Consider the following 230686-nt stretch of genomic DNA (forward strand, 5'->3'; position numbering starts at 1 on the left):
GCACACGAGAAACAATAATTGCCTGACGGTTTCACAGCGAAACCGTCAGGCAATATTGCCTTTGGCTCCCCCACCTGGACTTGAACCAGGAACCTTTCGATTAACAGTCGAACGCTCTGCCAATTGAGCTATAGGGGATCGTGCAGGAACAACAATAACAAAGGCTGCCCCGGTTGTGAAATCGAGACCCGGTGCCAGACTCAGCCGTCCCCGCGCAGCTGCCTGCGGGCCACTTCCAGCTCCATCAATTCACGCTGCAACAGCTGATATCCCGCGGGATCAACGGCAGGATCCATGCGCTGGAGGGCCCCGAGGCGCTCCTCCTTCAGCCGTGTGATTTGCAACTCAAACAGCCGGCGCAGGATGTCGCGGCAGTACCTGGCGAGTGTTTCCTCACCCGTTGCCGGCAGCGGGCTGAGCGCCAGTTCGGCAACGAGCGAGCCAAGCTCCGGCGGAACGTTCTCGCGGACCGCTTCCAGCCACTGCGACGACGCCGCCTGCGACTGCCCCGCCACCCCGATCGCCTGCTGCACAGCCTTGTAGGCGGGCACCACAAACTCGGTGGCGGCAAAGTGCTGCCAGTTGCCGGGTGTCAGGAACCCTGGCTGCTGCAGCACCACCTCCAGCGCCTCCCGCTCCATGCGGCCCTGGGGGTCGCGTGGATCGGGTCGCGCCATGACGGCAACGGCGGGGCCCGCTGCACCATCCGGTGCACCCTGCGCGGCCCTAGCCTGGCCGTGCGCCTGCTGCCCGTGGGCCGGCGCCTGTCCGTGCCCGACGGCGGCGCCCGGCTGGGTGCGCCCGGCACCCTTGCCTTCGGGCGCGGTGTGCAGGCGGCGCTCGGCATTCTTGACGGCGCGCAGCACCTCGTTGGGATCGGCGAGGCCCAGCCAGCCGGCCAGTTCCTGGCTGTACCCCATCCGGGTGGAGCCGTCACGGATGGCGGCCACCACGGGTGCCGAGGCACGCAGGCCGCTCACCCGCCCTTCAACCGTGCTGAGGTCGAACTTGGCCAGGGTTGAGCGGATGGCGAATTCAAACAGCGGGCGCCTGGAGCGGATCAGGGCGTGGACAGCCTCGTCACCCTTGGTCTGGCGCAGCTCGCAGGGGTCGGCCCCCGACGGCTCCACGGCCACAAAGGTCTGCGCCACAAAGCGCTGGTCCTCGTCGAAGGCCTTCAGTGCAGCCTTCTGCCCGGCGGCGTCGCCGTCGAAGGTGAAGACCACCTCGCCGCCGGTGCCGTCGTCGGACAGCAGGCGGCGGGATACCTTGATGTGGTCCGCGCCAAACGCCGTTCCGCAGGTGGCCACCGCGGTGTCCACGCCTGCGAGGTGGCAGGCCATGACATCGGTGTACCCCTCCACGACCACCAGCTGGCGCTTGGACGCAATGCTTTTCTTGGCCAGGTCAATTCCGTACAGCACCTGGGATTTTTTGTAGAGCACCGTTTCCGGGGTGTTGAGGTATTTGGGGCCCTGGTCGTCCTCGAAGAGCCTGCGCGCGCCAAATCCCACGGTGTCCCCGGCAATGTCGCGGATGGGCCAGATGAGGCGGCCGCGGAAGCGGTCGTAAATTCCGCGCTGCCCTTCGGAGAACATTCCCGTGAGTTTCAATTCATCGTGGCTGAAGCCCTTGCCCGTGAGGTGCTTGAGCAGGGCGTCCCAGCCCTGCGGGGCGAACCCCACGCCAAAGTGCTCGGCGGCGTCCCGGTCAAAGCCGCGCTCGGCGAGGAACTGCCGCCCGGCCGCTGCCGCGGGTGTGAGCAACTGCTGACGGAAGAACTCCCCGGCAATCTTGTGTGCGTCCAGCAGGCGTTGGCGGCGGCCGATGTCTTCGCGGCGCGGCCCCGTGCCACCGTCCTCGTAGCGCAATTCGTAGCCGATGCGCCCCGCCAGCTTTTCCACTGCCTCGGAAAAGGAAATATGGTCCATTTTTTGGATGAAGGAAATAACGTCGCCGCTTTCCTGGCACCCAAAACAGTGGAAATATCCCATTTGCGGACGCACATGAAATGACGGGCTGCGTTCATCGTGAAAAGGGCAAAGGCCCTTAAACGAACCAATTCCTGCAGATTTCAGTGTGACGTAGGCGTCAACAATTTCCTTGAGGTCGGTGCGGGTCCGCACCTCATCAATGTCTTCTCGTCTAATCAACCCAGCCACAGGGCCAGTTTACGTTAGTTGGACAGGCGGCGAGGCCGCTCCGGGACGGCCTGTGGACAACCCCCAGGCGCCAGGATCCACCGTGCCTGCGCCTCCTCGGCCGGAGCCGCGGCCATGGCGGCATGCCGCGCGCGGTGGTAGTCTCTGCCGCATGATCGGCCGCCTGCACCACCTGGTGATCGACGCCCCGGACCCACAAGCCCTGGCGGAGTTTTATGCGGAGCTGCTGGGCCAGCCCGTCAGCTACTCCTCGGACGATTTTGTCGTGGTGTCTGCTGATGTCCACAGCTCAGGGCTCGCGTTTCAGCGCGCCCGGGATTTCAGGGCACCGCGCTGGCCGGACCCTGCCCACCCGCAGCAGATGCACCTCGACGTCATGGTGGACAACGTTGAATCCGCCCATGGGCGCGTCCTGGCCATGGGCGCCACGCCGCTGGGCGGCCACGGCTCCCATGTCTATGCGGATCCCGCCGGGCACCCGTTCTGCCTGATTCCCCGGCCGGGCTGGGCCGCGCCCGTCGAACCGTGACGGCACGCCCGTACCCGCCCGCACAGGGACGCTAGAGCAGTGTCCGCTCGGTGCCCACGAGCCGTTCGTGCAGCGCCAGGGCCGACACGTCGGTGAGCGAGGCAACCTGGTCGATGACCACCCGGAGCCGCGCATCGTCGTCGGCCGCGTCACGCCAGTCGGCAGCAAACATGGTCTCCAGGTGGGCGTCGCCGGTGGCGCTGAGCACTGCCACCAGCTCGCTGAGAATGTCCTGCTGGCGCTGGTAGATGGGCTGGCGGTGGTCGGTGGTCATGACGAAGGTGGTGGCCAGGCCCTTCATGACGGCAATTTCCAGCATGGTTTCCCGGGGCACAACGACGTCGGCGGCATAACGGGCAAGCCTGCCGGTGCCGTAGATGTCCTGGGTGGCGGCGACGGCGCTCTGGCAGAAACGGCCGATCAGCTGGCTGGTCATGTCCTTCAGTGCGGCCATGGAGCGGCGGCTGCCGTCGGCGTGCCGGACCCAGACGTTGGTGGCCTCCAGTCGCTGCAGGGCTGAGTCGATCTCGGCGACGTCCACCGTGGGCAGGTACCACTGCTGGGTGTAACCGAGGACGCGGTTGCGCTGGTCCCGGTTGGCCAGCCACTTCAGCTGCACGTGGCCGGCGACAATGGCGTCCTCGACGTCGTGGACGGAGTAGGAAATGTCGTCGGAGAGGTCCATGACCTGCGCCTCGATGCACGTCCGGCCATCCGGGGCGCCTTCGCGCAGCCAGGAGAACACGGGGAGGTCGTCGGTGTAGGCGCCGAACTTGCTGGTCCGCGAGCCGTCGATGAGCGGGGCGTCGGCGGCCAGCCACGGGTACTTGGAGGCGGCATCGAGGGAGGCGCGGGTCAGGTTCAGCCCGGCCGAACCGCCGTAGGCCGAGAGCACCTTGGATTCCAGCCTAGTCAGCAGCCGCAGCGTCTGGGCGTTGCCCTCGAAACCGCCAATCCCGTGCGAGAGGCTGTTCAAGACCGATTCGCCGTTGTGGCCGAAGGGCGGATGGCCGAGGTCGTGGGCCAGGCAGGCGGTATCCACGACGTCGGGGTCGCAGCCCAGGGTGCGGCCCAGTTCGCGCCCGATCTGGGCCACCTCGAGGCTGTGCGTGAGGCGGGTGCGGACAAAGTCGTCGGTGTCCGGGGCCACCACCTGCGTCTTGGCGCCGAGCCGGCGCAGTGCGGAGGAGTGCAGCACGCGGGCCCTGTCGCGCTCGAAGACCGTCCGGAAGCTGGTCTTGGGCGCCTCCTGCACCCACCGCTGCTCGTCGTGGGCTGCGTACACTGACTGCGAATCTGCTGACATGTTCCCCAGTTTAGGGCCAAGCACCGACAGGGGCGCCGCTACCCGCCGGAGGCGTCGATTTCGGCCCCGGCCAGCTCGGCACCCTCGGAGGTGCTGACGGTGCGGTTGTCCAGCCAGCCGGCCGGAAGCGCGGTTCGCTTGGGCGTGCCCGCGCGGCCGCGGGGGCCTTCGGCGTCAGTGCCCGGGTATTCGCCGGACATGTCCAGCTGGTCCAGCAGCCCGCGCAGCACCTCGAGGGTGGGCACGGAGGCCAGTGCGGCGCGCAGGTCCCCGCCCACCACGTAGCCCTTGAAGTACCAGGCCATGTGCTTGCGGATGTCGCGCAGGGCCTTGTTTTCGTCGTCGAAGGTGTCCACCAGGAGCTCCGCATGGCGGTACACGGCGGCGGAAACCTCTGCCATGCCGGGCTTCAGCCGGGCGTCGCTGCCTTCGAATGCGGCCATGAGGTCGCCGAACAGCCACGGGCGGCCCTGGCAGCCGCGGCCCACCACCACGCCGTCGACGCCGGTCTGGCGGACCATGGCGATGGCGTCCTCGGCGCTCCAAATGTCGCCATTGCCCAGGACGGGGACGTCCGGCAGGGCCTCGCGCAGGCGGGCGATGGCGTCCCAGTCGGCCTTGCCGGAGTAGAACTGGTTGGCCGTGCGGCCGTGCAGCGCAACCGCGGCCACACCGGCGTCGCGCGCAATGCGCCCGGCCTCAAGGTAGGTGAGGTGGTCCTCGTCAATGCCCTTGCGCATCTTGATCGTCAGCGGCAAGTTGCCCGCTGAGGCCTCGCGGACGGCCGTCTGGACAATGTCGGTGAACAAATCCAGCTTCCACGGCAGCGCCGCGCCGCCGCCGCGCCGGGTCACCTTGGCCACGGGGCAGCCGAAGTTCAAATCGATGTGGTCTGCGTGGTCTTCCTCGACCAGCATGCGCACGGCCTTGCCCACGGTTTCCGGGTCGACGCCGTAGAGCTGGACGGAGCGGATTTTCTCGTCCTCGTCGTGGCTGATGAGCCGCATGGACTCCGGCGTGCGCTCCACGAGGGCGCGTGAGGTGACCATCTCGGAGACGAACACGCCCCCGCCGTGTTCGCGGCACAGCCGGCGGAACGCCGTATTGGTGATCCCGGCCATGGGCGCAAGCACCACCGGGGTTTCCACGGTGATGTTGCCAAGTTTCAGGGGCGGGAGGTCCAGCTTGGTGTCGCTGGTGGGGATATCTGTAACAGTCACAAGTCCAATTCTCTCAAATCCGGCCTGATTAAGCCCACTTCGCCCCTTGCGGCCGCCAGCGACACGCCGGGCAGGGGCCGCTGCGCGTGAACAACATCACGGCCGCAGCGTTCCCGACGGTGTTTCGCTGGCCGGGCACACTTGCTAGACTGACTGGTCAGTACAAAGAATCCGGAGCGGCCCGCCACTCCCCCAACAAAAGGAACCCCTGTGCAGCTACAGGACTCGCAAATCCACGCCGGCAAGCTGGCACTGTCCGCAGGCCGCGGCCCCGTCTACGGCCCGCTGACCTTCGACCTCGACGGCGGACTGACCGTCCTGCGGGGCGATCCCGGCAGCGGCCGCACCTCGCTGCTGCTCACCCTTGCCGGTCGCATGAAGCACGACGCCGGATCCCTCACCGTGGGCGGGCTTCCCCTGCCCCGCAGCCTCCGTGCCGTGCAAAAGGCCACCGCCATCGCAGGCTTCGACGGCATCGACGAATTGGAAGAGTCCGTCACCGTGGCGGCTGCACTGCGCGAACGCCAGGCCTGGCTCTCACCGTGGTGGCAGGTGGTCCGCACGCCCAACGACGTGGCCGTGGCCGCCCTCTGCGCCGACGTCTTCGGCGCCGAACCCATCCCCCGCGCCGACGCCGTCATCTGGGACCTGGACGAAACCCAGCACTTCCTGCTCCGCGTCACCCTGGCCCTCATGTCCGCGCCCGCCATCCTGTTCGTGGACGACGTCGAACAGCTCCGCAGCACCGAAGGGCGCGCAGCCGTTTGGGAACGGCTGGCCCACATCAGCCGCGGCAGCACCGCCGTCGTGGTCTCGGCATCATCCTGGGACGCGCAGCTGTGGGCGGAGCTGGACATCGCCCCGGCCCTGGTGGACCTCAACGAGTCCCGCGCCCGCGGTGCCGCCGAAGCCGCGGAGGCAGCCGGTTCCGGCACCGCGGACGAGGACCTTGCCGAAACCGACCCCGCCACCGCTTCCCTTGTGAAGGAGCTCATCCCGTGATTGCCTTTCTCTCCTCCGGCACGGAGCTGCGCCGCTTCCGGCGCGGCAAGCTGCCCAAGATCGCGGTGGCGGTCATGCTGTTCATCCCGCTCATCTATGGAGCCCTCTACCTGTGGGCGTTCCAGGCCCCGGACAAGCACATGAATGAGCTGCCCGTTGCACTGGTCAACGCGGATGCGGGCGCACAGCGGGACGGCACCGCCGTGCACGCCGGCGACGACCTTGCTTCCGAGCTCATGGCCGGCATGGACCTGAAATGGGTGGAAACGGATGCCACAACCGCGGCCGCAGGCGTGGCGGACGGCAGCTACTACTTTGCCCTGACCATCCCCTCCGACTTCTCCGCCAACGCCGTCTCCGTGGGAACCGACACGCCCGCGCAGACCAAGCTGGACGTGGAGTTCAACGACTCCAACAACTTCCTCTCCAGCGTCCTGGGCAAGCAGGCCATGGCGCAGGTGCAGGACGCGGTGGCCACCCAGCTGGGCGAGCAGACCTCCTCAGCGCTGCTGCTGGGCCTGCACGACGCCGGTGCCGGGCTTCGCGCCGCAGCCGACGGTTCCGCCAAGGTCACCTCCGGCATCGACGCTGCCAAGGCCGGCGCCGGTGAGCTGGTGGTGGGCATGAACGACCTCGCCACCGGCTCGCTGACCCTGAAGGACGGCGCCTGGCAGCTGTCGCAGGGCGCAAGCTCCCTGTCCGCGGGTGTGGGATCCCTGGCGGAGGGTGCCGGCACACTGAACACCGGCGCGTCCGCACTTGCCGGCGGCGCCACGTCCCTGGCCGACGGCGTTGCCTCACTCGATTCCGGCGCGGCCTCCCTGGCTGAAGGCACGGGTACGCTCGCAGCCGGCAGTTCCGAACTGTCGACAGCACTGAACAATGCAGTGCCCGGCGCCCAGCAGCTGAAGGAGGGTGCGGCGTCGCTCTCGGGCAGTGCCGGCACCCTGTCCGCGGGGGCCTCGAAGCTGGCGGAGTCCGCCACCACGCTGGCCACCGGCGCCGACGGCGTCTCAGCCGGGGCCGCCGCCACCCAGGAACAGCTGGCCGCACTGATCGCCGGCGTCCAGGGCATGCCGGCCGGAACGCCTGCGAGCGCCGTGCTGGAGAACCTCAAGGCGCTGCAGGAACAGGCCGTCACGCCCCTGGCACAAGGCGCGCAGCAGCTTGCCGCCGGCGCCACGCAGCTGTCCACCGACGGCGCCGCCCCCCTGGCGGAGGGCGCAGGCCAGCTGGCCGCAGGCGCCACATCGCTATCCTCCGGGGTGGACACGCTCGCCGGCGGAGTTTCCGATGCCGCGGCAGGTGCCGCCAAGGTGTCCGAAGGTGCCGCAGCCGTCAATACGGGTGCCTCGGCCCTGTCTGACGGGGCCAAGGCCGCCTCCGCCGGTGCCGCGGACCTCGCAGCCGGTGCCGGGAAGCTCTCCGGCGGTGCCGCCGAGCTGGCCGCAGGAGCCGGGACCGCCAAGACCGGGGCGCAGTCCCTGGCCGAAGGTGCGGGCACCCTCAGCAGCGGAACGTCCGAACTGGCCGACGGCACGGGCAAGCTGCTTGCCGGCGGCACCACGTTGGCCGACGGGGCCGACAAGCTGTCCACCGGCAGCCACGAGCTGACGGACAAGTTGGCCGAGGGCGGCGCCGCCGTCCCCAACGACCCGGCAGAACTGCAGGCACAAAAGTCCGCCGTGCTGGCCAACCCGGTTGCCGTGGACCAGCAGTGGGCCAACGAGTCCGGCAGCTTTGGCGAGGGCTTTGCCCCGTTCTTCATCGCCCTGGCCACCTTCGTGGGCGCCCTCATCTCCTGGCTGCTGCTGCGGGCACTGCCCACACGCGCCCTGGCCGCGGGTGCCACCGGCATCCGCGCCGTGCTCACCGGCCTGCTGCCGGCGCTGGCCATAGGCCTGGGCCAGGTGCTCATCATGGTGGCCGTGCTGTTGTGGGGCCTGGACATGAAGCCTGCCTACCCCGTGGCCATGGCCGGGTTCATCTACCTGACCACTGTGGCATTCCTGGCCCTGCAGCAGATGTTCATCATCGTGTTTGGCACGGCGGCCGGCCGTGTGGTGTCGCTGGTGCTGCTGATGCTGCAGCTGAGTTCCTCGGGCGGCACCTACCCCGTGGAGACCACTCCCGGGTTCTTCCAGGCGCTGCACCCCTTCATGCCGGCCAGCTATGTGGTCAGCGGGCTTAGGGAGTTGATGACTGGTGGAATAGACTCCCGGTTGTGGACATCGGTGGTGTTCCTGGCCGTCATGGCGGTGGCATCCGTTGCCATCAGCGCCTTCAGTGCCGGACGCCAACGGGTGTTCACCATCAAGCGCCTGCATCCCGAACTGGAAATGTAGGCTCCCGGCCGGATGCCGGCCCGCCGCGCGCAGCCAACAGCGCGGGGCGGGCCGTCCGCCGTCGTCCCTGTCTTTGAAGATTCCCTGCCCCGCCACAACCCAAGGAGCCCCGTGCCTCGCATCTCGCCCACCAAACAGGCCATTCTGGCCGCCGCCCTGGAGCTCGGCGCGCAGCACGGGATTTCCGGGACCACCATGGATGAGGTGGCGGAGTGGGCCGGGGTGGCGAAGGGCAGCGTCTACTACAATTTTTCCTCCAAGGACAAGCTCTTTGAGGAGCTGTTGACGGCGGGGGTGGGGCAGTTGTCGGACACGCTGCGGGCGGCCCGTGAATCGGCGGCCGGCTTTGGTGCGGTGGAGGCAATGGTGCGCGGCATGCTGGCACTGATCGCGGAGAACCAGGCCCTGGCCAAGCTCATGGCGGCGGAGATTTTCCGCACGGACCGGGTGTGGCAGAACGCCGTGCAGGTGCTGCGGCGCGAGGCCGTGGGCGAGATCGCCGGCGCTCTGGAGCCGCTGGTTCCTGCCGGCACCGGTGAGGGCGCACGGCTGTTGATGGCCGGCGGCATTTTTGGCGCCACCCTGGTGGGCGGGCTGGAATGGCTGTTGTTCACCCCCGACACCCCGGCCGGCGACGTCGCCGCAGCCATCCTCTTCACGTTCTCCGGAGCCCTCGCCTCCTGACCCCACCCCCCGGCCAACCCGGGGTTCCCCAACGATCCTGTCGCAGCACTGGCGGCTTTTTCAACGATCCTGTCGCAGCACTGGCCGCTTTTCCCGGAACGCCTCCGCAGCACCGTCCTTGTGGTCCGCCCGGCTTGGGTGCACATTGGGATTGGGCGCCCTGCCATCGTGGCGGGACGAGTCAAGGGAAAGGTGCACCACGGCGGCCAGGAACGACCTCGCTTCCCGCCCCGCCTGTGCCGTGCCGGACCCGGCGGCAGGTTTGACCGTCCCTGGCCCGGCAGCGGCCTGATGTCCACCGGCGTCGGCTTCCGTTCGGAGCCTGGGCCGATGCTCCTCGCACTCATGGTCAGCATGGCGCTCGTGGCCCTGGATGCGACCATCCTGGCCACGGCAGTGCCGTCCGTCGTGGCCGACCTGGGCGGATTCTCCTCCTTCCCCGGGCTGTTTTCCGTATACCTGCTGGCCAGGCGGTGACGGCCCCGGTCTACGCCAAGCTCTCGGACACCGTGGGCCGCAGGCCCGTGATTCTTGCGGGCATCGCCGTCTTCATGGCGGGCTCGCCTGGAGCATGCCGGTCCTCATCGCCTGCCGCCTCTTCCAGGGCCTCGGCGCTGGAGCCATCCAGCCGGCCACCGCCACCATTGCCGGCAACATTTACACGGTGGAGGAACGCGCCAGGGTCCAGGGCTATCTTTCGGGCGTGTGGGCCGTGGCAGCCGTGCTGGGCCCGGCCATCGGCGGCCTGTTTTCCCAGTTCGTCACTTGGCGCTGGATCTTTTTCATCAACGTGCCCGTGTGCCTCGTGGCCATGGCACTGCTCCTGCGCACGTACCACGAGAAGGTGGAACGCCGCCGCGTCCACATCGACTACGCCGGCGCGGCGTTGCTGACGGCGGGCATGTCCCTGCTCATTCTGGCGGCGCTGGAGGGCGGGCAGGCCTGGGCCTGGGACTCGCCGCCCAGCATCGCCGGCTTTGCGGTGGGCGCCGGCTGCATCGCCGGGTTCGTGGCCGTTGAACGGCGCACCGCCGACCCCGTCCTGCCGCTGTGGGTCCTCTCCCGCCGCCTGCTGCTGACCACAACCCTCGTCTCTCTGGGCGTCGGCGCCGTGCTGATCGGCCTCAGCTCCTAGTACTACAGTCGCGTTTGTGGGGTGTGGCCGCGGGCTTTGTAGTGGCATTGCTGGGCGCGGTATTGGTGTCGTCGTCGCCAAAGTGACCAGCGGATCACGTGGTGTGGGTCCGGTTCCCGATGCCAGATGATGCGGGTGATGAGGTGCCTGATTTCTGGCAGGGAGAGTCTTACCAAGTGCTCGGAGCCTGGGTGCGGGCCCCCTTTTTAGAGCGGATGACGCTCAGGAATGCGTGGGCGAACATGGAGAGGGTGATGTGCCTGTACCAGCCGGTGTATTGGCGCACCTGGTAGTGATCGAGTCCCGTTTCGCCCTTGGAGGTTTGGAAGGTTTCCTCGATGGCCCAGCGGGCCCCGGCGACTCGGGCCAGCTCGATCAAGGTGACGTTCTCGGGGGTGTGGCAAATGAAGTACGCCAGGTCGGTCGGGTCTTTCAGGGAGCGGCGGGCCAGCAGCCAATGCTCGCCGGTTTCGGCAGGGCCGTTAATGCGGATCCTGGCCCAGGCGTAGAGCCGTTCACCCTTGGTCCCGGTCCCGGCGGTTCGGGTGCGCCAGGCACGCCTGTCTAGGGCAGCGAAGAGCTCATCGGCACGGCCGTCCCCGCCCACTGAACCACGCGCCCGGGCGATGGCGTGTTGGTTCATAGGTACCGCCATGACGTAGTGCATGCCCCGGGCCTCGAGTCGGCGGCGCAGCCCTGTGTGTTGGCCGTAGACGGCGTCCCCGGTGGTCCATTCGGCCTGGATTCCAGCGTCCAGGGCACGTTCAATCATGTCCCCGGCCAGCACCGGCTTGGTGGCCATTTCCCGCTCTTCCGGGATGCCAGCGCGCTTGCACCGGGCCTCGTCCTCGATCCAGGCCTTGGGCAGGTAAAGCTCCCGATCCAGGAACGTGCGCCCCGCCGGTGAAGCGTAGCTCAGGAACACCCCGATCTGGCAGTTTTCCACCCTCCCGGCGGTGCCCGAGTACTGGCGGGCCACCCCGGCAGAAGCCGTCCCCTTTTTCAGGAAACCGGTCTCATCAATCGCCAAAATGCCTTCTGGATCACCGAGGTGCTTTTTCACGTAGCCGAACAAAGCATCACGGACCTTATCCGGGTCCCAATCGGTCGTCGAGAGTAGCCGCTGCATCCCATCCGGCGTGCCCTGCCCAGCGCGCTCGGACAGCGTCCAAGAGTTCTTCCGCTCCTCATCCGAAAGCAGCCCCCGAATGTAACTAACCGCGTTATTCCGCGGCTCAGTACGCGCAAACTGATCCCCGATCAACTCACGGATTTCCTCCAGGCCATCAGCCCATTCCTGTATCTCTGCCACCCAAATATCATCGCTCACCCATCATGATTAACAGGATTCTCGCCCAAAGTCCGATTAAACCGCCGACACGACCAAAAATAAACGCGACTGTAGTACTAGGCTCCCACGTTCTTGGAAGGCTCCCTTGGCACGGGCCCACTGTTGGCCGGGCTGGCCGTCGCGGCACAGTCGATCGGCTGGCCCGTCGCCTCCAGCTTCTCCGGCCGCGTCTACATGCGCTTCGGCTTCCGCAACACGGCTGTGCTTGGCATGGCCGTCATCGTGCTGGGCGCCTCCAGGCTGGTTGCTGTTTCCGGCCGGCCCAACGTGTGGCTGGTGGCGGGGTGCTGCTTGGTCATCGGCGCCGGCCTGGGCTTTGCATCCACCCCCGCGATCGTGGCGGCGCAGTCGTCCGTGGGCTGGGGCGAACGCGGCGTGGTGACGGGCTCGAACATGCTGGCGCGGGCCATGGGCAGCTCGCTGGGCGTTGCCATCTTTGGCGCCGTGGCCAACGCCATCGTGGCGTCATCAGCTGCCGCCACGCACAACCCGGCCGTGATCATCGCATCGGCCCGCGGCGTGTTCCTGGCCGTCCTTGTGTGTGGCATGTTGGGGCTGTGCGCCGCCGCCGCCATGCCGGGCAGGGTTGAGTTTGTCCGCTGACCGGAAGCACGACGGCGTCCCGGCCCGCCGCTGTCCCCGCCGCCTTCCAGCCTGCCCGCCAACAAACGCCCGTCGTCCCGCAGGAGGTGCGAAAGCGTCTAGGAAAAAACGGCCATTGCTGCGCTGGCGTCGGAAGAAACAGCGCCAAAGGTGATGCGGCGTCCTGGGTGGGGTCAGAGGCCCAGGACCGCCGTGGCGATGAGGAAATAAATGATCAGCCCGGCCGCATCCACAAAGGTGGAGATGAACGGGTTGGAGAACACGGCCGGGTCCGCCTTGACGGCCTTGCCCAGCAGCGGCATCAGCCCGCCGATGCTCGCGGCCATGGTGCACACGCCCAGCAGGGTCAGCCCAATGACCAGCCCGATCGGCACCGTAAACGCGAAGGATGCGATGGTGAATCCGAGCGAGCCCAGCAGCAGGCCCAGGAAGGCGCCCACCCGAACCTCACGGGCGAAGACCTTGAACACGTCGCGCGGGCGGACATCGCCCAGTGCCAGTGCACGCGTAATGGTCGTGGCTGCCTGGTTGCCGGTGTTGCCGCCGGTGCCGATGAGCAGCGGGATGAACAGGGAGAGCACCACTTGCTGTTCCAGGGTTGCCTCAAACGCTCCGATGACCTGGACCGTCAGGGTGGCTCCCAGCGCCAGCACCAGCAGCCACACCACGCGGGCCTTCACAATGGTGCCGACGGGCGTGGCGAGGTAGGGGCGGCGCAGCGGTTCCGTGCCGCCGGAGCGGAAGGCGTCCTCTGTCTCGGCGTCCTCCAGGATCCGCAGGGCATCATCCACGGTCAGGATGCCCACCAGCCGGTCCTCGGCGTCAACAATGGGCAGCGCCAGGATCTTGGCGTCGGCACAGTACCGGGCCGCCTCCTCGGCATCCTCGGTGGCAGGCACGCTCAGCGGCGACTTCATGATGTCGGCGACCAGCAGCGATTCATCGGCCCTGAGCACATCGCGAAGGGAAACAACCCCCACAAGGTGGCGTCCGCCGTCGGTCACGGGGATGGTGTAGACGCTCTCGGCATCATCGAGGTGGCTGCGGACCCGGGCAAAGGTTGCACCCACCGAGAGCATCGGGTGGGTGGTGACGAACTCCGGGCTCATGACGCGGCCCACGGAACGCTGCGGGTAGCCCAGCACGGTGCTGGTCAGCGCACGCTCCTTCGCGTCCAGGCCGGAGATCAGCCGGTGCGCAACCGTGGCGGGCAGCTCATCGAGCAGGGCCACGCGGTCATCCGGGCTGAGCTGTTCGAAGACCTCGGCGACGTCGGCCTCCTTCAGCCCGGACACCAGGTCGGCCTGAAGCGCCGCGTCGAGGCGTTCGAAGACCTCGATGGCCCGGTCCTTGGGCAGGGTCCGGTAGGCCACGGCCCGGTCCGTGGTGCCCAGCCGCTCCAGCTGTTCAAGGATCTCGGAGGTGTTCAGGGGCGCCAGCGCCTGGGAAATGCCGGCGAGGTCGTGTTGGCCCAGGGCCTTGGCCAGCAGTTCGGCGCTGTCCTCAAAAGTCTGGACGGGGTACTTGATCATGGTCCGGGTCCCTCCGGTGGGGGCACACGCAGGCCTGCCCCGAGGTGGACCGCCGCGTCGCTGCGGGGGAAGCTCGGGGTTGGACGGTGTGCCAAAAAATGGGCGTGGGCGTGGTGCGCAAAACCGCAACCGCGTGAACCGCATGCCGTTGAATGCCGTGGATCCCGGCGCCGTGGGAGGCCGGCCCGCAAAGTGGGGCGGGTGGCGTCTAGCGGGAAGTTGAATCCAGGAGGTCTGGGCGGGGCTCGCGCGGTGAGGTAGATCGACTATGTCCGTCTTCCATGCGTGCGGCTCACCTCCAACATTAAGGCCCGTCCCGGGCGTATTAATTGGGTGCCATATCCCGAATCATCAAGGATAATGGCCCTCTTGCCATCCTAGGCCACCGCGGCGGGGATCCACGAATCACCGCGCCCTGTGACCGCGGACGGCCGTCAACGGGCCGTCCTCACAAACGTCATCACCGCCGGCTTGTCCGTCGCGGCCATTGTGTTCTGCGCCCGGCCCACCTAAGAATGGACTATGACGGTCACGCTGAGGTCCCTGGAAACTGCAGTTCCGCCCACCATCCTGATCCAGGAGCAGGCCCGCGACGTCTTTGCCGCCCAGCCCGGGCTGACCCGCCTGGGCCAGCGGCTGGTGCGGGCCTGCTTTGACGGCGCCGCCATCGACACACGCCACACCGCCGTCGCTGAAATGGATGTGGACTTTCGCGGCACCGACCCCGTGTTTTACGACGGCGCCACCGGGCTGCTTCTGAACCCCACCACCAAGGAGCGCAACGACCTCTTTGCGCGCGAGGCCTCGGAGTTGTTTATTGAGGCGGCAGCCCGCGCGCTGGCCGCCTGCGACGGCGTGTCCCCGGCCGATGTGACCCATGTGGTCACCGTCTCCTGCACCGGCTTCTTCAATCCCGGGCCGGACTACAAGATTGTCCGGGCGCTGGGCCTCTCCCCCTCCGTGCAGCGCTACCACCTCGGATTCATGGGCTGCTATGCCGCCTTCCCCGCACTGCGGGCCGCCAAGGCATTTTGCGAGGCCGACCCGGACGCCGTGGTGCTCGTGGTCTCCGTGGAACTGTGTTCGCTGCACGTTCGCACCTCCAACAACCCGGACACCATCATGGGGTCTTCCCTTTTTGCCGACGGGGCCGCGGCGGCGGTGGTCACTGCGAGGGAGCTGCCGGACGGCGGGGGCCACGGGTCCAGGGCGATGCTCGAGCTGGACCTGTTTGAAACCGTCCTGACACCGCAGGGCGAGGATTCCATGGCGTGGAACATCGGCGACCACGGCTTTGAAATGGTGCTGGACAGCTACGTCCCCAAGATCATCGACGAACACATCGTGGGGGCGCTGGCTCCCCTGCTGGCCCGGTCGCCGCTGGCCGCGGTGCCTTATCCGGACATCCAGCACTGGGCCATCCACCCGGGAGGGCGCAGCATCCTGGACAAGGTCCAGGCCAAGCTGGGACTCAGTGACACGCAGTTGGAACCGTCCAGGGAAACGTTGCGGCGCTTCGGGAACATGAGCAGCGCCACCGTGATGTTTGTGCTCAGGCACATTTTGGACCAGCCGGCAGAGAATGCGCGGGAGAGTATTTGCGCCATGGCGTTCGGCCCCGGGCTGACGGTTGAGACGGCACTGTTCACCAAGGTGTCGCCACAGCTGCCAACCACGGGAGGGAATGAACCCGTGGCGGCCGCCGGCCGTGGCAACGCCGCAGCGGCCGCCGCCGCCGAAGCGCCTGCTCCTGCAGCACCGGCAAATGCCTGATCCCGCCCGCCGGAACTTCCGGCATCGGCTGCCGGACCCCGCTTTCCTGCGGGCGGCGCTCCTGAAGGAACGCGCTGCGGACGCCGTGGAGGAAATGGACAAGCCGGACGCCGACTCCGCCATGCTGGAGCGCACCTACGCCCAGTTCCCGCTCGTGAACCGCGTGGTCTCGCGCTGGCTCAGTGAATACCGGCACCGCATCCGGCCGCTGCTCTCACCCACAAGGGCCACCACGCTGCTGGACATCGGCTGCGGCGGCGGCGACATCCCCGCCGCCCTGGCCCGGTGGGCGGCGCGGGACGGGCTGGAGCTGCGCATCACCGCGATCGACCCCGACCCCCGCGCCATCAGCTTTGCGGGCACCCGCCACTCCGGTTCCGGGGTGGCATTCCGGCAGGCCCACAGCAGCGCGCTCACAGCGGCAGGCGAGATGTTCGACGTCGTCATTTCCAACCACATGCTCCACCACCTCACCCCGGAGGAACTGGCCGGGCTCATGGCTGATTCCGCCCTGCTGGCCCGGCGGCTCGCCCTGCACAGCGACATTGCCCGCAGCCCGCTCGCCTACGCCCTGTTTGCGGCCGGGACGGCACCATTCTTCCCGGGGTCGTTCATCCGGCGCGACGGACTGACGTCCATCCGCCGCAGCTACACCGCCGCGGAACTGCGGGCCGTGCTGCCGCCGGGGTGGCGGGTGGAGGCGGCCCGCCCGTGGCGCACCCTGGCCCTGTTCACCCCGGAGGCCGGCCATGCTTGACGTTGCGGTCGTGGGCGCAGGACCCGTGGGGCTGCACCTCGGCGCGCTGCTGCTGCAGGCGGGCCTGTCCGTGCGCATCCTGGAGCAGCTTCCTGCGCCGCGGCCGGATTCGCGCGCCATCGGCATCCATCCGCCGGCGCTGGCCGCCCTGGGGCTGGCCGGTGTCGCGGAGCCGCTGCTGGCCGCCGGCGTGCAGGTCCACTCGGGTGTGGCGCGCAGCGGAGGCGCCGAGGTGGGCCGGCTGCGGCTGAGCCCGCCGGTCCTGACGCTCAAGCAGGCCCGCACGGAGGCGGTGCTGGCCGCCCGCGTTCATTCTCTGGATCCGCAGGCGCTGGTCCGGGGTTTCCGGGTGACGTCCCTGCGCGACGGCGGATCCTTCGTCACGCTGTCAGGCTCGCCTGCCGCTGGGGCCGGGCCGGGCGGCCTGGAGGCCACCGGGGCCAGGCACATCCAGGCGAGGCTGGTGGTGGGAGCCGACGGAGCCCACTCCGCCGTGCGCCGGCTGCTGGGCATTCCCACGGGAGGGCGGGACCACCCCGACAAGTACCTGATGGGCGATTTCCCCGACACCGGGTGTGATGGTGCCACGGCGGTGCTGTATTTGGAGCCGGGCGGCATCGTGGAGTCCTTCCCGCTGCCGGACGGTTTGCGGCGATGGGTGGTCCACACGGATTCGCTGCTGTCCGGCGCCGGGGCCGCCGAGCTCGCCGGGCTCATCCACGAACGCACCGGCATCCGGGTTGATGCCGGGGCGAACAGCATGCTCAGCGCTTTCGGCGTCCGGACCCGCCTGGCCCGCAGCATGGTGTCAGGACGGGCCGTGCTGGTGGGTGATGCCGCGCATGAAATCAGCCCGATCGGCGGGCAGGGCATGAACCTCGGTTGGCTGGACGCGGCGGCCCTGGCCCCCATCATCGAAGCTGCCCTGCAGGGCAGCAACACGGGCCGCCAACTTGCCGGGTTTGAGCGGGACCGCATGCGCGCAGCCCGTGCAGCCGCACGCCAGGCGCAACTGAACATGGTGCTGGGACGGGCCATGCCGCCGTCGCACCTTCAACTGCGCAACAGCGTGCTGGGACGGGTTGTCGCGTTGCGCAGCGCACACGACCTCGTGGCCGGGCGTTTCACAATGCAGTCCAGGGCGGTGGGCGGGAGGCTGCGGCGATAGGGTGTGTGAATGCTGTCCACGAGCGATGTTTGGCCTTTGTTCGACCTCACCATCACCTCACCGCGCCTCGTCATGAGGATCGTCCGGGACGAGGACCTGCCCGGCATTGTGTACGCCGCGCTGGCCGGGATTCACGACCCTGCGGTGATGCCATTTTCCGTGCCGTGGACCGATGCCTCCCCGGTGGAGCTGGCCCGTGGCATGGCCCGGCACCAATGGGAGCTGCGTTCCGGCATCCGCCCCGACCATTGGACGCTGAACTTCACGGTGCTGCTCGACGGCGTCGCGATTGGCACGCAGTCGATCGGCGCCAACGGCTTCTCCGCCAACCGGACGGTCAATTCGGGATCGTGGCTCACCCGGTCGGAGCAGGGGAAGGGGTACGGCCGGGAAATGCGGGCCGCCTTGCTGCTGTTCGCCTTCGACTTCCTGGGTGCGGAGGCCGCCGAATCCGGGGCTGCGGTTTGGAACAAGGCCTCGCTGGGTGTTTCGCGCGGCCTGGGATACCGCGAAGGCGGCACCGTGGCCGTCGAGCCGCGTCCCGGCCGGCCAGACGTCATGCAGGAACTGCATTTGGCCGTGGCCCACTTCAAGCGGCCGGACTGGGAGATCACGGTGGCGGGATTTGAACAGGTGCGTGCGGACCTGCTCCTGCCGGTGCCGTAAACATGGTCACCCAGTTGCCGTTGCCGCCTGGGGAACCGCCCGCGCTGACATGGTGCGCTGGCCCGTGATTCCGGCCAGGACAAACACCACGAAGGCCACGATCCCGTGCAGCCAGCCGAGCGCCGGCGCATCGGCGCCAAAAATGCCCAGGACCACCTGGAGGGCGACGGCAACAACCACCGAGACGGCAAGCCAGGTCACGGCGGGTGAGCGCAGGATCAGCGCCAGGATCAGCAAAATGATGGCGAGCGCGGGAATGACCTGCATGCCCACGATGGAGTGCAGGGCGAATCCGACCCCGCCCACCTCAGTGTCTTTGTCGACCGTGCCGCCGTCATCGAAGACCAGGTGGCCGATGGACATGAGCGCGTAGGCGATGCTGGCGGCCTGGACCACCACCAGCAGCGAGATCAACCAGGCAACAACCCTGATGGCAATTTTCATGGCGGGACGCCTCCCGACGCCGTGGATCCGGCACGAATCGGCCGGATTGCCGATTCGCGAACCCAATCCGGAACTTACTCCGGTGCACGGGCGGCGTCAAAGAAAAGTTCCCGCGGCGCAAGGCTGCGGCGCAGCGCAACGGCGTCGGAAACAGCGCAACTCATTGGCGCAAGGCGATGGTCAGCGCAACGGAACTGACGCCGGAACGGACGGTCCCGCCGTCGTGCCTGCCCAAAGGGGGCACAGGTGTCCGGCACGTCCGGCGCCAGGTGTTCCGGCTACAGCCGTTCCGGGGCCCTGGCGGCTGCGTCTTCCGCAGCCAGGGCGGCCTGCGGTCCCCGGCCCGGCCGGCCCGTTGCCTTGACCACGGCGACGGCCACCGCCGTGGTGACCGGGATGGCCAGCACCAGTCCGATGGAGCCGACAAGGATGCGGACGATTTCCTCCGCCAGCTCCGCGCCGGTCAGGGCCGATAGGAGGGGCTGGTCGTACAGGGAGACCATGAGCAGCACGGGCAGGGCGCTGCCGGCATAGGCGAACGCGATGGTGTAGACGGTGGAGGCAATGTGGTCGCGGCCGATCCGCATGGCCGAGGTGAACAGCTCGCGCGTGCTGGTGTGCGGGGCCATCTCATGCAGTTCCCACACGGCCGAGGACTGCGTGATCGTGACGTCGTTGAGCACGCCCAGCCCGGAAATGACCAGTCCGCACAGGATCATGCCGGACAGGGACATGCCCTGTGTCAGGTTCAGGAGCTGGTAGCCGTAGTCGCCGCTGGTCCCGGTCAGGGCCGCGGCATCCACCGCCCACGCTGCCAGGCCCGCGGTGACGAGCAGCCCGAACAGGGTGCCCAACAGGGCGGTGGAGGTGCGGGCCGAGAAGCCGTGGGCAAAGTACAGCACTCCAAACATGATGGCGGAGGATCCCACCAGCGCCACGAGCAGCGGCGGCTGTCCCTGCGCGAGGGCCGGCAGAATGAACCAGGCCAGCACCGCAAACGCGCCGACCAGCCCCACGATGGCGCGCAGCCCCCGCCACCGTGCAACAGCCACGACGACCAGCGCGTACAGCACCGCCAGCAGGCCCATGGGCAGGGTGCGAACGAAGTCCATGAAGATGTACACGGGGCCGGTGTGCTCCGCACCCGTGACGGCAGCCAAGCCCGACAGGTTCAGGTACCGGATGGTTTCACCGGCGTTGACCCCGCGGGTTTGCACGATGTCGGGGCTGATGAGCACCGGCACTTCCGCCATGCCAGGCAGTTCCGTGTAGGCGATGAAACATTCGGTGCCTGCGGTGCCGCCGGCATTCAGGGAGCAGTCTTCCGTGGCGGTGCGGAGCACCTTGCCGGAGTTGATGGTGGCCCCGGGCGCGGCGGCGTAGGGGTTGCCGGCCGGTTCCGGCGTGTTGTCTGCGTGGGGCCACATGACCAGCATCGCGACCATCGTCAACACTGCCACAGGCGCCAGGATCCAGCTCAGCAGCACCACGGCCCGCCGGCGCGCGGCCTTGCGGCGGCGCAGCTCCGGACGGGTCAGCGTGGATTCGTCAACGTGCGAATGCGAGTGGCCCATGGGCTGCGATCAGTCCTTCGTGTGGTGGTGTTCGGCGGCGGCTGGGCTGGGCTCCCGGAGCGGGGATGGCGTGATTTCCTTCCCTCGCTTCGCAAGCCCAGCGGGGAACCCGCGGAAATCTCTTAGCAAGGCCGCGCAGCGACAGAGGAAATCTTACTGCCCGCGAGGGAGTCCAGCCCACCCGCACCCGCGCCTTACTCCCCCAGGACCAGCGTTTCGGTGCCACTGACCTTGGCTGCACCCACGGAGATCATGGGATTGACGACGGCGGAGAGGGCTTCCATGGAATCGTCCAGTTCCAGCAGGACCGGGTACTGGTGCGTGATGAGGGCCAGGAGGTCGTAGACGGCCTGCACCGCCTCGTCGCGTTCCAGCGCCGGTTCCACGCCGAGGAACACCTCGGAGGCTGCGGCAGCAACCTCTTCCGTGGATTCGATGCTGCCCTGCGAGTAGCTCAGTGCGAACGCCTGGATCCTGCCCTTCTTGGAAGGGGCGACATCCGCGCCAAACGCGCTGGCGGGCTCGGCCCGCAGCACCAGGGCGCCATGGGCGCCGGTGAGGTCGTCCAGGAACATGCGCTGCACGAGGCCCGGTGTCAGCGGGCCGGTGGGGTCCCACCGGTTCACGGACTCGTAGTAGCGGCCCACAACGTCGGTCAACTCAACCGACCCCGTGGCCAGGTCCTGCACGCGGGCCGTGGCCTCCTCTTCGGTGCCGCTGCCAAAAACGGGCAGCTTCAGCGCACCGGGGCCAACCTCAACCACACGGTTGCGCTGCAGCACAGCCAACCCCATCGCCTCGGCAAAGCCAGCGCCCGAGGTGCCGGGGGCAACCTTGGTGCGCAACGCCGTCGTGCTTACCAATCCGGCAGCCAGTGCCCCGTCAGCCTCGCGGCGGAGCATGGTGAGCAGGGTGGCGCCGACGCCTGCACGCCGGTGGTCCCTGGCAACCTCGACGTAGGCCCAGAGGCGTGCCGGGTGCAGCTTGGTGGAGTACACAACGCCGGCCGCGACCGGGATGCCCTGGTCCTCGGCGACGATGGTGCGCCGCCACGGGTTGGCATCAGATTCCGGCGCCAGCGCGGCTCGGAACTGCCCGGCCGCGGCGGAGTCGGCGTCACCCCAAATCTCCAGGAGAGTCAGGTCATCGCCGTCGCGCCACGGCCGGTAAGTCAGTTCAGCCATGCCTAGGCACCCAGGAGGCGGGTGGCCAGGTATGCCTGCACCTGGTCCAGGGGCACGCGCTCCTGGCTCATGGTGTCGCGTTCGCGGATGGTCACGGCGTTGTCCTCGAGCGTGTCGAAGTCCACGGTGATGCAGAACGGCGTGCCAATCTCATCCTGGCGGCGGTAGCGGCGGCCGATCGCGCCGGCGTCGTCGAACTCGATGTTCCAGTGCTTGCGCAGCGTGTTGGCGAGCTCCTTGGCCTTCGGGGAAAGCTCCTCGTTGCGGCTCAGCGGCAGGACCGCGGCCTTGACGGGGGCCAGGCGCGGATCCAGCTTCAGGACGGTGCGCTTGTCAACACCGCCCTTGGCGTTGGGGGCCTCGTCCTCCACGTAGGCGTCAACCAGGAACGCCATCATGGAACGGGTGAGGCCGAAGGACGGCTCAATGACGTAGGGGGTGAAGCGCTCGCCCGTGGCCTGGTTGAAGTAGCTCAGGTCCGTGCCGGAGCCCTTGGTGTGCGAAGACAGGTCGTAGTCGGTGCGGTTGGCAACGCCCATGAGCTCGCCCCACTCGGAACCCTTGAACTCAAACTTGTATTCAAAGTCGATGGTGCCGGCGGAGTAGTGCGCGCGCTCTTCGTCGGGGACGTCAAAGCGGCGCATGTTCTCCGGGTTGATGCCCAGGTCAACGAACCAGTCCCAGCACAGCTCGACCCATTCCTTGAACCACTTGTCGGCGTCTTCGCCGGGCACAAAGAACTCGATTTCCATCTGCTCAAACTCGCGCGTGCGGAAGATGAAGTTTCCGGGCGTGATTTCGTTGCGGAACGCCTTGCCGATCTGGCCGATGCCGAACGGGGGCTTCTTGCGGCTGGTGGTCAGCACGTTGTTGAAGTTCACGAAGATGCCCTGGGCGGTTTCCGGGCGCAGGAAGGCCAGGCCGGTTTCGTTGTCGACAGGGCCGAGGTAGGTCTTGATCAGGCCGGAGAACATCTGCGGTTCGGTCCACTGGCCCTTGGTGCCGCAGTCTGGGCACACAATCTCAGACATGCCGTCCTGCGGCTCGCGCTTCTTCTTCGCCACAAACCCCTCGATGAGGTGGTCCTGGCGGTGGCGCTTGTGGCACTGGGTGCACTCGACCAGCGGGTCGGTGAACGTGGCAACGTGGCCTGACGCTTCCCAGACAGCCTTGGGCAGGATGATGGAGGAGTCCAGCCCCACCATGTCCTCACGGCCGCGCACAAATGACTGCCACCATTCGCGCTTGATGTTTTCCTTCAGCTCAACGCCGAGGGGGCCGTAATCCCAGGCCGACCGCGTGCCGCCGTAAATCTCACCGGCCTGAAAAACAAAGCCGCGACGTTTCGCGAGTGAAATGACCTGGTCAAGCTTGGACTGAGGCGCCACTGTTTACTCCTATTAATTACGAGGCCGCTGGGTGCGGTCCGTCCCGCGCCCAAGCTTACCTTTGGGCGGCGCCTTGGCGGCAATTGCGCCCCGCCTGCAGGCACCATTGTGAGCAGCCTGACGCCCTTGAGGCACGACGCCGGCACCCGGCCTGCGCTATTTCGCCGGCTTGGGCCGGTGGCCCGGCTGGGACCGACATGACCACCTCCTTCCGCAGCTGCTCCATGGCTTCGGAAGATCCCACACGAGCAATATTAGAAAGTTTATTCTAGAATCTATTGCAGGTCAATCACGAAGAAACTAGACTTGTTCCATGAGTACTCGGGAGCGCATCCCCGGAAATCGGGGCGAAGGGGCCACACACGATGTGGCTCCCATCCTGGCTGCGATTGCTCGTGTTTCCATTGAACCCTTTGGGTCTGACAATCTTGAGCTGGCCGGCCTGCCGAAGTTGCCGGACAACCCCATCCCCGATCCGCTCCCCGTAACCCAGCTGTCTGTTGCGCGCGACGCCTACGATTCCTCGATGGAGGGGCTCGGCCAAATCAGGCACATAGAAGCAGCGGTTGCCGCCCTCAAGGCCCGTTTTGTGGCACGCGCCGTCGGAGCAGCCTCGGTCGAAGCTGAAATTCTCTCGCTTGACCGCTGGCAGAGTGGGGTCAACGCATCATCCACGGTCTCAGAGATGGCGTTGACGTTGTGCATCACCGAGTTGGCAGCCTCTGAGTTGGAGTATCACAGCCAATTATTGGTTGAGGACCATCCCGACGTAATGGAGGCCCTCGAAGCCGGAAAACTGTCATGGCGCCACGCCACCGTCATCCACAACGAGATTCGAACGTTGCGGGAGACGCGCACGACCACAGCCGAGGATGCCACCGCGCTTGAGGCCCGGCTCCTAGTGCTGGCAGAGAACACCACAGGACCCTGCTTCACCAGGAAGGCGCGGCGGGCGCGCGAGAAGATGCACCCGGAGACCATGGCCACCCGCACCAAGGAAGCCTTCCGCAACCGCAGTGTCCATTGCGAGCCGGGCAAGGACGGCATGTCGTGGCTGACGTTTTACCTGCCCTCTGTCAGCGGGTCGGCAATTTACACGCGCCTCACGCGTCTGGCCCGGGCCATCAAGGCAGAAGCCAACCGCGCCCAGCAGGCTGCCGATGCCTCCGGTTCGGGCAAGGACTGCCGTGAAACGCGGACCCTGGGCCAGCTGCGGGCCGACATCGCCGCCATGCTCCTCCTGGGACAGGACCTTCCCGCTGCCGCGTCGGGCACCGACAAGTCCTCCACGGCAGGCACCGGCACTTCGTATACGGAGGGTCCCGGCAATCGCTCCACGGCAGGACCTGACCCTGCTGCGGCGGCCAACGGTTCCGCACCTCCTCCCGGGCACTGGCCAGGATCACCCGTTGGCCAGGAAACGCCCAAACCGTCGGCCAACCACCAGGACGGATACGTTGACAATGGACCAGTAGCGGGAGGCCCCATGGGCTTCGGCGTGACTGTTGTCGGGCAATATGACACCCCGCCGTGGGAACTGGACCGAGCCGGAGGCCGCACCGGCTCCCCCGGCGACCAACAAGACACTTCAATGACCCGACAGGGCTCTTCCACGGCAACGGCAGGCGGCCCGGCAGGTGGCGACGTCCTGCTCGAGGGGACAATCCTGCCCTCATCCGGCACGCAGCCAAGCCCTGACAACTCTCCTGGCACGGCCGGCACGAGAGGCCGCGGCCCCGAGCCTGACGGTGATATCCCGGTGGAAGGCGAGCTGGTCGGCGACGGGTCAGGGCTTGTCGGCAACGTTGTCGACGGCATTCCCGAGCACCCCCAGGCCGAATACCTGCAGCAATTGGAAGACCTCGCCCGCTTCAAGGCCCTGGCTGATCCACCGATGCCCGAAATCCTGGGCATCGTCACGGTCCCGTTCCTGTCCCTGCTCGGCATCACCGATGAGCCGGCAGAATTGGTCGGGCCCCAGGGCGGGCCGATGTCCGTGGAGCTGGCACGGAAGCTGCTGGGCAACACTTCCACGTTCCTTCGCGTATTGACCGACCCGCTCACTGGTGAGGCACTGCCCCTGGAGCCACAGCGGTACACGCTGCGTGCCGCGGAAAAGACCGTGCTCCAGGCGCTGGGAGGCGGCTGCTACATGCCAAACTGTACAAATCCCGTCATGGACCTCGATCTTGACCACCTCCGCGCCTTCGAGTTCGGCGGAGCCTCAACACTGGCCAACCTTAAGGGTGCCTGCCGGAAACATCATTTAACAAAGCACCTCAAGGACGACAAGGATCGCCACGGAAAGCGACGCGCCATCGACGAACCGGAACGACAGCGCATTTCCATCCGTGGCTGGACACCAAAGGTCACCGAGAACGGCGGCGTCGCCTGGACCATGCCCAGCGGCCGAGTGCAGCCACCTCCCGCGGGGGACCCAAATCCGCCGCACTACCCAAAATGGCTCAAGAAGCTCATCCAGAAATCACTCACGATTTACCGCGAGCCGGTGCGGGAAAGCCAAGCCGACAAGCCGCGGAAGCACCGCAACTAGCGGCTGTGCCATCGCGGCCGTCCCGGAATGGCCACGGAGCACTGATCTGAGGCAGGTGCCGGGGCCGCCCCGTTCACCGGCTGGCTACGGGCGAATCAAGATGCAGGCCGGACTTCCGAACTCAATCGTCTGCACTGGTGCCGCACCTGGGATGCCGTTCTGATCCAGTTCGAATACGGTCACATCGCTGGACAGCTGGTTGGCCACGTACAGCATTCCGTTGTCACCGCCGGCAGCCGAGAGCGCAAAGTGACGCGGCCAGTTGCCGCCGCTGGGCACCTCCGCCACGAATCGCGGCGGCGTCGGAGCCGTGTCGGCACCTTCGGAAACGTTCAACCCGGAAACGTCCAGGACCACGAGCGTGTTCGGCCCGCGGACGGCCGAATACAGCAGTGTCCCGTCGTCGGACAGCTGGATGTGGGAGGGGTAGAACTGCTCTGCCGCTGCCACTGCCCCGCTGCTCTCGGCCAGTGGAACCTTGAAGAGCCAGTGCCAGAACGTGCCTCCGTCGAGGCCGGCGCGCTGAAGCACGTGGAGATGTCCGTCGAGCTCGCCGGCCACCAGCATGAATCCGTCCTTGAGGGCCACGTGGCGGGGTCCGGTACCCGGCGGGAGTTCGGCCGAGCCCAGCCGAACACGGGAGCTGGCGGAATACTCGTCGACACGGTCGGATCCCAGGTCCGCCACCAGGACAGTGCCCCACGTTGTGGCAGTGACCTGGTGGGCGTGGGATTCACCCTGCCGGTCCGCCACCGGGCCGCTGCCCGGGTGGGAGACTGTTTCCGGCTCCTGCGGGGCAGCACCGCCCAGCAGTGCGGCAAGCGGCGTGATGGATGCCGTGCCATCTGTGTAGTTTGCCGCCCAAACGTCGGCGCCCACAAGGGCCACATGGCAGCTGTCTGCACCGCTCGCGGCACGCCCTTCGACCGCCAGCGAATCGGGATCGAGGGCAACGACACTGCCGCTGCCCGATTCTTCCACAGCAAGCACAACCGTGCCGCCATCGGCCACAAAGGACGGGTTCAGGACGGCGGAGGCTGTTGCCAACTTCTCCCCCAGCAGTCCGTCGGCAGCCATGGCAAAGCGCACCATCCCGGGGCCTGAGCCGTACCCTTCTTCGGTGTATCCACTGACAATGATGCTTGCCTCCGACATGGCATTTTCCCTTCAAGACTGTTGGATGAGACCTGCTGCCACGTTATCGCGGGCGGCGCAAGATGTCGCCGCGTAACTTCACATGACAAGGCGCAAAGGGTGCCATTTGACCTTGGGTCCGCAGCGGCTGGCGTCTGCCAACCTGCCGCGGGGGCCATGCACCCGCTGAACCAGGCGTGGGCTGCTCCGGAAACGGCCGAGTGCACCCCTCGTGGCTTGCCGGCCCGGGGCCCTGCAGGTCGGCCGTGTTCTCTCCTGTGTTCACAGCCTGGACGACCCGTAAACCAAAGCGCACGCGATGCGGCACAATTAACCCATGAGTTCACACGAGATCATTGACATCCCCATCCGCGACGACATGATCCGCCTGGGCCAGCTGCTCAAGCTTGCCAGCCTGGTCGAGGACGGCGTTGAAGCCACCGACCTCATCAGGAACGGCCTGGTGAAGGTCAACGGCGAAATCGACGAGCGCCGCGGCCGCCAGCTCCACCACGGGGACACCGTCACGGTCAACGGCGAAACAGTCCGCATCACCACCGGGGCCTGACGTCCCGGACATGACCACATGCTAAAGGCGACGGCGGGCACCCTTGGAGGTGCCCGCCGTCGTACTTAATTTGGCAGAAGGCTACTTGGCAGCCTGCGCAGCGTTGAGCACCTTGTACTGCAGGAACTCGCCCACGTGCCCAATTTCCTGGGCGTTGATGCCGTGCCAAATGCCTGTGTAGAGCACCTTGGTGAGCGAGGCGTGGCCGTGCATCCAGGTGTTGGTGGCCTCAACGGCGGTCTGCGGAATGACAGGGTCGGCCTGGTCGCGGCCCCAGAAAATCTCCGGCTTCAGCGCGGCGACGGCGTCGTCGTCGAAGAACGGATCCCCCTCGGCGTCCACTACAAATCCGGACAGGCCCACCACGGCGGCGTAGTCGGCGGGGCGGTGGCGCAGCAGCGATGTGGCCATGCACATGCCCTGCGAGAAGCCCAGCAGCGTCACGGAGGTGTGGCCTTCGCGGACGCTGTCCAGCCAGCGTTCGACGGCGGTCGCGGCCTCGGTCACTGCCGTCACCGAATAGCTGAGGTCGTTGCGCAACGGGAACCACGCGTAGCCGGGCCCGGCCTGCAGCGGCGCCCGGACAGAGGCCACGGTGAACTCGGGCGGGAGCTGGCCGGCCAGCGAAAACAGGTCCTCCTCGTCAGCGCCATAGCCGTGGAAAATCACCAGGAGCGGCGTCCCGGGCCGCCCAGTTTCGGGGCGGGACCAAAGGACTGTCGGGGTTTCACTCATGCCCACATCTTTCCATGCGGTGCGCCCGGCCCAAAAAAATCGGCAGAAACTGTGTGGAATCTGGCACGTTGGGCTGGCGCACCCGGGATGTTACCGGGCAGTATGTATAGCGTGAATGATACTTTGTTGCAGCATCCCTGGACCCGATATGTCGCCATGGGCGACTCATTTACCGAAGGAATCGGCGACCCCGAGCCCTCCAGCCCCGGTGGCCACCGCGGCTGGGCGGACCGTGTTGCCGAACAGCTGAGCCTTGGCAGCAACGACTTCAAGTACGCCAACCTCGCCATCCGCGGCCGCCTCCTCGCGCCCATCCTGGCCGAACAACTGGAACCGGCACTGGCCCTGAAGCCGGACCTGATCAGCATCTCCGCGGGCGGCAACGACCTCATCCGCCCCGGATCAGACCCCGACGCCCTCGCGGAACAGCTCGACGCGGCCGTCGGGCGCATGACGGCAGCCGGCGCAAACGTCATCATCCTCAACGGCCCCGACATCCGCGACACCCCCGTGCTGGGACTGATCCGCGGCCGCGTGGCCATCTACAACGAGAACCTGCGCACCATTGCAGCCCGGCATGACGCGATCGTGGGCGACATGTGGTCCCTGCGCCAGCTCACCGACCCGCAGATGTGGGATGAGGACCGACTGCACTTCTCCCCGCTGGGCCACCACACCATCGCCATGATGGTGCTGCACGCGCTCAACGTCCGCCACTCCCTCACTCCCATGGACGCCACGCCGCTGCCGCCGCAGAAGTGGCAGGCCGCCCGCGCCGAGGACCTGGTCTGGGCCCGTGAATTCCTGGTCCCGTGGGTGCTGCGCCGTATCCGCCACCAGTCTTCCGGCGACGGCGTCTCTGCCAAGCGCCCCACCCCCGGCCCGGTGTTCGGCCCGCCGGAGGCCTAGCCGTCACCCCGGGAACTCACGACGTCGGTGCATGCCGCTGCGCTTGGCCTGTAGGTGCCGCCGGGCCTTGCCAGTGGTTGGCGCCGGGCCCATAGTTCCCACCGCGAATTGCGATTACTGGCCGCCGGACCGGGCCCATGGTTCCTGCCGGGCCGGGCCGCAGCCGGACCGGGCGACTAGGATGGAAGGAGGCACGCCCACCGCGCGCCCTACCTGAAAGAGGTGCCTTGTGACCGTTGTGCTTGTGCCGCTGGCTGCGGGAAGTGTCGCCGCGTCGTCGCCTTCCTCATTCAGCCTGCCGCCGTACTTCATATTCATCATCATTGCCGCGGGCCTGTTCATTTCCTTCTTCCGGGCGTCCGCGCGCAAGAGGCGGGCGGAGCAGGCGAACCCCCACTTGGCCGCACCCGCCCACCAGCATCCGCAGGCCAAGCTCCCGCAACAAACGGGGACGGCCCACCAGGGCGGCACCGCTCCTTACGTGGGAACACTGCTCAACGGTGTGCCGCTGAAGGGCTACGACAGTTCTCACGGCCACCAGACCACGGGATACCTGAACGAACGGATGCAGGCCGAGGCCGAGCTCAAACGCCAGCTGGATGCCCTCGACGCGGCGCGCCGTGCAGGCCAGGTCGACGCCGACCAGTATGCGGCGTACCGCGAGGGCATCTTCAAGAAGTTCTAGCCAGAAGTTCTTGAAGACGCCGAGGCTGGGGCCGGGCCATTGACAAGCCCAGCCTCGAGCCGCGACATGGCATCAAAAAACCCGCCCCGGAGCTCCCCGGGGCGGGTTTTTTGAGTGACGTCCCTTATGACGGCGGCGTGCTTCAATCCCGGAAGAACGACTCCTTGAGCAGCCCTCCCACGGCTGCGACCTCCGTCAGGAAACCATCGTGGCCGATGGGTGAATCGATCCGCGCCACGGGCACCTGGCCGGGCAGCGCGGCCGCCAGCTCCTCGGACTGTGCCGGGAAGTACAGCCGGTCGCTGTTGACGGCGGCAACCACAAATTCCACACCCGCCGTCTCGGCGAGGGCTTCCTCCAGGGTGCCCCGGCCGCGGGCAACATCGTGGCTCATGAGCGCCTCGGTGATGGCAATATAGCTGTTGGCGTCGAATCGTCCCACCAGTTTGTGGGCCTGGTGGTCCAGGTAGCTCTCCACCTTGTAACGGGAATCCCCGGGGGCCTCCAGCCGGCCATGGCTGATGGTGGCGCCATCCTGCGCGTCGCGGCCGAAGCGCCCGCCCATCTCCTCCTCTGAACGGTAGGTGATGTGGGCAATGCGACGGGCCAGCCCCAAGCCCAAGGTGGGAGGTGCGCCGTCGTAATAGTCCCCGCCGGCAAAGTTGGGATCCTGGCGGATGGCGAGCACCTGTGCCTGGGCAAAGGCGATCTGCTCGGCCGTGCTGGCGGCACAGGAAGCGACGACGGCGCACCTCCGCACCCGGTCAGGGTGGCTTGCAGCCCATTCGAGGGCCCGCGCCCCGCCCATAGAACCGCCAATGACGGCGTACCAGGAGCTGATGCCGAGGCGGTCGGCCAGTCGCGCCTCCGCCTCGACCGAGTCGCGGATGGTGACAAACGGGAAGCGGGAGCCGTAGGGGCGCCCGTCAGCGGCGACGCTGGAAGGGCCGGTGGTGCCGTAGCAGCCGCCGAGCATGTTGGCGCACACCACAAAGAACTTGTCGGTGTCGATGACCTCGCCCGGGCCCACGAGACCCTCCCACCACCCGTCTTCTTCGGAGTCGCCGCGGCTGACGTGGGTGCTGCCGGTCAGGGCATGCTGGATGAGGACTGCATTGTCGCCGGCCTCATTGAGGGTGCCCCAGCATTCGAAGGCCATGGTGACGGAGGGCAGCGCGCCCCCGGCCTCCAGCGGCAGTTCACCGATGTGGATTGAGCGCAGCACGCCGCCGCCCAGGCCCACAGAGGTGGACCAGGCGGCCGCGGGCTTTGCCGTGCCGGCGTCGGTTTCAGGGGACAACACTTTGCGCTCCACAGCCGTCGGAATCACTGGATTCACGTGGCTTACGCTGATTTGGCTGCGCGGAATCCGGCTTCCAGGTCCGCGATGATGTCCGCGACGTTTTCCAGTCCCACCGACAGCCGAACCAGGCCCGGGCGCACACCCGCCGCCAGCTGCTGCTCGGGTGAGAGCTGTGCGTGCGTGGTGGAAGCCGGGTGGATGACCAGCGAGCGGACGTCGCCCAGGTTGGCCACATGCGAGTGCAGTTCCAGTCCGTCAACGAAGCGCTTGCCGGCTTCGGCGCCGCCCTTGATGTCAAAGGCGATGACTGCGCCGGTGCCGTGGGGACCGTACTTGCGGCCGCGTTCGAACCACGGGCTCGAGGGGATGCCGGAGTAGGCGACAGCCTCAACGTTTTCGTTGGCCTCCAGCCACTCGGCGACCGCCACGGCGTTGCTGACGTGGCGTTCCACGCGCAGGCTCAGCGTCTCGATGCCCTGGGCGATCAGGAAGGCGTTGAACGGTGAAATGGCGGAACCGAGGTCGCGCAGCAGCTGTACGCGGGCCTTGAGGATGTAGGCCAGGTTTGCGCCCAGTGCGCAGCCCACGCCGAGGTCGCGGGCGTAGACCAGTCCGTTGTAGGTCTCGTCGGGGGTGTTGAATCCGGGGAACTTCTCCGGGTTGGCGGCGAAGTCGAAGTTGCCGCTGTCCACAATGACGCCGCCAATGGCGTTGCCGTGCCCGCCCAGGTACTTGGTGGCGGAGTGGATGACGATGTCGGCACCCCACTCGATGGGGCGGATCAGGTACGGGGTGGCGAGGGTGTTGTCCACGATCAGCGGCACGCCGGCCTCGTGGGCGATGGCGCTGATGTTTTCCAGGTCCAGCACGTCCTGGCGCGGGTTGGAGACTGTCTCGCCGAAAAACGCCTTGGTGTTGGGGCGCACGGCTGCACGCCATTCATCCAGGTTGTCGGGATCGGAGACAAACGTGACCTCGATGCCCAGCTTCTTCAACGAGTGGGCCAGCAGGTTGAACGTGCCGCCGTAGACGCTGGGGCTGGAGACGATGTGGTCGCCGGCGCCGGCAATGTTCAAGATTGCGAACGTGGTTGCGGCCTGCCCGGATGCGAGCATGAGCGCACCGACACCGCCTTCGAGGTTGGCAATGCGGTCTTCCACGACAGCCGTGGTGGGGTTGCCCAGGCGGGTGTAGATGGGCTCCAGCTCCGCCAGGGCAAAGCGGGCGGCGGCGCTCTCGGCCGACGGGAACACGAACGATGTCGTCTGGTAGATGGGCAGCGACCGTGCACCAGTGGTGACGTCCGGCTCCTGGCCTACGTGGATCTGACGGGTTTCAAATGACCAACCGTTGCTCATGGCTGTTTCCTTAACACTAGAGGCCTGCAACTGTGAGCCTCCCGCGCGTGGTGCGTGGAGGGTCAAGGTGCGAATGGCCCGCGCTTGCGCCGTGACCGGTTGGTCCGGCGCCTGGTCTTCACCCGGGGCACCCCACCGCGGAAGGAGGGTTGCCGGTCAGCTAGCCGGGGCTGTTCGCTGACACTCATGACCTGCAACCAGTCTGGAAGAAACTTTGCGCGCTTGCAAGATTGTGACGACTTTATGACTTCTAGCGAACTTCTGCTTGAAATTCCAACCCAGAAATGGCATATGGCGAATAAATGATTCATGAACGACGCCGGATGGCTCCGTACCAGCGAATCCGCACCTGCCGCCGTGGTCGTCGACGCCCCCGGATTGCTGCCGACGCCAGAGGTCACGGGTCACGGTGAAGCCTAACGGCCGGCGCCGCCGAGGCCACAGAAAAGGCCCCTAGCCGTCCGCGACAACACAGACAAGGTTTCCGGACGTCCGCGACAACATAGACAAGGCCTGCAATGCGGTCGTCCGGGGGCTCGTTTGGCGGCTCATTGGGGAGCTCGTTTAGGGGCCGTATCTGTAGATTCGAAGCGACGACAGGGCCATTTTCATCGTCTCGAGAACTGCAGTGCCGACGAGGGGGCAGATGTTGCGATCCGCCCCCTGTGCAACCCTGGCGGTTCGCAATATCTGCCCCGCGGCATGGTTGGTGGCGGCATGGTGCGGGTTTTCAGCGGACGCTGGCGGCAAACAGTACTTGGGCGCCCGGCTCTCGATGGCGGTCGCGGCCCGGGATGCCGGCCCCACCTTCCGGCACCCGGCGCCATGGAACAACCGCCACCGCGTGAATCGCCGGGAGGCCACCGCTCGAAGGCCCGCTGCGGTCCCCGCCCGGCACCGCGACGCTACTTCCCCAGCCCCGCCCGGCGCAGCGCCTCGGCCATGGCGGTGTTGGCGGGAGCCGGGGCGGATTCGCGCGAGGGGCGGACGGCCTCTTGGCCCTGGCCCTGGCCCTGGCCCCGACGTTGCCCCTGGCCGCCGGCGCCTTGGCCCTGTCCCCGACCTCCGCCCTGCCCGGCACCGCGCGCACCCTGCCCGCGTCCGCGCCCTTCAGCACCCCCGCCCTGGGGCGAGGGGCGCCCGGAACCGCGGGAGCCGGCGTCGGACTTCCCGCCTGAAGGCTGGCCGGCCTCGTCATCGAGGCGCAGGGTGAGCGAAATGCGCTTGCGCTCCGGCTCCACCTCGAGGACCTTCACGCGCACCACCTGGCCGGACTTGACCACAGTATGGGGGTCGGAGACGAACGAGTGGCTCATGGCGGAGACGTGGACGAGCCCGTCCTGGTGCACGCCAATGTCAACGAAGGCGCCGAAAGCGGCCACATTGGAAACGGTGCCCTCGAGGATCATGCCGGGGCGCAGGTCGGTGATCTTCTCGATGCCGTCGGTGAATGTGGCGGTCTCGAAGCGGGGGCGGGGGTCGCGGCCGGGCTTTTGCAGCTCCGCGATGATGTCCGTGACGGTGGGCAGGCCGAAGTCGCCGTCCACAAAGTCGGCCGGGTTGACGGAGGCCACGGCCGAAACGCCGCCAGCGACTTCAGCCGGCTTGGCACCCGCCGCAACGAGGATCTTGCGGGCCACGCCGTACGCCTCGGGGTGCACGCTCGAGGCGTCGAGCGGCTCCGCTCCCCCGGTGATCCGCAGGAACCCTGCGCACTGCTCGAAGGCCTTGGGGCCGAGCCGCGCCACCTTCAGCAGTTCGCGGCGCTTGGTGAACGGGCCGTTTTCATTGCGGTGGGCCACAATGTTTTCGCTCAGGAGGGGCCCGACGCCGGCCACCCTCGCCAGGAGCGCGGGCGAGGCCGTGTTCAGGTCCACGCCCACGGCATTGACACAGTCCTCCACTACGGCATCGAGGGAGCGGTCGAGCTTGGCGGGCGTGAGGTCGTGCTGGTACTGGCCCACGCCAATGGACTTGGGTTCGATCTTGACCAGTTCGGCCAGGGGGTCCTGCAGGCGGCGGGCGATGGAGACGGCGCCGCGCAGGGACACGTCCATGCCGGGCAGTTCGGCGCCGGCAAGCGCCGAGGCGGAGTAGACGGAGGCACCGGCCTCGGAGACCACGAGCTTGCTGACCTTGCTCTCCGGGTTCTGGCGCTTGAGCTCGGCCACCAGCTCCGCGGCCAGCTTGTCAGTTTCGCGGCTGGCGGTGCCGTTGCCGATGGCAATCAGCTCAACGTTGTGCTTTTGGGCCAGCCGGACCAGCGTGGAGAGGGACTCGTTCCACTTCCGGGCCGGGGCGTGCGGGTAAATGGTGTCGGTGGCGGCAACCTTGCCGGTGCCGTCCACGACGGCCACCTTCGTGCCGGTGCGCAGGCCCGGGTCCAGGCCCAGGGTGGCGCGGTTTCCTGCCGGTGCGGCCAGCAGCACGTCCCGGAGGTTGGCGGCGAAAACCCGTACCGATTCCTCTTCGGCGCTCTGGAACAGCCGCACGCGCAGGTCCACGGACAGGCGGGTCAGGATGCGGGTGCGCCAAGCCAGCCGGGCGCTGGTCATGAGCCAGGTGTCGGCGGCACGGCCGGACTCGGTGATCCCCAGTGAGTGGGCCACGGCACCTTCATAGGCGGCACGCGCCTGGGCCTGGGCATCAGCGTCACGGGTGTCGGCTTCCGCCAGGTCCAGTGTCAGCATCCCCTCCTTTTCGCCGCGGAGCAGGGCCAGAACGCGGTGGCTGGGCAGTGTGTGCGGCGGCTGGGCAAAATCAAAGTAGTCCTTGAACTTCTCGCCCTCGTTGTCCTTGCCGGTCTTGACGGCGGAACGGAGCCTGCCCGTCTTCCAGAGCCGCTCTCGCAGCTCGCCCACGAGCACCGCGTCCTGGCCGGCCCGCTCAATGAGGATGGCACGGGCGCCGGCCAAAGCGTCGTCGGCGCTGGCCACGCCGCGGCCGGCGTCAATGAAGGAGTCCGCCTCCACGGCGGGGAACTTGGACGGGTCCGACAACAGCGCATCGAGCAGCGGCTCGAGCCCGGCCTCGCGGGCGGCATCCGCCTTCGTCTTGCGCGTGGACTTGTAGGGAAGGTACAAGTCCTCCAGCTCCGACTTGGTGGCGGCGGCCTCCACCGAACGGCGCAGCGCATCCGTCAGCTTGCCGAGCCCGTGGATGGTTTCCAGCACCACCAACCGGCGGGCCTCGAGCTCGCGCAGGTAGCGCAGCCTCTCCTCGAGATCACGGAGCTGTGCATCGTCCAGGGTCCCCGTGGCTTCCTTCCTGTACCGGGCAATAAAGGGGACGCTGGCGCCGTCGTCCATCAGCCCAATGGCGGCGCGGACTTGGGCGGGGCGCACGCCCAGCTCGGCGGCGATGGTGTTGATGATGCGCTCGGCCTGTGCAGCGGCGGTGGGCAGGGTCAAGGGTGCGGAAGTCTCAGTCACGCTTCAATTCTGCCCCACGGCACCGACATCCTGCACGCAGGAGATCGGACGTCCCATGCGGCTTAGGGCACACTAAGTCGAGTGATCTGCGTCAAAGTGCCAAGATGAAGTCATGCGAATGGACCATGTTTCTTATGCGAGTGAATCAGACGGATTGGCTGCCACCGCGGAGCGAATCGCGAGTGCCTTGGGGGTCAAGGCGGTGAAGGGCGGAATCCATCCGCGCTTCGGAACCCGCAACATGATCATCCCCCTCACGGACCACCACTATGTGGAAATTGTCGAGTGCCTGGACCACCCTGCCTCCGACAAGGCGCCGTTTGGCCAGGCCGTCAAGGCGCGGTCTGCTGCCGGCGGCGGATGGATGGGCTGGTGCGTCGCCGTTGACGACCTGGTCCCGTTCGAGGAGCGCCTGGGCCGCAGCGCAGTGCCGGGCAACCGCAAGTTCCCCGACGGCCAGGAACTGATCTGGCAGCAGATCGGCATCAAGGGCCTGATCGCCGATCCCCAGGTGCCCTACATGCTCAAGTGGGAGGGCGACCCCGCCCTGCACCCGTCCCAGGCACGGCCGTCGTCGGTTCGGCTGTCGTCGCTGACCATCGCCGGCAGCGCCGAGCGCGTCACCGAATGGCTGGGCGAGCCGGTCGAGGCGCCGCTGGACGACGTGGCCGTGGAGTGGATCGCCCCGCGCGGCACCCCGGGCATCATGTCCGTGACGTTTGAAACGGCCCAGGGCCGGGTCACGATCTAGCCCCGGAGCCCTCACCTTTTCCTTGCACGACGGCGGCACGCACCTTTCGGAAGGTGCGTGCCGCCGTTTTGGTGTCACCTGGGCTTTTGCATCCCCCAGCTTTTGCATCCGACGACGTCCGGCCCACTTTGGGTATGCGCCGAGTTGGGGTACTGGGCTTGCGCCACCATGATGCCTGCGCAAAGTTGGGGGTGCAAGCGTGCGCATACGCAAAGTCGAATCCGGCCCCACGCCGCCCCGGCCAACACTGGCACTTTGGGTATGCGCCGAGTTGGGGTACTGGGCTTGCGCCACCATGATGGCTGCGCAAAGTTGGGGGTGCAAGCGTGCGCATACGCAAAGTCGAACGCGGAACTCGACACTGCGCCGGTGTGCCCGGGCTCAGCCGCCGAAGCCCAGCGCCGGGCCCAGCGTGAACGCGGCAATGTCCACGAGCGCGTGCGCCACCACCAGCGGCGCCACCCGGCCCCATTTCTTGTACACCCAGCCGAACAGCAGCCCCATGGCAAAGTTGCCGACGAACGGCCCGAACCCCTGGTAGGCGTGGTAGCTGCCGCGCAGCACTGCCGCCAGAAAAATCGCGCTCCACCAGCCCAGGCCAATCTTCTGCAGGCGCCCCAGAAGGTAGCCGTTGAGGATGACCTCTTCCAACACGCCCGCCCGGACCGCCGAGAGCACCAGCACCGGTACGGTCCACCAATACTGGTCTAGGGCGCTGGGAATGATCTCCGTGGTGATGCCCAGCGCCCGCCCGGCCGCATACAGGCCCAGCGACGGCACGCCAATAATGACCAGCAGCCCCAACGCCCCCAGCCCGTCGCGCACCGGATGCCGCCAATCCAGCCCGATCTTGCGGAACACGGATTTCCCCGGCTCGGCCAGCAGGTAAAACACCAGCAGCACGGGCACCAGCGAAAAGAAGATGCCCAGCACCTGGTAGGTAAAATCAAACACTTCCCGGCTGTTCTGCACCGCATTCAATGTGGAGGTTCCCTGCGCGATCGGGGCCTGGCTCATCTTGTCCAGCAGCGACACCACCGAATACACGGCTGACTTCCCCAGCGACAGACCCAGCACCAGCAGCACCTCAAAAATCAGCCGCCGCCGAGACCTGCCTCCCCAGTCTTGGAGTTCGACGGCGGCTCCCCCGCCTTGCGCTGTTGGCGGCACGACGCCGGCTGCCCGGGCCGGCCCGGCACCCGGGGAGGCCGGGGCAGGGACGGAAGGTGCGCCGTCGTGCTTGGAATGGGCGGGAACGGGATCATTCATGGTCCCCATCATGCCGTCCCCGGCTGGAAATCGCATGTGCCCCGCCAGCGGGGATGGCACGCGTGATGCCTACACGCCGAGGGCCCCGGGCCGAGCCAGCGGGGATTGGGACTGCGTGGGTGGGCCCACACGCCCGAGGGCCCCGGGCCGAGCCTGCGAGGTTTGGGAGGGCGTGGGGAATAGGCTCGTGCCATGGGAGCGCCTCGACAGATCATCATGGTGCGGCACGGGCAGTCGGCCGCGAACGTTGACCAGACCATTTACAACCGGATTCCCGACTACCGGATCCCGCTCACCGAGCTGGGCGTGGCGCAGGCGAAGGCGGCCGGCGAGAGGGTGCGGCGGCAGCTGGACGGGCAGAAGGTGCGCGTCTACGTTTCGCCGTACCTGCGTGCGTACCAGACGCTGGAGGCGATGGCGCTGGGCGACCTGGTCGAGACCACGATGGAGGAGCCGCGGCTGCGGGAGCAGGACTGGGCGAACTTCCAGAACCCGGCGGAGATCGCGGACCAGAAGGAACTGCGCAACGCGTACGGGCACTTTTTCTACCGCTTCCGGGAGGGCGAATCGGGCTCGGACGTCTATGACAGGGTGTCGAGCTTCATGGAGACGCTGTTCCGGCAGTGGGCCAAGCCCGGCTACGCCCCGAATGCGCTGTTTGTGACGCACGGGCTGACGATGCGGCTGTTTTGCATGCGCTGGTTCCACTGGTCGGTGGAGTATTTTGAGTCGTTGAACAACCCGGAGAACGCCGAGACCCGCACACTGCTGAAGACCGGCGACCGCTACACCCTTGACCGGCCGTTTGACCAGTGGACTCCGGCGCATCCGGGCACCACCGTGCTGGACGCGCCGGACCACATTTGGTGAAGCGACCGGCCTGAGGGGCCTTGAACTCTCAGCCGCCGTCGAGTTCGAGCCGGTACCACATCGGGGCCGTCCGGTTCATGGGCCAGCCAAGCCCGGTCGGCGACGCTTCTTCGACGGGCGAGACGCTCCATCGCGGGAACGCGGTCTCGATGTCTTCCCTGGCCACGCCGCCGATGGAGCCCTGAAAGCGCGACGGACCAAACGCCAGCATCAGCAACCGCGCCCCGGGATTCGCACTGGCGGTGACCTCATGGCCCACGAGTTGGCGCTGCCCTGGATTGAACCCCTGAATGCAGCCGATGTCCACGAAGAGATCGAAGGTGCCCAGGCCTTGGGTGCTGAGCGTCGTCGCGTCGCCCACGACGTAGCGCGGAACGTTCCCTCTGCCTGGGCCGGCGTCGTGTTTGGCCGCCGCAATGGCCGCCGGAACATAGTCGAGCCCGGTGGCATCCCAGCCGATGCGGGCCAGGACAGGGGTGAATTTTCCGCGGCCACAACCGATATCAAGGGCGCGTCCATGACGGCGTGGCTTCTCACGCTCGAGAATACCGACGATTTGCTCGCGGCTGCGTTCGCCGTAGCGCTCCCACGGGGTCAGGCCCAAGCGGTACATCAGCGCATAATTCATCATGATTTCACTCCTCTGGAACTGGTGAAACTCTACTCCCGCACCATGGCCGGGTCGCCTGGCACCCCTATTCGGGCTTGTTGCCATGCGGCCCACCGTGATTGAAGGGGGTTGTTACTCCCTTGTATTTCAGCACCATCATCATGCCGTTGGCGGCGTGCTTCAGATTGTGGCAGTGTCCATCCACACCCCGGGGTTGTCTGCCACCAGCGCCACCTCCCAGACCTCGCCGGGCTGCACATCAAACGTGTCGAGCCACAGCGGCGATCCTATGGCTGGGACACCATTGCGGGCCAGCACCAGCACATGGTGCCCATGAACGTCCATGGGATGGGTTTCCCACCCCCGGTTGGCCACCGTCAGCCGCACCACCTGCCCCGTCGTGACCTCGATGCCGGGAATGTGCGGGTAGACGGATCCATTGACGGTGTAGCCGAAGCCGGGCAAGCCATCCATCAGTCGCGGCAGCCGGTCCAGCACCATCGTCGCCTCCACCACGCTCGTGCCGCGGGGTTGTGCTGCCGGAGTCGGACGGCCATAGCGCAGGAGATCGACGTCGGGCAGTGCTGCGGCATCCATGGCCTGGCTCGCAAGGCTCCTCGGTGGGCTCACTGACGGCGCCGCTGTGACTCCCACGGGGAGCAGGTTCAGTGACACCGCCTTCGCGGAATCGGTCCGCAGCGATACGGGGGCCTCCGGCATCCTCAGGGCAAGGTCGACTCGGCCGCCCGCAGGCAGGCGCAAAGGCTGACCCGCGATGTCCGTTGGATCCATGACATCATGGCCGTCAACGGCAACAACCCGGTAGGGGCTGCCCGTCAGTCGCAGGCGATGGGGCTGCTGGTCGGTGTTGGCCACCCGCAGCCTCACAGGCGTGCCAATCGGAACACTGTGGTTCTGGGCCGCATCCGAGGAGCCAAACACCACGGCCCGTCGAAAGGTATGGACCGGCACACTTAGGTCAAGTGACTCGGCGATGCCATCACGCGGCAGGACGATGAACATGCCGTAGAGCCCCCGCCGCACACCGTCGGAGGAAACCTGGTGGGTGTGGTACCAGTAACTTCCCGCATCCCGGGCAACAAAGTCATAGGTGAATGTTTCGCCCGGCAGGACGGCATTCTGCGTCACTGCGGCCACACCATCCATCTTGTTCGGCACGTCATAGCCATGCCAGTGGATCGTCACGCCTTCGGAAATATCGGTGTTGTGCAAGGCCACTGACACCCGGTCCCCTTGGAACACGCGCAGTTCAGGCCCGGGGACAGAACCATAGGTCCACGCGTCCGCGGCAACACCACCGCTCAGGGTCAGGCGCTGCCTGGCAGCCGTGAGCGTAAATTGCCGGTGCCGCCCCGTCAGCCCGGACAAGTCCGCGGGAAGGTCGGTCAGGGGCACCTGCGCGGCAGTGCCCGCCAGCGAAGGTTGGGCCCCATGCACCGTCCCGGCATGCCCGTGCCCTCCGGCGAGGACCCCAGGTTCCGATGCCGGCCCCAGCCAGACAAAGGTGAGAGAACCGATCAGCACGAACGCAGTGAACCCAGCCAAGCTGCCAACGGCGCGTCGTCCGACATGCGCCAAGATCAGCCAACTCAGTGCCGTTGCCAACAGGACCAGCAGATACGGCACCACTGCCGGGGCTGATTCAAGCGGATAGCCCACAACCAGCCTGGCGATGATTCCTGCAATGGCAGCTGCCGCAGCGCCGATGTACGCCACAGGCACCAGAAGCGGCAGACCGGCGACGCGTCGTCCAGTTGCCGCCTTGGTGAGCGGGCCAGCGGCCAGAACTGTCGCAATGGCTGCGTGGATACTCAGGATTGGCAGGGCAAAGGAAATTTTTTCCTGCACGAACCACCAACCGTGCCGGGCAAGCAGGGACGCCATCCACCACAGCGCGGCCAGAGCGGCAATGCCAGCGGCGTTGACGCCCAGGCCCCATCGAGCCTTCGCACTGTTTGCGCCACCCAGCTGCCCCACTGCCAGCACCGCCGCGCCGAGCCACACCGCCACCGTGGCCACGGCAGCGATGAGGTCCGCTGCGAGCAGCGCGGTCACGCTCATGGGACTCGACGCACCTCTTCAACGGATCCGGTGGGCGCGTCCATGGACCTGGCTGGAACGGCGTCGTCGGGGTTCGTGACGGGCACTGTTTGGGCACCGAATGCCAGCTTCCACGAGCGCCGGATCAGCACTGTGCAGGTGAAGAAGATTACGGCTCCGTTGACCGCGTGGAATGCCAGCATGAAGGTTGCGGCCAAGGGAATGCTGATGGCTTCACCTTCGGACGGCGGACCCACGTTGAAGATGGTGCCTGTCAGGATGAACAGCACCGTTTGAAACAGCACCAGAACCAGCGGCAGTACGCTCAGCCAGATGAGCCGCTTGCCGGCGTGGGCCAGCGCCGCCGAGATGATGAGCAACAGCGCCAGCAACGGGAGGACGAAGCGGCCGTTCATGGCGTGGAGGATAAACAGTTCGTCCTCCGGGTTGCTGAAGACGCCCACTGCGGCGAGGTAGAACTGCAGAAGCACCGCGGTGGTGAGCAGGATGGACAGCACCGCGAATAACTTGCGCACTACAACGCTCCTTGCTTTTTTGGGTCGGTACTTTTTCCATGATGAACCTGCCGCTGCAACACTTCATCCGTGGCAGCACGTAGCTTTGCGGACTACTGCAAACTTCTTGCCGTCAGCCGGCGGGATGCACCTCCACGATCCCGCCCCGGGCCGAAACATTAGGCAACAGATCACTGCCCTAATTATGAAATTAACGCCATGGAAGGGTAGCCTTTCTTTGGCCGGAGCAAACTCCAGCCGTTAATTATCGAAACCACCGGAGTATCTGGGTGCTGGCAACATTGGTGATTGGCCTTCGCGAAGGCCTGGAAGCCGCACTGATAGTGGGCATGATCGCCGCTTTCCTGCGCCGCAACACCATCTCACTCAAGCCCATGTGGCTCGGTGTGGGCGCCGCCGTGCTGGTCAGCGCCCTGGTGGGCATCACCTTGGAAATCGTCTCCGCCGCGCTCCCCCAGCAGCAGCAAGAAGCCATGGAAACCGTCATTGGCGCCGCCGCGGTCATCATCGTGACGTTCATGATCCTGTGGATGAGCAAAAACTCCCGCAACATGAAATCCACGCTGGAACAGCACGCCGGATCCGCACTCAAGGGCGGTTCGGTCATGGCCCTGGCGGTCATGGCATTCCTGGCGGTCTTGCGCGAAGGCGTGGAAACCGCCGTCTTCATGGTGGCCGCCTTCCAGTCTTCACTGAGCCCCCTGGCCGCCGGCACCGGCGCGGTGCTGGGCCTGGCGGTGGCCTCCGGCATCGGCTTCCTGCTCTTCCGCGGCGCCATCAAGCTCAACCTGGCCAAGTTCTTCCAGGCCACCGGCGTGTTCCTGATGTTCGTCGCCGCCGGGCTGGTCATGAAATCCCTGCGCACCGCCCACGAGGCCGGCTGGCTCAACGTCGGCCAGGACACCACCATCAGCCTCGCCTGGCTGGCCCCCAACGGCAGTGCCCGCGCCGCCATTCTCACCGGCGTCTTCGGCATCCCCAACGACCCCCGCGTGGTGGAACTGCTCGGCTGGGCCCTCTACCTGGTCCCCATGCTCGCCTTCATCCTGTGGCCGCGCCGCGCCAAGCCCACCCCGGCAGCACTCCCCCGCGTGCAGTTCGCCGCCGCCGGCGCCCTGGCCACGGCTGCCGTGGCGCTGGCCATTGCCGCCCCGCTGGCCATTCCTGCCGCAACACTTTCCTCAGGCACGACGCCGGCCCTCACTTCTTCCGGCGAGGCTGCGGTGACGCTTCGCCTCGCCTCGGATGAGGCCGCGGTGGCTGCCGGTGCAAACGCCGCCGCGGCCACGGGCGGCGGCAAGACACTCATCGTCACCGCGACCGACGGGCACAGCAACAGCTACGCCCTGACCGGCCATGGCACCGAATCACATGCCGGCCGCACCCTCTCCGCCTATACGGCCGTTGGCGGGGATTCCGCCAGCTCCAGCACGGCCGAGCCCGCCGAGCTCTCGGTGGCGGCCCTGGTGGAACTCAATGGCGGGCGCATCCCCGTTGGCATCAGCGCCTCCGCCAACCCCGGCCCCTTCGACGCCAGTTGGAAGCACAAGGGCGCCATCACCGTGTGGCTGGCCGGGGACACTCTGGTTGATGCCGTCAATGACGAGGGCACTGCGCTGACCCTCAGCGGCGGCGGCCTGGCCAGCCCCCGCACCATTGCCGTGGTGGGTGACGGCGGCTGGTCGGTCCCGGAGGACCATGTAACCGCGGCCGTCACCGAGCTGAACACCCTGGAATCGGCACGCAGCGAAAACACGTTGTGGTCGTGCATGCTCCCGTCGGTCCTGGCCATCGCCGCCGTGGCGTTTCTGGTGGCTGCCCGCCGCAACCGGCGCCAGCTGCTGGTCACCGCCCCCTCCCCTTAATTTCCTCCTGCCCACCGCTGCCCGGCTTCGGGCAGCGGTGCTTTTGCACCCCTTTTTACAACCCACCCCATTAAGGACACCCATGACTTCCTCCCCCACCGCCGCGCGCCCACGCACCATCCCCGCCCTGGCCGCGGGTGCCACGGTGCTTGCCCTGGCCCTGGCCGGTTGCAGCACCGCCACCCCTTCCGGCACGGCCGGCACCGCCTCGGGCGAGGCAGCACCCGTGAGCAACGGGGCGGCTCAAATCTCCGTCAGTGTTGAAAAGGTTGACGGCTTGGACCAGTGTGTCCCCGACTTCGCCACCGCCCCCGCCGGCCCTGTCACCTTCACAGTGGCCAACAAGGACGCCTCGGGCGTCAGCGAGGTGGAGTTGCTCAGCGACAAGCGCATCCTGGGTGAGCGCGAGAACATCATCCCCGGCCTGAAGGCCGTCAGCTTCACCGTGACCCTGCCCGGCGGCCAGTACCAGCTGTACTGCCCCGGGGCAGGCAACGAAAACACCCCGTTCACCGTGACCGGCAGCGCCGCCTCGGCGCAGGCCAACGGCGTGACCGGCCTGCTCAAGGAGGGCACCGACGGCTACGCCAAGTACGTCTCCGGACAGGTGGACAGCCTGGTGTTGGCCGTGGCCGCACTCCAAAAGGCCGTTGACTCGGGCGACGTGGAGGCAAGCCAGAAGGCGTATGCCGAGGCCCGCCCGTTCTTTGAGCGCATCGAGCCCGTGGCCGAAAGCTTCCCCGACCTGGACCCGGCACTTGACCTGCGCGTGGCCGACGTCGAGCCCGGTGCGGAGTGGACAGGTTTCCACCCGCTGGAGAAGGACCTCTTTGAGGCCCAGGCCGTCACGGACGGTTCCAAGGCCCTCGCGGCCGGCATCGTGAGGGACGTCGACACCTTGAAGTCCCTCACGGCCGAGCTGGAAAGCAGTGGCGCTTACAAGCCCGAGGAGCTCGCCAACGGTGCCAGCGGGCTGCTGGAGGAAGTCCAGTCATCAAAAATAACCGGTGAGGAAGAGGCCTACTCCAAGCTTGACCTGGTGGACTTTGCCGCCAATATCGAAGGGTCCCAGCAGGCGTTTGAATACCTCAAGCCGGCCCTGCAGGAGATCGACCCGGGCCTGACAAAACAGATTTCCACGCAGTTCGAAACGGTCACCACAGCACTGCAGGACTACCAGGATCCGGCGGCGCTGGGCGGCTGGAAGCCGTACACCGATGAGCTGAAGGCCTCCGACGGCGCCAAGCTCACCGCCCTGATCCAGGCCCTCCAGGCTCCGCTGGCCAAGATTTCCGAAAAGGTTGCAACCGTCTAAATGGAGACACCCACAGCACCCGGCCCCGACGTTCCGCGGCGGTCACTGATCAGCGGTTCTGCCGCAATGGCTGCGGCGGGCGGCCTCGTGCTCGGCGCGGGCGCGGCCACAGCGGCAGCCGCCGCCATGGCACCCAACGGGGCATCCGGCGTCGTACAGGGCGCCAGGAACGGCGACGAGCGCCATCCCTTCTACGGCGAACACCAGGCGGGCATCAGCACTCCCCCGCAGGACCACCTGGTGTTCACCGCCTTCGACGTCACGGCGACAACGCCGGTGGAGCTGCAGCTGGTTTTGGCGAAGTGGTCGGCGGCGATGGCGGAGCTGACGAACGGCAGGCCCGTCGGGAAGGTGCAGCCTGCGCGGGCGAACGGCGTGCCCGGCGACACCGGGGAGGCTGCCGACATGGGGCCGCACGGGCTGACGCTGACACTTGGATTTGGGCCGTCGCTGTTTGACGGGCGGTTTGGGCTGGAGAAGTTCAAGCCGGCCGGATTTGACCAGCTGCCGGCGATGGCTGGGGAGTCGCTGGATCCGGCGATGACGGGCGGGGATTTGTGCATCCAGGCGTGCGCCAACGATCCGCAGGTGGCCTACCATGCTGTCCGGAACTTGGCCCGGATGGCAAGGACATCCGTGAGGACGCGCTGGACAGTGCTCGGTTTTGGCCGCGCTTCGGCCGGGGCAAACCAGATAACCCCGCGCAATCTGCTGGGCTTCAAGGACGGCACCCGGAACATCAAAACAGAGGAGGACTTTGCCGAGCACGTGTGGGTGGGCGATGAGGCCGGGCAGGGGTGGATGGCGGGCGGCAGCTACCTTGTGGCGCGCAAGATCCACATGATGATCGAGACGTGGGACGAGGATCCAATCAACGACCAGCAGGGCATTTTCGGCCGGACCAAGCAGGCGGGCGCACCGCTGTCCGGAACCCGCGAGCACGACGTCCCCGATTTCCATGCGGCCGCGCCCGGCGGCGGTCCGGTGATTCCGGCGGACTCGCACATCGCGCTGGCAGCCCATGAGAACAACGGCGGGACGAAGATCCTGCGCCGCGGCTACAACTTCACCGACGGGCTCGACGCCGTGGGCCGCCTCGATGCCGGGTTGATGTTCCTGAGCTTCCAGCGCGATCCGGAACAATTCGTGGCACTGCAGCGCAAGTTGGGTTCCTCGGACCGGCTCAACGAATACATCCGGCACGTGGGCTCCGGCGTGTATGCCGTGCCCGGCGGGCTCCCTGCGGCCGGCAACTACTACGGCAAGGAGTTCTTCCCCGGATAACTGGGCTGTCCAGGGTCTTTGGGTCCCGCGTGCTTGGGGTCAGGCCGGCGGGGCGACGATGACCTTGGTGCCGGCGTCCTCGAATGCCCGGAGTTGCTCCAGCGTGATGCCGGAATCGGTGATGACGTTGCCCAGGTTGGTCAGGTCCATCGTGGCGAAGGCGCGGCGGCCGATCTTGGAGGAGTCGGCCAGGATGAACGCCTCGGACGCACGTCGGGCCATCCGGGAGTTGACGGAGGCCTCGCCCTCGTCGTTGATGGTGGGGGCGGCGCCGGGCTCGATCCCGTTGACGCCGATGAACGCAAAGTCCAGTGCAACCCGCTGCAGGATGGAATCGGCGTACGGACCCACGAGTTCGTAGGAGCGCGGGTTCACGATGCCGCCGGTGACCATGATCTTGAAGTTGGGCCGGATGGCCAGCTGTGCGGCAATGTTGATCGCGTTCGTCACCACTGTCAGGGTGGGCCGGTTGGATGCCTCCATCAGGTCCTCGCGCGTGGCCAGCACCTGGGCCAGGGCCGTGCTGGTGGTGCCCCCGCACAGCCCGATGACCGCGCCCTTGGGAATCAGTGCACTGGCAGCCAGGGCGATGGCCTGCTTTTCGTGTGCGAAGTCGTCGCGGTTGTACCGGCCCGGAAGGTCGTAGGAGACGGAACCGCTCGTGGCACCGCCGCGGGTGCGGGTCAGCAGCCGCTCGTTGGCCAGCGAGTCCAGGTCGCGTCGGGCCGTGGCCGGGGAGACACCGAGCTTTTCAACGATCTCATCCACTTCCACCTGCCCGTCGGCAGCCAGGATGTCCAGGATGGCGGTGAGGCGTTCGGTTCTGTTCATAATTCCTTCTCCGGGCGATGGTTCCGTCTCCGGCCATGGTACGTGGCGGCGGCCGTGTTTCCCCTGCAGGGGCTGCGTGGCGTTCCTGGGCGGGCCGGCCGCCGTCGTGCGGTTACTTTGCGGCGGCAAACAGGGACAGCAGGCGCGCAACCTCGGGAACCAGCGCGTCGCGGCCGGCCCCCAGGTATTTGCGGGAGTCCACGACGGCCGGGTTGGCGTCGAGGTATTCGCGCACGGCGCGGGTGAAGAAGCCGTTCAGGTGGGTGGAGACGTTGATCTTGGTCATGCCGGCAGCGATCGCAGCCACGATGTTCTCATCCGAAACGCCGGAGGAGCCGTGCAGCACCAGGGGCACCTCCAGGGCTGCCTTCAGTTCGGCGATGCGGACCAGGTTCAGCGCGGCGGAGCGCTCGGTCATGGCGTGCGAGGAGCCCACAGCCACAGCCAGTGCGTCCACGCCGGTCGCGGCGACAAATGAGGCGGCTTCGGCAGGGTCGGTCAGCACGCCCGGTGCGTGGGCGCCGTCCTTGCCCCCGACCTTGCCCAGCTCTGCCTCAACGTACACGCCGCGCTCATGGGCGTAGGCGGCCACGCGAGCCGTGGATTCCACGTTTTCCGCGTACTCGAGGTGCGCGCCGTCGTACATGACGGAGCCGAAGCCCAGGTCCACGGCCTCGTACGCGAGGGCCTCGGACTCGGCGTGGTCCAGGTGCACCGCCACCGGGACGGAGGCCCTGCGGGCGGCGGCGAGGGTGGCCGCGGCAACGGGCTCGAGCCCGCCGTGGAACTTGGCGCAGTTTTCGGAGATCTGCAGGATGACGGGGCGCCCGGCAGCCTCGGCACCGCCGATCAGCCCCTCAATGGTCTCGAGGTGGATCACGTTGAACGCGCCCTGCCCCGTGCCGGCCTTCGCGGCCAGGTCCATGATGTCGCGCGTGTTTGTCAAAGCCATGAGATGGAGGTCCTTAGTGGTCTGTGATGATGAGTTGTTCGGCAAGCTCGGTGTACCGCGGGGAGATTTCCCCGGCACCCGGCATAAGCACGGCGGCGGCGCTCCAGGAAGTGGCCCGGCGCAGGATTTCGCGGAGGTCCTCCACGCCGTTGGCAAGTGCGACGGCGGCCGCGCTCACGGCAGCGTCGCCGGCCCCCGTGGGGTTTCCGCTCAGCGGCGCCGGCAGCTTGGCCTGGATGTAGCGGCCGGGGTTCTCGGCACTGAATGCGAGCATGCCCTCCTCGCCCACGCTGACCAGGACGCGCCGGGCGCCGAGGTCCATGAGCTTGCGGGCGGCGGCGGCAAGGTTGGTCTCCCCCACGGCTTCCATGAGTTCGTGGTTGTTGGGCTTGAGCAGGTCTGCCCCCGCCTTCGCGGCTGCCAGGATGCCGGCACCTGAGGTGTCGATGATGGCCGGCACGCCGGCGCCGTGGGCCAGTGCCACAAGGGCCGGGTAGAAGTCGGCCGGCGCCTGGTCCGGGAGGGAGCCGGAGCCGACGAGCACGCCCGGGCGGCGTACGCCGTCGGGCATCTGGACACCGGCGAGGTTGTCCACGACTGCAGCGGCGAGGGCCTGCCACTCTTCCGGCGACAGCGCCTGGCCGGACTCGTTGAAGATGCTGGTGGTGAAGTCCGCGGCGGTGTCCACGAGCGCGATTGAGCTGCGGGTGTCGGCGGCCACGGGGACCAGCTGGTGCAGCATGCCGGAGGCATCCAGGTCGGTGCGGAAGCGCTCCCCGGAGAGCCCGCCCACCGTGGCGACGGCCAGTGTGGGGTGGCCCAGCTGGTGCGCCACGCGGGAGACGTTCAGGCCCTTGCCACCGGCGCGGTGGAGCGGGGTGGGGACGCGGTGCGAGGCGCCCAGGTTGATGCCGGGCACGGTGTAGGTGACGTCGACGGCGGGGTTGGGCGTGACCGTCAGGACCAGGTTGTTCATGCGGGCACCTCCAGGGTTCCGGACTCGCGGAGGCTGCGGGCCTTCAAGGCGGAGCCGATCAGCCCGGCGTTCTCCCCCAGTGCGGCGTGGACGTATTCCGGGCGGCGGTGGAAGGTGAGCAGCTCGTCAACGCGGGCGGCGAGGGGTTCGAAGAGGGTGTCCCCCGCCATGGACAGCCCGCCGCCGAGCACCACGGTCTCGGTGCCGAGGATGGACACGCACTGCGCCACGCTGAATGCGAGGGCGTTGATGGCGTCGGAGTAGACCGTGGCGGCCGCCTCATCGCCCGTTGCGGCCAGCTCGAGCACCTGCCGGGCACCGGCCACGGCCGTTCCGGTTGCTTCCGTATAGCGGCGCGCGATGGCACCTGCGGATCCGAGGGATTCCATGATGGCCATGCCGCCGCCGGGGGCGGGCACCATGGCATGGCCGATCTCCCCCGCATAGCCGCCGCCGACAACACGCCGGCCGTCGCACAGCACGGCACCGGCGATGCCCGTGCCAATCACCAGGATCAGCACATCCGTCTTGCCCACGGCGGCGCCGAGGCGGAATTCCGCCTCGCCGGCCATGCTGACGTCGTGGCCAAAGCCGACCGGCACGCCGAGCGCTTCAGTCAGGGTGGCCGTGAACGGGAAGTCCTTCCAGCCGAGGTTGGCCGAGTAGACGCCGATGCCGGCGTCCTCATCCACGATGCCGGGCACCGTCACGCCCACGGCGGTGATGTGCAGCTCCGGATGCGCGGCCCGGTATTCCCCGGTCAGCTCCACGATCCGCGAACACACGCTCTCGCCGGAGCGGGCGCCGTCCAGCGGCGTGGGGTGGCGCTGGATGTCCAGCACTTCGACGTTGCCCCCGCCCAGTTGCCCGTGCACCATGCCGACCTTCATGTCGGTGCCGCCAATGTCGAAGGCCAGCACGACGTCGCTGCCTCCTTGGGCGGATGCATCGGCTGGGGTGCCTGACTGGCCGGGACGGTTGGTCAAAGTGTTCATCAAGTTCAAGTTCTTTCGCAGAAAAACGCACAGTTCGATGGCGGGAAAATGCCGGGAAAACATGAGGCACCCCACTTTGGGCAAAGTGGGGTGCCTAACATTTTAGCCGGTATCCCGTGCGTGCTTAGTCGTCCAGGATGACCGAGCGCGACAGGTTCCGCGGCAGGTCCGGGTTCATGCCGCGGGCGCGGGCGCGCTCCAGCGTGACGCGGTGGATGCGGGCCAGCTCAGCGAGCGGGTGGGTGTCAGTGTTGACGTACAGCGCGCCAGTCTTGGCCACGTCGCGGTCCAGGCCCTCGGGCTGCTCGCCGAACATCCAGGTGACGCGGTTCGGGGCGGCGATGGAGATCGGGCCGTGGCGGTACTCCTTGGCCGGGTACGACTCGGTCCAGCCCTGCACCGCTTCGCGCATCTTCAGGCCGGCCTCGTGCGCCAGGCCCACGGTCCAGCCGGTGCCCAGGAAGGTGAACTGCTCGGCGTCGATCAGCTCCTGCTCCACCGGCGCCGTGACGGTGGTCTTGGCGTCCTCGACGGCGGCACTGAGGTCCACGCCGACGCTGGTCAGCAGGTAGCTCAGGGCCGTGGTGGCAAAGCGGGTCTGGACCACTGACTGCTCATCCGCGTAGGGAAGTTCGACGACGGAATCGGCCAGGGTCATGATCGGCGAGTTGACGTCGCCCACCAGGGCAACGGTGTGCACGGTGCCCTTGATGGCGGTCAGGATTTCAAGCACCTCGGTGGTGGTGCCGGAGCGGGTGATGGCGATGACGGCGTCGTAGCCGCGCTCGGCGCCAAGGAAGGCCTCGGAGGCGGCGAAGGCGTCGGTGACACCCTTGCCCGCTGCCTCACGGGCGGTGGCGTAACTCTGCGCCATGAACCAGGAGGTGCCGCAACCGATTACGGCGACGCGCTTGCCGTCTTCCGGCAGCAGGTTCTCCGCCTTGGCCTGGGCAATGGCCTTGGCCCAAACCTCGGGCTGGCTGGTGAGTTCGGCATCCATAAAGGGGCCAAGCTGGGTGTTCTCGCTCATTCTGGCGTTCTCCTAGGGTTCTGCCCCGGTCCGGCGCCGGCCTGCGGCACGCACGGGGACGGTTTCACTGCCACCATCCTAACACAATCTGATTGTTAACAATGATTAAACGTCATGTTAAATCAAAACCTTCCGCACTCCCCTCACTGCAACCGCGGAAATCCGCACCCGCCACCCTTTTGGCCCGCCCTGTCCATTCAGCCAGTTGTCGTGCACGTCACATATAGGCAATAATGGGAAATTGTTATGCATAACAGTGACGCGGGCCCCAGCCCTGTGGCTGTTGCGCTCCGCACTGGGGCCACCATCACCAGCCGGCAAGCCGCCGGCTGTCCCTGTTACAAAGATGTTCAAGGAGTTCTTTGATGTCTCTCACCCGACACCGCCGCACCTGGCTGGGAATGGGGGTGGCCGGCGCAGTCATGGCCGGCACCGTCATCCCCGTCGCCGCGGCCGCGCCCGCCCTGGCGGCAGACGGAACGGCGGTGATCACCTCCGGGCAAATGTCCGTGGAGGTTTCCACCGCCTTCCCGCAGGCGCTCAAATACACGCTGGACGGCAAGTCCATGGCCGGTGCAACCGCCACCGCCACCACGATGCGCATCAACGGCGTGGACCAGGACGTCACCGTCACGTCCAAGGCCAGCGCCGACGGCGCATCCATTGACTACGACATTGCCGTCCCCGGCATGGACGGCGTCAGCCTGAAGGCGCGCCTCGCCGTCGAGAAAAACGTGCTGACGTTCAACATCACCGAAATCAAGGAAACCGGCACGGCGCAGGTCAACCGGATCCAGATCATGGACCAGGACCTGGTCACCGTGTCCTCGGCGGATGCCGGTGCCAGCGTAGCCACGGCAGTGGTCTCCACCGACCGCGCCAAGACCGGCGACACCATCACGGCCGTCAACGCCGACACCGCCGTGGACGCGGCCGCCAAGACCTCCATGGTGGCCATCGCGAACACGGCTGAGCTGGCCGCAGGCTTTGAGTCCAACTCCCTGTACGACGGCGCCTGGTCCAGCGAGGACAACTCCCTCGCCGCCAGCGAGCGCGGCCGTTTCTGGCGCCAGGTCAAGGCCGACGGCGCCAACAAGAAGGTGGGCGTCTCCTCCGGTGCGTGGCTGTACCGCGCCAAGGGATCCACCGAGACCGAGCCCCTCCCCGAGGCCAAGGTCATCATCACCGGCGATGCCAACGCCGACGGCACGGTCAACTGGCAGGACGGTGCCATCGCCTCCCGCGACATCCAGTACAAGCCCAAGGGCTGGGAGGATGTGAAGAACCGGGTTGTCCAGAACATCCCGTTCAACTTCGCCAGCCAGGCCACCAACCCGTTCCTGCGCACCCTGGACGACGTCAAGCACATCGCCCTGGCCACCGACGGGCTGGGCCAGTTCTCCCTGCTGAAGGGCTTCACCTCCGAGGGCCACGACTCCGCCAACACGGACTTCAGCGGCAACTGGAACGAACGCGCCGGCGGCATCAAGGACATGAACACGCTGCTGGAACAGGCCAAGGAATACGGCGCCACGTTCAGCGTGCACATGAACAACACCGAGGCGTACCCGGAATCCAACGCCTTCAGCGACGAGTTCATCAAGCAGCCGCCCGGCAAGGGCTGGAACTGGCTTGAGCAGTCGTACTACATCGACCAGCGCCGCGACGTTCTCTCCGGAGACCAAAACGCACGCATCAAGGGCCTGGACGATGCCGCAGACGACAACCTGACCACCAACTACATCGACGTCTACTACGAGTCGGGCTGGGTGGGCGAACGCCTGCAGCGCAACATCATGGACAACGGGTTCTCGGTCTCCTCCGAATTTGCCAACTCCATGGTCCGCAACAACACGTGGTCGCACTGGGCTGTCGACGAGAAGTACGGCGGAAGCACGCTGAAGGGCTGGAACTCGGAGATTCTCCGCTTCGCCCAGAACACCCAGCGCGACATCTGGAACCCGGACCCGCGCCTGGGCACCCCGCACCTCGTGGAGTGGCAGGGCTGGACCGGGCAGAACAACTACAACGCGTTCCTGAAGAACGTGTGGGACAACAACGTGCCGGCCAAGTTCCTGCAGCAGCAGGAAATGACCACGTGGACGCCCGAGGCGATCACGCTCGAGAACAACCTGCGCGTCACGGGCACCTCCCTTGAGGACCGCATCATCACCCAGGACGGCGTGAAGGTCCTCGAGGGCCACAACTACCTCCTGCCGTGGGCAGGGACCGCCATGGAGTTCGGCGAAACCGCCAACCACGACGTCAACGACCAGACCAAGCTGTACAACTACAGCCGGGACGGCGGCACCCAAAACTGGAAGCTGACCCCCGAGTTCGCTTCCCAGGCCACGCTGAAGCTGTACGAGCTCACAGCCCAGGGCCGCCAGTTCGTCGCCGACGTTCCCGTCACCGACGGCGGCATCACGCTGACCCCGAAGGCCAACACCGCCTACGTGCTGGTGCCCACCGCGGAGCTCATCACCGTGCCGGCCAACGCCGACACCAACTGGGGCTTCGGCACCGGGATCAAGGACCCCGGCTTCAACTCCGGCAACCTGGCTGCATGGAACCCCACGGGCGATGTCACCGTGGCCACCTCGGCCAAGGGCCTGGCAAGCGCCAAGTTTGGTGCCGCCGCCTCCAGCATCAGCCAGGAACTGGCCCCGCTGGATGCCGGAACATACTCCGTGAGCGCCTGGGTGGAAATCGACCCGACGGCAGACTCAACGGAGAAGTTCCCGCGCGGCAAGCGTGAAACAACGCTCTCCGCCACGGTCTCCGGATCCGATCCGGTCACCAACACCACCAACTCCTCGGCCCTGTTCAACACGGTGGCCGCGGACCAGAAGAACCGCACCTTCACCCAGCGCGTGCGCGTGCTGATCGATGTCAAGAACGACCGCGATGCGCCGACGGTCACGTTCTCGGCTCCTGCCGGGGCAACCGCTGTCCTGGTTGACGACTTCCGCGTTGTCAAGACCGCGCACGTATCTGCCGCCGATGTCATCGAAGGCGAGCAGTCCGGCGTCGTGCTGGCCGAGGACTTTGAAAACGTGGACCAGGGCTGGGGCCCGTTTGTGAAGGGCAACGCAGGCGGCATCACCGACCCGCGCACCCACCTGGCGCCCATCCACGCCCCGTACACCCAGAAGGGCTGGAACGGCAAGGTCATGGACGACGTGCTGGACGGGAAGTTCTCCCTGCACGCCCACGAGGAAAATGGCGGCCTGGTCTACCGGACCACACCGGCAACCATGAAGTTCACGCCGGGTCACGACTACGAGATCTCGTTCAACTACCAGTCGACCAAGGCGAACGAATACGCCTGGGTTGGTGGCTACGACGGCAACGCCGGCGCGGTCCAGACCCAGTCCACCCCGTTCCCGGAGATGCACGAAACCACGCGCTGGAAGCAGAACTTCACGGCATCCGCCTGCGGCGACAGCTATGTCGGCCTGCTGCGCACCGGATCCGCTGCCGCAGATTTGTCCCTGGACAACCTGCTGATCCGCGACCTGGGCGTTTCCACCAGCACCCCGGCCTGTGCACAGCTCTCGCTGGGCCAGACCGGGCCGATCATCGAGCAGGGCGTGGACAACGAGTTCACCTCCACGCTGGTTTCCAACGAGCCTGCCGGTGTCAAGGACGTGGCTGTTTCGCTGGTCCTGCCCGAGGGCTGGACGGCGACGGCGAAGACCGCCGCCACGGCCGCAACACTGGCCCCGGGCGCCAAGCTCGTGACCAAGTGGGCCGTGCATGCGCCTGCCTCCGCCGACGGCAGCTACAACGTCACGGCAAAGTCCGTCTACACCACCACGGTGGACCCGATCGGCGAGCGCAAGGCTGAGTCCACTGTGGGCGTCTACACCATGCCCCACCCGCCCACCGAGGACACCTATGCCTCTGCCATGCAGTGGATCGGCACTCCCGCCAACGGCTGGGGCCCGGTTGAAAAGGACCTGGCCAACGGCGAACAGGGTGCCAAGGACGGCAACGAACTCACCCTGGACGGCAAGGTCTACAAGAAGGGCCTGGGCGTACACGCAGTTTCCAACATCAAGTACTTTGTTGGCGGCCAGTGCACCGCGTTCAACGCCGTCATTGGCGTTGACGACTACCAGGCCAACAAGGGCACCGTGGTGTTCTCAGTGGTGGGCGACGGCGTGGAGCTGTACAACTCCGGACTCGTGACCGGCGCTGATGCAGCCAAGGTCATCAGCGTCCCGCTGAACGGCGCCAAGTACATCGAGCTCAAGGTGGGCGACGGCGGCAACGGCAACGGCAATGACTGGGCCGACTGGGCCGACGCCAAGTTCATGTGCTCCGACGAAGCCCCCGCACTCGTGCTGGCCCCCTCGGTCACACCGGGCGGCCCGCTGGAGCGCGGCGGCGAATTCACCGTGTCTGTTGGCGAGCTCAAGGCCGGCACGGAAGCCACCTTCACCCTTGGCACCGCCGAGCTGGGCAAGGCCACGGCCTCCGCCGACGGCGTTGCCACCTTGACCGGAACCCTCGCCGCCGACGCCGCCCTGGGCGCCGCAACCATCACGGTTGCGGGCACCGACGTCAACGGCAAGGCCGCCACCGGAACTGTCGCCGTCACCATTGTCGGCACTCCCCCGGCGGCTCCTGATGCCGACGTCTTCGCCAGCGACCTGGAGTTCGCGGGTACCCCCGTCAACGAATGGGGCCCCGTGGAGCGCGACATGAACAACGGTGAAAACGCACAGGGCGACGGTGCACCCATCACGATCGACGGCAAGGTGTACGAGAAGGGCCTCGGCGTCCATGCCGATTCCTCCGTCACGTTCTACCTCGGCGGAGCGTGCACCACGTTCACGGCCGTCGCCGGCATCGACGACGCCAAGCTGCCCAAGGCACACCGCGGCAACGTGGTGTTCACCGTGGACGGCGACGGCAAGAACCTCGCCACCTCGCCGCAGCTGACCGTTGACGATGCAGGCTACGCCTTCAACGTCGACGTCACGGGCGTGCGCTACCTCAGCCTGGATGTTGCCAAGGTCCTGGTCGACGGCAAGAACGGCGATGAGTGGGCCGACTGGGCCGACGCCAAGTTCAGCTGCGGCGACAAGACCCCGGCACTGGTGCTGGCCCCCGTGGTTGAGGGCGGCAACGCACTCGAGCAGGGTTCCACCCACACCGTGACCGTTGCGGAACTGCAGGCGGATTCCGCCGCAACCCTGCAGCTGGGCGACGGCGTTGAACTCACCGCCGTGGCCAACGCCGAGGGGGTGGCCGCGTTCACGCTGGCCATCGCCGAGGACGCCGCCGTGGGCGAGGCCGTCCTGACGGCCACGGGCACGGACAAGAACGGCAAGGCAGCCACCGGCACCACCACTGTGACCGTCACGGCCAAGCCGGTTGAGCCCGGCGAGCCCGGCTTCACCCCCGAGGCCCCGGACACCAAGGTGCTGAAGAAGGACACCGAAACGGACCTGGGCCTGGGCAAGGCGAAGTTCCCGCGCGGTTCCTCCGAGGTGGCACTGGCCAATCTCGAGGCCGGCCAGTGGTTCTATGTCTACCTCAACGGTGACGGCCTCGGCTGGCACCAGGCACAGGCGGACGGCACCATCACGGTCATCACCCCGGATGGCACCCGCCCCGGCAACAACAAGGTCGCCGTCATCAACGAGGACGGCACCCTGCACGGCTGGACCGCACTGAAGGTCACCGGACCCCCGGTACCGTAGGGCGTCACAGCTCAGCAGGGCAACACAAAAGAAGCGGGCCTCCCCCCACACGCGGGGAGGCCCGCTTTTTTGCTGCACAGACACTGCCTGCACGGCACGGGGGCAGAAAACGCTTTTCGCCACCTGTGGACAGGGCTCGAATCACGTTTCCTGCCCCCGGAGGTGAATTATCTGCCCCCGGACGCAGCAATAGCAGTCCCGGAACGGCGCGGCTACACCTTGCGGACGCCTTCGCGCCAGACGCCGGCTGTCAGCGGCACGCCGGGCCGGTAGGCCAGGTGCGTGGCAGAGGGTGCCTTCAGCATGTGCAGGTCCGCCCGGTGCCCCACGGCCAGGGTGCCCACGGCGCGGGCCCCGTCCTCGTCGAGCCCGGACTCCCGTCCCAGCGCCAGCGCCCCGCCGTAGGTTGCGGCGCGGACGGCCTCGTGCACACTGAGCCCCATCTGCAGCACGGCCGTTGCCACGCAAAACGCCATGGAGGAGGTGTACGAGGTTCCGGGGTTGCAGTTCGACGCGATCGCCAGCGCCACCCCGGCATCAAGCAGCATCCGTGCCGGTGCCAGCGGCGCGCGCGTGGAGAGGTCGCACGCCGGCAGCACCGTGGCCACCGTCCCGCGCTGCCCGGCCCCGCGCCCCGCCAAGGCAGCCGCATCCCAACCCGACCATGACTGTGCAAGGCGCGCAACGTCGTCGTCCGCCAAAAAGTTCACATGGTCAACGCTGGCCGCACCAAATTCCACGGCGAGCGCCACCCCGGCACCCGGCCCCAGCTGGTTCCCGTGCACACGCAGGCCCAGCCCTGCATCGCGGCAGGCCGTGAGCACCTCGCGTGACTGCTCGGGGGTGAAGGCCCCCGTCTCGCAGAAGACGTCCGCCCAAGCGGCGTACGGCCGGACGGCGTCGAGCATGTCGCCGCAGACCAGCGCGGTGTAGTCGTCGGCGTCGATGCCGGCCGGGACCAGGTGCGCGCCAAGGTAGGTGACCTCGTCGGCCACGGTGGAGGCGATCCTGGCGCTGCGCCCCTCCTGCTCCACGTCCAGCCCGTAGCCGGTCTTCGTTTCCAGGTACGTGGTGCCCTGCGAGACAGCCTCGGCCAGGCGGCCCAGACCCAGCCGCGTGAGGTCGTAGTCGCTGGCGCTGCGGGTGGCCCCAACCGTCACGGCAATCCCGCCGGCACTGTAGCTCTCCCCCGCCATGCGCGCCTCAAACTCGGCCGTGCGGTCCCCGGCGAAGATCAGGTGGGTGTGTGAATCCACCCACCCCGGCAGCACGGCCCGGCCCTGCGCATCGGTCCGGGTGTCGGCGGCGGGGGCCTGCGCGGTGGGCCCGATCCACGCGATCCGCTCCCCCTCCAGCACCACGGCCGCGTCGCGCAGGGTGCCAAGTTCGCCGTCCTGGGTCATCAATTCGCCAATGTTGCTGATCAGTTCGCTCATGCCCATAGCGTACGACGGCGCCGGGCTGCTTGGGGTGCCCGGCCCCGCCCTTTGTCCGGGGTGCCAGACAGGAGTTTTCGGCCGGGACCGCTGCCACGTTGCTGCGCCGCCCGGGCATGCCCGAGAATGGAGCCATGACCTTTGTTTCCCTGGTGGGCTTTGCCGGGCTGTGCCTCATGCTGGCACTGATCCCCGGCCCCGACACTTTTCTGGTGCTGCGCATCTCCATGAGCCGGGCGTCCGCCGGGATAGCCGCCGCCGCGGGAAGTGCGGTGGGCGCCATCGTGTGGGGTGCGCTGGTGGGCTTCGGCCTGGCTGCCGTGCTGGAACAGTCTGCCGAGGTGTTCCGCTGGATCAAGATCGCCGGCGGGCTGTACCTGATGTACCTGGGCATCTCCGCGCTGGTCAAGGCACGGCGGGCGCGCAAGGCCGGGCTCGCAGCGGAGCCCGGGGCCGAGGCCCCGCTGCCGTACCGGCGCCGCACAGCCTTTGCCTCCGGCGCGGTTTCAACCCTGCTCAACCCCAAGGTGGGCCTGTTTTACCTCGCCGTGGTGCCACAGTTCATCCCCCACGGCGGCAACACGCTCGGCACGGCCCTGATTCTGGGCCTGACGCTGGCCGTCATCGGTTTCCTGTACCTGATGACCATCGCCCTCGTGGCGCACAAGACCATGAAGTGGCTGAAGAAGCCCAAGGTCAACACCGTCATTGAGCGCACCAGCAGCGGCATTCTTGCCGCACTCGGCGCAGGGGTCCTGGCTTCCGGGGCAACCAGCTAGGCCGGCGCCGGCCTGCCGAGCCCCGCGCGCTGGGGACTCAGCGCGGCCGCGAGGCCGGCGTCGGTTTCGGCCAGCCCGCCCCTGATCAGCTGCGCGGACAGTGTGGCAAGGGCCGCCGACGTCTGGATTCCGTAGCCGCCCTGCCCGGCGAGCCAGAAGAAGTTCGGCACCAGCGAGTCGAAACCCACCACAGGAAGCCCGTCGGCCGCCTCGGTGCGCAGCCCCGTCCAGGCCCGCACGACGCCGGCCGGCCCCACCGTTGTCACCTCGCCAATGCGGCGGATCAACCGGGCGATGTCCTCCACCACCACCTGCGCGTCTCCTGCCGGTGCAGGCACTGACTCGCAGGGCGAGATCAGGAGGTGTCCGCCGTCGGGCCTGTAGTAGTAGCTTTCATCGGCCGGCTCGACCATCGGCCCGGCCGGGTCCACGGGGTGCTCCGTGGAGACGATGGCCACGCTGCGCCGGTACGGGACAAGGCCGCGAGGTTGCGCGCCGAAGAGCCTTGCCATCCCGTCGGCCCAGGCACCGGCCGCGTTCACCACAACCCTGGCCGAGATGGACCGTTCCCCCGCGGTGACCGTGAAGCCGCCCTGTCCGTCCGGGGCCGCTTCGGTGGCGGGCGAACCGGTCAGGATGGCGGCGCCGCCGGCGAGCGCGTGGGTGCGGTAAAAGTCCAGCAGGGCGGGGACGTCCACCTCCTTGGCGGTGTCGTCCAGTGCGGCCACCTGGAACTTTTCGGCTCGCAGCTCGGGGCTGCGCGCCATGGTTTCGGCGTGGGTGAGCCGTGTGAGGGAGGGGTGCCCGGCCAGCAGCGCCTCCACTTCATCCCGGGTGCCCAGCGTGATGAGGGGCCGGGGTTTCAGGATGGGCGCGGGCAGCCCGGCCGAGATTTCCTCCACCATGGCGATACTGCGCAGCGTCAGTTCCCGAATGGCCGGCGGGCCGTAGTTTGGCTGCATTTGCCGGGCGGACCGCGATGAGGTGTGGCGGGCCAGGCCCGGCTCCGCCTCCACCAGGACAACCCTCCGGGCGGGTGCCAGGGCCCAGGCCAGAGAGAGTCCTGCAATTCCGCCGCCAATGATCAATACATCTGCATCCATGGCGCCATCGTGGCACATTCTGCTTTCCGGGCACCAATTCGACGCCCGCCGCACCGGCGGTGGCGCCGGCACAATGGTTAAGATGGGGCGCCCCGCTGCATAGACTATTTGGAGCATCCCGATCCCTGCGTGAAGAGAGCCAATGTCCAGTTGCTGCAGTCCTGAAGGCCGAATCGAACACGGCGGCCACGCCCCTTCAGCTCCCCAGGTGCTGTCCCTCGGCATGCCATCCGCCAAGGCGCCGGCAGCGGCCGGCGATTTTCATGCAAGCCAGGCGGACATCCCGGGCGGCACCTTTGCCATGGGCGACCCCTTTGACGAGGGCTACCCCGCCGACGGCGAAACCCCCGTCCACCCCGTCACACTCTCACCGTTCAGCATTGACACCACCGCTGTCAGCAATGCGGCCTTCGCCGCGTTCACGGCAGCCACCGGATACCGCACCGAATCCGAGGTGTTCGGCAGCTCCGCTGTTTTCCACCTGGCCGTCGAGGCAGACCGTGCCGACATCCTCGGCGAGGCAGCCGGCGCCCCCTGGTGGCTCGACATCCGCGGAGCCAGCTGGGCCCGCCCTTCAGGCCCGAAGTCAAGCTGGCAGGACATCCCGGACCACCCCGTCACACAGGTCTCGCACACCGATGCCCTCGCCTACTGCGCGTGGGCCGGCCGCGCCCTCCCCACCGAGGCACAGTGGGAGTATGCAGCGCGCGGCGGCGTGGAACAGTCCCGCTTCCCCTGGGGCGCCGAGCTCGAGGGCACCGGACCCGACGGCGAGGTGGTGCACAACTGCAATGTCTGGCAGGGCACCTTCCCCACAAAAAACACTGCCGACGACGGATTCCTCACCACCGCGCCTGTCACCTCCTTCGAGCCCAATGGCTATGGCCTCTACCAAACCAGCGGCAACGTGTGGGAATGGTGCTCCGACTGGTTCCTGCCCAAGTACTACAAGAGCTGCCTGGCCAAGGGCACCGTGGCGGACCCGCCCGGCCCCACGATCGGCCGCGGCCGCGTCATGCGCGGCGGCTCCTACCTGTGCCACGACTCCTACTGCAACCGGTACCGGCTGGCGGCCCGCAGCTCCAACACCCCTGACTCCGCCAGCGGCAACCTGGGTTTCAGGACCATCGCGCTGCCCGTTGGCGGCACCGGGAGCTAGCCGCGGGCGGCCGCTCAGCTGCCCAGGCGCTGCTTGAGCCAGCCGAGGACGGCATCGCCATTGTGCCGCTGGGCTGTCCGCAAGGTGGGGATGCCGGGAGGCGCCGGACGGCGGGCCATGTCCAGGAAGTAGCCCGCGTAACCGGCAAGGACACCGTTGACGGCGGCTTCGGTGGCCCCGGCGAACACCGGATGCTCCCCCAGCCAGCGGCCTACGCCGGTGTTTGGCGCCTTCGAATTAGCATCGATGAGCACGGCCAGGGCATCCGACCATGACACGCCGACGTCGGCCCACGGCCAGTCGACCAGGACTGCGCCTTGCCCGGTGAGCAGGATGTTGTCGGCCCGCAGGTCACCGTGGACCAGTGATTCCCCAACCAGCGCGTCTGCGCCCGTGCGGGCCATCGCGGCCAGCTCCCCAAGGTGCCCGGCGGCCCAGGAGTCCAGGCCCTCCAAGGGGCGCCGGGCAAGTTTTTCCCACCCACGGAATGCGCCGCCAAGAGATTCCTCGTGGCGTGGCAGCCCCAGGTCCGCAGGAAGGGGCAGCGCCGCCATGGCGGCCAGGGCGTCGAATACCGCCAACAGCTCCGCATCCTCCCACGGTTCGTGCGGGTGCCGGCCCGCAACATCGGCGAGGGCCAGCGCGACCCAGGTGCCGTCGTCGTACATGCCGAGAATTTTCGGTGCCGGGACGCCGGGCGGGAGGGCGGCGGAAATGGCGGCCTCGCGGCGGTGCAGCTCGACGGAGGTGGCATTGACGTCGGCACTGACGGCCTTCACGAAGGCGCGGCGGCCCGAGGCGAGGCGCACGCGGTCCGCCGATCCGGGCGAATAGCCGCCGGGCTGGGAGACCGCCTCCACCACGGGCTCCCCCAGCTGCTGCTCAACACCGGCGCGAACCTCCGGCGGCAGCTGCGCCCAGGTGATGCGGTGGCTGGTTGGGGGCATGGCGCTCACCGGACGTGCGGGGCGAGCGTGAGGATGGTGGCGTCGTCGGCCACCTCGCCGATGCGGGCCTGGTGCAGGCGGAGTTCGTGCAGCAGGGCCAGCGCGTCCAGGGTGGTGGAAGTACGTGCCAGGAATTCCTCCGGCCCGCTGACAATGCTGAGGTCGACGGCGCGCCAGGCCCCGTCGGTGGCCATCACCATGACTTCTGGCCGGCCAAGCTGCACCACGCGGGCGTGGTCGGCGGCCTCCGGTTCCCTGCGGGCGACCCAGAGGCGGCCGGGGGTATTGCGTAGTTCGCGGTCGCGGATGAGCAGCTCGCGGCGGGTCGGGGCCGAAGTCCCGGCCGGCGATGACGGCCCAGGAGCCGGGGTACCTGCGGGTCCGGCCGGCGATGGCGGCCCTGCAGGCGAAGGCACCCCGGCATCGGCGTCGCCCGCGCGCACGAGGCGGGTGGCGCCGTCGGCCGTCCGGACCACAACGGTGCAGTCGGCGAGGCTGGCGACCTCCACGCCGTCGGCGTTCAGCTGCGCCACGGAAATGGCCGCGCTGGGGAAGCGGACACGCTCGGCACCGGCCAGCGGGGTCCCGAGCGCGTCGATGGCGGCCAGCGCGCCGGCCAGGACTGAGCGGACTCCGGTTCGGGCGGGATCTGCCGGGGCCGACCCCAGGATGACGGACAGCTGCTGCGCCAACCACTGCGGATCCGATGCCGCGGGCAGGCCGAGCGGCTCCAGCAGCGTGGTGGCGCCGTCGATGATCCAGGCGTTGGGGCCGTTGAAGCCGCAGCTGTCCTCGACGACGTGGGCGTCGCCTTCAAATTGCACGCGTGCGCGGATGTCCCAGCCATAAGTCATGGTTTCATCCTGCCATGGGATGCAAGCGATCCTCAGCCACAGCTGATCCTGCACTCATACGCACCACCCGCCGCGAGTGGTGCGCATGAGTCCGCGTTTCAGGCTCGGTGGGCCCTAATTACGCGGCGCGGGCGGCAATGAAGGCCTGGACGCAGGCCTCGACGTCGGCTGCGCTGTGTGCTGCCGAGAGCTGGACGCGGATGCGCGCCTCGCCGCGCGGCACCACGGGGAAGCTGAAGGCCGTGACGTAGACGCCGTGATCCAGCATGGAGTCGGCCACGCGGGCCGCCTCGACGGCGTCGCCGAACATGACGGGCACGATGGCGTGCTCGCCGGGCAGCAGCGTGAAGCCCTCCTCCTCCATGCGGCTGCGGAACAGTGCCGCGTTCTCGAACAGCCTGCCACGCAGCTCCGCGGACCCGGCCACGAGTTCCAGCGCCTTCAGCGTTGCCGCAACGATTGCGGGGGCGAGCGAGTTGGAGAACAGGTAGGGGCGCGCCTTCTGGCGCAGCATGGCGACAATTTCGCCGCGGCCGGAGACGTAGCCGCCGGAGGCGCCGCCGAGTGCCTTGCCGAAGGTGCCGGTGTAGATGTCGATGCGGTCGGAGACGCCTGCGTGCTCGGGGGTGCCGGCGCCGGTGGCGCCCATGAAGCCCACGGCGTGGGAGTCGTCCACCATGACCAGGGCGTCGTACTTCTCGGCAAGGTCGCAGATGGCCTCGAGCGGGGCGAGGAAGCCGTCCATGGAGAACACGCCGTCGGTGACGATGATGGTGCGGCGGGCGCCGGCGCCGTCGTTGAGTGCCGCGGCGGCCTGCAGCTGGGCCTCAAGGTCGGCCATGTCCTGGTTGGCGTAGCGGAAGCGTGCTGCCTTGGAGAGGCGGATGCCGTCAATGATGGAGGCGTGGTTCAGGGAGTCGGAGATGATGGCATCCTCGGCGCCAAACAGCGACTCGAAGACGCCGCCGTTCGCGTCGAAGCACGAGGAAAAGAGAATGGTGTCCTCGGTGCCCAGGAATTTGGAGACGGCCGCCTCCAGTTCCAGGTGGAGGTCCTGGGTGCCGCAGATGAAGCGGACGCTGGCCATGCCGAAGCCGTGGCTGTCCAGGGCCGACTTGGCGGCGCCGATGATGTCCGGGTGGTTGGCCAGGCCCAGGTAGTTGTTGGCGCAGAAGTTCAGCACGGGGGCGGTGGCGCCGTCGAGCGGGCCTGCCTGGATGTGGCTGGACTGCGCCGTGGTGATCTGGCGCTCGGTCTTAAAAAGCCCGGCTGTGTTAATTTCGGCCAGTTCGGCCGCAAGCTGGTCCTTCATGGATGAAAACATGTGCGGTTCCTTTGGTTGGTGGGGAGGCTGGGAGGAGGTCGACGGCGGAAGGTGCCTCCCGCCGTCGACCATAAGACAAAGTGGGCGGCCGGGCAGGCGCCGGCAGCCGGCAGTGCGCTAGGAGAAGACGGACCAGTCGAGGACGATCTTGCCGCCGGTGCCGGCGCGGGCGGTCGCAAAGGCCTGCTCCCATTCGGTGGCGGGCAGGACGTCGGTGACCACGGAGGAGACGGCCTTGCGCAGGACCGGGTTGGAGGAGAGCATGGCACTCATGGCGTACCAGGTTTCATACATTTCCCGTCCGTAAATGCCCTTCAGCGTGAGCATGTGGGTGACGACCTTGCCCCAGTTGATGTCGATCGATTCGCTGGGCAGGCCCAACATGGCGATGCGGCCGCCGTGGTTCATGTTGTCGATCATTTCAGGCAGGGCGGTGGGATGGCCAGACATTTCCATGCCGACGTCGAATCCCTCGCGCATGCCGAGCTGCTGCTGGGCTTCCTTCAGGCGCGTGGTGGCGACGTTGACGGCGAGGTCCACGCCCATGGCCTCGGCCATTGCCAGGCGCGGTTCGGAGACGTCGGTGATGGCGATCTTGCGGGCTCCGGCGTGGCGGGCCACGGCGATCGCCATGAGGCCGATGGGGCCGGCGCCCGTGATGAGGACGTCCTCGCCGATGAGGTCGAAGCTCAGTGCAGTGTGGACGGCGTTGCCCAGCGGGTCGAAGATGGCGCCCAGTTCGGGGGTGATGGAGGGGTCGGTGTGGACCCAGACGTTGGATTCGGGGATGACCACATACTCGGCGAAGGCGCCATCGCGCTGGACGCCCACGGAGACGGTGTTGATGCACATGTGGCGCCGTCCTGCGCGGCAGTTGCGGCAGAGTCCGCAGACCACGTGGCCTTCGCCGGAGACCTTGTCGCCCACCTTGACGCTCTGGACGTCGGAGCCGATTTCCACGATTTCGCCGTAGAACTCGTGGCCGGCAATCAGCGGCGTCTGGATCATGGAGGCGGCCCAGGCATCCCATTCCTGGATGTGCAGGTCGGTGCCGCAGAGCCCTGTGGTGTGGACCTTGATCTTGACATCTCGCGGGCCGGCCACCGGCTCGGGACGGTCAACGAGTTCGAAACCTGCGTGCGGGCCGGACTTGTACAGGGCTTTCATGGGCGTCGATTCCTCTTCATTGTGGGTCGCTGGCCCTTGGCAGGCCTTGAATTCCATTAGAGCCGCTGAAACCGTTTAGCACAATCGACAATTTCTCCATCGTCGGTTAAGCAATTGCTTAGCTATGCTGGGTGGATGGAACTCCACCAACTGCACATGCTGCGTGAACTGGGCGAGCTCGGCAGCATCAAGGCCGTGGCCGACACCCTCTCCGTCACCCCCTCCGCCGTCTCCCAGCACATCTCCGCGCTGCAGCGCCAGGTGGGCGCGCCGCTGACCCGCAAGGACGGCCGGAACCTGGTGCTGACGGAGGCCGGGCAGGTGCTCGCGGCCGCCGGCGCGCAGGTCATCGACGCCATGGCCGCGGCACAGGCGGCGATCGGCGCCTACCAGCACGACGCCGGCGGCACTGTCACGCTCAGCGGTTTCCACAGCGCCGGGCAGGCCCTGTTTGCCCCGCTGGTCCGGCGGCTGGCCGCGCCGGGGCCGGCCGCCGTTTCCGCGGACGACGCCGGAGGGCCGGGTTCTGCCGCCCCGGCGGCTGTGCCGAGGGTCAAGTTTTCGGACGAGGACGTGGCGCAGCACGACTTCCCGGCGCTGACCGCCCGCTACGACCTGGTGCTCGCCCACCGCATGGACCACAGCCCCGCCTGGCCGGAGGAGCGGGTGCGCGTCATTCCCCTCGCCCACGAGCCGCTGGACGTGGCCATGGCGGTGGACCACCCACTGGCGGGCCGGCACTCCCTGCAGGCGTCCGACGTCGTCAGCTTTCCCTGGGTCAGCAGCCGCAGCGGCTACTCCCCCGCCGACGTCCTGGTGGCGGTGGGTGCCATGGCGAGCCGGCCGGTTGACGTGGTCCACCGGATCAACGACTACTCGACCGTTGCGGCGCTCGTGTCCACGGGCGACGTGATCGGGCTGCTGCCGCGCTACACCTCAAGCCCGGCGCTGAACGACGGCGTGGTGCTGCGCCCGCTCGCCGGAATCAACACCGAGCGCCGGATCGATTTGCTGGTGCGTCCGGAAAACCTGAAGCGGGCGTCGGTGCAGGTCGTGGCGCAGGCGCTGCAGGAGGTCATGGCCGTGCTGGCGGGAGGCTAGCTGGCGCCGGATGCGGCCCGCGGACTTCTTCCGGTGCGTGCCCGGACAAGCCGCGCTGTGGTTCCACTCAAATTCGATGGTGCGCCCGGCAGGAACATCCTGCCGGGGAACGGAGTCGGGCCCATGGGCGTAGCGCACGGCGGACTGGTCAATCGCAAGCGGCTGGTATGGCAGTTCGGTGGGCACAGTCGAAAAGTCTGGCGTGTGGACGCCGGCGCCCTGCCACGGGGACAAGGCCGGGATGCCGCACACCGGAGACGGTCATGCCCCGGTGTGGATGAGCACCAGCCCCGGCTTCCAGTTCGGCGCATCCGGGCCGTGGCCCAGTTCCTCGTACCCGTGGCGCAGGTACAGGCGCCGGGCGGGAGAATCGATGTCCGTGGTTTGCAGCCAGTGGGTGCGGGACCCCGAGCCCACCATGAGCGCCTCAAGCAGTCCGGCGCCGACACCGCGCCGCCCTGCGTCAGGATGGACGGCAAGCAGCACCACTGAAAAAGAATTCTCAATGAGCGCCGCAGCGTCGTCCCCGAGGCGGTCGCGCAGCAGCTGCGACCAGGGGTCGTCTTCCCGGCCCCAGTGCCAGGGGTGGCCGTACGCGAAACCCACCAGTTCGCCGTCGAGATGGGCTGCCGCCGCCACAACATCCGGCCGGTCCCTGTTGGAGCCGTAGAGTCCTGCGAAAATCGCGGCGACCCCGGCCGGTTCGGACAGCGGCGGGGGTCCGGACGCTGCGGCGTACAGTGCCTCGACCTGGTCAGCGGTTGGCATGTCCCCTGCGGTGCACAGCCGGACCGGGGGCCCGGCGCTCTTGTTTGAATGCATCCAGCCATCCAACCACATGCAGCGGCGGCCCGAACCGCCTGTTTCCCGGTCCGGGCCACGCGACGCGCTAAGGCCCGATGCGCAGGGGCTCGTCGGCATGGTGCCGCTGCGTCATGGTCGGGAAAAGTTCGGCAAGGTTGCGGGGCCCAAACACTTCAGTGGGCTTGGCGTTCTCAATTTCAGCGAGCGTCCACCAAGCGAATCCGTCCAGCCCCTCTTCGAGCAGCACCTCATGTGGCCAGAGCCCGCGGGCCACAAAATGCTCCGTTTCAACGAGGAAATAATCGTTGACCACCCCGTCAAAGCCGGCCGTGATCGAGCCGTCCACGATCTCCTGGTGCCAAAGGTGCCGAGGCCGTGCCGAATCACCAAGGAGCAGTCCGGTTTCTTCCCGAAGTTCACGCCGCAACGCCTCGTGCCGGGTCTCGCCAGCTTCGATTCCGCCACCCGGCGCAGCCCAAATGAAGCCGGTGGCAATTCGGTGCCGCCCCAACAGCAGCTGCCCCTCGGGAGTCAGGACAAGTGCACGCACCGAATGGCGCCAACGGAATCCAGTCATTGGTCAAATGTACGGCCACAGGCTGCGGGAAACCCCGTGGACTCGCGCCCGGCGCGCCTACACCCGTGCGAGCCGCCACAGCTGGGAACCGAGCCCGGCGGCAAGCACGTGGGCCTGTTCCACCGGCAGCCACCAGCACTCCCAAGCCTCCCGGGAACCTCCTTGTGATGGGTCAGGCTCCCCCGCAATCCAGCGGTGCGACACGTCCTGCGGCGGGACCGCCAGTTCCACGAAGTGCCGCCTGGCGATCTCATCCCGCATGGGCCGCACATCGTAATCCGCCGTGCCCAGCTCGCGGACCACGGTGCCGTGAAGCCCGGTCTCCTCAAACAGCTCACGCACCGCCGCCTCCGACGCCGACTCGTCCGGGCCAACCGTGCCGGCCGGGACCTGGACGCCAGTGATGTGCATGGGGTGCTCCAGGTGGGTAAAGACCAGCAGGTGGCCTTCCTGGACCACGTAGCAGACTGCTTTCTGTGTCAACTTGGGCATCGTTCGAGAATAGCAACCCTTTTCCTGCTGATGGACGACGGCGGACGGCCGGGTCCCGGCGCAGCGGCGCCTGTGTGGTCAGATCGCGCGCTGGCCGGCCCCGTCGGCTGTTTGTTAGCGTTGCTGGCCGTTGTTGAAGTACTCGATCAGCTCATCCGGCAACGCCGGGACCTCAACCGTGCCACCACCACTACGCAGCGACTGCGCCGCCAGGACACCGGCAGCAACCGCCTCACGCGCCGCAACCGGGGACGTGTCCGTCGCCCCGCCCTCCCGCGCAAAACGCAGGAACTCGGCAATCAACAACGGATCGGCACCACCATGGCCACCCTCCCCATCACGGATCTCCACCTTCACATCCGGCTCCACAAAACCACCCTGCGAACGCGTGTTCCACACATGAATGAAATCACCCGGGCCGTCACCAAAGTTCTCAATCCGCCCCCTCGTGCCAATGACCGTATAGTTCCGCCAGTAATCCGGCGTGAAGTGGCACTGCTGGTACGACGCCAACGCACCATTGTCCAAAACCATCTGCATCATCGAAATGTCCTCCACATCAATGACCGGATTCAAATCCACCTGCTCGGTCGGCGGCCAGTTCTCCAACGAGAACCAATCCCACATCCGCCGATCCGAATTGTCCCGCCGGCTCGCGACATCCCCGTACACGGCCAAATCACCAATCGCCGACACCCGGCGCGAATACCCGCCCGAAAGCCAATGGATCACATCAATGTCATGCGCACCCTTCTGCAACAACAACGACGTCGTATTCGCACGCTCCGCATGCCAATCCTTGAAGTAGTAATCGCCACCATTGCCCACAAAGTGCCGGCACCACACAGCCTTCACCTCACCAATCGCACCGGACTGGATCAACTCACGCATCTGCACCACCACCGGCATGTGCCGCATGTTGTGGCCAACATACAGGCGGGTCCCGGTCTCAAACGCCGTCGTGAGGATCGCATCCGCCGCCTCAAGGGTGACATCCAAAGGCTTCTCACAAAAGGTCGGGATCCCCGCCTTCAACGTCCGCACAGCCACCTCGGCATGGCGGTTGTCAGGGGTCAACACCAACACCGCATCCAGCCCCGCACCCAACAGCTCATCCAGGCTCGAGGTGATCGCCGCCGACGGAATCCGCTCCGCAGCATCAGCACGCCCACGCTCCGAGAGGTCACACACCACCACCACCTCCGAACCCTCACCCGGACGGTGCACCTGCTTCCACAACGACGCACGCAAACCAAAACCAACAATGCCAACACGCATGTCCCGCACCGGAGCGCCAGTGCCTGCCGCGGACTCCAACAATTCAGTCACTTCTTCACTTCTCTCTTAGGGTCTTGCAAATCTTGGGAAAATTCGGGGGATGAATCACGCAGCAGCACCTGCCACGGGAAATCCACTGCACGGTGGGGGGCGTGGGGGTTCAGGGCCCGCTCCACCAGGACGTCCGCCAGGCGGGTGAAGAAGCCGACGGGTCCCACGCTGCTCAGGGACGGGGTCATGACCTCGCCCTGGGTGGTGTTGCCGACACCGATCACTTCAAGGTCGTCCGGCACGGACAGCCGCAACCGCTGCGCCGCGTGGATGGCGGCAATGGCGGCGTAATCGGAGATGGCAAAAATGGCTGTTGGCGGATCGGGGCGGCTGAGCAGTTCGACGGCTGCCGCGTAGGCGTTGAGTTCGTCGCCGTCAAAGGCTGCCACAAGTTCCGGTAGCCCCGCCCGTTTCATGCCGTCGCGGTAGGCTTCCAGGCGGGCCGGGCTCTTCGCGCCCAGGCTGGACTTGGTGGTCAGCACGGCGATCCGCCGGTGGCGGGCCGTGAGATGGTCCATAGCCAGGTCCAGGGACGGTCCCGCCATGGACCGGATCACGTCAAAACCGTTGGGTTCCAGGGTTTCGCTGAACACCACCAGGGAGTTGCTGCGCGAGAGTTCTGCCAGCAGCTCGGCGTCGCCCGCCTGTGCGGCGTCGTCAATGAAGATGACGTCGGCACCCTGGCGCGGAATGGCCTTGCGCCAGTCGGTGTCCGCCAGGATCATCGGGGTGATGCCTTCCGCCGAGACGGCGGCGCCCACTGCCTTCGACACCGAGAGCGACCAGGGGTCTGAGAGCATGGTCAGGGACAGCATCATGAGGTTGGAGCGGCCGGTCCGGATGGTCCGGGCGGCCTGGTTGGGGCGGTAGCCAAGCTTGTGGGCTGCTTCGTGGACGCGGCGGCTGGTCTCGATGGAGATGCCAGAGCCTTTGCCCTTGGTCCGCCCGGCCAGCACGTAGGAAACGGTGGCCGTGGACACTCCGGCTTCAGCCGCCACGTTTTTGATGGTTGGTCGCATCATGTCCGGCAGTGTCCTTTCGGTGGAGTGTTTATCTTACGGTGGGGTTGTCCGGGGCCGGGCTGGCACGGCTCTGTGTGCCGGCCCGGCCCCGATTGTTACGCCGGTGCTAGGACTTCGACACGGGCTGGAGCGTGAACACGGGTGCATCCGGGTTCAGGTCCGCTTCGTACTCGGCACGGATCTTGTCGCCGCCCTCGGACTTCCAACGCTTGACGACGTCGGCCAGCTCGGTGATCTTGGCCCGCCCGGTGATGATGTCAATGGTCTTGTCACGGACGATCTTGGTGATCTTCGGGCCCACCTTGGCGTTGGTGTCCGAGTAGCTGCCGTTGGTGGGGTTGCGCCAGGCGTTTTCCAGCAGCTTCTTTTCCGTCTCGTGGATGTACTTGGTGACTTCCGGGAAGCCGGGGCTGAAGACCACGGATTCGGGGCTGGACATGATGTTCAGGGCACTGACCACGCCGGGGAGGTTCTTCTGGCCTGCCTCGGTCAGGATCGGGTTCCCGTCGCCGTCGAACGTGAAGTCGTCGCCTTCCCAGCCGAAGTTCTTCTGCAGGTATTCCACAGTGCCGAACGGTGCTGAGAGCCAGTTGATGAGTTCCAGCTGTTCCTTGATGCGCTTCTCGTCCGTCTTCTTGAACGCGGTGTACCCAACCGTGCCGTAGCCCATGTCGTAGGTGGGGGTGATCTTGCCGTCGAAGCTGAAGGGCACCAGGATTTCCATCTTCGCGTCCTTGTCGATGGCGCTGTAGCCGCGAATGTCGCGCGGTCCGGCAGTCACCACGGCGCCCAGGGTGCCGTTGAGGATCAGGGACTTGGTGTTGGTGACGTTCACATCGGGGTAGAAGGCGCCGGCGGCGAACAGCTTTGCGGCGTATTCCACACCGGCCGTGTACTGGTCCGTTTCGTACAGGTGTGTAAGGGAGCGGTCCTTGTTCACGGCCCAGGCGTTGGGGGCGCCGAGCCATTCGGTGATCATGTGCAGGACGTTGATGTAGGCCGGCTCCAGCGCGTACTGCTTCTTGGACGGGTTGGTCAGCTCCTTGGCCTTTTCGAAGAACTCGTCGGCGTCCTTGGCGTTCAGTCCGCCCACCTTCTCCCAGGTGCCTGCGGTGCCAATCATCACCTGGCCGAAGGGGGTGCTGGGGATGGGGGCGCCCCAAATCTTGCCATTGACGACGGCGGTGCGCCAGGAGTCCGGCTTCAGCGCGGCCAGGTTGGGGTAGTCAAGGACGGCATCGCCCGAAAGGTACGGGGTCAGGTCCTGGAACTTTGCCTCCAGCATGGGGCCCACGTTCGGGATGCCCTGGTTCGGCGGAATCCACATCAGGTCCGGCAGGTCCCCGCCGGCCAGGATGGTGGCGAACTTGGCCGGGTAGCCGTCTCCAATGTCTTCCACGATCTGCATGTTGAATTCCCCGCCCAGGGCCGTGTTCAGGCGCTGCCAGAAGGGGTTGTCCGGCATGGCCGGCGCCATGACCTCGAAGGTTTCCGACAGCACGCTGATCGGGCCGGTGAGCGGCTTGGCCTTGGTGGAGGCCACGGGGGTGGGCATGTTCAGGAAGCCGGGCTCCAGGCCCTCAGCGTTTCCGGGCAAGTCTGCGGTGACGCCGGTGAATTCCTTGTAGGTGGGCAGAACAACGGCCTTGGAGGCTGCTGCACCGCCGCCACCCTTGGAGTCCGATCCGCCGCTGCAGGCGGACAGCGTCCCTGTCAGGGCGATGGCTGCGACTGATGCGCCGGCCAGTCCCAGGAAGTTGCGGCGTGAAACCCCGGCTCCGTTGACAGCTCGTTTCATGTCTTTCCTCTTTCGTGTTTTTTGATTGGTTTTTGATGTGCAACAAGTGGTGGGCTCAGCCCTTGACGGCACCGGTGATGACACCCTTGTTGAAGTGTTTTTGCAGGAAGGGGTAGACCACCAGGATGGGCACCAGCGCGACGACCACAATGGCCATCTGCATGGACTGCGGCGGCGGATTTGTGGCCACGCCGATTGCCTCGGCCATGGAACCGCCCTGGACCACGTAGTTGCGCAGCACCAGCTGCACCGGGTACAGCGTCTGGTCGTTGATGTACAGCATGGCGTTGAAGAAGGCGTTCCAGAATCCCACCGCGTAGAACAGGCCCACCACGGCGATCACGGCCTTGGACAGCGGCAGCACCACCTTGCGCAGGATCATGAAGTCGCTGGCGCCGTCGATCCGGGCCGCTTCAATCAACTCGGTGGGGATGTTCATGAAGAAGGAGCGCATCACCACAAAGTTGAACGCCGCAAAGACGCTGGGCAGGATCAGCGACCACAACGTGTTCAGCAGGCCCAGCTGCTTGACCATGAGGAACATGGGGATCAGGCCGGGGGCGAAGAGCAGGGTGAACAGGACCAGCAGCAGGACAGGGCGGCCGAACAGCACAGGGCGGCTCGTGGCGTAGGCCATGGTGATGGTGGTGAACAGGGCCAGGAAGGTGCCCACCGCGGTGATGACGGCGCTGACGCCCAGGGCCCGGAACATGAATTCGCCGCTGAAGATCGCCTCGTAGGCGGCAAAGGTGGGGTTGGTGGGCCACAGGACGTAGCCGCCCGCGGCGATCAGCTGCTTGTCATCGGCCAGGGAGGTGGACACCACCAGCAGGATCGGGATGACGATGGTCAGCGTGATCGCACCGATGATGATCGCCTTGATGGTGCTGTACAGCGGGGAGGCGGGTTCTTTCCATGCAGGGCGCCCGGAGTCGAAGGTCAGCCCCGCTGCGCGGCGGGCTGCCTTTCGCGAGGAAGTAAGTGTTGTTGCCATGTTTCTCTCCTTGTTTCAGCCAGTATCCGGCGGGCCGGACTAGCTGACCTTCTTCTGGAAGATGCCGGGTTCACCCATTCGGTGCGCCAACGAGTTGGCACCCCAGATCAGCAGTGCGGCAACCACGCCCTTGGCCAGGCCGGCGGCCGCACCAATGCTCCAGCCACCGCCGACGACGCCGGCAAAGTAGGTGAAGGTGTCGATGACTTCCGCTGCCCCGGCGCCAACGGCGTCGTGCTGGAGCAGGAACTGTTCGAAGCCGACGGAGAGGATGTCGCCGATGCGCAGGATGAGCAGCAGCACGATGATGGACCGCAGGCCCGGGAGGGTGATGTGCCACATGCGGCGCCAGCGCCCGGCACCGTCGGCCGCAGCCGCCTCGTACAGCGAGCCGTCAATGGCTGCCAGCGAGGCGAGGAAGATGATCATGGCCCAGCCGCATTCCTTCCAGATCAACTGGATTGTGGCCAGCAGCGGGAAGGTGTCGGGGTTGGTCATGAACGGAATGGTGTCCAGGCCGAAGTCACGCAGCATGTTGTTGACCAGGCCGGCACCGCCGAGCACCTGCTGGAACAGGGCAATGACCAGGACCCAGGAAAGGAAGTGCGGCAGGTAGACCAGTGACTGGAACCAGCGCCGGATCTTGGTGCTGATGAGCGAGTCGACCACGAGGGCCAGGGCAAGCGGGACCGGGAAGAAGAAGAGCAGCTGCCACACCGCCAGGACGATCGTGTTGCGGAAGGCCACCCAGAAGTCCGGGTTGAAGTACAGGTCCACGAAGTTCTGCATGCCCACCCAGTCGCTTCCGCTGATGCCGAGGAAGGGCTGGTAGTCCTGGAAGGCAATGACGTTGCCCAGAATCGGGATGTAGAAGAACAGTGCCAGGAACAGCACACCCGGAATCATCATGATGAGCATTTGCTTGTCCTTGCGCATGCGCGCCTGCCAGCTCACTTGGCGGACAGGGATGCCGTCGTGCATCAAGGGCAACGCTCCCTTCTTGGCCCGTGCCCGGGCCTTGCGGCCCTTTGGCTTCTCCGGGGCGGCTGCAGTGACAGCGAGTTCTTCTTCCAACTCCTGTTGCATCTGACTCATGGACTCTCCTCTTTTTTCACGGGCCGCCAACCACACTGCACCCTTGCAGGCCATCATGTGACTGACGGCACGTTAACCGTTTAACAAAGATAAGCGACCTGAGCCACATATGCAAGAATCTGATCGGTTCTGTTTTTTATGTATCTACTTTCGTCACTACACACCCCCTTCAATCACGCATGGCACGTGCGGTTACACTGAAAATCGATCAAACCTGATTGTTTCGACCACTTATCCCGCATAAGCTGTCAGGCAACTCGAACCACCTGTTTGGAGACATGCATGGGCACCACCACGAACGCCACGTCCGCCACAACCCCCTGGTCCGGCCACGCGCCCCTGTCGGCAGCGCAGTTGGGTCCCGACACCGTGGGCTTTTATTCCGGCGTGCCCTCCCGCCAGGACCCGGCGGCGCTCCCCGTCCACGCGGCGGAGCGAACCGTGGTGGATGTGACCAGTTTCGGCGCCGACCCCACCGGGGCCCGGGACTCCGCAGCGGCAGTCCATGCCGCCGTCGTGCATGCCCGCGGGCTGGGCGGCCCCGCCACCATCGTGTTCCCACGAGGCCGCTACACCCTTTACCCGGAGTCCATGCCCAAGCGCGAGCTTTATGTGTCCAACACGGTGGGCCGGTTCCCGGAATTCAAGGTCAAAAACATCGCTGTCCTGCTCGAGGACATGCACGACGTCATCGTGGATGGCATGGGCTCGACCCTGATTTTCCACGGCCGCGCCACCCAATGGGCCGTCATCCGTTCCACCGATGTCACCATCCAGAACCTGTCCACCGACTGGCATGCCCCGCTGGTGCTGGACCTGACCGTCCTTGCCACGGGAGTGGCGGACGTCCGCGGCTACCGCGACCTCAAGCTGCCTGCCGGCACCACCGCCACCATCCACGGTGCCACGGCAACTTTCCACGGCGAGAGCAGCCCGGCCACGGGCGAACCCTACTGGTCGCACGGTCCGGAGGTGGCCGACGAATGGCAGAACCAGGTCCGGGACCTCGCCAGCGGCCTGACCCTGCGCTCGCCGCTGCCCCTCTGGGAGGGATCCAGCGCCGTTGCAGACCTGGGCAACAACGTGATTCGCATCAGCTACGGCTCCCCCCAAGACCCGGGCGGCGCCGGGTCCGTCTACGAACTGCGCCAGCGCCCGCGCGACACCCCGGGCGGCTTCATCTGGGAATCCGAACGCGTGGAGCTGAAGAACCTGGCCCTGCACTACCTGCACGGCTTCGGCATCGTCGGCCAGCTCAGCAAGGACATCTCACTGGACCGGATCACGCTGCGCGCCAAGGCCGGTTCATGGCGCCAGACGGCCGGCCTGGCCGACTTCGTCCAACTCTCCGGTGTCGGCGGCAAGGCGCAGATCACCAACTGCCTCTTCGACAACCCGCACGACGACCCCATCAACATCCACGGCACCTACGTCCAGGTGGAGCACATCGACCGCGCTTCCCGCACTGTGACCCTGAAGTACATGGAACAGGACACCGCCGGCTTCCCGCAGTTCTACCCCGGCGACCAGCTGCGCTTCGTCAGGCGCGCCACCATGCTCTCCGACGGCGCCGAAGACTACCGCGTGACCGCCGTCGAGGGCCCCAACGGCCGGGACGGGAGCCGCGACCTTGAGCGCATGCGGGTCACGGTGGACCGGGAGCTGCCGGAGGGCCTCGCGGCGGACGCCTTCGTGGCCGAAAACCTGACGTACACGCCGGAGGTGTACATCGCCGGCAACACCTTCAAGTCCACGCCCACCCGGGGAATCCTGGTCACCACGCCCCGCCCCGTGTTGATCGAGCGCAACCATTTTGACCAGATGGGCATGGCCAGCATCTACATTTCCGCGGACGCCGACTACTGGTATGAATCCAGCGGCGTCACGAACGCGACCATCCGCAACAACGTTTTTGACCGGCCTGCACGGGGTTGGGCGGCCATCTGGTTCGACCCCACCAACACCGAATCCGAGCCCGTCCGCACGGTGCACAGCAACATCAGCATCGATGCCAACCGCTTCAGGCTGGTGCCGGGCGGCTCGGTGCTGCGCGGCGCATCCGTGGCGGAGCTGTCCTTCACCAACAACGAGGTGGGCCGCTGGGCACCCTTCGCCGGGGAGGCTCCAGCGGAGCCCCAGGAACTGTTCGAGTTCTCCGCCAGCCACGGCATTACACTCTCGGGCAACAGCTACGCGCCGGGTTTCAATGTGTGCGCCACGGTGGACGGGATGCCGGCCGCGGAGGTCAACGGCTCGGACGACGGCGTCACCACCCGGGTGCTGGCGGAGGCTCCCAGCCGGGGCGGGCGCCCGGCGGAGGCTGCCGGGCGCCCTGACTGCGTTTCCGCCGCGGGTTCCGGGGTGGGCGCCGGCGGGGGTTTCGCCACTTGGGCAGGCGGTGCCGACGCGGCCGGCCGGCCGGCTGCGCTGCTCGAACCCCGGTGGACGGGCGTGGAATTCGGTGCGCCCGGCTCAACGCAGGCGTGGCTGGCACATGTCCCGGCAGGAACCGGGCAGGTCACCGCCACGCTGCAGGCCGCAGCGCCGGACACGGCGTTGTTCGTGAACTACAACGACGCCGGGCTCGTCCCTGAAGCGGACGGCACCTGCACACTTATTCTGGCCGACGGGCCCAACATCCTGGAGGTACGCACCCTGGACCGCAGCACCGGCACAGGAACTGCAGGACAAACGTACCGCTGGGCCATCATCCGCCACTGACCCCGCCGCACCTGCACCACATCCCGGCACCGCCGTGGAACCGCCATGCCCGCCCCTTCTGACGCTGTTCAAGGGGCGGGCATTGCCCGTTCACGGCCGGGAGCAGGGACCGGGTGGTGCTACGGGGCGCCAACCACCAGAACCACGCCCTTCCGCGGCTCCACCGTGACGGCGGCACCGGGCGCAAAGTCCGCGGCACCCTGGAAGCCGTCGATGGCGGGTGCAGACACGGCTGCCGCGGCCAGGTGCGCGTACTCCGGTGCGAATTCCAGCGTCACGTCAACCGGTTCGGGCGCCCAGCTGGCCAGCGCAGTCACCAGCCCGCCGGGCGTCAGCCACGAGGTCGCCAGCACGTCCGGGTCGCTGGTGCGCACAGGCACGGCAGCGCCGGCCCAGTGCCCCACCATGGGCGCATCCGCCAGGCCGTGCCCGGCCCAGAATGCCCACAGCGGCCGGTTGTCCACGCGCGGGGCACGCCCGGTCATGCCAAACACCAGCCCGCGCCACGGATTGCCGCCGCCTTCCAGCATCTCCCCCATCAGCCCGAACGGGATCCCGGAGACCTCCACGAGCCAGTACGCCGGATCGGTGTTGTCGTAGTCAAAGTACTCGCCCAGCCACAGCCTGTCCGTGTACGGCAGCTGCTCCATGTACAGGTTCGCGGAGGGGTTGAAGCCGTCGCGCTCGTTGAACTGGTTGGCCGAGTGGATGTCGATCTCCGGCTCGGCGCAGCGGTTCTGAAGCACCTTCCGCACCCGCTTCATGGCCTGGCGGTCGTAGGCGATGTCGTCGAGGTAGAGCCCGTCCAGCCCGGTGCGGCGCACCAGCTCGTCCAGGCCGCGGATGTACCAGTTCTGCAGCCGCGACTCCCCCGCCGTGACGATGGAAATGTCGTCAACAGTGGGTGCGTACCAGGCCGAGACATAGTTCGCGCCCACGTGTTCCTGCGGCCAGATATGCCCCTTGCCCGGCCCGTCGCTGAAGATCTCACCGTTAAGCGAGGCCATGGGCAGCAGGTCGGGGCTGTGCGCCGTCAGCTCGCGCACGGTGTCATAGACCTTGACCTTGAGCCCGGCCGCATGCGCCGCCGCCGTGTACTCGGCCAGCGTGTCGGCGTGCAGCAGGGGGTCGTTGATGAACGGTGCCAGCGCCGTTGCGTGGTGGATGTTGATGACGCTCGCCCCGGTCGCCGCAATGTCCGACACCGTCCCCTGGTCGTGAAAGTAGCGGTTGCGCAGCTGCCGTGCCGGGTCAATGGGCTTGAACGGCGTCAGCAGCAGGCGGAAGCCGTAGTTGAGCGATTCCCCGCCTGCCAGGGTGCGCGGGCCGCTGAAGGCTTCAAGAAGCACGACGCCGGACCCTCCTTCCCCGACTGTCTCCCGGAGGGTGATGCCCGCCTCCGATGAGCCGTGGTTGCCCCAGGAGACCGGTTCGATGAGCGGCTTCTCGTGGTAGAAGTTCGTGTTGAGCGGGCGCTCGTAGTTGTCGTCGCGGAACGCAATCTGGGCGCCGATGTTGGCGTCGCCCAGCCACAGGGATTCCTGGTTGCGGTCCGCGACGTCCCAACTCCAGTCAAGGCTCTCCATGCGCCGCCCGCCCGTGGTGCCCAGGCCCATGGACAGGGGCACGGATTCGGCCAGGCAAGGCACGCTGAGGCGGACGTCCCCCAACTCCACTCCGCCTCCCCCGGGGTTGGCGAGACGGACCGCGAAGGTGGCGGCGCCGTCGGCCTCCAGCTCGCCGTGGACCGTGGCGGACAGTCCGCGGGCGGCGTTGTGCCACTGGCATCTCCAGCTGGTGCGGGCGGGGCCGTGGACGGTGAAGTCGATCTCGCCGAAAGTCCACGCGCCCGCGCCGCGTGTTTCGAGGCTGAAGGCGCCGGCCAGCAGCGTGCGCAGTGGGCCGTCCACGCCCGTGACCTCGGGGGTGAACGTTGATCCGATCTGTGCCGGGAGCCCGTTGGCGGCAAGGGTCAGCGTGCGGCCCAGGATGCCCAGCGTTCGGGCGGGCGCATCCAGCTCGATGGCCGTGAAGGGGCGCACCAGTTCGTCGTCGATGGCGAGCGTGGAGTCCAGCCAGGCGAGGCGGCGCAGCTGGCGGGGGTCGCCGAAACCGCCGGCGGGAATGTCGGCATCCGCCTCGGGGGCAATGTTGAGGGTGACGGGGATCGTGGCGCTCGTGCCCGCTGCACCAATGCGGACCGTGAGGTCAAGGGTCCCGCCGCCGGCTTCCGAGGGGACGGGGACAATGATGAACAGGGCCTGGACGCGGCCCTGCCCCACGGCGAGGTCCTTGCTGAACGGCACGCCGAGGCGGTCGACGCCTGCGGTATTGATGCAGCGGGCCGCCACCTCAATTTCCGCGTTGCCTGCCGTGGCGCAGGCGGCCACGGTGACCTGGACGTCGTCGAGCGCGTCCACGGCGTACAGCCCCAGCTGCAGGACGTGGTCCTCGCCCGGCTGTGCGCTGCCGGTGAGACGCGGGGCGCCGTCCTCCCCGGCCACCGCGGCGGGGCCGCCGATGGCCCAGCGGGCGGGCAGCCGGCCAGTCATGGAAATGGCGTGGCTGCGGTCCTCGGCAAACACCATGAAGGGGGCGCCGGAATGGGCGGCGTGGAGCGTTTCCAGCTCTCCGGCCGTGGCCGTGAAGTTCATGGGCGCGAACGAGTCCCACTCGCTGGCGGCCTCGTAGCGGAGCGCCTGCGCCGCGGGCAGCCGGCTGTCGCTGAAGGCGCTTTCAAAGGACCAGACGCTCGTCACCACGGACTTTACCCAGCCGGGATTCGCGGTGGGGCGGGCCGGCAAGTAGCTGGCCTGCGGGTAGTACGAACGGCCGCCCATGACGTAGGGCAGGTAGTAGAAGTGGTATTCGCCGGGGCCGTCGACGGGTTCAAAGGTGAACTCGCCGCGCTCGGAGGTGGCCGCCGTGCGCACCACGTTGAGAACGCGGGTGCCGGTGGCGGCGGAGACGACGATGGTGTCCACCTCTGCGGGGTTCTCATCCTGGCGGCGCCAGGGCAGGACCACACTGTTGCCGGGGCGCCCGGCCGGAACCTCACTGACGTTGACCACGATCCGGTGGTTTCCGTAGAGGAGCTTGTCCCACTCCCCCACGCCGCATTCCAGTTCAGGGTGCAGGGGTTGGGTGGCGGCCAGGGTGGAAGGTGTGGACGTGGCAGTTGCCGGCGTGCGCATGTGGGACAGCTCCAGGGTTATCGACAGTGATACTCCATCCTTACCTGAACGTTCATGAATGCAAAGTCCTATTACGATTCATAATCACTCATAGTTGACCTTGGCGTGGCCCGTGGCAAGGCCCGCCAACGAAAAATGCGCCCGATCCCGCTTAATGACACCGGGATATCGGTGTCATTAAGCGGGATCGGGCGCAGAATCCGGTGCTAGCCTTCCACACCCAGGGTCTTCAGGATCAGCTCGCGGACACGGGCCGCGTCGGCCTGTCCGCGGGTGACCTTCATGACGCCGCCAACAATGGCGCCGACGGCCTGGACCTTGCCGCCGCGGATCTTGTCCGCAACGTCGGGCTGGGCGGCCAGGGCCTCGTCGATCGCGGTCTGCAGCGCACCGTCGTCGGAGACCACGGCGAGTCCGCGCTTGGCCACAACCTCAGCCGGCGTGCCCTCTCCCTCAAGGACGCCGTCGAGCACCTTGCGGGCCAGCTTGTCATTGATGGCGCCGCTTGCGATGAGCTTCTCGATCTCCACCACGACGGCGGGCGTGACGCCCAGTTCGGCGGGGTCGACGTCGGCCAGCTTGGCACGGCGGGCGATCTCGCCCATCCACCACTTGCGGGCGGCGGCGGCCGTGGCACCGGCGGCCACGGTTTCCTCGATCTGGTCCATGAGGCCGGCATTGACGACGTCGCGGAATTCCAGGTCGGAGTATCCCCAGTCGGCCTGCAGGCGCTTGCGGCGCTCGGCCGGCGGCTCGGGCAGGGTTGCGCGCAGTTCCTCAACCCAGGCGGCAGAGGTGACGATCGGCACCAGGTCCGGCTCCGGGAAGTAGCGGTAGTCGTCGGCGTCGGACTTGGGGCGGCCGGACGTGGTGGACTTGGTGTCCTCGTGCCAGTGGCGGGTTTCCTGCGTGATGAGCACGCCGGAATCCAGGACGGCGGCATGGCGCTGGATCTCAAACTTCACGGCGTTTTCGACGGCGCGCAGGGAGTTCACGTTCTTTGTCTCGGTGCGCGTGCCGAACTTTTCCTGGCCGTAGGGGCGCAGGGAGACGTTGGCGTCGCAGCGGACGTTGCCGCGCTCCATCTTGGCGTCGGAAACACCCAGGTTCTTCACGATCTCGCGGATCGCCGCAACGTAGGCCTTGGCCAGTTCGGGTGCGCGTGCACCGGCGCCCTCGATGGGCTTGGTGACGATCTCCACGAGCGGCACGCCGGAGCGGTTGTAGTCGACGAGGGAGAAGTCGGCGCCCTGGATGCGGCCGGTGGCGCCGCCCATGTGGGTCAGCTTTCCGGCGTCCTCCTCCATGTGCGCGCGCTCAATTTCCACGCGGAACACGGTGCCGTCCTCGAGCTCAATGTCGATCCAGCCGTCGTAGCAGATGGGGTCTTCGTACTGGGACGTCTGGAAGTTCTTGGGGGTGTCCGGGTAGAAGTACTGCTTGCGGGCAAAGGTGCAGTGCTCGGCGATCTTGCAGTTCAGCGCCAGGCCGATCAGGATCGAGGACTCCACGGCCTTCTTGTTGACCACGGGCAGCACGCCGGGCAGGCCCAGGCAGACCTCGTTGACGTTGGAGTTGGGCTCGTCGCCGAACACGTTGGGCGCCGAGGAGAACATCTTGGTCTTGGTGTTCAGCTCAACGTGGACCTCGAAGCCCAATACGGGATCGTACTTTTCCAGGGCTTCTTCGTAGCTCAGGATGGTGTCAACGCTCATTAGTTTGCCTCCTTGGCTGCGGTCGATGCTAGGGCCGGGGCCTTGTCCAGGATGGGTCCGCCCCACTGCTCTTCGAGCAGGGATTCCAGTACGGCGCCCACGCGGTACAGGCGGGCGTCTTCCCGGGCGGGTGCCAGGAACTGGATGCCGACTGGCAGGCCGTCTTCGTCGGCCAGGCCGCCGGGCAGGGTCAGGCCGGGGACGCCGGCCATGTTGGCGGGGATGGTGGCGATGTCGTTCAGGTACATGGCCAGCGGGTCATCCAGCTTCTCGCCCAGCTTGAACGCCGTGACCGGGGAGGTCGGGGAGATCAGCACGTCCACCTGCGCGAACGCGGCGTCGAAGTCGCGCTGGATCAGGGTGCGCACCTTCTGGGCCGAGCCGTAGTAGGCGTCGTAGTAGCCGGCGGACAGGGCGTAGGTGCCCAGGATGATGCGGCGCTTGACCTCATCGCCGAAGCCGGCGGCGCGGGTGGCGCCCATGACGCGCTCAATGGTGAGCGGGCCGTCGGCGGGCAGGGTGCGCGAACCGAAGCGGACGCCGTCGAACTTGGCAAGGTTGGAGGAGGCCTCGCTGGGCATGATCAGGTAGTAGGCACCCAGGGCGTAGCCGAAGTTGGGGCAGGAGACCTCAATGATCTCGGCGCCGGCGTTGCGCAGCAGCTCCAGGGATTCGTTGAAACGGTTCTCCACGCCGGGCTGGAAGCCTTCACCGTGGAGTTCCTTGATGACACCGATCTTCATGCCCTTGACGTTGCCGATGCGGGCGGCGTCGGCCAGGCCCGTGGACGGGTCGGTCAGGGAGGTGGAGTCGAAGGGGTCGTGGCCGCCAATAACTTCCTGCAGCAGTGCCGAGTCCAGGACGGTGCGCGAGACGGGCCCGATCTGGTCCAGGGAGGACGCCATGGCGATGGCGCCGTAGCGCGAAACCGCACCGTAGGTGGGCTTGACGCCGACGGTTCCGGTGACGGCGCCGGGCTGGCGGATGGACCCGCCGGTGTCGGTGCCCAGGGCCAGGGGTGCCTCGAAGGCCGCAACGGCCGCTGCGGAACCGCCGCCGGAACCGCCGGGGATCCGGTCCAGGTCCCACGGGTTGCGGGTGGGGCCGTAGGCCGAGTGCTCGGTGGAGGAGCCCATGGCGAATTCGTCAAGGTTGGTCTTGCCCAGCATGGGCATGCGCGCGTCCCGGATCTTCTTGATCACGGTGGCGTCGTAGGGGCTCATCCAGCCCTCGAGGATCTTCGAGCCGGCCGTGGTGGGCTGGCCCTTTGTCACGATGAGGTCCTTGATGGCGATGGGCACGCCGGCCAGTTCGTGGAGTTCTTCGCCGGCTGCGCGACGGGCATCGACGTCGGCTGCGACGGCGAGGGCCTCCTCGGCGTTGACGTGGAGGAACGCGTGGACGCCGCGCGCCCCGCCGTCGACCTCGGCGATGCGGTCCAGGTGGGCCTGCACCAGTTCAACGGAGGTGATCTCACCGGCAGCCAGCTTGGCGGCCATGGCGGCCGCGCTGGAACGGATCAGTTCAGAAGCACTCATGGATTAGCTTTCCTCCAAAATAGCGGGGACCTTGAAGCGGCCGTCGGCAGCGTCCGGGGCGCCGGACAGCGCCTCCTCCACGGTGAGCACGTGGCCCACCACGTCCTCGCGCATGACGTTGGTCAGCGGAATCGGGTGCGAGGTTGCGGGCACATCCGCACCTGCGGCCTCGCTGACGCTCTTGACCGAATCAACAATCACCGCCAGCTCTGTGGCCATGCGGTCCAGTTCTTCGTCGTTCATCTCGATGTGAGCCAGTTGCGCCAGATGCGCCACGTCGTCACGGTTGATCGCAGCCATGGATCTCCCCTGCAAAAAAGAAAAAGTTGTCCCCACTAGCTTAGTCGCCCCGGAGCGACAACATTTTCAGGCGTTCCACGTCACAAAAGCCCCAATAGCGAGCCTCACGTCACAATTCGGCAACGACGTCCAAAATTTGGACTGAAACGTTGTGTTTTATTTGTTAGTACAGTTTACTAACATTCATGACATCATCACGATCCCGCTTGCGGACAGGCGCCGACGGCACTGCCAGCCTGCCATCCGACGGACGGGCACACAACCTGGCCCTCGTGCTGCGCACACTCCACGCAGCCGGTGCCATGAGCAGGGCGAACCTCTCCCGCGCCCTGGGCCTGACCCGGGTCACGATCTCAGACCTTGTCACCGAGCTTATCGCCCGCGGCCACGCCGTTGAGCTGGGCCCCTCCGATGAAGTGCGCCCCGGCAAGCCCTCAATCCTAGTTGACATCAACCGCCGCGGCCGCCAAATCGTGGGACTTGACCTCACCGAGAACAACATCCTGCACGCCGCCGTCATGGACCTGGACGGGCGCATCCTTGCCCGGAGCGAACGTGCCATCACCACCGAGAACGGCGAAGAACTGACGGCGCTGGTCGCCGAGCTCGCCGTGACCGCCGTCGGAATGGCCACCGCACCCCTGCTGGGGGTTGGCGTGGGCACCCCCGGCGTGGTCAACAACGACGGTGTCGTCATCACCGCCCCCAACCTTGGCTGGACCGATGTGCCGCTGGGCGCCATCATCGCCGAAGCCACGGGCCTGCAGACGGTGGTCAACAACGACGCCGACGCAGCCCTTCACGGTGAATACACCTTTGGCCACGGCAGCGACGACATGATCCTTGTCCGCGTCGGCCGCGGCGTTGGCTCCTCACTCATGGTGGGCGGAGTCCGGGCCCGCGGCGTCCACCACGCAGCCGGCGAAATCGGCCACGTCACAGTGGGCACTGACGGCGGCGCCATGTGCCGCTGCGGGCGCACCGGATGCCTCGAAACGTGGCTCTCCGTCCCCGCCCTGGAATCCTCCCTCGCCGCTGCAGCCCTCGCCGCCGATTCCGGCGAAGCAGCCCGGGACGTCATGCGCGTCGCCGGAGAACGACTTGCCATTTCCCTCGCCCCGATTGTGGCTGCCATCGACGTGGAGGAAATTGTCCTCTGCGGCCCCGCCGCCCTTCTGGATGGGACGCTGATCGACAGCGTCCGCGAAACACTCGCCTTGCGGGTGCTTCCCGTCATACCTCCCCCAACAAGTGTTCGCCTGGCGCATGAGCCGGAAAACACGGTTCTGCGCGGCACGGCCGTCATGGTTATGTCCAGCCAGTTGGGGGTGGAGTAAAGCATTACCCGTTCATCGGATTCCCGTTCAATAAGCACCAAACGATTCACTAATGGCCAATGCGGTCCATTGACGAAAGAGGCACCTGCATGAAGAAGAAGTTCATGGGAATTGCAGCCATCACGGCTGCAGCCCTGACCCTGTCCGCCTGTGGAGGCGGCACGGACAACTCCTCCGGCAAACCGGAAGACAACGCCAATCGCTCCATCACCCTGTGGCTCGCCGGCGGCGACACCTCGGATGAACTGCGCACCTACTTGACGGACACCTTCAAGACCAAGACGGGCGCAACCTTGAAGATCGAGGAGCAGGCCTGGCCTGACCTGGTCACCAAGATGTCTACCGCTCTCCCCGATGAGAACAACACCCCGGACGTCGTGGAAATGGGCAACACCCAGTCCCCCACGTTCACCAACGTCGGCGCATTCACCGACCTCTCCGACATGTACGACGAACTGGGCGGCGACAAGCTCCTGCCGTCCTTCGTCGAAGCAGGTTCCGTTGACGGCAAGAAGTACACGCTCCCGTACTACTTCGGTTCACGCTACCTGTTCACCCGCAAGGACGTCTGGAAGGAAGCCGGCGTCGAGACCCCCAAGACGCTGGACGAGTTCAACAAGGCAGTCAGCACCATTGCCGAGAAGAACCCGCGCGACATCAAGAACTTCTCGGGCCTCTTCCTGGGTGGCCAGGACTGGCGCAATGGCGTTTCCTGGGTCTTCGCCAACGGTGGTGACCTCGCCAAGAACGTTGACGGCAAGTGGGTTTCCACCCTGTCCGACCCCAACACACTCAAGGGCCTGACCCAGCTGCAGGAGCTGTACAAGACCGCTTCCAAGGCGCCTTCGGATGCCAAGGATGCCTCCCCGTGGCTGTACCTGAACGACTCCGACCAGATCATCGAAGAAGAGAAGGCCGTTGGCAACACCAGCCTGTCCTCCGCCACGATCATGGCTCCGGGCTGGGCCCACTGGTCCATCGGCGACCTGACGAAGGATGAGGGCGGCAAGGACGTCCGCACCTGGAACGACGACACCTTCGGCACCCTGGTGCTCCCCGGCAACGACGGCAAGCCCGCCCCCGTGCTTGCAGGCGGTTCCAACATCGGCATCTCGGCCAAGTCCAAGAACCAGGACCTGGCCAAGGACCTGATGCGCATCATCTTCTCCGAGGAATACCAGAACATGCTTGGCGCTGCAGGCATGGGCCCCGGCAACCTGGACTACGTGAACTCACTCGGCGACGACCAGTTCGCCAAGGCCGGCATTGCATCTGCTTCCAACTCCAAGCTGACGCCCGCCGCTCCCGGCTGGGCAGCAGTTGAGACCTCACTGGTCCTGGAAGAGTTCTTCGGCAAGATCAAGGACTCCACCGACCTGGCCGCACTGGCCAAGCAGTACGATGACCGCATCACCCCGCAGTTGAACCTCAAGTAACAACAGACTGCCATTCGTGGTGACCGGGGCCGCAAGGCCCCGGTCACCATATCTTTGCCACCGGCGGGCCCACACCCGCCGCCGTCACCACGGCACCTTCACCACCGGCACCAATGAGTTGCCACAGCAGCATGAACCACGGCCACAGCCGTCACGAAAGGCCCCCTATGTCCACGGACGCCAAAGCGCCCACTGCCGCACCCGTCCGCGGCAGGCGCATCCCCGAGCCAAGCCCCGTCATTCGACGCAGCAAGAAAAGCAAGGCTCCCCTATTCCTGATCCTGCCCACCATCGTCGTTCTGGTGGCCGCCCTGGGCTACCCCGTCGGCTGGCAGCTTGTCACGAGCTTCAAGAAGTTCGGGCTCAAGCAGCAGTTCGGCGTTCCCGCCGAGTTCGTGGGCTTTGAGAACTACATCACGCTGCTGACCAGCTCGGAACTGTGGATTGTTGTTGGCCGTTCGCTGCTCTTCTGCCTCGTCGCCGCCTCCCTGACTGTGGCCATCGGAGGCCTGCTCGCCCTGCTCATGCAGCGCGTTGGCACTGCCGGCCGGCTCATCCTGCAGGTGTCCATGCTGCTGGCCTGGGCCATGCCCGTTGTGGCAGCCATGACCGTCTGGGTCTGGCTGATCGACTGGCGCCGCGGCGTCCTGAACTGGATTCTTGTCCGCTTTGGCGTCGACGCCGAGGGCCACAACTGGCTGGCCGACCCCATCAGCTTCTTCATGATCGCCATCATCATCGTGGTCTGGATGAGTGTGCCCTTCGTGGCCCTGAGCATCTATGCCGGCCTGACGCAGATCTCCGGCGAAGTCCTGGAAGCCGCCGCCATGGACGGCGCCACCGGCTGGCAGCGCACCCGCCACATCATCATCCCGCTGATCACCCCCGTCCTGTCGATCGTGCTGCTGCTGCAGCTGATCTGGGACCTGCGCGTGTTCACCCAAATCAAGCTCCTGCAGGATGCAGGCGGTTTTGCCAACGAAACAAACTTGTTGGGCACGTACATTTACCAGCTCGGTGTCGGATCCGGCGACTACGGCATGGCCAGCGCCGTGTCCGTGTTCATGCTGATCCTGACCATTGCGATCAGCTGGTACTACGTCCGTTCCCTCATGAAGGAAGAAAACTAAGATGCGGCGCAAGTCAATCGTCACCGGACTCCTCACTGCACTGACTGTGGTCATCGCCCTCATCTGGGTGTTCCCGGTCTACTGGATGTTCAACTCGTCCCTGCTGCCCAACTCGGTCCTGCAGTCCACCACCCCCACGTTCCTGCCCATCGGCGGCTCGCTGGACAACTTCACGGCCGCCCTGGCCGACGGCACCTTCTTCACCGCCCTCGGCGTCTCCCTGACCGTCACGCTCAGCACCGTGGCAGCCGTGCTGATCATCGCCTTCCTCGGCGCCCTGGCCATCAGCCGCTTCAAGTTCAAGGGACGCAAGTCCTTCATCCTGGCCCTGCTGCTCATCCAGATGCTGCCCGCCGAAGGCATGTTCATCGCCCAGTACAAGATGATGAGCTCCGTGGGCCTGCTCAACAACCTCATCGGCATGACCCTGCTGTACACGGCCGCCGTCGTTCCGTTCACCGTCTGGATGCTGCGCGGCTTCGTCGCCGGCGTCCCGGCCGAGCTCGAGGAAGCCGCCATGGTGGACGGCCTCTCCCGCACCCAGGCATTCCTGAAGATCACGTTCCCGCTGCTGGCACCCGGCCTGGTTGCCTCCGGCGTCTACGCCTTCCTGCAGGCCTGGAACGAATTCACGGTGGCCCTGGTCATCATGACTGAAAACCAGATGAAGACGCTGCCGCTGTGGCTGCGCGGCTTCGTCCAGGCCTCAGCCACCCGTGAAACCGACTGGGGCATGGTCATGGCCGCCTCGATGCTGGTTGCCGTCCCCGTCATCATCTTCTTCCTCATCGTCCAGGGCAAGATGAGCTCCGGCCTCGTCAGCGGCGCGGTGAAGGGATGACCGCCGTCGACGTCCGGCGCCTCGCCGCAGGAACGCTCATGCCCGGCTTTGTGGGCACCTCCGCCCCCGCCTGGCTCCTTGACGCGTTCGACGACGGGCTGGCTGCGGTCTGCCTGTTTGGCACCAACCTGGTCTCGTGGGAACAGCTCGGGGAACTGTGCGCGCAACTGCGTGAGCGCGCCCCCCAGGCGCTGCTGTCGGTGGACGAGGAGGGTGGCGATGTCACCCGCCTGCACTACCTGGCCGGCTCCAACCAGCCGGGCAACGCGGTCCTGGGCCGGATCGACGATGCCCATGCGACGTCGTCGGCCGCCGCAGCCATCGGCTCGGAACTGGCAGCCTTTGGCATCAACTTGAACCTGGCGCCGGACGCCGACGTCAACTCAGCCGATGAAAACCCCGTGATCGGCGTCCGCAGCTTCGGCGCGGACCCGCAGCACGTGGCCCGGCACACCGTGGCCTGGGTGGAGGGCCTGCAGCAGGCCGGCGTTGCCGCCTGCGCCAAGCACTTCCCCGGCCACGGCGACACGACCTCCGATTCACACCTGGCCCTCCCCCGGGTGTCCGCCTCCGCGCAGACGCTCGCCGGGCGTGAATTGCTGCCCTTCCGCGCGGCAGCCGCCGCCGGTGTTGCCTCCATCATGACCAGCCACATCGTGGTCGACGCCCTGGACCCGGACAACCCCGCCACGTTCTCCAAGATCGTGCTGCAGGATGTCCTGCGCGGCCAGCTCGGCTTCGACGGCGCCGTGGTCACGGACGCGCTCGACATGGTGGGCGCCTCCGGTGAGATCGGCATCCCGGCGGCCGCCGTGCGTGCCCTCGCCGCCGGTGCCGACCTGCTGTGCATCGGCTCGGAGACCACGGCTGAGGAATACCAGGCCGTGCTCGACGGCGTGGTGGCGGCTGTCGCCAGCGGCGCCCTGCCGCTGGCGCGCCTCTGGGACGCCGCGAACCGGGTGGCCAGGCTTGCCGCGGACTTCCCCGCCCGCGGCGGCGCCTACGCCGGCGCCCTGTCGGGGGCGGCCATCCCGGACCCCGCTGCAATCCGCAGCACCTTCCAGTTCTCCCGCGACGCCCAAGGCTGGCTGGAAGACGTGTCTCCCGCCGCCGTCGTGCAGCTTGAGACGGAAACCAACTACGCCGTCGGAACCGTCCCGTGGGGCCCGGCCGCGACAGGGCGCACCGTGCCGGTTGAAGGAGTGGTCCCTGGCCAGAAGGTGGCCATTGCCGGCCGCGGCCTGGACGCCGGGCACCCCGCGTGGGTGCTGGCGGACGATCTCCGCTCGGCCGGGCACAACACCATCGTGGTGGAGTGCGGCTGGCCGCGCGGCGGCGCAGATATTGTCACCTACGGCGCTTCACTGGCCGTATCGGTGGCACTGGTGGACCTGCTGATGTAGCACAGCTCCGCCCAGAACAGGCTTTTCACGGACCCCGCCCTTCCCCTGGCGGCCAACGGTCCGTGGAAAGCCTGCCTTGTTTAACCACCCTCCCCGGCTCTCCCCAGACGCCGCATCAGATAATCGCCCTCTTTCACCGACGCCAGCGCAGCAATGGCTGGTTTTTCCGCGACGCCGGCGCAGCAGTTACAGTTCCATGCGGTAGACGCGCAGCATCTTGCCGTTCTCCGGGACCGGCCAGTCCCGTTCGGGCACGCGCGAGAACCCCATCTTTTGGTACAGGGCGTGGGCGTTGTGCCAGTCGTCCCCGGTGGTCAGGCTGACAGCATGCACCCCTTCCGTGGCGCGGGCGCGCTCGAGGATGGCTTCCACCATGGCCAGGCCGGCGCCGCTGCGCTGCACTGCCGGATCCACGACCAGCAACCGGAATTCAAGCTCACCGGGCAACGCAATGTCCGCCCATTCATCACCGTGCACGGCCAGCGTTGCCGAACCGACAACGGCGCCATCACGTTCGGCCACGATCATTTCGGCCACCACGGCCCGCTCCCCCACGCGCAGGATCTTCTGCATGTACGGATAATCGATGCTCTCGAAATACCCCGCCCCCATGTAGGCGTCGGCCGTGATGCGGGCAACTTCTGCATAGTCTGATTCTCGGATGGGGCGGACTGTGGTGCTCATGCGTTGGCGGCTTCCTGGTTGCTACGGGTTGTTGTCGGGGCGCTGGGGCTTGGTGGTCTGCCAGCCAGGCTGTCCACTGCCAAGCACGACGGCGTCCCTCGCCTCCCAGTCTTCCGCACCGGGGCGCGGGGAGTGAAATTCCTGCCGGGCGGGATCGCCCTGCAGCAAGTTCTCCCGGGCGGGCCCTGGAGCGGTGATGCCGCCGGCCAGATTCATCGCAGGTGCTGCAGTTTCAATCCAACAAGCCTCCTGAACACTGCATCACCCGCTGGTTCAACCCAGCGGGGCGATGCATGCACGCCTCAGTCCCACGCAGCCGGCGCGGACCCAAAGCCCAGCGCCGGCACATCGAAGCGGGGAACCACCCCGGGAATCGCAACAGGCCACGGCAGCCGCCGCCCGGAGCCCCAAGCCGTTGACTCCGACACCAGCGCGGCGGGGTCGAGAGCAGGCAGCGGCGCGGCTGGATCGGACGGACCGCTCCCCATCAACTCCACGGCCGTCCGCGCCAGCGACAGCCGCGCATTGCGCACGGTCCCGTCCAGCCGCCCGCGCCACGCATCGAGCGCCGCAGCAGCACACAGATACCCGGTCGCGTGGTCGAGCGCCTGCACCGGCAACGGGTGCGGCACGGCAGAACCGAAATGCGCCATCCCCGCACCGGCAATCCCGCAGCTCATTTGCACGAGCGAATCAAAGCCGCGCCGCTGCGCCCACGGCCCGCTCCACCCGTATGCATCCAGCGCAACGTTGACCAGGGAAGGATGCCGCTCCGCAAGCACCTCGTCCGACAGCCCCAGCCGGTCCAGCGCATCCGGGCGGTAGCCGTGGATGAACACATCCGCCCCGGCCAGCAGTTCGTGCAGCCTGGCCAGTCCCCCGGGCATCTTCAAGTCCAGCCGCGCGCAGTGCTTGCCCACGGTCAGCTCGGCCTCGACCGCAGTCTCCTCCCAGTCCGGAGGGTCGATCCGCAGCACCTGAGCCCCGTATGCCGCCAAGAACCGCGTCGCCACGGGCCCGGCAATGACCCGGGTCAAATCCAACACCCGCACCCCTTCCAGAGGGCGGCGCGCATTGCCGGGCGGCGCACCGGCGGGCCGGGAATGTCGGCGCCGTCCGCCGTCGTCCGGGGAACGCGCCACACCCCACGCGACCAGAGGCTCCCCGGCCACCGCCCGCCCCTGCGGATGCGCCAGCCACTGCGCCCGTGAGCGCATGACGGCCGCGCAGCCGCCGGCTGCAACCACGGCAGCCTCCAACTCCTCCCCGTTCCAGGGTGCGACGGCGGAGGCAACGGTTTCGCGGTTGGCGCCGGCTCCCAGCCCGAGCACCTTGAGGGCCGCGGCGCGGTGGTGGGGTGCGTTGGTGTGGAGGCGGATCCAGCCGTCTGTGCAGGCGTAGTCGCCGGCGATCGCGTCCCACGGCGAGGGCAGCTCCCATCCGTCCGGGGTGAACGACATGCCAAACCACAGGGAGGCCAGGTCCCGGTCGACGGTGACGGTGGAGGGTGCGGCGCCATGGAACCGGGCAAGGCGGTCGATCGCGGAGGCGGCCCCGGCGATGGCCGCGACAGCCAGGCCGCTCACGTCAAAGGCGGAGGGCAGGGTGCCGGACCCGGTGGTGTGCACGCCGCGTGGTGGATCGAACTTTCCATGGTTCACGTCCATGGCACAACAGTACGCCGCAGGCCGTCGCGATGGAGCCGGGTCAGCTGCGCTGGAGCAGGTCCAGGGCGTGCCGTTCCACATAGTCCAGGGCCAGGCGCACGGCACCGAGGGTGACGATGGCGTCGCCCAGGGTGGAGACGGCGACGCGCGGCGGGTTGGGCATGAACCGGGCCAGTTCCGTTTCGAGGGGGTCAAGCAGCACGGCCGCCGACTGTGCCACGGCGCCGCCGATGACCACGAGCTCCGGGTCCATGAGCGTGGACACGACGGCAATGACGCGGGCCATCCGGCGGGCGATGTCCTCCAGGATCCGGCGGGCCACGGCGTCCCCTGCCGCGGCTGCGGCGAAGACGTCCTCGGCGCTGGGGCCGGCGGCGGAAGCTCCCGCAGATCCTGCCCCCTGTGCCACCGGGGCGCCCGGGGCGGACAGCAGGGTCTTGGGCGCGCCGGGCCGGCATGCCTCCGCGGCCATCTCCCGCGCCAGCGCGGCGATGCCCGCCGGGGTGCCGACGCCGTCGACAAGTTCCAGCAGGCCCACCTCGCCGCTGCGCCCAAAGGCCCCGTGGAGCAGCCGCCCGGATTCCAGCAGGCCAAAGCCGATGCGTTCACCGGCCAGCATGACGGCCAGGTCCGGCACGTGGGCCCCCACGCCCATCCAGTGCTCGGCCATGGCGGCGAGGTTGGCGTCGTTGCCCAGCAGCACGGGCCAGCCGTAGTTCTTCCGCAGGTGTTCGGGGACCCCAATGTCCAGGTGTTCCCAGAAGTCCTGCCCCCGGGGGATGGCCCCCGAGCGGTCGATGGGTGCGGCGATGCCGATCCCGGCCACAAGCACGGATTCCGGGGCTGCGCCGGCATCGGCCAGGGCCCGGCGGACGGCGGAGTCGATGCTGGCCAGGCGTTCGCTGTCGGGCGCCGTGAACGCTGGCAGGATCTGGGTGGTCTTGGCGAGGATGGTGCCGCGGAGGTCGGCCACGACAGCGGTGGTCTTGGCGACGCCAAAGTCCAGGCCCACCACCACGCCGGCCCGGGCGTCAAACTCAAAGACGCGGGCCGGGCGGCCCTTTTGCACGGCAACCCTGGCCGCCGGGAGTTCGCGGACCCACCCGGCGGCGATGAGGTCGTCGCAGACGGCAATCACGGTGGCGCGGGCCAGGCCCGTCGCGGCGATGAGGTCGGTGCCGTTGACAGCACCCGAGCGGCGCATGACGCCCAGGATGGCGTTCATGTTGGTGTGCCGCAGCTGCTGGGGCGTGTTCGCGGTCAGTTCCAAAAGTGCCCCTTGACGTATGGCCGTGTGATGCACATAATACTAACAGTACATAAATTTAGAGTCTAAATATATGGCTCGAATTATCATCGGCCGGTGAACCGGCTTCCTGCAGCCCCGCCCGCCCCAGCCGTGCACGCCACGGCCGCACCCAAGGAACATCCATGACCGCTTCACCGCTCGCCGCCCCCGCCCCCGACACGCTGTCAGCAGATGCCAACTGGTGGCGCCAGGCCGCCGTTTACCAGATCTATCCGCGCAGCTTTTATGACGCCAACGCCGACGGCCTGGGCGACATCAAGGGCATCACCGCCAAGGTGGCGTACCTGCAGGAACTGGGCCTGGACGCCGTCTGGCTCAGCCCCTTCTACCCCTCCGAGCTGGCCGACGGCGGCTACGACGTCGCCGACTACCGCAACGTGGACCCCCGCCTGGGGACCCTCGAGGACTTTGACGAGATGGCCGCGGCCCTGCACGCGGCCGGCATGAAGCTGATCGTGGACATCGTCCCCAACCACTCCTCCGACCAGCACGAATGGTTCCAGGAGGCACTCGCCGCAGAGAAGGGTTCCGCCGCCCGCGCACGCTACATCTTCCGCGACGGCCTCGGCGAGAATGGCGAGCTGCCGCCGTCGGACTGGACCTCCATCTTTGGCGGACCGGCCTGGACCCAGGTCCCGGACGGCCAGTGGTACCTGCACCTGTTCGCCTCCGAGCAGCCCGACTTCAACTGGGACAACCGGGAAATCCGCGACGACTTCCTGAAGACCCTGCGCTTCTGGTCCGACCGCGGCGTGGACGGCTTCCGCATCGACGTGGCCCACGCCCTGTCCAAGGACCTCTCCGAGCCCCTGCCCAACAAGGCGGAGCTGGAGCGCCTCGAGAAGCTGCACAACGGCTCCAACCCGCTGTGGGACCGCGACGCCGTCCACGAGATCTACGCCGAGTGGCGCGCCCTGTTCAACGAGTACACCCCGCCGCGCACCGCCGTCGCCGAGGCCTGGGTGGACCAGTCCCGCCGGGCCCGCTACGCCTCCCTGGACAGCCTGGGCCAGGCCTTCAACTTCGACCTCCTCATGGCCGACTTTGACGCTGCCGCCTTCGCCGGGATCGTCACCAAGAACCTCGCCGAATCGGCCGCCACCGGCGCCTCCTCCACCTGGGTCTTCTCCAACCACGACGTCGTCCGGCACGCCACCCGCTACGGCCTGCCCGCGCTGGGCGACGGCAGCAACCAGGACGGCAAGGCCTGGCTGCTGGCCGGCGGCAGCCAGGCCGAGCTGGACCGGGACCTCGGCCTGCGCCGGGCACGCGCCGCCACCTTGTTCATGCTGGGCCTGCCCGGCTCCGCCTACCTGTACCAGGGCGAGGAGCTGGGCCTGCACGAGGTCGCGGAGATCTCCGACGCCGACCGGCAGGACCCCACCTTCTTCCGCAACACCGGCGTGGAGATCGGCCGCGACGGCTGCCGCGTGCCGCTGCCGTGGACCGCGGAGGGAACCTCATTTGGCTTCGGTGACGCCCCCGCGCACCTGCCCCAGCCGGCCTGGTTTGGCGCCAGCGCCGCCGACGTCCAAGACGGCGAGGACGGCTCCACGCTGAACTTCTACCGCCGTGCCCTGGCCCTGCGCCGCGAGCTGCAGACAGCCGAGGGACTGGACTGGATCAGCACCGGCAACCCCGACGTCCTCCACTTCAGCCGGCCCAACGGCTGGGCGGTCGTGGCCAACTTTGGCGGGACCGCCGTCGACCTTCCCCAGGGGATGCCGGTGATCAGCAGCGCTCCGCTGGAAGACGGCAAGCTGCCTGCCAACGCCGCCGCCTGGCTGCTCCCCGCCAACTGAGCCCACCCACTGAAGGAATCGGAACACACATGAGCCAAAACACCACCCTGCGCCTGGGCATCGACATCGGCGGCACCGCCATCAAGTACGGCGTCGTGAACACATCCACGGGCGAATGCGCCAGCCCCCTGGCACAGGTGCCCACCCCCGACACCCCTGCCGACGTGGCCGAGGCGCTGCGCACCATCGCCGCCGCCGTCCAGGCCCTGGAGCAGGCGCCGCCGGCGGATTCGCCCGTGGGCGTGGCGTTCCCGGCCATCATCCGCCGCGGCCGTGCCTGCTCTGCGGCCAACATCAGCCAGGAGTGGCTGGACATGGACGTCAACGGCTACTTCGGGGATGCGCTGGGCCGGCCCGTCCATGCCTTGAACGACGCCGATGCGGCGGGCCTGGCGGAAGCGTCGCTGGGTGCCGGGCAGGGCCGGGACGGGGCGGTGCTGGTGCTCACCCTCGGCACCGGGATCGGTTCGGCCATGGTGGTGGACGGGCGGCTCGTGCCCAACTACGAGCTGGGACACCTGGAGATTGGCGGGGCGAAGGCCGAATCCCGCGCCTCCGCCGTGGCCCGGGAACGGGATGGGCTGGGCTGGGAGGATTACGCCGTGCGGCTGCAGGAATACCTGCGCCACGTGGAGATGCTGTTTTCGCCGGAGCTGATCATCCTGGGCGGCGGCATCTCCGTGCGCCACGCCGACTTCCTGCCCCACGTGCAACTGGCCACCCCCGTGGTGCCGGCCGTGCTGAACAACTCCGCGGGCGTTGTGGGCGCGGCGCTTGCCGTGGCCTGACCCGCGCCGCACAGTCCCGCGCTGCACCGGCCCGCTGAACCGCGCTACAGCCAGCCGCGCTCCCGTGCCAGTGTAAGCGCCTCGGTCCGGTTGCGCGTTCCGGTCTTGCCGATCGCGCTGGAAAGGTAGTTCCGCACGGTGCTCGTGGAGAGCTGCAGGGTGCGGGCGATGTCCACAATGGTGGCGCCGCCCGCACCCGCCGCCAGGGTGTCGCGTTCCCGCCCGGTCAACGGGTTGGGCCCGTCACGCAGCGACTGCGCGGCCAGCCCGGGGTTGACCACCGTCTCCCCCGCGAGCACCGCCCGGATGGCCGCGGCCAATTCCTCGACGGGGTCATCCTTGACCAGGAAGCCGCGGGCGCCGGCATCGAGTGCCCGGCGCAGGTAGCCCGGACGGCCAAACGTGGTCACCACCAGGACCGCAATGCCCGGCACCGCCAGGAACACCGTGCCGATGATCCGCCACGCCCGAACGCCCTTGGCGCCGCGCCGTTCCAGCAGCGCCAGCAGGCCCCACGCCGCCAGCCCGGCCAGCAGCGGGACCGCCACCGTCGACGCCAGATTCACCTCCTGCACCTGCCCCGCAGAACCCACTTCGGGGTCCAGTCCGAGCAGCCCAAATCCCACCAGCCACAGCACGACGGCGGATCCCACCGCCCCTGCCACGGCGAGGCTGCGGCGCGTGGCCGGCCTGGGTGACGCCGTCACGGCGCCCGGCTGCGCGGCGGCAGGTGCAGGCCTATCCCCTGCAGCGTGCCCCCGAGCCGATGGGCCCTGTGCCGTCTGACGTCGCGGCGTTTGGTCCTGCGCGGTTGTCTTTTCCCTTGACATGGCTGCTTTCCTTTTCCCGTTGGCGATGGTCTTTCCATCTCCTTCGAGCCGAGAAACCAGCCCGGTTCAGCGGCAGATCCGTCCGTCCTGACTTCGATGGGACAAATGTCCCGGTCCGGCCCGCTCCCGTGCCTGCTGTTCAGCCGGACCTGTCGGTGCCGCCGGCGCTACAGCCCGGCGATGGCGGCCGCGGGCGGGCCGGGGCCCTCGATCCGGGAGGTGGCGCCGATGTTGCAGACAAGCTGCCAGAGATAGCCGTCGGGGTCGGTGACGGAGCCGATGTACTGGCGGTGCCCGCTGGAATGTTCAATGGTGCGGGTTCCGGTTTCCGCGCTGCCGGCCCGTTGTGCGGACTGCACCAGCCGGTCCACGGCGGCGGTCGTCTTAATGGCGCAGCTGATGACGCCGTCACTGCGGCTGGTGCCGGGGCCGGGTTTCACTTTCCCCTGGCCGGTGTTGGCGGCAAACACCTCCGCCTCTGCCAGAAACAGAATCAGGCCCGGCAGCTTGATGTGGACAATGCCGTCCGTGATGGAAGCATCGGACAGGCCCAGCCCGTCCCGGTAAAACGCCAGCGACGCCTTGGCGTCGGCCACAACTCGTGAAAGGACGACTCCCTCGGTTTCCATGTGATCCAGCTTACCCAAGAGCCCGCGGCAACGGGCGGAGCCGGGGCCCGCCGGGCCGGGCCGCTATCCCTCCGGCGCGAACTTCCCTTCCAGCCCCGGCACGCAGGCACCGGTCCAGACGGACAGCACCTCGTCGCGGGTGGGCAGCCCGTTGACGGCCGGGCTCAGGACCGGCCGGTGCACCCAGGCCCCGGCTTCCTCGGCGATCAGGCCGCCAGCGGCGAAGTCGTGCTCAAAGAGGCCGTATTCCAGGTAGGCGTCCACCGAGCCCTCGGCCACGGCGCACAACTCCAGCGCAGCGGATCCGAGGCGCCGGAAATCGCCGAAGTTGTCCATGCGTCGATCCAGCTCCGAGACGAGCCTGCGCCGGACGTCGGCGTCATAGGTCAGGGCCGTGGAAATCAACGTGCCCCCTCGCTCCTCCACCGGTCCTCGAAGTTCCCGCACACCCTGGGCGCCGTCGGCCCGGGTCTCGTCCAGCCATGCGCCGCCGCCGAGGGAGGCAAAGTACACGCGGCGCAGGGCCGGTGCGTCGACAACACCGGCGAGCCATGCGCCGTCGGGCCCCATGACCGCAACCGAGGTGCCGTAGTAGGCGATGTTGCGGATGAAGTTCATGGTGCCGTCGAGCGGGTCGATGCTCCAGCGGTAGCCGGAAGGCTCGGCCGGGAGCGCGGGGGCGAGCTCCTCCCCGGTGATGATGTCGTGCGGGCGGGCCTCCGTGATGACGGCGCGGACGGCGTTCTCCGCGGCGACGTCGAAGGCGGTGACCCAGTCGGCGTCGGACGATTTCTCGGTGGCGCCAAACCCGGCGGGGTCGCGGGAGGCGAGGACGGCGGCCCCGGCAGCGGCGGCCCGCAGGGCGACTTCGAGGAGTTCATCAACGGTTGCGGCAGTCATGTGTTTCCCTTTGTTAGTTTTGCTCGCCGGTCCCGGCGGTCTCGTCAGAGTCTTCGGTTTCCGCCGTGGCGGGCCCGTTGGCCAGCAGTTCCAGGAAGCCCTCTTCGTCCAGCACGGGGATGCCGAGCGATTCGGCCTTGTCGAGCTTGGAACCGGCAGCCTCCCCCGCCACCACGTAGGAAGTGTTCTTGGAGACCGAGCCGGCCGCCTTGCCGCCGCGCGTGATGATGGCCTCCTTGGCCTCGTCGCGGCTGAGCGTGGGCAGGGTCCCGGTGACCACAATGGTCAACCCCTCGAGCGTGCGCGGCGTGGATTCATCCACGGCGTCAGCCATGAGCACACCGGCCTCAGCCCAGGCGGCGATGATTTCCTGGTGCCAGTCCACCTCAAACCACTCGATCAGGGCCTCGGCGATGATCGCGCCCACCCCGTCCACATTGGCCAGCTGCTCGCGGGCGTCCGGAGCCTGCAGCGCCTCCTGGATGGCGTTGATGGAACCGTAGCGGGTGGCCAGCGCGCGCGACGCCGTGGGCCCAACATGCCTGATCGACAGTGCCACGAGCACCCGCCACAGCGGCTGCGACTTGGCCTTGTCAAGCTCCTTGAACAACTTCTCGGTGGTCTTTGAAGGCACCGAGGGTTTCTTCGCCGTGGCCTTTGTGTAGAAGTACGGGTTCAGCTCAAACTTGCCGGTCCCCTGACCCTTGGACCGCTTTTCCCGCCACACCATGACCGTGGCCAGTTCCTCGCGCAGGCTGGCGTCCGGGTAGCTTTCGGACAGGCCAAAGACCTGTGCCTCGCTGGTGATGACGCCCGCACCTGCCGGGGCGATGACCCCGCCGTTCTCCGCCGGGTCCGGGCCGGGTCCGGTGGTCAGCGCCATGGCCGCCTCATAGCCCAGTGCCTCGATGTCGAAGCCGCCGCGGCCGGCCAGGTGCGCCACGCGCTCCGTCAGCTGGATGGGGCATGACTTCGTGTTGGGGCAGCGGATGTCAATGTCGCCTTCCTTGGCCGGCGCCAGTTCGGTGCCGCAGGACGGGCAGTGCGTGGGCATGATGAATTCGCGCAGCTCGTCCTCGCGCCCCTCGCGCAGTGCCATGACGGGGCCGACGATTTCCGGGATGACGTCCCCTGCCTTGCGCAGCACCACGATGTCGCCAATCAAGACGCCCTTGGCCTTGACCACGTCCTGGTTGTGCAAGGTTGCCCGCGCAACCTCAGACCCGGCCACCTTGACCGGTTCCATGATCCCGAACGGGGTCACGCGCCCGGTGCGTCCCACCTGCACCTGGATGTCCAGCAGCTTCGTGTGGACCTCTTCCGGCGGATACTTGTACGCAACGGACCAGCGCGGCACGCGGGACGTGTGGCCCAGCGCCCGCTGCGTTTCGAGGTCGTCGACCTTCACCACGATGCCGTCGATTTCGTGGATGAGGTCGTGGCGGTGCTCGCCGTAGTGGGCGATGAAGTCCATGACCTCCGGCAGCGTGTCCACCACCTTGTAGTAGGGGCTGATGGGCATGCCCCACGACTTCAGCAGCTCATACGTTTCCGACTGCGTGGCGGTGGAGAGTCCTTCACGGGCGCCGATGCCGTGGACGAACATGCTCAGCGGGCGCTTGGCAGTCTCCGCTGCATCCTTCTGCCGCAGCGAGCCGGCGGCGGTATTCCGCGGGTTGGCATACGGCGCCTTCCCGGCCGCCACCATGGCCTCGTTCAGGGCAACAAAGTCCTTGGCGCCGATGAATACCTCGCCACGGATTTCGACCTCGGACGGGAAGTTCTCCCCATGCAGCCGCTGTGGGATGTCCTTGATGGTGGCCACATTGTGGGTGACGTCCTCACCCGTGGTGCCGTCGCCGCGCGTCGCCGCCCGCACCAGCACGCCGTCGCGGTAGAGCAGGTTCACGGCCAGCCCGTCAATCTTCAGCTCGGTCAGCCACTGCGGCGCCTTGCCGCCCTGCTTCTCCACGGATCCGGCGGCACGCACCAGCCAGGCCTCGAGCTCCTCAAGGGAGAAGACGTCCTCCAGGGAGTACATCCGGGCCAGATGGTCGACGGCGGCGAACGCCACCGAGACGTCCCCGCCCACCTGCTGGGTGGGAGAATCCCCCGTCACCAGTTCAGGGTGGAGGGCTTCGAGCTTCTCCAGCTCACTGTAGAGCAGGTCAAACTCGGCATCGCTGGCCAGCGGGGCGTCGTCGTTGTAGTAGGCGGCGCGGTACTTCTGGACCTGGTCCACCAGTTCGCCGTAGCGTTCCCGGACAGCACCGGCCGGCACCGTGTCTGCACTGACGACGGGGGCAGTGCCTCCGGGGTCGATGCCGGGTGTTTTCCCGGCGGGGTTGCTGGCGGTTTCTTCAAAATCATGGCTGTCGCGGTTCACCACTCCATCTTGCCCCAACGCTCCCACAAAATGCACCACCGCAACCTTAAACGACAAACCCGCAGGGTGGCTGTTCGATCAATGCGAATCCATTGATCCAACAGCCACCCCTGCGGGCCGGCCGGCGTTGCGAAGATTACTGGGCCGAAGCGTCGATCTGCTGCTGGCGCTGCGTGGTGACCTTGGAACGGACGTCGGTCAGGTCGGTGATGACGTTGTTCAGCTGGCCCTTCGAGTTCGGCCAGGTCGAACCCTTGAAGGTGTCGGCGTCCGGGCCCTGCCACTGGACACTGTTTGCCTTGTTGTCAACAAGGGTCATTGCGCTCTGGATCTGGTCGATTGCCTGCGTCAGCGTGTTGACCAGCTGCTGCATATCTTCCGGGTTGCTACCAAGAAAACCATTTGCCATGATATTTATCCTTTTCCCTAATGTTTACCCTGTGGTGTTTTCCACCGGGCGACTGAAATAAATCTAACAAGACCCTGGGCAAGTCGTCGATGGGTAGTACTCCCCACCGGCTCCCGCAGCTCGCAGGCTCGCTGTGGGTCCCTCGCCGGCGTGGGCCCACCCACCGGCTCCCGCAGCTCGCAGGCTCGCTGTGGGTCCCTCGCCGGCGTGGGCCCACCCACCGGCTCCCGCAGCTCGCAGGCTCGCTGTGGGTCCCTCGCCGGCGTGGGCCCACCCACCGGCTCCCGCGGCTCGCTGTGGGTCCCTCGCCGGCGTGGGCCCACCCACCGGCTCCCGCGGCTCGCAACGGCGCTAGCGTTCGTGGTCCATGGTGGTTGCCACCTGGAGCTTGAACGCCTTGCCCCGGCCCACAACGTAGCCCCGTCCGGGGACAAACTTGTTGTTGCGCGTGCGGCCCAGCGGGGTGCTCATGAGCGTGTCGCCCTCGATGTCCCCCGGGTTGAGCAGCAGGCCGCGGCGCCCGGCCTTGAACAGGCCGGAAATGTTCCAGGCCGCAGACCAGGTGGAAGTCTCCGCCTCGCCCACAACAAACAGGTTGGCCTTTACGGCGGCTTTGACTAGCGCCACCAGTTCCATTTCCGCCGGGGAATCACTGAATTCGGTGACCCCCTCAATGAAGAATGCCACAGGTTCCCCCTCGGCCTCCACCTGGTCGATGAAGCGGCGCAGTTCCGGCGCCACCCCGCCCGGCGTGGCAAAGGCCTCGTCCCAGACCGGCAGCGACGCAACCGCCGAGCGACGCGAGCCGAAGTACACGCGGCGGGTGCCCGGCGTCGAGCGCTTCAGGGCCTCGGCGAGGGTGACCAGGGCCGTGGTGCGCCCGGATCCGGGCGGGCCCGTCAGCATGAGCGCCCCGCTTGCGGCCAGGCCCGCGGGCTCGAGGTTGTAGTCGTCCGCGCCGATGGTGACATGTCCGGGACCGGCCGTGGGCAGCACGTCCAGGTCCAGGATCTCCGGCAGCGACTCGATCCGCGGCGCGGCCTTGACGCCCTGGCGGCGCATTGATTCGCCCAGCGACGCCACCTGCCGCGCCTGCAGTGCAAGGTTCGCGGTGCCGCCAAAAATGGCCAGCTGGATTTCGCCGCCGTCGATCATGCCGCGCCCGGGAGGTGAGGAGGCGTCAAGCACGTCCTTGGGCAGGCCCATGGTCACGTAGTCGTCCGTCGTGGCCATGCGCAGCACCAGCTTGCGCTGGATGGATGACGCCAACGACGTCGGAAGGGACCTTGTGCTGTCACCGGCAACGACGATGTGCACGCCCATGGGACGGCCGTCGGTGGCGATCTGCTGCAGCGTCTCGAACTGGGGCATGCCGGGGCGGAACTCGTACAGTTCGCGGAAGGCGCCGAGGCCGTCCAGCAGGATGATGATGCGCGGCTCGTCGGGCCTGTTGGCCAGGCGCCGGTATTCGGAAATGCTGCCGGCCTTGGCCTGGGCAAAGCTCTCCGCGCGCTCGTCGATGATGCCGCGGACGTAGCGGAGCAGGCGCCCCACGCGTTCGCCGTCCTCGGCGTTGATGATGCCGCCCACGTGGGGCAGCACCTCCAGCATCTGCAGGCCATTGGAGGCTGCATCGATGCCGTAAACCTGGACGGGGCCGCCGCGCGGGGTGATGGCCGCGGCGACAGCAATGGTGCGCAGCGCCGCAGACTTGCCGGAACCGCTGGCGCCCAGGATGGCCATGTTGCCGTCCCTGTCCGGTTCGTAGAACACGGTGGGCTGGGCCTGGTGGGCGGGGTCGTCCATGACGCCCAGCAGCAGCTTCTGGTCGTTGCGGGGGGTGGGCAGCTTGGAGAAGTCGTAGATGCTGGACAGCTCGCCCAGCCACGGCTTGCGCGGCGGCTTCACACCCAGTTCCACGGCGGCCAGTGAAATGTTGGCAACCACGCGGGCGATGTCATTGGGCCCGGCAGACTCGGCCACGGGCGCGGCCTCGATCTCCTGTTCCCACGGCGCCCCGGCACCAAAGTCCATCTCCACAATGTCGATCCGCGGGCGTTCCGGGGTCCTGCTGGTCCAGCCTCCGGCATAGCCGGTTTGGAAGCCCTCGATGCGGCCCGGGCCGGTCTTCGCCGCCCCGCGCCCCGGGATGGAGGGGCTGAAGTAGGCGGCCGTGTCCTCGCCGAGGATGTCGTTGGAATCGTCCACGTCGGCCATGCGCAGGGCAATGCGCATGTTGGTGTTGGCGCGCAGGCTGTCCTTGATGACGCCGGAGGGGCGCTGCGTGGCCAGGATCAGGTGCAGGCCCAGGGAGCGGCCGCGGGCGGCAACGTCCACCACGCCGTCCACAAACTCGGGGACTTCCTTGGCCAGGGCGGCAAACTCGTCCACCACGATCACCAGCGACGGCGGCGCCTCGGGGTCCGCCTCCCGTTCCAGGGCCAGAAGGTCCTTGGCCTTCTTCCGGTTCAGCAGGTGCTCGCGGTAGTGCAGTTCGGCCCGCAGCGAGGTCAGGGCGCGGCGCACGAGGTGCGGCGAGAGGTCGGTGACCAGCCCCACGGTGTGCGGCAGCTGGACGCAGTCTGCGAAGGCGGCGCCACCTTTGTAGTCCACGAACAGGAAGGAGAGCCGGTCGGGGCTGTAGGCCGCGGCCATGCCCAGCACCCAGGACTGGAGGAACTCGGACTTGCCGGCGCCGGTGGTGCCGCCCACCAGGGCGTGGGGACCTTCCGTCTTCAGGTCCAGGTACATGGGCTCGATGCCCTTGGAACCCACCAGTGCCCGGAGGGAGCCTTGGTGCTTGCGGTTCTTGACGGCCCGGGCGGCAACGGAGTTGTTCTCCAGCCAACGGTCGGCGATGCCGGTGGTGCCCTCCACGAGGTCGTGCCCGGCAAGCGCCACGTAGGAGACGGCACGCGGGAGGTCGGAGTCGTCGTCGACCGGCTTTCCGGCGTCGACAACCGGGGCCAGCATGCGCGCCAGCTGCCCGGCCAGCTCGGCATCAACGCTTTCGCAGCTGACGGGGTAGCTGAGCTGGCCCAGGCGGACCTGGCCGGTGGTGGCGGTCTCGGCGACCTGCAGGAAGTCGCGGCAGGCGGCCGGCAGGGCCTCAACGGAGTTGGCCACCCACAGGATGTGCACGCCGACGTCGGCACCGTATTCGGTCAGGCGGGTCAGCCGCGCCCGGTCCACGTTGACGTCGTCCTCAATGATGACCAGCAGGGCCGGGACAGCCGGCGGCGGGGCGTCGGCCTTCTTGGGGTCCAGGGGGCCGCGGTGGGCGGCGCCGCGGGAGGACATGGTGACCCCCCGCGCCACGAGGAGGTCCTCAAGCGAGGCCAGCAGGGCGCCGGCGGCACCACGGCCCGCGGCGAGGTGGTCCCCGCCCAGGGGGGAATGCACGGAGCCGACATGGGGCAGCCACTGCAGCCACTGCCACCTCTCCTTGGACTCGGTGCCGGTCATGGCGGCCACGGCCAGTTCAGCGGGTGAATGCAGGCCCACGGCCTGCAGCACCAGGGCACGGGCCACGTCGTCGACCACGCCGCGCGGCCCGGCGATGCCAAGGGCGCCGCTGGTGCGCAGCTGCGCCACGACGGGCACGGCGTCAATGTCGGTGAACTCGGTCTTGAGCTCGGCAATCTCCTCCATGTATTCGGGCATGGTGTTGTTCCCGCTGTCCTTGGCCAGCGGCGTCCGGGACGGCTGGCGGCCCACGCCCAGGCGCAGTGACAGGAAGGCGGGGTGTTCGGGCCGGTGGGTCCACAGCAGCGGCCCCAGCTTGTAGATGGCCTCCACGGTTTCCGCGGCCGAGGGGCTTTCGGCGAGCCGCACGGCGCGCTCCACCTGCTGGCGGGCCGTCATCTGGCGGCGGAACTCGGTCACGGCGCCGCGGAACTGTTCGACGGCGTCGCGCGTGTCCCGCTTGGCGTTCGCCCTTTGGTCAACCCAGGAACCAATCATCATCAGCGGCATCATGGCGATGAACACGAGGCTGTACAGGTTTTGCGTTACGGAGTACATGATGGCACCCATGAGAATGGGGGCCATCAGCATCAGCATCGGGAACCTGGTGCGCCGGGGCCGCTGCGGGCCCGCGGGCACGGCCTGTTCCTCCACCTTGAAGTGGGGCACCACGCGCGGGGAGCGGTTGAATTCCACGAGCGGGCCCGTGGGGCCGCCGGTGGCGGCGTTTCCCAGGCTGACAATGGAGATGGTGGAATCCCCCAGCGTCACCTCGTCATAGGAGCCCAGCACGGCACGGGAAACCTGGGCGCCCTCCATGAGCAGGCCGTTGGCGGAGCCGGTGTCGACGATCTCAATGGTTTCACCCACGTTGATCCGGGCATGCCGCTTGGACGTCATCGGGTCGCTGAGTCGCACGTCCACGTTGAAGTCGCGGCCGATGTAGCTGGTGCCCGACGGCAGGGCGAACTCCCGGCCCTGGTCGGGCCCGGAGACGACGCGCAGCGTGGCGACGGCCGGGCCGCGGTCGTGGCCTGGCATGGAGAAGGTGTCGCTGACCTGGGTCAGGGCCACCGTGGCGCCGGGGCGCAGCCCGGACTCGAGCAGGTTGGACTCCGGGGGCAGGGTGCGCCCGCGCAGCCCGCCCACCAGGGATTCCTCCACCAGAAGGGACAGCTTGGCCGGGGCGCCGGCGCCCTTGCGGGAGGGGTCGGCCAGGTACAGTTCGGTGGCAATGTCGCCCACCGTGGCCAGGCCGTCCACCGTCACGGCCAGGTTCTTGTCTTCCTGCGGTTCACGCCGGAGCGTCAGCCTGATCCTCATTCATCGTCCGTTCCGCGTTGGGTGTCCAGCAGGGGCAGGTCATCCGGGATGACCAGGTGGGAGGTGACGGCGTGCTCCACGAGCCGGGCGCGCCGGTTGGTGGCCAGTTTCCCGCCGCCGCCGCGCAGTCCCACCACGCCCACCCGGTCGAGCTTGTCGCACACGTTGTCCAGTTTGCGGTTGAAGGTGGTCAGCGGCCAGCCCAGCCGCTTGGCGGCCTGCGCCGAGGACGGGATGGCGCTGAAGCCGGTCCCGCCGCGCCGCAGCATGGGCTCGGCCAGTGCCACGATCAGGGCCTTCTGCGACTCGGTGAACACCACCGGGCCGATCGTTGTGGAGCCGGCGGAGTCCTCTTCGCGGCTCAGCGACTGGAACGACGGCGCTGCCAGGTGCACGGAGAATTCGTAGGTGGTGGGCCCGGCCGTGAAGATCACGTTGGTCTGGCTGAACACGAGCGGGATGCGGGCGCCCGGGGCCATCCAGGCCTGCATGCCGCCGGCGGCGTCGGCGATCGTGGCCGAGAGCATGGTGCCGGCATTGCTCAGCCACCAGATCCCGTCGTATTTGCTCACCTCAAGGAACTTGCGGTGCAGGTACGGGTTGTCGTCCACCTCAAGGTCGCCCTCGCGGCCGATGCTAAAGACGCCGTCCGGGGACGGTTCGTACCACTCGCCACAGAAATCAATGGTCAACTCGGCCATGCAGGCATCCCCCTTGTGTCCAGGCCCGTCAAGAGCACTTCTTCGTCTCAGGCGACGTCTCGCCCGATTTCCTCAGCAGTTTCACCGAAATGCACGACTTGTCATCGGCGCCGTTGGCCACGAACACCTTCGCCTCGGCCACCCGCTTGTACTCGCCCGTCGACACCGCGCTGATGGGCGCCCACAGGTAGGCGTCGCCGTCCTGCGGGTCCGGGTTGGTCCAGGTCCATTCCGAGCCGCCGTCGCCCGGCGCCGCGGCCAGGTCCGCCACGGCCGGCACGGGCGCACCAACAACCAGGGCGGACGACGGCTTGCCGCTGGCCACCGGCGTTTCCGGCGCCGTGGGCGCCCCCTGGTTGGTGAAGACCACCACGCCAATCACGACGGCGGCCGCCAGGACCAGCCCCGAGGCCAGTCCCAGCCACAAGCGTTTCCTGCCTCCTACCCCCGGGGCCGGCTGCCCGTGGGGGTCCGCCAGGTCTTCGGCGAGGGCGGGTGCGCCGCGCTGCACCGTGGAATCGAGCACGTGCTCGGCGCCCTGGGCAGGGCCTCCGTGCCAGGCGGCCGGCTCTGCGGGCCGGGCCACGGTGTCCTCGACGGCGCCGGGCGGCCCGGCGGGAGCACCCGGCCCGGGGATGCCGGGCGCGGGGGCCGCCGGGGCGTGCGGGAACGTCCCAGGGACTGTCTGGCCGTTGCGGATGAGCCCGGTGGTGTTGCCCGTGGTGTTGTCCCGCGGGTTTGCCGTGGCCCCGGATGCTGGGCCCTGCCGCGGCACCGCACCCCGGCTGCCGCCCCCGGTGGTGCGGCTCCCGCCGTCGCGCGTGGGAAAAGTGGGGTTGGCGGTGGGCGCCTCGGGGTCAATCGAGACGACGCTGCGCACCCGGGTGGCCTCGTGGTGGTCGTCGGGGCGGACCTCGTGGGAGACCACGTCGTCACGGACCTCGAACGGGGTGACGGAGAGGTTCAGTTCCGTCTGCACCCGCATGAGCGCGCGGGCAAAGTCCTTGGCGGAGGCGTAGCGGGAGGCCGGCGACTTGGCCATGGCCGTGGCCAGCACCCGTTCGAGTGCCTCGGGAACGTCGGCGCGGCCCAGGCCCGGCAGCGGGGCCGAGGCGATGCGGTCCATGAGCATGCGCTGGGAGTTGTCGGCGCCAGGGATGACGAACGGCGAGTGGCCGGCCAGCAGTGTGTAGATGGTGGCGCCGAGCGCCCAGATGTCCACCTTCACGCCGTCGGTGGCGCCCGCGCCGAAGGACTCCGGCGGTGACCACGGAATGGACATGCCCCCGCCCTCGGACTGTTCGCCGTCCATGGTGCCGGAGATGCCAAAGTCCGTCAGTGCGGGCCGGTTGTAGTCGGTGACCAGCACGTTGGCCGGCTTGATGTCGCGGTGCGCGATGCCGGCGCGGTGGGCGGTTTCGACGGCGGACGCCACCTGGATGCCGACCTCCAGGGCCCGGTCCACGCTGCTGCGGCCCTGGCGGTACTGCACGTCGAGGCTGGGCCGCGAACAGTACTCCATGGCCAGGTAGGAGTGGCCGGAGTCGGTGATCTCGGCTTCAAAGATGGTCACGATGTACGGGTGTGCCGACAGCTGCGCCATCAGGTTTGCCTCGGACTCGAAGCTGCTGCGGGCACCGGCCGTCTTCAGGTCGGCTGTGAGGACCTTGACGGCGACCTTGCGCCGGGGACGGTCCTGCTCATACAGGTAGACGTCGGAGAAGCCGCCCGAGCCCAGCACCGAGATGAAGCGGTAGCCGGGCAGGGTGGGCGGCGGCGCCGGTGCGCGGCGGGAACTCACAACAGCCCGTCAAAGAGCAGCGAGACGCCGTCACCCAATTCGGCGATGTCGCCGTCGAGCAGGATGGCTTCCTCCCCTTCGCCCAGGCGCCGCGGGGCCTGGCCCTCGCGCACCAGGACGGTGCCGTTGGTGGCCTTCAGGTCAACCAGCAGCACGTCCCAGCCGTCCAGGCGGACCTCCACGTGGGAGCGGGAGATGTCGCCGTTGGGGCTCTGGACGTGGACCAGGCGCGGCATGGCCTCCACCATGACGCGGGAGACCGACGGCTGGCGGCCGACGATCAGGGAGTGGTCCAGCTCCACGACCTCGCCGCTGGAGATGTGCATGGTGCCCAGGCGGGGGCGGCCCACCTCGCGGGGTTCGGAGGTGATGGCCGCGCCGCAGTTGAAGCAGGCGGACAGGCGCGGCGGGTTGGCGTGGCCGTTGGGGCACAGGCGTGCCAAAACCATGGGTCCGGTGGGCGGGCGCGAATCCAGCACGGCCGCCACCTCGGGTGCCACTTCCAGGCCGAGGTCGCTGCGCATCACGGTATGCCCGTCATGGTCGGGGTCGTAGGCGTCGTGCTCGAAGGCGGCCCCGCCGGCTCCGTCATGTCCGGTGCCGAGGAAGCCGGCCAGCACGTCGCCGTCGCCGTCCTCAAGGGGGACGGGCAGTTCCGGCGGCTGGGGCAGGTTCGCGGGGGCGGCGGGGGCGGCGGCCGCGGCGGCGCGGCTGGCGAGCCCCCACGGCACGGATTCAATCAGCAGGCTGGCGGGAATCTCAATGTCCGGTTCAGCGTCCGGTTCCACGTCCGGTTCTGCCCGGAGGGAGACGTTTCCGGCCGCGGGCGGCTGGGCCGGTAGCGGCGGCAGCTGCTGCTCCGCCAGCGGGGCCGGCGCATCGTCCCCTTCGCCTTCGGTGCGCACGGCTGCGTCCTCCACGTTCTGGGCCACGGTGGCGCCGAACAGGAAGTCGTAGTTGGTGGTGAACCCGTCCTCGGCGAGGTCCGCCGCGGCGTCCGCCGGTTCGGATCCGGCCGGCTCGTCGTCGGGGCGCCCGTGCAGGGTGGCCGCGCCCGGGGCGTCGTCGGAGTCCCCGTCCAGTCCTGAAACGCCGGCATCGGGGGAACCGGCTTCTGCGGCAAATTCACCGTCGGCGGGAACGTCGGCGCCCAGGTCGCCGCCGTCATGGCCGACGTCCTCAAAACCGGTGCCTTCCAGGTCCGTGGCGTCATGCGACGCCTCATCCAGGCGGCCGGCGTCGTCGAATCCGTGGCCTTCCCCGCCGTCCTCGCCGTCGGGGCGGATGGTGAGGTTCAGGTCGCCGTCCAGCGGTGCGCCGGGGACGTCCATGGGTGCCAGCTGTGCATCCCATTCGGCGTTGGCGGCTGCCGCGGCAAGGGCAAAGTGCTCCTCCAGCGGGTGGACGGCGTCCTCGTAGCCGCCGTCGAAATCTTCCAGGCCCGTGGCGGAAGGTTGTGCATCCGGTTCACTGTCCGCCACACCCTCCGGCCTGGCGAGCTCGTGGAGACCGGCAAGCCCGGCCGCCCCGGCCACCGCACCGAGGGGTGCCGGAGGCAGCTGGGCGGGCAATCCGCCGTCGTGCTCCAGGGGATCAGGCGCGGGGGAATCCGCCAAAGCCGGCGCTTCCTTCTCCAGCAGCAGGCCGCGGCGTGCGCGGCGCTCCCCTGCGGCCCCGGCCTGGCCCGGCGCCATGTGCAGGGCAGCCAGCCTGACGACGGCCCCGTCGAGGGGCAGCCCGGCGGTGGCGGCGGGCGCGCCGTCGAAGGTCAGGTCCAGGGACTCGGGCAGCGCCATCGAGCGCTCGCTCCAGGTGGTGACGTCGCGGCCGGAGACCAGTTCGGTGCCGTCGGCGGTGTGGGCGGCGAGGGTGATGTCCCCGCGCAGGATGGTGTGCAGGCGTTCGCCGTGCAGGAGGATGGCGAAGCTGGGCAGGTTGGCCAGGCCGGTGCCGAATTGCTCCGTCACCTCGTGCAGGATGCCGTGAATGGTGGGCTCCGCGCCGAGGAGGTCCCAAAGCCGGGCAACGATGGCGGGGTCGGTGCCGTCCTCCAGGACAACGGCGGCCCCGTGGCGCACAATGCCCAGCCAGGTGCCGGTGGTGTAGCTGTTGTTATCCATGGTTCTCCTCGTGCAAGGGTGTGCCTGCAGTCTCTTGCACGGCTGTGGTTTCTGGTGCGGCGTCGGTGTCCGCTGCGGTTCCCGGTTCGCGGGCGGCATCGGCGCCGGGGGTGTCGGCCTGGCGCCCCTGCGGCTCCGGCCGGGGCGGGCGGGGCAGGGTGTCGCCGTCGGCGTGGTCGCGCTGCGGGGGCTTGTCCATCGTTTCATCGCCGGCCGGCCCGCCAACATTGCTGGCATCGAGCACAATGGCCGTGATGTTGTCCCGGCCGCCGGCGCGCAGGGCGGCCTGGATGAGCGCGTCAACCGCGTCCTGAGGCTTGGGCAGGGTGCTCATGATCCCGTGGATCTGGCTGTCGCTGAGCTCGCCGGTCAGCCCGTCGGAGCAGACCAGGATGCGGTCGCCCTCCTTGACGGGCACCAGCCAGTAGTCGGCCTCCGTGTCCGAGCCGGCGCCCAGCGCCCGCGTCACCACATGCCGGCGCGGATGCACCAAGGCCTGCCCTCGCGTGATGTAGCCGCCGTCAACAAGCTCCTGTACCTCGGAATGGTCCACGCTGATCTGCTCCAGGGCGCCCTGGCTCAGCCGGTATGTGCGCGAATCGCCCACGTTGAACACCAGCCAGTACGGGACGTCGCGCTCCTCCACGAGCACCACGCCGGTGACGGTGGTGCCGGCCTGGGCGTCCGTCAGCTCCCTGATCCGCGCATCCGCCTGGCGCAGTGCCGCCTGGAGGTCCGACGCCGTTGCCTCCCGGGAGCCCTGCGTCAGGACCTGCTGCTGGCCCAGTGTGCGGATGCATTCCCCGCTGGCCACTTCCCCGGCCTCGTGCCCGCCCATGCCGTCGGCAACGGCAAACAGGGGGTCGGCGGCAAGGTAGGAGTCCTCATTCAGTTCCCGGCGCAGGCCGCGGTCTGTTCCGGCGCCAACTGCCAGCCGGACGCCGGTGGACTCGCCCAGCGGTGCGGCGCCCTCCTTGTCCGGCCCCTGCTCAAGTGCGCCGGCGCCGGTTGGTCCCGCCGCGCTCACGCGCGACCCACCACAAAAGAGCGTTCGCCGAAGTGCACGCGGGCACCGATTTCGGCCAGGACAGGGGTGTTGGGGGCCAGGGGCGTCTTGGCGCCGGACGTGCCGGTGATGGCGCTGCCGTTGGTGGAATTGCGGTCGGTGACCCACAGCCCCTCGTTGCTGGCCCGGACGTGCAGATGCGTTTTCGACACGGACATGCTGGTGTCGCGGATCGTGATGAGGCGGGAAATCATCTCACCATCGTAACCGGCGGGGTTGCGCCCGATGAGTGCCACGGTGTCCACATCCTGCAGGGCACCGTCGTCAAAGGCCAGGCGCAGCGGCGTTTTTGCGGCGGCCGGGCGGATCCGGGTTTCACCTGCGGCTTCGTCGGCGTCGCCGGCCGGCAGCGGTTCGGTGGTCTTCCACGTGGGCTGGCCCGTATCTGACGGGGCTGCCTGGGGCGGCGCCGCGGCAGGCGGTGCGAAGCTGACGGGTTCTGTGTAGCCGGCTGCCGTGGGCTGCTGTCCGGACGGTGCGACCTGCCCTGCTCCCGGAGCAGGCGCGGAAAAGCCGGGAACCGTGGTGATGGTCCCCTGCGTGAAACCGAACTGCTGCGGCTGCTGCGCAACGGGCTGCGGGAGGGGCGAGTTCACCGTGGCTATGGTCGGCACGGGGGCAGGTTCATAGGACTCGCGGCCTGCCACTCCCCCGGTTTCCATGGGATTGCGCCCGGCCTTGATGTCAAAGACAAGGGTCTTGGCCACCTTGTCGTGCCAGCCCTGCCACTTGCCGTTGGGGTCCCAGGTGTTGGAGATGATGACAAGGATCGGCCCCACCGTGGGAACGATCCCGGCCAAACCAATGATCAGCCCGCGAAGGAAGATGGCCAGGAATCCGGCCCGCTCCCCTGCCATGTTGGTGGTGCGCAGCCCCAGCATGGCGTTGCCGGGGGTCTTGCCCGTGCGGGCTTCCCAAATCCACAGCCAGAGGCCGTAGGCGAGGCACAGCAGGAGAAAGGCCGAGTAGGTCAGCAGCATGTTGCGCTGGAATGCCGCAAGGTCCGCCTCGGTGGAGACGCCGCCCATCTGGACAATGACGAGCACGCCCACCACAACAGCCAGGATGGCAGGCGGCACGCCGTCGATCAGCTTGGCGGCCAGCCGGCGCCCGGCACCGCCGGGGACAAGTGTTGCTGCGGCGGCAAATCGGGCGTCTCCGCCCACCTGCTGGGGCGCCACGAGCGGCGCCGTGGTGCCGATGCCCACGGGGACGACACCGGGAAGCGACGGGGCGGCGCCGGGCGCCTGGCCCGCAACCGGGGGCTGGACCGGGGCGGGGGCCTGGCCGGTGAAGGGCTGGCCCACGAGCGGCACTGTTGAGGGCACCGGTGCGGCGGAACGGTTGGGAACCGCCGTGCCGCACAACGTGCAAAATGATGCGCCGGGAGCGATTTCCGCCCCGCAATTGCGGCATGTGTCCACCACTTTTTGCCCCATGTGCTTCTCAACCCTTCAATCGTTGTGCGTCTTTCAACAGTCCTGCATCGTGCGGAACTGTACTGGCCAGGGCGCCCCTTGCGGGGCGCCCTGGTCATTTCGCTGTGCGGCCGGAGCGCTTCCGCGACTCCACCAGCAGCGACCGCGGCGAGAACCGCGCACGCATCCGCTTCCAGAATCCTACCGAGCCGTTCATGCTTTTGAGCGATTGCTCCACATTGTCCCAGTAACCGGTCACCTCTGACTCGGTGGGCTGGCCCGGTCCGAAGATCGCGGCGTCGGCCCGCTGCGCAAGCAGCGCCGTGGTTCCCTGCGTTCCCGGGAAGCTGGTTTCCAGCGAGGCCGCGGTTTCGCGCCGGGTGCCGGAGAGGTCCACCACGGCGCCGAGGTCGGTGGCCTGGCTGAGCACCTCGGACCAGCCCCCTCCCACCCGGTCGGTGGGCAGGCCCTGGGTCAGGCGCTTCTTCCGGCGGCGCGACTTCAGCCCCACGATCAGCACCAGCGGCAGGATCAGGATCACAACGGGAACGGCCGCGACGGCAACGATCAACAGGATCCGGGAGACGATTTCCGCCACCGGGTTGTCCTTGCTGTTGGTGTTGATGGCGTCCGCGTTGTTGTCGTCGGGCAAGTCGGCAGGCTCCTGCGGCGGGGGCGGGGGCTGGAGCACCTGCGGCTTCGGCTTGGAGGCCTTCTGCGGTTCCGGCGGGTTGGGCACATTGTCCTTGTCCGGCGTCGGGTTGAACGGTACCCAGCCAACACCGGCGAAATTCACCTCAACCCATGCGTGGACGTCGGAGCCGGTGACCTTCAGGCTCTTGGCGCCGTTGCTCTTGCCCTGCGGATCCGGGTAGAAGCCCATGACCACGCGTGCCGGAATGCCCAGGTGTCGGGCCATGAGAACCATGGCCGTGGCGTACTGCTCGTCGTCGCCAATCATCTGCTCGTCGGACAGCATCTTAGTGATGCGGGCCGCGTTGTGGCCGGAGCTCGACTGCACCTGCCCCTCCAGCCCGTTGCTGAACTTGCCCTGCTGCTTCAGCGCATTCTCCAGCGCCTGCACCTGCTCCAACGGATTGCTGATGTCACCGACAATGTTGCTTGCCTTGACACCGACCACCTGCGGCACATTCTCCGGCTTCGGCAGGCGCACCGTACTGAAGTGCGCCTTGGCCAGCCTGCCTTGGTCCACCACGGGAACATCCACGTTCATGGCGTATGAGTCGCCCTGTGTGATTCCGGCAAAGTTCAGCGCGGTGCCGGATTCCTTGTTCAGGTAGAGCGTGGGTGTGTTTCCGCCTGAGCTCTGGTACGCCAGGCTTTGTGCAACGGCGACATTGGGAATCCACACGCCGTTGTAGCCTGCAATCTTGATTCCGACGGCGGCCGCACCGTCCCCCATACTCTGGTTCAGCGACTTGGGGTCGCCGATCGGGGTGAAGGAGGCTGAACTGTTGGGGTCCACGTTGAACACCACGCCGTCATAGCTGTCCATGGCGGCGATCCGAATGCGCCCGTCCTTCGGGAGACCGTCCACAGTAAACAGGACCGTTTCCTTCTCGTTCTTGAGGTAGTCGCGGAACTTGGTCAGCGGTGAGGGCAGCTCGTGCAGCTCCGGCGGCGGGATGACGTTCTCGCGCAGCACCTCGCGGGCGCCGGGCGCTGTCAGTGCCGGGGTGGCCACCATGGTGAGGGTGCCGGCCACTGCAATGACGCCGGCTGCCATCCCCATCCGATGCCAGAACGCCGTGCGTGCTGCGCCCGTATCGGCAACCTCATGGTTGGTGGAGACAGAGGCTGCCGTCTCCCGGCGGGCGAGTTCGTAGCGGTAGGCTAGCCAGGCGACGCCGCCCACCGTGAGAATGACACCCCGGAATCCGGGCAGGAACACCTGGGCGGTGCCGAAAAGGATGCCGGTAATGAACAGCGCCACCACCGGGATCAGGGACCAGGCAGCGTTGCGCAGCCGCCAGGCCAGCGTTCCGGCCGCAATGGCGGCTATGAACGTTGCGAGGTAAGGCACAACCATGACCTGCACGCTGGTGCCGACGGGCGCGGCAAGCGTCAGCATGTGCTTCCACGAAAGCATGATGCCCAGCAGCAGCCCGCGAAGGGATTCCCCGGTTGGGATGAACCCGGCAATGGACTCTTCTTGGGCCGCGAGGGCGCTTCCAAACAGCATGTACGCGGCGAACGACACCGCCATCATTGTGATCAGCCCCAACCGCCAGTGCGCGCCGAGCGCGGCAATGCCCAAACCCAGGACAATGGCGCCGAAGCCGGCAATGAGGTACTTCGGGTCGTGGCCGAACGCCGGGCCGAAGCCCAGCACACCCACGCCCAGCAGCACGGCCAGGACTCCGGCATCAATCAGGAAATGCCACCAGGGGCGGCCTGTCCGGAACACGGAGACGGGTTTGGGTGCGGCACGGCGGGGGCCTGCGTTGGCCGGGTTCGCCAGCCGCCTGCCCGCGGGGCCCTGCGGCACTGCGGTGCGCTGTTGCGCAGCACTTCGGCGCCCCATTATGCGACCGCCTTTCGCAGCACCATTGGGAGGTCGTTCAGCTCGCCGAGGGTCAGGACCGTCAGTTCCGCAATGTTGGCGCGGGACGGCTGCGCCCCGCCGATGCAGCGGATGGCGAAAGCCCGCACGCCGGCAGGCACGGAGGCCGCGGCGGTGCGCAGTTGGGTGGCCGTCACCTTGGAACCAACCACCATGAATACCACGGATGCGTTGGGGACGGCGTCGGACAGGGTCCGGGCGAGGTCCACGGTGGTGCCGCGGCGGTTGTTGGCCCGCAACCGGGTCATGTCGTCGAGCATGTTCTTGCCTGTCTCGCAATGCAGGGGGCCGCGCTGGGTGAGCATGCTCAGCTCCCGGTTTTCCTTGATGGCCTGGCGCCCCAGCGAGGCCGCAGCCGAAATTGCCAGCTCGAGGTCGTCGTCGTGCTGGTACTCATCCATGTTCACCGAGAGGGCCACGGCCATGTGCGAGCGGCGGGTTTCCTCAAACTGGCGCACCATGAGCTTGCCCGTGCGGGCCGTGGTCTTCCAATGGATGTGGCGGCGGTCATCGCCGGGCACGTAGTCGCGCAGGGCATGGAAGGCGATGTCGGAGCTGGAGAGGTCCTTCGTGGTCAGGCCCTCGAGGTCCTTCAGGAATCCGGCGGCGGGGCCGTCCAGTGCCGTGGTGCGGGGGTGAACGTACAGGTCCACGGGGTTCGTCCACTCCATGCGGCGGCGCAGCAGCGTCAGTGGATCTGCCCGGACTGAGCTGACCGGGCCCACCGTGATGACGGCGCGGCGCGTGGTGGGGATGGTGAAGAGGTCCTCGTGCACCTGCTGCGGCGCCATGCGCGGCAGGTGGAAGATGGCAGTGGCATGGCCCACGGGCAGTTCCATCGCGGCCGGCGGAACCACGCGGCCGGCCTTGTTCTCGACGGCGATGCTGCCCACGGCGTGGTCTCCCACAGCCACGCGGGTGCGAGCCAGGTCCAGCCCCACGGCGTAATTGGAGCGGCCCAGGACGAAGGCGATCGCGATGAGCGCGAGCAGCATCCCCAGCAGCGCGGCAACCTTGGCTTCCTGCCAGCCGTACACCGCACCGAGGATCCACAAAAGCAAGGATGCGCCGATGATGACGAAGCCCAGTGTGCTGATGGTCTTGAAGGCGGGAACCACGTAGCGCCGGGTCCAGCCGGCGAGCACTTTCCAGACGGGTGCTACGTAGCTGCCGGCGACACGGTCCGCCTCACGCCAGATGGACGTGGGATGCAGCCGGGTGGGTGTGCCTTCGCGGTGGAAAGGCCGCCCAAGGAATTCACCCACCTTGGCAGCACTGGATTTTACGTTCATGCTCTTCTTTCCTAGACTGCGGCGCGCTGCTGCGGCGCCGCCACGGCGGCCAGCACGCGGGCCAGGACCACCTCGGCGGTGGCGCCGGCAAACTCGGCTTCGGGGTCGATCACCAGGCGGTGCGTCCACACGTACGGTGCCAGCTCCTTGACGTCGTCGGGCAGCACGTAGTTGCGGCCCTTCGCGGCGGCCCAGACCTTGGCGATGCGGACCATGGCGATGGCACCGCGGACCGAAACCCCGAGGCGGGTTTCCGGCGCGTTGCGCGTCTCCTCGCACAGGCGGGAGATGTATTCCAGCACGGCAGCGTCCGTGTGGGTGGTGGCTGCCAGGTCAGCCATGTCGGCGACAGCCTGCGGGGTGATGATGGCCTGCATGGTGGAGGTGCGGTCACGCTGGCTGGCGCCCTGAAGCAGCTGGACCGTGGACGTGTGGTCCGGGTAGCCGATCGAAGTCTTGACCAGAAAACGGTCTAGTTGGGCTTCGGGCAGGCGGTAGGTACCCGCCTGCTCGATGGGGTTCTGGGTGGCCAGCACCATGAAGGGCCGGCCCGTCTCGTAGGTGGTGCCGTCCATGGTCACGCGGGACTCTTCCATGACTTCCAGCAGTGCCGACTGGGTCTTGGGTGAGGCACGGTTGATTTCATCGGCCAGCACGATCGTGGCGAAGATTGGGCCCTTGTGGAACTCAAACTCCTGGATCTTCTGGTCGTAGATCATGACGCCGGTGACGTCCGAGGGCAGCAGGTCGGGGGTGAACTGGATGCGCGAGTTCGTGCCCTTCACCGTGGCCGACAGGGCCCGCGCCAGCATGGTCTTGCCCGTGCCGGGAGCGTCCTCAAACAGGACGTGGCCTTCGGCCAGCATGGCCGAGATGGTCAGTGTGACCACCTGCGACTTGCCCAGGATGGCCTGGCCAACGTTGGCCACCAGCTTTTCAAAGGTGCCTGCAAACCACGTGGCCTGCTCCGGTGTCATCGACATGCGTTGTCTTCTTTCATTGTTGCGTTGGTCGTTTCTTGCATTGCAGTAAGAGATTGCATCGGACTAGCAATGCGGAATGGGCTGGCCGCGGTCGGCACCACTGAAGGCATCCCAGCGCGCATACAGGCCATTGTTGGCGGAGTTGGGACCGGAAACTTGCCGATACCACTTCCCGGGATTCGAGCCATAAGGGCGGTCGATATAGCAGTTGGTAATCATGGTTTCGCCCCTGTTGAGCCAGTGCCCGCCCCGACACGAGCTGCCGGTCCAGTTGGTGCCGCTGGCTGGATCCATGCAGGTGTCGTCAGAGGAGTTGTACATGCTCCACTGAGTTACAGGTGGCGGCGGCGGCTTGGGTGGGCCGCTTGTCGGGCTCACGGAGACCACGGGACTGACATGGCCTACCGAGTTCACCGTACGTGCCTCGATCGTCACCGACTTATTGTAGGCGCCTGTGTCGTACCTGCCGCTGGCATTGCCAGGACGGTCCACCCACCCCTCGCCCGGGGCCTTCGTCTGGAGCATCTTTGTGTCCACGCCTACCGGATAAGTCCAGCTGTAGGTAACTGTGGTGTCGCCTTCTCCACCGGTGGGTCCCGGGGTCAGGCCGGGCGTCCCTGGGCTGCCGTATGGAACAACCGAGTTGGAAGATGCAGAGGCATCACTGTTGCCGGAAACGCCGCCGGCCGTGGCCCTGGCTTGAACATTCGCAAACACAGCAGTTCCGTTGGGTGAAGACAGCGTCATGCCTGATCCGCCACAGGCGGCGACACCTGTGGAAAGCGACACGCAATAGCTGATCTCACTGGCGCCGAAGCCGTTCATCTGGGAGCCGTCATAAGGGGTGAAGGTCACCTGGACTTGGCCACCCGCGCCCCCCGTTCCGACGAGCGAGAGGGTAGGGGCCGACATCATAGGCAACTTGCTGACTGCCCGATACGGGTCGGAGCCCACACTGGCAGGCCCTACTCCGGCCTTGTTCGTGGCCACGACGCTGTAGCTGTACGGTTCCGTGGACGTTCCCACTGTGAAGGCTTGGCTGGTTGCACTGGTGGCCACAGCGGTGGGAGCCGCGCCGCCACCGGACTGGGTCACTGTGTAGGAGGTGATGGCGGCGCCGTTCTCAAACGGAATGTTCCAGCTGACGGCGACCTGGTTCTGGTTGCCCACCCGCGACTGAGGTGTCACCACAGGCTTCTCCGGCGCTGCCGGCAAGCCCGCAGGCACCACGATGGGTGAGTAGGGACTCCAGTCCGAGGGCGTAGGCGCATCGTTGAGCGCCTGGACCCTGAACTGGTATTCAGTGCCGTTGGCGAGCCCCTGCCAGGTCAGGGCGTTTCCGGTGACACCGACTTTTTGCGCGTTCTGACCGGCGGGGGCCGGAGAGATCTCCACATTGAAACTCTTGACGGCCGAGTACGCGCCCACGGGCGTCACCCAAGTGAAGGTAGCGGTTGTGTCACCAAATTCGGAGGTCGGGGTGGCGGGTGCATCGGGAATGCGGTCCGGGATAGCCACGAGGGACAGTGGCGAGGCATCGGAATCTCCCACCGCGTTGGTGGCCACCACGGCAAACTGGTACTCCATGGCGTTGGTCAGGCCCGTGATAGTGCAGGTGTTGGTGTCGCACACCTGGGACCCGCCGGTCCAGTTCACCGTGTATCCGGTCAGCGGCGAGCCATTGTCGGCAGGCGGTTCCCAAGTGAGCAGAACTTCCTGGTCGCGCTCTTCAAGCACCTGGGGCTTCGTGGCCGTATCGGGCCGCCCCTTGACCGTTACCTTGATCTTGCCGTTGACATGGCGCTCTTCATCCTGCGTCTTGTCTTCAACGGTGTAGCTGACCAGGACTGTGCCCTTGTAGTTGGCATCCGTTTTGACAGAGACTGAGTCGTCCGTGTGGCTGACCGTGATGCCTTGGCTGTCAGTTTCAATCGTGGTTCCGACAACCTTCAGCGGGGTTTCCGGGAAGGGATTTACATCATTTTCCAGGACGTTGACGATCGTCTCTCGGCCCGCATGGGCATCTTCGACAACGTCGAGGTTGGCAACGGGCACGGGCTCGGAAGTAGAAGTTGCCTTCAGCTGGACGTCGGAGGTAACTGGATCGTTACTGCCGTCCGAGACGCTGATCTGCACCGTGGCCTTGGTTCCGACTTTGGTGCCTTTGGCCTGCTTGACGGTGAGCACTGTGCCCTTAAAGGTCACGTCAAAGTTGGCCGGTTCCTTGCTGACCATCTCAAACGTGAGCTTGTCCTTGTCGCCAGGATCCTTGTCCACCGCCATGGGGGCAACATCCAGCGTGACCGTCTCCTGCTGTGGAACTTCCAAGAAGGAACCGGTGAAGGTGGGAGAAGCGTTCTTCTTCTCTACTTCCTTCTTCTCTTCCTTCTTCTCCTCCGACTTTTCCTCCTTCTTTTCCTCTTCCTTCTTTTTCTCTTCGGGTGCCAGGCTCTCCTCGGGTGCTACTGGTTCGTCCTTGGCCTTTTCCTTAACGGGAGCCGGATGGACCAGGGTCATGACCGTCAGTGTGGACTTGAGACCCTCGGGATCGTCCGGGCCGGTGCCGTCGGTGACTTCGAAGGTGATGGAACCCTTGCCGTAAAACTTGATGTCCGGGGTGTAACGCAGCTCGTTGCCGTCACCTTCAATGGTGTCCTTGCTGGGGGCACCGATCATCGAGACCTTGGCAGCCTCGGTAATCCTGGGCTTGCGCCCTTCACGGACTTGGACGTAGTCATTGAGTTTGAGCATGGAGCTTTCACCGGCTGTCAGCTCAATGACGTCCGTCTTCTTGAGAGTGGGGTACTGCTTATCCAAACCAGGCACCCAAACAACCGCTGTGGACGTCAATCCGTCTTGGTCGGTCAGCGTGTAAGGCACCAACTGCTCAGCTGGTGCCAGCTGAACGCGGACGATTTGGGTCTTCTCGCCCGATTTCTCGTCCGGTACGGAGGCAACCGTTGCGGTGGTGCTCTCTGAGCCTGGTGCAGGCGCAACGGATACCTTGAGTTCGTCGGTGACACCGTCAGGGTCCGAATCGTTCTCCAAGACGGGGACGTCCACTGTATTCTTGCCCATCATCTGCTTGACAGTGACGCGATCGTCGCGGGCAATGGGCGCCTTCAACGGTGCCTCCGGGTCAACTGTCATGCGCACATTGCCGGTGGCGGTGGCCCCGAAGTTGTCGGTGGCCGTGTACATCATGGTGGCGATACCCGGTACAGCCGGGCTCGTCATGACGGCTTTGCCGTCGTCGTCGACCTCGGCGGTCATGCCCTCCGGCCCCTTAAAGCCGTCCTTGAGAAGGCCCAGGGAACCGCCGTCGGGATCGGTATCATTGAGCAGCACGTCAACGGCTACTTTTCGCTCCGGCCGCATGGTGATGTAGTCATCTTCTGTGACAGGCGGGTGGTTCATGTTCAGCGGCTGCACCACGCCGACTTCGACGCGTCCGATGGACTCGGCACCAAGCCGGTCCCGGACTCGGTAGGTGAAGGCGTCTGTACCGGCTGAGCTCTCGCTGGCCGTGTACATGATGAAGCCATTGCCGATTTCGGTGGTACCCAGTGACGCACCCGTGTCGATACCCACGAGCTCGACAGAGTCGCCGTCGGGGTCAATGCCGTTCAACGGCACGGGAATGCGCACCTTGTCGCCGGCAATGACGCGGCCAGTGAGGTTCTTGGCAACCGGCGGCTGGTTGTGTTCGGGGTCGGCAGGCACGATCGTGATGGTCACCTGCGCGGAGTTGTATTGCCCCGTGCTGTTGGTGACCCGGTAAACACCGTTGACGGTCTTGGGAGTGGGGCCGGCGATGAAACGCAGCTCGTTCCTGTCTGTGAAAAGCTTGCCCAATTCGGGTTCGGGCATCTCCGTCACCTCAGGGGATTTGAGGGTTTCGCCGTTGGGGTCGATGTCATTGTCCAGGACGGGAATGTTGACCACATCGCCCACCCGGACTTTGGCTTCGTCGGGTTCCACACGGGGGGCCTTCAACTTGTCGGGGGCCGGAATGCGGACCACTGACACTTCGCCGACGGCGCTGCCGGCACCGTTGGCGATGGTGTATTTGAAGTTGATGGTGTCTTTGAGCCCACGCACATCCGTGATTTTCAGGATGTTGCGTTCAATGATGGTCACAGAAATCGGCGCACCTCCAGGCAGTTCTGCCGACTGGACCACCAAGACACCGCCAGAGGGATCACTGTCATTGCCCAAGACATCCACCAGAACCGAACCGCCCGAAGGCAGCATGGCCAGGTCCTTCACGGCAACTGGCAGAGCCTGGTCGTCCGGTTCCTCGACGTCCACACGAATGAGTCCAGTGGCACTCATGGGTCCGTTGGTCACCTGGTACTCCAGGTAGACAGGCCCTGCCACCTTTGAGGTGAAGGTGACGGTGCCCTGGTCGGTGATCTTGGAGATCTGTGTATTCGCGAGTGGCTGAACGCTGGCAAGCCGCAGGGCGCGCCCGGATGGATCCATGTCGTTGAGCAGCGGGGAGAGCACCACGGGCTCTCCCACGATTGCCCGGGCGAAGTCTGCGTTGGCCACCGGAGGCACCGTGCCGGCCGCCTTCACATTGACCTTGACCTTAGTTTCCGTGACGGCGACGCCGTCGGACACCGTGACAGTCATGGTCTTGGGGCCGATTTCCTCACCGTCATCGGTGTAGTGCAGCTGCCCGTCGGGAGTCGTCTTAATGACTGCTGAATCATCGTCTGACACGGCACCGCGCAGGTAAATGTCGTCGCCATCGGGGTCGATCCATTCCAGCAACACATTCTGCTTCATGGTCTTGCCCTGCTCCACCACCAGGATCTGGTCACGCATGGCGTAAGGGGCGGAATTTTCAGATTCCGGGATGATCTTGACGTTAACCGGGGCACCGGCCGTACCCCCACGCCCATCATTGGCCAGATACTCAAATTGGCCGGATCCGGCCTGATCGGCGGGCACATCAATCTGAAGCCCCGTGCCATTGTAAATGGATGTCACCGCACCAATGCTGGGGTTTGCCGCCGGCTGCGCAACAGTCAGCACGTCACCGTCGGGGTCGGAGTCATTGAACAGCACAGGCAAGATGGTCGTCTTGCCCGCACGCACGCCAAAGGAATCCGGCGTGGCCAGCGGCGGCCGGTTGGGCTTGGTGCGGTCAGGCAGGGAGTTGACCACGTTCGGATCGGCCGATTCCTCCTCAGCATCATCGGACTTGGTGGTCTTGGACTTCAGGTCATCCCAGTTGTTGACCAGCTGCATGTTCTGGTTGACAAGCCACACGTTGCCGGTGTTGATGTCGTTCAGGACCACGACGTCGCGGTTCTTTCGGAAAACAAACGTGGCCTTTGCACCGGCGTCGGGGATGTCAATGAAGTCTGCGCCGCCATTGCAGGAAAGCACGTACTTGTTAGCTCCAGACCAGGCACCGTGCACACAACCGTTCTGAATCACCGGAGCTGCCGGGACCCCGCCAGTCGGGAGCGCAAGCACCGTGGCAGGCTTGCCATCCAGCGGCTGGATAACCATCCCGGCCGAGGTTCCAAGTGCAACAAAGTCTCCCTCGCTGCTCGCTTGGGCGAGCTGACCGCCGTCGGGCTTCTCAACCTCAACCACCTTGTTCCCAGGCAAAAAGAGCTTGCCCTCCTCAGCGGAGAACGCGACGGGCTTGCCACCGGCAACCGTGATCTGCAGGTCCACCACGCCGGCCATGCCATCCACCGCGGCGCGCTCCTGGGACGTGACAACGCCATTGGAGTCGACCTTCGTAGTGACGATCTCACCGGCCTTGGCATCAGCGGAAAAAATAGTGTCATCGGGGGCCGTGACCGAGACAGGCGTGCCGGCACCGGTGATGATCGGCTCGGCTTCGTCCGTGAAGGCCTGCACGCCGGCATTGCTCACTGCCCAGACCTTGCCCTGATTGGGATCGGTCAGCGCAACAATGTTGGTGCCCTGGGAGGCGTACTTGCCACCGCCGAGGTTGGTTTCCGATTCCATGGCCATCAGCGGAACACTGACCGTGTTCAGGAGCGAGCCTGAATCGGAGCTCATAAAGACGTTCTCGGCGTTCTGGATGACATCAAAGTTGGTGGTGGTGGCCGTGAATCCGCCGTCGAGTTCCTTGGCCTGGTTATTCAAGTGACCCACAAGGCCATCGGCACGGTTGGTCACCCAGACACTGCCGTCATTGAGATCGACGTCCGCAGTGGCGAAACCCGGATACACCACAGCGCCCGTGACCACTGCGGCAGAAAGCGCAATGGCGACAGAAGCCGTCAGAACCTGCTTTTTACTCGTGGACTTGGAGAACAGAGCGTTCAATGCCATCTGAAACCTTATGAATTGTGCGAACCAGGACAACCGGAGTTATCCACCCCATGGCGATGCGCCCCACGACATCACCTAGGCAATCTTAGCGGGTTGCTCCATAGGATGGCCTAATGCTAAGTGCCCAATTTACGCAAATGGGGAGTTCTCCCCATGCAACGGTATGTTCGCGGAGGCTGACGACTGCCTCGATCACCTGGTCCGACCCATTTTCGTCGAGCCTTGCTGTGGCCGGCGCGGGGATCAGCAGAGACAGGAACAACGCGGCCGCGGCTGAGCCAGCCCACCGGGATGCTCTGCGTGGTTCACCTGTTGTCTTGCGTTCCACTCATGGGTGGGGTGATATGTCCATGTTCCTCCTCTGAAAAAAAGCCGGGCATCGGGAACAGTCCTTGAAAAACTGCAGAGCACCCTCATTTCATTCGGCGACCACAGCCCTCGACAGTGCAAAAACGTAGGGGTGGGAATCAGGCTTAGCAGGCGGTGACAGGGCCGGAAGATCAGTGGAATTGGTTTAGCTTGGCTCATTTATGGCCATGTCCGCCGCGAGCATGGTCGGGGAAACTCTTCATCTCCGGAGATCCCAGCCTCGGAATGACAGCCCTGGCGAAGGAGGCCTGCATCTCCCCGCCTTCGCCGGTTTGGCCTTTGCCGGCACGTGACTGCCCGCTCGATCAGGCTCCGGGTAGCCAACACCTCGAACGGGCGGCCCGTCTCATAAGTGGCGTCATACATGGTCACGGGGACTCTTCCAGGACCTCCGGCAGCGCCGACTGAATCTTGGGCGAAGCCCCGCTATTCTCATCAGCCGCCATGATCGTGGCGAAGATGGACCCTGGTGGAGCTCACTCCCGTGTCTTCTGGTCATAAACCATGACATCAGTGTCGTCAGAAGGAGCCAGTAAACAAGCATCTTTTACCGGTGTCATCGATCTACGTTGACTTCGTTCATTGTTGCGTCGTTCGTGACAGGATCGCGGAGGCATCCGCAGATATCCGGGGCGCGTGTCTGGCCGCAGCGAATCTTGTCCCGGTCGGGGCCAGGAGGACGTCCTCCATGGCCCCGACGCTAACTACAGAATGGCATCCCGCTTGGCGGGGCCTTCACATTTGTGGTGTCTGCCTTCACATAGGGATAGCTGCTGTAGCCACCGGTGGTGATGCGGTACCACTTATTGCCGCTGCTGCCACTGCCCCAATACTTCCAGCAGCTGACCTCGACCGGCGTATTGGCGTTCAGCCACTGCGACGAGCAGGAGGGACCGGCGCTTGAATAGTGGTCACCTCCAGCGGCTGTTTCCAGGCAAGTCCGGTATGGAGTGGCACTGACGGTCCAGCTGGTGGGAGCCGGCGGCGGCGGTTTCGCACCGGCGTAGGCATTGACGGCGGGCGAAGCGGCACCGCAGCCTCCGGCGTTGCAGGCTCTGACCTTGAGGTTTGCACCGTCGCCATAGCCAGATGTCCCCGTGGAGTACTCCAGGGCCATGCCGCGACTTTCCCACCCGGCCCCGTTCAGGCTGCTCTCGTAGCGCGTGACGGCGCGACCATTATTTGGAGTGGCGGTCCACGTCCAGCGCACGGTCTTGATGCCTTCTGAAGCCGTATGGCCCGATACCGACGTCTGCGCAGGAACACCATAGGGATTGACGGCATTTGAGGGAGCGGATGCATCCCCTGCAGAATCGATACCGTCCGCCGAGGCCACAGCCCAGACGTTGCCTGTGACGTCAGCACCGTTGGGCGAGGACAGCACGGCGCCTGGCTGAACACCGCATTGATTTGCCCCCGTTGAAAGGCTGGCACAGTAGGTCACCTCATTGGCTGCATAGCCGCTGAGCTGCGTGGCATCCAGCGGCGTGTAGCTGAGCTGTACCTGGCCGCCAGCCGCGTCCGTGCCCACGAGTGCAAGGCTCGGCGGATTCATCATGGCCACCTTGCCTACCGCGCGTTGCGGCGTTGACGCTGGGCTGGACTCACCGGTGCCGGCCTTGTTGATGGCCACAACGCTGAACGTGTAGGGCTCGGTGGAGTTGCTGACGGCGACGGTCTGGCTGTTTACCGTCGGCTGGTAGGTGGTGGGTGCCACGCCGCCGCCGGACTGCGTCAGGATGTAGGAGCTGATCGGCGCGCCGTTGTTGAACGGCACATCCCAGCTGACGCCGATCTGGTTCTGATTTCCAACGCGTTCCAGCACCTGCACCACGGGAGCCTGCGGGGCTGCAGGCAGCCCCGCAGGTGTGACGATGGCGGAATACTGGCTCCAGTCGGACGGCTGCGGCGCGTCATTCACGGCCTGCACGCGGAATTGGTAGTCCGTGCCGTTGGCCAGGCCCGGCCAAGTGAGCGTGTTGCCGGTGACGCCGGTGCGCTGCGCGTTCTGGCCTGCCGGTGCAGGTGAAATTTCAATGTTGAAGCTCGTGACAGCGGAGAACTCACCCACTGGCGTGACCCAGTTCAGGGTGATGGCCTGGTCACCGAATTCGGTGGTGGGCGCCGCAGGCGCATCGGGCATGCGGTCGGGAATTGCCACGACAGACAGAGGTGAAGCGTCCGATTCCCCCACCGCGTTGGTGGCGACGGCGCTGAACCTGTATTCCGTTGCATTGGTCAGGCCGGTGATGGTGCAGGTGTTGGTTTCACAGGCCTGCGAACCACCGGTCCAGTTCACCGTGTAACCGGTCAGTGGAGAGCCGTTGTCGGCTGGCGGATCCCACTTGAGGAGCACCGCCTTGTCCCGTTCCTCTAGGATCTGCGGCTTGCTCGGCGCATCGGGTCGCCCCTTGACCGTGATTTTGACCTTGCCGTTGACGTAGCGGTCCGAGTCGGCGGTCTTGTCCTCCACCGTATAGCTGACCACGACGGTGCCCTTGTAATCGGGATCCGTTTGCACCGTGACTTCATCCTCCGAGTGGGTCACGACGATGCCCTTTGAGTCCGTCTCGATGGAGGTGTCGACCACCTTCAGCGGGGTGTCCGGGAACGGGTTAACATCATTCTTCAACACCTTCACGACCTCGGCGCGGCCAGCGTGGGCGTCCTTGACGAGATCTTGGTTGGCCACAGCCAGCGGCTCGGACGAGGATGTGGCTGTCAGGGCTACATCAGCCACGACGGGGTCGTTGGAACCGTCGCTGACGCTAACCTGGACGGTGGCCTTGGTGCCTACCTTAGTGCCCGTGCCGGCCTTGGCGGTCAAGACTGTGCCCTTGAAGGAGACGTCAAAGTTAGCAGGGACCTCGCTGACCATCTCAAACTTGAACTTGTCCTTGTCGCCGGGGTCCACGTCGAAGGCCAGGGGACCCACGTCGAGGGTGACGGTCTCCTGTTGCGGCACCTCCAGCATGGAACCGGTGAACGTGGGAGGAGTGTTCTTTTTCTCCTCTTCCTTCTTTACTTCTTCTTTCTTCTCCTCCTCCTCGGGAGCCTTGCTCTCTTCGGGGGCAACGGGTTCGTCCTTGGCCTTTTCCTTCACCGGCGCCGGATGAACCAGCGTCATGACGGTCAACGTCGACTTCAGGCCCTCCGGATCGTCCGGGCCGGTGCCGTCGGTTACCTCGAAGGTGATGGAGCCCTTGCCGTAGAACTTGATATTCGGGGAATAACGCAATGCGGCGCCGTCGCCTTCGATGACATTGTCGGTGGGAGCCCCGACCATGGAGATCTTCGAGGCTTCCGTGAGCCGCGGCGAGCGTCCGTCACGGACCTGCACATAGTCGGAGAGTTTCAGCACGGCGCTTTCGCCGGCCGTCAGCTCGATGACATCGTTCTTCTTCAGGATCGGGTACTGCTTGTCCAGTCCCGGGACCCAGATGACTGCCGTGGACGACAGTCCGTCCTGGTCCGTGATGGTGTAGGGAATCAGCTGCTCGGCCGGGGCCAGCACCACGCGGACCACCCCCGCAGAGGTCACCGTCGCGGTGGTGTCGTTGGCACCTGGTGCCGGCTCAACGGAAACCTTGAGCTCGTCTGTGACACCGTCCGGGTCTGCGTCATTGTCCAGAACGGGGACATCCACAGTGTTCTTCCCCATCATCTGCTTGACCGTGACGCGGTCGTCGCGGGCGATCGGTGCCTTCAACGGCGCTTCCGGGTCTACCGTCATGCGCACATTGCCGGTGGCGGTGGCGCCGAACTTGTCGGCGGCCGTGTACATCATGGTGGCGATGCCGGGTTCAACGGGGCTGGTCATGACAGCCTTGCCCTTGTCGTCGACCTTGGGATTCATGCCTTCGGGACCCTTGAAGCCGTCGGCCACCAAGCCGAGGGATCCGCCATCGGGGTCTGAATCATTGAGCAGGACGTCCAGGGCAACATTGCGGCCCGGACGGATGGTGATGTAGTCGTCCTCCGTGACCGGCGGGTGGTTCATGGTTAGCGGCTGGGCCACGCCCACGTCTACGCGCGCGATGGATTCGGCGCCGAGCCTGTCCCGGACACGGTAGGTGAAGGAATCAGTGCCTGCAGAGCTTTCGCTGGCTGTGTAGAAGATGAATCCGTTGCCGATCTCGGCAGTGCCCAGGGCGGGTCCCTTGTCAATGCCCACGAGCTCGACGGAGTCGCCGTCAGGGTCGATGCCGCTCAGGGGCACGGGGATGCGCACCTTTTCGCCTGCCACGACGCGCCCGGTCAGGTTCTTCGCCACGGGCGCCTGATTGTGCTCCGGGTCTGCGGGCACGATCGTGATGGTGACGGGCGCGGAGTCGTACTGTTCGGTGCTGTTGGTGACGCGGTACACGCCTTTGACCGTCTTGGCCGTGGGGCCGGCGATGAAGCGCAGCTCGTTGCGGTCCGTGAAGAGCTTGCCGAGTTCGGCGTCGGGCGTCTCCACCACCTCGGGGCTCTTGAGCTGCTCACCATTGGGGTCGATGTCGTTGGCAAGCACCGGGATGTTGACGACGTCGCCAACCCTCACCTTCGCTTCATCGGGCTCGACGCGCGGCGGCTGCAGCTTGTCGGCCGCCGGAATTCTGACGACGGAAATTTCACCATCAACACTGCCCACGCCGTTGGAGATTGTGTATTTGAGGCTGATCGTATCCTTGAGCCCGCGCAGATCCGTCAATTTAATAATGTTGCGGTCAATGATCGTCGCAGAAATGGGGGAACCCCCCGGCAATTCGACCGACTGAACCACGAGGACACCGCCGGCGGGGTCGGAGTCATTGCCGAGGACATCGACGAGGACCGAGCCACCGGAGGGCAGCATGGCCAGGTCCTTCACGGCAACGGGCAGGCCCTGCTTGTCTGATTCCTGCACATCGACACGGATGAGGCCCGTGGCACTCATGGGTCCGTTGGTCACCTGGTATTCCAGGTACGCGGGACCTGCCACCTTTGAGGTGAAGGTGACGGTTCCCTGGTCGGTGATCTTGGAGATCTGGGCGTTGGCCACGGACTCTACGCTGGCCAGGCGAAGTGACCGCCCGGACGGGTCCTGGTCGTTGCGCAGCGGGGCCAGCACAACAGGCTCTCCGACGATGGCACGGAAGAAGTCTGCGTTGGCGACGGGGGGAACCGTACCGGCGGCCTTGACGTTGACCTTGATCTTGGTTTCCGTGACGGCCATGCTGTCGGACACTGTGACCGTCATGGTCTTGGGGCCGATTTCCTCGCCATCATCGGTATAGCTCAACTGCCCATCAGGTGTTGTCTTGATGACAGCGGAGCCGTCATCGGACACGGCGCCGCGGAGGAAGATGTCATCGCCGTCGGGGTCGATCCATTCCAACAGCATGTTCTGCTTCATGGTCTTGCCCTGCTCCACCACCAGGATCTGGTCCCGCATGGGATAGGGAGCGTTGTTCTCGGCCGGCGGCACGATGCGGACGCTCACAGTGGCGCGCGCGGAACCACCGCGGCCGTCATTGGCAATGTAATCGAACTGTGCCGCACCGGCTTGGTCGTCCGGCACGTTGATCTGCAGCCCCGTGCCGTCATAAATGGATGAGACGGCACCAACGGACGGATCGACGGCGGGAGCCTCCACCGTCAGCACGTCGCCGTCGGGGTCGGAGTCGTTGAACAGCACAGGCAAGATGGTCGTCTTGCCCGCACGCACGCCAAAGGAATCCGGGTTGGCCAGCGGCGGCCGGTTGGGCTTGGTGCGGTCAGGCAGCGTACTGACGACGTTGGGGTCGGCCGATTCCTCCTCAGCTTCATCGGACTTGGTGGTCTTGGACTTCAGGTCATCCCAGTTGTTGACCAACTGCATGTTCTGGTTGACAAGCCACACGTTGCCGGTGTTGATGTCGTTCAGGACCACGACGTCGCGGTTTTTGCGGAACACGAACTTGGCCTTGGCGCCGGCGTCGGGGATGTCGACGAAGTTGCCGCTGCCGCCACAGGACAGCACGTACTTATTGATGCCTGCCCAGGCCGCGTGGACGCAGTTGTTCTGCACCACGGGTGCAGCGGGGGTGCCGGCATCGGGCAGCCCCAGCACCGTGGCGGCCGAGCCGTCCAGCGGCTGGGTGAGCAGCGCCGTCGCCGTCCCCAGTGCCACAAAGTCTCCCTCGCTGCTCGCTTGGGCGAGCTGTCCGCCGTCGGACTCCGGCACCTCAACCACCTTGTTGCCGGGCAGGAACAACTTGCCGGCCTCGGCGGAAAAGGCGACAGGCTTGCCGCCGGCGACCGTGATCTGCAGGTCCTCCAGGCCGGAAATGCCGTCGGCCTTGGCCCTGTCCTGCGACTTGACGGTGCCGTTGGCGTCCATGGTGGTGGTTATGATTTCGCCGGTTTTGAGGTCGGCCGTGTAGATGGTGTCGTCGGGCGCCGTGACGGAGACGGGCGTGCCCAGACCGGTGAGGATGGGGGCGGTGGATTCATCGCTGAAGCCCTGGACCGCCGCGTTGTTCATGGCCCAGACCTTGCCCTGATTGGGATCGGTCAGCGCAACAATGTTGGTGCCCTGGGAGGCGTACTTGCCACCGCCGAGGTTGGTTTCCGATTCCATGGCCATCAGCGGAACACTGACCGTGTTCAGGAGCGAGCCTGAATCGGAGCTCATAAAGACGTTCTCGGCGTTCTGGATGACATCAAAGTTGGTGGTGGTGGCCGTGAATCCGCCGTCGAGTTCCTTGGCCTGGTTATTCAAGTGACCCACAAGGCCATCGGCACGGTTGGTCACCCAGACACTGCCGTCATTGAGATCGACGTCCGCAGTGGCGAAACCCGGATACACCACAGCGCCCGTGACCACTGCGGCAGAAAGCGCAATGGCGACAGAAGCCGTCAGAACCTGCTTTTTACTCGTGGACTTGGAGAACAGAGCGTTCAATGCCATCTGAAACCTTATGAATTGTGCGAACCAGGACAACCGGAGTTATCCACCCCATGGCGATGCGCCCCACGACATCACCTAGGCAATCTTAGCGGGTTGCTCCATAGGATGGCCTAATGAGAAATATGTAGATCGCACAAATGGGGAGTTCTCCCCATGCAACAGCCTCTCCACGGTCCGCACTGGTTTGCGGCGTCACACCCTGACGGCACCGGGGTCACGGCGCCGTCATCGTCCGTGGCCAGGCCCGGGATCCGGCCGGGCCTACCACTCGGGCACCCATGCCGGGGCGTCCGCGCCGGTGCCGGTCAGCGTGTCACAGCGGACCAGTTGGTCCCCGATCCTCTCCATCGGACAATGGCTGGACGGCGGGTATTGAAGGGCTCCGCCGGAGCCGTTTTCATCCAGCCTCGCGGAGGCCGGTGACGGGATGAGCAGGACCAGGAGCAATGCGGCGGCGGCGGGGCCGGCCAACCGGGAGGTGGTGCGTGGTGCAAACATTGTCTTGCCTTTCAGCGATAGTTGGCTTGATAGCTCCACGCTCCTCCGCCGGAGGCGGCCGGTCATCGGGGACAACTCCTGAGAATGCCGCAATAAACCCTCATTTTTTAGGTGCCCGCCGGCCGCACCGGTGCGAAACTTGAATGGTGGGTGGGGAAGAAGGCGTTGACGGCGCAGATATTGTGGGCAGGTCAAGGGAGCTGGGCTTCCTGGGCTCGTTTCTCGCCGGTGCCGCAGCGGGCACGGCCGGGACCCTCGTCGTCTCCGGCGACCCCGGCGTAGGGAAGACCGCCCTTGTACAGCGCGCGTGCGACTCCCCCGCCTTCACCGGCTGGGTCTTCACCGGTGCGTGCCTGCCGCTGTCTTCGACAACAGTCCCATTTCTTGCGCTGCGGCAGGCGTTCCGCACCGCGCCCAGCTTCGACGGCGACGCCCGCCCCACCCTGCCCAAGGCCGGCGAACCGCCGAACGACGCCCCGGTTGCCATCGACACGTGGATGGATGAGCTGTGCAGCCGCCGTCCCGTGGCGCTGGTGGTGGACGACCTGCAGTGGGCCGATGAAAGCACCCTGGACGTGCTGATGTACCTCATTGCCGGCCCCGCAGAACGGCCGTTGGCCATCATCGCCACCTTGCGCGACGGCGGGGTGTCCGACATCCACCCGCTCCAGCGCTGGCTGGCCGACATCCGCCGCATGCCCCGGATCGGCTGGCTGCACCTGGGCCCGCTGGACCGCCTGGACACCGGCACCCAGCTGGGCCACCTGCTCGGCACCGCCCCGCACCAGTCACTGGTGCAGGAAGTATTTGAGCACACGGCCGGAAACGCCTACCTCAACAGGCTGGTGGTTGCGGGGCTGGACTCCGGCGCGCGGCACCTGCCCACCGAGCTGCCCGCCGACCTCAAGGGTGCGGTGCTGCGTTCCTGGCGAACCTTGTCCGACGACGCCCGGCAGCTCACGCAGCTGCTGTCCGTGGGTGGGCGGCCGCTGCCCTCGGCGGACATCAGTGCAGTGGCGGCGCTGGACGGCAGCCATGGCGCGGTGCTGGCGCTGCTGTACGAGGCCGCCGACGCAGGGATCATCGAATCCAGCACGGAGGGCACCCACTGGTGGTTCCGGCATCCGCTGATTGCCGAGGTCCTGCAGCAGGGACTCGACGAGGGCGAGCGGACGCGCTGGCATGCCCTTTTTGCCTCACTCGGGGAATCAACGCTGGACCACCAGGCGAACCCCGACTTTGAATCGCTGGTGGCCCTGGCCGACCACCATTTTGCGGCCGGCCACACGGACGCCGCCTACAACAGGGCGCTGCAGGCCTCCGCCGCAGCGGGCCATGCGGGAGGAACGGCGGAGATGCTGCGCCTGCTGCGGCGTGCTGTGGCCCTGCGGGACCAGCTGCCCGGGGCTGCGGAAAGTCCGGAAGCCCTGTGGGACAGGCTCCGGGCAGCCGCGGAGGACACCGGAGCGCAGGAAGAGGAACTGGAGGCCGTCGAGGCGCTGCTGGAGGAAACGGACAGCGTGCAGCGGCCCCTGGATGTTGCCGAGCTGTTGGTCCGGCGCGCCCTCCTGCGCTTCTCCACCGGGCGGGAGTTCCTCGCCCGCGGCGAGATGCAGCGTGCCGTCCGCCTGGCCGGCACAGATCCCGGGAGCTGGCAGTACGCCTATGCCCTGGCCGAGCTTGCCCACGCCGGGCTGTGGAAGGATGACCCGCTGGCACCGGAAAATGCGCTGCTGGCGCTGGCTGCCGCCACGGACTCGGGGAACCCACGGGCCCTGTCCTATGCCCTGACCGCCAACTCCATGGCGGCGCTGCTGGCGGGGCGGCCGGAGGAGGCCCGGGCACTGGCTGAGCGGGCAGCGGGCCCCGCCGCGGAGGCCAGGGACTTCTGGGCACTGCTGCACGCCACCATCTGGCGGGCCAACGCAACGGAGGCGTGGTCCAGCCAGGCCTTCGCCGACCTCATGCGGGACGGGCGCTGGCTGCTCGCCTCGCTCGGCTCCCCCCACGCCTACCTCGCCAAGATGGCCGCTGACGAAGCCAGCAGCTACCTGGCCATCGGCCGCTGGAAGGAGTGCGGACTGGCACTGCGCGTGGCACTGGGCTCGGATCCGGGCGCGATGGGCGACGTCGCGGCCCGATTGGCCGCCGCCCGGCTGGCGGCCTGGCAGGGACGGCAGGGCGAGGCGGAAGCCCACCTGGCCCGGGCCGAGGAACTGTTCTCGCAGAAGTCTGAATTCAACAATCTCAGCTTCGCGGCAGTCCGAGCCGAGGTCCTCCTCGCTGCGGACCGACCCGGCCCGGCCTATGCCGCGGCCATGGCCGGCATTGAGACGGAGGGCCAGCCGCCCACCATGTGTGAATGGCTCCTGCCCCTTGCCGCCCGCGCGCTGGCGGACCTCGCCCAATCGGCCAGGGACGACGGCGAGTCCCCCGCCGAGCTGCTGGCCCTCCTCCACCGGCTGCTGGGAAATTTCCCGGCCGCGTTCCAGGAATCGGGCACCGCAACGGAACTGTACACCGCACAGACCGCGGCCTTCGACATGCTCTACCGTGCCGAGGCAGGGAGGGCCCGCGGCAGTGCGGGCAACGCCCGGGAGTGGATCCAGACGGCCGACGCCTGCCAGGCGGCGACGCTTCGCTGGGAGGAGGCGTACTCCTGTTGGCGGGCAGCCGATTCACTGTTGCTGCACGGCCATTCGCTGCGCCCGCTCGCTGCCACCGTGCTCCGGCGCGGGCTGGCCCTGGCCGAGGAACTGCAGGCGCTGCCCATTGTGGCGCATCTTCACACCCTTGCGGCCGGTGCCCGGATCGCCGCCCCCAGCCGGTTGGACGCCCCCACCGCTGTGCCGGCACAGCTGCCGGGCCTGACCCGGCGCGAGCGTGAGATCCTCGGCTTCGTTGTGGCCGGACACACTTACGCCGAAATTGCCCGGCACCTCGTGATCAGCGAAAAAACCGTCAGCTCGCACATCTCCAGCCTGCTGCGCAAGACCGGTGCCTCCAACCGGATCGACCTCTCCCGGCTCGCCACCCGGTCCGCCGCCGGTCCCGGGCCGGGGGCAGCGCCAGAGGACGGGCCCGCCGGCTGAGGCGGCGCAACCGGCACCTTCCAGCGGAAGGCGCCCCCGCCGTCGTGCTTCAGGCGATCAGCTCGCATCCTCGGCGGCGACCGCCCGCTTGATGGCGTCAAGGCATGCCGCCACATCGCTGGCGTCCGTGGACCAGTTGCTGACCGAGATGCGCAGGACGTCGCGTCCGGCCCACCGCGAGCCTGACATCCAGGTGGTGCCGTCGGCCAGGATGCGGGCGGTGATGCTGCGGGTGCGCTCGTCACTTCCAAAGCCCACGCACACTTGGGTGAAGACCACTTCGTTGAGGACCTCGACGCCGTCCATGCGGGACAGGGCCGCCCCAAAGGCCTGGGCGTGGGCGACCAGTCCGTCGACGAGGGCCGCAATGCCGGAGGTGCCCAGGGACCGCAATGCCGCCCACACCGGGACGCCGCGGGCCCGGCGCGAAAACTCCGGCACCTTTTCGAAGGGGTCCCCGATTCCATCCCGGTCGGTGACCAGGTAGCTGGTCTGGGCGCCGAACACGGAGCGGAGTGCCTGCGGCCGGGAGACGATGGCCACCCCGCAGTCGTAGGGCACGTTGAGCGTCTTGTGGGCGTCGGTTGCCCACGAATCGCAGTCCGCCAGCCCTTCCAACTGGGACTTGTGGGTGGGGCTCGCCGCGGCCCACAGCCCGAAGGCCCCGTCGACATGCACCCAGGCGCCGTGCCGGTGCGCGATTCCGGCGGCCTCGCCCATGGGATCGAAGGCGCCGGAGTGCAGGTTGCCGGCCTGCAGGCACACGATGGCGGGGCCGGTGCCGGCGTCGAGTGCCTGTGCCAGTGCCGCCGGCTGGATGCGGCCCTGTGCATCGACAGCCACCTCGGCGGGCCTGCCGAGTCCCAGGTATTTCAGCGCCATGTCGATGGAGGCGTGGCGTTCGGCGCCCACCAGGACCCGCACCCTGGGTGAGCCAGACATTCCGTCGGCGGCCACGTCCCAGCCGGCCTGGTCCAGAACATGGGCCCTCGCCGCGGCCAGGGCCGCAAAGTTGGCGCCGGTTGCCCCGGTGGTGAATCCGACGTCGGCCCCTGCCGGCAGCCCCAGCAGTTCGAGCAGCCATGCCCCGGCCACCTGCTCCGCCGCTGCTGTGGCCGGCGTGGCATATCGCATGGCCGCATTCTGGTCCCAGGCGCCGACCAGCCAGTCGGCGGCCATGGCCGCCGGGAGCGTGCCGCCAATGACCCACCCGAAGAACCGGCCCGACGGCATCGCCATCAGCCCGGGTTCGGCCAGTCGTGCCAGCTCATCGACGACGGCGGCCGGGTCCAGGGACTGCTCCTGCAGGGGCATGGAGAACCGGGCCAGGAGCTCGTCGGCGCCGAGCCGGGGACCCACGGGGCGTGTTGGCAGTGAGGCCAGCCAGTCGCTTGCGTGCGCGTGGGCCGCATCCAGTGCCGCCCGGTACTCTGCTGCCTGATCTTTGCTGCCCATGCCGTCAACGCCTCCCGGCCGCACTGTGGAAGGTGGCGTTTCCACCACCGGATTCCTACGGTACGCCCGCGGCGGCGCCCCGGAAAGGGGAAGCAGCCCACGTCCCCGGAGCACCTTGGCTGCCCAAGGCACCCCGGCGAAAGGCGGCGCAGGGCTGGGGGCCGGGAAGCGCCGTCGTGCTTAAGGGGCGGTGCAACCGGCAATGCGCAGGTCAGTCGACGACGAGGCCCTGGCCTTCGCCGCGTTCGAGCAACACGGGGGCGATCTCGCCAAAGCCACGCACATTTTCCACGGGCAGCTGGGTCAGGATGAAGCGGTCGTCGCCCCGGAGCGCGGAGGCCGTGACGGAATCAACCAGGACCGTGCCGGGCTCAGCCAGCGAGGTCAGGCGCGCCGCCAGGTTGACCGTGGGGCCGTAGATGTCGCCGAGGCGGGAAAGCACGCGGCCCCAGACCATGGCGACACGGGCTTCGGGCAGGAAGTCGTCGGCGGCCATGGCTTCGGCCAGCGCGAGGGAGATCTGCGCACCGGCCACCGGCGTTTCACAGTTGAACAGGACTTCATCGCCGATGGTCTTGACCAGCCTGCCGCCGCCGACGCTGATGATCTCGGCGCAAATGTTTTCAAAGCGCTGCACCAGGCGGGCGAGCGTCTTTTCATTCATGCGCCGCGAGAGCGAGGTGTAGCTGACCAGGTCTGCGAAGCCGACGGCGCGGGCCAGCGGCAGCGGTGCGTCGTCTTCATCCCCGGCACGCCCCAGGGCGCTGGCGGCAAGGCCTTCCTCGGCCCGCACTGCCAGGCGCTGGATGCCGGCGTTGAGCTGGCGGCGGTACGAATAAATGAGCAGCTCTTCCAGCGGCTCGATCAGGTTGGGCAGCTCGGAGACCACGGCGCGGCGGGCCTCGGCGTCGCTCACGCCGTGCTCCACCACCAGGTCCTCCACGAGCGCCTCGATCTGCCAGACGGCCATGCGGTCCGTCATCTGGCCGATGGAGCGCGTGACGGAGATGGCGGTTTCCTCGGTGAGCAGCCCCTGGCGGACCATGGTGACCACGGTCTTCAGGGCGTCCTTGTCGCGCTCCGTGAACGCGACGTCGTCGTCCCCCAGGTTGGGAAAGCCCATGGCGCGCCAAATCTTGCGGGCGGACAGCAGGGACACTCCGGCACCGGCGGCAACCTCGCGACGCCGCAGCGTACGCTCGCCGCCAAGAAGCTGTGCTTCCAGGTCACGGGTCTGGTTTCGTGAGGCGGGAGGCAACAGAGGCTCGGTTGGATCAGTGGTCTCTTCCAAGCTTGCGCAGCTCCTTTTCATTCATGCCAACTCCACCAGCGTAGTCCCCCGGCTGGGGAGTTTGCTGAACGAACGTCGTCGAAGCCCGGAAAACCTTGGTCCAGGCTTGTTGCGTCTCCCCATTAAAGCGTGTCAGGGCCGGAACTTCGTCCAAGGTCCTCATCGGGCCCCGGTACATGAACAGTTTCAAGTCTCCCGAGCCCACCATTTTCTGCCGCCAGTTCTGTGTTGGCCGGACTTCGTGGATCATTTCCAGGGGGTAGGTGGCCGTGAACTTGCCAAACATCCCGCGCCGCACCCGCAGCCTCTGGCTGGTCAGGAAATACTTGGTCCAGGTCCAGCGCCACACCCGCCGAAGTGGGTACAGCAGCAGGAACAGCGCCTCCGCAGACAGCAGCACCACCACGAAGGTCTCGCGCCAGGCGGAGAATCCCGGCGCCCACTGGGCGAACTGCTCAGGCTGCAGCCTCGCCAGCCCCGCCGAACCCGCGAGGACGATCAACAGCCCCACCGCGATGGGCCAGATCAGGACGCGCGAATGGGGCCTGCAGCGAATCTCCACCTTCTCCCCCGGCAAAAGCCACTTATGCATACTTCACCGAGCCATCGGCAGACGTGCGACGCAGGTGGATCACATCCCCGGCACTGACATGGTGGATCCGGCCGGCCGCATCCCGGATGTCCAGCCCGCCGTCCGCACCGAGGCCCACGGCGGTGCCGTGCAGCATGGTTCCGCCAGGCAGCTCCGCCCGCACTTCCTGACCGAGGGTGCTCATGTGCGCCGCCGCGAGTTCCAGCACGCTTCTTTCGCCGTCCAGCGGAGCCTCGGCGTCGCCGCCGGCGCGCCCGAAGGCCTTGAAGTGCGCCGCAAAATTGTTCAGGTAGGCCGGCAGGAGCCGGTTGCGGTCCAGCGTGGCGGCACCTTCCAGCAGCAGCGAGGTGGCGCGTTCGGTGGGCAGCTGCTCCGCCGTCAGGCTCACGTTCACGCCTGCCCCAATGACGACGCCGAACACGGCTTGGGCCGTGTGGCCCGGGTTTCCCCGGGGCTGGGTTGCGCCGGCTGTTGCCGGCTGTGCGGGCCGGGCCGGAACCACCTGGGCGAGGATCCCGGCCAGCTTCCGCCCGCCTACCACGACGTCGTTGGGCCACTTGAGCTCTGCCTGGACGCCGGTGAGTGCGTGCAGCGTTTCACACAGGGCAACGCCGGCCAGAATGGACAGCCAGCCGTAGCCGGACGGGGCAAACTGCCTTGCGGAACCGCCGCTTTCGGGCGCCGCACCCGCTGCAGCTTGTCCGCCGTCGGAATTCTGCCCACCCGGCCACACAAGGATGCTGGAAATCATGGCGGCGCCGGCCGGGACTTCCCAGGGACGCCCGAGCCGGCCCTTGCCGGCTGGCTGGGCGTCGGCGATGAGGACGCTGAGGTCGGGCCAGAACTGCTGGGGGTCGGCAGCTGCGGCTGCGAGGTCCGTGTTGGTGGATCCGGCGGAGTCCACAACCTCGACGCGGCCGAAGCGGCCCACGGGGTGCAGGAGTGCGGATTTGAGGCCGGCAGCGTCAAGTGCAATGTCCTGGACCGGTGCCGGATTTTGGGGTTGGGTCAGACCGCTCGGGTCAGGTGAAGGTGCAGCGCCGGTCATGCCTCCAATCTTATCGGGCCGCACTGACATCGAATCCGACCACGGGTTGAGATCCGGCACTCATCCGCCGGTGCCACTCGCGCTCCCAAGACGTTGCCGCCCCACGCCCTGATTCTTGGTGCTCTGATAACCGGCACCCCCTACTTCACACACCCACCAACACCACCGCCCCCAACAACCACGACCAACGGCAAACACCCGCCCCGACTGGGCCACAACGCGAGACACTTCCCATCCGACTTTGTAGGGTTCCTACACATGCAAGGGCAGATATCGTTATTAGACTGTCAGTAGCGATTGCCCTTTTGTGCGGTTCCGATGAAGGGCTGCAAAATTTTCACACTATCGAGCCGGAGTATCAATGAGCCACGATCTATCGACAACAGCAGGCAAAATTGCCGATTTCCGTGACCGGATGGCTCAGGCCGAGAAGCCCTCTGGCGAGGCTGCCATTGAAAAGCAGCATGCGAAGGGCCGCAACACCGCACGGGAACGCATCGACCTCCTTTTGGATCCCGACTCCTTCGTGGAGTTTGACGCCCTGGCCGTGCACCGCTCGCACGCCTTCGGCATGGAAAAGAAGAAGCCACTCGGCGACGGTGTCGTCTCCGGCTACGGCACCGTGGACGGGCGCCTGGTCGCCATCTACAGCCAGGACTTCAGCGTCTACGGCGGCTCGCTGAGCCAGGTCAACGGCGAGAAGATCGTCAAGGTTCAGGAATTCGCACTGCGCAACGGCTGCCCCGTGGTGGGCATCAACGACGGCGGCGGCGCCCGCATCCAGGAAGGCGTGGCCTCCCTGGCCATGTTTGCGGACATCTTCCGCAACAATGTCCACGCTTCCGGTGTGGTCCCGCAGATCTCCCTCATCATGGGCCCGTGCGCCGGTGGTGCCGCGTACTCGCCCGCCCTGACCGATTACATCGTCATGGTGGACAAGTCCAGCCACATGTTCATCACCGGCCCGGACGTCATCAAGACTGTCACCGGCGAAGACGTCGACATGGAAACCCTCGGCGGCGCGCGCCAGCACAACAGCACCACTGGCACCTCCACCTACCTGGCCAGCGATGAGAGCGACGCCATCGAGTTTGTCCGCGAACTCCTGGACTTCCTCCCCTCCAACAACCTGGCCGAGGCCCCCATCACCGAGCACGAGCAGGAGCTGGAACTCGAAGACGGCGACCTGGCCCTCGACGCCCTGATCCCCGACTCGGCCAACCACCCGTACAACATGCGCACCGTGATCGAGCAGATCGTCGATGACGGGCACTTCTTGGAGATGCAGGCGCTGTACGCCCCCAACGTCATGATCGGCTACGGACGCATCGAGGGCCACACCGTGGGCATCGTGGCCAACCAGCCCATGCAGTTCGCCGGCACCTTGGACATCAACGCCTCCGAGAAGGCCGCCCGCTTTGTCCGCAACTGCGACGCCTTCAACATCCCCATCATCACCCTGGTGGACGTCCCCGGCTTCCTGCCCGGCAAGGACCAGGAATTTCAGGGCATCATCCGCCGCGGCGCCAAGCTGCTCTACGCCTACGCCGAGGCCACCGTGCCGAAGCTGACCGTCATCACCCGCAAGGCCTACGGCGGAGCGTACATTGTGATGGGCTCGAAGAAGCTCGGTGCGGACCTGAACCTGGCCTGGCCCACGGCCCAGATCGGCGTCATGGGCGCCCAGGGTGCAGTCAACATCCTCTACCGCCGCGACCTTGCAGCCGTTGAGGCCGAGGGCGGGGACGTCGAGGCCCGCCGCGCGGAAATCGTGCGCAACTACGAGGACGAACTGCTTAACCCGTACCAGGCAGCGGAGCTCGGCTATGTGGACGCAGTCATCGCCCCGTCGGACACCCGCATCCAACTGATCAAGGGCCTGCGCGCCCTGCGTGACAAGCGTGCGACCCTGCCGGCCAAGAAGCACGGAAACATCCCGCTGTGACGGACAAACAGCTACAGGAAGCGGCCGCGGAGCCGTTGCTCAACATAACCCGCGGCAACCCCACCGCCGAGGAGCTCGCGGCGGTCACCGCCGTCGTGCTTGCGCTTCAGGGCGGCGGCGACGGCGAAGGAACCCGGCAGCCCACCCGCCAGTGGGCCCGGCGGGCGCAGCTTCACCTGCCGCCCAAACCCGGCGCAGGATCCTGGCGGCGGTCGGCGCGGTAGCCGAGTAGGCTCGGTGGCATGACTTTGCCAACGCAGCCAACTCAGCCCCGCGCCACCACCGCCATCGACCGGATCGCCAACGAGTACACCGAGCGCCTGCTCGAACTGGACCCGGGCTTCGCCACCGAATTGGGGCGTGCCGGGCATGAAAGCGAGTACCGGGACCACTCCCCTGCCGGGCTGGCCGCGCTGGCCGATGCCGCCCGCAGCACCCTTGCCGCGCTGGCCGCGGCCGAACCGGTTGATGAGGTGGATGCAGTCACCGTCCATGCCATGGCGGAGCGGCTGGGCCTTGAGGTGGAGTTGCACGAGACCGGCTGGCCGCTGGCAGAGCTGAACAACATCGCCTCCCCCGCCCAGGGCATCCGCGCCATCTTTGACCTCATGCCCACCGCGACCGCGGCCGACTGGCAGCACATCGCCGAGCGAATGGCCAACGTCCCGGCGGCGGTGGGCGGCTACATCGCTTCGCTGCGGGCCGGTGCAGAGCGGGGCCTGGTCGCCTCGGCGCGCCAGGTCAAAATCGTGATCGGGCAGTGTGAGCGGCACGCTGCAGCGGACGGTTTCTTCACCACCATGACGCAGCAGGCCGCGCTGGACGCGGACCCCGGCACGTCCGGCACTGATGCGGCCGGCACAGACGCTTCCGACGCCGGACGGCAGCTCCCGGCGGACCTCGCCGAGGTGCTGGCCGCCAATGCGGAAATAGCGCGCGGCGGCTACGGCACACTAGTTGCGTTCCTGCGGGACGAACTGCTCCCGCAGGCGCCGGAGGAGGACGCTGTGGGGCACGAACGCTACCAGCTTGCCTCCCGCGAGTTTCTGGGTGCGAGGATCGACCTTGAGGAAAGCTACGCCTGGGGTGTGGCCGAGCTTGACCGGATCGTTGCCGAGCAGGAGGTTGTGGCCGAGGCCATCAAGCCCGGGGCTTCCATTGAGGAAGCCAAGGCGCTGCTCAACGCCGATCCCGCCCGGCAATTGCAGGGCACGGCTGCGCTGACTGCGTGGATGCAGCAGCTCTCAGACACGGCCCTGGCTGAGCTGGCCGGTTCCCAGTTCGACATCCCGGAGGTCATGCGCACCCTGGAATGCCGGATTGCCCCCACCCAGGACGGCGGCATCTACTACACCGGCCCGTCCGAGGACTTCTCCCGGCCGGGCCGCATGTGGTGGTCCGTGCCCGAGGGCGAGGACTCCTTCACCACGTGGGCCGAGACCACCACCGTCTACCACGAGGGCGTTCCGGGACACCACCTGCAGGTGGCCACGGCAACATACCAGTCGGCGCTGCTGAACGACTGGCGCCGCAATGTCAGCTGGGTGTCCGGCCACGGCGAGGGCTGGGCGCTGTATGCCGAGCGGCTCATGGACGACCTCGGCTACCTGGCCGACCCGGGCGACAAGATGGGAATGCTGGACGGGCAGCGGATGCGCGCCGCGCGCGTCGTCTTCGACATTGGCGTGCACTTGAAACTGCCGGTCCCTGCCCGCTGGGGCACCGGAAACTGGACGGCAGAGAAGGGATTCGAGTTCCTCAAGGCCAACCTCGACATCTCCGCAGGCCAGCTGGACTTCGAGTTCAACCGCTACCTGGGCTGGCCCGGGCAGGCACCGTCCTACAAGCTGGGACAGCGTTTATGGGAGGACATCCGCGATGCGCGGGCGGCCCGCGACGGCAGCGGCTTCTCGCTCAGGGACTTCCACACGCAGGCACTCAACCTCGGATCGGTGGGCCTGGACACGCTGAAGATGGCGCTGCTGGGCTGAGCGCCCGGCACTGCCGGAAGCACGACGCCGGGCTTCCGGGCTTCCGCCGCAGCCGGTGTGCACGGTTCCGGCATCCCTAGCCAGGGGTTCGGCGATGGACCATACTGAGTTTCATGCGAAGGGTCTCATTCGTTGCTGGGGGTGTTTGCCTTGCCCTTGTTGCGCTCATTTTGACGGCCGTGTACGTGGCCCGGATGCCGCCCGGAATCCCCCAAGTTGAGTCGTTTTTCCCGTCCAGCGGCGCGAACCAAGTGCCACCCCGGACCCAGATCATGGCAACCTTCGACAAGACGGCGGCGCCCTATGCCGACGCCATCGACTTTAGGGTCCGGAACGAACAGGACACCTCCGTCATGGGGGCCGTCAGCTTCAACGAGTCGGTGCAGACGGCGGTGTTCTCACCGCGGCAGGCCCTGGTGCCGGGCACCTACTCCGCCGAGGTGAAACTCACGGCCGGCCCAAACGGCGTAGAGGCCCTGGCATCGTGGTCCTTCACCGTCCCTGTCAAGACACCCCTCGAGCAGGGGCCGGGCGGCGCCATACTGCTGATCACCAACGCGGGAACGTTTGATTCCTATTACGCGGAAATCTTGCGGGCCGAGGGCCTGAACAACTTCACCACCGTGGACGTGGCCGAACTTTCACAGCAGGACCTGGCCGGCCACCATGTGGCAATCATCGGCCCCGGCGCTGTCACGGCGCAGCAGTCGCAGCTGTTGGAGACCTGGGTGGGCCACGGCGGCAACCTGCTGGCCATGCGCCCGTCCGGGCCGTTGGCCGAGCTTGCCGGGGTCAGGCCGGCCGGGATGGAACTGCCGGACGGGTACCTGCAGATAGACACGGCCAAGCCACCTGGCCAGGGGCTGGTTGGCGAGACGATGCAGTTCCATGGGCCGGCAGACCAGCTTGGGGTGACCGCGGACGCTGAAGTGGTGGCCACCCTGTTTTCCGATGCCGCCACGAGCCTTGACAAGCCCGCGGTGACTTTGCGAACGGTCGGCACCAGCGGCGGCCAGGTTGCTGCTTTCAGCTACGACGTGGCCACTTCCGTGGTCCTGGCGCGGCAGGGGAACCCAGAGTGGGCGGGGCAGGACCGCGACGGGAAGGCGCCGATCCGCCCGAACGACCTTTTCTTCGGGCAGGCCGACGGCGATGCTGCCGCCGACTTCGTCGACCTGGACAAGGCCGTCATCCCGCAAGCCGACGAACAAATGCGCCTCGTGAGCCGGCTCATCAGCGACATGCACGCGGACAAGGGACCGCTGCCGCGGTTCTGGTACTTCCCCAACGGAATCAAGGCGGTGCTGGTGATGGCCTCAGACGACCACGGAACCAACGACGGCACCCGGAAGTTCTTTGACCGGATGCTTGCCCTGGGGCCCGAGAACTGCAGGGTGGACCGCTGGGAGTGCGCACGGGCCACGTCATGGATGTACCCTTCGACGCACATGAGTGACGGCCAGGCCTCGGACTACGCGGCGGCAGGCTTCGACCTGGGCGCCCATTCGACCACGCATTGCCAAAACTGGTCTGAGCAATCCCTGCAGCAGGCCTTTTCCCGGGACTTGCGCGCCTTCCGCCTGGCATTCCCCAGCCTGCCGAACCAGCGGGGCAGCCGGATCCACTGCATTGCGTGGAGCGACTGGACCACGCAGGTGGAGGTGGAGCGCGCCTGGGGGATCCGCATGGACATGAACTACTACTACTGGCCCGGCAGTTGGGTGCAGGGGCGGGCCGGCTTCATGACCGGCTCCGGCCTGCCCATGAGGTTCAGCGACAGCGACGGCGCCCTGCTCAACGTCTACCAGCAGGCCACCCACCTGGTTGACACAACATTCGTCGCCTCGCCGCAAGCAGTTGAGGGGCTGCTGCAACGCGCACTCGGCCCCGAAGGCTACTACGGGGCGTTCGGAACCCACTACGACTTCAGCAATGACTTTGACATCCAACTAACTGAGATCGCCACAAGGCTGGAGGTCCCGATGGTCTCGGCAGAGCAATTGCTGGAGTGGACGGACGGACGCAACTCCTCCACCCTGGACCATGAAAACTGGGACGGCTCCACCCTGCTCTTTGAAGTTCATGCGGACGATCGGACCAACTCAATGCTGCGCACCATGCTGCCGCTGGAATCCACTGCCGGCACGCTGCAGCAGCTGCGGGGCCTTGACGGCCCCGTGAACTACACGGTCGAGTCCGTCAAGGGCGTCGACTACGCCATGTTTGCCGGCACCACTGGCAGCTACGCAGCCACCTACGGCTGAGTCCAGTCGTCATTTTGGATGAACTTGGGCAAATGGATGCGTAACATTCAAATTTGAGATCCGTAACATGGGGCAACATTAATTTCAGGGTGCTAATGTTCCGCACCTACCGTTGAGCCATGACTTCCACAGCAAGCACCCCCAAAGTGTCGAAGCTGCCCAAATGGGCAAGCTCCTTCGGCGTCCAAATCATTGCCGGCCTCATCGCCGGCCTGGTCCTGGGCCTGATCGCCCGCCAGATCGCCATCGACCCCGAGACCGAGAGCAACGGCCTGATCACCACGCTCTCCCTCATCGGTTCCAGCTACGTCTCCATCCTGAAGGCGGCCGTTGTGCCGCTGATCTTCACGGCTGTTGTCTCCTCCATCGCCAACCTGCGCCAGGTCACCAACGCCGCACGCCTGGCCTGGAACACGCTGCTCTGGTTCGCCATCACCGCGCTGATCGCAGTGACCATCGGCATTGTCCTGGGCACCATCTTCCAGCCCGGTGCAGGCACCGGAACAGCCACGCCGAAGGAATACACGGGCAAGACCGGTGACTGGTGGGCGTTCCTCATCGGACTGTTCCCCTCCAACTTCCTGGGCCTGGGCGCCACCACCAAGGCGGCCGAATCCGGCGCCCTGACCACCAGCGTCAACTTCAACGTCCTGCAGATCTTGGTCATCGCCATCGTCATCGGCATTGCCGCACTCAAGGTGGGCAAGGCTGCCGATCCGTTCCTGAAGCTCAACGGTTCGGCATTGGCCGTCATCCAGAAGGTACTGTGGTGGATCATCCGCCTGGCCCCGATCGGCACCGTGGGCCTCATCGGCAACGCCGTGGCCAGCTACGGCTGGACCACCATCGGCTCACTGGGCAAGTTCACGGTGGCCATCTACGTGGGACTGGCACTGGTCCTGTTCGTTGTGTACCCGGTCCTGATCAAGTTCCACGGCCTCTCCATCAAGCAGTACTTCTCCGGCGTTTGGCCGGCGGTCCAGATGGGCTTTGTTTCCCGCTCCTCGATCGGCACGCTGCCGCTGACCCAGCGCGTGACCGAACGCAACCTGGGCGTGCCCCGCGCGTACGCCTCCTTCGCGGTCCCGCTGGGCGCCACCACCAAGATGGACGGCTGCGCAGCGATCTACCCGGCCATTGCCGCCATCTTCGTGGCACAGTTCTTCGGCATCCAGCTTGACCTGGGCCAGTACCTGCTGATCGTGCTCGTCTCCGTGCTCGGCTCGGCAGCAACGGCGGGCACCACCGGCGCCGTCGTCATGCTGACGCTGACGCTCTCCACTCTGGGCCTGCCGCTGGCCGGCGTCGGACTGCTGCTGGCCGTGGACCCGATCCTCGACATGGGCCGCACGGCCGTCAACGTGGCGGGCCAGGCCCTGGTCCCCACGATCGTCTCCAAGCGCCAGGGCATCCTGGACGAGGAGTTGTACAACGCCCCCCGAAACGGCAACCCCTTCGCCGACGACTCCGATGACGCACTGGCCGAACTGAACAACGCCGGCGCTGGGGACGTTGACCCGAAGCGCGAACCCGTCAACGCCTAGCACCGCAACGCTGCTGTGGAAGCGGCCGCGCGCCGCAAGTCACGACTCCCGCCGGGGCCTCGAGCAATCGAAGCCCCGGCGGGAGTTTTTTGTTCCCCCGCCACCGGTCCACGTGAGACGCACCACACCCAATTGCACTAAGTGCAACATTGCACTTAGTGTATTTATATGAGCAGTTTCACCCTCCCCGCAGAAAATGAAACGGCCGCACGCGCGCCGTCGCGCCGCGAACTCAACAAGGCGGCCACACGGGACGCCATTGCCGCAGCCGCCCTGGACTTCCTGCGCAACAAGGACCTCGCAGCCTTCACGGTCGACGACGTCGCTGCCGCCGCCGGAGTCTCCCGGCGCACCTTCTTCAACTACTTCTCCTCCGTGGAGGCGGCCGTTGCCAGTTACACGGCGGCCTTCCTTGACCAGGTCATTGTGGAGCTGGAGGCCCGGCCCCTGAACGAGCCCCTGCTGCAGTCCGCACGGATCGCCCTGTCCAACGGCGGACGCCCGGAGACGCTGGCCATCCTCGCGGAAACCGTCTCGCTCACCCAGGATCCACAATTTGACCGCTTCCAGCTCCAGGCGTGGGAGGACTGCAGCCTCAAGATCGCCGATGTTGCCCGGCACCGCCTGCCGCCGGATGCGGACGAGCTCTACCTCAATGCCCTGGTCGGCGCCGTAGTGGGCAGCTGCCGGGCCGCCTTCATGGTCTGGTTCCAGCGCCACGGAACCAACATCACCCCGGAGTCGTTGGCTGATTTGCGCAGCCTTTTGGACCAAACCATCGAACACCTCCGCCACGGATTCAAAAACTAGCCACACGAGGCCGCACCCCGGCCGCCAAACCTTGCCGGCTGCACTGCCGCAAACACAGAATGGATCAACAATGGCCCTTTGGCTATATCGTCTGGGGCGGTTCTCCGCCCGCCGCGCCTGGCTGGTGATCGCTGCCTGGGCCATCATCATGGGCCTGGTGGGCGGCGCCGCCGCGCTCTTCATGGGACCCATGTCCAATGACTTCAAGCTGCCGGGAACAGAAACCCAGCAGATGGCCGACAAGCTCCAGGCCGGCATTCCCGAAGCCTCCGGCGGGTCCGGCACCGTGGTGTTCTCCACGACGGACGGCACCAAGTTCACACCCGCACAGGAGACGGCCATTTCCGCCGCGCTCAAGGACGTGACAAGCGTTCCGGGCGTGACAGGCGTCGTTGATCCCTTCGCCACCACCAAGACCATCACGGATGCCAACGCCGCCGTGACGGCCGGCCAGGCCGAGCTGGATGCCAACAAGGCCAAGCTCGACGCAGCCAAGACCACCCTGGACGCGTCCGCGCAGCAGATCGAGGCCGGACAGGCCCAGATCGACGCGGGCAAGGCCGAGCTGGAGAAGCAGAAGGCGCAGGCCGCGCAGATACCGGCAGGCACCCCGATGGCCGACGCCGCAGCCGCCCAGCTGGCCGCCGCGCAGGCCCAGATCGATGCCTCCCAGGCGCAGCTGGACCAGGGCAAGGCACAGCTTGCCGCCGGCCAGAAGCAGTATGACGACGGCCAGGCCCAGCTCACGGCGGGCCAGGAAAAGCTCACGAACAGCAAGCGCATGCTGGAGGCCACTTCCGGCATCAAGTTCGTCTCGAACAACGGTGAAGCGGCCATTGCCCAGGTGCAGTTCAAGGACGCCATGAACGCCGTCACCCCGGAGACCCGCCAGGAGGTCCAGGACGTCCTGAACAAGGCCTCCGACTCCGGCCTAAAGGTCTCCTTCAGCAAGGAAATCACCGAGGACGTCTCCCAGATCTTCGGCGCCGCTGAAGTGGTGGGCGTTGCCGTCGCCGCCGCCGTGCTGCTGATCATGCTCGGCACCTTCGTGGCCGCCGGCCTGCCCCTGCTCATGGCCGTTGTGGGCGTGGGCATCGGCGTGGGCGGCACCATGGCGCTGACCTCCGTCATCGAAATGTCGTCCATCTCCCCCATGCTGGCGCTCATGCTCGGCCTGGCCGTGGGCATCGACTACTCGCTGTTCATCGTCAACCGCCACCGCCAGCAGATGCTCGACGGCATGGACGTGCGCGAATCCATCGCCCGCGCCTCCGGCACCTCCGGCAACGCCGTGACCTTCGCCGGCCTCACCGTGGTGATCGCCCTCGCCGCGCTCTCCGTCACGGGGCTGCCGTTCCTGGCCGTCCTGGGCCTGGCCGCGGCCGCCACTGTCGCCGTGTCCGTCCTCGTGGCCCTCACGCTGACCCCCGCACTGCTGTCGCTGATCGGCACCCGCCTGGTCTCCAAGAAGGCCTGGGCCAGGAACGCCGAGGCGCAGAAGAAGCACGACGCCGAGACTGCCGGCATGTCTGTCACGGAACGTGCCGCTGCGGATGAGGAGAAGGACGTTGCCAAGAGCCGCAAGGGTTGGGGAGGTTTTGTCACCAAGCACTCGGTCGTGACGCTCATCGTCTCGGTTGTGGCCCTGGTGGTCATCGCCATTCCGGCCGCAAGCCTTCGCCTGGCACTGCCCGACGGCGGCTCCGAGCCCGTTGATTCCAGCGCCTACCAGGCATACACGCTGACGTCGGAGAACTTTGGCGCCGGCATGACCGGGCCCATCATGGTGGTTGCCTCCCTGCCGGCAGGCCTCAGCGAGGAACAGGCCAACACCCTCAACCTCGACGTCCTGGACACCCTGCGCGAGGTCCCCAACGTGGTGGCCGCGGCACCCGTGGCCATGAGCCCGGACCGCCAGACGGCCCTGTACCAGATCATCCCCAGCGAGGGCCCGGCCAGTGAAAGCACCGTCCAGGTGGTCCACGACCTCCGTGACGAAGGCCCCAAGGTCAAGAGCGAATACGACGTCACGATCGGGCTCACGGGCCAGACCGCCGCGAACGTTGATGTCTCGGAAAAGCTGGGAGCGGCGCTTCCCCCCTACCTGGCCATCGTCGTCGGACTTTCCCTCATCCTCCTGATCCTGGTGTTCCGCTCCATCCTGGTGCCGGTGCTCGCGACTGCAGGGTTCCTGCTCTCGCTCGTTGCAGCGTTCGGCGGCGTGGTGGCCGTGTACCAGTGGGGCTGGCTGGGCGGCATCTTCGATGTGGCGAACCCGGGCGCGGTCCTGAGCTTCCTGCCGATCATCCTGATCGGCGTGCTGTTTGGGCTGGCCATGGACTACCAGGTGTTCATTGCCTCCGGCATGCGCGAGGCGTACGCCCACGGGCAGAGCGCCAAGCAAGCCGTGCGCACCGGGTTCAAGCATGCAGCGCCGGTTGTCACGGCCGCGGCCATCATCATGATCAGCGTGTTCTCCGGCTTCATCTTCAGCCACCTGACCATGGTGCGCCCGCTCGGCTTTGCACTGGCGTTCGGCGTGCTGATCGACGCGTTCGTGGTCCGTATGACCATCGTTCCGGCGGCCATGCACCTACTGGGCAAGTCGGCCTGGTGGCTGCCGAAGTGGCTGGACAAGATCCTGCCCGATGTGGATGTTGAGGGTGCCAAGCTGGCAAACCTCACAGTGCCGGACGATGCCTCGGAATTGGACGAGAAGGCGAAATCCGCACTGTAGGTCTCGGCACCGTCGGAATGAGCACCGTCGGATTCCGCGCTGTAGGTATCCGCAGTGGCGGAACATTCCTGCAGTAGCTGCACCGCGCAACACCCGGGCGCCGTGTTCGGAACGTGTTTGGCCGCCATCCCCCATGGCGAACACCAATCACGCTCCGGACGCGGCGCCCTTTGCGTACACTAAGATGGTGAGCCACGGCACACGTGGACGTTGCGGTTCATCCCAACATAGTGATTCGTCCCCCTTGATTCTTGGAGTATTCATGTCCCCGCAGCACCAACTCCTGGAGGGCCTGCCGGCCATGCGTCCCTTGGTGCGTGAATCCTGGCAGCGTTCCCTGAAGGCGCTGGCCACAGCAGACGGCCGGGCGTCCTCGGACCGGCTGGCTCCGCCGGTCGTGTGGGAGAGCCGGGAGCTGGTGGAATTCCGCCGCGACCACCCACTGGCCGCGATCATGCCCGTCATCACCAAACTTCTCGTGGAGCCCAGCCACGACACCGGCCTGCTCGTTGCCGTGGGCGATGAGCACGGGCGGCTTTTGTGGGTTGAGGGCGATTCCGCGGCCCGGCGCCATGGGGAAGGCATCAATTTCGCCAGAGGGGCCGACTGGTCCGAGACCGCTGTTGGAACCAGCGCCCCCGGCACCGCACTGGTCCTGGGCAAAAGCGTGCAGATCATGGGTGAGGAACATTTCAACCCGGCCGTCCACTCATGGAGCTGCACAGCAGTGCCTCTGCATGACCCCGATTCCGGCTCCATTTTGGGCATTGTGGACATTACGGGCGGGCCGGAGGCCGTGGGCGCCAACACGCTCTCACTGGTGCAGGCATCGGTGGCCGCGGCCGAGGCCCAACTGCGCATCGAGCGCCTGGAACTCCGTGTCCAGAGAAGCCTGGCCGGGGGTGGCAACCGCACCCGGCGCTCCTCGGTGCCCGCTGGAACTGCCACGCCCAACAAGCCGCTGTACCGGGACAGCCTGCAGATTTTGGGCCGGGACCAGGGGCTGCTGCATGTGGCCGGCGAGGCCGTGACACTGAGCGAACGCCACACCGAAATCATGGCGATGCTGGCGCTGCACCCCGACGGGCTCACCGCCGAGGAGCTGACGGACAAGGTTTACCCCGAGGGCACGTCGCTGACAAGCATCAGGGCGGAAATGGTGCGCCTGCGCAAGCTGCTGCAGTCCGCTGCCCCGACCCTGGTGCCACAGTCGCGGCCGTACAGGCTCCCCCGCACCCTGGTGGTCGACGCCGAGCAGGTCCGGAACTACCTGGACCGCGGCGCCCACCGGCTGGCCCTGAACATTTACCGCGGCGAGGTAATGCCCCGCTCGCTGGCCCCCGCCATCGAAACCATCCGCAACCGGGTGGCCGTCCAGCTGCGCGAGGCAATCCTCAACGACGCCAGCCCGGATGTCCTGCTGAGCTACCTGCGCCTTCCCGAGGCCGCGGACGACGTCGAAGCCTGGCGCACAGCACTGCGTCTCCTCCCGCCGCGCTCACCCAGGCGATCCGCCGTCGTGGCTCATGTGGAGGCGTTAGAGGCCTGATCCTTGGGCACTTCGCCCACCCTCCAACGCTCCTGCAGCAGATGTGGTCTTTTCCCAACGCTCCCGCACCTTCCGGGGCAGTAATTCCGGCCCCGGGTCAGCTGGGACGATTGGCGGCCTGTCGACTGGAGGAAACTGCCACGAAACTGCAATTTTTGCCCTCAACCTGGGGTTTGAGGGCTGTTTGAGGGCGTTAATTGCCAGTTCGCGGGGTGGCCCTGCCCTGGCGAGATCAGGCCTGCTCGTCCTTATGTCCGCGCGAGACGGAAGCGCATTCCACGGCTGCCCGGCTCCGTTCCCTCAGCTCGCGGACACGGCGGACCTGTCGGGCGCGGACCACAATGAGCACGATCACGATTGCCAGCGGAACTACAACGAGCCACACAAAGTACATGCTCACAGTCTGAACCGTCCCGGGTTTGATGCCGCTGTCTTTTTTGAGAAAGATAGCAATCATGCCCAAGAAATACCCCGCCGAAGTTCGTGACCGTGCCGTCCGCATGGTCGTTGACCGGCTCTCTGAGTATCCTTCCGTGTTTGCAGCCTGCAAGGCCCTGGCTCCGAAGCTTGATGTCGGTCACGAGTCGTTGCGTCGTTGGGTGCTCCAGGCCCAAACAGATGCTGGTGAGAAGGACGGTCCAACGACGACTGACATTGATGAACTCAAGCGCCTGCGTGCTGAGAATCGGGACTTGAAGGAAGCTAACGAGATCCTGAAGGCGGCATCGATTTTCTTCGCGAGGGAGCTGTGCGCCACGAGGCGCTGTGTGTCGAGGGGCGGTGAGAGACCGTCCCGGTTGGGTCGTCGCAGCGGCCCGATCAAGCTGGGGGCAGCCTGATCCGGGGAACGCCGGTGAGGGTGGCAAGCGGCCCCGACAAAGGCGGGACGTGCCGGTACTACCAGACGGTGCGGGTCCGTCGAGCAAAGTCAGAAGGTACAACGTGAGTGAATTGGTGTTTGACGCCCTGTAACCGCGAAGCCGTGCTCAAATCTGGTGGATATGGGCCGGTGTGCAGCGCACTGGATGCCAGTTATGGCGTCTGGACTCCGAAGCCGTTTAGTTCTGTCGGTGGGGAGGCCATGGTGAAGGTCTGCGGCGTAGCCGTGGCGATGCTGCCGGGGTAGAGCCAGGTGCCTCCCTGACTAATCGATATGCAGTGAACGTGGGAACCGTCTTGTGGTTCCCCGACCGGTGGGCAGCCAGTCCACCGGTGGGGGTAGGTCCGTTGCCGACCGAAGGCCACGAGGCGGGGCGGAGGCCTCGTAGTAGTCGCGGGAGTAACGACCCGCCGTGGGGACCGGGAAAGCCGGTCGCAGGGCGAAGGTGGCCAGCAAGTTAGCAGGTTGAGTGAATGGAATGTCAGGAGGAATAGTCGCCGGTGAATATCGACGAACTGGAGCACGCCGTGATTGCGGCGGAGCTGCGGGTACTGAAGATCCAGACCAAGCTGCACAGTTGGGCCCGTGATGATGTTCATCGCCGGTTCGATGACCTGTTCAACCTCGTGGCCGACCCAGGCTTCCTGTTGGTGGCTTGGGACCGGGTGCGAGGAAATAAGGGTGCCCGTACTGCGGGTGTGGATGGCCGCACGGCGGTATCCATTCAGGAGGGTGAGGGCGTCGGGGTTTTCCTTGACGGGCTGCGTTTGTCTTTGCGTGAGCGCAGTTTCATCCCGGTGCCGGTGAGGGAAAGGATGATTCCGAAAACTGGCGGGAAGTTGCGCCGTCTGGGCATCCCCACCGTTGCTGACCGGGTAGTCCAAGCCAGCTTGAAATTGGTGTTGGAGCCGATCTTTGAAGCGGATTTCCACCCGTGTTCCTACGGGTTCCGCCCGAAGCGTCGGGCCCATGATGCCGTTGCCGAGGTGCGTTATCTTGCGACGCGACCACGTTGTTATGACTGGGTCGTGGAGGGAGATATTAAGGCGTGCTTCGATGAGATCGACCATACTGCCCTGATGGGCAGGGTTCGCTCTCGTATTGGTGACAAGCGCATTCTGGTCTTGGTGAAGGCCTTTCTGAAGGCTGGGATCCTCTCTGAGGCTCAGCAACTGATAGAAACCACTGCCGGTACCCCGCAGGGCGGGATTCTTTCTCCGCTGTTGGCCAATGTGGCGTTGTCGGTGCTTGACGATTTCATCGCTCAAGCTCCCGGCGGCTCGTTGACCGATAAACGCGAACGGGCATGGCGGCTACGCCATGATCGGCCGAATTTTCGTCTGGTGCGTTATGCAGATGACTGGTGTCTGATGATCAGGGGCACCAAGGCCGATGCTGAAGAGCTCCAGGAGAGAATCGCCAAGGTCTTGGCCACGATGGGTTTGCGCCTGTCGGAGGAGAAGACCTTGATCACCCATATTGATGAGGGCCTCGATTTCCTAGGATGGCACATCCATCGCCATCGCAAGCGAGGCACGAACGAGCACTACGTTTACGTCTATCCGTCAAAGAAGGCTGTACAAGCAGCCAAGCGGAAGATCAAGACGTTGTGCCGACAGGTCACTGAGAACCAGTCGTTGGATGAACTGCTGCATCGGCTGAATCCGATGTTGCGGGGCTGGTGCGCCTATTTCCGTCCCGGTGTTTCCTCCGCAGTTTTCTCCTACCTCAGCCACTACACATGGCAGACGGTATGGCGATGGCTGCGGCGAAAACATCGCCGGTCAACGGTCAAAGAACTCCGTCGGCAGTACTGCGGCGGTGGATGGTGGCCAGCAAGCCACGCTCGGGAAATGTTTCGTCCCGAGAAAGTGGGCACGAGCCGATACCGCTACCGCGGGTCGGTTATCCCCACTCCGTGGCCCACGACCGATGAATCAATTACCACGGTCCCCGACCGACTTGTGGAGAGCCCGGTGCATTGAAAGGTGCCCGCCGGGTTCGGGAAGCGGTCCGGGGAAACGGGCCAGCCGCAAGGCTGGCACCGCGCCCCGGGCCGACTTTCACCGACCCTCGCCGCCGCTAATCTGCCGGTTTATCGACGAACAGCGGGCCGAAGGTCATGCGGTCGAGTCGATCTGCACCGTCCTGCGTGGGCAGGGCGTGCAGGTTGCCGCACGTACCTACCGTGCCTGGAAAACCAGGTTGCCAGCCCTGCGTGCCATGGAGGATGCGAAGATCATAGACACCTTACGCAGCCTCAAGGTTGTAGACGGCAAGGGAAGACCCCGGCCAGAAATCCTTTACGGTCGCCGGAAGATGACTGCGTGGCTGCGCCGCAAGGGCTTCCCCGAGGTCTCCAAACACACCGTGGACCGGCTGATGCGCGATGAGGGCATGAACGGCCTGGTTCGCGGTCGCAGAACCCGCACCACCATCCCCGGCAAGGACGGCAAACGCGCCGGTGACCTGCTGAACCGCAACTTCACTGCCAGTGCACCCAACCGTGTCTGGGTCACCGATTTCACCTATGTTCCGGTGTATTCCGGGTTTGTTTACGTGGCGTTGGTGATCGATCTGTATTCACGGGCAATCGTAGGGTGGGAAACCTCCACCGTGATAGACACCGCCTTCGTGGAGCAATGCCTGAAAATGGCGCTGTGGCGGCGAGAACACAGCAATAGGCCGGTAAGCAAGGGGCTTCTGCACCACAGCGACGCTGGCTCGCAGTACACCTCGATCCGATACACAGACACCCTAGAAATTGAGGGGCTGGTTCCCTCTATTGGCAGTGTCGGGGATGCGTACGATAATGCCGCCGCCGAAACCGTCATGGGCCTGTTCAAGAACGAAGCTGTCACCAAAGGCTCACCCTTCAGATCCGGTGCGCTGAAGACCGAATCCGACGTCATTGAGGTCGTCTTCGGATGGGTCCACTGGTACAACTACGATCGCCTGCATTCCTCACTGGACCACCAGACCCCAGAGGAATTCGAGCGAACCTACTATGATGAAAATTCCGGCTCGTTACCCGACGACGCCGCCCACAAAACGGCGGCATGATTCCCGGGACGGTTCAGTCTGGGTATGTCAGTAGTCGGAGGCGGTGATTTGGGTAACTATGAATCGACGGGAATTAACCGGGATTCCGTGCCGTACTAGGAGAATTGGGGTATGGAAACTTCTCCTTCCTAGCCGGGCGATGGTCTATTTGATGCTGGGCTGATCGAGCGGGTCGAGGCCACGGCTGGTGACCGGCTGGATGTCAATGGCGGGGTGAAGAAGCGGTTCAAGGATTTTGAGCCGGCTGCCGTATGTTGGTGCCGCCGTCCCTGCAGGAGTGGTTGCCAGAGGGGCACTTAGCCCGGTTCATTGTCGGCTTGGTGGAGAACGAGCTGGATCTGACGTTGTTCTGCAAGTCGTACGCGAAGGCGAAGGGGCAGCCTCCGAATGATCCGCGGTTGATGTTGCGCATCCTGCTCCACGGGTACTGCACCGGGGTTCATTCCTCCCGTGCGATTAAACGGGCCTGCACCGACGTGGTGTCGTTTAGGTGGTTGTCGGCGCAGCAGGGACCGGACTTGCGATCCATGCCCCTTTCCATGAACGCCACCCGCTGCTTGCGCGAACGTGTTTCTGCAGGCCCTGGTACTGTGCCAGACCGCGGGCATGGTGGAGCTGGGCAAGGTCGCCCTGGACGGGAAGAAGGTACGAGCGAACGCTTCCAAGCACAAGACGATGTTCTACGCCCGGATAACGGAGAAGCAGAAGGTCTTGGCCCAGCAAATCAGTGAGCTGTTGGCCGCAGCTAAGACCGTCGATGCAGATGAGGACGCGAAGTTCTCCTCCTGCATGCGCGGGACGAGCTTGCCACCACGGAACGCCGGGCTGCGGCGATGGCCGCCACCTGGGCTTCAGCGGAACACGAGATCAAAAGCGAAGCATCACGAGCTCCATCAGCAGGAGGGACCTGGCCCTAGGCCAGCCCCGGCCCTTGAGCATATTGTCTAACCGTCGTCCAACAATATTTTCCCTGCAATGAGTGTTGGAACATCAAGAGCAGGTTGCCAGTCCAGGTCGTGGTCCGCTACGCGACCAGGCGGGACGCCGTTTCTGTCAGTAATCAATTCGCCGATAGGGACAATGTGCGGATAGATTACATTCCCGTGACCGTTCTATCATCCTCGCGCTGGCCCCGTTCCACCTCACGTTCTGCCGGAGCGCCCTCACCGCGCCGTCTAATGCTGTCCCTTCTGGCGTCCTACATAATGCTGTATGCCACCTACTCGGCACTTATAGCAGTGTTCCTGCCGCTGCAAGTTGAGGCGATTGATCCCGGCCGCAAGGTGGCCAATCTGGCGTTGGTTACTTCGCTATCAGCGGCGGCCACCGTCTTAGTGCAGCCGGTGATCGGTCTGTTCTCGGATCGTACAGTGAGCAGACTGGGCCGACGAGCTCCGTGGATGCTTGCCGGTACTTTGGCTGCTGTGCTGTGCATGGCTGGCTTGGCTTCTGTAACGACGCTTGCCTGGATCTGCATTTTCTGGATTCTGGTACAGGTTTTTCTGAATGTTGCCAATGGGCCCATGTCGGCCATAGTTGTCGACAGGATCTCTGCTGCCCGGCGGGGAACAGCATCCGGCTTCGTCGGGGCAGGCTTCCTGCTTGGCACTGCAGGTGGGGCTGTGCTGGCCGGTGCTCTTGCAAGTACCCCAAAATACGGCTACTTCATTATCGGGACACTTCTGCTCGCTGTCGTCGCGGGTTTTGTCCGGCTGAATCCAGACAAAACGGTTCCCCTGCTGCAACAGAAGAAGATTAGCCGGCGAATATCGATCAGGAGCTGGATCAGTCCCTTCCAAAGCCCGGATTTTGTTTGGGTTTTCGCCGCGCGCTTTCTGATGATCCTGGCCTTCCACAGCGTCACTGGATACATGCTCTACATTCTCCAAGAACACATCCAGGTTCCGAGCGGTCAGGCACCGAGGCTGGTGGGTTCCCTGCTGGCAGCGCAGCTGGGCGCTGCACTGCTGACGATTCTTGCTGGTGGCTGGCTTTCAGACCGGTTAAAGAAACGAAAGGTCCTGGTCGCGGTGGCTTCAGCCATAATGGCGGGAGCGATGACAATACCGCTAGCTTTCCCCACCGTTCCGGGAATGTTTCTCTTCGCTACTGTCTTTGGGTTCGGTTACGGCGTATATACGTCAGTTGACAAGGCCTTAATGACGCTGGTGATCCCCGATAGCGCTGGGGCGGCCGCCAAGGACCTTGGGATACTGAACATCGCAACCAATATTCCGCAGATGATGGCCCCGGGACTGGCCTGGTTCCTAATCAGTTATATGGGTGGCTACTCCTCCCTGTTCGTTGTTGGCGGGGCACTTTCCCTGCTGGCCGCTATGGCGATCTTACGGGTGAAAAGTGTTGATTAGTCCGATGTTGTCAGCGGAATGCAGGCGTGGGTGAAATTGCGGGGTGAAGCCACCGGTCAGTCCACGATCAATGACACTATGATCCAAGGGATGCCTTTTACTCGGAAAGATGGGTGGCGGACTGCTTGTGCGCCTCTGAGGCCCACCGGTCCTCTCACGAACGCTCGCGTGGCAGCCTCAGAGGCCGGCCTTCCGCCGCGCATGCCGCGAGGAAGAGACGTCATTGTTCAACCCGCATCTGCCAGAATTGGACCAGTAGATCGTGGTCCACGCTGGCTAGAGTTGGAATCTCTTGGTGGAACAAACGCAACAGAAAACATGCGCCAAGGAGCGAATTGAATATCGAAAGAATGGTTGGCGTCCCGCGCATTCCAGGCGGGGTCGCGCGAAGACCTCGACTTTTTCAAACGCTGGCAAGCCACGACGATGCAGCTTTAATCGTCCTTCGTGCTTCTGCCGGGGCGGGTAAGACCGTGCTTGCTGCGGATTACATTCGCAGCGAGAATCGATCCTGCGTCTGGGTGACTGTGGATTCGAGCTACGCTACACGCTCGGCCTTTTGGACAGTGGTTTTGCAGCGTCTTGCCTCCTTCCTGGGAGATGATCCAAAAGCTTCTTTACCTCAGGATTTCGACGTCCGCGACGTGACAGTCCGCACCCGGTTGAGGGAAGCCTTCGAATTGAATCCAGCGCAGCTGACACTTGTGATTGATGACTATCAGCTTTTGGAGAATACTGAAGTCGAGGAGGACATTGCTTGGCTGGCCACGACTTTCCGTCAGATACGTTTCATGGTGTTGACCCGTTCGCGGACTGGCTTAGAGTCTCCTGATTTGATGGCACGACTTGATACCGCTGTCATCTGTATGGATGAACTTCTCTTGACACCGAAGGAAGCTGAACAGGTTATCAAGTCAATCGGTGCGGAGGCACTGGGAAATACGGCGGAAGTCATGGCCGTGACAGCTGGATTCCCGGCGTCGGTTCGTGCGCTGGCCAACGGTGTCGCTCTGCTGGAAAGTCGTGGCCGCCAGCCATCCCATGAAGACATAGTTTTCCTGGCTGCCCAACCGATGCGTACGGTTCTTAAAGCCTATCTGCAGGATAAGAATTTCGGTGAGTTCCTGTGTAAGACTTCGATTCCAGAGTCCATGAGCGTAGATCTTGCCCGTGATTTAACAGGAAGCAACTGCGCCGAAGTTTTTCTGCAGCACGCTGAAGACCTAGGCCTTGCCCTGTCTTCCGGTCAAGGGACGGACCTGTCATACACCTACTCCGCGCCGCTCCGAGAAGCATTGCTACTCGAATTGCACGAAAGATTGCCTGCAATCGTCCCAAGCCTGCAGCGCAGATGCGCTCAGTGGTATCTTGCGAACGGCAGTTCTTTGGCAGCCCTGCAGTCTGCGCTCTTGGCGGGAGACTTGGGGCTGGCCAATGCAGTCATTCGGGGCAGATGGAGTGACCTGTTCCAGTTCCATGGAAAAAGTGCGTTGGCTCTCCTGCGTGATCAGCCACTGCGGAAGCTCCAGCGTTACCCCATCATGCTCTTCTTTATTGCCATTTGCTACAATGCATCGAAAATTCATAAACTCCGCGCAGCCGAATATTTTGCATTTGCCATTACTTCGGCACAACTTCACTCATCCCGACTCAGAGTCACTGATCGGGTCGTCATCCAGATGATTCTGGCCATAAGCTTTCGATTGTCCGGGTTGGGGGAACAAGCACGAAAGGCAGCGACCTTATGCTTGGATTTGGCAGCCTCCCTCAGCGCTGAACAGCGGGATGAGGTGGCGGGTTTACTGCCAGCGATTTACGTGCACTGCGGTCTTTCGCTTTACGAAGCTGGGGAATTGGACCGGGCCCTGGACAGCTTTGGTTTAGCTTATATCTGCGTCGTTAGCGAACACACGGCCACAACGAGATTCCAAGCCGGCGGTTTGGTTGCCATGGCCCACGCAATTAATGGTGAGATTGAGGAATCTCGGCTCTGGCTACGAGAAATCGAGAGCAAAAGTTGGCCGCTTGAGTGGTATAGCAAATACATCGGCGCAGGGTATCGGATCGCAACGGCTTTGGTCAGGATCGAGGAGCACAATTTTGTAGCCGCGGAAGCGGCTTTGGCTGAACTGGCACCTCACCGCACAACAATTGAGCATTGGTCTCAAATGGTCTATGCAGAAACTCTGCTCGCCCTGCTGCAGAGCAATGCTGGACATCAAGCAAACTTTCTTGAGAATTCACTGAAGGACAAACATGCGAGGCCACGTTTGGCTCCAGTTTCCCAGAGCAACGTCGGCGCATACTTGGCGATGCTCCACATCGCCTCCGGCAACCACCACAAAGCCCGAGTGACTATTCGCAAGTGCCCCCTTCGAACGGCTGAGGTACACATTGTCAGTGCTCACTTGGCCCGGGCCACAGGAAACTTACAGAAGGTGTTTACTGATGGACCGAAAGCCATGAAAAATGCCTCGCCGCGGCACCGGGCTTCATTTCTTCTGCTGAAGAGCATAACTGTCTTGAAGGGCGGGAATAATGACGCTGCACTGGAGTTACTGGATGCGGCCTGCGAGTTGATGTCGACCAACGACCTACGCTCTCCCCTCGCCTTTTTATCTCAGGCTGACGCTGGTGCTCTCCAGCAATTGGCATCAACGAGTACCTCGTCGACCACCCGAGCAGCGGTGGAAGAGACCCCCTTTGCGCCTGTTCTACCGCCCCCGGAACTGTCAGCAGCACTCACGGTGCGTGAAGTAGAGGTAATTCAGGTGCTGGCCACCGCTGTCGATACGAAGGAGGTTGCGGAGCGGCTGTTCGTTTCTATCAACACAGTCAAAAGTCAGCTGCGTAGCGCTTATCGAAAGCTCGGAGTATCTTCGCGCGAAGAAGCGTTGCTGGAAGCGGTCCGTCAAGGCATCCTTGACCACGACTATCCGGAGACGTGAAAGCCTGTTGATGGTCGGCCTCCTGGGAGCCGCATCGCAGTAGTGGGATTCGCAAATCCCCCCAGCTCCAGCCCTGCTGAAAAACGCAACCGGTGGCAAGGCCTTCATCAACGGGCAGTTGGCCTATGTGTGGGGTCCTGACCAGGACGGGCTCCGCCGATTGGCGGCCTCCCAGCTGGTCGATACCGGTGCCGCCCAGGTCAACGAGGTCGCCGCCGGGTTTGATGTTAATACGGAGTCGTTGCGGCGCTGGCGCAAGTCCCTTGAAGGGGTAGCCCTGCTGGGGTTGTCGCCGGTGAAGAAGGGCCCCAAACGTCCTGCTGGCAGAATCAAAAGCATCAGAAATCCGTGCTGTTCGAGCCGGCGGGGCGAGCCTGCGGGCCACCGCCGAAGCGACGGGAGTTTCCACCGACACGGTCCGGCGAGCCCTGGGCATGACCACCACAACGGAATCGGCACGGGCCTGGCTCCGTGACTGTGCAGCCCCGGTGTTTGCTCCGGCTTCCCACATTCACCATGCCGGGCTGTTTCTGGCGTTGCCGGCCCTGGAAAACACCGGCCTGCTCGTTGCAGTGGGCGATGAGCACGGCCGGCTTTTGTGGGTTGAGGGCGATTCCGCGGCCCGGCGCCATGGGGAAGGCATCAATTTCGCCAGAGGGGCCGACTGGTCCGAGACCGCCGTTGGTACCAGCGCCCCCGGCACCGCACTGGTCCTGGGCAAGAGCGTGCAGATCATGGGTGAGGAGCACTTCAACCCGGCAATCCACTCATGGAGCTGCACGGCAGTGCCTCTGCATGACCCCGATTCCGGCTCCATTTTGGGCATTGTGGACATAACGGGCGGGCCGGAGGCCGTGGGCGCCAACACGCTCTCACTGGTGCAGGCCTCGGTGGCCGCGGCCCAGGCCCAGCTGCGCATCCAGCGCCTGGAGCTCCGCTCCGAACAAGCCTCTGTACCGTGACAGCCTGCAGATTTTGGGCCGGGACCAGGGGCTGCTGCATGTGGCCGGCGAGGTCATGCCCCGCTCGCTGGCCCCCGCCATCGAAACCATCCGCAACCGTGTAGCCTTCCAACCGCGCGAGGCAATCCTCAACGACGCCAGCCCGGATGTCCTGCTGAGCTACCTGCGCCTTCCCGAGGCCGCGGACGACGTCGAAGCCTGGCGCACAGCACTGCGTCTCCTCCCGCCGCGCTCACCCAGGCGATCCGCCGTCGTGGCTCATGTGGAGGCGTTAGAGGCCTGATCCTTGGGCACTTCGCCCACCCTCCAACGCTCCTGCAGCAGATGTGGTCTTTTCCCAACGCTCCCGCACCTTCCGGGGCAGTAATTCCGGCCCCGGGTCAGCTGGGACGATTGGCGGCCCGTCGACTGGAGACAAAACGCATTCCTCGCCCCCTACATCGAGGGAACCACCGTGAACTGTCAATTTTGGCCCTCAAATACAAGATTGAGGGCCAAAATTGACAGTTGGCGGTGGTGGCACGGCCCGAGGTGTCCTCGCAGCGCGATATCGGGCCGAGGGGCTGAAGCGGCGCGGCTCACGTGGAGGCGCGGCCCACGTGGAGGCGCGGCCCACGTGGAGACGCTGAAAGCTGATCCAGTGCTGATCGAGCTCGTCGGGTCCAGTGCACGGGCTCAGATCAAATCGTCCCTATTCGTCCTTAGAGCCAGGCCGGGCGGCAGCGCGTTCCTCGGCTGCCCGGCTCCGTTCCCTCAGCTCGCGGACACGGCGGACCTGTCGGGCGCGGACAACAATGAGGATGATCACGATTGCCAGCGGGACTACAACGAGCCAAAAGAAATACATGCCCACAGTCTATGGGCGCAGGCTATGGGCGTCGCCTTCACGCGGCGGACCCGGGCACCGCTGTCTCAGGTCCCGTCAGCTACATCAGGTCCCGTCGGCGCGGCGCTGCGGGTGCTCATATGTGCCGGCTGCGGTTTCATGCGTGGCATTGCCTGCGTCCTTGACCTTCAAGAGTTCGACAAGACCGCGGGCCATTCGCGCCGCAGCCTCACTGCCTTCGGCTTCGGGTGAGCCAGGCACCGGGGCGGCATCCGCCGTCGGGTCTGGGATTCTCGAGCCCGGGCCCGGAAATGTTGCGCCCCGGCCTGGGACCGCAGCAGGTTTCCCAAACGTAGGTTGAAAGGTGCGGGCATGCCCGTACAACTCCGCGGTGCGTGCGGCCTGCCGTGCCCTCCCTACCTTCGCCAATATGAGGGCCACTAAAGCAAACACGAGCAACAAGACAACAACAAGAACCAGTACATCCATCTAGACACCCTATCGGCAGCGCCACCAAAGCGATGTGATCCAGCTCATGCAACCTGGTTGCAACGTTGCTCCCCGTACGCTTCCAACCAAGGACGCAGATGTCCCCCACCACTGGCCCCAACCGCAATGGAGTTTGAACAATGGCTGTTTACGCACAACCCGGCACCGATGGATCCAAGGTCACCTTCAAGGCCCGCTATGAGAACTGGATCGGCGGCGAGTGGGTTGCCCCGGTCAAGGGCGAATACTTTGAGAACATCACCCCCGTCACCGGCAAGGTTTTCTGCGAAGTTGCCCGCGGCACGGCAGAGGACATCGAGCTCGCACTGGACGCAGCGCACAAGGTGGCACCGAGCTGGGGCCAAACCTCAGCCACCGAACGCGCCGCCATCTTGAACAAGGTGGCCGACAGGATTGACGAAAACGTCGAGCTGCTCGCCGTCGCCGAAACGTGGGACAACGGCAAGGCCGTCCGAGAAACCCTGAACGCCGACATCCCGCTCGCGGCAGACCACTTCCGCTATTTCGCCTCCGTGGTCCGCGCCCAGGAAGGCAGCCTGACCCAGATCGACGAGAACACCACCGCCTACCACTACCACGAGCCGCTCGGTGTGGTCGGGCAGATCATCCCCTGGAACTTCCCCATCCTGATGGCTGTTTGGAAACTGGCACCGGCACTCGCTGCGGGAAACGCCGTCGTGCTTAAACCAGCGGAACAGACACCCGCCTCCATCCTGGTCCTCATGGAACTGCTCGCCGATATCCTGCCGCCGGGCGTGATCAATGTGGTGAACGGCTTCGGCGTCGAGGCCGGCAAGCCGCTCGCCTCCTCCAAGCGCATCCGCAAGATCGCGTTCACCGGCGAGACCACCACGGGCCGACTCATCAGCCAGTACGCGTCCCAGAACCTGATTCCGGTCACGCTGGAGCTCGGCGGCAAGAGCCCCAACATCTTCTTTGACGACGTCATGGACAAGAATGACGCCTTCTACGACAAGGCGCTGGAGGGCTTCACGCTCTACGCCTTCAACCAGGGCGAGGTCTGCACCTGCCCGTCGCGCGCACTCGTCCAGGAATCCATGTACGAGAAGTTCATGGCCGATGCCGTGGCCCGCACGGAGGCCATCATCCAGGGCAACCCGCTGGACACCGACACCCAGATCGGCGCACAGGCCTCCAACGACCAGATGGAAAAGATCCTCTCCTACATGGACATCGGCAAGCAGGAGGGTGCCAAGGTCCTCACCGGCGGCGAGCGCAACATCCTCGAAGGCGACCTGGCCGGCGGCTACTACGTCAAGCCCACCATCTTCGAGGGCACCAATGACATGCGCATCTTCCAGGAGGAGATCTTCGGCCCCGTCCTGGCGGTGACGAAGTTCGACGACTATGCCGACGCGCTCCACATCGCCAACGACACCCTCTACGGCCTCGGCGCCGGCGTCTGGTCCCGCAACGGCAACGTCGCCTACCGCGCCGGCCGCGAGATCCAGGCCGGCCGCGTCTGGGTCAACAACTACCACGCCTACCCCGCGGGAGCGGCGTTCGGCGGCTACAAGTCCTCGGGCATCGGGCGTGAGAACCACGCCATGATGCTGGACCACTACCAGCAGACCAAGAACCTGCTGGTCAGCTACAGCGAAGACAAGCTCGGCTTCTTCTAACCCCTTCCCTCGAACCCCTCGAACCTCTCGAACGCTGTCGCAGCAATGGCGAGTTTTTCAGGCACGCTGTCGCAGCAATGGCGAGTTTTTCAGGCACGCTGTCGCAGCAATGGCTGGAATTTCAGCATCCCCATCGCATCTCCCACGCACGACGCCGGGCACCCGCCCCGGGTGCCCGGCACCCCAACCCCCATGTTCAAAGGAGAACCCCATGACAACCATGCAGGCAGCAGTAGTAAAGGAATTCGGCACGCCCCTCTCGGTGGAGGAGTACCCGCTTCCCACTCCCGGACCCGGCCAGGCACTGGTCAAGCTGATCTCCAGCGGCGTCTGCCACACCGACCTCCACGCGGCAGAGGGCGACTGGCCGGTGCAGCCCAGCCCGCCCTTCGTGCCCGGACATGAAGGCGTGGGCGAGGTGGTTGCCCTCGGCGAAGGCGTCACCTCACTCGCCGTGGGCGACCGCGTGGGCAACGCCTGGCTCTGGACCGCCTGCGGCGACTGCGAATACTGCCGCACCGGCTGGGAGACCCTGTGTGAGTCGCAGGAAAACGGCGGATACAGCGTGGACGGCTCCTTTGGCGAGTACATGCTGGTGGACGCCGACTTTGCCCCGCGCATTCCCGACGGCGCCGACCCTGTGGAGATCGCCCCGGTCCTGTGCGCCGGCGTCACCGTGTACAAGGGCTTGAAGATGACCGAGGCCCGGCCCGGCCAGTGGGTCGTAATCTCCGGCATCGGCGGGCTCGGCCACATCGCCGTGCAGTACGCGGTGGCCATGGGCCTGCGCGTTGCCGCCGTGGACATCGCTGAAGACAAGCTGGCGCTGGCCCGCAAGCACGGCGCCGAAGTCACCGTCAACGCCCTCAGCGAGGACCCGGTCGAGGCCATCCAGCGCGAGACCGGCGGCGTCCACGGCGTCCTCGTCACGGCAGTGCACCCGGCCGCTTTCGGCCAGGCGATCGGCATGACGCGCCGCGGCGGCACCATCGTTTTCAACGGCCTGCCCCCGGGCGACTTCCCCGCCCCCATCTTCGAGGTGGTGCTCAAGGGCCTGACCATCCGCGGTTCGATCGTGGGCACCCGCCAGGACATGGAGGAGGCCATCGACTTCTACGCCCGCGGCCTCATCCACCCCACGGTGGCCACGCGCGGCCTCGGCGAAATCAACGAAGTGCTCGATGAGATGCGCGCCGGCAAGATCGACGGCCGCGTGGTCATCAAGTACTGACACACCCTCTCCCGACCCCGGCGCAGCAATGACGGGTTTTTTAGGAACCCCGGCGCAGCAATGGCCGGTATTTCAGGAACCCCAGCGCAGCAACGCCAAGGTTCCACGGCGCGAGGCCACCTCACAGCGCAAGGTGGCCTCGCGCCGTCGAACCCTGACATCATCACCCACCACATTCCACCCCCAATGCATAGGAGCAGTTTCATGGATGCCCTTCCGGAATCCCTGGATGCAGCCGTCACCATCCCTGGCGAAACACAATCCAGGGTGGCGCTGAGTGCCGCGGCTGTGGAACTGCTCCAAAAATTGTGGCGGCGGCACGGGCCGCTGATGTTCCACCAGTCGGGCGGCTGCTGCGACGGTTCCTCCCCCATGTGCTATCCGGCGGGCGAATTCCTCACGGCTGAGGCCGACATCCTGCTGGGCCTCTTTGAGCTGCCGGGGTGCGGTCCGTTGGAGTTTTGGATGTCGCGGGAGCAGTTCAACTACTGGTCGCACACGCACCTGACGGTTGACGTGGTGGATGGGCGCGGCAGCGGATTCTCCGTGGAGGCACCGGAGGGCAGGCGCTTTCTGATCCGTTCGCGCCTGGTGGACGGCTTTGCGCCCGGCTGCTGAACTGCGCGCGGCTACTTCCTGCGGTTCCGCGCCTGCTGCCGCTTCTGCACGATGACCGCAACCACGGCCACCACGATTGCTCCCGCCATGGCGATTTCCATAAGAATTCCTTCTCCCTTGTCCGCACGGATCCGGCCCGCAGGCCAACCTCCAGCATAGGCGAGGGAGCCCGGCGTCGCGCCTCCCGGGACAAGGCCTGCGCGGTGCCGTCTTGGGCGGATCCGCTACGGCTTGCGCGCTTCAATCAGGAAGCGGGTGGTAGTGGCGGAGAATTTTTCCTCGCGCTCGATGACGGCGTGGAGCTCGCGCAGCTTGTGGTCCCAGGCCGCCACGGTGAATCCCGGCACCATCCAGACGACCTTGCGGAGAAAGTACACGACCGCGCCGATGTCGTAGAACTCGGTGCGCAGGGATGCGGTTTGCAGGTCCGCCACCTCGAGTCCGGCAGCGGTTGCGGCGGTGGCGGCGTCATCCCAGTGCCGCCCGCGCCGCACGCTGTCGGGCTGCGGGCCCAGAAAAAACTCCACCAGCTCGAACACGCTCGCGGGCCCCACCTGTTGGGACAGGTAGGTGCCACCCGGGGCCAGCACGCGGTGGATCTCCGACCACCAGGCCTTCACGGGGTGCCGGCTCGTGACCAGGTCAAAGGCGTTGCCGGCAAAGGGCAGCGGCGGCTCGTCGTCGTCGAAAACCACGGCAATGCCGCGCGGGTGCAGGCGCTGCGTGGCCGTGGGCAGGTTCGGCGGCCAGCCTTCCGTGGCAACGGCCAGCGGCGGAACCACCCCCGCCCCGGCCAACACCTCGCCGCCGCCGGTCTGCAGGTCCAGCGATGCCCGCGCCACGGCCATCCGCTCCGACATCAGCCGCTGGTAACCCCACGGCGGCCGCTCCTCCAGGGCCCGCCCGTCCAGCCAGGAGAAATCCCAGCCCGCCACGGACACGGCATCCGCCTCGGCCACGAGGTCTTCGTATGTTCTGCGCATCCTCCCACCCTATGTGCCGCTTAGGCTTGAGTCATGACCCTCCCGCTCATCCTCGCCTCCGCGTCCCCCGCCCGCACCAAGCTCCTCACGGATGCCGGCATTGCCCACACCGTCATGGTTTCCGACGCCGACGAAGACGCCCTCACCGCCGCCGCCGGCCCCGTCACGCCCGCCGAAACCGCACTCCTGCTGGCCCGCGCCAAGGCCGAATCCGTCGCCGCCACCACCCCCGGTGCGCTGGTGATTGGCTGCGATTCGGTGTTCGAGCTCGACGGCACCCCTTACGGCAAGCCCTGGGAGCCCGCCGTTGCACGGGAACGCTGGCAGCTGATGCGCGGGCGCTCCGGCGTGCTGCACACCGGCCACTGGCTCATCGCCACGGAAGCCGCCGGCACGCACGACGGCGGAGCCGGGGTTGGGCACGGTGAGGTCACCAGTGCGGTGGTCACCTTTGAGGACGTCTCGGACGCCGAGATTGACGCGTACGTTGCCACGGGAGAACCCCTGCAGGTGGCCGGCGCGTTTACGATCGACGGACTGGCCGGTGCCTTCATCACAGGCGTGCAAGGAGATCCGCACACCGTGGTGGGGCTGTCCATTTCCACGTTGCGGCGCCTGATGGCAGAGCACGGGGCTGCCGTCACGGATTACTGGGACTGAGGCCCCCGGCCGGGCCGCGTCAGACTGTCCAAACACTGCTTCTGCCCTCAACTCTTGCTCCAAAGCATGCCCCTGCGCACGATTCAGGCCTTGGGCCCGGTATTACTCATGCCCCTGCGCATGGTTATTCCGCAACCACGCGCAACTCCAAGAGCTGCGCACCGTTGGGAAATATCCACGTGCAGGCGCAAAGTAGGCGCAGGGGATGCGATCCGAGCAACTACTTGACGCAATGGAAAGTAGTTTCATATAGTTGAGCCATCGCAGCAACCGTTCAATCGAAAGGCACGCCATGAGCCAGTCCGACAGCAGCCCCTCCGCCGAGGAAGCCCGCGCCCTTCTCGTCCAGGCCGAAGGCATCGGCAACTCGGCCACCAGCGCTTCCGGCTGGCCGACCGCCATGATCTTCATGTCGCTGGCCATCATCGGCTCCATGATGATGACCGGTTTCCAGATTGTGGCGCACACCGGATACGGTGCCCCGCTCCTCGCCGTCACGGTGGGCATCTGGGCGGCCATCACGGCCTTCACCTGGACGTTCATGCACCGGACCACCAAGATTGGCTTCTCCAGGCGCTTCGCATGGTCGCTCATCACGTACTTTGCGGTCTACATCCTGGGCATCGTCATCGGCGTGGTCCAGTTCCCCAACGGCAACATGGCCTACTACATCACCGCCGCCGTGGTCTTGGGCGCCACGGGCATTGCCGCAGCCTTCAGGGAGCTGCGCGCATGAGCCCGAACCCAGCACCGAAGAAGCAACAACATGAACCGTACCAGCCGGAAAATGCAGCCGCGGCGCCAGCGGAAGCGCCCCAGCATCCCCGCCACGAACTCAGCGAGGTCCTCCACCAGCCCGTGCGGTTCTCCATCGCCGCGGCACTGGCCCGGACCGAGACCATGGACTTCAAGGACCTGCGCAACACCATCCAGGTCAGCGACTCCGTGCTGAGCAAGCAGCTCTCCACCCTGGAAAAAGCAGGGTTTGTGGAGATCAAAAAAGCCTTCGTGGGCAAGTTCCCGCGCACCTCGGTGAGGCTCACTGCAGCTGGGCATGAGGCATGGGGCCACCACATGGAAACCCTGCGCCGCATCGCCGGAGGATAACGGGCGCAAAAGTTGTAGGAACCCCACAAAAGAATCGCCATCCACACGCATATACAGCATCATGCATGCGGAAAATCCACATATTCACGCTAGGCTCTTTTGAGAATAGAAGGAGTCTGCCAGTGAGCATTTCACCATCCGCCCCGGCCCACAAGCTGAGCAAAGTACTGATCGCCAACCGCGGCGAAATTGCCGTCCGCATCATCAGGGCAGCCCGCGACGAGGGCATCGCCTCCGTGGCTGTCTACGCCGAGCCGGACCGGGAAGCGCTGCACGTGCGCATGGCCGACGAAGCCTTCGCACTGGGCGGCGCCACTGCGGCAGACTCCTACCTGGTGGTGGACAAGATCATCGACGCAGCGCACCAGTCAGGCGCCGACGCCGTGCACCCCGGCTACGGCTTCCTGGCCGAAAACGCTGCGTTTGCCCAGCGCGTGATTGATGAGGGCCTGACCTGGATCGGTCCCTCCCCCGCAGCCATTGCCGCGCTGGGCGACAAGGTCCAGGCCCGCCACATCGCCGAAAAGGTGGGCGCACCCCTGGTCCCCGGCACCAAGAACCCGGTGGAATCCACGCAGGAAGTCCTTGACTTTGCCGACGCCCACGGCCTGCCCCTGGCCATCAAGGCTGCCTACGGCGGCGGCGGGCGCGGCATCAAGGTGGTCCGCACCCGCGAGGAAATCCCCGAGCTGTACGAATCCGCCGTGCGCGAGGCCGTCGCAGCCTTCGGCCGCGGCGAATGCTTCGTGGAGCGCTTCCTCGACTCCCCGCGCCACGTGGAAACCCAGTGCCTCTCGGACGCCGCCGGCAACACCGTGGTGGTCTCCACCCGCGACTGCTCACTCCAGCGCCGCAACCAGAAGCTCGTCGAGGAAGCCCCGGCACCGTTCCTCTCCGAGGAGCAGAACAAGCGCCTGTATGAGGCCTCCAAGGCCATCATGAAGGAAGCCAAGTACGTGGGCGCCGGCACCTGCGAATTCCTCGTGGGCACCGACGGCACCATCTCCTTCCTCGAGGTCAACACCCGCCTGCAGGTGGAGCACACCATCTCCGAAGAGGTCACCGGGATCGATCTGGTCCGCGAGCAGTTCCGCATCGCCCGCGGCGAGGAACTGGGCTACGGCGACCCCGAAGTCCGCGGCCACTCCTTCGAGTTCCGCATCAACGGCGAGGATCCGGGCCGCGGCTTCATGCCGGCCCCGGGCACCGTCACCACGCTGACCCTGCCCACCGGCCCCGGCGTCCGCGTCGACTCTGGCATCACCGCGGGCGAGGTCATCGGCGGCAACTTCGACTCCATGCTGGCCAAGCTGATCGTCACCGGCGCCACCCGCGAACAGGCCCTGCAGCGCTCCAGCCGCGCGCTCGAGGAAATGCAGATCGGCGGCCTGCCCACCGTCCTGCCCTTCCACCGCGCAGTGGTCGTGGACCCCGCCTTCGCTCCGGCCAACGGCGAAGCGTTCACCACGCACACCCGCTGGATCGAGACTGAATTCAACAACACCATCCCCGCCTTTGACCTCACCTCGGTGGATGGTTCCACGGACGACGCCGGCACCCGCCAGAGCGTCACCGTCGAGGTGGGCGGCAAGCGGCTTGAGGTGACGCTGCCGTCGTCGTTCTCTGTGGGCAGCGGCTCGGGCAACGGGGCGAAGAAGGCCAAGAAGGCCGGGCGCAACCGCAGCGCCGGCCCCGCAGCCGCCAACGGCAACGCACTGGCCTCGCCCATGCAGGGCACCATTGTGAAGGTGGCCGTGGCCGACGGCGACGTGGTGGCCGAGGGCGACCTCATCGTGGTCCTGGAGGCCATGAAGATGGAGCAGCCGCTGACCGCGCACCGCGCCGGCATCGTGACGGGGCTCAGCGCAGCCGCCGGCGACACCGTCTCCGCAGGCGCCGTGCTGGCCACGATCGAGGACTGACCTCCCCAAACAACACCCCCAAACAACTGTGACGCAGTTACTGCACGAAAATCGCCTCGGAAGGCGGTTTCCAGTGCAGTAACTGCGTCACAGTCGCTTAATGACTAGTTGCCTAGTGGGTCAGCTGACGTTGGAGTTGTAGTCCAGGTCGCGGGTTTCCTTCATGATGAGCAGCGAAATGAGCGTCAGCACGGCCATGGAGGAGAGGTAGATGCCCACCAGGACGGGGCTGCCGTCGGCGGCCTCCCACAGTGCCACGGCGATGAACGGGGCCACGGCCGCGCCCAGGATGCTGGACATGTTGTAGCTGATGGCCGAGCCGGTGTACCGCACGTTCGTGGGGAACAGCTCCGGCAGCAGCGCACCCATGGGCCCGAACGTCAGGCCCATCAGAGTGAAGCCCAGGACCAGCAGCGTCATGACGCCGGCGGTGCCGGCACCGAACAGCGGCACAAAGGCGAAACCGAACAAGATGATGCCGGAGGTGACCCAGATGAGGGTCTTGCGGCGGCCGTATTTCTCCGCCAGCGGGCCGGACACCAGCGTGAAGATGCCGAAGAAGACCACGCCGATGATCAGCATGATGAGGAACTCGTTGCGGGTGTAGCCCAGGCCCGGGACCCACGCGGCGATGGCGTCGGCGGTCATGGGCTTGCCTGCGGCTTCTGCCTTGGCCTTGGCCGCCTCGAGCGTTGCGGGGGCCGTGCCGTAGGACAGCGTGAACGTGGTCATGAGGTAGAACAGCACGTACGTGGCCAGCATGACGAAGGTGCCCAGGATCAGCGGGCGCCAGCTTGTCTTGAACACGCGGCCCACGGGCAGCTTGGAAACTTCGCCCTGGTCGATGACCTTCTGGAACGCGGGGGTTTCCACCAGCTTCAGGCGGACGTACAGGCCGATGATCACCATGACGGCGCTGAGCAGGAACGGAATGCGCCAGCCCCATGACTGGAACTGGTCGGTGGAGAGCCCAAAGCTGAGCCACAGGAAGATGCCGTTGGCGAGGATGAAGCCGATCGGCGCACCCAGCTGCGGGAACGTGCCCCAGATGGCGCGCTTGCCTTCCGGCGCGTTCTCGGTGGCCAGCAGGGCCGCACCGCTCCACTCGCCGCCCAGGGCAAGGCCCTGCATGAACCGCATGACCACCAGGAGCGCCGGTGCCCAGAACGTCCAGCCGGGGACGAGCGCCGTCGGAAGGCAGCCGATCAGGAAGGTGGCGATGCCCATGGTCAGCAGCGAGGCCACGAGGGTGCCCTTGCGGCCCACCTTGTCGCCAAAGTGGCCAAACACGATGGACCCGAGCGGGCGGGCAACGAAGGCCACACCGAAGATGGCGAAGGAGCTCAGCAGCGCCGTGGTGGCGTCGGCCGTGGGGAAAAACAGTGCGGGGAAGACCAGCACGGCGGCCGTGGCGTAGACGTAGAAATCGTAAAACTCGATGGTGGTGCCGATGAGGCTGGCGATGATGACGCGGCCCCGGCTGTTCACCTGCTTCGGGTCGGCCTGGTCGGCCTTGGCGGAAGAGCTCATGGTTCAGCTTTCTCTGGGTGCTGCGCGCGGTGGTGCCGGCGCGGCTGGATCTGACAATTCAATCCCCCCACATTATCCACATTGTCCATCTGGTGGACAACCGGAACCATCATGTGGACGGATGCGTTCGCCGCCCTGCCACGGACGACGGCGGAGCCCGCCTCCGCGCCGGCGGTGCATCCCGCTGTGGCAAGGTCCCGGCCGGGACGCACGGGGCACCTCCGCGGGGTCCGGGGCAGCACCAGCTGGTCCTCACGGCACCGCCGCATCCATGGATAGGGAAACGTCACAACAAGTTCACACCCCGTGACCGCCGCCGAAATCCCCGCTTCATAGTGTGAATCCATCACACGAAGCGACTGGGAGGAACTTTCATGACTGTGGAGAAGATGGACGGCACCGCAACTGCGGCCGGGCACACAGGCGCTGGACTGCACGGCACCCGCGGGCGGTGGCTGCACGGCTGGGACCCCGAGGACCTGGGGCAGTGGACGGGCGGGGGCCGGGCCATCGCCCGGCGCAACCTGGCCTGGTCCATCGCGTGCGAGTTCCTGGGCTTTGTGGTGTGGCAGCTGTGGTCGATCGTGGTGGTGTTCCTGCCCGCGGCCGGCTTCACGTTCAGCTCCCCGGAACTGTTCTGGCTGATCTCCATCCCCTCCCTCGTGGGCGCCACGCTGCGCATCCCCTACACCTTCATGGTGGCAAGGTTCGGCGGGCGCAACTGGACCATCGTTTCCGCCCTGCTCCTGCTGCTGCCAACACTCGGCATGGCCTGGTGCCTGGGCAACCCAGGGACGCCGTTCCCCGCCATGCTCGCCGTGGCGGCACTGGCCGGGCTGGGCGGCGGCAACTTCGCCTCCTCGATGGCCAACATCACCTTCTTCTACCCCGCCCGCGAAAAGGGCTGGGCGCTGGGACTGAACGCCGCCGGCGGAAACCTGGGCGCCGCCGTCGCACAGTTCATGGTGCCGCTGGCCGTGGCCCTGCTGGCCTCCGGCACCCTGGGCCTGCCGGTTGGCGGCCTCATGTGGGTCCCGCTGATCCTCGTGGCCGCATGGGGCGCCTGGCGGTTCATGGACAACCTGGCCAGTGCCAAGTCGGATGTGGCCGGCTCCCTCGCCGCACTCCGCGAGCCGCACCTGTGGATCCTGGCGCTGCTGTACATCGGCACCTTCGGCTCGTTCATCGGCTTCGCCGCCGTGTTCCCCAAGCTGATCATGGACTCCTTCGGCCCCGGCGTGGGCCTGTCCGTGGGCCCGGCGGTCATCTCGCTGGCGTTCCTGGGCGCACTGGTCGGCTCGCTGGCCAGGCCCTGGGGCGGGCGCCTGGCGGACCGCTGGGGCGGCGCCCGCGTCACGGTCGGCTGCTTCGGCGTGCTTGCGGTGGCGGCCATGGCGCAGCTGCTCACCCTCCCGCTCGGCAGCTTCCCGCTGTTCCTGCTGCTGTTCCTGGTGCTCTTCACCGCGGCGGGTGCCGGCAACGGCTCCACCTACCGCATGATCCCCATGGTGTTCGCGCTGCGGGCCGCCGACGGCCGCACTGGCGCCGCCCGCAAGGCCTCGGCAGCACTCGGCATCATCTCCGCCATCGGCGCCTACGGCGGATTCCTCGTCCCGCAGCTGCTCAACGCCTCCCGGCAGGCCACCGGCGGCTACGGTGCGGCGTTCGCCGGATTCGTCGCCTGCTACCTGGTCCTGATGGCCGTGACCTGGGCCGTGTACCTGCGCCCCTCCTCCGCCGCGTCGCTGGGCCGCATCTGATGCCCCGCGAATTCTTGCCGGGCACGACGCCGGACCCCCGCCTCCCAGCCGGACCGTCCGCTGCCGCCGTGCGTGCGGCCGGGACGGGCTCCGGGCCCGGTTCCGCACCGGCCGCCCCCGCAGGAACCGACACACACTGCCCCTACTGCGCCCTGCAGTGCGCCATGACGCTGACCCCTGCACCCGGTTCCGCCGAACCCGCCGTCACGGGCCGCGACTTCCCCACCAACCGGGGCGGGCTGTGCCGGAAGGGCTGGACGTCGGCGGCTCTGCTGGGGCACCCGGAACGGCTCACCGCTCCCCTGCTGCGCGGCCCGGACGGCGTCCACCGCCCCATCGGATGGACGCACGCCCTGGACCTGGCCGCCATGAAGCTCGCAGCAACCCGCCGCCTCCACGGCGCGGATGCCGTGGGCGTGTTTGGCGGGGGCGCCCTGACCAATGAGAAGGCCTACCAGCTCGGCAAGTTTGCCCGGCTGGCCCTGGGCACCTCGCGGATCGACTACAACGGCCGCTTCTGCATGTCGTCCGCGGCGGCTGCCGGCAACCGCGCCTTCGGTGTGGACCGGGGCCTGCCGTTCCCCGTCGAGGACCTGGACCGGGCCCGCACCATCCTGCTGCTGGGCTCCAACGTGGCCGAGACCATGCCCCCGTTTGTCCAGCACCTGCAGGGCGCCCGGGCGGCGGGCGGGCTCATCGTGGTGGACCCGCGCCGCACGGCCACGGCGGACTTTACGGCCGACGGCGCCGGGCTCCACCTGCAGCCGGTCCCCGCCACCGACCTCGTGCTGCTGCTGGGCCTGTGCCACATCGTCATCCACGAGGGGCTTGCGGACCAGGAGTTCCTGGACAGCCGCACCACGGGCCGCCATGAGGTGGTCCGCAGCGTGGCGCAGTGGTGGCCTGAGCGGGTGCAGTCGGTGACGGGCGTGCCCGTGCACCTGCTGAGGGAGACCGCCCGCCTGCTGTCTGACGGTGCCCGCAGCGGCGGCGCCTACATCCTGACGGGCCGCGGCGTGGAACAGCACGCGGACGGCACCGACACCGCCACGGCGGCCATCAACCTGGCCCTGCTGCTGGGCCTGCCCGGCTCCGCCAACAGCGGCTACGGCACCCTGACGGGACAGGGCAACGGCCAGGGAGGGCGGGAGCACGGACAGAAGGCAGACCAGCTGCCGGGATACCGCAAGATCACCGATCCCGCCGCCCGCGCGCACGTTGCCAAGGTGTGGGGCGTGGAACCGGACGACATCCCGGGACCGGGGCTGCCCGCCGTCGAACTTCTTGGCGAACTGGGCCGCAGCGTGCGCAGCTTCCTGATCTTTGGGGCCAACGTTGCGGTCTCGGCGCCCAACGCCTCGAAGGTCGTGGCGGGGCTGCGGCGGCTGGACTTCCTGGTGGTGTGCGATTTCTTCATGTCGGAGACGGCGCGCGAGGCGGACCTGGTGCTGCCGGTGCGCCAGTGGGCCGAGGAGGAGGGGACCATGACGAATCTCGAGGGGCGGGTGCTGCGCCGCCGGGCCGCCGTGGCCGCGCCGGCCAGGACGAGGCCGGAGCTGTGGATCATGGCCGAGCTCGCGCGCCGCCTGCAGGCCCCGTCCACTTTCAGCGACGATCCGGAGGCCGTGTTCACGGAGCTGCGCGCCGCGTCCGCCGGAGGGCTGGCCGACTACTCCGGCATCGACTACGCGCTGCTGGATTCCGGCGCCGGCGCCTACTGGCCCTACCCGGCCGGCAGCACGGGCACGCCGCGGTTGTTCACGGACGCGTTCGCGCATCCTGGCGGGCGGGCCGTCCTGGTGCCGGTCTCCCCCGCCGCCGCGGAGCCGGTCCGGGACGCGCTGTTCGCCGGCAGCACCCTGGCCTTGGTCACGGGCCGGCTGCTGGAGCACTACCAGTCGGGCGCCCAGACCCGGCGCGTCCCGGAGCTGGCCGGCGCCGTCCCCCGTGCCCTGCTGCTCATCCACCCGCTGGCCGCCGCCGCCCGCGGCATTGTCGACGGCGGACCGGTCACCATTGCGAACGCGCGCGGCACGGTGCGCTGCACGGCTCTTCACAGCACCACCGTCCGGACCGACACCGTGTTCCTGCCGTTCCACTTCCCCGGGGAGGAGAGCGCGAACCTGCTCACGGGCGACGCCGCCGACCCCGTCTCCGGCATGCCCGAATTCAAGGCCAGCTCGGTCGCCGTCACGGCAGGGTGGGCGGAGGCGGACCTTGCCGGGGCACACCTGGCCGGGGCCGGGGTGCCGTCATGACCGCCCAACATGTGGTGGTCGTCGGATACGGCCCGGTCTCGGCCCGGCTGGCCGACGGGCTCCTGCCCGCCGTCCGCCGCGGTGAACTGGCGCTGACAATCATCGGGGAGGAGACGGCAGCCGCCTACAACCGCGTCCTCGTCGCCGACCTCGGGGTCGGCCGGACCACCGAGGAGGCCATTTCCGTCTCGGACCCCGCCGAACTCGCGGCCGCCGGTGTCTCCGTCCGGATGGGCGTGCGGGTGCGCCGGGTGGACCGCGCCCGGCAGTCCGTGCTCTTGGCCGACGGCACGGCGGTCCACTACAACCGGCTCGTCTTCGCCACCGGCGCCCGCCCCGTGGTCCCGCCGCTGCACGGGCTCAATCCGGATCCGGCAGCGCGTGCCGCCCTGCCCCGTGGCGTCACCGCGCTGCGCAACCTTGCCGATGCCGCGGTGCTGCGCCACGCCGTCGACCGCCGCCATCGGGTGGTGGTGCTGGGTGGCGGCATCCTCGGCCTCGAGGCCGCCCTGGCTGCGCATGACGAGGGCGCCCAGGTCACGGTGGTCCACCACGGCCCGCACACGCTGGGGCGCAGCATCGACGCCGGCGCCGGGCACACCGTGGGCGCGGCGCTGCGCGCGCGGGGCATCACCGTGGTGGCCGATGCTCGCGCCGTGGGTGTGGAGCTGGGCCGGCCGGACGACGGCGAACCCGCCTTTTCGGGGCTGCTCCTGGACGGCGGGGCGTGCGTTGCGGGGGAACTGCTGCTGCTTTCCTGCGGCGTCAGGGCGCGGGCCGGGCTGGCCGAGGGGGCGGGGCTGGCGGTGGACCGCGGCATCCTCGTGGACCACGGGCTGGCCGCCCTGCATGATCCGAACGTCTTCGCCATCGGCGACTGCGCCCAGGTGCGCTGCCTCGATGTCTCGTGTGCGGGCTGCGCCCCGGGCAACGGGCCGCCGGGCCTGATCGGTCCCGGCTGGCGGCAGGCCGACTGGCTGGCGGGCATGCTCGCCGGGGCTGCCGGAGCGTTCGCGGCGGAGGCGCCCGTTCCGCTGCCGGCCGAGCGGGCGCCGGTCATGATGCTCAAGGCCCGCGGCGTGGAGGTCGTGGCGGCGGGAGATGTTGCGGCCGGGCCGTTTGACGGCGTGCCCGGGCTGGCCGTGAGCGTGTGGGCGGATCCGGAACATGGCAAGTACGTGAAGATGTGCACCCGGGACGGAGTGCTGGCCGGCTTTGTCAGCGTCGGCATGCCCCGCACGGCGGCCGAGTTGTCGCTGCTGTTCGAGCGGGGGTCCGAACTGCCAGCGGACCGCTCGGCGCTGCTGCGGCTCGACGGCCCGGACAGCCTGCCGGCGGGAGCCGCGGCCGATCCCGCCCGGACGGTGTGCCGCTGCGCCGGGGTGCCCGCGGAAACCATCACAGCCGCGGTGGCCGGCGGCTGCGACACCGTGGCGGACGTTTCGGCTGCCACCCGGGCCGGCACGGGCTGCGGCGGCTGCCACGGCGACATCAGGGAGCTGATCGAGGCGCACTTTGCCCCCGCCGTCAGTTGAACCGGACCTGCACGCGTTCGGGCCCGCCGGGCCGTCTATTCACAGGTCCTGCCGGCGGTCCGTTCAGGCTTGGCCGGCACCGTTGGCACCGGGAACACCCGCGCCTGCAAGATAGGTGGTCATGATGCCGGTGAACAAATCGTCAGCATTGTGGGGCCCGGGCTGCTCGCCGAGCGCTCCCGCCAACAGCGGGTACTTGCCGGTCTGCACCGCCTCGGACAGGTACTCCGCACGATCTTTTGCGTTCATGGTGGCAGTCCCGTGGCCGGGGCCGTCGGCTGATGCCAGCTCATTTTGCACGAAGGCCGAGGCAATGGCCGTCAGCATGGCCACTGCCTGCAGCTTTGCCGGGCCCGAAAGTTCCGCCGGCTCCAAGGCGGACAGTGCACGTTCCAGATAGCCCAGCGCGTTGGGTCCCATGGAGGGGCGGGCCAGGAGCAGCGGAGCAAGCCACGGGTGGCGGTGCATGATGCACCTCCCCTGCCGCGCCAGGTCCAGCAGCTGGCTTCGTGCAGGTTCAGAGGACGGGGACAGGTCGTATTCGCCGCTGACCCGATCGATCATCAATTCAACAAGCTCGTCATGGGATTTCACATACCTGTACAGCGACGCCGCACCGGCACCAATGCCGGCTGCCACCCGGCGGATGGACACCGCGGCCAGGCCTTCGTCGTCGGCGATGGCGATCGCTGCGGCAACGATCCCGGCGCGCGAGTGTTCCGGTTTCGGTCCGACAGCGGAGCGCTCCGGGCGCCGCCAGACATTAATGGGGTCACGGGGTGGCATGGCTGCCCACCTTTCCTTTGCTCGCTGGGATTTGGTGCTCCACCCATTTCACTATATCTTTAATTGCGAACAGTGATCGCAATCAAGCGGAATGAGGAATGGCATGCGAGTTCTCATGATCAATCCCGGGACCCGGGGAGACGTGGCACCGATGGCGGGGCTTGGCAGCAGGCTTCAAACACTGGGATTCACCGTGGCCATCGCAGCCAATGCCGGCCATGCCCGGCTGGTCACCTCTGCCGGGTGTGAGTACCGGGAACTCCCCGGCGACATGAGCCACCTGGTCAGCCCTGCACCGCCAGGGAAAAGGGCGACGGGCCCGGACCTCCGAAGGTACATGGGTGAACTGGGCGACTACATGGAGCTGGCCGCCACCGGCACGCTCTCCGCAGCAGAGCTTGGCGCCGACGTGATTCTGGCCAATTCGATAGCGCCGTACGCCTACGACGTGGCCGAGGCCCTCGGCATCCCCGCCATCGGCGCCCACCTGCAACCAACCGAAGCGAGCACCGCCTACCCGCCCGTGCTTTTGGGCACTGCCCGCAGCCTGGGCCCGGTCGGCAACAAGCTGCTCGGCTCGCTGATAGCTGCCGGCAAGGCACCCTACGACGCCCCGAGCGCGCGCATCCGCCACACCCTCGGGCTGGACAGGAAGTCCCGCCCAACTGCCGAACGGCAGCGCCGAAAGGCCAACCGACAGGTCCTCCACGGCTTCAGCTCCAGCGTCTTCCCACGCCCGTCGGACTGGCGGTCCGGACTTGCCATGACCGGCTACTGGTGGCCGAAGGCCGATCCGGGCTGGCAGCCGTCCGCCGAGATGCTTGCATTCCTTGCGGACGGACCACCCCCGGTCTTCATCGGTTTCGGCAGCAGCGAAGCAATGGACGCCGAATTCATGCTTGAGACAGTTCGTCGCGCGGGCGTCCGTGCAGTGCTGCAGGGCGTGGCAGGGGTCTCCGAACCGGACGTCCTCAGCATCGGGGATGTTCCCCACGAATGGCTGTTCCCACAGATGGCTGCCGTGGTCCACCACGCCGGGGCGGGGACGGCCGCGGCAGGGCTGCGCGCCGGGGTTCCGACGGTCAGCGTGCCGATATACACGGACCAACCGTTCTGGGCCGCCCGGATCTCGTCCCTCGGCGCCGGCCCGCAGCCGGTTCCCTACAAGGAACTGGGCACCGAACGCCTGGGTGACGTCATCAGGCAGGCCATCACGAGGCCCGAATACGCAGCGAACGCACGCGCGATTGCCATGGCGCTTGCAACGGAAGACGGAACCGCGCCCGTTGCCGCAGCGTTGCGCGCCTCCGGCCGATAACTGCAGGTGCCGGGACCACCTCCGCCCGGGAACAAGACGACGGCGCGCACACCCGGAAGGTGCACACGCCGTTGTCCCACTCCTCGAAAGAAGGGTCCTTCAGTGAGAAGCCCCGCAGCTACAGCTCGTGGGGCATCTCATCGGGGCCCGGGAGCTCGTCTTCGTCCTCGGGGTGGCGGGCCAGGTTCCACATGGCCAGGGCGAGTCCGCCCCAGACGGTGAGCATGGCGATGATCATCATGGTGATTGCTACCGGTGTCATGGCTGCAGCTCCTTGGCGTTGCCGGTGTCCACGGCGTTGTTGTCCACGTCGCCGTCGAGTTTCTCGAGGGCGTTGAATTCTTCGTACTCGGGGTCCTCAAGCTTGGACTTGTCGCTCCAGGGAATCAGGGAAAGCAGCAGGGCGCCCACGATGAGCGCGCCCGCCATGCCCCAGCCAAACACGCCGTTGAACCAGGCCGGGTAGCCCGAGTACTGCTCGGTGGACTTGGTCTGGATTTCGTTGATGAGCATGTAGCCCAGCGCCACGGGAACCACGCCGCCCACCAGGATGCGCCAGATGGTGCCCATCTTGATGGAGGAGGTCAGGTTCAGGTGCTTCTGCAGGCGCGGCAGGCTGCTGAGCCCGGCCGAGACCACAATGACCGTCACCAGGGCACAGGCCAGGATGCCGAACTGGTTCACGAACGCGTCGGAGGTGTCGAGCAGGTGGATGCCGGTCGTCGTCGGGAAGAGGACCAGCGAAATCAGGGCGATGGGAATGGTGACCACCAGGGTGGCGGCCTTGCGGCTCCAGCCCAGCTTGTCCTGGAACGCCGCCACAATGACCTCCAGGATGGAGATCAGCGACGTCAAGCCGGCAAACACCAGGGAGCCGAAGAACAGCACGCCGAGGATGGCGCCGAACGGTGCCTCGGAGACGATGGTCGGGAAGGCCACGAAGGCCAGGCCGATGCCGCCGGAGGCCACCTCGTCCACGGGCTTGCCCGCGGTCACGGACATGAAGCCCAGGGCCGCGAACACGCCGATGCCGGCCAGGATCTCAAAGCCGGAGTTGGCGAAGGCCACCACCATGCCGGAGCCGGTGAGGTCGGTCTTGCGCTTGAGGTAGGAGGAGTAGGTGACCATGATGCCGAAAGCCACGGACAGCGAGAAGAAGATGTGGCCAAACGCGGCCGCCCACACGCCGGGGTTCTGCAGGGATGCCCAGTTCGGGGTGAAGAAGGCGTTCAGGCCCTCCGTGGCGCCGTCCAGGAAGAGCGACTGCACCACGAGGATCACAAACATGACCACCAGCAGCGGCAGGAACACGGCGTTGGCGCGGGAGATGCCCTTGTTCACGCCGGCCACCATGATCACAATGGTCACGATCCACACGGCAAGCATCGGGAAGAACACGCTGGAGACGAAGTCGAAGGAGAGGCCGGCGCCGTCGGCCGCGTGCAGGTATTCGCCGAAGAAGAAGCCCTCGGCGTCGTCGCCCCAGGCCTTGGTCAGGGAGAACCATGCGTACATGGCCGCCCAGGCGATGATCGCGGCATAGTAGACGGCGATCACGAAGCAGATCAGCACCTGCCACCAGCCGAGCGGTTCGGCCGCGCGGTGCAGGCGGCGGTAAGAGAGGGGGGCCGAGCCGCGGAAGCGGTGGCCGATCGAGTAGTCAAGGAACAGCAGCGGGATGCCGGCGCACAGCAGCGCCACCAAGTACGGGATCAGGAAGGCGCCGCCGCCGTTTTCGTAGGCGACGTAGGGGAATCGCCAAATGTTACCCAGGCCGACGGCGGAACCGATGGCCGAGAGTATGAACAGTTTTCGCGAGGAGAAAGTCTCTCGACGGGCCGGGGCGGCTGTTCCGCCACGGCCTGCGGGTGATGATGTCATGCAGGCAACGCTAGCCCATTTGTGATACGCATCTCTTCATTTGGGCCCCAAGGCACGCTGGCGAGGGGCCGCCGTGCGCTGAACGGCCGCCTCCTGCCCCACTGGACGCCATCGCAGCAATGGCTGGATTTTCGCCGACGCCATCGCACCCTGTGCCGGCACCGCACTGCCGCCACAGGAGGGCCAAGGCCGGTGGAAGGTGATCCGGCGGTTGAAACAGCAGTTGATGCGATGCCTGGAATTGAAACAACAGCACATGCGACAAAACCCGCGGATTCATCGCTTGTGCTGCTGTTTCAACCCGAGCAAGCAGGCTCCGGGCCGGAATCCAGCCCTCCAGGACGCTACATGTGGACGTGCAGGCGGCGCGCGGCCTCGGAGATCGAGCCGGACAGCGACGGGTACACGGTGAAGGTGCTGGCGACGTCGTCCACGTGCAGCTTCTGGGTCACTGCCATCGCAATCGGGAAGATCAGCTCGCACGCACCGGCGCCCACCACGACGCCGCCAATGACGGTGCCAGAGCCCTTCCGCGCAATGATCTTGATGAAGCCGTCGTTGACGTTGCGCATCTTGGCCCGGGCGTTGGTCTGCAGCGAGAGCTTGATGACGTCGCCCTGGTACTTGCCGGAGGCCAGGTCCGCCTCGGAGACGCCCACGGAGGCAATTTCCGGGGACGTGAAGATGTTGGAGGAGACCTGGTTGAGCTTGAGCGGGCGCACGCCGTCGCCGCCCAGGTGGGCCACGGCGATCCGGCCCTGCATGGCGGCCACGGAGGCGAGCGCAAACACGCCCGTGCAGTCGCCTGCGGCGTAGACGTTGGGCGCGCTGGTGCGGGAGACGCCGTCGACCTTGATGTGGCCGCTGGGGGTGACCTCAACGCCGGCGGCTTCAAGGCCAATGTCCGTGGTGTTCGGGATGGATCCCACGCAGACCAGGCAGTGCGAGCCGGTGACCTTGGAGCCGTCGCCCAGGGTGACGATCACGCCGTCGTCGGTGCGCTCAACGGCCTCGGCGCGGGACTTGGAGAGCACGCGCAGGCCGCGGCGGGCAAAGACGTCCTCGAGCACGGCGGCGGCGTCGGAGTCCTCGCCGGGGAGCACCTGGTCGCGGCTGGAGATCAGGGTGACCTTGGAGCCCAGGCCGTTGAAGGCGGAGGCGAACTCGGCGCCGGTCACGCCGGAGCCCACCACAATGAGTTCCTCGGGCAGTTCGTCGAGGTCGTAGATCTGGGTCCAGTTGAAGATGCGTTCGCCGTCGGGGCGGGCCGTGGCCAGCTCGCGCGGGTGGGCGCCAACGGAGACCAGGATGGCGTCGGCCTTGATGATCTCGGTGGTTTCGCCTCGGTCCACCTCAATGGTGCGGTTGTCCAGCATCCGCCCGGTGCCGATGATGATCTTCACTCCGACGGCCTCGAGCCCGCGCCGGATGTCGGCCGACTGCTCGCGCGCCAGCCGCAGCACACGCTCGTTGATGAGCTTCAGGTCGGCCTTGATGGCCTGCTTCGGGTTGCCGTCGGCGGCGTTGAAGCTCACGCCCAGCTCGGTGGAGTCAATGCTGCGGTTCATGGCCTCGGCCACGGCAATGAGCGCCTTCGACGGCACCACATCGGTCAGCACGGCCGAGCCGCCCAGCCCCGCACGTTCAACAATGGTCACCTTGGCGCCCATCGACGCGGCCACCATGGCGGCTTCGTAGCCTCCGGGTCCGCCGCCGAGGATCGCAAGGCTGGGAAGGGCAAAGGGCTTGAATACATCTTGATCGCTGGTCACAGTTGTTCATTCTCGCCTATTTGGGCTAGCTCAACCAAGTTGTCCCGCTTTCCCCACCCGCAGGGCACTTGCCGCTATGTTTGTTCCATGAGCCAAACAAACACGTACGACGGCGCCACGCCCGCCGCGCTGGCAGCGGAGGCTGCCGCTTTCCTCGCCACGGCAACGGGCGTGCCCAGCCATGACATCGCCCTGGTCCTCGGTTCCGGCTGGGGCGGTGCGGCGGACCTCATCGGCGAGGTCACCGCCACCGTCAACGCCGCCGACGTCCCCGGCTTCAGCGCGCCCTCCGTGCCCGGGCACGTGGCCACGCTGAGCTCCATCCGCACGCCCGGCGGCAAGAACGTGCTGGTGCTCGGCGCCCGCACCCACTTTTACGAGGGCAAGGGCGTGCGCGCCGTGGCCCACGGCGTCCGCACAGCGGCGGCGGCCGGCGCCAAGACCATGGTGCTGACCAACGGCTGCGGCGGCCTGAACCCGGACTGGACGCCCGGCACCCCGGTGCTGATCAGCGACCACATCAACCTCACGGCCACCTCCCCGCTCGAGGGCGCAACCTTCGTGGACCTGACGGACCTCTACTCCTCGCGCCTGCGCACCCTGGCCCGCGAGGTGGACCCCACCCTTGACGAGGGCGTGTATGCCCAGTTCACCGGCCCGCACTACGAAACCCCCGCCGAGGTGCAGTACGCCAAGCGCATCGGCGCCGACCTGGTGGGCATGTCCACGGCACTGGAGGCCATCGCGGCGCGCGCGGCCGGCATGGAGGTGTTTGGCATCTCCCTGGTCACCAACCTGGCCGCCGGCATCAGCCCCGAGCCGCTCTCGCACGAGGAAGTCCTGGCCGCCGGGGCCGCCGCGGGCCCGCGAATTTCGGCGCTTCTGGCACAGATCATCGCCAGGCTCTAGGGCCAGACGCCGCACTGCGGTTACATTTGGGGTGTGAGACACGCACACGAGAACCCCAACGAGTCCGCCGCAGCACTCGAAATGGAAGCGCTGGCGGACGCCGCCCGCGAGTGGGCCGGGCATGACCCCGACCCCGCCACCGCCGCCGCGCTGCAGGCCCTGGCCGCAGATCCCGGCGCCGCCGACGAGCTTGCCGACGCCTTTGCCGGCAACCTCCAGTTCGGCACTGCCGGGCTGCGGGCGGCCATGGGCCCGGGCCCCAACCGGATGAACCGCGTGGTGGTCCGCCGTGCCGCCGCCGGGGTCGCCGCGCACCTGCTCGCCCTGGCGGCGGGGCAGCCTGCCTCCGCCCAGATCCACGACGCCGGACCCCCCTCCCAGCCGGAGCCCGCCTACCGGCCGCGCGCCGTGGTGGGGTTTGACGCGCGACACAACTCGGCCGACTTTGCCCGCGAGACCGCGGCCATCTTTACGGCCGCCGGGATCGAGACCTTCCTGCTGCCGGCGCCGCTGCCCACCCCCGTCCTCGCCTACGCCGTGCGCGCCCTGGAGTGCGAGGCCGGCATCATGGTGACGGCCAGCCACAACCCCGCACAGGACAACGGCTACAAGGTCTACCTCGGCGGCCGCGCCGTGGCGCTGGAGGCCCGGGGCGTGCAGATCGTGGCACCCCACGACGCCCAAATCGCCGCACAGATCGAGACCGCCGCCAACACGCCGGGCTTCGGGGACACCTCCGGCATTGCCATGGCCCAGGACGGCTGGACCGTCCCCGGCCCGGAGCTGCTGGAGGGCTACAAGCAGGCCGTGGCCTCGCTCGCCGACGCCACCGCGTTCCCGGCCAGGGAACTGCGGATCGTCCACACGTCCATGCACGGCGTGGGCAATGACACCGCCCTGGACGTGCTGCGCTCCGCCGGCTTCACGGACATCCACGCCGTGGACCAGCAGGCGCAGCCGGACCCTGAATTTCCCACGGTCGCCTTCCCCAACCCCGAGGAGCACGGCGCCATGGACATGGCCTTCGCCCTCGCGCAGGAGGTGGGCGCGGACATCGTGCTGGCCAACGACCCCGACGCCGACCGGGTCGCCGTCGGCGTCCTGGACCCCGTCGACGGGCAGTGGCACCAGCTCCACGGCGACCAGGTGGGGGCGCTGCTCGGCGCCCACCTCGTGGCCCGCGGCGGCCGGGCGCAGCTTGCCGCACCGCAGGCCGGAGCCGGCCCTGACGCCGTCCCTGTTTTTGCCAACTCCATCGTGTCCTCGCGCCTGCTGGCCAAGATTGCAGAGGCTGCCGGATACCCGCACGTGCGCACATTGACCGGATTCAAGTGGATCTCACGGGTGCCGGGCCTGGCCTACGGCTACGAGGAGGCGCTGGGCTACTGCGTCGCGCCGGACCTGGTCCGCGACAAGGACGGCATCTCGGCCGCCCTGCTCGTGGCCGAGATGGCGGCGGCACTGAAGACTGTGGACCGGACCCTGCTGGACGTCCTGGACGACCTCGCCCTGGCCCACGGCCTGCACGCCAGCACGCAGGTCAGCATCCGGGTCGAGGACCCGGCCGGCATCAGGGACATGATGGCCGGTCTGCGCGGGCAGCCGCCGGCGGCACTCAACGGCTCCGCCGTCACCAAGTTCACCGACCTCAGCGAGGGTTCGCCCGATCTGCCGGCAACGGACGGGCTGGCATACCTGAGCGAGGACGGCACCCGGGTGATTGTGCGCCCCAGCGGCACAGAGCCCAAGCTCAAGTGCTACCTGGAGGTGGTGGTCCCCGTATCCGGGCCGGAGCACCTCGCCGGGGCACAGGAAGAAGCGCAAGCTGCCTTGGCCGCCGTCGTGCATGACATGAAGGCCGCGCTGGGGCTGGAAGACCACTGAAGGGGTGGGTGTGATGGGCAGGGGCAAGCCGGAGCGGGCGTTCCACGACCAGGCGCTGGAGGCGGCCCGGTACCGTGATGCCAAGGAGGCATCGCACACCCCGGTCCCGGCGGACGACTATGCGCAGGCCACGGGCCGGACGTTTGGCGGCGGCTCCGCGCAGGATGCCGAGCCGCGGCGCTTCCATGAGGACGATGAGGTGTGGGAGGTCGCCAACAGCGCGATTGATGCCGCGATGGCCCGCGGGGACTTCGACAACCTGGCGTATGCGGGCAAGCCGATTCCGGGGCTGGGCGGCACCGACGATCCCGACTGGTGGGTCAAGGGGCTGCTGCAGCGGGAGCAGGTCAGCGGGCTCGGACCCCCGGCGCTGCTGCTGCGCAAGGAGGACGCCGAGATGGACGCCACCCTGGACGCCGCCGGCTCCGAGGCGCGCGTGCGGGAGCTGCTGGCCGATTTCAACGCCAGGATCATCGAGGCCCGCCGGCAACTGCTGGGCGGGCCGCCGGTCGTGACCGCGCTGCGGGACATCGACGCCGAGGTGGCGGCCTGGCGCGGCCGGGCTGCCGAGCGCCGGGAAGCGGCCCAGGCTGCAGAGGCCGCTGCCGCGGCAGCGCAAAAGTCTGCGGATTCCGGCAGTGCCAAACACCGGGGTTTCCTGGGCCGGCTGCTCCGGGGCCGCTAGCGCGGACGGGCGGCCAGGACTACAGGGCCACCTCAACGGCGCCGTCCACGACCCGGACCGGGTAGGTGCCCAGGCGCAGCCCGGCATCGCCGAAGCACTCCCCCGTTGCCAGGCTGTACACCTCCTTGTGCAGCGGCGAGGCGATGGTGTGCGTGCTCCCGCGGGAGCCGACCAGGCCCCGCGCCATGACGTGGGCGCTCGTGGCGGGATCGGCGTGGGAGACGGCAAAGACGTTCTCCGGCCCCACACGGAACATGGCCAGCTGCTGCCCATTGACCAGGGCCGCCTCTCCCCAGGAATCCTCGAGGTCGCTGAGCCGGCAGACCGGGAACCACTGTGCTGCGGCGCGTGAGGGGCCGGTGGCGGCCGGCAATTCCATAACGATGCTCATGATGATCCTTCTCCTTGTGGTGCGGACGTGGGACGGAGCCGGACAGCTGAAGGCCCGGCAACGTAGAAACCACACTAGGGTCGCCATGTTTCACCCGGCCTGCCTCCATGTGACAGCCACGTAAATGCCGTGTCACCGCATCCCCGCCGCCCCCGGATAGGCGGACGTTAAATGCCTGTTACACGGGCGACACCCCGGCGCAATGCCGCCTTCCTAGCATGGAATGGACACGCCGGTGCAGGCACCAGGCCACCCGGGGAAAGGCCACACCCATGAAACAGCAGGGCACGCAGGAACCCGCAGCAGGGACCGCACGGGAAACAGCAACGGCAGCCGGGGACGGCGTCCGCAGGGTCGTCGTTGTGGGCGGCGGCCCCGCCGCCCACCGCTTCACCGAGGCCATGCACTCCCGCGGCATGTCCGGCTGGCACATCACGGTGCTCACCGAGGAAGCCCACACGCCGTACGACCGCGTGGCGCTGAGCCGGGCACTGACCGACGTCGACACGGACCTCACCCTGGGCGATCCCGCACTCTGGGAGCACGGCTCCGTGCACCTGGTCCGCGGCGCCAAGGTTGTGGCGATCGACCCGGACCGCAGAACAGTCCACACCTCGGCCGGCGGCGAAGCGGCACACCACCCCTATGACGAACTCGTGCTCGCCACCGGCTCCGACGCCGTCCGGCTGGGCATTCCCGGCGCCGAGCACCTCCACGTCTACCGCACCCTTGAGGACGTGCGGGCCCTGAACGCCGAGGTGGCGCGCCTGGGCGAAAAGCTCGGCCGCACCGTCAACACGGCCGTCATCGGCGGCGGACTCCTCGGCCTCGAAGCCGCCGCCGGCCTCATCACGCTCGGCGCCGCGTCGGTCGTCATCAACGGCGGCCCGTGGCTCATGAACACCCAGCTCGACGAGGGCGCCGGCCAGGCACTGGGCCGGCTGGTCGCGGCGAAGGGCATGAGCGCCACCGCGGGCGTGTTCCCGGAAGCAGTCCAGGCGGACGACGCCGGACAGGTCACCGGCGTCCTGATGGCCGACGGGGCGGTGGTGCCCGCCGACCTGGTGGTGGCCGCCGTGGGCGTGCGGCCCCGCGACGAACTGGCCCGGGCCGGCGACGGCACCGCCCGCCACGGCTTTGAGCTGGGCCCGCGCGGCGGCGTCGTCATCACCGAGCACTGCGCCACCTCCGTCCCCGGCGTCTGGGCCATCGGCGAGGTGGCCAGCTTCGGCGGCATGTGCCTGGGCCTTGTCGCCCCGGCCAACACCATGGCGGAGATCGTGGCGGACCGGCTGCACGGCGGCGCGGCCGCGTTCACGGGCTTTGACACGGCCACCAAGCTCAAGCTCTCCGGCGTGGACGTGGCCAGCTTCGGCGACGCCTTTGCCCGCACGGAGGACAGCCTGGAGGTGGTCTACGCCGACCCCGCCCGCGGCGTGTACCAAAAGATCGTCACGAGCCCGGACGCCAAGACCCTGCTCGGCGGGATCTTTGTCGGCGACGCCGCCCCCTACACGAGCCTGCGCCCGCTGCTGGGCCGGGAGCTGCCGGCCGAACCCGGGGCGTTTCTCTCGGCGGCCGGCGGGGGCGAGGCACCCGCCGTCGAGCTTCCCGACGACGCCATCCTCTGCTCCTGCAACAACGTCACGGCCGGGACCATCCGCGACGCCGTCAACGGCTGCGGCAGCTGCCAGGGCCAGGACCCGGTGCAGGACCTGCCGGGGCTGAAGGCGTGCACGCGGGCCGGCACCCAATGCGGTTCCTGCGTGCCGCTGTTGAAGAAACTCATGGAGGGCGAGCTGGCCAAGTCCGGGATCGCGGTCTCCAAGGCCCTGTGCGAGCACTTCGAGATGTCCCGCCCCGAACTGTTTGAGGCGGTCCGGGCCCTGGAACTGGGCAGCTTCGGCGAGATCCTGGCCCGTTTCGGCACCGACGAGACCGCCCGGGCCGGCCGCGGCTGTGACATCTGCAAGCCCACCATCGCCAACATCCTGGCCAGCCAGAACAGCGCCTACGTGCTCGACGCCGGCCGCGGCACACTCCAGGACACAAATGACCGCGCCCTGGCCAACATGCAAAAGGACGGCACCTACTCGGTGGTCCCGCGCATCCCGGGCGGCGAAATCACCCCTGAAAAACTGGCCGTGATCGCCAAGGTGGCGCAGGACTTTGGCCTGTACACGAAAATCACCGGCGGGCAGCGGATCGATTTGTTCGGCGCCCGGCTCGAGCAGCTGCCGGAGATCTGGAAGATCCTCATCGACGCCGGCATGGAGTCGGGGCAGGCGTACGGCAAGTCGCTGCGCACCGTGAAGTCGTGCGTGGGCTCGGCCTGGTGCCGCTTCGGGGTGCAGGACTCGGTGGCCATGGCCGTGGGCCTGGAGCTGCGGTACCGGGGGCTGCGCAGCCCGCACAAGATCAAGCTCGGCGTCTCCGGCTGCGCACGCGAATGCGCCGAGGCGCGCGGCAAGGACGTGGGCGTCATCGCCACCGCGGACGGCTGGAACCTGTACGTCGGCGGCAACGGAGGTGCCACCCCGGCCCACGCCCAGCTGCTCGCGAAGGACCTCGACGACGCCACGCTCATCAGCTACATCGACCGCTACCTGATGTACTACATCCGCACCGCCGACCGGCTCCAGCGCACGGCCCGCTGGCAGGAGGAGCTCGACGGCGGGCTGGCCCACCTCGTGGATGTGGTGGTCAACGACTCACTCGGCATCGCCGCGGAGCTCGAGGCGGCCATGGCCCAGCACGTGGACAACTACGAGGACGAATGGGCCGCCACCCTCGCGGACCCTGAACGGCTGCGCCGCTTCCGGCCCTTCGTCAACGCCCCGGTGCCGGGGTCCGCCGAGCCAGGTGCGGCGGAATCCGCCGGCCCGGTCCTCATCGCCACCGAGATCCCCGTCCGCAGCGCCGCCGCGGACAACAACTGAGAGGCAGGCACCCATGGCACGCACACGGCGCACGGGCCGCATCACCCTCGTAGGCGGCGGCCCCGGCCCTGCAGACCTCCTCACCGTCCGGGCCTCGAACGCGCTGGCGGCGGCCGACGTCGTCTACTTCGACCGGCTGGGGCCCACGGAAGACCTGGCGCGGCTGGCCCCCCTGGCCACGTTTGTGGACGTCGGCAAGACGCCGGGGCACCACAAGATGGCGCAGGAGGAGATCACCGCACGCATGATCGACGGCGCCAAAACAGGCCTGCACGTGGTGCGGCTCAAGGGCGGGGATCCGTTTGTCTTTGGCCGCGGCGGGGAGGAAATGTCCGCCGCGGTGGCAGCCGGCATCCCCGTCACCGTGGTGCCGGGGGTCTCCAGCGCCACGGCGGTGCCGGGCGCCGCGGGCATCCCCGTCACGCACCGCGGCACCAGCCACCTGTTCACCGTGGTCTCCGGGCATGCCCCGCTCACGGAGCGTGAATACCGGCACCTTGCAGGGCTCGGCGGCACGATCGTGGTGCTCATGGGCGTGGGCACCCTGCCGTCGCTGGTGGCGGGGCTGCGCCGGGCCGGATTGCCAAATGTTACGCCGGTGGCGGTCGTGGAGCGCGGTTTCAGCCATGCGCAGCGCACGGTCACCGCCACCCTCGGTAGCATTGTCAACGCCGCCACTTCCTGCCGGAACCCGGCGGTCATCGTGATCGGGGACGTCGTGGCCCTGGCCCCCGCGCTGGCGGCCGCCAACCTCCCCACGAACGCCAGTTTGCAAACAGCTTGAAGGAGCCCATGAGCGAGACCGCAGAAAACCTCCCCGCCGCGCCGCTGCGCGGATTCCGGATCGGCGTGACCGCGCACCGCCGGGCGGGCGACCTCATCGAGGCGCTGGAACGGCGCGGCGCCCAGGTGCTGCACGCGCCGGCCTTGAAGATCGCCCCCATGGAGGATGAGCAGGTCCTGCACGCAGAGACGGCGGACGTGGTTGCCGCGGCACCGGACATTGTCATGGTCACCACCGCGTATGGGATGCGCCGCTGGTGTGAAAGCGCCGACGCGGCCGGGCAGGGCGAGCAGCTGCTAGCCGCCCTGGCGAACGCCGCCATCTACGTCCGCGGCCCCAAGGCGCGCGGCGCCGTCCGGGCGGCCGGCCTGGACGACGTCGGCATCAGCGCCGACGAGACCACCGCAACACTCACCAGCTTGGTCATTGCCGACGGCGTCCGGGGCAAGACCGTGGCCGTGCAGGTCCACGGCTTCACGGACGTCGCCGCGCTGGACAGGCTTCGCGCCGCGGGAGCCACCGTGCTGACGGTGACCCCCTACCGCTGGGTCAGCGCCGAGGAGGGGAACAGGCTGGGCCAGCTCATCGACGGCGTCATCAACCGCGAGCTGGACGTCGTCACCTTCACCAGCGCCCCCGCCGTGGACGCCGTCCTCAGCACGGCAGCACAGCTGGGCCGGTCTGAGGACTTCCTGGCGGCACTGCGCGGGACCGGCCCGGGCACGGTGGTCAGTGCCGCCGTCGGGCCTGTCACGGCGGCTCCTCTCCTTCAGGCCGGCATCACGCCCCTGGTACCTGAGCGGTTCCGCATGGGGGCGCTCATCCGGCTCGTCTGCGAGCACTTGGAGCAGACCGGCGTGCTTCGGGCTGAAAGCCGGGGGTCCACGCTGGAGGTGCGCGGACAGTCGCTGAGCGTCGACGGCCAACCCGTCCAGCTGGCCCCCGCTCCCCTGCAGCTGCTGAAGCTGCTCATGGCTGCCGGCGGCGGGGTGCTTTCCCACGCCGAGTTGGCGTCCGGGCCCGACGCCCCGGACGCCGACCACGCCCTGCACATGGCGGTCAGCCGGCTGAGGGCAGCCCTGCCGGACCCCTCCATTGTGGAAACCGTCGTCAAGCGGGGCTATCGCCTGCGGTGAGCGTTCCTGTGACACCATGGAGGCAACACATCCTCACGTGGAAAGGTTCACACCATGAGCAGCAACAGCCCCTTCGCGGCAGATCCCGCCAACGGTCTGGCCGGCTACATCGACCACACCCTGCTGGCACCCGAGGCCAGCCACGCCGACATCCTGCGCCTGTGCGCCGAGGCGGCCGAGCACCACTTCAAGTCCGTCTGCGTGAACCCCGTCTGGGTGGAGACCGCCAAGAAGGCGCTGCTGGGCACCGGCGTGCTGACCTGCACCGTTGTCGGCTTCCCGCTGGGCACCCACAACACCGACGTCAAGGTCTTCGAGGCCCGCGGCGCCACCATGGACGGCGCCGACGAGGTCGACATGGTCATCAACATCGCCTCCGCCCGCGCCCTGGACCGCGAAGCCCTGGTCAACGACATCTCCGCCGTGGCCGAGGTTGTCCACGCCGAGGAGTCCATCCTGAAGGTCATCATCGAAACGTCCCTGCTCAGCGACGACGAGAAGGTCCTCGCCTGCCAGGCCGCGGTCGAGGCCGGCGCGGACTTCGTCAAGACCTCCACCGGCTTCAACGGCGGCGGCGCAACGGCCCAGGATGTGGCCCTCATGCGCCAGACGGTCGGTCCGGACATCGGAGTGAAGGCCTCCGGCGGGGTGCGCACGCGTGAAAAGGCGGAGGAAATGATCGCAGCCGGTGCCACCCGCATCGGCACCAGTTCCGGCATTGCCATCGTCACCGGCGGCGCGGGCACGTCTTCGTACTAATCCATACTAAGATCGAGGGAAAGATCATCGCTCCGGCCTGCCCGGTGCAACCACTTATGCTCCCCCACATGGGGTCAGGAGGAACCGTGTCCAACAACGCTTACCGCGGCGAAAACAGCCTGGTGCAGTCCATCGTCTTGTTTGTCATTTTCTTTGGCTTGTTCCTTGGCGGCATCTTCGCCTTCTCGTACTGGAGCCTGGAAAGCTTCGCCCACGCCTTCGTGCCGGCCGCACTGGGCATTGGCCTGTGCTCCTTGGCCATCTTCGTCCCGGTGACGATCATGGGCCGCTCGGACTCCGCAGGCGAGTAGCACCCCGTTTATTGCAACTGGCCCGCAGTAAACGGCGAAAATATACGTTTTGGACGTGTTTTTCGCCGGCTGCTGCGGGTCAGTTTTTTAAGTTCGACGGCGTCGGGCACCTCCCGCTGCTGGCGCACCCCGCCCCGGTGCTACCTTGCAAAAATGATCCCGATCCCGCTTTCTGATCCTGGGATTCCGGGTTCAGAAAGCGGGATCGGGATCATTTCCTGATGCACGACGGCGGGACCTTCCTTGCGCTGCCAGCCACCTCCCTGCCTGCAGCGCTGATGCTCAAAGCACCTGGCCGTACCGGCCCGCCGTCATGGCTCCTCCGGAGACAGCCGGCCGGCCCCCAACCCAGACGTCCTGTACACCAAAGGCCAGTTGACGCGGCTGTGCGTAGCTCGCACGGTCGCTGATCCGCCCCTGGTCAAAGCGCACAAGATCGGCAACCTTCCCAACCACGATGGTTCCCCGCTCCTCGAGCCCAATTCGAGAGGCCGGCAGGGACGTCATTTTTCGGACTGCTTCCTCCAACGTGAGTACCCCGCGCTCACGCACATATTCGCCCAGCACCCGTGCGAAAGTCCCAAAGGACCGGGGATGCGGCACACCGTCGCCCGCAACGGACAGCGTCCACCCGTCGCTGGCGACAGAGACCAGCGGATGCGCCAGCACCGCCTCCACGTCTGCCTCCGACATTGCATGATTGACAATGGCAACCGCGCCGTTGTGGCCCTCAAGCACCCGCAGCGCGGCTTCCTCCGGGCTGCAGTCCAGCCGCTCACCGAGCTCGGTGAGCGAAAGGCCTGCACCCCAGCTGAAGTCCTCGCCTGACGATGGCCCCACCCCTGCGATGCGCACTCCGGTTGGGTCCAGGTCACGTCCAAAGCGCTCGGCAATCCCTGCTGCCACTCGCGGCCTTTCATGCCGGTCACGCAGACGTTTCAACATCGCGGCTGGGCCACCGTCGAGTGCAAACGCAGGCAACCGCGACGTCAGCGTCGTGCTCGATGCCGCATATGGGTACACATCGGCTGCAACGTCAAGACCCCGCGCATGAGCGGATTCAATGCGTTCCAGCGCAATGAGCGGAAGCCCATGGTTGGCCGGTCCCATCGCCTTCAGATGAGAAATCTCAAGGCGTGCCCCCGCGGCCTCGGACGTGGCAATCGCTTCATCGAGGGAATCGAGCAAGCGGTCTGATTCGTTGCGCATATGGGTGGAGTAGAGCAGCCCCGCTTCAGCGGCGGCTCGCGCCAGGACCTGCATTTCGCGTTCGCCAGCGAAAGAGCCGGGCGCATACACGAGCCCCGAGGTGAACCCGCGGACGCCCTGTTCAGCTGCGAGATGGATCTCGCCGGCCATCAAAGCGAGCTCTTCATCTGTCGCCGGCCGGTTGGCCAGGCCGAGAACGTGTGCGCGCAGTGTCGTATGGCCAAGTTGCATGACCAGATTGACTCCCGGCCGGTGCTCCGCAGTGGCGGCAGCATAGCCGCGGGCATCGTCCCAGGCACCGTTGAAGACCGCGTCAAACTGGGCCCCGGCCCGGCGGATTTGGCCAAGATCGTGAGTTGGGAAGGGAGAGGCACCGCAGTTTCCCGTGACCACGGTCGTCACTCCCTGCATGAGTTGGGATTCGGCTGCGGGGGCGCCTTGGATGGAGAAGTCTGCGTGGGAGTGCAGGTCAATGAAACCGGGAGCCACCACGTCGCCAGCCGCATCCACTACAACAGTGGCAGGGGCGGCAGCGAGGGGTTGCCCGGCCCCAACTGACGCGATCTTCCCGTCGCGTACGGCAATCGAACCCAGCTGGGCGGGTGCGCCCGTACCGTCGACAATCAGTGCATTCGTAATAAGGAGATCAAACATGGTTACCTCGTTCCGAGAAAAAGAATCAAAAAGTACATCAACGCCGCCGGAACCAGAAGAATCCACCCGGTGAGCAGCATCATCCGCAGATTTTTTGAATGGGCAAGGCCCATGGCGCCTACCATGTTCGGGTTGGGGAAGGGACCATAGGTGTCCGCCTTCGAAGAAAACAACAGGACAACCACCCAGGACCCGGCGCCAACTCCCATTTCACCGGCCAGTGGCCCGAATACTTTGTCGATCAGCACCACTTGGGCCGCAGTTGCCCCAGGGACGCCAACCCAACCGATGAGGGCCACGATCAGCGAGAAGATGAAGGGTGAACTTGTTTCAAGGTGCGGCCGCAGCAACGCCAGGACGGTGCCGAAGGGTTGGAGCCTGTCGATGATCAGGAACAGCACGGCCAGCAGCCAGAACAGCGCGAACACGCCGACCATGCTCCACATGCCCCGACCCAGCGCCGCAAACCATGCCCGCACAGGCAGCTTGGCGCCGAGGCCGGTGGCAATGGCCAGAATTGGCAGCGCAATAAGCGGAAAGATGATCCCGATTCCCGTCACAATGGCCACGCTGACCAGGGCGGCCAGCAGCCCTGCAAAAATGGCCGCGGCCTTCCGCGCCACGGCAGTGATGGGGGTGTTGATTTCGGCGGCTTCGGCTGCTGAGTAAAAGTCTCCTTGTTTGGCGCTGCGCCGCTGCACCAGTGGCACCCAAAGCATTCCCACAACGAGCGTGAGCAGTGCGAGCGGACCGGCACCGACGAGCAGGTAGGTTCCGTAGCCCACCTCGGCTGCCTGCATGATCGCCACGTTGCTTCCCGCGAACGGAGCGAGCGCGAGCCCGGCACAGCCGCCTATAAACATGAGCGTTGCAGTGGAGATGCGCGTGTACCCCAGTCTGGCCGCCACAGGGATGAGCAGCGGGGCTGCGATCGCCAGCGCGCCGGCAAGGGTTCCCAGTGAGGCAACGAGCACCAGGCAGGCCAGCATGATGCCGAGTGCCACGGTGCGCGGGCCGCGCTGTCCAACAAGGCGCAGGACGCCGGCAACGATCACCTGAGCGACGCCGGTCTCGCGCAGGACGCCGCCTACACCGGCTCCCAGGGCAATGATCAGCCCGATGATGGTGACCTGATTGGTCAGCGAGCCCACCAGCAAATCACCTGCTTGGGGCAACGTTGGCACATCAAGTACAAGAGCAGAGGCCAGCGCAACCAGTGTCGATGCGAGAATGCTCATGCCGGAGAAGGCCAGGACGGCATAGAGCCCAATGGGCAGCAGCCCCCACAGGGCTGCCGGGTTTCCGCCGGGCAGGCCCTGCGTCGCCTGCACGAGCGGGGAAACCAGCAGGGCCAGTACGATGCCGCTGACGGCGAGGCCAGCACGGACCAGGTTTGCTGGACTGTTCCAGGGTTTAGGCTTCGGGGCAGTGCCGACGGGCACAGTGGAGGTCTGCATTGACCAACTTTCTACTAGTTGAATGATGGTGCTCACGTGAGTTTGCGCAGCATTTCCTCGCCGGATTCGGCAACAATCCCGACAAGTTGCTGGGCACGGCGGACAGGCATGAGCGAGCGGCCGCCGCCCGTGCGGCGGGTGGCGTAAATCGCCGGGCTCGCAAGGGAGTTGTAGCCAAAATGGTTCGAGGCATAATATCCGCCGGTGTCTAGAGCTGCAAGCAGCCTCCCTGCTGCAGTTCAGCTATTCAAGATGTACGACGGCGGGACTCACCGTCCGCCCGCCGGCGCACCATTCAGGGGGTGGCTGGTATTGCCCAGCAGGTTTAACGCCGCAGCAGTGGTCAAGGCTTCCGTGCGCGAGGCTGCGCCCAGCTTGCGGTAAATGCGTCTGGTGTGCGTTTTGACAGTGTTTGCTGAGATATACAGTGCTTCGGCGGTCGCTTTGATGCTGCCTCCGTGCCCGAGCGCCTCAAGTACCTTTAGTTCGGCCGGGGTCAACGCCTCGTGGACTACCTCTTGGACAATGAAGCGTGGCACGTGTTCCAGCAGGTCGCTGAATTCTGTGCCGAATCGTTGGTCCGTAGCCTCGAACATCAACTGCAAGGTTTCAAAGGAGACGCACAGCAATGGTAGGCGCAGCCCGGTTCGCTGCAACTCAGCCCCAACCAGCGCAACAGCGTCCGTAGCAGTTTCCACGCGGGCATCACGCCAGGCGGCAGTGGCCGCCAGCAGTGCTGCTTCAGACCGCCAGCGCAGTGAAACCTGGCTGGAACCCTGCAGCGATTCCAAACAGGAAAGCGCCGTCAGTTCTGCTCCCAAGAAGTCACCCCGCGACAACCTCAGCCGGGCCAGGGACAGCTTTATGCCGACATTATTGGCGTCCGCACTTTCCAGAATGCGCTCGGCAACAGCGAAGTTGCCCGTCCACATGGCCAAGTCCGCCTCCGTCTTCTTCAAAGCCAAGTCCTGGGCCTTCACGATCGGTGGTCGCGCACTGTGTAGGGCCATGTGTTGGCGCAACGTGCCCAAGGCTGCCTGTGGACCGATCCTGACCAAGGTGGCCAGGGCAACAGTAGTGGCAACCATCGCCCAGGTTTCGCGCGCGGTCATATCTGTTGCCAGCAGCTCCAATTCCGCCTCCGCTGCTGTGTAATCGAAGTCTTCGAGCGCCGTAATTGCCTTCGCGAGCCCCAAATTTGCTGCACCGAAGTGCTCCCGCCAGTCTCCGGCGTGGTGTGCCTTTGATGCCAAGGCAATACGCTTCCGAGATGTGGAAATTTCACCATCCATGGCTGCAACAAGTGCTTGGCCGCTCATGCCGCGGGCTTCTTCGGAAGATTGCTCCAACAGACTGGCCAAAAAATGAACCTTCTCGTAATGCATTTCGGCCAGTCGGTAACTCCCATTAAGCAGGTGTGCCAGGGCCACGACCGCATGGGCCATCGTGGCCGAGGGGCCAAATATGGGATCCAAATGGACGGTCGATGCAAACAACTTTTGGGAAGTTACCCCGGCAAAGAAGGCGGCCTGCTCCCCATTTCCCATCATGCGATGAATGGCGGTGAGGTTCCCCGCTTCAGGGAAATCAAAACCGATTCCGATGGCGTGGCGCCGTTCCAGTTCGGTTATCAATGCATTGGAGGCAACTTCCAGTTGAATCCTGGGTGTGCTTGAGCGTTCAAAGTCAATGACGAATCGTGCGGAAATGAGCAGTGGATACCGATTCACGGTGCTCAGTGGCAGCTGCGCGAGGGCACGGCGGGTGCTCTCATGAAGAACGCTGACGAGCATCGAGAAATGTCGGGCCAAGGTCGTGGCTGCTTCGTCGAGCCTCCTGAGCCTGCACTGGATAGCCAGGGCGAGTTCGGGACGCTCGGCTTCGATCCATGCGGCGTAGATTATCTCTTGCTCCTCAACCACCTCGGGCAGGAGCAACGTTCTGGCAATGCTGGCGAGCGCCTCCCCCAGTGCAGGGTGGAACGAGAATCGTGATCCCGTTCTGAAATCCTGCTGGATCAGCACGCCCTTGGCTTCCAATCGGTGAATCGCATCGTCTGCTTCACCGCTATTGAGGCCTGACGTTTTACTTGCGAGCTCTACGGAAAACTGGTTGCACACTGCCGTGCCCAGCAGAAGCTGCCGTTCAGTTGAATTGGCGGTGCGAAGAAGAGTCTTTACGTAGCTGACAGCGAAGTCCTGGACCAGAAATCCAGAACCGGCATCCGGCAACGAGTCTTCGATGACCATGGCCCTGGCCGCCAACGGCCACCCCTGGCTGAGCTCGTAAATCTTCCCTGCGCGTGAATGTGGAGGAGCCTGCCCGGCTGGAACACCGGCGTCATCGTGCCGCTGCAGTAGTTCCCCAACGTTGTGCCGCTGCAGTAGTTCCTCAACTTCGTGCAGCGAAAACGCAAACGACGCCGAGTTCCTGTAGCACCGTTCTACCCGTAGGGCCACGGATGCCTGGTTGAGCGTGCTGTGTGTCCGGGAGGAGACAACTATCCGGAGCCCCCTAATGGCTTCCAAAAGCGAAACAACGTCCTCACCGATGCAGGGGTCGCTCACATGGTGAAAGTCATCAAGAACAATGGTCAGGGCAACCCCGACACTCATAAGGGAACGGTGGACCGCCCCTTGAATCAGGGAATCCGTCAGTGTCGACAAATCCAGGCGGGCAAGGAAACTGTCGCTCGCTGCCAGCTCCGCATCCTGCAATGCCGCCAGGACACGAATCCAGAACGCGCCTCGGCTGGCGTTGTCACCGTACAGCGTCACCCAAACCAATGTTTCTGGCTGATGCGCGGTGGAGTCCGCCCACTGGGCCAGCGCGGTCGTCTTGCCGGTGCCAGCTGGACCTTCAACCAGCATGAGCTGTGCGGTGCCGCAAAGTTCCGAGAGCTCATTAAGCAAATGGGGTCGGGGAACAGTTGAACTTCGAATAACGGGAACAAAATATGAGCGAGGACCAGCCGGGAACTCCTCCGAAATTAATCCCACCGGTGGTGCCAAACTAACATTCAACAGCAAAACGGTGCCCCAATTCGTCGTTTCCTTCGGAGCCTGCAAAACTGCGCATATTCCGATCAACTTGGATGATACATCAGTGCCGTTGCCCCCAATTCATATGACGTCAGGGACCCGGACACACCGTGAAGGCACCGCCCGGACCAGAAACGGCTCGGACAGTGCCTTCAACCAAAGATTCCCACAGACCAGCTGCAATCTTCCGGGCAACATCAGTTCGGGGCGAAAAGTCCGCCACCTGTGAAGTTGGTGCACGAATAGGCAAAGGTTGCATTGTTCCGCTTGGTGGCGCCGGAGCCAAGGAGCACAATTCCTGCAAACCACGCTGAAACTGGTGTACCCGCTGTTGTAACGGTCATCCCTGGATGGCTGAACGTGACTACTTTCAATCCGTCTTCCTCGGTCTCAACCCATGTCCACGAGTAGAGCTCCGCAACTGCTGTCCATTCCGTGTAGCCGTCCGGGAAGGTAGCTACGAGCGTGATCTCACCTGTCGTGGTCCCAGCCGGGCCCTCAAGCGTAAAGTTCCCGCCGGTCAGCGTGACTTCCTGGATAACGCCTTCAACCGTATTGGTATTGGTACCGCCGGAAAAGATGTACCTTTCCTGAAAAACCGGATCGCTGGCTGACGCGGCGGGCGCGGCAACCGCTACGGCAATAACCGGCAGGGACCATGCGGCACCTTTGACAACTCGGCGGCGAGTGTGGCTGCTCAGAACTGAATCTTCAATGACTTTGTTTTCCATGATGGTGGATACCTTCCGGGAGGACTTGCTGGATCTTGTGACTCATCCATCCAAACTCCCGGCGTCTGCCGCAGTGGTCAAAAGCACCCAGGTACTCGCCTACATCACCCTTTAAATCACCCGTCGCCCTCATGGTGAGAGATGGCCCCGGGCCACGAGCCTCGTGCGCTGTTCAAGCGGTGGCTTCCGCGGGTTCTCATGTTCGACGGCGGAACTCGCCTTAATCTGTTGGCGCACAAGTGCGCGGCGGCCCACCGTTACGACGAAAGAATGCCTCCGGAGATGGTCCCATTCAGCTGTGAGAATCACACCAACAAGCAAGGCGTCCGCAAGGAGCAGGTCGTAGGTGACCACCTGGCCATGGGAAACCGGAACCACGGTCAGCTCAACTCAATCGTTCTCAGGCAACTGGCCGACGCCCCACGTGGGTGAGGGCGGTCCCCATTGTTGGCATGTGCCCTCTCACGACATCACTTGGAGGGTGAAAACCGACTCCCACCCGGCGACGGCAGCCCACGATACCGCGCCGACCACCAGTACGGCCCGGCAGGGAATCCAATCCCCGCCAGGCCGGCAACCTGATATTCCTGCAAGATCCAAGCTCTCAAGCGCTACTTCGCCAAAGGCACCACCCTTGTTCTGCTGCCTGATTTCGGCAAAAGGAACAAGAATGAGCAGAGACTTCACCGTCGAGTGTTAACCGCGCGATCCGGGGGAACGCCCGTCGACAAAGTCCCCAAAAACGTCCGAATAGACGTTTAACGTCGCGTAGTTGATTCCGTTCGCACCAGTGCCAGTGAAGACCGCCCCGGGAAAGTTCAGGGTTTCTGTTGCAGCCGAGGTGAGGGTCAGCCCGGGATGGAAAAATTCGATACTGAGAGGGGACGTGCCGACGAATGTAATCGTCCATTCACCGAGAGTTCCCCCATCGACCAGGTCTGTGGTGTAGCCCGTAGGCGCAGTCGCCGTGATGTAGACACCACCAGAAGTTGTGCCGGGTTCGCCGCTGAGCGTGAGAGAGCCGAGGGTATAGAAAATGTCTCCGCGGGTTCCGGGTACACCTTGGGCGGCCACGGTGATGGTGTTGTCGAATTTCGAAGGTATCAGCGAAGCCGACGCTGCCGGCGCAGCAACCGCCGCGGCAATGACGGGCACGGACCATGCCGCACCCTTGATGATCGTGCGCCTGTTGGAGCTGCGCTCCGCGGCTGAGTTTTGGACGGCTGAATTTGCATTGACTGCCATGAAATTGAGTTTCCTTTAGTGAAAATGGATCCACCGGCTCGAAGACGTCATTGCTTCGGCCGTTGAGGCCCGCATTACGTCAAGGCCCGCATTCGACCATAGGAAGTTCCACGAAAGGAAGAAAAGCAATTGCCGCACTTGGCGCATCAAGTGGGCAAAATGTCGCATTTTACGTTTTTGCGGCTTGGATTAATCCGCAGAGTGGAGTGCGTCACTTTCCGCCGTGGCCACCGGATTCTTCCTGATCGTGGACGGGGATTCGCCGTAAAAACGCCAAAAAGCACGCCGCATCACCTCCACGGAGCTGAATCCACTCAAGGACGCAATCTCACTAAGGGGCAGGTGCGGTCGTTCGGGCAGCAGGTGGCGCGCATGACTGGTTCGACGCGCACGCAACTCGTCGGCCAGGCTGATGTCCTGATCGGCGCAGGCACGCTCCAGCGAACGCCGAGAGAGGCCAATTTCGTCGGCAACGTCCCCGGGAGTAAAGGCAATGGCGCGGTACCGCCGCTCGATGACTTGCCGTGCGTGGGCCACGGTGTCCATCACCGGCGCAACCGACGAGGCTTCCAAGGCGAGCGCCCGGGCAACTTCCCGCGTGAGTTCACGCAGAACCTGGGAACTGCCAACATCCTGGTCATCAGGGGAATCGACGACGCCGCAGATGTAGGCATATGCGGCCCGGAAGATCGGAGAATCCGTGCGGATGTTTCCCACTTCGGCAGAGGAGAACGCCAGCGGCCTGATCTCGTTCTGATCGAAGGAAAAGAAGGCCATCTCAGTGTCGCTTGTTATCTCAATCACGGCCGAGCTGGACCCCGAAAAGACAACGCCGACTCCCCCCTCTGGCGCAATGGCCGTTGTGGCATCCCCTCGGAGCTGGACAGTCCCTTTGTTGACCAGGACAAACATATGGCGCCGCTGTGAAGACAACCGCTTCCGGTTCCACACCACTGTCATGGGACTGACACGAATATGGGCCACTGCGAACGCGTTAAAGCGAAGCCCCTTGACGTACGTGTTGGCGGGCACTTGTTGGTCGATGATCTCCAGAGCGGAGAATTTGAGAATCTTCTCCTCAACTTTCCGGTTTTCCCCACTGAGGTGAAATTTGAACGTTTTGTACCCGCTCAGGGAGGCCCACCCGTGCACCTCATTAAAATCTGTCATGTTTTCAGTCCCCCAAGACCGGTTTTTCAAGTCCGTGTGCCATGTGGGAACTCCCCTAATGGCACATCGAGCCGGCAGACCACTTTAAACGGTCGCCCATGCAATGCTTCAACAAATAAGACTAACGGACAGTTTCAGATAGCCCGTCGGAGCCCGTCCAAGTCGGGTTTACCACGCCCTATGTGAAGGTTTGCGACACTCCGACAGCACCAGGGCCATGAAAGCGGCGACGGTGTCATTTTTTGCGCGCACGACGGCGGGGCCGAACCTCCCAGCGCCCCGCCGCCTCCCAGCGCGCTACTTCACTGGGACGGGTGCCGCCACGGTTTCCGGGGTGACCTCGAAGATCGCCTCGAGCACGCCCTGCGCCCACTTGAGCACCTCAGCGTCGGCCAGGTCCCGGCCACCAATGCGGGCCGTCTTCGGCTTGGGAATCAGCACCGCGTTCAGGGCAGGCTTCACCATGGACCCCGGGTACATGCGGGTCAGGCGCATCTCCTTGGATTCGGGCAGTTCGGCCGGGGCGAACTTGATGAAGTTCCCCTGCATAGCCACATCCGTTAGGCCTGCGGCACGGGCCAGGACCTTGAAGTTGGCCACAGCGAGCAGGTTCACGGCCGCCTGCGGCAGCTCGCCATATCTGTCGATGAGCTCGTCCTCAACCTCGGCGATGGCCTCAACCGTGACGGCGGCGGCCAGCTTGCGGTAGGCCTCTAGGCGCAGCCGCTCCCCCGGCACATAGTCGTGGGGCAGGTGGGCGTTGACGGGCAGCTCAATCTTCATCTCGGCCACCCGCTCTTCGCCTTCACCCCTGAACTCAGCCACGGCCTCGCCCACCAGACGGATGTACAAATCGAAGCCCACGCCCTGGATGTGGCCCGACTGCTCCCCGCCCAGCAGGTTTCCGGCGCCACGGATCTCCAGGTCCTTCATGGCCAGCGCCATGCCGGCCCCGAGCTCGTTGTGCGCCGCCACGGCCTTGAGCCGTTCCAGCGCCACTTCGCCGAGGGGCTTGTCCGCGGGGTAAAGGAAGTACGCGTAGGCACGCTCGCGCCCGCGCCCCACCCGCCCGCGCAGCTGGTGCAGCTGCGAGAGCCCGTAGTTGTTGGCCTGCTCCACAATCAGGGTGTTGGCATTGGATATGTCCAGGCCCGTCTCGATGATGGTGGTGCACACCAGCACGTCGAAGCGTTTCTCCCAGAAGTCCACGATGATCTGTTCCAGCCGGGCCTCGGACATTTGCCCGTGGGCCACGGCCACGCGCGCATCGGGGACCAGCTGCTGGATGTGCGCGGCCGTCCGGTCAATTGATTTGACCCGGTTGTGCACATAAAAGACCTGGCCTTCGCGCATCAGCTCGCGCCGGATGGCGGCGCCCACCTGCTTGTCGCTGTGCGCGCCCACGTACGTCAGCACGGGGTGGCGCTCCTCCGGAGGGGTGGCCAGGGTGGACGTCTCCCGGATCCCCGTCATGGACATCTCGAGGGTTCGCGGAATCGGTGTGGCGCTCATGGCCAGAACGTCCACGTTGGTGCGCATCTTCTTCAGCGCCTCCTTGTGCTCCACACCAAAGCGCTGCTCTTCATCCACAATCACCAGGCCCAGGTCCTTGAACGCGAAGTCCTTGGACAGGAGCCGGTGCGTGCCAATGACCACATCAACGGAGCCGTTCTTCACGCCCTCCACGATTTCCTTGGATTCCTTGGCAGTCTGGAATCGCGACAGCGGCGCCACCCGCACAGGGAAGCCGGAGAAACGTTCGTTGAACGTCTCGTAGTGCTGCTGCGCCAGCAGCGTGGTGGGCACCAGCACCGCCACCTGCTTGCCGTCCTGGACCGCCTTGAACGCTGCCCGGACCGCGATCTCGGTCTTGCCGTACCCCACGTCGCCGGAGATCAGCCGGTCCATGGGGACTTCCTTCTCCATGTCGGCCTTGACCTCGTTGATGGCCACCAGCTGGTCGGGCGTCTCCACATACGGGAATGCCTCCTCCAGCTCGGCCTGCCAGGGCGTGTCCGGCCCAAACGCATGCCCGCGGCTGGCCATGCGCGCCGAGTACAGCCGGATCAGCTCCCCGGCAATCTCCTTGACGGCCTTGCGCGCCTTCGACTTCGTGGCCGCCCAGTCCGAGCCGCCCATCTTCGACAGCGCCGGCGCGTCGCCGCCAACATACGCCGTCACCTGGTCCAGCTGGTCGGTCGGCACGAACAGCCTGTCGCCCGGCGCCCCTCGCTTGGCAGGGGCATATTCCAGCACCAAGTATTCACGCAGCCCGGCCGCCCCGCCCACGCCGGCGCCCGGCACCTTGCGCTGGATCAGCTCCACAAACTTGCCCACACCGTGCTGTTCGTGTACCACATAGTCCCCCGCCTCAAGCTGGAGAGGGTCGACGGCGTTCCGGCGTTTGGAGGGCATCTTGCGCATGTCCCGGGTCGAGACCGCGGAGGCCCGCCCCAGCAGGTCGGCCTCGGTCAGCAGTCCCAGTTTCAGTGAGTCGAGCACAAAGCCGCGCCCGGTGTCGGCAGTGGTCACCTCGATGATGCCCGGCTGCGGTTCCTTGTCCAGGGTTTCCACGCGCGACGCCGGGATGTTGGCTTCGTGGAACAGTTCGGCCAGGCGCTGGGCCGGGCCGGGCCCCTGGGTGGCAACCACCACGCGCCACTGGTCCTTGACGCGGGCGCCGATGAATTCCATCATCTCCGCCACATCGCCGCGGTAGCCTCGCGGTTCGCGGGCGTTCAGGTTCAACACGTCGGTGCTCGGGTCCAGTTCCTCATCCTGCACCAGCGAGCCCAGCGTCCACCAGGCCACCTGGTGTTCCAGCGCCGTGGCCCGGGTTTCTGCCAGCGACTTAAATCCCGCCGAGGCAAGGTCCACGCCGGCGCCCCCCTGCCCGGCCTGCGCCAGGTCCAGCGGGGCACTGCCGCCGTCGGACGCTGTGGACCAGGCCGCCTCGAGGAATTCGGCGTTGGTCGATTCCAGGTCGTGCGCGCGGGCGCTGACCTTCTCCGGATCAAGCACAACACTGATGGATCCGGCAGGCAGCAGGGAGGACAGCGGCACCATGCCGTCCACCAGTGCCGGGGCCAGGGACTCCATGCCTTCCACGGCAATGCCGCCGGCGATTTTTTCTAGCATGCCGGCGGCACCCGGCATCGCGTCCTTGAGCTTGGCAGCCCTGCCCATGACCGTGGGGGTGATCAGGATTTCGCGGCACGGCGGTGCATACAGCTCCGCCGGGTGCTCCACGGACCCCTTCACGGAGGTCAGGGTTCGCTGGTCGGCAATGCTGAACCAGCGCATTGAGTCCACCTCGTCGCCGAAGAACTCGACGCGAACCGGGTGGTTGTCGGTGGGGGCAAAGACGTCAATGATGCCACCGCGGACGGCAAATTCGCCGCGCCGGGTCACCATGTCCACGCGCGCATAGGCAGCATCGGAGAGCCGCTTGATCAGCTCGCCAAACTCCAACTCCTCCCCCACTTTCACGCGCACCGGCACCAGCTCGCCCAGCCCGGCCACCAGCGGCTGCACCACGGCGCGGATCGGCGCCACCACCACGCGGAGGTGCTCACCCGGATCCAGTTCCGGGTGCGCCAGGCGGCGCAGCACAGAGAGCCGGCGGCCCACGGTGTCCGATCGCGGAGACAGCCGCTCATGCGGCAGCGTCTCCCAGCTCGGGAATTCGGCAATGGCGGCATCAGGGAGGTAGGAGCGCAGCGCGTCCACGGTGTCCTCGGCCTCGCGGCCGGTCGCCGTCACGGCCAGCACCACGCCCGGGGTGCCGGCACCCCGCTCGGCAAGCCCGTCGGCCATCTCCGCCAGCAGCACGGCGCGCATGCCCGCAGGGGCACTGAAAGACACATCCGTGCTGCGGGTGGCCGGGTCGGCAGCGGCGTATCCGCGGACTCGGGCAAACAGGGGGTCTTCGTTCAGTGCGCTCCGCAAACCTGCAAGGTTCATGGGTGTTTTCTCCTTGGTGCACCTTTATATACAGTGCATGGTGCTGGTGCATGATGGGCACCTGTCGGCGGGCGCCACGAAATTCGGTTCGTGCTTGCCCAAAGACAGCACGAAAGCCCGAACCTTTGTTACAAGGTCCGGGACATGTTCAGCTTACTATCCGCCAGCCTTGCTATCCTAGGACCTGCCCAAAAATCCACACCATGGAGGAACCAATGGCGCTTGCCGCCTCAACCACGCTCGCCGCATCCGCACAGAGCGTGACCGATGTCTTTACCAACGAAGAATTCATCAAGCACGTCAGCGAAACCGTGGGGGGCGAGCTGAAGTCATTCACCATTAGCGGACCCACCTCAGGTGCGTTCACCACCACCACGGTGCGCACGCTGCCCACCACCCGCATGCCCGACATCGCCAAGAAGGTCCTCGGCGACTCCCTGACGGTCACGCAGGAAGAGTCCTGGAGTGCCCCGGCCGCCGACGGCTCACGCACCAACACCATCAAGCTCACCGTGGCGAAGGCGCCCGTTGACGTCACTGCCGAGCAGAAGCTCGTCGTCAACGGCGACTCAACGGTCGTGGAGCTCTCCGGCGACGTCAAGTCCAGCGTCCCGTTCCTGGGCGGCAAGATCGCTTCCGCGGCCGAGCCCGTCATCGGCCGCGCCCTGAACCTGCAGGCCACGCTGGCGCAGGAATGGCTGGCTTCGCACAGCTAGTTCGAGCACGACGGCGCCCGGCCTGCCCAGGTGCCCTGACGAAAGGCGCACAACCACTGGTTGTGCGCCTTTCGTCGTTTCCACAGCATTCAGGCCCTAAGTTAATTCCCCCTATTGGCCAGATGGCCTACCCTCCGCCTCGGCCAAGTTCGGGGAACAGTTGTCCTACGACCAAAGCACCCGCCCCACCATGCGGCAACCTCCGGGATAGCCAGCGTGAAAATGTGTCAAGAGAACCGCAAAATGGCCTCAAAGGGCCAAACTTGACTTTGTGGCTCTGATTGGGACTTTCGAAGATCGCTCGGTATTATCCAGATTAGCCACGTGGCCAATTCTTGATCATCCGCCTTTCGACCCTCGATGGAGATTGCCGTAATAATGAACAACGAAGAACGCTCACCGAAGCGCCGGTCCGTCCTCAAGGGTGCTGCCTGGAGCACACCGGTCATCGCTGCCGCAATCGCCGCCCCGGCCGCATCCGCCAGTACACCGGCCCCGAACGATGAAGCGAACTACTTCTGGGATTCCTCTGCCGGCGCGGAGCCGACAACGCTGTCTTCAATACCAGGCGCTCCCGACATGCAGTACAGCGGCCAGATCATTTACCGCGCAGAGCCCTGGTTCACTGCATCCGGAACAATGAACCTAACGATTACGTTCAATACGCCTGTTTCCCTTGTCCCGGGGTCGCTCATTCCAGGATGGACAGTGTCATCCCCGGCCGACCCATCGGTTCCTGCGACTTCCTTTGTAATCTCTTCGTCGAACTTTTCTTTTGGAGGTAACTTGACCTTCAAGCTAGTCCCAGATACCGCCGGGACAATCACAGCCACTTCAAGTATGGAGTTCGTCAACTCCGGTACACCGGAAGCTTCGTGGTCTAACGAAACGCCAGTAGCGACTGGAGAGTGGACCCCTTAATTGGCAGGCTAACACTTAGATAGGTGGGGCCCTGGATCTTTGCCAGGGCCCCACCTATGTGACAGTTTTAGCTTGCGATACGCCCCAAACACCTGCGATTGCAGATCGATGGCTTGCACCATCTAAGTCACACAGGCTTTGCAGGACCCCAACTCTCCCAGGGCACTTGCAAAGTCGGTTGGTTGATATTTGGGCCAGCGAGTTTGAGTGCGAGGTGCGGGTAGTTGTGTGCGGCTCGGGTGGCTTTGGCGTGATGGGGTTCGCCTTCCAGATACATGATCGCGATGGCGATATTCCTGAGAAATTCCATCACGTGGGGTGAGTTGTCTTCGCGGATCTGGATGGAGTCTTCCCGCCAGGTCACGTCCGGCCATTGGAGGCCGCTTTCTATTTTCCAGTGGCCACGGATCAGGCTGCCGATAAGCGCTGGCTTCCTGCGGGCGCCGACCATGAAATATCGCTGTTCTGGTTACCTGTTCCGGAAGCTGCACACGTCAAATCCGTCGGAGCCTTCATCACTCCCATAGCTACGGACGACTTCGCGTCGGTAGTTGCAATCATGGCCGCGTTGGTTGGCTCCCCGTTCAACACCAATCCTGCGCCCGGATCAGCTGGACTCTGGTATTTGGGTATCCCCTTTCCTGTGAAACAAGTACCTGGAATCAGATGTGGACCCAGCTCCCGGCTATTTACACTTGACGACCATCGGCGCCAAAAGTGGCTTGGAGATCGCGGCGATTTTATCGTTGGCCAGCACTGGCGATTCCCACCCGCCCGGGTAAATGGCAGCGACGGTGACGCTGACATCCTGGGGGCCGCCCAGCAGCAACTGCAGCAGCCCGCCAACAAGGCTGTCCAACAACCTGACGACCCCGCCCAGCAGGCCGCCGGATTCCTTGTCAAGCCCCATTGTTTGATGTGTCCCTGTGACGTCAGCCGTCGTGTATTTTCCACTGACGCCAACGGTCAGCCGGTACGCTACTGGCGTTGGATGGCTGTCCACGGGCGCCGACCATGAAATGTCAATGTTCTGGTCGCCAGTCCCAGATGAAGCACACTTCAAAGTTGTCGGAGGCTGCATCACGCCTAAGGTGATGGATGACTTCGCGTCTGCAGTGACAGCCATGGCCGCCCTTGTGGACTCCACCTTCACAGCCGCCCCGAGCGGCATGGCAACAGCCAGGGTGATAATGACGGCAACGGCACCCAGCCATTTCCGTCGTCCCGCTCCGGTGCCGGTTCCACGCGGCGGATCACCGAATTCACGGCCTCCGCCCGGACACCGTCGTACAAACGCCACATACAACAGGTAGGCGCACAGGCCGCCACCCAGCAGAAGGAGCCACGGTGACGCCAACCAGCTGACCAGATACCCCACGAAAGGAAAGCTGACAAATACCCGGTCAACACTGTCTCCGACGAATGGTTGAAGGTCGGCAATTGAGTTGGCGTCGCCCTTGAGCACCAGCCCAATACCGGGTTCGGCGGACACGACCCTGTGAGTCACCCGTGACCCGGTGGATGACACCACGGAAACCACTTCACCGGGCGCAATGCCGGAGGATGGCGCCGGCACCGCCAACGCCAGGGAGCCTGTAGGGATGGCCGGAGCCATTGACCCGGAGGCGAAGATCAGAGGTTTGACGCCAAAGATGAACGCCGCAGCGGCCACCACCAGGCAGATCAGTCCCAGCGCAGCACCAATGTTGAGCAGCCAGCGATCAAGCAGCCGCGGGCCCGCAACCAGTGTGGGCTCCACAGGCGTCCCGGGCGAAGAATCTACGCTCATCTCAAGAGACCCCCACCGTGGCGGTAAACATCAGCTTTACATCTACAACGTTTCCCTGCACAGTCCCGGGTGTCTCCAACGGCAGGACATACTGCACGCAAACGGTCTGCTCCCCTGCCAGGGCCAGCTCCCGTGGCGCGGATGCACCGGGGAACTGTCCCGATGAGTTCTCCAGCAGGGTTTCACCGCCACAGCTGGTGCCCTCAGAAGTCGTGCCGGAGGTCACCGTCACCCGCAGCCAAGTGAACGGCTGTCCGGTGTGGCGGTTAACAACTGAACCGCTGATCGTATACGGCACGGGCGTGGAACCAGAGTTCTTCACGGTCACCAACGCCGCCTGGCTCAGGCCGGGATACCAATTCGCCCCGTCAATGGGCAGGACATATTCCTTGCCCACTGAAGCCCCCGACTCTCCCACCCCAAGTGAGATGGTTGCCGCGGACAGGTGGATCGTCGCCGTGGCTTCTCCCGTCCACGACGCAAGCGTCGAAACAGCCCCGAAGCCCGCCAGCAGGCCCAGCGACAGCAGGGCCTTCCGTTGCATCCAGCGGCGTCCTCCCCTGGCATCCGCGGCAACATTGGCAGCCCTCACGGTGATTCCCTCCTCTTACTTGTTCTCATGTACGCCCCGGCGCCACCCAACAAGACCGCCAAGCCCACCGTCCAGAGCCAGTTCTGGGCACCTGTCACCGGCAGCTGGCCTGGCCCTGCCGGCGTTGCCTCTCCCACCTTCACCTGCAGCCGCACCGGCCACCCGCCATCTTGAGAGGTGTTGCCCGCTTCTTCCGGGAGTAGCACTGCCACGCTGATCGCGGCCTCGGCGCCCGGTTGCAAACTGGTGACGTCCGGCTGCGTATTTCCCACCAACTCCGTCCCGCCGGCCTCAACAGGTGTCGTTGCCTGCACGCCAACTGTCACTGTCATGGGGTAGCCGTTGCGGACCCACAAAGTCCTTTCGATGCCCTCCCCGGGAGCCAATTTCTGGGAGCCGGAAAAGAGGTTGGGAACCTCTCCGCCATAGTGCACGCCGTCCGTGCTGTATGAAATATTGGCCGGCGCGGCAGCCTCGGCACCGGGGACGACCACCAGGGGAACCGCACCCGCAACCAGCGCCACGGCAACGGCCGTCGTGCGGACCCTCTGCCTTGGCATCATTCGGGGAATCATGTCCATCTCCTCTTCGCCGCCCGGGCATCCCGGTATGCGCCAACAAACATGAATGCCGAGTATGCCAGCAGTCCCGTGACGGCAATGATTGTCACGGCCTGCCGCTCCCGGCCACTGAACATGCTGTTGACATATCCCAGCCACGGCATCTGGTACCAGAGCCGGCCCCGGATCTGCTCCGCGCGGATGGGATCGTCATCGCTCCCGTTTGCGTCACCCCGGGTGGTCAGTCGCAACTCGCCGTCCAGTGTTGACCCCACACCCACCACCCTGTGCGTGACAACCGCGGGCTCACCCGACTTCAACTGGAACGTGATGACGTCGCCAGTTCTAACCTCGGCCGGGTCCACGGGGCGCACCACTGCAAGGCTCCCCGGAGGGAGGCCAGGTTCCATGGAACTGGTCAGCACTGTATATGCGGTGGCACCGGCAGCCTTGGGAACAACAATCATGACGGCCGCCACGGCCAGCACCGCTATCAAAACGAACCAGGAGAGGACCTGGCCAATCAAGTTCCACACGCGGGAATGACGGCGCTTGCGCCGTTTTCCCTGGCCTCTGTTCAGCTGGCGCCGGGTCACCGGCTCGGTGGCAGGCGTCGTCATTGCTCCGCCCCGGCAAAGTTCAGCACCAGCTGGATTTGGCCCCCGGAAGCACTGACGCTCATGTTCGCGTTGACCATGACCCGGACACAGAACATTTCGGCTTCACCGGCAGTCCCTGCAGCGCTCAATGTGCGGGGGCCGTTGATGAACGTGGCACCGCTGTCAATGCCGCCTTGGTACTCCAGGTTGCCGCCAATGGTCTCTTGGGCCAGGCACGCGGTGGGATCGGCAATCTTCGTCAGCCGCACCGAAATCGAGTGGGCGAATTCCGAGTCGGGCCCTTGTCCGGCGCCGATCGCGGGGCCAAGCCCCGCCAGGTCGTATGTCACGGGCTTGGCGTTGGCGTTGCTGAGGGTCAGCGGGGCCTGGACAAACTGTCCGGGCACCATGTTGCTGGTGTCCAGGCTCGCGAACTCAAAGTTAGGCACGGGCTTGTCCCCGCCACTACTGGCAAGCAGGCCCCATACGCCAGTGGTGACGACGCCGGCGTTGATGGTCCCCTCGGCGCGCCAAAGTGCGGCCGTGCCTTGGGCGCTGGCGAACAGCACCACGAGCACGGCCGCCACGAGGGCAGTCGCGAGGACTTTGCGCATCGGCGGCCTACGGTACAGTCGGCCGGACCTGGTTGAGGGTCAGCGTGAGCGCCGTCAAGTCAATGGGCTGGTCCATGGTGTCAACGGGAGTGCTCCCCTCGGTGCCTTCCAGGAAATCTACGGTGATCGCAACCGAAAGGTTGTAGCTGCCGGGCGCGGCAAAGGAGACCTTGCTGCCCGCAATCGTCAGCCCCGAGTCCGTGGACGACGGTACAACATCCACGGTGACTTGGCCGGCCAGCTCCGCCGGAATCGCCGCAGCAAAGGATCCGACGGTGAGTTCCCCCTGGAGGTTCTTGCCGTCTGCACTAATCGTCACGTTCTGGTTGTAAACAACAGTGTCTCCCGGAACGATGTGGTCCGTCGTGGGATCGAAATCCGTGGTGGCGGCGCCGCTGCTGGTGTCGGTCCAGGCTCCCGCGGCTGCCGTATCCATTGTCAGGTGGCCCGATGTCACGGTTCCCGCTGAGATGTCCTCGCTGTCTTGCCAAAGAGCAAGCGTACCGGCTCCCCCAAGCATTAACGCTGTTGCTGCACCGGCCGCGATCGCGGCCTTCGTTACCTTTTTCATGAACCCAGTCCTTTGGTTAAGTTTCATGCCCCCAGTAGGCAGGTATAACCACCTAATCCCAAAAACATAGGAAAGTCACCTTCATTGGGGCCATTTTCAAAGCCACAAAAAGAAATTGTGATTTTCAGATATTGATTGAAACGGTGAAAAAGTGTCAACACTAATTCTTCGGATTGCAGAGATTCGAGCACAAAACGTCACCCGCCCCATCGCCGGCCGTCTGCCAAAAATGCCAGGCGTGCAGCCCGCTGAACTCCGGGGCGGCGGCAACCATGACTCTGGCAGACGGCAACTAGATTCATGGTCACAGCATTCCTGCCGCCCGGCGGGATGTAAACTTGAACGCAGGTGCGCCGGGAAGTCTGGTCGGCAACAGTCTTGCCAACCCCAAAGGCCGCACGGATCACGTCGGCGCTTTGCACCAACGAAAGGGCGTGCCCGCCCATGAACGCAATATCCAAGCCCCGCGTCTTCAGCCGCGGAAGCTATTCAGAGTTCGTCCGCATCAACAACATTCTCCGCTCGGAAACCGTCGGCGGCGCCCTGCTTCTCGCCGCAACTGTTGTTGCGCTGGTCTGGGCCAACTCCCCCATTGCAGAGAGCTACTTCAATCTGCGCGACTTCAAGATTGGCCCCGAGTCGCTGCACCTGAACTTGAGCCTGGGCAGTTGGGCCTCAGACGGCCTGCTCGCCATCTTCTTCTTCGTGGCAGGCCTGGAACTAAAGCGCGAGTTTGTTGCTGGCGACCTTCGCAACCCGGCACGAGCCATCGTCCCCATAACCGCCGCTGTTGGAGGCGTCATCCTGCCAGCACTGTTTTTCGTGGCAGTGAACTGGACGGCAGGTCCTGAGGTTTTGAGGGGCTGGGCAATCCCCACCGCCACCGACATCGCCTTCGCGCTTGCGGTGCTGGCCGTCATCAGCACCCATTTGCCCACGGCACTGCGGACATTCCTGCTGACCCTTGCCGTGGTCGATGACCTCATCGCCATCGCCATCATCGCCGTCTTCTACCCCGGTGAGATGAACTTCGGCTTCCTTGCCCTCGCTATCCTGCCGCTGGTTGCGTTTACCTGGCTGGTGCAAAAACGCATCAGCTCTTGGTACCTGCTCATTCCCCTGGCCGTTGCCACCTGGGCGCTCGTCCACGCGTCCGGCGTCCACGCAACCGTTGCCGGGGTACTGCTTGGCTTCGCAGTGCCCGTCATTCGCTCCGCCAAACGTGGCGGACCTGACGCCGGTCCTGGCCTCGCCGAGCACTTCGAGCACGTGTTCCGCCCTGTCTCGGCCGGATTCGCGGTGCCACTTTTCGCCTTCTTCTCCGCCGGGGTGGCCCTTGGCGGCGTTGCCGGTTTGAAGTCGGCGTTCACGGATTCAGTCGCCATCGGCATCGTCGGTGCCTTGATCGTTGGCAAATTCCTTGGTGTTTTAGGTGCCACGTGGATTGTCACCAAAACCACCAAGGCCACCCTCGACGACGGCCTCGCCTGGATTGATGTTGTCGGGCTCGCACTATTAGCGGGCGTGGGCTTCACCGTCTCCCTGCTGATTAGCGAACTGAGTTTCGGGGATGATTCGCCGCACTACAGCCACGCAAAGGTCGCCATTCTCGCCGGGTCCTTGGTTGCGGCGCTACTGGCAACGGTTGTCCTGCGGATCCGAAATCGCCACTACAGAAAGCTCGCCGAGATCGAATCACGCGACGACGACGGAGACGGCATCCCCGATGTTTACCAGCAGGGGTAGTTCCATCTCCTGCCCATGAATTGCAGAGTTGCACGGGAAATGCGTGAGGTTTCTCACTCCGTCACATATGCTGGGTTTCCTGGGTGTGTCATTCGGACAGGGGAATCAGACATGAGCTTGGAATACCGGGATAAGCACGAGAAGCGCGTGCGCCGCTTGAAAGCGACTGGCGTCGGCGGCCTATTTGTCATCGTATGCATTGTCGTTTACTTCGCATTGCTGAACTGAGATACGTCGTCCTGCAGTCTGACAGGTCCCCCGTTGTCGTAAACTGAACGGGCTGCCGGCCCTCCTTCGGTTCGGCAGTGTCACCAGCAGAGGCCATCCACAAGACTGGGGTATGTCATCAAGGCGCACCATCGCACGGCCCTTATTTTGGCTGCAATATACGGGGTTGCCGTAATTGCCATTGTCTTCTGGCCAACTCCCGTGGACCGGCCGGCAGCCGGGGGCCTCAAAGCAACACTGGAGTGGCTCCATCAGCACGGCTTGCCGCAAGCTATCGGCTACAACCAAGTGGAATTCTCCGCCAATGTGGCCATGTTCATTCCCATGGGCATCATCGCCGCCGCATATTTCAAAAACGTGCTTTTAGGTGCACTCGCCGGCGCGTTTGCATCCAGCCTCATTGAACTGAGCCAGGCGCTATTCCTCCCTGCACGCTACGCCTCAGGGTTGGACGTCGTAGCCAACACCCTGGGTGCGGCCATCGGCGCCGCTGCTTACTGTCTCTTCGTTGCGGCATACACGGGCCGCATGACTGCAGGTACGCCTCCGTTGAATGCAGAGCTGTCCGCGCCATCCGATTTACAGCTCGACCGCTCTGGCGTCCGGTGACTGCCCGGCCTCCCCAGGGCGACTGCAAAGTCTTTTCTGAGTGGCCGGCGTCTTAATATGTGAGACAAACACGGCCGGGATGTCAAAAAGTGAGAACCCCTGTTAATCCAGTAGGTGTCTAATCCGCTGTATTGCCAGGAGTTCTCGCATGCCATCGTCTCACCTTGCCTCGTTCATTGACGAATTCGCCACGGTCGGGCCGGTGGAGATTGACCCGGGCAAGGTGCTGATTGCTCTGTCCGAACTCAAGGACCCCCGCAGAAAGCGCGGGGTGCGACACCGGTTCGCGCACCTGTTGGTCATCATGGTCTGCTCCGTATTGGCTGGTGCAACCTCGCTGGTGGAGCTGGCCGAGTGGGCGGCCGACACGGCCCGGGACCAGCTCGCCGCCTTGGGCATCGGCGCCCCGCACGCGACCACGCTGGCCCGGGTCCTCCAACGCCTGGACGCCGACGCCCTGGACCGGCTGGCAGGGACATGGGCCCAGGAAATGACAGGCGTGGCGGCGATCGCCATCGATGGGAAGGAAGTCCGCGGAGCGAAGAACGGCGGCGGTGCACGGGTCCACCTGCTCGCCGGCATCGATCAGGCCACAGGGGCCGTGCTGGTGCAGGAGAACGTGTCTGAGAAGCACAACGAGATCACCTACTTCAAGCCACTGCTGGAAGGGATCAAAGACCTGAAGGGCGTTGTCATATCCGCAGACGCCTTGCATACGCAGCGCGAGCATGCCGACTACCTGCACTCCCGGGAAGCCCACTTCGTCTTTACCGTCAAGGCCAACCAGCCCAAACTTCATGACCAGCTGCGCAGCCTGCCATGGAACCGTGTCCGTGCCGGAAACAAGACCCACGAAAGCGCCAATGGCCGCGAGATCGAACGCACCATCAAGTGCGTCAGTCTCGCCGATGGCATCAACTTCCCCCACGCCACCCAGGCCGCACAGATCACCCGTAAGTCCAGGCCGCTCGGGACCCGAGAATGGTCGACTGAGACCGTCTACATCGTCACGTCACTGACACCGGCACAAGGGAAACCGGAACTCATCGGGTCCCTGATCCGCGGCCACTGGGGAATTGAGAACGGTCTGCACTGGCGCCGCGACGTGACCTGGCGGGAGGACGAGAGCCAGGTGAGGCGGGGAAACGCACCACGGGTGATGGCCTCCCTGAGGAACATCGCCATCACCATCCTGCGCCTGGAAGGAGAAACGAACATCGCCAAAGCCACCCGCGGCGCACGCAACTACCCTCACCGCGCCCTCAAACTCGCCGGACTCACTACCACCTAAACGACTTTGCAGTCACCCTGCCGGCCTCCCCCACAATCCATTTTATTCGGGAAATTCTGGAAAATTTGCTGAAAACGACTTTATTGGATATTCTCCTCGAGGAGCTATCTAGGGTCGCTCAACCAATGACAGGAATGGCCCACGGTTTGTCGCGCCCAAAAATGGGCTATCGGACAACCTGGATTTCCTTAATTGGTTCATCGTAATTTGGGGGTACGAATTGGAAGTGCAGGCGGAGCCAGCTGGCTCATACAGCCACGGTCGGCTGGGCATCGGCAAGCCATTGGCAGCTGGCCGGTCAAACTGGCGCCACCGATACATCACCCAACTGCGTTGGGCCGATGCGCTGATCATTGTTGTTGCCCTTGCAGCAGCGCAACTGGTGCGCTTCGGTTTTGAAAAGTCTGACCTCACCATCGGTTCGCTCACCATCTCTTATTGGCTTTGTGGCGTCCTGCTGGGCTTTGCCTGGTACATCATGTTGGGCGCCTGGGACAGCCGGAAGATCAAGGTCATCGGCACCGGAACGGATGAGTTCAAGCTCGTTCTCACAGCGACAACGTGGCTGTTCGGCACGCTCGCCATCATCTCCTACGCCTTCGGCTTGGACATGGCCCGGGGCTACGTTCTATTGGCGCTGCCACTCGGAAGTTTAGGCATCCTCCTCACCCGCTGGATCCTTCGCCAGGTATTGCACCGGCAGCGCCTCGCAGGCCTCTCGAATGCTCGCGTGCTGGTTTTGGCGGGCACTTCTGCCGCCGCTCACCTGGTCCAATCCCTCAACCGTCAGCCACACGCCGGTTTCCTTCCTGTTGCGGCCCATCTCCCAGGGATCTCAGGTCAGCACGGTACTTTGTCGCACGAGGTTGGTGTGCCATTGGCTGGTACAGGCAACAAAGTCGATGACATTCTTGGGTCCATATCCCGCTACAACGCAGATACAGTTGCCTTGTCCTCTGGCGTCACGATGTCCCCCCATGAGATCCGGGATCTCAGCTGGGCTTTAGCTGATCGCCGTATCAGACTCATAATGACGCCGGCGTTGACTGACGTTGCCGGTCCGCGTTTGCACGTGCAGCCTGTTTCTGGACTTCCAATGGTGCATGTTTCCACTCCGCAGTTCAGTTCAGGCGCCATCTTTGCCAAGCGAGTATTCGACATTGTTGCTTCGGCTTGTTTACTCATTGCTTTGTCCCCACTGCTAGTGATTCTCGCTTCTTTCGTCAAGCAAGACGGTGGGCCAATCTTTTTCAAGCAGCAGCGAATCGGGCTCCAAGGCGAACGGTTCGGCATGTATAAATTCCGGTCCATGGTCGTCAATGCGGAGAGTATGGTGTCCGAGTTGACAGATCAGACCGACGGCAACGGCGTAATGTTCAAAATGAAGGACGACCCCCGCGTCACCCGCGCCGGCAAGTGGATGCGCCGCTACAGCCTCGACGAACTTCCCCAGTTATTCAATGTCCTACTCGGAAACATGAGCTTGGTGGGTCCCCGCCCTCCACTTGAAACCGAGGCTGCGGAGTATGAACGGCACGTGCACCGCCGATTCCTCGTCAAACCCGGCATCACCGGGCTCTGGCAAGTCAGCGGACGTTCAAACTTGTCATGGAAAGACACGGTCCGTCTGGACCTTTACTACGTCGAAAACTGGTCCTTCGCTGGCGACATTGTCATCCTTTTGAAGACTCTGCGAGCCGTCATAAAGGTAGACGGTGCCTACTAGCACCCGATGTGCAGGCTAAGTTTGAAGAACGATTGAATACCGAAACCATGACGAAAATAATTGGACTGACACAGGCAACCTGGTCAATCTCCGAGAAAACCAACAACTGTTGTCAACATTAAGGGTGAAAGCCAACATGAACTCCGAGGAAGATGCGGCAGTTAGCCTTATATGGCAACGAAGCAAGAACGTCGCTCAGGTTCAATCGAGTACTCCCCTTCGCTACGCTGTGCTCAAGATGGACGAAAGTCAACCGATAGTTCTCCAAGAAAGCGCTGCACTTATTTGGCAGAAGTTGAACAATGGAATGACCCCTGTGTCATTGGCGGAATTCGTGACAACCGCATACGATATCGATTTTGGCAACGCTTATACCCAGATTATTGAATTCACCCAAAGCCTTACACTTCGTCAAATGCTGACACCCGCCGCACCAATTATTCGATTCGATGATGATCCTGCAACAGTCGTAGATCCACAGGCTGTCCCGCCAAGTAATCATAGACATGAATCGACTAACCTCTCTCTTCAAGAGGCAGTACTACTCATACACGCACAGTTGGCATATTTATCAGAGGTGACCGGTACCCGAGCTCTCTTGATAAAAGGGCCTGGGGCTAGTCTGCAAGGACTGCGGGCTACCCATCAATCCACTGACGCCGACATTTGGGTTGATCCGACCGATGAAGACACGTTTATGAGCCGACTGCAAGACCTTGGATGGCAACGACGGCCGACGGATCCCAGTGGATCGCCTTTCCCACCTCATGCGACAACTCTCTATCACAAGGAATGGCCTTGTGATATTGATGTTCATCACCACATACCCGGGATGGAAAAGTCATCGGAAACCTGCTTCGAGAAATTTTGGGCCGAAAGATCAAGTATTTTGATCGCAGGCCAATCTATACCCGTACCATCAATAAGTGGATCAGTAGTAATATTGGCCCTCAACGCGCTTCGAAACCTTCATATGGCTCGGTCGAGTACCGAGTATCAAAGTCTAACGGAGCGCAGGACACATAATATCGATGAAATAATGAATCTGGCCGTAGAAACGAATTGCATTGCCGCACTAAAACCGTTCCTTATTGCAATAATGGGCGAAGCCGAAACACGTCATTGGCCTTCCACGTCAGCCAACTGGGATTTGTTATCCAGCGACGCTAGTGACGCCGAGAAACGAATTAATCACTTTCTAACGGCACCTTGGCGAAATAAACCAAGGCTACTCTATAACGCACTTTTCCCATCTGATAGCGTCTTGCAACTTAGAAATCTGTATCAAGACACCAGCGTACACGGTAAAACCAAGTCTTACATCCGTCGATATAGGCGTGGACTTTCAACTGGTCTGAAAATGCTTAATAGAATCTTTCGGCAAAAGTTCAAGAATCTTCTCAGAAGTGGAGAGACTACGGATATACAATGACGGATAATGATTATCCGCTCCATCTGAAAAGCAATCCGGTCAATAATCATCATTCATAAACTTAGTGGTGCCCTGTAGCCAGTCGAAAAGACTGCCCACCTATTTATTAATCAGTGGCTAATTTCATGTGTGACGCCAGTCCAGTGATTTTCCTCAAAATATCGGTATTTCTGCCCCACAAGAAGGAGTCCTCACTTGTCAGTAGGGTTAAACAATCCGCTTCCAGAAGCGCTGAGACACTATCAAACAGAACTGATAGAAACTCTTGACCGCGTAAGCGTGGTCACAAAAATTTCTGCTAATCACCCGGTGGAGAATATTACGGGTCGTTTAGGTGCGGCTCACAAGTTATACAATGTGGTTCGTAATTCGAGAGCCAGACGGGCGCTAAACATTCCAACAATTCAGCTGTGGCCTAGTATGGGTCTATTAGAACCATTGTTGTGGAAGACAAGCTCCAACAACCGGCATTCAATAATCTATCATGATCCAGTTCCAATAAGGAAACAGATAGGATTTGATTGCGTAAGTGAAATGATTGCGCATCGGATCAATTCCAGTAAGTCACCACGGCTCCTGGTTCATTCACCGGACGCGGAATCAGAACTGGCAAAATTGTTTCCTCGTATGAAAATTGAAATGGCATTACATCCAGTATTGTCAGAAATGAAAACTTCTTCGGTTGGCGCTCAGGACATCATCGTGGCAGGACAATTCAAACCAGAGCGAGATCTCAATCTATTGTCAGCGATCGGTCCTCAATTGAAAAACCTTGGCTTACGTCCACGAATCTTCGGTCGTGGTTGGCCCGACACAATTACCGGTTGGGAGATCGATAGTCGTTACCTGTCTGAGAACGAACTAGACCAAAGGATTGATGCAGCAGCTATTGTACTCATACCATATAAGAACTACTTCCAAAGTGGAATTGCCATTAGAGCTCTAGAGCGGGGTCGCCCAGTGGTTTCTCCGGAAAACTCTTTTACGAAACTAATCTTTGGCCATGTTGATGGTGCTGTCTACCCAGCCGATTCACCTCCAGAGCAAGTCGTCGCCCATATTAAGTTAGTCATGAGTAGTCAGTATCAGGCACTAGCCACATTTTCTAGATATCGAGATCAGGTCGACCGTTCATGGCATGACTTGATGTATGAAGGATGATTGGGAAAGCACTAGATCATGCTTCATCAAAAGAATATAGTGAAACAACACGTTCCGGGTTTCAAAAACGATAATCTGCAAATCTGGTCGAGTTTCTCAATTCTATTCTCAGGTTTCCTTAACTGAAACAAATATTCGGCCACCGCAAATACAGGTACCGTGTTGTTCGATTTGCATTCAGCACTATTGATGTAATATTTATCGAGATCACTCAGGGAAGAGAACCATCATGCCAAGACTAAAATTCATCTATTAATTCAGTGAGAATAACTGAGCACACAAGGTGCCCTTCACGTTGTCAGAAAGTGATGCAGCCAGATGCACTCGAGTGATATTATCAATCTACCTCATGAGGATCCTAGTTCTCCACCCGACTATTCCGCTTGCATTCTGTATTTTCGAAGAGGCACTGAGTTTATCTCGACGATACAGGATCTGTTGAATCAGTCACATCCGCCAGTTGAAATAATTATCCTGGATAATGACTCCAACGATGACGTGATTTCAAATATGAGTATCTCGGACGCAAGAATCCGCTTTGTCCATTCGGATAGCAATCTGGGATACGCAGCCGGAATGAACTATGCTTTCAAGAAATTACGCGAGAAGACCGAATGGACTCTTTTCCTGACTCACGAAGTGAGAATGAGCAGCGACACCATCAACAAACTTTTCTCGATCGACCTGGGACCGCCGGAGAGTCCTGTACTACAGATAGGTCCCACACTTGCCCTCCTTGAGGAGGACAAGATCTGGTCACATGGCGGTCGGATCACAACAACCGGCGGTGCACGACATAATGATCATGTGGATAGTGATAGCAGAATAGGCTGGTTGGATGGGGCATGCCACTTGGTAAGAACAGGGGCACTCGTCAAACCCATTTTTAATGATTCTTTCTTTCTCTACTGGGAAGATGTCGAACTATCTCTCCGGCTATCCGAACAAGGGCAAATTGTCTGCGTTGACGACGCGATTGCGTACCAGTCCACCAACACAACGCCAAATTATTTCATGTCAAGAAATCGCGTCAGAACTTGGATAATTAGAAGAGACGCTCCAAAGTTCATCTCATCTTTGGTATATGTCTGTGCCCAAATTGTGCGTGATCTGCTAAGAGGCCACTTCGAAACAGCCGGCACAAGGCTGGTCGGAACAATTGACGGAATAACTGGGAATTTTCATCCCGAACACTATTTTCGAGGGCGCTAGATTTTGAAATGAAGTGTCTGCAGCTCAGCAGCTCCCATCCTATATCGAAAGAAGACTATATTGATTTCTTCATCTGTAGTATCATTAGGCGCGTACGATAGGTTCAACTATGGAGACCTTCTATTCCCGGTTGTACTTGACCACGTCGGCAACAGTCTGGGGACTCCGAGGATGGTGCATGCCTCAACACAGTCAGCGGATTTGAGGAGCGCCGGTGGGCACAACGTTGTCTCACTTGGTGAAGTAGAACCCGAGAATATTTCCGCGCTGGTTTTGGGCGGTGGCGAAATCCTTGGAGCTAACTGGAGCCAGGCTCTGGCTTCGACTCTGCCTAGACCATTTGACAGAATCGTCTCTATTGGACGTAGGATTCTGCCCCCGGAGACCTTAGATTTTCTGAGTCGAAGGGCCAAGCGTGGAACTACCAAGCTTCCGTATCTGCCATCTGGCAATGAATTCCAAAGTTCACCACTACTTGCCAATGCGATCGGCGCATCCTCCATTAGCGAACTTTCCCCTGAACGACGAGGGATTGCGATTCAAGCTCTCGCAAGGTCGACACATCTATCTGTGCGAGATAGCATTGGCGCTTCACTGCTTAGCGAGTATGGGCTCGATCCAAAACTGGTTCCGGATAGTGTTGCAATACTGAATCGAATACACCCGGTGGAATCAGTTCGCGAAAGTGGGGTTATGACGTTTCAGTGTTCTGACCCGTGGTATCGAAGCAATGAACGGTACCTCATTAGTCAATTGGTTAGTTTATCGTCAGAATTTTCGAAAATTAGATTAGTGCCAATTGGCCTCGCCGGCGATCATTCTGATGACAGGGCCCTGCGAAAGATAGCGGACACAATGAGGGATCATCAAGTCAATGTAGAGCTTGTTAGCGTTGAACACATTTGGGATGTCGCCGATGCGATTGGTACTTCTGATATCTTTGTCGGATCGAGTCTACATGGCAATATAACTGCGATGGCTTATGGTATTCCTTCCGTTGGCCTGTGTCAGACTCCAAAACTAACGAACTATCTCCAAACGTGGGGGGATGGTTTACGTCCGTCGGATGTTCAATCGAATGATATTGCTAACACAGTGCGAGCTGCTCGTCTCGCTGACCCTAATTTGTTGCGACTCCAAGCAGAGCACTTAGATAAACTCTCTTGGAGTAACACAGTGGAGTTAATTGAAAGATCGGTAAAATAAGAATGTACAGCATTAATTCTGCGCGTTGTTATCGGCTATTAATTCGGTGAGTATTCGATTACCATCTATATTGACTAAACTGTGGAAGTCCCCATCGCTAATGACCTTTAGTAGGTTATGCGCTATGGGACTATCGTTGGCAAGCGCTCCCATTATTGCACGAAGTCTTGGTCCGTCTGGTCGCGGTCTAACCGCGGCGGCACTTGCAGCGCTAATCATAGTACCGCTTATTATTAGTTTCGGATATCCGATGGCTGTTAGACGACATGTGGCCCGCCATGGAGTCAGTGGTATCCTGAACAGGTCACGTCTCCTTCTGTTAGTGCTCATTTTGCCGTCCTGGGCTATAGGCCTTGTGCTGTCGAAGAGCGTACTCGCCGACTTGAATACACAGGCAGCATTCGCGTTCGTCATAGCAATGACTTGCAGCCCGTTGGCCGTTTCTTGGATATTGGATTCTAATGTATTGATCGCACAGCAGCGATTTGGTGGCTACTCGACACTCAATATTGTGCAACCACTTGTTAGCATTATTCTTATCATTCTTGCTTGGATCACCAGCAATGTTACCGTTGAAATTGTGATATGGGCTCAATTGGGTTCCTCGCTGGCAGCATTTATCGTTGGCCTATTGATTGTTCCATTCGAATATTCCGGAGAGAATCGTGTTTCCATCCTTCCTCTGATCCGAGAGGGGTTTTCTTATTCGGGTAGTCAGATTGCCGAGGCTGCTTCCCAAAGAGTCGATTCTATTCTACTGCTTGGTATCATTGGCCCTTATGGGACGGGGATCTACTCGGTGGCATTTACTGTTGCGTCTCTACCCTTGGCGCTCACTCAGGCTGTGAGCGGAGCCATCTTCAAATCAGCCGCATCTAATCCTGATCTATCAACAGGCGGCTTGGCTCCCGCTGCACTACGTGCGAGCGTAGTGATCGGGTTTGCGTCGGCACTAACCATTGGGATAGCAAGCCCACTATTTATACCCTTCCTGTTTGGTCCGGAATTCCTCCCTGCTGTTCCGATCGCTTTGTTATGTCTTGGGGCGACCCTTGCACTGTCAGTTGGCGGCGTTGCGTCTAATCTATTGGCGGCATTCGGAAAGGGCTGGGTAATGACGGCTGCCCAAGTTGGTGGATTAGCTATAAATATTTTGTTGATTTTCCTACTTGCACCACTCCTCGATGAAACTGGAGCTGCTATTGCGAAAGTAGTGGGGTGCTGGGTCTGTTTGGCAGTTTGCCTCACCGGACTTCGGATTACTCCTCGTCTCCTCGTTCCGGGCACAAAGGATCTTAGTTACTCCGTACGTCTTTTGTTGGATGGCGACTCGAAGGGACGATTCTCGTAGTTGGGGCAGCCACGGAGCGCTCCTTGTGAACCGTCCCGGATTTGATGCCGCTTGCTTTCTTGAGAAGGATGAAAACTATGCCCAAGAAGTATCCTGTCGAAGTTCGTGATCGTGCCGTGCGTATGGTCATTGATCGGCTCTCTAGGGATCAGGCCTCCGGTCATGGCGATTTATTGCTTTTAGGATCAGGCCTTGTTTTTGATGGCGTATTTGAGGGTCAGGTTGGTTCCGGGGTAGCGGGTTTTGGTGTTGGTGAGGTGGTTGCAGAGTTCGGCGGCGGCCGCGGTTTTGGCCTTGGTGGGTAGCGGGTCCAGGGTGATGGTGAGGAGGCCGGGCTTGGTGGTGTCGATGTCGCCACTCTGGTTGAAGATCTGGCGCATGAGGGCGTGGGCTTCCTGGTTCGCGCGCCGGTAGCCGGTGTTGGTGCGGATCTCTCTGGCGATGGTCATCGCGGTGTTGTAGGCGGCCATCCGGATGGCGGTGTGGATCAGTTTCACCTCGATATCCAGGACTTGCTGGCCCGGGTTCAAGTCCCCGAGGCGCAGCTTGGCCGGGATCTTTTTGTGGGTCTTCTCCGCCGCGATCAGCGCCGTTTCTGCTTCCCAGAGCGGTGCCATGGCCTGGTTGTGCATGGCGCTGGTGACCGTGACAGCCAGTTCCGTGGAGCCTTCTGCCGGGGTTTTCAGCGCCATCAGGTTCGTCTCGGCGATCGCAGCGGCCTCGGCATGAGCATTCCGGGCGGCAACGACTTTTTGGTACGCCTTGGCCTTGGCAGGGTTCGGCACCATCCGCTCCTCATCGTCACCGGTGCTGGTGTAGGAATCGTGGGAGTCAAGCTCGAAGTGCATCCGGGCGTAGCGGAACTGGTTCTCCTGCCTCCACCTATTGCCCATGCGATACACAACCTCCCCGGCACTCATGGTCCGGTCGGTGGTGAGGATGTGGATTTGCCTCGTCCCGTCACCGGTGGTGCCCACGATCCGGCTGATCTGCCGGATCGTGAAGACTTCACCGCTGGTTTTGGTGGTGGCCAGGGGCAGATCAACGAGCGTGTCCGCCACCGACCATTTGCGTCTCTGCCCGTGGTCGTCGGTGTGCGTGACCTCTGTGAAGAGATCTTCGGTGATGTCCTCCGTAACGCCTTTGCGCCAGGTCAACACATCAAAACCAGCCACATCCATGTGCTTGAACAATGCCGGTGACCAGCCGCCTCTGTCGAAGCCGACCAACACGCGCCGGTCATCCCCAACGGCTGTGCGCAGCTCCGGCAGCAGCTCGCGCAATTCGGCGGCCAGGGACGCACCGGGCTGTGCCATGACGACGAAGATCGGTGAACCATGGGCGTCGGTGACCCAGGTTTCTTCGGTCGCCGGGACTGGGAACTTGAGCCTCGTGGAGTAGATCTTCCCAATCTTTTTCGTGCCCTGGTAGGCGCGCACGTGCCCGTCAACATAAAGCACCGCAGCCAGGTCCTCACCGCCAGGCCCGGTGCCTGTCAGATGGTGTTTGGCCAGGGCGGCAATCAGTTCCCCGGCCTTGCCGGTTTCGGCGAGTTGGCTGATCCGGCGGCGTATGGTTTTTACTTCCGGGGCCCGATCCAACCCCAACACCCGGCCGAGCTCACCCGGGTGAAAGCGGGTGGCGCCCTCAGCCCTAGATTCCCCGGCCAGTGCTCGCAGCACGCTATCGATCAGGATCGTTTCCAGGCCATAGAAACCATTCGGCAACGCCCCGTACACCTCTTTCGCACAGCTGATCAGACCGGTGGATTCCAGTGCGCGGAAGGCCAGGAACAAGCCGGCGTGGCGAACATGGGCGGCCGGGGCAAACAAAGGCGCTGCAGCCTCGAGCAGGCCGGCAGCGGCCCGCTCGGCATCGCGGGCCACCGGGGCTGGTAAGAGCGGCAGTGCACGCTGCCCCGCTGCTTCAAGGGGTACCAGAGAATCGTGGGCAGCATCAGTGGTCGGTGTTTCTGCCGTGGTGGTCATGGCCATGGCGCGCCGGACCGTGTCGGTGGAAACCCCCGTCGCTTCAGCGGTGGCCCGCAGGCTCAAACCGCCGGCACGAATAGCACGAATTTCTGCTGCTTTGGCTTCCGTGAGTAGGGAAGGGCGTTTGGGTCCCTTCTTTACCGGTGCCAGGCCCATCAGGCCAGTGCCTTCAAGGGACTTGCGCCAGCGCCGCAACGACTCCGTGTTGACGCCGAAAGCTGCGGCGACCTCGTTGACCTGGGCGGCACCGGTATCGACCAGTTGAGAGGCCGCCAACCGGCGCAGACCGTCCTGGCCCGCACCCCACACATAGGCCAGCTGCCCGTTAATGAAGACCTTGCCACCAGAGGCGTTTTCCAGCAGGGCCGCACGCTCGCCCATGAGCACAGCGCCAAGGTCCGGAAGTACGGGAAGGGCGGTTTGGGTAGTCATTGAAACCATTGTTTCACCCACCCACACAAGAAATCATCACGCCTTTATTATCTCACAACAGGCGTGAAATTAACAGCCTCAGCCGCAGTAAGAACCGCGGCAATTCAACAAACTACAAAAACCGCGCACTGACCATGTCCGGAGGCCTGGGGCCTTTGACGATCTATTACGAGGAGACAATCCAAGAGAGTTTCCCAGGCGGTGTGGTGCCCTCTGTGGCCACCATAGCAAGGCTACTCTCCAGCGTCGGACACGTCGATGCGGCACCGAGGAAGCGGCCGAAGTCCTCCTACATCCCCTTTGCCCGGTCCTCGGCGATGGCGATGTGGCAGCTGGACGCGTTCGAGTACCGCCTCGCCAACGCAAAAAGTCGCCACCATCTACCAGGTCACTGACGATGCGACACGCTTCCGGCACGAGAACAGCGCCGATGCGAAGGTGGTGCTCGAGCGCGCGGTCAAAGACTACGGGGCACCGTTGGAGGTCCTTAGCGACAACTCGTTGGCCTTTAACCAGCTGCGCCAGGGAGGTGTCGGATCGGTGGAGATCTTCCTGGCCTCCCGCGGCACGATGCCGATCAGCGGCCTGCCAGGCAAACCAACGCCCCAGGGAAAGAATGAGCGCTCGCACCAAACCCTGATCCGGTTCCTTGACGCGAACCAGCCATCCACGCTCGAGCAGCTGCGCACGCACATCACCCGCTTCCGGGAGCACTACAACAACCACCGGCCCCACCAGGCCCTGAAGCAGGCGACCCCGAGGGAGGCGTGGGAGCTGTTGGAGCACACGCCGGCAACGGAGCCGATTCCACTGGCCTTCCTCGAAACAAAGGCCGCCCAATACCGCCAGGTGCGCAGGCTGCGCCAGTCCGACCTGGGCCGTTCGCAGCTGACGACGGGCAAGGACGGGCAGTTGCCCGAACCAGCCACCACCACTGCTGGAGGGCAGCACGGTGCCGACCAGGCACTGGTGGAAGTGACCGCCGCGAACACGCAGGTCTACTATGAGGGGTATCACGTGTCCCTGCCGACGACGTTTGCCCGGCGCCAGTTCTACCGGACCATCACCGATGACGAATTCCTCCTGTTGGCCCCTGAATCCTGCGAGGATGTCTTCTCGTTCCCGCTGCCCATGATCGCCCTGCAGGTCCAGGGAAGGTACGTGGCCTCCTACGGCATCCAGGGCGCCAAGATATCGAACCCGTCCAAACACTGGGAACGGGAACTCGCAGAATTCCAGGACTATTGTGTACAGCGGCAGGAGCAACTCCCCGAAGTATTCGACGGACGATAGGGATTCCATCAGCGACGCCGGGACTCGAAGGTAGATGTGTACATACTGATGAGTCCCGGCGTCACCGATGCCATGAGAT

166 protein-coding genes, 1 tRNA gene, 3 pseudogenes and 1 riboswitch are annotated in these 230686 nt (G+C 65.5%); of the genes and pseudogenes, 78 read left to right on the forward strand and 92 right to left on the reverse strand.

All coding sequences use genetic code 11. The annotated features are described in order from the left end of the window. Nucleotides 1-62: 62 nt before the first annotated feature. Together JOF48_RS00805 and dnaG are read right to left on the reverse strand one after the other, a co-directional pair. Nucleotides 63-138: transfer RNA gene (locus JOF48_RS00805), tRNA-Asn, on the reverse strand. 62 nt (nt 139-200) lie between these two features. After that, entirely contained in the window at nt 201-2162 is a 1962-nt protein-coding gene (dnaG, locus tag JOF48_RS00810; RefSeq protein ID WP_209676427.1) for a DNA primase, read from the reverse strand. Between the two features lie 151 nt (nt 2163-2313). On the opposite strand from dnaG, the gene JOF48_RS00815 reads away from it, so the two are divergent. Next, entirely contained in the window at nt 2314-2691 is a 378-nt protein-coding gene (locus JOF48_RS00815) for a VOC family protein (RefSeq protein WP_209676429.1), read from the forward strand. Between the two features lie 31 nt (nt 2692-2722). On the opposite strand, the gene JOF48_RS00820 is transcribed toward JOF48_RS00815, so the two are convergent. Both JOF48_RS00820 and dusB read right to left on the reverse strand, forming a co-directional pair. Continuing rightward, nucleotides 2723-3997 carry a deoxyguanosinetriphosphate triphosphohydrolase gene (locus tag JOF48_RS00820; RefSeq protein ID WP_209676432.1) on the reverse strand — a complete coding sequence of 425 codons (1275 nt, stop codon included), beginning with the start codon at nt 3995-3997 and terminating at the stop codon, nt 2723-2725. Between the two features lie 38 nt (nt 3998-4035). Continuing rightward, on the reverse strand, nt 4036-5217 hold the full coding sequence (dusB, locus tag JOF48_RS00825) for a tRNA dihydrouridine synthase DusB (RefSeq protein ID WP_209676434.1): 1182 nt from the start codon (nt 5215-5217) through the stop codon (nt 4036-4038). Between the two features lie 210 nt (nt 5218-5427). Here dusB and JOF48_RS19950 point away from each other — a divergent pair, with 210 nt between their 5' ends. The 4 genes and pseudogenes from JOF48_RS19950 to JOF48_RS00845 all read left to right on the forward strand — a co-directional run. Next, the gene (locus JOF48_RS19950) at nt 5428-6219 is read left to right on the forward strand and encodes an AAA family ATPase (protein WP_209676435.1); all 792 of its coding nucleotides are present in this window, start codon (nt 5428-5430) and stop codon (nt 6217-6219) included. Next, entirely contained in the window at nt 6216-8564 is a 2349-nt protein-coding gene (locus JOF48_RS00835; protein ID WP_209676437.1) for a YhgE/Pip family protein, read from the forward strand. The genes JOF48_RS19950 and JOF48_RS00835 overlap by 4 nt, the downstream gene beginning before the upstream one ends. A 111-nt stretch (nt 8565-8675) precedes the next feature. Then, nucleotides 8676-9248, forward strand: a complete 573-nt coding sequence (locus JOF48_RS00840) for a TetR/AcrR family transcriptional regulator (protein ID WP_209676439.1) — start codon at nt 8676-8678, stop codon at nt 9246-9248. 291 nt (nt 9249-9539) lie between these two features. Next, nucleotides 9540-10380, forward strand: a pseudogene (locus JOF48_RS00845) (MFS transporter); the annotation flags it as partial. A gap of 172 nt (nt 10381-10552) precedes the next feature. Here the strand turns inward: JOF48_RS00845 and JOF48_RS00850 are convergent. After that, a complete protein-coding gene (locus JOF48_RS00850; RefSeq protein WP_425353731.1) occupies nt 10553-11695 on the reverse strand; it encodes an IS701 family transposase in 1143 nt (380 codons plus the stop codon). 111 nt (nt 11696-11806) lie between these two features. Here JOF48_RS00850 and JOF48_RS00855 point away from each other — a divergent pair, with 111 nt between their 5' ends. Next, nucleotides 11807-12337 (forward strand): MFS transporter, encoded by a 531-nt coding sequence (locus tag JOF48_RS00855; protein ID WP_209676441.1) that lies wholly within the window; start codon nt 11807-11809, stop codon nt 12335-12337. Nucleotides 12338-12510: 173 nt separating this feature from the next. Here the strand turns inward: JOF48_RS00855 and mgtE are convergent, their stop codons facing one another. Next, the gene (gene mgtE, locus JOF48_RS00860) at nt 12511-13869 is read right to left on the reverse strand and encodes a magnesium transporter (protein ID WP_209676443.1); all 1359 of its coding nucleotides are present in this window, start codon (nt 13867-13869) and stop codon (nt 12511-12513) included. Nucleotides 13870-14391: 522 nt separating this feature from the next. On the opposite strand from mgtE, the gene JOF48_RS00865 reads away from it, so the two are divergent. The 4 genes from JOF48_RS00865 to JOF48_RS00880 are packed head-to-tail and all read left to right on the forward strand — an operon-like array spanning nt 14392 to nt 18233. Continuing rightward, nucleotides 14392-15642: a type III polyketide synthase gene (locus JOF48_RS00865; protein ID WP_209676445.1), complete on the forward strand. Its 1251-nt coding sequence runs from the start codon at nt 14392-14394 to the stop codon at nt 15640-15642. Next, entirely contained in the window at nt 15635-16399 is a 765-nt protein-coding gene (locus JOF48_RS00870; protein ID WP_209676447.1) for a class I SAM-dependent methyltransferase, read from the forward strand. Before JOF48_RS00865 ends, JOF48_RS00870 begins: the two co-directional genes overlap by 8 nt. Then, nucleotides 16392-17567: an FAD-dependent oxidoreductase gene (locus JOF48_RS00875; RefSeq protein ID WP_209676449.1), complete on the forward strand. Its 1176-nt coding sequence runs from the start codon at nt 16392-16394 to the stop codon at nt 17565-17567. Before JOF48_RS00870 ends, JOF48_RS00875 begins: the two co-directional genes overlap by 8 nt. Nucleotides 17568-17576: 9 nt before the next feature. After that, nucleotides 17577-18233, forward strand: coding sequence for a GNAT family N-acetyltransferase (locus tag JOF48_RS00880; RefSeq protein ID WP_209676451.1), 657 nt, complete (start codon nt 17577-17579; stop codon nt 18231-18233). Between the two features lie 6 nt (nt 18234-18239). On the opposite strand, the gene JOF48_RS00885 is transcribed toward JOF48_RS00880, so the two are convergent. The 4 genes from JOF48_RS00885 to JOF48_RS00900 all read right to left on the reverse strand — a co-directional run bounded on the left by JOF48_RS00885 (nt 18240) and on the right by JOF48_RS00900 (nt 22823). Beyond that, nucleotides 18240-18677, reverse strand: a complete 438-nt coding sequence (locus JOF48_RS00885) for a hypothetical protein (RefSeq protein WP_209676453.1) — start codon at nt 18675-18677, stop codon at nt 18240-18242. A gap of 278 nt (nt 18678-18955) precedes the next feature. Continuing rightward, nucleotides 18956-20251: a YibE/F family protein gene (locus tag JOF48_RS00890; RefSeq protein WP_209676455.1), complete on the reverse strand. Its 1296-nt coding sequence runs from the start codon at nt 20249-20251 to the stop codon at nt 18956-18958. Nucleotides 20252-20445: 194 nt separating this feature from the next. After that, complete coding sequence (locus tag JOF48_RS00895; protein WP_209676457.1) at nt 20446-21435, reverse strand: GNAT family N-acetyltransferase; 990 nt, start codon at nt 21433-21435, stop codon at nt 20446-20448. Nucleotides 21436-21437: 2 nt separating this feature from the next. Then, nucleotides 21438-22823, reverse strand: coding sequence for a glycine--tRNA ligase (locus tag JOF48_RS00900; RefSeq protein ID WP_209676459.1), 1386 nt, complete (start codon nt 22821-22823; stop codon nt 21438-21440). 313 nt (nt 22824-23136) lie between these two features. Here JOF48_RS00900 and JOF48_RS00905 point away from each other — a divergent pair, with 313 nt between their 5' ends. After that, a complete protein-coding gene (locus JOF48_RS00905) occupies nt 23137-25377 on the forward strand; it encodes a DUF222 domain-containing protein (protein WP_209676461.1) in 2241 nt (746 codons plus the stop codon). A gap of 84 nt (nt 25378-25461) precedes the next feature. Here JOF48_RS00905 and JOF48_RS00910 read toward each other — a convergent pair whose 3' ends face one another. Then, nucleotides 25462-26532, reverse strand: a complete 1071-nt coding sequence (locus JOF48_RS00910) for a lactonase family protein (RefSeq protein ID WP_209676463.1) — start codon at nt 26530-26532, stop codon at nt 25462-25464. A gap of 316 nt (nt 26533-26848) precedes the next feature. On the opposite strand from JOF48_RS00910, the gene JOF48_RS00915 reads away from it, so the two are divergent. After that, nucleotides 26849-27079, forward strand: a complete 231-nt coding sequence (locus JOF48_RS00915) for an RNA-binding S4 domain-containing protein (RefSeq protein WP_209676465.1) — start codon at nt 26849-26851, stop codon at nt 27077-27079. 81 nt (nt 27080-27160) lie between these two features. Here JOF48_RS00915 and JOF48_RS00920 read toward each other — a convergent pair whose 3' ends face one another. Continuing rightward, nucleotides 27161-27814: an alpha/beta hydrolase gene (locus tag JOF48_RS00920; RefSeq protein ID WP_209676468.1), complete on the reverse strand. Its 654-nt coding sequence runs from the start codon at nt 27812-27814 to the stop codon at nt 27161-27163. Nucleotides 27815-27916: 102 nt separating this feature from the next. Between JOF48_RS00920 and JOF48_RS00925 the strand changes: the two genes are divergently transcribed. Both JOF48_RS00925 and JOF48_RS00930 read left to right on the forward strand, forming a co-directional pair. Then, nucleotides 27917-28723 carry an SGNH/GDSL hydrolase family protein gene (locus JOF48_RS00925; protein WP_245346351.1) on the forward strand — a complete coding sequence of 269 codons (807 nt, stop codon included), beginning with the start codon at nt 27917-27919 and terminating at the stop codon, nt 28721-28723. A 229-nt stretch (nt 28724-28952) separates the two neighbouring features. Next, nucleotides 28953-29408, forward strand: coding sequence for a hypothetical protein (locus tag JOF48_RS00930; protein ID WP_209676471.1), 456 nt, complete (start codon nt 28953-28955; stop codon nt 29406-29408). 142 nt (nt 29409-29550) lie between these two features. On the opposite strand, the gene metX is transcribed toward JOF48_RS00930, so the two are convergent. From metX to JOF48_RS00945, 3 genes are all read right to left on the reverse strand, one after another. Next, entirely contained in the window at nt 29551-30651 is a 1101-nt protein-coding gene (gene metX / locus JOF48_RS00935) for a homoserine O-acetyltransferase MetX (RefSeq protein ID WP_342591319.1), read from the reverse strand. A 101-nt stretch (nt 30652-30752) separates the two neighbouring features. Further along, nucleotides 30753-32069, reverse strand: coding sequence for a bifunctional o-acetylhomoserine/o-acetylserine sulfhydrylase (locus JOF48_RS00940; RefSeq protein WP_209676472.1), 1317 nt, complete (start codon nt 32067-32069; stop codon nt 30753-30755). Nucleotides 32070-32144: 75 nt separating this feature from the next. Beyond that, nucleotides 32145-32261, reverse strand: a riboswitch (SAM riboswitch). A gap of 713 nt (nt 32262-32974) precedes the next feature. Next, a complete protein-coding gene (locus JOF48_RS00945) occupies nt 32975-35479 on the reverse strand; it encodes a Tex family protein (RefSeq protein ID WP_245346655.1) in 2505 nt (834 codons plus the stop codon). Nucleotides 35480-35612: 133 nt separating this feature from the next. Here JOF48_RS00945 and JOF48_RS00950 point away from each other — a divergent pair, with 133 nt between their 5' ends. Then, nucleotides 35613-36251, forward strand: coding sequence for a VOC family protein (locus tag JOF48_RS00950; protein WP_209676474.1), 639 nt, complete (start codon nt 35613-35615; stop codon nt 36249-36251). 381 nt (nt 36252-36632) lie between these two features. Here JOF48_RS00950 and JOF48_RS00955 read toward each other — a convergent pair whose 3' ends face one another. Next, a complete protein-coding gene (locus JOF48_RS00955; protein ID WP_209676475.1) occupies nt 36633-37520 on the reverse strand; it encodes a CPBP family intramembrane glutamic endopeptidase in 888 nt (295 codons plus the stop codon). 192 nt (nt 37521-37712) lie between these two features. Between JOF48_RS00955 and JOF48_RS00960 the strand changes: the two genes are divergently transcribed. Beyond that, entirely contained in the window at nt 37713-38390 is a 678-nt protein-coding gene (locus JOF48_RS00960) for a histidine phosphatase family protein (RefSeq protein ID WP_245346352.1), read from the forward strand. Between the two features lie 28 nt (nt 38391-38418). Here JOF48_RS00960 and JOF48_RS00965 read toward each other — a convergent pair whose 3' ends face one another. The 3 genes from JOF48_RS00965 to JOF48_RS00975 all read right to left on the reverse strand — a co-directional run bounded on the left by JOF48_RS00965 (nt 38419) and on the right by JOF48_RS00975 (nt 41597). Beyond that, a complete protein-coding gene (locus tag JOF48_RS00965; protein ID WP_209676476.1) occupies nt 38419-39021 on the reverse strand; it encodes a class I SAM-dependent methyltransferase in 603 nt (200 codons plus the stop codon). A gap of 159 nt (nt 39022-39180) precedes the next feature. Next, nucleotides 39181-41082 carry a multicopper oxidase family protein gene (locus JOF48_RS00970; protein WP_209676477.1) on the reverse strand — a complete coding sequence of 634 codons (1902 nt, stop codon included), beginning with the start codon at nt 41080-41082 and terminating at the stop codon, nt 39181-39183. After that, nucleotides 41079-41597 (reverse strand): DUF6220 domain-containing protein, encoded by a 519-nt coding sequence (locus JOF48_RS00975; protein ID WP_209676478.1) that lies wholly within the window; start codon nt 41595-41597, stop codon nt 41079-41081. Before JOF48_RS00975 ends, JOF48_RS00970 begins: the two co-directional genes overlap by 4 nt. Before the next feature lie 269 nt (nt 41598-41866). On the opposite strand from JOF48_RS00975, the gene efeU reads away from it, so the two are divergent. The 3 genes from efeU (at nt 41867) to efeB (ending at nt 46061) form a co-directional block, all read left to right on the forward strand. Continuing rightward, complete coding sequence (gene efeU, locus JOF48_RS00980) at nt 41867-43462, forward strand: iron uptake transporter permease EfeU (protein WP_209676479.1); 1596 nt, start codon at nt 41867-41869, stop codon at nt 43460-43462. Between the two features lie 82 nt (nt 43463-43544). Continuing rightward, the gene (gene efeO, locus JOF48_RS00985; protein ID WP_209676481.1) at nt 43545-44777 is read left to right on the forward strand and encodes an iron uptake system protein EfeO; all 1233 of its coding nucleotides are present in this window, start codon (nt 43545-43547) and stop codon (nt 44775-44777) included. After that, entirely contained in the window at nt 44778-46061 is a 1284-nt protein-coding gene (gene efeB / locus JOF48_RS00990) for an iron uptake transporter deferrochelatase/peroxidase subunit (RefSeq protein WP_209676483.1), read from the forward strand. A 39-nt stretch (nt 46062-46100) separates the two neighbouring features. On the opposite strand, the gene JOF48_RS00995 is transcribed toward efeB, so the two are convergent. The 5 genes from JOF48_RS00995 to JOF48_RS01015 all read right to left on the reverse strand — a co-directional run bounded on the left by JOF48_RS00995 (nt 46101) and on the right by JOF48_RS01015 (nt 50845). After that, on the reverse strand, nt 46101-46892 hold the full coding sequence (locus JOF48_RS00995) for a DeoR/GlpR family DNA-binding transcription regulator (RefSeq protein WP_209676485.1): 792 nt from the start codon (nt 46890-46892) through the stop codon (nt 46101-46103). 112 nt (nt 46893-47004) lie between these two features. Next, nucleotides 47005-47844 (reverse strand): class II fructose-bisphosphate aldolase, encoded by an 840-nt coding sequence (locus JOF48_RS01000; RefSeq protein ID WP_209676487.1) that lies wholly within the window; start codon nt 47842-47844, stop codon nt 47005-47007. A 13-nt stretch (nt 47845-47857) separates the two neighbouring features. Beyond that, the gene (locus tag JOF48_RS01005) at nt 47858-48820 is read right to left on the reverse strand and encodes a 1-phosphofructokinase family hexose kinase (protein WP_209676489.1); all 963 of its coding nucleotides are present in this window, start codon (nt 48818-48820) and stop codon (nt 47858-47860) included. Then, nucleotides 48817-49815, reverse strand: a complete 999-nt coding sequence (locus JOF48_RS01010) for an ROK family protein (RefSeq protein WP_209676490.1) — start codon at nt 49813-49815, stop codon at nt 48817-48819. Before JOF48_RS01010 ends, JOF48_RS01005 begins: the two co-directional genes overlap by 4 nt. A 124-nt stretch (nt 49816-49939) precedes the next feature. Further along, nucleotides 49940-50845 (reverse strand): SIS domain-containing protein, encoded by a 906-nt coding sequence (locus JOF48_RS01015; RefSeq protein ID WP_209676492.1) that lies wholly within the window; start codon nt 50843-50845, stop codon nt 49940-49942. Between the two features lie 365 nt (nt 50846-51210). On the opposite strand from JOF48_RS01015, the gene JOF48_RS01020 reads away from it, so the two are divergent. After that, the gene (locus tag JOF48_RS01020; RefSeq protein ID WP_209676494.1) at nt 51211-56559 is read left to right on the forward strand and encodes an endo-alpha-N-acetylgalactosaminidase family protein; all 5349 of its coding nucleotides are present in this window, start codon (nt 51211-51213) and stop codon (nt 56557-56559) included. A gap of 212 nt (nt 56560-56771) precedes the next feature. Here JOF48_RS01020 and hutI read toward each other — a convergent pair whose 3' ends face one another. Then, the gene (hutI, locus tag JOF48_RS01025; RefSeq protein ID WP_209676496.1) at nt 56772-57995 is read right to left on the reverse strand and encodes an imidazolonepropionase; all 1224 of its coding nucleotides are present in this window, start codon (nt 57993-57995) and stop codon (nt 56772-56774) included. A 134-nt stretch (nt 57996-58129) separates the two neighbouring features. Here hutI and JOF48_RS01030 point away from each other — a divergent pair, with 134 nt between their 5' ends. Beyond that, nucleotides 58130-58774: a LysE family translocator gene (locus JOF48_RS01030; protein WP_209676498.1), complete on the forward strand. Its 645-nt coding sequence runs from the start codon at nt 58130-58132 to the stop codon at nt 58772-58774. On the opposite strand, the gene JOF48_RS01035 is transcribed toward JOF48_RS01030, so the two are convergent. Beyond that, entirely contained in the window at nt 58771-59877 is a 1107-nt protein-coding gene (locus tag JOF48_RS01035; RefSeq protein ID WP_209676501.1) for an NAD(P)/FAD-dependent oxidoreductase, read from the reverse strand. The genes JOF48_RS01030 and JOF48_RS01035 overlap by 4 nt on opposite strands. Before the next feature lie 142 nt (nt 59878-60019). Between JOF48_RS01035 and JOF48_RS01040 the strand changes: the two genes are divergently transcribed. Next, complete coding sequence (locus JOF48_RS01040) at nt 60020-61036, forward strand: formylglycine-generating enzyme family protein (RefSeq protein WP_209676503.1); 1017 nt, start codon at nt 60020-60022, stop codon at nt 61034-61036. A gap of 14 nt (nt 61037-61050) precedes the next feature. On the opposite strand, the gene JOF48_RS01045 is transcribed toward JOF48_RS01040, so the two are convergent. The 4 genes from JOF48_RS01045 to tdh form a co-directional block, all read right to left on the reverse strand. After that, on the reverse strand, nt 61051-61983 hold the full coding sequence (locus JOF48_RS01045) for a phosphotransferase (RefSeq protein ID WP_209676505.1): 933 nt from the start codon (nt 61981-61983) through the stop codon (nt 61051-61053). Nucleotides 61984-61988: 5 nt separating this feature from the next. Next, nucleotides 61989-62837: a hypothetical protein gene (locus JOF48_RS01050; protein WP_209676507.1), complete on the reverse strand. Its 849-nt coding sequence runs from the start codon at nt 62835-62837 to the stop codon at nt 61989-61991. Between the two features lie 118 nt (nt 62838-62955). Continuing rightward, nucleotides 62956-64161: a glycine C-acetyltransferase gene (locus JOF48_RS01055; protein ID WP_209676509.1), complete on the reverse strand. Its 1206-nt coding sequence runs from the start codon at nt 64159-64161 to the stop codon at nt 62956-62958. A gap of 117 nt (nt 64162-64278) precedes the next feature. Further along, entirely contained in the window at nt 64279-65328 is a 1050-nt protein-coding gene (gene tdh, locus JOF48_RS01060) for an L-threonine 3-dehydrogenase (RefSeq protein ID WP_209676511.1), read from the reverse strand. Between the two features lie 135 nt (nt 65329-65463). On the opposite strand from tdh, the gene JOF48_RS01065 reads away from it, so the two are divergent. After that, nucleotides 65464-66429, forward strand: a complete 966-nt coding sequence (locus JOF48_RS01065; protein WP_209676513.1) for a LysR family transcriptional regulator — start codon at nt 65464-65466, stop codon at nt 66427-66429. A gap of 261 nt (nt 66430-66690) precedes the next feature. On the opposite strand, the gene JOF48_RS01070 is transcribed toward JOF48_RS01065, so the two are convergent. The 8 genes from JOF48_RS01070 to JOF48_RS01105 form a co-directional block, all read right to left on the reverse strand. Next, entirely contained in the window at nt 66691-67251 is a 561-nt protein-coding gene (locus JOF48_RS01070; protein ID WP_209676515.1) for a GNAT family N-acetyltransferase, read from the reverse strand. A 67-nt stretch (nt 67252-67318) separates the two neighbouring features. After that, the gene (locus JOF48_RS01075) at nt 67319-67810 is read right to left on the reverse strand and encodes an NUDIX domain-containing protein (RefSeq protein WP_209676517.1); all 492 of its coding nucleotides are present in this window, start codon (nt 67808-67810) and stop codon (nt 67319-67321) included. Nucleotides 67811-67867: 57 nt separating this feature from the next. Then, nucleotides 67868-68293 carry an NUDIX domain-containing protein gene (locus tag JOF48_RS01080; RefSeq protein WP_425353693.1) on the reverse strand — a complete coding sequence of 142 codons (426 nt, stop codon included), beginning with the start codon at nt 68291-68293 and terminating at the stop codon, nt 67868-67870. Nucleotides 68294-68416: 123 nt separating this feature from the next. Then, nucleotides 68417-69580, reverse strand: coding sequence for a Gfo/Idh/MocA family protein (locus tag JOF48_RS01085; RefSeq protein WP_209683982.1), 1164 nt, complete (start codon nt 69578-69580; stop codon nt 68417-68419). A 47-nt stretch (nt 69581-69627) separates the two neighbouring features. Beyond that, nucleotides 69628-70653, reverse strand: a complete 1026-nt coding sequence (locus tag JOF48_RS01090; RefSeq protein WP_209676521.1) for a LacI family DNA-binding transcriptional regulator — start codon at nt 70651-70653, stop codon at nt 69628-69630. A gap of 106 nt (nt 70654-70759) precedes the next feature. Further along, a complete protein-coding gene (locus JOF48_RS01095; RefSeq protein WP_209676523.1) occupies nt 70760-72451 on the reverse strand; it encodes a substrate-binding domain-containing protein in 1692 nt (563 codons plus the stop codon). 55 nt (nt 72452-72506) lie between these two features. Further along, entirely contained in the window at nt 72507-73445 is a 939-nt protein-coding gene (locus JOF48_RS01100) for a carbohydrate ABC transporter permease (RefSeq protein WP_209676525.1), read from the reverse strand. 39 nt (nt 73446-73484) lie between these two features. After that, the gene (locus JOF48_RS01105) at nt 73485-74426 is read right to left on the reverse strand and encodes an ABC transporter permease (protein ID WP_209683983.1); all 942 of its coding nucleotides are present in this window, start codon (nt 74424-74426) and stop codon (nt 73485-73487) included. Between the two features lie 396 nt (nt 74427-74822). Here JOF48_RS01105 and JOF48_RS01110 point away from each other — a divergent pair, with 396 nt between their 5' ends. Further along, a complete protein-coding gene (locus JOF48_RS01110) occupies nt 74823-77261 on the forward strand; it encodes a glycosyl hydrolase family 28-related protein (RefSeq protein WP_209676527.1) in 2439 nt (812 codons plus the stop codon). A 119-nt stretch (nt 77262-77380) separates the two neighbouring features. Here the strand turns inward: JOF48_RS01110 and JOF48_RS01115 are convergent, their stop codons facing one another. The 4 genes from JOF48_RS01115 to gatC form a co-directional block, all read right to left on the reverse strand. Beyond that, a complete protein-coding gene (locus JOF48_RS01115; protein WP_209676529.1) occupies nt 77381-80455 on the reverse strand; it encodes a glycoside hydrolase domain-containing protein in 3075 nt (1024 codons plus the stop codon). A 206-nt stretch (nt 80456-80661) separates the two neighbouring features. After that, a complete protein-coding gene (gene gatB, locus JOF48_RS01120) occupies nt 80662-82170 on the reverse strand; it encodes an Asp-tRNA(Asn)/Glu-tRNA(Gln) amidotransferase subunit GatB (RefSeq protein WP_209676531.1) in 1509 nt (502 codons plus the stop codon). Continuing rightward, nucleotides 82170-83708, reverse strand: a complete 1539-nt coding sequence (gene gatA, locus JOF48_RS01125; RefSeq protein WP_209676538.1) for an Asp-tRNA(Asn)/Glu-tRNA(Gln) amidotransferase subunit GatA — start codon at nt 83706-83708, stop codon at nt 82170-82172. The genes gatB and gatA overlap by 1 nt, the downstream gene beginning before the upstream one ends. A 3-nt stretch (nt 83709-83711) precedes the next feature. Next, entirely contained in the window at nt 83712-84008 is a 297-nt protein-coding gene (gatC, locus tag JOF48_RS01130) for an Asp-tRNA(Asn)/Glu-tRNA(Gln) amidotransferase subunit GatC (protein ID WP_203313099.1), read from the reverse strand. 185 nt (nt 84009-84193) lie between these two features. Here gatC and JOF48_RS01135 point away from each other — a divergent pair, with 185 nt between their 5' ends. The 5 genes from JOF48_RS01135 (at nt 84194) to JOF48_RS01155 (ending at nt 90155) form a co-directional block, all read left to right on the forward strand. Then, nucleotides 84194-85345: an ROK family transcriptional regulator gene (locus JOF48_RS01135; RefSeq protein WP_209676539.1), complete on the forward strand. Its 1152-nt coding sequence runs from the start codon at nt 84194-84196 to the stop codon at nt 85343-85345. Nucleotides 85346-85434: 89 nt separating this feature from the next. Continuing rightward, nucleotides 85435-86781 carry an extracellular solute-binding protein gene (locus JOF48_RS01140; RefSeq protein WP_209676540.1) on the forward strand — a complete coding sequence of 449 codons (1347 nt, stop codon included), beginning with the start codon at nt 85435-85437 and terminating at the stop codon, nt 86779-86781. Nucleotides 86782-86948: 167 nt separating this feature from the next. Beyond that, a complete protein-coding gene (locus JOF48_RS01145) occupies nt 86949-87911 on the forward strand; it encodes a carbohydrate ABC transporter permease (protein WP_209676543.1) in 963 nt (320 codons plus the stop codon). A gap of 1 nt (nt 87912) precedes the next feature. Further along, complete coding sequence (locus tag JOF48_RS01150; protein WP_209676545.1) at nt 87913-88752, forward strand: carbohydrate ABC transporter permease; 840 nt, start codon at nt 87913-87915, stop codon at nt 88750-88752. Beyond that, on the forward strand, nt 88749-90155 hold the full coding sequence (locus JOF48_RS01155; protein WP_209676547.1) for a glycoside hydrolase family 3 protein: 1407 nt from the start codon (nt 88749-88751) through the stop codon (nt 90153-90155). The genes JOF48_RS01150 and JOF48_RS01155 overlap by 4 nt, the downstream gene beginning before the upstream one ends. 186 nt (nt 90156-90341) lie before the next feature. Here the strand turns inward: JOF48_RS01155 and JOF48_RS01160 are convergent, their stop codons facing one another. The 4 genes from JOF48_RS01160 to JOF48_RS01175 all read right to left on the reverse strand — a co-directional run bounded on the left by JOF48_RS01160 (nt 90342) and on the right by JOF48_RS01175 (nt 93776). After that, a complete protein-coding gene (locus tag JOF48_RS01160) occupies nt 90342-90839 on the reverse strand; it encodes a GNAT family N-acetyltransferase (protein ID WP_209676549.1) in 498 nt (165 codons plus the stop codon). Nucleotides 90840-90860: 21 nt separating this feature from the next. Continuing rightward, nucleotides 90861-91055, reverse strand: coding sequence for a hypothetical protein (locus JOF48_RS01165; RefSeq protein WP_209676551.1), 195 nt, complete (start codon nt 91053-91055; stop codon nt 90861-90863). A gap of 86 nt (nt 91056-91141) precedes the next feature. Next, nucleotides 91142-92506: a CoA transferase gene (locus JOF48_RS01170; RefSeq protein ID WP_209676553.1), complete on the reverse strand. Its 1365-nt coding sequence runs from the start codon at nt 92504-92506 to the stop codon at nt 91142-91144. Nucleotides 92507-92546: 40 nt separating this feature from the next. Next, a complete protein-coding gene (locus JOF48_RS01175) occupies nt 92547-93776 on the reverse strand; it encodes an ROK family protein (RefSeq protein WP_245346355.1) in 1230 nt (409 codons plus the stop codon). A 161-nt stretch (nt 93777-93937) separates the two neighbouring features. On the opposite strand from JOF48_RS01175, the gene JOF48_RS01180 reads away from it, so the two are divergent. Beyond that, on the forward strand, nt 93938-95617 hold the full coding sequence (locus tag JOF48_RS01180; protein WP_209676554.1) for a glycoside hydrolase family 13 protein: 1680 nt from the start codon (nt 93938-93940) through the stop codon (nt 95615-95617). A gap of 29 nt (nt 95618-95646) precedes the next feature. Further along, nucleotides 95647-96405, forward strand: a complete 759-nt coding sequence (ppgK, locus tag JOF48_RS01185; RefSeq protein WP_209676555.1) for a polyphosphate--glucose phosphotransferase — start codon at nt 95647-95649, stop codon at nt 96403-96405. A 44-nt stretch (nt 96406-96449) separates the two neighbouring features. Here the strand turns inward: ppgK and JOF48_RS01190 are convergent, their stop codons facing one another. The 18 genes and pseudogenes from JOF48_RS01190 to JOF48_RS01280 all read right to left on the reverse strand — a co-directional run bounded on the left by JOF48_RS01190 (nt 96450) and on the right by JOF48_RS01280 (nt 132419). Next, on the reverse strand, nt 96450-97112 hold the full coding sequence (locus JOF48_RS01190) for a DUF6069 family protein (RefSeq protein ID WP_342591117.1): 663 nt from the start codon (nt 97110-97112) through the stop codon (nt 96450-96452). A 290-nt stretch (nt 97113-97402) separates the two neighbouring features. Further along, entirely contained in the window at nt 97403-97864 is a 462-nt protein-coding gene (locus tag JOF48_RS01195; protein ID WP_209676557.1) for a VOC family protein, read from the reverse strand. Nucleotides 97865-97927: 63 nt separating this feature from the next. Next, nucleotides 97928-98764 (reverse strand): inositol monophosphatase family protein, encoded by an 837-nt coding sequence (locus tag JOF48_RS01200; protein ID WP_209676558.1) that lies wholly within the window; start codon nt 98762-98764, stop codon nt 97928-97930. Between the two features lie 13 nt (nt 98765-98777). Then, nucleotides 98778-101150 (reverse strand): NAD-dependent DNA ligase LigA, encoded by a 2373-nt coding sequence (gene ligA / locus JOF48_RS01205; protein WP_425353694.1) that lies wholly within the window; start codon nt 101148-101150, stop codon nt 98778-98780. Nucleotides 101151-101286: 136 nt separating this feature from the next. Continuing rightward, nucleotides 101287-101559 (reverse strand): hypothetical protein, encoded by a 273-nt coding sequence (locus JOF48_RS01210; protein WP_209676559.1) that lies wholly within the window; start codon nt 101557-101559, stop codon nt 101287-101289. A 351-nt stretch (nt 101560-101910) separates the two neighbouring features. Next, nucleotides 101911-106347, reverse strand: a complete 4437-nt coding sequence (locus tag JOF48_RS01215; RefSeq protein ID WP_209676560.1) for a type VII secretion EssC family protein — start codon at nt 106345-106347, stop codon at nt 101911-101913. Then, nucleotides 106344-107048 (reverse strand): FHA domain-containing protein, encoded by a 705-nt coding sequence (locus JOF48_RS01220; protein ID WP_209676561.1) that lies wholly within the window; start codon nt 107046-107048, stop codon nt 106344-106346. The genes JOF48_RS01215 and JOF48_RS01220 overlap by 4 nt, the downstream gene beginning before the upstream one ends. Nucleotides 107049-107076: 28 nt before the next feature. Next, nucleotides 107077-108849, reverse strand: a complete 1773-nt coding sequence (locus JOF48_RS01225) for a serine/threonine-protein kinase (RefSeq protein ID WP_209676562.1) — start codon at nt 108847-108849, stop codon at nt 107077-107079. Next, entirely contained in the window at nt 108846-110969 is a 2124-nt protein-coding gene (locus JOF48_RS01230; RefSeq protein WP_209676564.1) for an FHA domain-containing protein, read from the reverse strand. The genes JOF48_RS01225 and JOF48_RS01230 overlap by 4 nt, the downstream gene beginning before the upstream one ends. Next, on the reverse strand, nt 110962-111927 hold the full coding sequence (locus JOF48_RS01235) for a PP2C family protein-serine/threonine phosphatase (protein WP_209683986.1): 966 nt from the start codon (nt 111925-111927) through the stop codon (nt 110962-110964). The genes JOF48_RS01230 and JOF48_RS01235 overlap by 8 nt, the downstream gene beginning before the upstream one ends. Before the next feature lie 65 nt (nt 111928-111992). Then, nucleotides 111993-113342, reverse strand: coding sequence for an RDD family protein (locus JOF48_RS01240; protein ID WP_209684811.1), 1350 nt, complete (start codon nt 113340-113342; stop codon nt 111993-111995). A gap of 48 nt (nt 113343-113390) precedes the next feature. Next, nucleotides 113391-113474: pseudogene (locus tag JOF48_RS20100) on the reverse strand (zinc-ribbon domain-containing protein); the annotation flags it as partial. 94 nt (nt 113475-113568) lie between these two features. Further along, nucleotides 113569-115998, reverse strand: a complete 2430-nt coding sequence (locus tag JOF48_RS01250) for a transglutaminase-like domain-containing protein (protein WP_245346357.1) — start codon at nt 115996-115998, stop codon at nt 113569-113571. After that, the gene (locus tag JOF48_RS01255; RefSeq protein WP_209676565.1) at nt 115998-117329 is read right to left on the reverse strand and encodes a DUF58 domain-containing protein; all 1332 of its coding nucleotides are present in this window, start codon (nt 117327-117329) and stop codon (nt 115998-116000) included. Before JOF48_RS01255 ends, JOF48_RS01250 begins: the two co-directional genes overlap by 1 nt. 11 nt (nt 117330-117340) lie before the next feature. Then, nucleotides 117341-118312 carry an AAA family ATPase gene (locus JOF48_RS01260; protein WP_209676568.1) on the reverse strand — a complete coding sequence of 324 codons (972 nt, stop codon included), beginning with the start codon at nt 118310-118312 and terminating at the stop codon, nt 117341-117343. 63 nt (nt 118313-118375) lie between these two features. Continuing rightward, nucleotides 118376-124639, reverse strand: coding sequence for an Ig-like domain-containing protein (locus tag JOF48_RS01265; RefSeq protein WP_209676570.1), 6264 nt, complete (start codon nt 124637-124639; stop codon nt 118376-118378). A gap of 1069 nt (nt 124640-125708) precedes the next feature. Next, complete coding sequence (locus JOF48_RS01275) at nt 125709-131921, reverse strand: Ig-like domain-containing protein (RefSeq protein ID WP_209676572.1); 6213 nt, start codon at nt 131919-131921, stop codon at nt 125709-125711. A gap of 261 nt (nt 131922-132182) precedes the next feature. Then, on the reverse strand, nt 132183-132419 hold the full coding sequence (locus tag JOF48_RS01280) for a hypothetical protein (protein WP_209676574.1): 237 nt from the start codon (nt 132417-132419) through the stop codon (nt 132183-132185). Nucleotides 132420-132565: 146 nt separating this feature from the next. On the opposite strand from JOF48_RS01280, the gene JOF48_RS19805 reads away from it, so the two are divergent. Then, nucleotides 132566-135511 carry a helix-turn-helix transcriptional regulator gene (locus JOF48_RS19805; protein ID WP_209676576.1) on the forward strand — a complete coding sequence of 982 codons (2946 nt, stop codon included), beginning with the start codon at nt 132566-132568 and terminating at the stop codon, nt 135509-135511. A gap of 57 nt (nt 135512-135568) precedes the next feature. Here JOF48_RS19805 and JOF48_RS01290 read toward each other — a convergent pair whose 3' ends face one another. The 4 genes from JOF48_RS01290 to JOF48_RS01305 form a co-directional block, all read right to left on the reverse strand. Next, nucleotides 135569-136966, reverse strand: a complete 1398-nt coding sequence (locus tag JOF48_RS01290) for a pyridoxal phosphate-dependent decarboxylase family protein (protein WP_209676578.1) — start codon at nt 136964-136966, stop codon at nt 135569-135571. 211 nt (nt 136967-137177) lie between these two features. Continuing rightward, entirely contained in the window at nt 137178-138257 is a 1080-nt protein-coding gene (locus JOF48_RS01295) for an adenylate/guanylate cyclase domain-containing protein (RefSeq protein ID WP_425353695.1), read from the reverse strand. Further along, complete coding sequence (locus JOF48_RS01300) at nt 138241-138849, reverse strand: PH domain-containing protein (RefSeq protein ID WP_209676582.1); 609 nt, start codon at nt 138847-138849, stop codon at nt 138241-138243. The genes JOF48_RS01295 and JOF48_RS01300 overlap by 17 nt, the downstream gene beginning before the upstream one ends. Next, entirely contained in the window at nt 138842-139897 is a 1056-nt protein-coding gene (locus JOF48_RS01305) for a biotin--[acetyl-CoA-carboxylase] ligase (protein WP_209676584.1), read from the reverse strand. The genes JOF48_RS01300 and JOF48_RS01305 overlap by 8 nt, the downstream gene beginning before the upstream one ends. Nucleotides 139898-140258: 361 nt before the next feature. Here JOF48_RS01305 and JOF48_RS01310 point away from each other — a divergent pair, with 361 nt between their 5' ends. The 8 genes from JOF48_RS01310 (at nt 140259) to JOF48_RS01345 (ending at nt 152737) form a co-directional block, all read left to right on the forward strand. Next, complete coding sequence (locus tag JOF48_RS01310; protein ID WP_209676586.1) at nt 140259-141842, forward strand: acyl-CoA carboxylase subunit beta; 1584 nt, start codon at nt 140259-140261, stop codon at nt 141840-141842. After that, nucleotides 141839-142066 (forward strand): acyl-CoA carboxylase subunit epsilon, encoded by a 228-nt coding sequence (locus JOF48_RS01315; protein ID WP_209676588.1) that lies wholly within the window; start codon nt 141839-141841, stop codon nt 142064-142066. The genes JOF48_RS01310 and JOF48_RS01315 overlap by 4 nt, the downstream gene beginning before the upstream one ends. Before the next feature lie 18 nt (nt 142067-142084). Then, nucleotides 142085-143833 carry a DUF885 domain-containing protein gene (locus tag JOF48_RS01320; RefSeq protein WP_209676589.1) on the forward strand — a complete coding sequence of 583 codons (1749 nt, stop codon included), beginning with the start codon at nt 142085-142087 and terminating at the stop codon, nt 143831-143833. Between the two features lie 194 nt (nt 143834-144027). Next, nucleotides 144028-146097, forward strand: a complete 2070-nt coding sequence (locus JOF48_RS01325; protein WP_245346661.1) for an Ig-like domain-containing domain — start codon at nt 144028-144030, stop codon at nt 146095-146097. 119 nt (nt 146098-146216) lie between these two features. Continuing rightward, the gene (locus tag JOF48_RS01330) at nt 146217-147641 is read left to right on the forward strand and encodes a dicarboxylate/amino acid:cation symporter (RefSeq protein ID WP_209676600.1); all 1425 of its coding nucleotides are present in this window, start codon (nt 146217-146219) and stop codon (nt 147639-147641) included. Nucleotides 147642-147809: 168 nt separating this feature from the next. Then, complete coding sequence (locus JOF48_RS01335) at nt 147810-148451, forward strand: TetR/AcrR family transcriptional regulator (RefSeq protein WP_209676601.1); 642 nt, start codon at nt 147810-147812, stop codon at nt 148449-148451. 70 nt (nt 148452-148521) lie between these two features. Beyond that, nucleotides 148522-151188 carry an MMPL family transporter gene (locus JOF48_RS01340; protein WP_209676602.1) on the forward strand — a complete coding sequence of 889 codons (2667 nt, stop codon included), beginning with the start codon at nt 148522-148524 and terminating at the stop codon, nt 151186-151188. 262 nt (nt 151189-151450) lie between these two features. After that, entirely contained in the window at nt 151451-152737 is a 1287-nt protein-coding gene (locus JOF48_RS01345; RefSeq protein ID WP_209676604.1) for a sigma-54-dependent transcriptional regulator family protein, read from the forward strand. Between the two features lie 232 nt (nt 152738-152969). On the opposite strand, the gene JOF48_RS01350 is transcribed toward JOF48_RS01345, so the two are convergent. After that, the gene (locus JOF48_RS01350; RefSeq protein ID WP_209676606.1) at nt 152970-153131 is read right to left on the reverse strand and encodes a hypothetical protein; all 162 of its coding nucleotides are present in this window, start codon (nt 153129-153131) and stop codon (nt 152970-152972) included. Between the two features lie 61 nt (nt 153132-153192). Here JOF48_RS01350 and JOF48_RS01355 point away from each other — a divergent pair, with 61 nt between their 5' ends. The 8 genes from JOF48_RS01355 (at nt 153193) to JOF48_RS19960 (ending at nt 163242) form a co-directional block, all read left to right on the forward strand. After that, nucleotides 153193-153576 (forward strand): transposase, encoded by a 384-nt coding sequence (locus tag JOF48_RS01355; RefSeq protein ID WP_209676608.1) that lies wholly within the window; start codon nt 153193-153195, stop codon nt 153574-153576. A gap of 541 nt (nt 153577-154117) precedes the next feature. After that, on the forward strand, nt 154118-155602 hold the full coding sequence (ltrA, locus tag JOF48_RS01360; RefSeq protein ID WP_209676610.1) for a group II intron reverse transcriptase/maturase: 1485 nt from the start codon (nt 154118-154120) through the stop codon (nt 155600-155602). Then, nucleotides 155550-156680 (forward strand): IS3 family transposase, encoded by a 1131-nt coding sequence (locus tag JOF48_RS01365; RefSeq protein ID WP_209676612.1) that lies wholly within the window; start codon nt 155550-155552, stop codon nt 156678-156680. The genes ltrA and JOF48_RS01365 overlap by 53 nt, the downstream gene beginning before the upstream one ends. A 251-nt stretch (nt 156681-156931) precedes the next feature. After that, nucleotides 156932-157411 carry a transposase gene (locus JOF48_RS20105; protein ID WP_425353696.1) on the forward strand — a complete coding sequence of 160 codons (480 nt, stop codon included), beginning with the start codon at nt 156932-156934 and terminating at the stop codon, nt 157409-157411. 474 nt (nt 157412-157885) lie between these two features. Next, nucleotides 157886-159049, forward strand: coding sequence for an MFS transporter (locus JOF48_RS01375; RefSeq protein WP_209676616.1), 1164 nt, complete (start codon nt 157886-157888; stop codon nt 159047-159049). 335 nt (nt 159050-159384) lie between these two features. Continuing rightward, the gene (locus JOF48_RS19440) at nt 159385-161997 is read left to right on the forward strand and encodes a LuxR C-terminal-related transcriptional regulator (protein WP_245346358.1); all 2613 of its coding nucleotides are present in this window, start codon (nt 159385-159387) and stop codon (nt 161995-161997) included. 434 nt (nt 161998-162431) lie between these two features. Beyond that, a complete protein-coding gene (locus tag JOF48_RS19955) occupies nt 162432-162959 on the forward strand; it encodes a sigma-54-dependent transcriptional regulator family protein (protein ID WP_342591118.1) in 528 nt (175 codons plus the stop codon). Nucleotides 162960-162972: 13 nt separating this feature from the next. After that, nucleotides 162973-163242: a hypothetical protein gene (locus tag JOF48_RS19960; RefSeq protein ID WP_342591119.1), complete on the forward strand. Its 270-nt coding sequence runs from the start codon at nt 162973-162975 to the stop codon at nt 163240-163242. 408 nt (nt 163243-163650) lie between these two features. Here the strand turns inward: JOF48_RS19960 and JOF48_RS01390 are convergent, their stop codons facing one another. Then, nucleotides 163651-163806 (reverse strand): hypothetical protein, encoded by a 156-nt coding sequence (locus JOF48_RS01390; protein WP_209676618.1) that lies wholly within the window; start codon nt 163804-163806, stop codon nt 163651-163653. Between the two features lie 608 nt (nt 163807-164414). Here JOF48_RS01390 and exaC point away from each other — a divergent pair. The 3 genes from exaC to JOF48_RS01405 all read left to right on the forward strand — a co-directional run bounded on the left by exaC (nt 164415) and on the right by JOF48_RS01405 (nt 167787). Then, nucleotides 164415-165938: an acetaldehyde dehydrogenase ExaC gene (gene exaC, locus JOF48_RS01395; RefSeq protein ID WP_209676620.1), complete on the forward strand. Its 1524-nt coding sequence runs from the start codon at nt 164415-164417 to the stop codon at nt 165936-165938. Between the two features lie 220 nt (nt 165939-166158). Beyond that, nucleotides 166159-167169 (forward strand): alcohol dehydrogenase AdhP, encoded by a 1011-nt coding sequence (gene adhP, locus JOF48_RS01400; RefSeq protein ID WP_209683995.1) that lies wholly within the window; start codon nt 166159-166161, stop codon nt 167167-167169. 204 nt (nt 167170-167373) lie between these two features. Then, nucleotides 167374-167787, forward strand: a complete 414-nt coding sequence (locus JOF48_RS01405) for a DUF779 domain-containing protein (RefSeq protein WP_209676622.1) — start codon at nt 167374-167376, stop codon at nt 167785-167787. A gap of 224 nt (nt 167788-168011) precedes the next feature. On the opposite strand, the gene JOF48_RS01410 is transcribed toward JOF48_RS01405, so the two are convergent. Further along, complete coding sequence (locus tag JOF48_RS01410) at nt 168012-168770, reverse strand: class I SAM-dependent methyltransferase (RefSeq protein ID WP_209676624.1); 759 nt, start codon at nt 168768-168770, stop codon at nt 168012-168014. A 33-nt stretch (nt 168771-168803) separates the two neighbouring features. On the opposite strand from JOF48_RS01410, the gene JOF48_RS01415 reads away from it, so the two are divergent. The 4 genes from JOF48_RS01415 to JOF48_RS01430 all read left to right on the forward strand — a co-directional run bounded on the left by JOF48_RS01415 (nt 168804) and on the right by JOF48_RS01430 (nt 172459). After that, nucleotides 168804-169430 carry a Maf family protein gene (locus JOF48_RS01415; protein ID WP_209676626.1) on the forward strand — a complete coding sequence of 209 codons (627 nt, stop codon included), beginning with the start codon at nt 168804-168806 and terminating at the stop codon, nt 169428-169430. Nucleotides 169431-169722: 292 nt separating this feature from the next. Continuing rightward, nucleotides 169723-170166 carry a hypothetical protein gene (locus JOF48_RS01420; protein WP_209676628.1) on the forward strand — a complete coding sequence of 148 codons (444 nt, stop codon included), beginning with the start codon at nt 169723-169725 and terminating at the stop codon, nt 170164-170166. Further along, nucleotides 170163-170537, forward strand: coding sequence for a winged helix-turn-helix domain-containing protein (locus tag JOF48_RS01425; RefSeq protein ID WP_209676630.1), 375 nt, complete (start codon nt 170163-170165; stop codon nt 170535-170537). The genes JOF48_RS01420 and JOF48_RS01425 overlap by 4 nt, the downstream gene beginning before the upstream one ends. A 65-nt stretch (nt 170538-170602) precedes the next feature. Further along, nucleotides 170603-172459, forward strand: coding sequence for an acetyl/propionyl/methylcrotonyl-CoA carboxylase subunit alpha (locus JOF48_RS01430; RefSeq protein ID WP_209676632.1), 1857 nt, complete (start codon nt 170603-170605; stop codon nt 172457-172459). A 120-nt stretch (nt 172460-172579) separates the two neighbouring features. On the opposite strand, the gene JOF48_RS01435 is transcribed toward JOF48_RS01430, so the two are convergent. Further along, complete coding sequence (locus JOF48_RS01435; RefSeq protein WP_209676634.1) at nt 172580-173989, reverse strand: MFS transporter; 1410 nt, start codon at nt 173987-173989, stop codon at nt 172580-172582. 374 nt (nt 173990-174363) lie between these two features. Between JOF48_RS01435 and JOF48_RS01440 the strand changes: the two genes are divergently transcribed. From JOF48_RS01440 to JOF48_RS01450, 3 genes are read left to right on the forward strand one after another with little or no spacing between them, the layout of a single operon-like run. Beyond that, nucleotides 174364-175749 carry an MFS transporter gene (locus tag JOF48_RS01440; protein WP_209676636.1) on the forward strand — a complete coding sequence of 462 codons (1386 nt, stop codon included), beginning with the start codon at nt 174364-174366 and terminating at the stop codon, nt 175747-175749. Next, nucleotides 175749-178007, forward strand: a complete 2259-nt coding sequence (locus JOF48_RS01445) for a molybdopterin oxidoreductase family protein (protein ID WP_209676637.1) — start codon at nt 175749-175751, stop codon at nt 178005-178007. Before JOF48_RS01440 ends, JOF48_RS01445 begins: the two co-directional genes overlap by 1 nt. Further along, nucleotides 178004-179542 carry an FAD-dependent oxidoreductase gene (locus JOF48_RS01450; RefSeq protein ID WP_209676639.1) on the forward strand — a complete coding sequence of 513 codons (1539 nt, stop codon included), beginning with the start codon at nt 178004-178006 and terminating at the stop codon, nt 179540-179542. Before JOF48_RS01445 ends, JOF48_RS01450 begins: the two co-directional genes overlap by 4 nt. Before the next feature lie 63 nt (nt 179543-179605). On the opposite strand, the gene JOF48_RS01455 is transcribed toward JOF48_RS01450, so the two are convergent. Further along, complete coding sequence (locus tag JOF48_RS01455; protein ID WP_209676641.1) at nt 179606-180328, reverse strand: TetR/AcrR family transcriptional regulator; 723 nt, start codon at nt 180326-180328, stop codon at nt 179606-179608. Between the two features lie 103 nt (nt 180329-180431). On the opposite strand from JOF48_RS01455, the gene JOF48_RS01460 reads away from it, so the two are divergent. Beyond that, nucleotides 180432-181646 carry a glycosyltransferase gene (locus JOF48_RS01460; protein WP_209676643.1) on the forward strand — a complete coding sequence of 405 codons (1215 nt, stop codon included), beginning with the start codon at nt 180432-180434 and terminating at the stop codon, nt 181644-181646. A gap of 118 nt (nt 181647-181764) precedes the next feature. Here JOF48_RS01460 and JOF48_RS01465 read toward each other — a convergent pair whose 3' ends face one another. The 3 genes from JOF48_RS01465 to JOF48_RS01475 all read right to left on the reverse strand — a co-directional run bounded on the left by JOF48_RS01465 (nt 181765) and on the right by JOF48_RS01475 (nt 185248). Next, a complete protein-coding gene (locus JOF48_RS01465) occupies nt 181765-181908 on the reverse strand; it encodes a methionine/alanine import family NSS transporter small subunit (RefSeq protein ID WP_209676645.1) in 144 nt (47 codons plus the stop codon). Beyond that, nucleotides 181905-183527 carry a sodium-dependent transporter gene (locus tag JOF48_RS01470; RefSeq protein ID WP_209676647.1) on the reverse strand — a complete coding sequence of 541 codons (1623 nt, stop codon included), beginning with the start codon at nt 183525-183527 and terminating at the stop codon, nt 181905-181907. The genes JOF48_RS01465 and JOF48_RS01470 overlap by 4 nt, the downstream gene beginning before the upstream one ends. 344 nt (nt 183528-183871) lie before the next feature. Then, nucleotides 183872-185248 carry an NAD(P)H-quinone dehydrogenase gene (locus JOF48_RS01475; RefSeq protein ID WP_342591320.1) on the reverse strand — a complete coding sequence of 459 codons (1377 nt, stop codon included), beginning with the start codon at nt 185246-185248 and terminating at the stop codon, nt 183872-183874. A 138-nt stretch (nt 185249-185386) separates the two neighbouring features. Here JOF48_RS01475 and JOF48_RS01480 point away from each other — a divergent pair, with 138 nt between their 5' ends. From JOF48_RS01480 to JOF48_RS01490, 3 genes are all read left to right on the forward strand, one after another. Further along, entirely contained in the window at nt 185387-186208 is an 822-nt protein-coding gene (locus JOF48_RS01480; protein WP_209676650.1) for a purine-nucleoside phosphorylase, read from the forward strand. Nucleotides 186209-186289: 81 nt separating this feature from the next. Then, entirely contained in the window at nt 186290-188092 is a 1803-nt protein-coding gene (locus JOF48_RS01485) for a phospho-sugar mutase (protein ID WP_209683999.1), read from the forward strand. Nucleotides 188093-188105: 13 nt separating this feature from the next. After that, entirely contained in the window at nt 188106-188777 is a 672-nt protein-coding gene (locus JOF48_RS01490) for a DnaJ family domain-containing protein (protein WP_209676652.1), read from the forward strand. Between the two features lie 19 nt (nt 188778-188796). Here JOF48_RS01490 and nirD read toward each other — a convergent pair whose 3' ends face one another. Continuing rightward, entirely contained in the window at nt 188797-189168 is a 372-nt protein-coding gene (gene nirD, locus JOF48_RS01495) for a nitrite reductase small subunit NirD (RefSeq protein WP_209676654.1), read from the reverse strand. Nucleotides 189169-189440: 272 nt separating this feature from the next. Here nirD and nirB point away from each other — a divergent pair, with 272 nt between their 5' ends. From nirB to JOF48_RS01520, 5 genes are all read left to right on the forward strand, one after another. Beyond that, nucleotides 189441-192107, forward strand: a complete 2667-nt coding sequence (gene nirB, locus JOF48_RS01500) for a nitrite reductase large subunit NirB (protein WP_209676656.1) — start codon at nt 189441-189443, stop codon at nt 192105-192107. 13 nt (nt 192108-192120) lie between these two features. Further along, entirely contained in the window at nt 192121-192891 is a 771-nt protein-coding gene (cobA, locus tag JOF48_RS01505) for a uroporphyrinogen-III C-methyltransferase (protein WP_209676658.1), read from the forward strand. An 8-nt stretch (nt 192892-192899) separates the two neighbouring features. Continuing rightward, complete coding sequence (locus JOF48_RS01510) at nt 192900-194027, forward strand: uroporphyrinogen-III synthase (protein WP_209676659.1); 1128 nt, start codon at nt 192900-192902, stop codon at nt 194025-194027. A gap of 54 nt (nt 194028-194081) precedes the next feature. Next, entirely contained in the window at nt 194082-194786 is a 705-nt protein-coding gene (gene deoC, locus JOF48_RS01515) for a deoxyribose-phosphate aldolase (RefSeq protein WP_209676660.1), read from the forward strand. Nucleotides 194787-194872: 86 nt separating this feature from the next. Next, nucleotides 194873-195097, forward strand: a complete 225-nt coding sequence (locus JOF48_RS01520) for a hypothetical protein (RefSeq protein ID WP_245347138.1) — start codon at nt 194873-194875, stop codon at nt 195095-195097. Between the two features lie 282 nt (nt 195098-195379). Here the strand turns inward: JOF48_RS01520 and JOF48_RS01525 are convergent, their stop codons facing one another. The 7 genes from JOF48_RS01525 to mfd form a co-directional block, all read right to left on the reverse strand. Continuing rightward, the gene (locus tag JOF48_RS01525) at nt 195380-196960 is read right to left on the reverse strand and encodes an N-acyl-D-amino-acid deacylase family protein (RefSeq protein WP_209676662.1); all 1581 of its coding nucleotides are present in this window, start codon (nt 196958-196960) and stop codon (nt 195380-195382) included. A gap of 2 nt (nt 196961-196962) precedes the next feature. Then, entirely contained in the window at nt 196963-198417 is a 1455-nt protein-coding gene (locus tag JOF48_RS01530) for a Na+/H+ antiporter NhaC family protein (protein WP_209676663.1), read from the reverse strand. Nucleotides 198418-198686: 269 nt separating this feature from the next. Continuing rightward, the gene (locus JOF48_RS01535; protein WP_209676664.1) at nt 198687-201446 is read right to left on the reverse strand and encodes a helix-turn-helix transcriptional regulator; all 2760 of its coding nucleotides are present in this window, start codon (nt 201444-201446) and stop codon (nt 198687-198689) included. Between the two features lie 209 nt (nt 201447-201655). Then, nucleotides 201656-202189 carry a hypothetical protein gene (locus JOF48_RS01540; RefSeq protein WP_209684812.1) on the reverse strand — a complete coding sequence of 178 codons (534 nt, stop codon included), beginning with the start codon at nt 202187-202189 and terminating at the stop codon, nt 201656-201658. 696 nt (nt 202190-202885) lie between these two features. Continuing rightward, the gene (locus tag JOF48_RS19445; protein WP_245346359.1) at nt 202886-203434 is read right to left on the reverse strand and encodes a hypothetical protein; all 549 of its coding nucleotides are present in this window, start codon (nt 203432-203434) and stop codon (nt 202886-202888) included. Between the two features lie 189 nt (nt 203435-203623). Next, nucleotides 203624-204604 (reverse strand): helix-turn-helix domain-containing protein, encoded by a 981-nt coding sequence (locus tag JOF48_RS01550; RefSeq protein WP_209676665.1) that lies wholly within the window; start codon nt 204602-204604, stop codon nt 203624-203626. 297 nt (nt 204605-204901) lie between these two features. After that, nucleotides 204902-208567 carry a transcription-repair coupling factor gene (gene mfd / locus JOF48_RS01555; protein ID WP_209676667.1) on the reverse strand — a complete coding sequence of 1222 codons (3666 nt, stop codon included), beginning with the start codon at nt 208565-208567 and terminating at the stop codon, nt 204902-204904. Nucleotides 208568-208782: 215 nt separating this feature from the next. Here mfd and JOF48_RS01560 point away from each other — a divergent pair, with 215 nt between their 5' ends. Beyond that, nucleotides 208783-209283 (forward strand): DUF2505 domain-containing protein, encoded by a 501-nt coding sequence (locus JOF48_RS01560; RefSeq protein WP_209684001.1) that lies wholly within the window; start codon nt 208783-208785, stop codon nt 209281-209283. A 1048-nt stretch (nt 209284-210331) separates the two neighbouring features. Here the strand turns inward: JOF48_RS01560 and JOF48_RS01565 are convergent. The 7 genes from JOF48_RS01565 to JOF48_RS01595 all read right to left on the reverse strand — a co-directional run bounded on the left by JOF48_RS01565 (nt 210332) and on the right by JOF48_RS01595 (nt 214929). Further along, nucleotides 210332-210655, reverse strand: coding sequence for a hypothetical protein (locus JOF48_RS01565; protein ID WP_209676669.1), 324 nt, complete (start codon nt 210653-210655; stop codon nt 210332-210334). Between the two features lie 234 nt (nt 210656-210889). After that, nucleotides 210890-211993: a S24/S26 family peptidase gene (locus JOF48_RS01570; RefSeq protein ID WP_209676671.1), complete on the reverse strand. Its 1104-nt coding sequence runs from the start codon at nt 211991-211993 to the stop codon at nt 210890-210892. A gap of 1 nt (nt 211994) precedes the next feature. Then, nucleotides 211995-212585, reverse strand: coding sequence for a hypothetical protein (locus JOF48_RS01575; protein ID WP_209676673.1), 591 nt, complete (start codon nt 212583-212585; stop codon nt 211995-211997). Beyond that, the gene (locus JOF48_RS01580; RefSeq protein ID WP_209676675.1) at nt 212582-213160 is read right to left on the reverse strand and encodes an LPXTG cell wall anchor domain-containing protein; all 579 of its coding nucleotides are present in this window, start codon (nt 213158-213160) and stop codon (nt 212582-212584) included. Before JOF48_RS01580 ends, JOF48_RS01575 begins: the two co-directional genes overlap by 4 nt. Next, complete coding sequence (locus tag JOF48_RS01585; RefSeq protein ID WP_209676677.1) at nt 213157-213681, reverse strand: signal peptidase I; 525 nt, start codon at nt 213679-213681, stop codon at nt 213157-213159. The genes JOF48_RS01580 and JOF48_RS01585 overlap by 4 nt, the downstream gene beginning before the upstream one ends. Nucleotides 213682-213761: 80 nt before the next feature. Further along, entirely contained in the window at nt 213762-214358 is a 597-nt protein-coding gene (locus JOF48_RS01590; RefSeq protein WP_209676679.1) for a hypothetical protein, read from the reverse strand. 7 nt (nt 214359-214365) lie between these two features. Further along, nucleotides 214366-214929, reverse strand: a complete 564-nt coding sequence (locus JOF48_RS01595) for an alternate-type signal peptide domain-containing protein (RefSeq protein ID WP_209676681.1) — start codon at nt 214927-214929, stop codon at nt 214366-214368. Nucleotides 214930-215373: 444 nt separating this feature from the next. Between JOF48_RS01595 and nhaA the strand changes: the two genes are divergently transcribed. The 9 genes from nhaA (at nt 215374) to JOF48_RS01640 (ending at nt 226891) form a co-directional block, all read left to right on the forward strand. After that, nucleotides 215374-216675: a Na+/H+ antiporter NhaA gene (gene nhaA / locus JOF48_RS01600; RefSeq protein ID WP_209676683.1), complete on the forward strand. Its 1302-nt coding sequence runs from the start codon at nt 215374-215376 to the stop codon at nt 216673-216675. 375 nt (nt 216676-217050) lie between these two features. Continuing rightward, nucleotides 217051-217512 (forward strand): VanZ family protein, encoded by a 462-nt coding sequence (locus tag JOF48_RS01605; protein ID WP_209676685.1) that lies wholly within the window; start codon nt 217051-217053, stop codon nt 217510-217512. Between the two features lie 148 nt (nt 217513-217660). Beyond that, nucleotides 217661-218803, forward strand: a complete 1143-nt coding sequence (locus JOF48_RS01610) for an ISAs1 family transposase (RefSeq protein WP_209676687.1) — start codon at nt 217661-217663, stop codon at nt 218801-218803. A gap of 226 nt (nt 218804-219029) precedes the next feature. Next, nucleotides 219030-220529: a sugar transferase gene (locus JOF48_RS01615; protein WP_342591321.1), complete on the forward strand. Its 1500-nt coding sequence runs from the start codon at nt 219030-219032 to the stop codon at nt 220527-220529. Nucleotides 220530-220665: 136 nt separating this feature from the next. Beyond that, nucleotides 220666-221961 (forward strand): nucleotidyltransferase family protein, encoded by a 1296-nt coding sequence (locus JOF48_RS01620; protein ID WP_209676689.1) that lies wholly within the window; start codon nt 220666-220668, stop codon nt 221959-221961. A gap of 195 nt (nt 221962-222156) precedes the next feature. Further along, a complete protein-coding gene (locus JOF48_RS01625; RefSeq protein ID WP_209676691.1) occupies nt 222157-223122 on the forward strand; it encodes a hypothetical protein in 966 nt (321 codons plus the stop codon). A 318-nt stretch (nt 223123-223440) separates the two neighbouring features. Continuing rightward, nucleotides 223441-224334: a glycosyltransferase family 2 protein gene (locus tag JOF48_RS01630; RefSeq protein ID WP_209676693.1), complete on the forward strand. Its 894-nt coding sequence runs from the start codon at nt 223441-223443 to the stop codon at nt 224332-224334. A 171-nt stretch (nt 224335-224505) separates the two neighbouring features. Then, the gene (locus JOF48_RS20110; protein ID WP_209676695.1) at nt 224506-225540 is read left to right on the forward strand and encodes a polysaccharide pyruvyl transferase family protein; all 1035 of its coding nucleotides are present in this window, start codon (nt 224506-224508) and stop codon (nt 225538-225540) included. A gap of 46 nt (nt 225541-225586) precedes the next feature. Next, nucleotides 225587-226891 carry a lipopolysaccharide biosynthesis protein gene (locus tag JOF48_RS01640; protein ID WP_342591121.1) on the forward strand — a complete coding sequence of 435 codons (1305 nt, stop codon included), beginning with the start codon at nt 225587-225589 and terminating at the stop codon, nt 226889-226891. Nucleotides 226892-227076: 185 nt separating this feature from the next. Here JOF48_RS01640 and JOF48_RS01645 read toward each other — a convergent pair whose 3' ends face one another. After that, a complete protein-coding gene (locus JOF48_RS01645; protein ID WP_209676699.1) occupies nt 227077-229314 on the reverse strand; it encodes a putative transposase in 2238 nt (745 codons plus the stop codon). A gap of 149 nt (nt 229315-229463) precedes the next feature. Between JOF48_RS01645 and JOF48_RS01655 the strand changes: the two are divergent. Beyond that, nucleotides 229464-230607 (forward strand): annotated as a pseudogene (locus tag JOF48_RS01655) (integrase core domain-containing protein); the annotation flags it as partial. Nucleotides 230608-230686 lie beyond the last annotated feature (79 nt).

Origin of the sequence: Arthrobacter stackebrandtii (assembly GCF_017876675.1) — a bacterium.
Classification (GTDB): Bacteria; Actinomycetota; Actinomycetes; order Actinomycetales; family Micrococcaceae; genus Specibacter; species Specibacter stackebrandtii.

What these genes read in the sequence shown, in the direction of transcription:
- JOF48_RS00815 (WP_209676429.1), top strand. Translation starts at nt 2,314, where the DNA reads ATGATCGGCCGCCTGCACCACCTGGTGATCGACGCCCCGGACCCACAA.
- JOF48_RS00820 (WP_209676432.1), bottom strand. Translation starts at nt 3,997, where the DNA reads ATGTCAGCAGATTCGCAGTCAGTGTACGCAGCCCACGACGAGCAGCGG.
- mgtE (WP_209676443.1), bottom strand. Translation starts at nt 13,869, where the DNA reads ATGATCAAGTACCCCGTCCAGACTTTTGAGGACAGCGCCGAACTGCTG.
- JOF48_RS00865 (WP_209676445.1), top strand. Translation starts at nt 14,392, where the DNA reads ATGACGGTCACGCTGAGGTCCCTGGAAACTGCAGTTCCGCCCACCATC.
- JOF48_RS00870 (WP_209676447.1), top strand. Translation starts at nt 15,635, where the DNA reads ATGCCTGATCCCGCCCGCCGGAACTTCCGGCATCGGCTGCCGGACCCC.
- JOF48_RS00875 (WP_209676449.1), top strand. Translation starts at nt 16,392, where the DNA reads ATGCTTGACGTTGCGGTCGTGGGCGCAGGACCCGTGGGGCTGCACCTC.
- JOF48_RS00880 (WP_209676451.1), top strand. Translation starts at nt 17,577, where the DNA reads ATGCTGTCCACGAGCGATGTTTGGCCTTTGTTCGACCTCACCATCACC.
- JOF48_RS00885 (WP_209676453.1), bottom strand. Translation starts at nt 18,677, where the DNA reads ATGAAAATTGCCATCAGGGTTGTTGCCTGGTTGATCTCGCTGCTGGTG.
- JOF48_RS00890 (WP_209676455.1), bottom strand. Translation starts at nt 20,251, where the DNA reads ATGGGCCACTCGCATTCGCACGTTGACGAATCCACGCTGACCCGTCCG.
- JOF48_RS00895 (WP_209676457.1), bottom strand. Translation starts at nt 21,435, where the DNA reads ATGGCTGAACTGACTTACCGGCCGTGGCGCGACGGCGATGACCTGACT.
- JOF48_RS00905 (WP_209676461.1), top strand. Translation starts at nt 23,137, where the DNA reads ATGAGTACTCGGGAGCGCATCCCCGGAAATCGGGGCGAAGGGGCCACA.
- JOF48_RS00910 (WP_209676463.1), bottom strand. Translation starts at nt 26,532, where the DNA reads ATGTCGGAGGCAAGCATCATTGTCAGTGGATACACCGAAGAAGGGTAC.
- JOF48_RS00915 (WP_209676465.1), top strand. Translation starts at nt 26,849, where the DNA reads ATGAGTTCACACGAGATCATTGACATCCCCATCCGCGACGACATGATC.
- JOF48_RS00920 (WP_209676468.1), bottom strand. Translation starts at nt 27,814, where the DNA reads ATGAGTGAAACCCCGACAGTCCTTTGGTCCCGCCCCGAAACTGGGCGG.
- JOF48_RS00925 (WP_245346351.1), top strand. Translation starts at nt 27,917, where the DNA reads ATGTATAGCGTGAATGATACTTTGTTGCAGCATCCCTGGACCCGATAT.
- JOF48_RS00940 (WP_209676472.1), bottom strand. Translation starts at nt 32,069, where the DNA reads ATGAGCAACGGTTGGTCATTTGAAACCCGTCAGATCCACGTAGGCCAG.
- JOF48_RS00950 (WP_209676474.1), top strand. Translation starts at nt 35,613, where the DNA reads ATGCGAATGGACCATGTTTCTTATGCGAGTGAATCAGACGGATTGGCT.
- JOF48_RS00955 (WP_209676475.1), bottom strand. Translation starts at nt 37,520, where the DNA reads ATGAATGATCCCGTTCCCGCCCATTCCAAGCACGACGGCGCACCTTCC.
- JOF48_RS00960 (WP_245346352.1), top strand. Translation starts at nt 37,713, where the DNA reads ATGGGAGCGCCTCGACAGATCATCATGGTGCGGCACGGGCAGTCGGCC.
- JOF48_RS00965 (WP_209676476.1), bottom strand. Translation starts at nt 39,021, where the DNA reads ATGATGAATTATGCGCTGATGTACCGCTTGGGCCTGACCCCGTGGGAG.
- JOF48_RS00970 (WP_209676477.1), bottom strand. Translation starts at nt 41,082, where the DNA reads ATGAGCGTGACCGCGCTGCTCGCAGCGGACCTCATCGCTGCCGTGGCC.
- efeO (WP_209676481.1), top strand. Translation starts at nt 43,545, where the DNA reads ATGACTTCCTCCCCCACCGCCGCGCGCCCACGCACCATCCCCGCCCTG.
- efeB (WP_209676483.1), top strand. Translation starts at nt 44,778, where the DNA reads ATGGAGACACCCACAGCACCCGGCCCCGACGTTCCGCGGCGGTCACTG.
- JOF48_RS00995 (WP_209676485.1), bottom strand. Translation starts at nt 46,892, where the DNA reads ATGAACAGAACCGAACGCCTCACCGCCATCCTGGACATCCTGGCTGCC.
- JOF48_RS01000 (WP_209676487.1), bottom strand. Translation starts at nt 47,844, where the DNA reads ATGGCTTTGACAAACACGCGCGACATCATGGACCTGGCCGCGAAGGCC.
- JOF48_RS01005 (WP_209676489.1), bottom strand. Translation starts at nt 48,820, where the DNA reads ATGAACAACCTGGTCCTGACGGTCACGCCCAACCCCGCCGTCGACGTC.
- JOF48_RS01010 (WP_209676490.1), bottom strand. Translation starts at nt 49,815, where the DNA reads ATGAACACTTTGACCAACCGTCCCGGCCAGTCAGGCACCCCAGCCGAT.
- JOF48_RS01015 (WP_209676492.1), bottom strand. Translation starts at nt 50,845, where the DNA reads ATGAGCGAGAACACCCAGCTTGGCCCCTTTATGGATGCCGAACTCACC.
- JOF48_RS01020 (WP_209676494.1), top strand. Translation starts at nt 51,211, where the DNA reads ATGTCTCTCACCCGACACCGCCGCACCTGGCTGGGAATGGGGGTGGCC.
- hutI (WP_209676496.1), bottom strand. Translation starts at nt 57,995, where the DNA reads ATGAGCGAACTGATCAGCAACATTGGCGAATTGATGACCCAGGACGGC.
- JOF48_RS01030 (WP_209676498.1), top strand. Translation starts at nt 58,130, where the DNA reads ATGACCTTTGTTTCCCTGGTGGGCTTTGCCGGGCTGTGCCTCATGCTG.
- JOF48_RS01035 (WP_209676501.1), bottom strand. Translation starts at nt 59,877, where the DNA reads ATGGATGCAGATGTATTGATCATTGGCGGCGGAATTGCAGGACTCTCT.
- JOF48_RS01040 (WP_209676503.1), top strand. Translation starts at nt 60,020, where the DNA reads ATGTCCAGTTGCTGCAGTCCTGAAGGCCGAATCGAACACGGCGGCCAC.
- JOF48_RS01045 (WP_209676505.1), bottom strand. Translation starts at nt 61,983, where the DNA reads ATGCCCCCAACCAGCCACCGCATCACCTGGGCGCAGCTGCCGCCGGAG.
- JOF48_RS01050 (WP_209676507.1), bottom strand. Translation starts at nt 62,837, where the DNA reads ATGACTTATGGCTGGGACATCCGCGCACGCGTGCAATTTGAAGGCGAC.
- JOF48_RS01055 (WP_209676509.1), bottom strand. Translation starts at nt 64,161, where the DNA reads ATGTTTTCATCCATGAAGGACCAGCTTGCGGCCGAACTGGCCGAAATT.
- tdh (WP_209676511.1), bottom strand. Translation starts at nt 65,328, where the DNA reads ATGAAAGCCCTGTACAAGTCCGGCCCGCACGCAGGTTTCGAACTCGTT.
- JOF48_RS01065 (WP_209676513.1), top strand. Translation starts at nt 65,464, where the DNA reads ATGGAACTCCACCAACTGCACATGCTGCGTGAACTGGGCGAGCTCGGC.
- JOF48_RS01070 (WP_209676515.1), bottom strand. Translation starts at nt 67,251, where the DNA reads ATGCATTCAAACAAGAGCGCCGGGCCCCCGGTCCGGCTGTGCACCGCA.
- JOF48_RS01075 (WP_209676517.1), bottom strand. Translation starts at nt 67,810, where the DNA reads ATGACTGGATTCCGTTGGCGCCATTCGGTGCGTGCACTTGTCCTGACT.
- JOF48_RS01085 (WP_209683982.1), bottom strand. Translation starts at nt 69,580, where the DNA reads ATGCGTGTTGGCATTGTTGGTTTTGGTTTGCGTGCGTCGTTGTGGAAG.
- JOF48_RS01090 (WP_209676521.1), bottom strand. Translation starts at nt 70,653, where the DNA reads ATGATGCGACCAACCATCAAAAACGTGGCGGCTGAAGCCGGAGTGTCC.
- JOF48_RS01095 (WP_209676523.1), bottom strand. Translation starts at nt 72,451, where the DNA reads ATGAAACGAGCTGTCAACGGAGCCGGGGTTTCACGCCGCAACTTCCTG.
- JOF48_RS01100 (WP_209676525.1), bottom strand. Translation starts at nt 73,445, where the DNA reads ATGGCAACAACACTTACTTCCTCGCGAAAGGCAGCCCGCCGCGCAGCG.
- JOF48_RS01105 (WP_209683983.1), bottom strand. Translation starts at nt 74,426, where the DNA reads ATGCACGACGGCATCCCTGTCCGCCAAGTGAGCTGGCAGGCGCGCATG.
- JOF48_RS01110 (WP_209676527.1), top strand. Translation starts at nt 74,823, where the DNA reads ATGGGCACCACCACGAACGCCACGTCCGCCACAACCCCCTGGTCCGGC.
- JOF48_RS01115 (WP_209676529.1), bottom strand. Translation starts at nt 80,455, where the DNA reads ATGCGCACGCCGGCAACTGCCACGTCCACACCTTCCACCCTGGCCGCC.
- gatB (WP_209676531.1), bottom strand. Translation starts at nt 82,170, where the DNA reads ATGAGCGTTGACACCATCCTGAGCTACGAAGAAGCCCTGGAAAAGTAC.
- gatA (WP_209676538.1), bottom strand. Translation starts at nt 83,708, where the DNA reads ATGAGTGCTTCTGAACTGATCCGTTCCAGCGCGGCCGCCATGGCCGCC.
- gatC (WP_203313099.1), bottom strand. Translation starts at nt 84,008, where the DNA reads ATGGCTGCGATCAACCGTGACGACGTGGCGCATCTGGCGCAACTGGCT.
- JOF48_RS01135 (WP_209676539.1), top strand. Translation starts at nt 84,194, where the DNA reads ATGACATCATCACGATCCCGCTTGCGGACAGGCGCCGACGGCACTGCC.
- JOF48_RS01140 (WP_209676540.1), top strand. Translation starts at nt 85,435, where the DNA reads ATGAAGAAGAAGTTCATGGGAATTGCAGCCATCACGGCTGCAGCCCTG.
- JOF48_RS01145 (WP_209676543.1), top strand. Translation starts at nt 86,949, where the DNA reads ATGTCCACGGACGCCAAAGCGCCCACTGCCGCACCCGTCCGCGGCAGG.
- JOF48_RS01150 (WP_209676545.1), top strand. Translation starts at nt 87,913, where the DNA reads ATGCGGCGCAAGTCAATCGTCACCGGACTCCTCACTGCACTGACTGTG.
- JOF48_RS01155 (WP_209676547.1), top strand. Translation starts at nt 88,749, where the DNA reads ATGACCGCCGTCGACGTCCGGCGCCTCGCCGCAGGAACGCTCATGCCC.
- JOF48_RS01160 (WP_209676549.1), bottom strand. Translation starts at nt 90,839, where the DNA reads ATGAGCACCACAGTCCGCCCCATCCGAGAATCAGACTATGCAGAAGTT.
- JOF48_RS01165 (WP_209676551.1), bottom strand. Translation starts at nt 91,055, where the DNA reads ATGAATCTGGCCGGCGGCATCACCGCTCCAGGGCCCGCCCGGGAGAAC.
- JOF48_RS01170 (WP_209676553.1), bottom strand. Translation starts at nt 92,506, where the DNA reads ATGGACGTGAACCATGGAAAGTTCGATCCACCACGCGGCGTGCACACC.
- JOF48_RS01180 (WP_209676554.1), top strand. Translation starts at nt 93,938, where the DNA reads ATGACCGCTTCACCGCTCGCCGCCCCCGCCCCCGACACGCTGTCAGCA.
- ppgK (WP_209676555.1), top strand. Translation starts at nt 95,647, where the DNA reads ATGAGCCAAAACACCACCCTGCGCCTGGGCATCGACATCGGCGGCACC.
- JOF48_RS01195 (WP_209676557.1), bottom strand. Translation starts at nt 97,864, where the DNA reads ATGGAAACCGAGGGAGTCGTCCTTTCACGAGTTGTGGCCGACGCCAAG.
- JOF48_RS01200 (WP_209676558.1), bottom strand. Translation starts at nt 98,764, where the DNA reads ATGACTGCCGCAACCGTTGATGAACTCCTCGAAGTCGCCCTGCGGGCC.
- JOF48_RS01210 (WP_209676559.1), bottom strand. Translation starts at nt 101,559, where the DNA reads ATGGCAAATGGTTTTCTTGGTAGCAACCCGGAAGATATGCAGCAGCTG.
- JOF48_RS01215 (WP_209676560.1), bottom strand. Translation starts at nt 106,347, where the DNA reads ATGAGGATCAGGCTGACGCTCCGGCGTGAACCGCAGGAAGACAAGAAC.
- JOF48_RS01220 (WP_209676561.1), bottom strand. Translation starts at nt 107,048, where the DNA reads ATGGCCGAGTTGACCATTGATTTCTGTGGCGAGTGGTACGAACCGTCC.
- JOF48_RS01230 (WP_209676564.1), bottom strand. Translation starts at nt 110,969, where the DNA reads ATGGATAACAACAGCTACACCACCGGCACCTGGCTGGGCATTGTGCGC.
- JOF48_RS01250 (WP_245346357.1), bottom strand. Translation starts at nt 115,998, where the DNA reads ATGGGGCGCCGAAGTGCTGCGCAACAGCGCACCGCAGTGCCGCAGGGC.
- JOF48_RS01255 (WP_209676565.1), bottom strand. Translation starts at nt 117,329, where the DNA reads ATGAACGTAAAATCCAGTGCTGCCAAGGTGGGTGAATTCCTTGGGCGG.
- JOF48_RS01260 (WP_209676568.1), bottom strand. Translation starts at nt 118,312, where the DNA reads ATGTCGATGACACCGGAGCAGGCCACGTGGTTTGCAGGCACCTTTGAA.
- JOF48_RS01265 (WP_209676570.1), bottom strand. Translation starts at nt 124,639, where the DNA reads ATGGCATTGAACGCTCTGTTCTCCAAGTCCACGAGTAAAAAGCAGGTT.
- JOF48_RS01275 (WP_209676572.1), bottom strand. Translation starts at nt 131,921, where the DNA reads ATGGCATTGAACGCTCTGTTCTCCAAGTCCACGAGTAAAAAGCAGGTT.
- JOF48_RS01280 (WP_209676574.1), bottom strand. Translation starts at nt 132,419, where the DNA reads ATGTTTGCACCACGCACCACCTCCCGGTTGGCCGGCCCCGCCGCCGCC.
- JOF48_RS01290 (WP_209676578.1), bottom strand. Translation starts at nt 136,966, where the DNA reads ATGGGCAGCAAAGATCAGGCAGCAGAGTACCGGGCGGCACTGGATGCG.
- JOF48_RS01300 (WP_209676582.1), bottom strand. Translation starts at nt 138,849, where the DNA reads ATGCATAAGTGGCTTTTGCCGGGGGAGAAGGTGGAGATTCGCTGCAGG.
- JOF48_RS01305 (WP_209676584.1), bottom strand. Translation starts at nt 139,897, where the DNA reads ATGACCGGCGCTGCACCTTCACCTGACCCGAGCGGTCTGACCCAACCC.
- JOF48_RS01310 (WP_209676586.1), top strand. Translation starts at nt 140,259, where the DNA reads ATGAGCCACGATCTATCGACAACAGCAGGCAAAATTGCCGATTTCCGT.
- JOF48_RS01320 (WP_209676589.1), top strand. Translation starts at nt 142,085, where the DNA reads ATGACTTTGCCAACGCAGCCAACTCAGCCCCGCGCCACCACCGCCATC.
- JOF48_RS01325 (WP_245346661.1), top strand. Translation starts at nt 144,028, where the DNA reads ATGCCGCCCGGAATCCCCCAAGTTGAGTCGTTTTTCCCGTCCAGCGGC.
- JOF48_RS01330 (WP_209676600.1), top strand. Translation starts at nt 146,217, where the DNA reads ATGACTTCCACAGCAAGCACCCCCAAAGTGTCGAAGCTGCCCAAATGG.
- JOF48_RS01335 (WP_209676601.1), top strand. Translation starts at nt 147,810, where the DNA reads ATGAGCAGTTTCACCCTCCCCGCAGAAAATGAAACGGCCGCACGCGCG.
- JOF48_RS01340 (WP_209676602.1), top strand. Translation starts at nt 148,522, where the DNA reads ATGGCCCTTTGGCTATATCGTCTGGGGCGGTTCTCCGCCCGCCGCGCC.
- JOF48_RS01345 (WP_209676604.1), top strand. Translation starts at nt 151,451, where the DNA reads ATGTCCCCGCAGCACCAACTCCTGGAGGGCCTGCCGGCCATGCGTCCC.
- JOF48_RS01350 (WP_209676606.1), bottom strand. Translation starts at nt 153,131, where the DNA reads ATGTACTTTGTGTGGCTCGTTGTAGTTCCGCTGGCAATCGTGATCGTG.
- JOF48_RS01355 (WP_209676608.1), top strand. Translation starts at nt 153,193, where the DNA reads ATGCCCAAGAAATACCCCGCCGAAGTTCGTGACCGTGCCGTCCGCATG.
- JOF48_RS01365 (WP_209676612.1), top strand. Translation starts at nt 155,550, where the DNA reads ATGAATCAATTACCACGGTCCCCGACCGACTTGTGGAGAGCCCGGTGC.
- JOF48_RS20105 (WP_425353696.1), top strand. Translation starts at nt 156,932, where the DNA reads ATGTTGGTGCCGCCGTCCCTGCAGGAGTGGTTGCCAGAGGGGCACTTA.
- JOF48_RS01375 (WP_209676616.1), top strand. Translation starts at nt 157,886, where the DNA reads ATGCTGTATGCCACCTACTCGGCACTTATAGCAGTGTTCCTGCCGCTG.
- JOF48_RS19955 (WP_342591118.1), top strand. Translation starts at nt 162,432, where the DNA reads ATGACCACCACAACGGAATCGGCACGGGCCTGGCTCCGTGACTGTGCA.
- JOF48_RS01390 (WP_209676618.1), bottom strand. Translation starts at nt 163,806, where the DNA reads ATGTATTTCTTTTGGCTCGTTGTAGTCCCGCTGGCAATCGTGATCATC.
- exaC (WP_209676620.1), top strand. Translation starts at nt 164,415, where the DNA reads ATGGCTGTTTACGCACAACCCGGCACCGATGGATCCAAGGTCACCTTC.
- adhP (WP_209683995.1), top strand. Translation starts at nt 166,159, where the DNA reads ATGCAGGCAGCAGTAGTAAAGGAATTCGGCACGCCCCTCTCGGTGGAG.
- JOF48_RS01405 (WP_209676622.1), top strand. Translation starts at nt 167,374, where the DNA reads ATGGATGCCCTTCCGGAATCCCTGGATGCAGCCGTCACCATCCCTGGC.
- JOF48_RS01410 (WP_209676624.1), bottom strand. Translation starts at nt 168,770, where the DNA reads ATGCGCAGAACATACGAAGACCTCGTGGCCGAGGCGGATGCCGTGTCC.
- JOF48_RS01415 (WP_209676626.1), top strand. Translation starts at nt 168,804, where the DNA reads ATGACCCTCCCGCTCATCCTCGCCTCCGCGTCCCCCGCCCGCACCAAG.
- JOF48_RS01420 (WP_209676628.1), top strand. Translation starts at nt 169,723, where the DNA reads ATGAGCCAGTCCGACAGCAGCCCCTCCGCCGAGGAAGCCCGCGCCCTT.
- JOF48_RS01425 (WP_209676630.1), top strand. Translation starts at nt 170,163, where the DNA reads ATGAGCCCGAACCCAGCACCGAAGAAGCAACAACATGAACCGTACCAG.
- JOF48_RS01430 (WP_209676632.1), top strand. Translation starts at nt 170,603, where the DNA reads ATGCGGAAAATCCACATATTCACGCTAGGCTCTTTTGAGAATAGAAGG.
- JOF48_RS01435 (WP_209676634.1), bottom strand. Translation starts at nt 173,989, where the DNA reads ATGAGCTCTTCCGCCAAGGCCGACCAGGCCGACCCGAAGCAGGTGAAC.
- JOF48_RS01440 (WP_209676636.1), top strand. Translation starts at nt 174,364, where the DNA reads ATGACTGTGGAGAAGATGGACGGCACCGCAACTGCGGCCGGGCACACA.
- JOF48_RS01445 (WP_209676637.1), top strand. Translation starts at nt 175,749, where the DNA reads ATGCCCCGCGAATTCTTGCCGGGCACGACGCCGGACCCCCGCCTCCCA.
- JOF48_RS01450 (WP_209676639.1), top strand. Translation starts at nt 178,004, where the DNA reads ATGACCGCCCAACATGTGGTGGTCGTCGGATACGGCCCGGTCTCGGCC.
- JOF48_RS01455 (WP_209676641.1), bottom strand. Translation starts at nt 180,328, where the DNA reads ATGCCACCCCGTGACCCCATTAATGTCTGGCGGCGCCCGGAGCGCTCC.
- JOF48_RS01460 (WP_209676643.1), top strand. Translation starts at nt 180,432, where the DNA reads ATGCGAGTTCTCATGATCAATCCCGGGACCCGGGGAGACGTGGCACCG.
- JOF48_RS01465 (WP_209676645.1), bottom strand. Translation starts at nt 181,908, where the DNA reads ATGACACCGGTAGCAATCACCATGATGATCATCGCCATGCTCACCGTC.
- JOF48_RS01470 (WP_209676647.1), bottom strand. Translation starts at nt 183,527, where the DNA reads ATGACATCATCACCCGCAGGCCGTGGCGGAACAGCCGCCCCGGCCCGT.
- JOF48_RS01480 (WP_209676650.1), top strand. Translation starts at nt 185,387, where the DNA reads ATGAGCCAAACAAACACGTACGACGGCGCCACGCCCGCCGCGCTGGCA.
- JOF48_RS01485 (WP_209683999.1), top strand. Translation starts at nt 186,290, where the DNA reads ATGGAAGCGCTGGCGGACGCCGCCCGCGAGTGGGCCGGGCATGACCCC.
- JOF48_RS01490 (WP_209676652.1), top strand. Translation starts at nt 188,106, where the DNA reads ATGGGCAGGGGCAAGCCGGAGCGGGCGTTCCACGACCAGGCGCTGGAG.
- nirD (WP_209676654.1), bottom strand. Translation starts at nt 189,168, where the DNA reads ATGAGCATCGTTATGGAATTGCCGGCCGCCACCGGCCCCTCACGCGCC.
- nirB (WP_209676656.1), top strand. Translation starts at nt 189,441, where the DNA reads ATGAAACAGCAGGGCACGCAGGAACCCGCAGCAGGGACCGCACGGGAA.
- cobA (WP_209676658.1), top strand. Translation starts at nt 192,121, where the DNA reads ATGGCACGCACACGGCGCACGGGCCGCATCACCCTCGTAGGCGGCGGC.
- JOF48_RS01510 (WP_209676659.1), top strand. Translation starts at nt 192,900, where the DNA reads ATGAGCGAGACCGCAGAAAACCTCCCCGCCGCGCCGCTGCGCGGATTC.
- deoC (WP_209676660.1), top strand. Translation starts at nt 194,082, where the DNA reads ATGAGCAGCAACAGCCCCTTCGCGGCAGATCCCGCCAACGGTCTGGCC.
- JOF48_RS01525 (WP_209676662.1), bottom strand. Translation starts at nt 196,960, where the DNA reads ATGTTTGATCTCCTTATTACGAATGCACTGATTGTCGACGGTACGGGC.
- JOF48_RS01530 (WP_209676663.1), bottom strand. Translation starts at nt 198,417, where the DNA reads ATGCAGACCTCCACTGTGCCCGTCGGCACTGCCCCGAAGCCTAAACCC.
- JOF48_RS01540 (WP_209684812.1), bottom strand. Translation starts at nt 202,189, where the DNA reads ATGGAAAACAAAGTCATTGAAGATTCAGTTCTGAGCAGCCACACTCGC.
- JOF48_RS19445 (WP_245346359.1), bottom strand. Translation starts at nt 203,434, where the DNA reads ATGGCAGTCAATGCAAATTCAGCCGTCCAAAACTCAGCCGCGGAGCGC.
- JOF48_RS01550 (WP_209676665.1), bottom strand. Translation starts at nt 204,604, where the DNA reads ATGACAGATTTTAATGAGGTGCACGGGTGGGCCTCCCTGAGCGGGTAC.
- mfd (WP_209676667.1), bottom strand. Translation starts at nt 208,567, where the DNA reads ATGAACCTTGCAGGTTTGCGGAGCGCACTGAACGAAGACCCCCTGTTT.
- JOF48_RS01560 (WP_209684001.1), top strand. Translation starts at nt 208,783, where the DNA reads ATGGCGCTTGCCGCCTCAACCACGCTCGCCGCATCCGCACAGAGCGTG.
- JOF48_RS01565 (WP_209676669.1), bottom strand. Translation starts at nt 210,655, where the DNA reads ATGGTCGGCGCCCGCAGGAAGCCAGCGCTTATCGGCAGCCTGATCCGT.
- JOF48_RS01570 (WP_209676671.1), bottom strand. Translation starts at nt 211,993, where the DNA reads ATGAGCGTAGATTCTTCGCCCGGGACGCCTGTGGAGCCCACACTGGTT.
- JOF48_RS01580 (WP_209676675.1), bottom strand. Translation starts at nt 213,160, where the DNA reads ATGATTCCCCGAATGATGCCAAGGCAGAGGGTCCGCACGACGGCCGTT.
- JOF48_RS01590 (WP_209676679.1), bottom strand. Translation starts at nt 214,358, where the DNA reads ATGCGCAAAGTCCTCGCGACTGCCCTCGTGGCGGCCGTGCTCGTGGTG.
- JOF48_RS01595 (WP_209676681.1), bottom strand. Translation starts at nt 214,929, where the DNA reads ATGAAAAAGGTAACGAAGGCCGCGATCGCGGCCGGTGCAGCAACAGCG.
- nhaA (WP_209676683.1), top strand. Translation starts at nt 215,374, where the DNA reads ATGAACGCAATATCCAAGCCCCGCGTCTTCAGCCGCGGAAGCTATTCA.
- JOF48_RS01610 (WP_209676687.1), top strand. Translation starts at nt 217,661, where the DNA reads ATGCCATCGTCTCACCTTGCCTCGTTCATTGACGAATTCGCCACGGTC.
- JOF48_RS01620 (WP_209676689.1), top strand. Translation starts at nt 220,666, where the DNA reads ATGAACTCCGAGGAAGATGCGGCAGTTAGCCTTATATGGCAACGAAGC.
- JOF48_RS01630 (WP_209676693.1), top strand. Translation starts at nt 223,441, where the DNA reads ATGCACTCGAGTGATATTATCAATCTACCTCATGAGGATCCTAGTTCT.
- JOF48_RS20110 (WP_209676695.1), top strand. Translation starts at nt 224,506, where the DNA reads ATGGTGCATGCCTCAACACAGTCAGCGGATTTGAGGAGCGCCGGTGGG.
- JOF48_RS01645 (WP_209676699.1), bottom strand. Translation starts at nt 229,314, where the DNA reads ATGACTACCCAAACCGCCCTTCCCGTACTTCCGGACCTTGGCGCTGTG.